The organism is Aminobacter sp. NyZ550 (assembly GCF_025628925.2).
Classification (GTDB): domain Bacteria; phylum Pseudomonadota; class Alphaproteobacteria; order Rhizobiales; family Rhizobiaceae; genus Aminobacter; species Aminobacter ciceronei.
Map to the genome: position 1 here is coordinate 2893583 of NZ_CP114190.1, position 221924 is coordinate 3115506.

Consider the following 221924-nt stretch of genomic DNA (forward strand, 5'->3'; position numbering starts at 1 on the left):
TGCGGTGTTCCGCACGCCCTCGGCCGTGTCGATGCAGATCAAGAAGCTCGAGGACATTCTCGGGCGCTCGGTGTTCTTCCGCGACGCGCGTTCGGTGACGCTGACCACCGACGGCGAAATGCTGCTCGGCTATGCGCGCCGCATGCTGGCGATCAATCGCGAGGCGGTGTCGAAGTTCATCATTCCCGACATCGTTGGCGTGGTTCGCCTGGGTTCGCCCGACGATTTCGGCGAACGCGTGCTGCCGCATGTGCTCAAGCGTTTTGCCCAGACGCATCCTTCGATTGCCGTCGACGTCATCATCGACCAGAGCAGCAATCTCAGACGCCGTATGGACGATCGGGCGCTTGACATCACGCTGCTGACCAATGCCTGCAGGGCCAATGCAGCAGGCGCCGAGACGCTGCTGACCGAGCCGATCGTCTGGGCTGGCGCCAGGGGCGGCTGCGCCCATCTGCGCGAGCCGCTGCCGGTGTCGATCTGGGAAGAGGGGTGCGCATGGCGGGCAGGGGCGCTCGAAGCGCTCGGCCGCGATGGCCGCAACTATCGTGTCGCCTATATGAGCGCGCACACGGCCGGCCAGCGGGCCGCAATCCTGTCCGACCTGGCGGTCGCGCCGCTGCCGCGGTCGTTCATCGGCGACGAACTCGTCGAACTCGGCGTCAAGGACGGCATGCCGGAGATCGGCAACTACAGCCTGGCGATGATCGTGGCACCCGAGGCAAGCGCGCCCGTCAAGGCCGCTGCCGACCACATCCGCGCGGCCTTCGAGACCTTCAACCTTACCGGCAAGTTCTAGAGCGCACCTGTGGTGAAGGCTTCAGCGCCTGACTGCTGTGGCCATCGACCGGTAGATGCTCGCCATCAGCGACGATGGCGGGTGCCAGTCAAGGTCGCGCTGAATCTCCGGTGGCAGCGCATTCATGATGCGGACGGTCCGGCGGGCGCTTCGCGCCAGCTTGTAACGAGCGCCAATGCGGCCGAGATCGTCGAAAAGGGGCATCTGGCCCTCCTTTCAATGTGAATTCCGATTGTGAGTTCCAGCAATCAGCTTGCGCGGCGGCGCGGTTTCAATGCCATGCGCAGGCGCCGGTCGGCCGCGGCAGGCCGGCCGGCGGTGCGCTGGCGAAAGACGAGCAGGCCGACCTTTTCGGCGAAGGTCATGCGCAGCGCTCTTTCGGCCGGGCGAACGCGATAACATTTGTCGCCGGCGCCAAGGGGCCGACGGGCCAGCCGAGTTCGATCTGAATGTCGATGGGCAACGCGTCGATCAGCATCGCCACGCGACCATATTTGTGGAGTTGACCCGCGGCGCCCGACCCATGGTGGGTCACCCCGTCGATCCAGCCGAGCTCGACCTGCAATTCGCGCGGCAAGCCGTTCATCATGTTCTCGATGCGGCTATCGCGGCACGCATGGCGCAACACTGAGCCGTACTGATGAAACTCTCCAATGATGGACATGGTCGTCTCCTGGGAGTAACGGGCCGGCAGCACCACGCGAGACTGGATGCGCCGCCGGCCGGGTAAGAGTTTATGCTCGTTTGTGTTTCAGGTTGATATCGCTTGAGCGCCTTTCTGTTTCAGATTGCGCGCGATTCTGAAACATCCGCCTCAACGGTCGGGCGACATGCAGATCGTCAGTGTCGCGTGGCGCCGGCCATGTTCCGGGGCGGGCCAGCCAATGTCCTTCTGGATCTCCGGCGGCAACCTGTTCAGCATGCGTTCGGATCGGGCGGCGCGGCGGACGCTCTGGATGGCCGCACCGAAGCGGCCGATGGTGCTCATCATCGACATTGTCGTCTCCTGCAAATCCCGCTGCGCCGCGCGCCTCAAGGGGCGTGCAATGAACGCTGTGGTTCGTGTGAATCGGGGCCTGATCCATTCCAAAAGCCGAATTCGATCTTCGAGGCCATGCACGTTTACCGCCTGAGAGGCGAAGCTCGCTGGCGGCTGACGAGCAGAAACTAGTTCGGGATTGTTTCGTATCGATTTCGTATGAGCGGCAACTTTAGGTCTAATGGTTGCCTTGCTGAAACACACCCGATACGTGCATCATAGCACAACAGCGCTCCGGCGAGGCGCGGAAAACCTCGTCGAAGCGCCGGTTGGGCAGATGTCCTTGTGGTTCAGTCGCGGGAGCGACGCGCGGCGCGTTCCTCGCGAGACCGGCGGCGTGGTGCACCGTCGGAAAGCTCGCCTTCGACGCTTGCCGCCTTGCGCGGCGGTAGCTTGACCGCGGCCTGCAACTTGGGGAATGGATCGACCTTGTTGGGCAGCGCCATGGCGTCGATGAATAGCTGCTGGAAGTGCGGCTCGAGCGCGGTCTCGATCTTTTCGATCTGGCCGACCTCCGTCTCGATCTCGCGGCGGTGATTGCGGTTGAGCAGCGCCATCAGCGCGCCGGTGCCGGCGGCGTTGCCGACCGCCTTGACCTCGTCGAGGTCGCAATCGGGGATCAGGCCGAGCACCATTGCGTATTTCGGATCGATGAAGGAGCCGAAGGCGCCGGCGAAGCGGATGGTGTCGACGGTCTCGACGCCCTGCTTTTCCATCAGCAGCTTCACGCCGGCATAGAGAGCTGCCTTGGCAAGCTGGATGGCGCGGACGTCGTTCTGGGTAACGGTAATGCGTGGTTCGCCCTGGCGGCCTTCGCGCAGCAGATAGGAGAAGGTGCGGCCGTTCGGGATGATGCGCGGGCTTTTCTCAGCCATCGATCCATCGATGACGCCATCTTCGGAGATGATGCCAGACAGGTACATCTCCGCCACCACCTCGATGATCGCCGAGCCGCAGATGCCGGTGACGCCGGTGGTCCACGATGCCTCGTCGAAGCCTTCCTCGTCCGACCATTTGTCGGTGCCGATGACGCGGTATTTCGGCTCCAGCGTCTCAGGGTCGATGCGCACGCGCTCGATGGCGCCAGGGGCTGCACGTTGGCCAGAAGAGATTTCGGCGCCTTCGAAGGCCGGGCCGGTGGGCGAGGACGCGGCGACGACCCGGTTCCGGTTGCCGAGAATGATCTCGGCATTGGTGCCGACATCGACCAGCAGCATCATCTTGTCCTGGCGGTACGGTCCCTCGGACAAGGTCGCACCGGCAGCATCCGCGCCGACGTGCCCGGCGATACAGGGCAAGGTGTAGAGACGCGCGCCGCGATTGACCTCGATGTCGATCTCATGCGCCCAGAATTGCAGCGCGCCTGAAACGGCGAGCGCGAACGGCGCCTGGCCGAGTTCCGTCGGGTCGATGCCGAGGAACAGGTGATGCATGATCGGATTGGCGACGAAGACGCAGTCGAAGATGTCGTCGCGGTTGGCCTGGCCTTCCTCGCAGACCTTGCCGATGAGCCCGTTGACGGCCTCGCGCACGGCCTTGGTCATGGCTTCGCGACCGTCGGGGTTCATCATCACATAGGAGACGCGGCTCATCAGATCTTCGCCGAAGCGGATCTGCGGATTGGACGTGCCTGACGAAGAAGCGATGCGGCCGGACAAAAGCGACACCAGATGCATGGCGATGGTCGTCGAGCCGATGTCGCAGGCGATGCCATAGGCCTCGTTCTTCAAGCCGGGGAACAGGCCGATGATGAAGGGGCGCGAGGAATCCATGTCGCGGTGGACTACCGCAGTCACGCCCCATTTGCCGGGCGTAACCTCCGGCTGGTCGGGCAGCTTGGTGCGCAGGATCTTCTGGACCTGGGCGATGAGGTGGGGGGCTACCAGCAGGTCCTTCCAGCCCCAGTCCTTTTCGAGTGCCACCTTGAGGCGGTCGAGGTCGCCGAGCGGCTTGTGCATGTCGGGCTCCTCCAGCTCGACATAGCAGAGCTGGACGGCGGCATTGCGCTCGATGACGCGATCGGTGGCTGCCTTGCGCACGACCTGCGCGTTGATGACGGTGTCCTGTGGTACATCGATGACGAGGTCGCCCTGGATCGTCGCCGAACATGACAGGCGCCGGCCCTCAGGCAGGCCGCGAACGCGCTCGTAGCGCTCTTCCTTCGGGCCCTTGGGCGAGATGTGGTCGTTCGACGAGATGATCTTGTGCTTGGCGAAATTGCCTTCCTGCACCTCGACCTGGCAGCGGCCGCAGGTGGCGCGTCCGCCGCACACGCTTTCGACATAGACGCCAAGCGTACGCGCCGCGTCGAGCACGGGCGTTCCCACCGGAAACCGGCCGCGCTTGCCCGAAGGCATGAACAGGACAAGCGGATCGGTGATGTTGGCGGGAGAGTTCATTGCAATGCTCCGGAATGCACCGACCTTATGGCGATCGGGTTGCCCCTCATCTGCCTGCCGGCAACTTCCCCCCGCGTGCGGGGGGAAGGAAAATCATGCGACGGCTCAGCTTCCCCGTCCGACAGGACGACTGGGGGAAAATGGAGCGCGTCGTGTCCCACGACTGATCTCAGCCGCGCGCCATGCGGGCTTCACGGCCGCCGCGGCGGCGGCCGCCGGCGGCGTCACCCGGTGCGCTGACGGCGACGGGAGCTGCAACGGCGTGGCCGCCCTCCGATGGCTTGTAGTCCTTGTAGGTCTTGATCCAGTGGGTGCAGTGCTCGTCGGTGCCGTTGAGCACGTTGGCACCGCGCACCGCTTCCATTTCCTGCGGACGAACCGGGTTCATGATCGCCGAGGTCATGCCGGCGCCGATGACCATCGGGATGAAGGCGGCGTTGATTCCGTGGCGGTGCGGCAGGCCGAACGAGATGTTGGACAGTCCGCAGGTGGTGTTGACCTTGAGCTCTTCACGCAGGCGGCGCAGCAGCGCGAAGACCTGGCGGCCGGCATCGCCAAGCGCGCCGATCGGCATGACGAGCGGATCGACGACCACGTCATGGGCGGGAATACCGAAATCGGCGCAACGTTCGACGATCTTCTTGGCAACCGCAAAGCGGACGTCGGGATCCATCGAGATGCCGGTCTCGTCATTGGAGATGGCGACGACCGGGACGTTGTACTTCTTGACCAGCGGCAGGATCGCCTCGAGCTTCTCTTCCTCGCCGGTGACGGAGTTGACGAGCGGGCGGCCCTTGGCAACCTTGAGGGCGGCCTCGATCGCCGCCGACACCGAGCTGTCGATCGCCAGCGGCAGGTCGACCAGGTTCTGGACGATCTCGAGCGTCTGCACCAGAAGCGCCGGTTCGGTCGCATTCGGATCGACCGCCGTCACGCCGGCATTGATGTCCAGCATCGTCGCGCCGCAGGCGGCCTGTTCCAGGGCGTCCTTGATGACGGTCTCGAAATTGCCGGCAACCATCTCGGCGGCCAGCTTCTTGCGGCCGGTCGGATTGATTCGTTCGCCAATGACGCAGAAAGGCTGATCGAAACCGATGATGATTTCGCGGGTCGCCGAGGCGACGATCGTGCGGGTCATGAAGTTCTCCCTAAGATATAAAGATTTCTTTATATCGTTGTCTGGTTTCGTTCAAGCGCGGCAGTCGCGCCTGCCTGTCAGTGCGCGGTCTTCACCATGTCGACCTGCGATTCGGTAACGTCGTCGTGCAGGATGTGCTCGAGCCGCTCGGCGACACGCTGGTCGTCGGCACGGGCCTCGCGTTTCCATGGCCGGCGACCCTTCAGTACGCCCGATTCATCGACGATCTCGGCGACATATTCCTCCTGCCGGTAGGCCATCACGTGGACTCCCGATACGCCAGGTATCTCCTTGACCTCGTTGATGATGTCGATGCAGAGCTGCTTGCCTTCCTTCTTCTGGTCCTGGGCGCCTTCCAGACGCTTGATGACTGTATCCGGGATGTGGATGCCCGGCACGTTGGCGCGGATCCACTTGGCTGTCTTGGCCGAGGCAAGCGGGCCGACACCGACCAGGATGTAGCATTTCTCGTCATAACCGAGATCGCGCACGCGGTTCATGAAGGTGCGGAACATCGGCACGTCGAAGCAGTACTGGCTCTGCACGAACTGTGCGCCGGCGGCGATTTTCTTGCCGAGATGAACAGGCCTGAAATCATAGGGCGGGGCGAAAGGGTTGACTGCGGCGCCAAGGAAGAGCTGCGGTGGCGTGGTCAGCTTGCGGCCCGACAGGAACTTTCCATTGTCGCGCATGATGCGCACGGTTTCGAGCAGCGATGTCGAGTCGAGGTCGAACACCGGCTTGGCGCCGGGTTGGTCGCCGGCCTGCACGCCGTCGCCGGTCAGGCACAGGATGTTGGCCACGCCCATGGCGGCCGCGCCGAGCACGTCGCCCTGGATGGCGATGCGGTTCTTGTCACGGCAGGCAATCTGCATGATCGGTGCGTAGCCCATGCGGGTGAGCAGAGCACAGATGCCGACCGACGACATGTGGCAATTGGCACCAGAAGCATCGACCGCGTTGATGCCGTCGACCCAGCCGTCGAAGATCTTGGCGCGGTTGTAGACGTCTTCGGGGTCGGCGCTGTCGGGCGGATTCAGTTCGGTGGTGACGGCGAATTCGCCCCGGCGCAGCACGCGCTCCAGGCGGCCGCGCGAGGAGTGGCCGGGCAGGGGGTCGAGCGGCAGGTCGATGCCATCGGGATGCTCGTCGGTCTGGCGCGGGCGCGGCGGGGTCATGCGACTTCCTTGCTGGCAGTTTCGCGCGTTGCGGCAGCCTGAGCGGTCACCCTCAGCCAGGCCGAAGTTTCGCGCAGCGACTGGTCGACCGGCTTCTGGACGTTGAGGATGGCGTCGCCATTGACCATGTTGCGCGAGCCTTCCCAGGCCTTGACCCAGACGCAGGGCATGTCGGGCTCGACCTCGCAATTGCCGTTGGCGCGGACGCCGCCGCAGGGGCCGTTGCGCAGCTGCTTGGGGCAGTTCATCGGGCACGACATTCCGGTCGACGACAAGACGCACTGGCCGCACATCCGGCAGTCGAACATCAGTCCCTTGACCCGCTTCTCGACGAACTTGATCGGGGCCTCGACACGGCCATAGCCGATGCCCTTCCACAGGGGATGGAGCAGCAGGAAGGCGTCGGCGAAGCGGCTGTAGAACCATTCAAGCAGGCGCGAGTGGCGGATCGACCACAGCCTGATCGTGTAGCTGCGCTGGACGCGCCGCTGCGGCGATACGTCGGCCGGCTTGTAGTCGCTTTTGGGCGCGGCCTTCTTGACCAAGGTCGCCTGGGTTACTGTCGGCTGGGTATCAACCATCTTCCTTGCCGCCTGCCTTGACGAGAGCGACCAGCCGCTCGCGTGTGAAATTTGCATCGATCTCGGCCATCGCCTTGTCGGCTTCCGCCTCGAGGTCGTCGCTGACCGGAACCGGGTCGGCCTTGCGCCACTCCGCCAGATAGGCGTCGGTGTCGCCGGCACCGGTGCGCATCGCGCACATGTCGATCGCTTCGGTAAAGCGCAGCGGCAATTCGCGCTTGGCATTCTGCCGGCCCTTCTTGACGATCACCTGTGCAGGGATGTCGCGCCAGTAGACGATGATCAGGTCGGCCATTTCGGTCTCGCTTTCGATGACGTTGAGCATTGCCGCAACCATGCGGGTGCCGCTTGTTATGGGACGACGCGCGCGCATTCAAAAGCGACGCGATCTCCTGTCGCAAAAAGATAAAGTGAGGATTGCCGCAGACGCGTCTACCAGACGCCGCGGCGGATGCCCGTCCAGAGATACTGCCAGATGGTCGGATGGTACCATTGGCGTGATGGGAGGCCGGTGTCGATCGGCGTCATTCGGCCGGCAAGCACGTCCTCGACGGCCCGGATGCAGATGTCGCGGGAAAAGGCAGCCTGGCGCATCGCGTAGCTCGCGATAGTGTCGCCTTTTCCAGGAATTCCGCGTGCCTGGTAGAGGACGGAGCCGGTGTCTACACCGGCATCGACGATATGTACTGTCGAGCCGAAATTGCCGTGGTCGCCGGTGGCAAGCGCCCAATAGCCGCCGTTCATGCCGCGGTATTTCGGATTGATGCCGGAGTGATAGTTGATGACAGGGCAGGGGATGGCGGCAAGCGTCCTGGCCGACAACAGCCGGCAGCTGGCGAGGAACATCACCGCTGGTTCCAGCTTGCGGACGACGTCGATCAGTTCGGGGGCATTGGCGGAGGAGACCGGAACGATCTCCTGGCTGGCGCGCGGCACGATTTCCAGCTTTTCATCAGCAATAATGCGCTCGATGCCACCGCTCACGAGACTCTTGGCTGCACGGATGAGCACCATGGTGCCCAACTGACCGGCGACCGAGATCCAGCCGAGTTTTTTGGCGCGGCGCCTCATCAGTTCACGCTTGGGGTAGGGCGTTTCCAGAACGACAGTGACGGGGCCGAAGCGATCGGTCAGGCTGTTGATGATTGCCCAGATATGTTCGCCGCCTTCAGTCACGAAGACGATCGGCCTGCGATCCATTCAGTCTACCCCAGCCAGGCCAGGAAGGCGTGCGTGGCAATGCCGGCGCCGCCGACGACCGCACAAACGACGGCAAGCGATGCCACGCCGACGACGCTGCCGACGGCAAACAGAATACCGTCGCGTTCCGACAACGCCAGGCCGAGCAGCGCCGTGGCAAAGGCCGGCAGCCAATTGCCGAACGGGATCGGGAGCGTGATCGAAACGGATAGAACAAGCGCGATGATGCCGATGACGCGGTCCCCGCGCTTGCGCCAGAACGGCCAGTAGCGCGGACGCACCACTTGCTCAAGGCGGATCAGCCTGGGAACGACCCAGTCAGTGACCGTGCGGAACTGTTCGGCCGACAGCGAGCGCTGGGTGATGAAGTCGGGCAGCCAGGCGCGATTGCTGCCGAAGGCCATCTGTGCTGCGACGATCAGCAGCGGCAGGCCAAGCACCGCCGAGGCGCCCGGTGGCAGCGGCAGCATGTTGAAGGCGGCAAACAGCACCAGAAGCGGCGCGAAACTGCGCTTGCCCAGCGTGTCCCTGATGTCGCCGATCGAGATGCTGCCTTTGGCGTCGCGGGCGAGCTGGGCGAAGATCGCTGACAAGCGCCGGCCACGACGGCGCTTCGGCGCCGCATCGAATTCGCCTGCGTCGGTTTGCTTGTCTTGCCCTAACATTCAGCCTTCAGCCCACTTGCGGCCCGCTTTCCAACGCGCCAATCCCCATCGCAGTGTGCGACGGCCAGGTTAATCCTTGATGACCCCGGAGGGTGCGAATGTGATGTCGCTTCGCGCAGAATGCAACATCAACGGCGGAATTCGATGATGTCCAGCTTTGATTCGTATCGCGGCGCCGGAAACTCGATGCGCCATTCTGCCTGCCCGCTGCGGAAGGCATAGCCGACCTGGTCGGTATCTGGGCCACGGCCATAGGCCTTGGGCTTTTCGCCCGAGACAAAGCCGGAGCCGAGATAGATCAGTCTGCTGTCGCCGTCGGTATAGAAGCGGCCCTTGGTGCGCTGCGAGCCGGAAATCTTTTCCAGCATCCAGCCCGAGCCGTCGTCGCTGACCTTGCATTTGAACCAGCCGTAGACGACGAGCGGGCCGAGGCCGCCGGCCTTGATGGTGCGGCACTGCCAGTTGCCGGTCATGTCGAAATCGGAAAACGACATGGGCTTTTTGGCGACGATCGCGTCGAGCACGGCGACCTCGCGTGCCTGGCCTGCCTTGGCCTCCTGAAGCGCTCCCTTACGCGTGGCTTCGTACTTTTCGAGTCTGGCCTTGTCTGCCGGTGTGATCAGCTTCTGCACCACGCCGTCGGCATGCGTGAAGGTCGCCGTGGTTGCTAGAGCAGCAGCAAGAATCAGTCGTCGAAAAGCCATGGCAAACCTCTGTAAAGGTCGAACCTCAGGGGAGGAATCAGGCTCTTTGATGATGTGCCGCAGCGTCCGCTGCGTTGGCAAGGGCCTCGGGCAGGTCGCCATAGCCGGTGGCGCGACGCTCGTAGACGAGGCCGAGCATTCTGGCGGCATCCTCGGCGACCTTGTCGAGCGCGGGGTCGTCGGTCTGGGCGAGGTAGATCAGCTTCTCGTAGTTGCCGAAATAGTCCTTCATCAGCTCGGGATGTCGGTCGAGGCCGAGCGGCTTGATGAAGAAGGCATCGAACTGCCGACAGAGGAAATCGGTCATGTAGAACGACATCATGTCGGCCTCGCCGACTTGCGCATAGGCAGCAGCACCCTGGTAGAAGGCAAAGCAATGCGGGCCGGCGATGCGCTCGACGCCATGCTTTTCGCAGACACGGTCGAGCAGGCCGCCGGTGCCGCAGTCGGCATAGCCGACATAGATGTGCCGATACCCCTCCGCCTTCGCTTCGGTGATCGCCTGGTCCATGGCAGGCGCGATCCGGCTGGGGTGGAAATGGAAATCGGCCGGCAGGCAGGTCAGCTCGAGATGATCGAGCGCGAGCTGCTGCTTGACCGCCAAAACCTCGCGCGCAATCATGCCGCAGCCTATGACCAGCAGCCTGTCTTCGACGTCGGGTTTCGTTGTCTGCTTTGCGGCCATGGAACCAGTCGATCCGGCCTTCGTTGCTCTAGGACGAAGTTTATCGAGAGAGGGAGACACCGTCCATGAAACTGTCACGTCTGGCACCGATCGCCGTCATTGCCTGCGCGCTTGCACTGGCCTCCTGCGCCAACACCATTCGCGGCGTCGGCAAGGATGTCAAAGGTACGGCGAACGCCATCGAGGACACAGTCCAATAAGGCACCATACCGCCGCATTTCTCAGATTGGCCGAACTCAGATCGGCCAGATCGCAATGAAAGGGCCGCGCCGCAAGGGGCGGCCCTTTGTCGTCAGCCGGCCGCGCGCAGGTTGTGCTTGCGCTTCATGTAGTCCTTGGCGGTTTCGACAGCCACAGCCGCATCGCGGCAATAGGCGTCGGCACCGACGGCCTTGCCGAATTCCTCGTTGAGCGGCGCGCCGCCGACCAGCACGACATAGTCGTCGCGGATGCCCTTTTCCTTCATCGTGTCGATGACGACTTTCATGTAGGGCATGGTCGTGGTCAGCAGCGCCGACATGCCGATGATGTCGGGCTGATGCTCTTCGATCGCATTGAGATAATTCTCGACCGGATTGTTGATGCCGAGGTCGATGACGTCGAAGCCGGCGCCTTCCATCATCATGCCGACGAGGTTCTTGCCGATGTCGTGAATGTCGCCCTTGACGGTGCCGATCACCATCTTGCCCTGCTTGGGAGCGCCGGTGGCGGCGAGCAGCGGGCGCAGGATGTGCATGCCCGCCTTCATGGCGTTGGCCGAGAGCAATACTTCCGGCACGAACAGAATGCCGTCGCGGAAATCCTCGCCGACGATGCGCATGCCTTCGACCAGTGCTTCGGTGAGCACCTTGTAGGGCGCCCAGCCACGCTCGAGCAGGATGTTGGTCCCTTCCTCGATTTCTTCCTTGAGCCCGTCATACAGGTCGTCGTGCATCTGCTGCACGAGTTCGTCGTCGGAAAGCTCGGACAGGATGATTTCGTCGTCGGACATCTTCTAAGGCTCCCTCGAGGCAGCGCTAAAGTGCGGCTTGCTGATGTTGCGCTATACCTAGCTTGCAAGTGCCGCAAATCCATAGCTGATTTGCGACCTCCTGCAAAACGAAAGCGACTGGCAGTCCGGCTGTCGTCTTGGCTGTCGGCTTGTCGATTTTGCGACAGGCGTTGGCGCTGGCGAGCCGTTTCGATATGGGTGCATGATTACGATCCGTCGTAGAGCCGCATGGGCGGCGAAAAACGGATTCTTACGGAAGGCAGAGCCATGGGCGAAGACGCGGCAGTCGAGCAGGAACAAGCGGGCGGCAGGCGCGGGCGTGGCGCAAGCGGTGGCGCGGCTGCGCGACGCGCAGCACGCAGCGGTGGCGGGCCGGGCACGCAGCTCACCTACATCAAGCGCAAGGTGAACGTGTATGAGGTGCTCAACGAGGAGGGCCTCGCCCTCATCGAGAAGAACGCCGACACGGTGCTGGAAGAAATCGGCATCGAGTTCCGCGACGACGCCGAAGCGCTGGCTTTGTGGAAGGAAGCCGGCGCCGACGTCAAGGGCGAACGGGTCCACTTCCCCAAGGGGCTGTGCCGCGAACTGCTGAAGACGGCGCCTTCTGTTTACACCCAGCATGCGCGCAACCCTGAGCGTTCGGTGCAGATCGGCGGCGATGCTACCGTCTTTGCGCCGGTCTACGGCCCGCCCTTCGTGCGCGACCTCGACGGCAACAGGCGCTACGCGACGATCGAGGATTTTCGCAACTTCGTGAAGCTGGCCTATATGGCGCCGTCGATCCACCATTCGGGCGGCACGGTGTGCGAGCCTGTCGATGTGCCTGTCAACAAGCGCCACCTCGACATGGTCTACAGCCACATCAAATATTCCGACAAACCGTTCATGGGCTCGGTGACCGCACCCGAACGCGCCGAGGACACGGTGGCGATGGCCAAGATCGTGTTCGGCGACGACTTCGTCGAGAACAACACGGTTCTGACCAGCCTGATCAATGCCAACTCGCCGATGGTCTTCGACGAGACTATGCTGGGCGCGGCCAAGGTCTATGCGCGCCACAACCAGGCCTGCATCGTGACGCCGTTCATTCTGGCCGGCGCAATGAGCCCGGTGACGGTTGCCGGTACGCTGACCCAGGTTCTGGCTGAGGTGCTGGCCGGCGCTTCGTTCACCCAGCTGATCCGCAAGGGCGCCCCGGTGCTGTTCGGCACCTTCGCCTCGTCGATCTCGATGCAGTCGGGTGCGCCGACCTTCGGTACGCCGGAGCCGACGCTGGTGTCCTACGGCGCCGCCCAGCTGGCGCGCCGCCTCGGCCTGCCGTTCCGCACCGGCGGCTCGCTCTGCGCTTCGAAGGTCCCGGACGCGCAGGCGGCCTATGAAAGCGCCAACACGCTGAACTCGACGCTTTTGGCTGGCACCAATTTTGTGCTGCATTCGGCCGGCTGGCTCGAGGGTGGTCTCGCCTCGTGCTACGAGAAGTTCATGATGGACATCGACCAGCTCGGCATGCAGCAGAAATTTGCCGAGGGCGTCGATCTCTCCGAAAACGGCCAGGCCATGGACGCCATCCGCCAGGTCGGGCCCGGCAGCCACTATCTCGGCTGCGACCATACCCAGGCGAACTTCCAGACCGCGTTCTACCGCTCGAGCATCGCCGACAACAATTCCTACGAGCAGTGGCTGGCCGAAGGACAGAAGACGGCACCGCAGCGTGCCAACGAGCTCGCCCGCCGCTGGCTCGAAAGCTACGAGGCGCCGTATCTCGATCCCAGCATCGACGACGGCCTCAAGGACTTCATTGCTGCGAAGAAGGCGTCGATGCCCGACGCCTTCACGTGAAAGGAGCCCGTTTCAGGCGGGGCTAAAGTCGCCAGCATCATTCACAAGGAAGTCTGGCGGAGCGCATTCTCCGATCCGGACAAGAAGGGGTGACGCTTGACGTCCCCCGACCTTGATGAGATTTCCGCCGCGCTGGCCGGTCACGGCCTCATCCAGCGCGGCGGTTTTGCTTTTGACCACAGCAACCCAGCACCGGGCGGTCCGGTGGGCAAGCCGGCGCGGTCGGTGTTGCTGGTGGGGCAGGCAGGGGCGGCCGTCTGGCCGTACTTCCTGCGCTGGCGCGAGGCGCAGCCGGCTGACCTCGAAAATCCGCTCGACAGCTGGGCGCGCGAGGTGATCGGCGATGTCGCGCGTGAGTTTGGCGCGCACGCGGTGTCGCCGTCCGACAAGCCCTATCTGCCGTTTCAGCAATGGGCGATGCGCGCGGAAGGCCTCAGGCCGTCGCCGTTGGGCATTCTGATGCACCCCGAATATGGGCTCTGGCATGCCTATCGCGGGGCGCTGCTGTTCGAGGCCGAACTTGAGTTCGCCGAAGTTCGCGAACAGAATCACCTTTGCGACCTATGCCCAGGAAAACCCTGTCTTAAAGCCTGTCCCGTCGATGCCTATTCGGAGGCGGGTTTCGCCTATGAGCGATGCCTGGAGCATGTACGCGGCGCCTCGGGTGGGGGGTGCCGAACGCAAGGCTGCCTCGATCGCAACGCCTGTCCCTACGGGGTTGCGTATCGTTATCCGGCCGATGTGCAGGCCTTTCACATGAAGAGCTACGCCGGCCTCTGATCCCGACCCGCTGGCCCAATCGCTTTTCTGGCACGCATATTGCTTTTGCAAGCTGACCAGCATATTCAAAGTCATCAGATGACTTGATGAATATACCCATGCAGCCAGCCACACGAACCAATCTCACCGACAGCGCCGCCGACAGCCTGCGGGCCGAAATCGTCAGCGGCCGCTGGGCCGTCGGCGAACGCATCCCCAATGAGGCTGCACTGACCGACCTATTGTCGGTAAGCCGTGGCACGGTGCGGGAGGCCGTGCGTGCCCTGGTCTCGCAAGGCCTGCTCGATACGCGCCAGGGGTCTGGTACTTATGTCCGCTCGGCGGTCGACCCTTCCGCGGCGCTGGATCGTGTCAAGCGCGCCGGCCTGCGCGACCAGTGGGAGACACGCGCCGCATTGGATGCGGAGGCGGCGCGGCTGGCAGCGCAGCGCCACACACCAGCTGATCTGGTGAAAATGCGCCGCTTGCTGGAGGCGCGTGGCACGGTTGCCGACGGCGGGCACGAAGCCTTCATTCGCCGCGACATCGCCTTCCACAAGTCGGTGGTCGAGGCTTCCGGCAACCTGGCGATGATCGAGCTCTACGATTTTTTCACCGGCGCCATTGCCGAGACGATCAAGGCGACGCTGGCGGGCGAGCTGCCCGAGCCCGACGCACCGGCCCATGCGGCCATCGTCGATGCCGTCGCCTCCGGCGATCCGGAGAGGGCTGCCGCGGCAGTCCGCGCCTTCATGGCGCCGGTGCTTCTCGAACTCGACAGGTTGCTTGACCAATGAACCAGAGCTTTGTTCCGGCCGGCCGGCCTGCCGAGGCCGTCGCCATCGATGGTCTCGACGACCAGCTTGTCGATGCCGAGATCGACAGCCTGCCGGCACCGCAGGCGCCCGTCCTGCGCAGCGGCATGGCGCGTTTTGTGCTCGGCGCCAGCCTGGTGCTGATCGCCTTCAATCTCAGGCCGATCTTTTCCAGCCTCTCCGTGCTGTTGCCGGAGGTGATGCAGGCAACCGGCCTGTCGCCCGCCGGCGCCAGCCTTTTGACGACGCTGCCGGTGCTCTGCCTCGGCCTGTTCGCGCCGCTGGCGCCAAAGCTGGCGCAGCGCTTCGGCGCCGAGCGCACGCTGCTGTTTGCGCTGGCGCTGCTGGCCCTTGGCACTGTCCTTCGTGGTCTCGGCACCGTGCCGCTGCTGTTCATCGCGAGCTTTATGGCCGGCGCCGCAATCGCCATCGGCAACGTGCTCTTGCCCGGGCTGGTCAAGCGCGACTTCCCCGACAAGGCGGCGATGATGACCGGGCTCTATACGATGGCGCTTTGCGCTGGTGCTGCTTCGGCCTCGGGGCTGACACTGCCCATAGAACATCTGTTGACGGGCTCCTGGTCTGGCGCGCTCGCTGCCTGGGCGGTTCCCGCCTTCATCGTGCTGCTCATCTGGACACCGCAGGCGCTCGGCAGCCGCAGGCAGGCGAGCCAAAGCGGCTTCCGCGTCGTCGGCCTGTGGCGCGACCGGTTGGCCTGGCAGGTCACCTTGTTCATGGGGCTGCAGTCGGCGCTCGCCTATTGCGTCTTCGGCTGGCTGGCGCCGATCCTGCGCGAGCGCGGCTTCGATGCCACGACGGCCGGCGCGATCGTCTCGCTGTCGGTCATGGCGCAGGTTGTGACCTGCCTTGCCGTGCCTTCGATCGCCATCCGCCGCAAGGACCAGCGCGGCGTCAATGTGGCGCTCGTCGTGGCTGCCGTAACGGCATTGCTCGGCATCCTGTTTGCGCCGACCTCGACGATCCTGTTCTGGGCCGTGCTGCAGGGCATCGGCCAGGGTGGGCTGATTGCCGCCGCCATGACGCTGATCGTGCTGCGCTCGCCGGATTCCCATGTCGCGGCCCATCTCTCCGGCATGGCGCAGGGCGTGGGCTACACGCTGGCGGCCATAGGCCCGCTGCTGGTCGGGCTGATCCGCAACTGGACCGGCAGCTTCGCCGCCTCTTCGGTGCTGTTCGTGGCCCTTGGCCTTGGCGTTGCGATCACGGGACTGGGCGCGGGCAGGGCGCTGCATGTCGGCGCGCGCACCGAGCGGACCATTGCCGCCTGAGCTTGTCTGGCGGGCCGAAGTCCCTATGTTCGCGACGGGGCAGACAGAAGGAACCTTGCCATGCCGACCAAGCGCGAGATTGAGATCAGGACGGCGGATGGCGTTTGCAAGGCCGGGCTGTTCGGACCTGCCAAGGCGAAAGCCGGGGTGATCCTCTATATGGATGCCTTCGGTCCGCGCCCGGCGCTGGACGAGATGGCCGAACGGCTGGGCAGCCACGGCTATGCGGTGCTGGTGCCCGACCTGTTCTATCGTGCAGGCGCCTATGGTCCGTTCGACGCCAAGACGGCCTTCGTCGAGGAGAAGACGCGGACCGAGTTGCGTGCCCTGATCGGCGGCACGACGCAGGAGATGACCGCACGCGACACGGCCTCCTTCATCGACGCGTTGGCAAAGGCCGGCGCAACAGGCCCGATTGGCACTGTCGGCTATTGCATGGGCGGCTCGCGTGCGCTCAACGCTGCCGCCGCCCATCCGGGCCGCATCGTGGCCGCGGCAAGCTTCCATGGCGGCAATCTGGCCAGCGATGCGACCGGTAGCCCACACCGCAGCGCCGCAAAGATCAAGGCGCGTGTCTATGTCGGCTCTGCCGGTGTCGACGGCAGCTTCCCGCCGGAACAGTCGGCAATCCTGGCCGAGAGCCTGCGCACTGCCGGCGTTGACCACATTCTCGAAAACTATGTCGGCATGGGCCATGGCTGGTGCGTATCCGACCACGGCGTCTACGATGCCGCCGGTGCCGAACGCCACTGGAAGCGGCTGACGGCGTTGTTTGAGGAAACGCTGGCATAACTTCCAACTTTGCCATCCCGACAGCTTCGGCTATCAGGCACCGAACAGCTTGATCCGACAACCAGGGTTCGCGCGCCGGCAAGGCGGCGACGGACCAGCGGGAACACTCCGGAATGCAGTCCTTTGATGTCGTGGTGATCGGCGCCGGCGCGGCCGGCATGATGTGCGCCGTGGAAGCCGGCAAGCGCGGCCGCTCGGTGCTGGTCGTCGATCACGCTTCGGCGCCCGGCGAAAAGATACGGATTTCCGGCGGCGGGCGCTGCAACTTCACCAACATCCACGCCAGCCCGAAGAATTTTCTGTCGCAGAACCCGCATTTCTGCATCTCGGCGCTGAGCCGCTACACCCAGCGCAATTTCATCGGCCTCGTCGAGCGCTACGGCATCGCCTATCACGAGAAGACGCTCGGCCAACTGTTCTGCGACGGCTCGGCACGCCAGATCATTGAGATGATGGTCGAGGAAATGCGCGAAAACGGCGCCGAGCTGAGGCTGTCGACCGCGGTGGAGGACATCAGCAGGACGGCCGACGGGTTCGAGCTGTTTGTCTCCGGCAGTCGGGTCGCGTGCAAGTCGCTGGTGGTCGCCTGCGGCGGCAAGTCCATCCCCAAGATGGGGGCGACCGGTTTCGGCTACGAGATTGCTGCGCAGTTCGGGCTGCCCGTGGTCGAGACGCGGCCAGCGCTGGTGCCGCTGACCTTCGACGCCAACACCTTGCAGAAATTGACCCCGCTCGCCGGCATCGCTGTCGATGCCGATGTTGCCTGCGGCAAGACCAGCTTCTCCGAAGCCATGTTGTTCACCCACCGCGGCATCAGCGGGCCGTCGATCCTGCAGATCTCGTCCTACTGGCGCGAGGGCGACGAAATCGCGATCTCGATGCTGCCGGGCAGCGACGTCGCGGCGATCCTACGCGAGGCCAAGCGCGCCAACGGGCGCCAGGCGGTGCAGACCGTTCTCGCCGCCCACCTGCCCAAGAAGCTGGCCCAGGCGATTGCCGAACGGCTCGGCTTCAACGGCAATCTCGCCGATCTGAACGATACGCATCTGAAAGCCGTCGATGCTGCTGTCAATCAGTGGCGTATCAAGCCTGCCGGGTCCGAGGGTTATCGTACGGCGGAAGTGACGCTTGGCGGCGTCGACACCAGGTCGCTCGACCAGAAGACGATGCAGGTGAAATCGGTGCCGGGCCTTTTCTTCATCGGCGAGGTCGTCGACGTCACCGGCTGGCTCGGCGGCTACAATTTCCAGTGGGCATGGTCGTCGGGCTGGGCGGCCGGGCAGGCAGCCTGATCTTGCTCATCCCTGTTTTCGTTGTGCATCCAACGCACCCGCATCGCAACATCCTGCGGATACACAGGTTTCCGATACCGACTGCCACCTGAATCAATCACAAGGTGTGGTGCGGATGTTCTCGACAATCAAGGCGTTTGCCGTTTCGCTGGCGCTCGGCGGCGCGCTGGCGATGCCTGTTTTGGCCGACCAGCAACAATGCTCGTGCAAGAACCTGCAAAGCGTCCAGGAAGAACTCAGAAACGCCGACTACGCAGCAAAGTTCTTCGCCGACATGGCAGCACAGCTCAAGGCAGTCGAGGACCCGCTGATCGAGGCGCACAAAATCCCGACGCATCCGGATTCCGACGTCAGCATCTATCACCGCTCGTCGCTGAAACGGACCGAAATCATGGGGAGGTTCAGCTTACCCCACCGTCCCGCCCATGGTTACACCGGGCCAGCGACGGTCGACATGAAATATGGCAGCTGCGAGCAGCAACCCGCTGCGCTCGAAGCCTTGAAAGCAGGCTCGCAATGCAAGGAACTCGCGGATTTCGCGCTCGAGCACGAAGCTGTTCACCGGGCGAAATGCGCAAGAGACACCGCCACCATCTACTGGGACAGACTGCCGAGCCACTTCGCAGCTGAGGAAGCGGAGCGCTATCGCGAACAGGCCAAGGCGACACGCGCATTGCTCAAGCGCATCGTCGACCAAGGGACGGTTACCATCGAGGCAAAGCTCGAGCCGCGCATCAAGGGGCCGCAGTTCGACGTGACCTACTCCTATGTCACCCAGTCCGTGGAGATGGAGGGCAACAGTTCGCCGGGATCCGACACATGGATGCTGAAGGGGAAAACGCGTCGGGCAGGCAAGATCAAGAGCGTCAGGATTGCCGGTATGTCATGCACTTCGAGCGGACAGATCAACGACGACATCGACATGGCGCTGGAGCTCGACGGGTTGACCATGGCTCTCGACAACAAGTCGAAAGGCCGGCCGGGCGACGTGAAGATCCGCTGCAAGGGCGGCCATGGCATGTCGATGCGGCCGCAAGGAGAAGTCGACGGCGGCAATGTCTTCGCCAATGAGAGCTTCACCGTCGACACCGAGGTGTCCCAGGATGTCAGCACCTTGCCGTTTGCCAAATATGTCACGGGCGGCATGTCCGTCAGCGGCAAGAACACGGTAAGCGTCAAGCTGGTCTGCCCCGGCTCGTGACGGAGGTGTCGCGCCGCCCGGCATGTCTTGGGTTGGCGCCGAAACTTTTTTTTCGCAGCACCCCAAGGATTGCCTCAAAGCTTTCGTCCAACGGACAAATGATGGCGATGATGCTGGACGAAAGCGAAGCCTCCGACGGCGATCTGGTCGGACGAGCGTGCGATGGCGACAGGACAGCTTTCGGCGAACTCGTCGAAAGGCATTACGGATTCGTCCACCGTGTCGCTTGGCGCTGGTGCGGCAACAGATCGGATGCCGAAGACATTGCCCAGGAGGTCTGTGCGCGGCTGGGCCAGGCCATTCGCGACTATCGCGGCGGTGCCGCCTTCACGACATGGCTCTATGCGATGACGCTGAATGCCGCGCGCGACATGCAGCGCAAATCGGCGCGCGAGACGGCGAAGACCACCGCCTATGGCGTCCATGCGCTTGTCGCGGGAGATGGCGGGCCGGAAACGGAAGATCCGACCGAGCGGATGTGGGCGGCGGTCAGGCAACTGCCGGACAAGCAGCGCGACGCGATCCTTCTCGTCTATGGCGAGGGCTTGAGCCATGCGGCGGCGGCGGACGCCATGGCGATCGCCGAGGCCACCGTGTCCTGGCACATCCATGAAGCGAAGAAACGGCTGAAGCTGCTCATGCGCTCGGCCGGGGAAGAGTGACCATGGTCGACGATAACGAACTCGACATGCTGCGCAACACTCCGACGCCCGCTCCAGGCACCGAGGCCAAGGCGCGCGCGCTTGCCGCGGCGATGGCAGCCTACGACCTCGAAAAAAATTCCGCGGCCACCCAAGGAACCGCCAATGCCGGTCGTCTCACCGAACGAGCACGAAAGCTCTGGAGAGACATCATGCAAAAGAAGCTGATTGCAGCGCCGGCCTTTGCCGGTCTCGTTGCCCTGCCGCTCGCCGGCTATGCCACATTCTATCTGATGGAGGGCTCGCCGTTCAATTTCGGCGCCGAGCAGGAGATCGCCGATGTGCCTTCCGGGCGCTTGAAGGAGCCGCTTGCCGCCGCGTTGAAGAAGACCGATTCAGGCGCGGCGCAGACCGCGCCGGCCAAACCGGTGGCTGCTGCCTCGCAGGCGGCCAAGGCGGAGGCAAAAGCGACAGCCGAAGAAGCTGCTGTCATGAACGAGGCGGCGCCGGCCGTGCCGGCGCCGGCACCGCTGGCCGACGCGGCAGCGCAGGTGAGCCGCATGTCCGCGCCGACGCTGACAACCGAGCTGCAGGGCGTGATCGCGCCCTCCGACATGCCGATGGCCCCGCCGGAAAACCGCGATCGCGTCGAGGATTTCAAGACCAATCCGGTGCGTTTGGCGCTCGAGGATCCGGTCTCGACATTTTCCATCGATGTCGACACGGCCTCTTATTCCTTCGCTCGCCGTTTGCTGAAGGAAGGGGTTCTGCCTCAGCCCGACACGGTACGGGTCGAGGAAATGATCAACTACTTCCCCTATGACTGGAAGGGGCCGGAGGCGATCGCCACGCCGTTCAACACCACCGTCAGCGTCATGCCGACGCCGTGGAACGAGCACAGCAAGCTGATGCACGTCGCGATCAAGGGCTATGACGTCAAGCCGACCGAGCAGCCGAAGGCCAATCTGGTGTTCCTGATCGACGTGTCGGGCTCGATGGACGAGCCGGACAAGCTGCCGTTGCTGCGCTCGGCCTTCCGCCTCCTGGTCAACAAGCTCAATGCCGACGACACGGTTTCGATCGTCACCTATGCCGGCAACGCGGGTACCGTGCTCGAACCGACCAAGGCGTCGGACCGGGAAAAGATACTGTCGGCCATCGACACGCTGGCCCCTGGCGGCTCGACTGCCGGCGAAGCGGGCATTCGCGAAGCCTATCGGCTGGCGCAAAAATCCTTCGTCAAGGACGGCATCAATCGTGTGATGCTGGCGACCGACGGCGACTTCAATGTCGGCCAGACCGATGACGACGAGCTCAAGCGGCTGATCGAGGACAAGCGCAAGTCGGGCGTGTTCCTGTCGGTGTTCGGCTTCGGCCGCGGCAATCTCAACGACCAGATGATGCAGACCATCGCCCAGAACGGCAATGGCACGGCGGCCTATATCGACACGCTGGCCGAAGCCGAGAAGGTGCTGGTGCAGGATGCCTCCTCGACGCTGTTCCCGATTGCCAAAGACGTCAAGATACAGGTCGAGTTCAATCCGGCTGCCGTCGCCGAATATCGGCTCATCGGCTACGAGACTCGTGCGCTCAATCGCGAGGACTTCAACAACGATCGCGTCGATGCCGGCGAGATCGGCTCCGGCCATTCGGTGACGGCGATCTACGAGATCACGCCCAAGGGCAGCCCGTCGCTGGCGATGGACCCGTTGCGCTACGGCCAGGCTTCGACAGGCAATGGCGGCGTCGCCGATGCCGACGAGTATGCTTTCGTGAAGATCCGCTACAAGGCGCCTGATGGCGACGTGAGCAAGCTGATCACCACGCCGGTGACGAAGACGAACGAAGTCGCGAGCTTCGACGGCGCCGGCGCCGATCAGCGGTTCTCGGTGGCGGTTGCGGCCTTCGGCCAGAAACTGCGCGACGAGGACGCGACAGCCAGGTTCGGCTTTGACCGGATCGCCGAGATCGCCTCGGCGGCGCGCGGTGCCGATCCCTATGGCTATCGCGCCGAATTCCTGTCGCTGGTGCGGCTGGCATCGTCGCTCCAGGGCAACAAGCAGTAAGGCAACAGGCAAGGGCAGGTGGGCCGGCCGGCGGAAAGGGGGCTTTCCGCCGGCCGTTCTTTTGTGATCTCTAGGCGTCCACCCGAAAATCGCTGGGGTGGTGTTTCGGAGACTGGTGATGGCCGACCGGCAACTGGACGAATGGGATATTGCGCATGGCGGGCTGCGCTCACTGTCGTCGCGCGAGATCAAGGTTTTCTGGGACGGTTATCTCGCCCGCCGCAACGATCCCAGGATACGCCATGGCAGCCTCTATTCGCGCTGGCGGCATATCGCCGACGATCTGGTGGTTTCGCTCTATTTGACCAATCGCAGCGTCGGGCTGTTCGTCAGGGGCCAACGCGGCGAGGGTTATGCCACAACCGCGAACCGGCTGATTGCCTTCGAGCCCGCATTGGGCAAGGCGCTTGGCGTCAGCCTGCGCGGCGAGTACGCGCTGTGCTACCTGTCCAACCATCCGGTCGCGATGACAGATCCGGCCAACTGGCCGCGGGCTTACGCGTGGCTGGAACGGCAGGAAAAGCACTTCAGTCATGTTCTGAGCGACATGGTTGTCGGCGCCTAGGTGCCGGACGGAGCGAAATTCCGTTGCAACGGCGTGGCCCTGCGAGGACATCTCGATCCGGGCGTAAGCGGTTGAAAACAAGCTGAAATCGACTTTCATCGGACTGGGGAGGGCGCTCCCTTCCGGGATGTTTCCGCACGCGTTCGCAGAGCGGCGCGAAAATTCCCTACGTTCTATCTTGCAAAAGATATATCTTTGAATAGATATAGCGACATGAAACAAACATCCTGGAGAGGTACTCACATGTTCAACCACCCGAATTTCAACGATCGTTGCCGTGGAGAATGGTCCATGTCGGGCCAGAATGAAGGCGGCAGGGGCGGCGGCCGGCATGGCCGCGGCGGTCCCTTCGGCCGTCATCGTGGCGGTCCCTTCGGCGGCCGCGGCCCGCGCATGTTCGATCCCGGCGCTCTGCGCCTGGTCGTGCTCGGCCTGATTGCCGAAGAGCCGCGCCACGGCTACGACATCATCAAGGCGCTGGAGGCCAAGTTCCAGGGCGCCTACAGCCCGAGCCCGGGCGCGATCTATCCGATGCTGCAGATGCTGGAGGAGGCGGACCTCGTCGTCTCCGTCGCCAATGGCAACAAGAAGCTCTACTCGATCACCGAGGCGGGCCAGGCATATCTCGATGAAAACGCCGCCGAGCTCGCCAAGATCAATGGCCAGATCGAGGAAAACTCGACGCAGGTCAGCGGTGTCGCCCTCGGCGACGAAGTCAAGGCGCTGAACTTCGCTGTGTTCAGCCGACTGCGCAGCGGTTCGCTGACCGCCGTACAGGCTGAGAAGGCGCGCGAGATCCTGAAGAAGGCCCGTCGCGACCTCGAAGACCTTTGATTCCCCGAGGTCTTGTAACGTCTGAAGCTCCCGCCGCAAGGCGGGAGCTTTTTCTGTGTGAAACCTAGGAAAAGGCCAGATTTGCGGGCCGTTTCCGACAATTTGAATCAAAAGCCAATTCGCCCCGGAACCCGATCGCAACGATCCCCGGCTAATACAGCTGCGGGTGTACAAGGGGTGGTTTGAGAATGCTGGTTGGACGTGTGATGGCGGGTGCGGTATCAATTGCTCGCACCGCCGATGCCTTGGCGATGCCGACCCGGCCGGAGGCTGCCAACCGCAATAGCGACGCCGTGGCAGATGCTGCCGCACAGGCGCCGGCGCCTGCCACCAGCAGCCACATCTATGTGCCCGCCAAGCCTGTCCAGCAGGCGGTGCCGGTCTCAACCCCGAGTTCCTCGCGTTCCCGCGTGAGCGATGTCGATGACGCCCATCGCACGGCATGGTCGGCGCTCAACAATGAGCGCTTCCGGCTGGCGATGGAGAAACTGGGCGATGTGCGCACATCGGACGCCGTGATGATGATGCGCCCGGTCGAAGGCGCGGGCACCGACATCAAGTCGGCACTCGCGCGATACGAAGAAAACAGCTGATCAGAAGAAGCCTCAGCTGCGGCGACGGCGTTCGCGGCGGCCTTCGCTGGTTTCCGTGGTGTTCGGCGCCGCCAGCTTGTTGCGCATCGGGCCGATGCGCTCGACGATTGCCTCGACGGTCGGACGAACGTCCTTCTTGTGGGCGTCGAGCGCCTTGCGCATGGCGGCCAGATGCTCGAACGAGGTGCCGCAGCAGCCGCCGATGATCCTGGCGCCGCCGTCGACAGCGAGGCGGACATAGTCCGACATCAGTTCCGGCGTGCCCGAATAGTGAATCTCGGTGCCGCGGAATTCCGGGATGCCGCAATTGCCCTTGATGATGATCGTTGCATCCGGTTTGGCGTCGCTCATGTCGAGCAGCGAAGCCAGGATATCGGACGCACCGACACCGCAATTGGCGCCAACGCCAAGCGGCGTCTGGGCAAGGCCGTCAACGACACCGTGGATGTCCTTGGGCAGCAGGCCCATCATGGTGCGGCCGGCAGTGTCGAACGAGCCGGTGTAGGTGTAGGGCAGGCCGACGCGAATGGCAGCTTCCGCCGCCGCACGGATTTCGTCCGGCGCGGACATCGTTTCAATCCATGCGACTTCGGCGCCGCCGGCCTTGAGGCCTTCGATCTGTTCGGCGAATGCATCGACCGCCTCGTCATAGGTCATGGCACCAAGCGGAACCAGAAGCTCGCCCGTCGGGCCGACGGAGCCGGCGACGATAACTTTGCGGCCGGCCTTGTCGGCAACGCCACGGGCGATTTCGGCAGCGCGCTTGTTGAGCTCGTGCACGCGATCCTGGGCGTGATGCAGCTTGAGCCGGTGACGGGTGCCGCCAAACGAATTGGTAAGGATGATGTCGGCGCCGGCCTCGACGAATTTCCGGTGCAGCGTCGAAATCTTCTCGGGCGCGCTTTCATTCCACAGCTCGGGTGCTTCGCCGGCCTCGAGGCCCATGGCAAACAGGTTTGTGCCGGTTGCGCCATCGGCGAGCAGCACGCCCTTTTCGGCCAGCAGGGCATCGATCGGATTGGTCGTCATCGCAGCGACTTTCATATCAGGAGATTAGATAAGGATATAAAGAAGTCTTTATGTCCAGTCAACGCGTTTGCTTGGCCGACCATGCTGCCGGCGTCACCTCGACCGCGATCTCGGTGCAGACGCCGCCATTGGTCGGATAATGATCGACCGAGCAGGCGGTGACGACGAGCAGCAGGTCGCATTCGGCGCGCAAAGCGACGTAGCCGCCGGGCGGATTGATCGAGGCGAAGACGTCGATGCTGCCATCGGGCTGCGGCAGCGAGTTCTGGAACAGGTCGACCGGGTCTGGCGTGAAGGGCAAGGCGAGCCCTTCCGAGGCAAGGGCCTTGTGCAGATTGTCCTGGCAACTGGGATGCTCGTCGAAGCCGGCGCGGACATAAAGCGCGTGGTTGCAGGCGGGGTAGAGCATGTCGTGCGGGCCGGGCGAGGCGTCTTCGACCAAGGTCAGCAATTTGTTTCCCGTCGTGCCGTAGAAATGTTCGCCTGTCTTGGGAAACAGCCGCTCGCCGATATCGCGGGTGTTGGAAGTGCTCAGCCAGTCCTTCATATCAGGCGTGAACGCCCAGAGGTCGGCGACCTGCTGGCCCTTGATGTCGATGATGCGGACCAGGTCACCGCTGGAGACGCGGATGGAACGGCCCGACTGGGCAGGTATGACGACACGCTTCTGATCTGGCATGGGTTTCCTCGGGGATCGCGGCGCACGCTGCCGTATCGCGGCGGCAAATTCAACCAGAGCGCCAGTCAGCCCCAACTGGCCGGGAACGAAGCCACAGCCAGCCGTCGCGCGAAGGCCGCGGTCTCGTGGGCGTTGATGTCGGCGGCGCGGATCAGATTGTCGAAATGGCGGGTCAGCGTCCTGATCGGGTCGGTGGCATAGAGCACAAGGTACATGTCGCCGACATAGATCGCCGCGCGGGAATGGCCGAAGATCGTGTAGGGCACGGAATAGCGCATGCGGCCGTCATACAGGAACAGCCGGAATGTCGGGTAGAGATCGTCGAGCAAGTCAGCCATGTGGCGCAGCTGCTGCTTGCGGTCCTTGTCTGGAAAACCCGACCAGACGCCCAGGCCGCGCGCGAAAATCTCGAGCGTGTGACGCGGCATGCATACTTCCATGTCGGTCTCGGGCCGGCGGTTGTAGTCGATGCGATACTGCGTCTCGCCGGCCTGGCTCTCGCGGCTCTTGTTGGAGATGCCGGCCTCGTAGTCGATGAGTGCTTCGGTGCGCAGCAGGTCAGGAATGCCCGCGGGCACATAGCGGATCTTGGTGCCGGCGGCCTCGGCATGCCATTTCGCGATCAGCGTGCGTTCGAAACCGCCCGATGCCTCCTCGATCTCGAGGCTTTCGCGGATTTCGCCTGTAACCCCTTCGTCCTGGCTGAGGCCAAGCAGCCAGTCGAGCGAAACCTTGTGAGCGGATGCGATTGTCAGCAGGGTTTCGGCGCGAGGGAGCCTTATCGTTGCCCCCGAAAGCAACTGCGACAGCGCCGAGCGGTCGATGCCGACCGATGTGGCAAAGGCCGACTGATTGAGGCCGGAGCGTTGGACCAACGCCTTGAGACGCTCGCGGAAAACTTCGGATAGATCGCGTTTGTCCATGGCCTGCCCAAAGGTGGAATGGTTTTGCGGAACGCAGGCAAGGCGCCCGCGGGAAATAGATTCATCTTCCAGCTTGTTTACTAAGTGTAACACTTGCGGCTTAAGCAGCGCAATGTAAACAATCTGTGCGCATTGTCTCGTTGCAGAAACGCAAGGCTACTGACAGCATTATGTCAGGAATCATCGAGTTCCAGGCATCCAAGGACAGCAGGCAGCAGCATGGCTAACAGGGGAAACAAACGCGGCACGACCACCAGGGTCGAATGGCCGACGGTGTTTCTGATCGCCGCCTGCTACGGTGCCTGGCTTGTGGCGGGACTGCTGGTGTGGCCCAGCTATCCGGTTGCTGCGCTGGTGCTGATGGTGCTGGCGGTGGCGTTGCAGTCGTCGCTGGTGCATGAGGTGCTGCACGGCCACCCTACCCGCAACGCGCGCATCAACGAAGCGCTGGTTTCTCTGCCCATCGGTCTGCTTTGGCCCTACCGTCGTTTCAAGACCATTCACCTGCGCCATCACGCCGACGAGAGGCTGACCGACCCGTTCGACGATCCCGAGAGCTACTACCGCGCGCTTTGGCAGCATGACGACCTGCCAGAGGCGATGAAGCTGGTGCTCAGGATCAACAACACCATGGCCGGTCGTTTCGTGCTCGGGCCGTTGCTGTCCTGCATCGGCTTTGTCATCGACGACGCCAAGGCGATCGCCGGCGGCGACAAGACAGTCCGCACTGCCTGGCTGCTGCACGCGGCGGGGCTGGCCATCGTCCTGGCGGTCATCCAGTTCGGCTTCGGCCTGCCGCTCTGGCTCTATGTTCTGGTGCCGGTCTGGCTCGGCCATTCGTTGATCTCGATCCGCACCTTTGCCGAGCATCAATGGTCGGAGCATCCGGAAGGGCGCACCGTCATCGTCGAACGCTCGCCGCTTTCGATCCTGTTCCTCAACAACAACCTGCATTTCGTTCACCACAAGAGCCCGACCGTCGCCTGGTACAAGCTGCCGGAACTGTTCCGCGCGCGCCGCGAAGAGTGGCTCCGGATGAACAAGGGCTATGCCTATCCGAACTATTTCGCGCTGGTCAAAGCCTATGCCTTCCGTGCCAAGGAGCCTGTATGCCACCCGGCGCTGCGCCGCGCGCCCGAGCCGGGCAGGGCGTTCGTGCCGCGCGTCAGGGCGCGCAACGTCAATGGGCTGGGCACAGCACCTGTGCCTGCTGAGCCGCCGAAGGAATGATCCTTTCAGACCTTGCCAATTCCCGCGTTCGAGCCTGAAATGATGCAATGAGCGACTTCATCGCCGCACTGCCCATGTATGACTGGCCCGAGATGCACGACGAGGTCGATGCACAATGGGCAAGGCTGAGAACCCTGATCCTCCAGCACGGCATCCCCGCACCGGAAACCCTTGTCCGGCGCAATGCCGACATGCCGCCGGTTTCCGGCGGCATTCGTGACGCCTCGGACGCGGTCGTCGCAGCTGATCCTGCAACGCTGCCGCCGGATGAACTCGACCTGCCGACGCTGTGGCGGCATCCCAGGTTGCTGTTTGGCCAGACCTGTTGGGGGCCGATGGAAACCACCGGTCTCAATGGCCAGGTGCGCGTGCTGGGCCAGCCGAGCTATGACGGAATCGAAGGCGGCAGCGGCGATCATTACTCCAGTGCCATCGTCATGCGTCGCGGCTCGGTGACCGCCGCCCATGCGCATGCGCCCGATGGCGACATGCCGTTGATCCCGCTCGACCTGATCCGCGACAAGCGGCTCGCCTTCAACAGCCACGATTCGATGTCCGGCTTCATCGGCATTTCGCGTGACCTTGCGGCATTGGGCGAGGGCCTCAGGATATTCTCCGGCCGGATCGAAAGCGGCGGGCACCGCAACTCGATCGTAGCTGTCGCCGATGGCCGGGCCGATGTCGCAGCCATCGACTGCCAGAGCTGGGTGCTGGCACAGCGTTTCGAGCCGGCGGCGCGCGAGGTGATGGTTGTCGGCTGGACAGGCAAGCGCAAAGGCCTGCCCTACATTACCGCGCTGTCGTCGCCACTGACCTGGATGCCGGCCTGAGGCGAGGTCGTTCGCACTCTCGTTGATGGCGGCCCGGTGGCAACGCCAAGGCCAGCCGATCGCATGATACGAAAACGCCGGGGCATGCCTCGGCGTTTTTCATTGGCCAAGCAGACGCTTGTCCAGCGGGTAGCTCGATAGCTGTTCGTAGCCTGTCTCGGTGATCAGGATCTGCTCCTCGATCTTGACGCCGTCATGCCCGCCGAGGCGGCCGATATAGCTCTCGACGCAGACCACCATGCCGGGCTTGAGCACGCCGTCCGGCGTATCGGCCGTCCAGTCCGAGGCGTGGGGCAGGGTGGGATATTCGTCGGCCAGGCCGACGCCGTGAAACAGCACGCCATAACGTGCCGCGAAGCAGTCGGGCGGCGGCACGGCCGCGCGTTCCACCAGTTCACGGAAACCGAGGCCGGGCCTGAGCAGCGCCGTATTGTAGGCGATCTGTTCGGCGGCAATCCTGTAGAGGTCGCGCTGCTCGTCGGTCGGCGCGCCGTCACCGCACAGCCAGGTGCGCGACAGGTCGGCGCAGAAGCCGTAGGGCCCGATCAGGTCGGTGTCGAAGGCGACGAGCTCGCCTGCCTCGACCACGCGCGAGGAGCACTCCTGGAACCAGGGATTGGTGCGCGGTCCGGATGCCAGGAGCCGTGTTTCGATCCATTCGCCGCCGCGGGCGATGTTGCCGCGATGCAGTTCGGCCCAGAGTTCGTTCTCGGAGATGCCCGGCCGGAGCGCCGCTTCCATCTCGCCCATCGCCGCTTCGCAGGCGACGATCGAACGACGCATGCAGAGGATTTCGTCAGGCGACTTGATCAGCCGGGCGTTCTCCATCACCGCCTCGCCATTGCCGACCGAGATGCCAAGCCGTGCCAGCGCGTCGACGCCCTCATGGTCGAGATGGTCGACGGCAATACGCGTGATGCCGCCGCCGTGCTGGCGAACGACATCGGCGATGCCTTGCGCCCAACGCTCGACCTTCATCTCCGTCAGTTCGCCACTGTAGAGATACATCCACGACACTGCCGGGCGAACCTCGTCGACGACGCCGGAATGATCGGACAGGTGCTCGCAGGAGAAATAGTCGAACAGCACTACCGGGCCGTCTGTGGCGACGAAGCAGTGACGGGTCGGGTTGTGCGCCACCCACAGCTGCATGTTGGTGGAATCGGTGGCGTAGCGGATGTTGACGGGATCGTAGAGCAGGGCGCCGGCGTAGCCGCGCCGCGCGAGCTCGGCGCGGATGCGCTCCAGCCGGTATTTTCGCAGGGCCGGCATGTCAGGTGCCGCAATGCCTGCCGCCGCCCATTCGGCCTCAGCCTGCGCTCCATAACCCAGAACGTGGCTGTTGAGCCCGGCCGCCTTGGTGCGTGCCTGCTCGCGCAAATCGTCCGCGGAACCCGGCTCGAACGGCATGATCTTTCGGTGGCGGCCGAAATTGCCTTTTGCAGGGGTATCCATCAGCAATGCCCCGCAAGTGGCCGAATGTGTGGGGCGCCCCCCTCTGTCCTGCCGGAAATCTCCCCCACGAGGGGGGAGATCAGCAGTTGAGGTTTTGGCGCTGTTCTTGGATCGCTCGAATTCCGGCGAGAGGCATCTGACAGCCAATCTCCCCCCTTGTGGGGGAGATTTCCGGTAGGACAGAGGGGGGCAACGTAGAGCATGTGCGTTCCCACTCTCTTGCTTGGAGCCGAACTACCCCCGCATCTTGTCACCGCTCGGATCAAACGGCGGCTCGACATTGATGCGGGCGGGACGGCGGTGGCCGAGGATCTCGATCTCGAACAGACCTTCCGCCTCGTTTTCGGCAAGCGCAGCGGGCACATAGCCTTGGGCCATCGACTTCTCGACATAATGGGCATAGCCGCCCGACGTCACCCAGCCGACCACACGCCAGTCGCCGTCGACGATGCCGCGCACCGCGGATGCGCCGGTGGCGGCGTCCGAACCGCGCACTTCCTTGCCAGTCTCATCGAAGCGCGGCGCACCATAGCCGTGCGGCTTTTCGATCGTGCCGAAATCCTTGGCGCCGATCTTGGCCCAGATCGGCTCGTCGCCCATCACGTCGGCGTCCTGCGCATCGACATAGAAGGAGACACGGCGCAGCTTTGGCCCCTCGGCGTGCTCCCTGGCGGCTGCCTCGCGGCCGATGAAGTCGTTCTTTTCGAGCTTGATGAAGCGCTCCATCGAACCCTCGAACGGCCCATAGATCGGGCGAAGCTCGCGGAACCAGGTCGGGAAGTTCTTTTCTAGGCGCATCGACAAAAGTGCCCGCATGCCGAAATCGACGATGCCGAACTCTTCGCCGGCGTCCTTGATCGCCTTGTAGACGAGGCGCTGGTAGGCCGGCGCCATCCAGATCTCGTAGCCGAGGTCGCCGGTATAGGTGATGCGGTTGACCAAGCATGGCGCACCGCCGACGGCCATCTCGCGAAAATCCATGAAGCGGAAGGCCTTGCTGGAGACGTCCTCGTCGACCAGTCTGGCCAGCAGCTCTTGCGACTTCGGGCCTGCAATCGACAGGCCGACGAGCGTCTGGTCGAAGCGGTGGATGCGCACCGACCCGTCCTTGGGCAAGTGCTTTTCGAACCAGCGCATGTGGTATTTCTGCGCCGCCGACGAGCCCCAGATCATGAACGTGTCGTCGCCAGTCTTGGCAATCGTGAAGTCGCCGATCAGGCGGCCGAACTCGTTCAGCATCGGGGTCAGCACGATGCGGCCGTTCTTCGGCATGCGGTTGGTCATCAGCCGGTTGAGAAAATCCTCAGATGCCGGGCCGGACACCTCGTATTTGGCGAAGTTGGCGATCTCGGTCACGCCGACGCGGTCGCGTGTGGCGCGAACCTCGTTGCCGATATGTTCGAAGTCGTTTGAACGGTGGAAGGAGACGATGTCCTTGGGCTCTGTACCCTTCGGAGCAAACCACAGCGGCGTTTCCAGGCCCCAGCTGTCGCCCATGACCGCGTTGTTGGCGACCATAGTGTCGTAGAGCGGGGTGGTCTGGGCCGGCCTGGCGGCGGGCAGTTCTTCATTCGGAAAACGGATCGAGAAGCGGCGCGAGTAGTTTTCGCGCACCTTGGCGTTGGTGTAGCGCAGGCTGGCCCACTCGCCCCAGCGCGCGACATCCATGCCCCAGACGTCGAAGCCCGGGTCGCCGTTGACCATCCAGTTCGACAGAGCGAGGCCGACGCCGCCGCCCTGGCTGAAGCCGGCCATGACGCCGCAGGCGACCCAGAAATTGGTCAGGCCCTGGACCGGGCCAACCAGCGGGTTGCCGTCGGGCGCGAAGGTGAAGGGACCGTTGATGACCTGCTTGATGCCGGCATTGGCGATGCCGGGGAAATGCTGGAAGCCGATTTCCAGCGACGGCGCGATGCGGTCCAGGTCCGGGGCAAGCAGCTCATGGCCGAAATCCCACGGCGTGTTGACAGGCGACCACGGCTTGCAGGCCTTCTCATAGGTGCCGAGCAGGATGCCGTTGCGTTCCTGGCGCGTGTAGATCTCGCCCTTGAAATCGAGCACGCCGATCATTTCGCGGCCGGTTTCCTTGTTGAAGGCCTCGACCTCCGGCATCGGCTCGGTCAGCAGGTACATGTGCTCCATGGCGAGCACCGGCAGCTCGACGCCGACCATGCGGCCGACCTCGCGCGCCCACAGGCCGCCGCAGTTGACCACGTGCTCTGCCCTGACGGTGCCCTGCTCGGTGACGACGTTCCAGGTGCCGTCGGGATCCTGCGTCAGTTCCTTGACCGGGTTGCGCAGCACGATCTCGGCGCCGAGCTTCTTCGCCGCCTTGGCGTAGGCATGGGTTGTGCCTGACGGGTCGAGATGGCCTTCGACGGGATCCCACATCGCGCCGACGAAATGCTTCTCGTCCATCAGCGGGAACATCTTCTTGGCTTCGGACGGCGTGATGAGTTCGGTGTCCATGCCGAGATAACGGCCCTTGGCATGGGCCAGGCGCAGGAAGTCCATGCGCTCGGGGCTGTCGGCAAGCATGACGCCGCCGGTCAGGTGCAGCGAGCAGGACTGGCCGGAAATCTCCTCCAGCTCCTTGTAGAGCTGGACGGTGTAGGCCTGTAGCTTGGCGACGTTGGGGTCGCCGTTGAGCGTGTGGAAGCCGCCGGCGGCGTGCCAGGACGAGCCGGAGGTGAGCTCCGAGCGCTCGATCAGCATGATGTCGGTCCAGCCGGCGCGGGCGAGGTGATAGAGCACCGAGCAGCCCACAACGCCGCCGCCGATGACAACTGCTTTCACATGGGATTTCATAAGGTTATGTCCGAGTTGTAAGAAATTGAATCGGCTTGATGGCGATCAGAAGTCGGTCGGGGCGCCGCCTTCGGCCTTGCGCTTGTCGACGAAGGCGTTGAGCTCTTCGCGGATGGCGGGGTCCATCCAGGGCTCCTCGTAGGAGGCAAGGCGCTCCTTCCAGACGCGATTGGCCTTTTCCACCGCGGTTGGGCTGCCGGCCTCGGCCCAGGTCTCGAAATTGCGCCAGTCGGAGATGATGGGCGAATAGAAGGCATTCTTGTAGCGCGACTGGGTGTGCGCGGTGCCGAAGAAGTGGCCGCCGGGGCCGACGTCGCGGATCGCGTCGACGGCGAGCGCGTCTTCCGACAGGTCCAGCGGGGTCAGGAACTCGGCCACCATCTGCAGCAGGTCGATGTCGAGGATCATCTTCTCGTAGGAGCAGCGAAGGCCGCCCTCGAGCCAGCCGGCGCCGTGGAGCATGAAGTTGGCGCCGCCCTGGATCGCGCCCCACAAGGAGAAGACGCTCTCATAGGCTGCCTGGGCGTCGACGGCGTTGGCGGCGCAGACATTGGAGGTGCGGTAGGGGATGTTGTAGCGGCGGGCGAGCTGGCCGCCGACAAGCTGGGCCTTCATGTATTCGGGCGTGCCGAAGGCCGGGGCGCCCGATTTCATGTCGACGTTGGAGGTGAAGCCGCCATAGCCGACCGGCGCACCCTTCCTGACCATCTGGGTGAAGGCGAGGCCGGAGAGCGCCTCGGCATTCTGCTGCACCAGGGCGCCGGCGATGGTGACGGGCGCCATCGCACCTGACAGGGTAAAGGGGGTGACGATCACCACCTGGCCCATCGACGACATCTGGATGATGCCTTCCATCATCGGCACGTCGAGCTTCAGTGGCGAGTTGGTGTTGATGATGGTGTAGACCGAGGGCTCCACCATCATCTGCTCGCGGGAAATGCCGCGGGCGATGCGGGTGATCTCGATGCCGTCGACGTTGCGCTCCTTGCCGAGCGAATAGATGTGAAACACCTTGTCGGTCAAAGTCGCCAGATCGCGGATGCATTCGAGATGGCGGATCGAGGGATGGATGTCCACCGGTTCGACAGGATAGCCGCCCGTCGTCTGCAAAATGTTGTGCATCTGGGCGAGCTTGAGGAAGTTGCGGTAGTCGGCCTGGTTGCCCGGGCGACGGCCACGATCGAGATCGGAACAGTTGGGCGCCGACGCCATCTGCGAAATGACGAGATTGTTGCCGCCGAAGCGCACATTGTGGGCCGGATTGCGGGCATGCAGGGTGAACTCGGCCGGTGCATGCGAGATCAACTCGAGGATCATGTCGGAATCGAAGCGGACGCGCTCGGTGCCGTCGCGCACGTCGGCGCCCTGTGCCTTCATGATGCGGCGTGCCTCGTCGTGCAGCACGTCGACGCCGATCTCCTTAAGCACCCGCAATGAGGCAAGGTGGATGGACTCCAGCTCGTCGTCGGAGATCAGCCTGGTCGGTGCAAACGGGATCTTGAGCTGGCGGAAAGGCGGCTGCTCGAATGCCTGGGCGCCGCCGGCGCGCTTGCCGGCACGACCGCCGCGTCGAGCGCGATCGGAGGCAGGAGCCTGTTCGGCTGTTTGCAGGGCCACGGTCATGGAATCCTCACGGCAAGCTTCAGTGTCGGGAGGCATAATGGACCGGGGCAGTGCTGCTCATTGCGGAGGCGGCGACAAGTAGCGCGAGGGAAACGACATCGTCGACGGGTGCCGTGGGGACTACGACCGATTGGGACTGGACCGACGTTCTCCGTCGTGGTGAGGCATCCGGCACAGGGCGCATCATCTATAGGATCGCCGTCATTCGATTCTCTGGTGACTGCTTTGACCTCTCCCGCTTCCACCGCCGCCGAACCGCCTCTCAGGTGGGCACCGCTTGTCGGCGTCACCGCAGCACTTGCGATGTTTGGCGCAGCCCAAGGGCTGAGCTATCCGCTGTTTTCGCTGCTGATGCAGAAACAGGGCATGCCGCCGGCGATGATCGGCCTGTCGGCGGCGATGATGCCGCTGGGCCTGATCGCCTCCGCCGCCTTCGTGCCTTGGGCCGTGCGCCTCGTCGGGGCGAGAAACCTGGCTGTCGGCTGCTCGATCGCGGCTGCCATCTGCTTCCTGCTGATCGGCTATCTCCAGGACTGGTTCGCCTGGTTCGTCCTGCGCTTCATGATCGGGGTGGTCATCAACCCGCTCTACATCCTCGGCGAGGTGTGGGCGCTGTCGATGGCGCCGCCGTCGCGGCGCGGGCGCGTCATGGGCGTGTTCAACACGCTGATGGGGGTCGGTTATGCCAGCGGGCCGCTGGTACTGACCTTCGTCGGCACGGCAGGCTGGACGCCTTTCGTCATTGCAATCGTCGGCTTCCTCTCCTGTGCCACCGTCCTGCGCATCTTGTCGGATCTGTCGGGCTTCGAGGATGACGGCCGGTCCAAGGGCGGTGTGCTTGGCTTTGCGGCGCTCGCGCCGGCGCTGCTGTTTGCCGTGCTCGTGTCGGCGGCCAACCAGCAAAGCACCTATTCGCTGCTGCCGGTTTTCGGCGCCGGCCACGGGCTGCCCGAAGCAATGCTCGCCGCGATGCTGACGGCACTGTCGATGGGCAACATCCTGCTGCAAATTCCGCTTGGCCTGATGGCGGAACGGGTCGGCGGCCGTGCCATGATCCTGTTTTGCGCCGCGGTGACGGCCATCTGCGCCGTGCTTTTGCCGCTGCTGATCGAGACGAGGCTGATCTGGCCCGTGCTCGTGGTGATGGGGGCCGTGGGCTATGGCGTCTACACCATGGCACTGGTCGAACTCGGCAACCGCTTCAACGGCAGTGTGCTCGTCGCCGGCAACGCGGCGTTTGCGCTGATGTGGGGCATGGGCGGCATTGTCGGGCCGCCAAGTTCGGGGCTGGTGATGCAGACTTTCGGCCCGATCGGGCTGCCGGCGGTGCTGGCGAGCCTGAATGTCACCCTGCTGGCCTTCGCCTTCTATCGCGCTGCAGTCCGGCGCCATAAGACGGATTAGGGCGGGGCGGACTGGGGCGGGCTGCGCGACGAGATGGCCCCGTCGCGCAGCAAAGGTCAGTCGGCCTTGGCGATGTGCCAGACGCCGCCCTTGCCCTCGCCGGTGACGTCGCCGGCCTTTTTGTCCTGGACGAAGGTGTAGAGCGGCTTGCCTTCATAGGCCCACATCTTGGAGCCGTCGTCGCGGGTGACGACCGTCCAGTCGCCTTCGTCCTTGGCGTCGGCCGCAGCCATCAGCGGCGGCCAGTTGACGGCACAGTCGCCATTGCAGGCCGACTTGCCGGCGCTGTCCTTGTCATAGGTGTAGAGCGTCATGCCGTTGGCGTCGGTGTACATCTTGCCGCCGGCGCCTTCGGCGATCTTGGCCGGTTCGGCGGCGAAGGAGAGGGCTGAACTCGCAAGCAGGAGGGCGAATGCGGACAGTACGGTCTTCATGATGGTTCTCCCTGGGTTGGCCGCAAAATGCCGGCCACACGGGCAGTCAACGCTTGCCATCGCCGATCTATTCCCGCCATGAGGCGCAGGAGAGGATTTTTCCAGCACTTGTGGCCGGCGCTTGTAGATTGGCGAAACGCCGGGTTAGAGTGCCGGCATGTGCGCATTTCATGCTCATACCCCGGCAGCGGACGCCGCATCGAAGCCGTCGCCGCGGACGCGGCACACCGAGCTTCTGCGGCTTTGCGCACGCATTGGCTACTCGCCGCCCGCCTGAACTCGAATCCGCCCCGGCGCCTGCCGGATCGATTCAAGAGAAAGGCACAAGCCAATGACTTATCAGAACTATTCGCTGAAGCAGCTTCAGCAGATCGACGCCGCGCATCATCTCCACCCGTTCACCGACCACAAGGAACTGCGCGAGGCGGGCTCGCGCATGATCACCCGCGCCGAAGGGCCGTTCATCTACGATTCGGAAGGCACCGAACTGCTCGACGGCATGGCCGGCCTGTGGTGCGTTAATGTCGGCTACGGCCGCGACGAACTGGCCCAAGCGGCCTACGCTCAGATGAAGGAAATGCCCTACTACAATTCCTTCTTCAAATGCTCGACGCCGACGCCGGTGCTGCTGTCGAAGAAGCTCGCGGAACTGGCGCCCAGGAACATCAACCAGGTGTTCTACGGATCGTCGGGTTCGGAATCGAACGACACGGCGCTCCGCCTGGTGCGCCACTACTGGGCGCTCGAGGGCAAGCCCGAGAAGAACCGCATCATCTCGCGCAAGATGGCCTATCACGGCTCGACCGTCGCCGGCACATCGCTCGGCGGCATGGAGGGCATGCACCAGCAGCTTGGCGGTGCCGTGCCCAACATCGTCCATGTGATGATGCCCTACGCCTATGAACTGGCGCTTCCAGGCGAGAGCGATGATGATTTCGGCCTGCGCGCCGCCAGGTCGGTCGAGGATGCGATCCTGGAGGCCGGCGCCGACAATGTCGCCGCCTTCATCGGCGAGCCGATCATGGGGGCGGGCGGCGTCAAGATTCCGCCGGCAAGCTACTGGCCGGAGATCCAGCGCATCTGCCGCAAATATGACGTGCTCCTGATGCTCGACGAGGTCATCACCGGCTACGGACGCACTGGCGAGTGGTTTGCGGCCCAGACCTTCGGCATCGAGGCCGACACGATCACCACCGCCAAGGCGCTGACGTCGGGCTACCAGCCGCTGTCGGCGCTGCTGGTCGGCGATCGTATCGCCTCGACGCTGGTCGAGAAGGGCGGTGAGTTCTATCACGGCTACACCTATTCCGGGCACCCGGTGGCCTGTGCGGTGGCGCTCAAGAATATCGAGATCATCGAGCGTGAAGGGCTGGTCGAGCGGGTGAAGACCGACACCGGCCCGTATTTCGCCCAGATGCTCAAGGAGCGCATCGCTCGCCACGGCCTCGTCGGCGAAGTCCGTTCGGTGGGCCTGATGGGCGCCATCGAGATCGTCAGGGAGAAGGCGACCAAGGAGCGGTTCTCACCGGGCGGCAGTGCCGCGGTCGTGGTGCGCGACCATGCGATTGCCAACGGCATGATGATGCGCGCGACCGGCGACTCGATGATCCTGTCGCCGCCGCTGATCTGGACCCGCGCCACCATCGACATGGCCGGCGACCGTATCCTGAAGGCGCTCGACCTCGCCGAAGCCGATCTCAGGAAAGCCTGATGCCAGATTGCCGGGCAGGGGATTTCTGCCCGGCCTACCCCGGGAGCGAACGATGAGCGGCAAGCCGATCGTGCCTTTGATCCAGTATGAGGATGCAAGCGAGGCGGTCCGCGCCGTCTATGACGACATCATGGCTTTCAGGAAGGTCGACTGGATCAACAATTTCTGGAAGGTGCTGGCGCATGACCCGGCGCTGCTCAAGCGGACATGGGAGTCGGTGCGCGAGGTGATGGCGCCCGGCGCGCTCGATCCGCTGACCAAGGAACTGATCTATATCGCCGTATCGGCGACCAATGGCTGCGAATATTGCACCTACTCCCATACGGCGGCGGCGCGCAGCAAAGGCATGAGTGAAGCCCAGCTGATGGAATTGCTCGCTGTTGTCGGCATGGCCAACGAGACAAACCGCCTCGCCAACGGATTGCGGCCGCCGGTGGACGTGCAGTTCGAACCAAGGGACTGAGGCGATCGGCTTGTTCATGACAGTGCTGCGGCTTATATTGTGCACTGCACAATAAGCTCGCGCGCATAATCGGCCGGGCAAACCGGAGTGCGCGAGATGAAGAATAGACGATTGGCAAGGGCCTCGCGCCAATCCGGCGCCATTGCCGGCAATCTGATGCTGGCGCCGATGGTCATGGCGATGCGGTTGCCGATGATGGCGACCGAAGCGCGCAAGGGTGGGCCACTGCATGGCGAAAGCCTGGCGGCTGTAACCGAAAAGACGACCGCCATGGCCGAAGGCATGGTGGCAGCGCAGATATCCTACTTCCAGTCGGCGCTGCAGTTCTGGCCGGAAGTGCTGTCGGGCCGCACGCCATCGGTGCTGAACGGCGTTGCCGCGCAAAAGTCGGTTGCAGCCGCGTTGAAGCCGGCCAGCAAGCGCGTGCGCGCCAATTTTCGCCGGCTGGCGACGAAATCCGGGACATGAGGGGTGGGCACAACGCAAAAACCGCGTCCCGGACGGGAACGCGGCTTTGCCACTATTACGCATGGCCCTTCGCGACGCTTGACCAGCGAAGGTTTACAGCTCCGGTACGCGAGACCTGATCCGGAGCCAGAGGCGGCTGCGAAGCCCGCCCTTGCAAACCGTTTTAGCTGGACATCGTTACCGCGTGGTTATCGAGAGCTTAAGCAAACCTAAATTTTGAACTTTTTTGGATTAATCAGGCCGCATCGCCACGCAGGAACCTTATGATGCCGGAGAAGTCCGTGCCGCCATTGCCGAGAGCCGTGAACAGGGCATAGAGCTGGGTTGCCTCGGCGCCGAGCGGAGTGACGGCACCGGCCTGCTGCGCCGCTTCCTGCGACAGCTTCAGGTCCTTCAGCATCAGGGCTGCGGCAAAGCCGGGCTGGTAGTCGCGGTTGGCCGGCGAATTGGGCACCGGGCCGGGGACCGGGCAATAGGACGTCAGCGACCAGCACTGGCCCGAGGAGGTCGAGGCGACGTCAAACAGCGCCTGATGCGACAGGCCGAGCTTTTCAGCCAGCACGAAGGCCTCGGCAACGCCGATCATCGAAATGCCGAGGATCATGTTGTTGCAGATCTTGGCTGCCTGGCCGGCGCCGGCGTCGCCGCAATGGACGATGCGTCCGGCCATCGGCTTGAGCACCGGCTCGGCCACGTCGAACGCCGCCTGCGCGCCGCCGGCCATGAAGGTCAACGTGCCGGCCGCAGCACCGCCGGTGCCGCCCGAGACCGGCGCGTCGACCGACAGCAGGCCATTGCTGGCAGCAATCGCATGTGCCTTGCGGGCTGAATCGACGTCGATGGTCGAGGAATCGATGAGCAGCGCGCCCTTCTTCAGCTTCGGCACGATGTCCTCATAGACCGTAAGCACATGCTTGCCGGCGGGCAGCATGGTGATGACCACATCGGCATCCTTGGCGGCGGCGGCGGCATTGGCCATGACGGTGACGCCGTTGTTGCGCGCGGTCTCGAGATGCTCGGGCATCAGGTCGAAGCCGAGCACCGCGTGGCCGGCCTTGACGAGATTGGCGGCCATGGGGTTGCCCATGTTGCCCAGTCCGATGAAGGCGATGGTGGTCATTGGTTGGTTCCTCCAGTGGGAAGGGAGTAGGGCGGTAGGGAGTAAGGGAACAGGGGGACAAGCAGTGGGGCAATGGGAGTGTCCCCCTACTGTCCTCGACCGCTACTTTCCGATCAGATGCCTGGCGATGATGACACGCATGATCTCGTTGGTGCCTTCGAGGATCTGGTGGACCCTGAGGTCACGCACCAGCTTCTCGATGCCGTAGTCGTGCAGATAGCCGTAGCCGCCGAGCAGCTGCAGGGCGTCGTTGGCAATGTCGAAGCCGGTGTCGGTGACGAAACGCTTGGCCATGGCCGACCATTTCGAGGCGTCGTGCGCCTTGCGGTCGAGCCTTGATGCGGCGGCATAGAGGAACAGGCGGGCGGCCTGGAGTTCGGTTTCCATGTCGGCGAGGCGGAACTGCAGCGCCTGGAAGCGGTCGATGGTCTGGCCGAAGGCCTTGCGCTCGGCGGTGTAGGCCAGCGCCTTGTCCAGCGCCGACTGGGCGCCGCCGACCGAGCAGGCGGCAATGTTGAGCCTGCCACCGTCGAGGCCAGCCATGGCGATGCCGAAGCCGGCACCCTCATCGGAAAGCAGGTTTTCGGCCGGCACCTTGCAATCGTCGAAGATGACCTGGCGGGTCGACTGCATATGCCAACCCATCTTGTGCTCGTTGGCGCCGAAGGACAGGCCGGGCGCATCCTTGGGGATGACCAGCGTCGAGATGCCCTTGGGGCCGTCGGCACCGGTGCGGACCATGGCGACATAGACGTCGCTGTCGCCGGCGCCCGAGATGAACTGCTTGGTGCCGTTGACGACGAAGTCGCTGCCGTTGCCGCCGCTGCGTACCGCTTTGGTCTTGAGTGCTGCGGCGTCCGAACCGGAACCCGGCTCGGTCAGGCAATAGCTGGCGAGCCATTCCATCGATGTCAGCCTGGGCAGGAGGCGCTGGCGCTGCTCCTCGTTGCCGAAGCGGTCGATCATCGACGCGGCCATGTTGTGGATCGAGATGAAGGACGAGAAGCCCGGGCAGGCATGCGCCAGCTGTTCGAAAACCAGCACGGCGTCGAGGCGGGTGAGGGCGGAGCCGCCGACATCTTCCTTGACGTAGAGGCCGCCGAAGCCGAGCTGGCCGGTTTCGCGGATGACGTCTTCGGGGAAGTGCTTGGCCTTGTCCCATTCAAGGGCAAAGGGCGCCACCTTTTCGGCGGCGAAACTGCCCGCCATTTCGCGGATGGCCAGCTGATCTTCGTTGAGCTCAAACTGACCGGCGGTCGCGTCGATTGCGGCGTCCATGTCGGCCTCCCTGTCGTTTTTTGGCTATGCGCGGGGCTCAATCTAGACCAATGATGCGGCCGCGCAACCCGACCTTCAACAGAGCGGCTGTGCGCAAATGCATGGGCGAGAACGAACGTGGCGACAAATTTTGATGGGCTGCTGCAGGCCTTCAGAGGCTTTCTCGAGGCAACCGATTCGGTGGCGCCAGTGGGCGAATTCCTCGGCGACATCGACTGGGACATGCCCGCGCGTCCGTTGAGGCCGCATGCTGTCGCGTGCGCACGCCTTCTCGACCGCGCCGTCGAATTGGCGCCGGCCGGTTGCCGTCCCTTGGCTGAGCTTCTAGCGCGGCATCGCGGCGAACTGCACTGGGGCCAGACCTACACGGCAGCGGATTTCGGGCAGCGCTTCCTCGACAATTACGGCTGGGCGGAGATGTTCGGCACGCGCGGCCACTATGCCAACGACACGGTGGCGGGCGGCTTCCTCGTGCTTGGCCCTGATGTCGAATATCCCGACCACCACCACCTTGCCGAAGAGATCTACATCCCGCTGACCGGCGGCACGGCGTGGCGAATGGGCGATGCGCCGTTCGGCCCGCGCGATGCAGGCGAAGTGATCCACCACGCCGCCAATGTGAACCACGCCATGCGCACCGGCGGCGAGCCGCTGCTCGCGCTCTATCTCTGGCGCGGCGGGCCGCTGGCGGCCAGGTCGACGGTTTCAGGAACAGCCGCTGGCGGAAGGGCCTGAACCATGGCCAAGGCGATCATGCTCCAGGGCACCGGCTCGGATGTCGGCAAAACAGTGCTGGTGGCCGGCCTGTGCCGGGCGGCGCGCAATCGCGGCATGCAGGTGCGGCCATTCAAGCCGCAGAACATGTCGAACAATGCCGCGGTCGCCGACATTCCCGGCGCGGCAGGCGGCGGCGAGATAGGCCGCGCGCAGTGGCTTCAGGCGATAGCCTGCGGGGTCAAGCCGTCGATCCACATGAACCCGGTGCTGCTCAAGCCGCAGAGCGACATCGGCAGCCAGGTCGTGGTGCAGGGCAAGGTCTTCGGTTACGCCAAGGCGCGCGATTATCAGGAACTGAAGCCCAAGCTGATGGGCGCGGTGCTCGATTCCTGGCAGACACTGGGCGAGGGCGCCGAGCTGATCGTCGTCGAGGGCGCCGGCTCGCCCGCCGAGATCAATCTTCGTCCGCGCGACATCGCCAATATGGGCTTCGCCACCCGCGCCGGCGTGCCCGTCATCCTCGTCGGCGATATCGATCGCGGCGGGGTCATCGCCTCGGTTGCCGGCACGCATCTGATCCTGCCGGAAGACGATCGGCGCATGATCGTCGGCTATCTGATCAACAAGTTCCGCGGCGATGCCAGCCTGTTCGACGACGGCATCAAGGCAATCGGGCATTTCACCGGCTGGCCCTGCTTCGGCGTCGTGCCGTGGCTCAAGGCGGCGGCGCTGCTGCCTTCGGAGGATTCGGTGATCCTCGAAAGGCTGGCCGGCGGGGAAGAGCGGGCGCTCAAGGTTGCCGTGCCGATGCTCGGCCGCATAGCCAATTTCGATGATCTCGACCCGCTGCGTGCCGAACCGCAGGTCGAAGTGGTGTTCGTGCCGCCGGGGCAGCGGCTGCCCGAGGATGCCGGGCTGGTGGTCATTCCGGGGTCGAAATCGACGATCGGCGACCTGCTGCTGTTCCGCTACAATGGTTGGGACCGCGACCTCGAGGCACATCGCCGGCGCGGCGGTCATGTCGTCGGCATCTGCGGCGGTTACCAGATGCTCGGCCGTATCGTGCACGACCCGCTGGGCATCGAAGGCAGCGTGACGCGCGCCGAAGGTCTCGGCCTGCTCGACGTCGAGACGGTGATGGCGCCGGAAAAGACCGTGCGCAATGTCGAGGCGCGCTCGGTGCGCTATGGCGAGCCACTGTCCGGCTACGAAATACACCTGGGCAAGACCACGGGCGCCGATTGCGTCAGGCCGACAGCCGTCATCAACGGCGTCGATGATGGTGCGACCTCGGCCGACGGCAAGGTGTTCGGCACCTATATGCACGGCCTGTTCGGCGCCGACGGTTTCCGCGGGCGGTTCCTCGAAAGTCTTGGCATCAGGGGCGGCGGCATCGACTACCGCGCCGAAGTCGAGCGCGCCCTCGACGAGATTGCCGAACAGCTCGAACGCCACCTCGACTGCGACGCGATTTTTGCTGCCGCGCGTTGAAGTCCATCAGGCGGCCGGTTCGCCTGCTCTCGGCCAGTAGGTGCCGACACTCCAGACATTGCCCTCGGGGTCGCGGCAGATGAACTCGCGGCTGCCGTAAGCGCGATCGGTGAGTTGCTGGACGATGTCGGCGCCTGCCGCCTTGGCCCTGGCATGGACGACGTCGACATCTTCGACCGCCAGATAGATGGCCTTGCCGCCATTGTGGCCGGGTTCGCCAACGATGGCGCCGAAGGCGTCGGCGCGAGACGACCCGATCATGATCATCGACGATCCGAGAGCGAGTTCGGCGTGACCGACGTCGGCGCCGTCCATGTATTTGGCATGGACGAGAAAGCCGAAGGCTGTTGCGAGCCAGTCAATCATGGCGGCAGCATTGGCGTAGCGCAGCGTCGGGAATATGCGGGGAGCTTCCGGGGTAGGCATCTGGCGCCTCCTGTGGCGTTGAACGATCACCCAGTGTGGCCGCGTGCCTGATGGCGGTATTGAACAAATGTAACCGGCTCAGCCGAGCCCGGTCGGTGTGGTGCCGGCAAGCGCGCGGAACTCGCGCACCATGTGGGCCTGATCGGCATATCCGCACTCAACGGCAAGATCGGCCCAGCTTGTGCGATCCGCCCGTTTTGACAGGTTTGCGGCGCGATTGAACCTTGCGATGCGCGCGATGGATTTCGGCCCGACGCCGACCTGGTCGGCGAAGCGGGCGGCCAGGTGCTTGCGGCTCCAGCCGATCTCGTCGGCGATGGATGCGACACGGGCCCGGCCGCCGCTGGCGACGATCGTTGCGAGGGCCCAGCCGATTTCATCAGAGATAGCCGGCATCCTCGTCAGCCGTTCGATGATGAAAGCCTCGGTCATGTCGAGCCGCCGATGCCAGTCGGTTTCATCGCCAAGCCGTTCTCGAAGCCGGTGGCCGGCGCTGCCGAGCACCTCGTCGAAAGGCACCATGCGGTCGGCAAGCTTGCTCATCGGCAGGCTGAAGAAGCGCCTTGCGCCAAGCGGCGTGAAATTGACCTGGATGCAGCAGGCCCGGCCAAAGGAATCGATGATCACCGGTCCGGCGTGGATGCCAGCGGCAAAGCTTGCGAAGCGGTCATTGTCTCGGGGTGCCCGGCTCAGGCCGATGGCAAAGGCTTCACCGAAACTGATGATCAGCGGAACATGCAGCGAAGCGACCTCGGTCTGCCTGACATAGACAGGGACAAGTTCGCGAAAACCGATGAGTTCGGTGACGATTCCGGCGAGCTGTGGCGAAGGCGTGCGCCGCACGAACTCGAACTGCGCCGGGGCAGGCTCATCAGGTGTCTCGTCGCGTTGGCCGCTTGCCATGTCATGGCTCCGCCGGGGCAAACGGACGATATCAGCCAGGGGTCAGACGGTCAAAACGCCGTCACAGGCCGATCATCACGCGCAGCGGGTTGGTGGGGTCGATGAGCAGGCGGATGGCCAGTGCGACGCAGGTGCAGACCAGCAGCGGCTTGATCAGCTTTGCGCCGTTGCGCATTGCCATGTGGGCGCCAAGCCGGGCGCCGAGGAACTGGGCAATGCCCATCAGCAGCCCGATCTTCCAGGCAACCACGCCGACAAGCGCGAAGGCAATGAAGCTGCCGACATTGGAGGCGAAGTTGAGCAGCTTGGTATGGGCGGTGGCCTTGAGCACGCCGTAGCCGGCCAGGGTGACGAAGGCGAGCATGAAGAACGAGCCGGCGCCGGGGCCGAACACGCCGTCATAAAAGCCGATCAGCGGCACCACTGTCAGTCCGAACAGCAGGGGCGGCAGGCGTTCGACGCGATCGACGTCATCCATGTTGGGCTTGAACGCGAAGTACAGCGCAATCGTGATCAGCAGGAACGGCAGAAAGATGCGCAGGATGTCGCCGGGCAGGACCGTCGCCAGCATGGCTCCGAGCATCGCGCCGACGAATGAAATGGCTGCGAACGGCAATTGCTTGCGCAGGTCGACATGGCCTTTGGCGGCGTAGCTGATGGTGGCGGAGCCCGAGCCGAACAGCGATTGCAGCTTGTTGGTGCCGAGCGCCTCGAGCGGCGGTAGGCCGGCGAGCAGCAGTGCCGGAATGGCGATCAGGCCGCCGCCGCCTGCTATGGAATCGATGAAGCCGGCGATGAAGGCAGCCACGATCAGGATCAGCAAGGCTTCTGTGGCTATGTCGAACATCGGTGCGGAGATCTGTCCAGGAGTATGAGGCCTTCGACCACAGCGCACCCGCTTGCGCAATAGCGAGTCGGCGGCAATGCTGGCCCAGCCATTGGGCCAAGTGTTTTTCGCCGTGCATTGCTCTATATCGGATTTGCAGTTGCCTCGACGGAAGGGATTCGCATGGTAACAGGATTGCTGACCCAAATTCTGAACATGTTCGAGGGCGACCCCGGCGTCCGCAAGGTCGCCGACGACCCCGTGCTTTCGGCCGAGCTGCTGCTGCTGTTCCGGATGATCCTCGCCGACGGTGTCGCCAGTGAAGCCGAGATGATCGCCTTTCGCCGGATCTGCACCGAAGCCTTCGGCATCGCCGAGAGCAGCATCGATGGCGTCATCGAATATCTCAACGAGTTCGGCTACGAGACCAACGGTTCGCAGGCCATCGCCATGTTCCGTGATCTCGACGTCGAACGACGCCGGCAACTGGCCCGCCACATGGCCGAGATCGCCAAGGCCGACGCCCATCTGGCGGAAAACGAGGTCAAGCTCCTGCGCCGCACGCTCGATTTGCTGGGCATCAGCCCCGTCGATGTGGTGAAGCCGGCGACTTAGGCTTTTTTCCAGGCTTGATCGCCGGGTCCCCGCTGCTTCGCATCGTCCCGGCGTTCGCTAGCCTTTCATCGTGCACTGGCACGATGAATTCGCTAAGCGAACCGGCTGCTCACCCCTGTTCCTGCAGCCTCCGGGCGATTGCCCGGTGCAGGTCGGGTGCTGCCGAGACAAGTGCCTGCGCGGCCTCCGTCTGCGGATGGTCCAGCACTTCAGATGTCTTGCCGCGCTCGACGATCCGCCCTTCATGCATGATCAGAACGTCGTCTGTTATGGCGCGGGCGACGGTCAGGTCGTGTGTGATGAAGAGATAGGCCACGCCCAGCTTCTGGTTGAGCTCGGCGAACAGGTCGAGGATTTGCGCGCGGATCGAGACATCCAGCGCCGACACAGGCTCGTCCGCCACCACCAGCTTGGGCCGGGTGATGATGGCGCGGGCGATCGACAGGCGCTGGCGCTGGCCGCCTGAAAACTCGTGCGGGTATTTCTCCATGTCGGAACGGCTGAGGCCGACTTCATGCAGGGCGCGACCGACCATGTCGCGACGTTCCTTGCGGTCTGGCTTGCGCTCGAGAAGATGCAGCGGTTCGCCAACAAGCCGCTCGACGGTGTGACGCGGGTCGAACGAGCCGTAAGGGTCCTGGAACACCACCTGCATGTTGCGGCGGGCGCGGCGCATGGCGGTCTCGTCGGCGCGGGTAATGTCCATGCCGCGAAACTTGATGGTTCCATCGGTGGGGGTGTCGAGCGCAAGGATCATCCGCGCAAGGGTCGACTTGCCGCAACCGGAGCGGCCGACAAGCGCTACCGAAGCGCCCGGCTTCATCTTGAGCGAGACGTTGTCGACGGCGCGGACGGGTTCCGGCTTCGAAAACAGCGACCGTCGCCGGCCGGGATAGTCCCTGGTCAGATTGGCGACGTCGAGCAGGGTGTCGGGTGCGGTTTCGTCGATATGAGGCCTGACGCGGGCCGGCACGTGCATCGAGGCCAGAGCCAGCTGGCGGGTGTAGGGATGGGTTGCCTCCGACAGCGTTCGTGCGGTGTCGCCACACTCCGTCACCATGCCCAAGCGCAGGATGGTGATCCGGTCGGCCATTTCGGTGACGACGGCGAGGTCGTGCGAGATGAACAGCAGGCTCATCCGGTTTTCGCGGACCAGTTCCTTGAGCAGGTCGAGGATCTGCGCCTGCAGCACGACGTCGAGTGCGGTCGTCGGCTCGTCGGCGATCAGCAGTTTGGGCTTCAACGCGCAGGCGATGGCGATGGCGACGCGCTGCCGCTGGCCGCCGGACAATTCGTGCGGATAGCGCGACAGCGGGAATTTCTGCTCCGGCAGGCCGACCCGGTCGAGGATTTTCCGCGCTTGCGCCTCGGCCTCGGCCCGGCTCGCCCTTGTGTGCCACCTGATGCCTTCGGCGACCTGCTCGCCGATCGTCTTGACCGGATTGAGCGCTGTCATCGGCTCCTGGAACACCATGCCGATGTCGTCGCCGCGCAGCGCGCACATCTGGGCCTCGGTGGCAGAGAGAATGTCGATGCCGTCAAAGGTGACACGCCCCGTCATCTGCGATGCCGCAGGCGTGAGGCGCATGACGGCAAGTGCCGTCATGGATTTTCCCGACCCGGATTCTCCGACGAGCCCCATCACCTCGCCGGGTTCGATGGCGAGGTCGATCTCCTTCAGCACCTGCGTCCGGCCGATCCTGAGCGACAGCTTTTCGATCTCGAGCAGGCTCATGGGCGACGCCTCGAGCGCGGATCGAAGATATCTGAGATGCCGTCGCCGAGCAGGTTGAGCCCAAGCACGGTGATCAGGATCGCGCAGCCGGGGAACAACGCCAGCCATGGCGACACCATCATCAGCGTCTGCGCGTCGAACAGCATGCGTCCCCAGCTCGGCATCGGCGGCTGCGTGCCGAGCCCGACATAAGACAGGGCGGCCTCGGCCAGGATGCCAAGCGCGAACTGGATGGTGCCTTGCACCAGGAGCAGGTTGGCGATGTTGGGCAGGATATGCTCGACGGTGATGCGGCTCTTGTTCTTGCCGGCGGCACGGGCGGCAAGGATGTATTCGCGCGGCCAGATCGACAACGCGCCGGCACGCGCGACGCGGGCGAAGACCGGGATGTTGAAGATGCCGATGGCGATGATGGCGTTGATCGCGCTCGGTCCGAAGACAGCGGTGATCATGATCGCCGACAGCAATGCGGGAAAGGCGAAGACGAGATCGTTGAAGCGCATCAGCGCCTCGTCGACCCAGCCACCACGCGCTGCCGCCCAGCAGCCGAGCGGCACGCCGATGCCCATGCCGATGACGACCGCGACAAGCGCCACGGCGATCGAGTTGCGCGCCCCGATCATGATCATCGACAGCACGTCGCGGCCGAAATGGTCGGTGCCGAACCAGTGCGCGGCGGAGGGCGGCTGCATGCGGTCGGCGACGACGAGCCTGGTGACGTCGAAGGGGGTCCAGAAGAACGAGACGGCCGCCATGGCAGCGACGACCAGGGCGATGACGAGGCCGATGACGAAAGAGCGGTTGCCGAACGCGCGGCCGACGAATTCGCCGAAACCTTCTCTGTGAGGTGTCGCTTCGTTCATTGCCGTGCCCTGAGGCGCGGGTCGACCAGCGCATAGGACAGATCGACGATCAGGTTGACCAGCACCACGGCGGCGACCAGCAGCATCACCACGCTTTCGACGACGATCAGGTCGCGCTGGGTGATCGCCTGGAAGACAAGGCGTCCCAGGCCCGGCAGATAGAAGACGTTTTCGATGATGATGGTGCCGGCGAGCAGGAAGGCGAATTGCAGGCCCATGATGGTCAGCACCGGGATCATGGCGTTGCGCAGCGCGTGCCGCCACAGCACTGCGCGCATCGGCATGCCCTTGGCGCGTGCCGTGCGGATGTAGTCCTCGTTGAGCACCTCGATCAAGGCGGCGCGGGTGACGCGGGCCAGGATCGCCGCCTGCGGCAAGGCGAGGGCGAGCGCCGGCAGGATCAGCGCCTTGAGCGCCGGCCAGATGCCGTTGCCCCAGCCGGGAAAGCCGCCGGCGGGCACCAGCCGCAACCAGACGGCGAAAACATAGACAAGCAGCAGCGCGAACCAGAAATTGGGCATGGCGACGCCGACCTGTGCCACGGCCATGGCAGCGGTGTCGCCAGCCTTGCCACGGCGCGCGGCGGCGAACAGGCCGACGGGGATGGCAATGAGTGTCGAAAGCGTCAGGGAGATCACCGCAAGCGGGAAGGAGACGACAAGCCGCTCCCTGATCAGGTCGATCACCGGCACCGAATAGGTGTAGGATTTGCCGAAATCCAGCCGGAGCAGGCCGCGGATCCAGTCGAGATAGCGCAGGATCATCGGCTGGTTCAGCCCCATCTGCTCACGCAGCAGGTCGACCTGCGCGTCACTGGTGTTCATGCCCAGCATCAGCCGAGCCGGATCTCCGGGGACGACCTCGAGCATCAGGAACACGACGAGCGAGGCGACGATGAGGGTCGCAATTCCGATCAACAGGCGTTTGAGCAGATAGATCGTCATCAAGCGCAAACTGCCCGAGAAAATGCCGCTTCGAAAGCTCGCAAAGGTTGCAGAGAAGCGCAGTTCACAGAACTCTTGCGATGCTCCCAGAAATAACGGCGACGAAGTTCGTCGCGAGTGCCTTCATATCGGCAGGCAACATGCCGTGCTTCCGCCAAGCGGGTGGTGGCGCACCCGAAGGCGCGCCACCTTGTCATCAGTTGACCCACTTCACCTTGGTGAGGTCGTTGGCCTGGATGGGCGAGTTTTCCCACAGGCCTTCGACCTTGGCGTCCCAGATGCCGACCTTGGGCAGTTCGAACAGGAAGCCGTTGACGGCATCGTCGGCGAGAATCTTCTGCGCCTGCTTGTAGAGCTCGGTGCGCTTGGCCTCGTCGGAGGTCAGGTTGAGCTCGTCGATGACCTTGTTGAAGGCCGGGTTGTCGTAATTGAAGTAGTAGTCCTTGCGGGCATAGATATCGATGTCGTTGGGCTCGGTGTGCGAGACGATCGACAGGTCGTAATCCTTGTCGGTGAACACCTGCTTGAGCCAGTCGGCCCATTCGACCGGGATGATCTGCAGGTCGATGCCGATCTCGCGCAATTGCGAGGCGATGATTTCGCCGCCCTGGCGGGCGTATCCGACCGGCGGCAGCTTGAGCGTCGCCTTGAAGCCATCGTCGAGGCCCGCTTCCTTGAGCAGTTCCTTGGCCTTGGCGATGTCGTGCGGATAGGTGCCCGTCAGGTCGACATAGGCCGGGTTGTGCGGGGCGAAATGCGAGCCGATCGGCGTGCCCAGGCCACCGGTCGCGCCGTCGATCAGCGCCTTGCGGTCGATGGCATGCGCGATCGCCTGGCGCACCTTGAGATTGTCGAAGGGCGGCTTCTTGTTGTTGGTCGACAGCACCGTTTCACCCTCGGTGGTGCCGATGACCACCTTGAAGCGCGGGTCGGCCTTGACCTGGGCGAGCGCATCGCCGAGCGCAAAGTTGGGCAGCGCCTGCACGTCGCCCGAAAGCAGGGCAGGGATGGCGGCGGCGGCGTCGGGGATGATGCGGAACTCCGCCTTGTCGAGCGCCACCGGATCGCCCCAGTAGCCATCGGCCTTGACCAGCGTGATCGACGAGCCCTTGGCCCAGTTCTGGAACTTGAAAGGGCCGGTGCCGACAGGCTTTTCCTTGTTGGTCTCGGCGCTCTCCGGCGCAACGATCACCGCGTCGCCCCAGCCGAGATTGTAGAGGAACGAGCCGAGCGGGTTCTTGAGCGTCACCTTGACGGTGGCCGGATCGACGACCTCGATGGTGTCGATCGGCGCAAACAGGCCCTTCTGCGCGTTGACCGAGTTTTCGCCGCGAGCGCGGTCGAGCGAGAACTTGACGTCGGAGGCGTCGAAGTCGCTGCCGTCATGGAATTTCACGCCGGAGCGCAGCTTGAAACTGTAGGTTTTGCCGTCGTCGGAAATCGTCCAGCTCTCGGCGAGGTCGGGGAGCACCTCGCCGCGTGAGCCGATGCGGGTCAGGCCTTCGAAGACATTGGCATAGAAGACTTCGTCGATTGCCGCGGCAGCACCCGCTGTCGGATCGAGATGTGGCGGCTCCAAAGGCATGCCAAGCACGAGGTCGGTTCGGGCAGCCATGGCGGCGGTGCTGGAGGCCAGCGCCAGCGCCGTGGCCGCGAGAATGGTCTTCCACTTCATCAGATGGTCTCCCCGCTTGGATTTGTCAGGCCGGATAAAAGCGCGAATTTCCGGCCGAGTAAATCAAGTTTGTTGCAATCAAAGCATCGGATAAGGAATGAATTTCCGGCGCCATGTTGCTGTTTTGCTTGCCCGATCAGCCGTTGAACTGGCCGCGCAGCAAGATGTCCAGGCCGATTGCCATCACTTTGGCCGACTGGACCATGTCGTCGATGCCGACCCATTCGTCTGGACGGTGGGCGAGGTCGAGAATACCCGGGCCATAAGCGATGCAATCGTATAAATGGCCGATACGGGCGACGTGCTTCTGGTCATAGGTGCCGGGCGAGATGACATATTCCGGCTCCTTGTCGAAGATCTCGCGGATGCCCCGGGCGATCGCCGACGCCACCGGTGCGTCGCGCTCGGTCATCAGCGGCTGCACCTCCATGATGTCGCGGATCTCGTAGTCGAACTTCTTCCGCTCGCGCTTCAGTCGGTCGAGGATGCTTGTGACCTCGCCTTTGACGTCGGCGATGTCCTCCTCCAGCAGGAAGCGGCGGTCGATGGTCAGGCGGCAGCTGTCGGGCACGTTGGGTGAGGGCAGGCCGGGGCGGAAATCGTCGGTCTGGCCGCCATGGATCGAGTTGATGTTCATTGTCGAGCGCCTGGCGCCTTCCGGCACCACCGGCATTCGCGTCGTCTTGCGGTCGAGCGCGGGAAACAACTCCCGCTCGAAAGCTTCGAGCACGGCGCCCATGTGGCGCACCGCACAGTCGCCAAGGAAGGGCATCGAGCCATGTGCGATCTCGCCCTTGGTCTCGATTTCCGCCCACCAGACTCCGCGATGTCCGAGGCAGATGCGGTCCTTGTTCAGCGGCTCCGGAATGATGACGTGGTCGACCTTGGGTTTTGAGAAATATCCCTTGCCGGCGAGATAGGCGACGCCGCCGAAGCCGCCCGACTCCTCGTCGACGGTGCCCGAGATCTCGATGGCGCCTGGGAAATCCGGGTTGACGTCCATGAAGGCTTCGGCGGCGATAATCGAGGCTGCCAGCCCGCCCTTCATGTCGCAGGCGCCGCGGCCATAGACGCGGCCATCGCGGATCGTGCCCCCGAAGGGATCGACCGACCAGCCTTCGCCAGCCTCGACGACGTCGATATGGGAATTGAAATGAACGGTGGGGCCGGGCACCCGGCTGTCAAAACGGGCGACGACATTGACGCGCGGATAGCGGTCGGTGTCGCCTGGCGTGCCCTCTGCCCTGACGTATTCGACGCCGAAACCGCGTTTGGCCAGGCGATTGCCGAGGTATTCGGCGCAAGGGCGATAGGCGTCGCCGGGCGGATTGATGGTCGGGAAGCGGATCAGCTCCGCCGTCAGTTCCGCCAGTTCTTCGCGACGGTCGTCTATGATCTTGAAAAGCTTGTCATACATGCGGTCGACAGTCTTCACTCTATCTGGCTTCACCTTGTCCGGATCGTTGCCAGTCTTGCCCATCCATCAGCCGCTGTCGAGCGCGCAGGCCGCCTGCTTGGAGCAGCCCGCGCAAATCGGTCCGCTCACGGGCGGACGGCGGTGACCTCGATCTCGACCAGCCAGCCGGGGGCGACGAGGCCGGCGACCTGCATGACCGAGCGGGCGGGCAGGTTCGGCTGCTCCTTGGTGCCGAAGAACTTGGTGTAGCCGTCCATGAAGCCGCCAAAGTCCATCTTGCCGCCCTGTGCCGGATCACCGACGAGGAAGACCTGCATCTTGACCACGTCGCCCATCTTGAGGCCGAGCCCTTCGAGGGTCTTTTCGATCGATTTCAGCACCGATTCCGTCTGCGTTCTGGTGTCGCCATAGGCGGCAAGGCTGCCCTTCTCGGCCTTCTCGTCGATGACCGAGGGCACGGCGCCGCTGACATAGACCGTCGTCTTGCCGGCGGGGACTTCGACGGCCTGGGCGATCGGAAAGTCCGAATTGGGGTTCTTGTGGCGCACCACATCCTCAGCCAGCGCGCTGCCCGAGAGCAACAGGCCGGCCACGAGCGTGGCGGCGCAGATCCGCAGTGTTGTCATGTCTTTCTCCTTTTGCCGCATGAAATGAAGCAGCCAGCAGGATCACCGGCTGCTTCGGTCGCTGGAGCTGGCGCTCCAAACCTGGTGGATCCAGGCCGTCTGGTGGCCAATCCGGCGTCGATCCGTCAGCGTGCCCCGGCGACGTCTTCCACCGTCACCGGATCCTTGTAGTCGTTGCCGAAATTGGTCCTGACATAGTTGACCACGGCGGCCACCTGGTCGTCGCTCATCATGCTGCCGACGGGCGGCATGCCCTTCTGGCCGTGCAGGATGACGTAGACGGGGTAGCCGCCTGATTCCAGGTTCTCGTTCTTGGCCAGTGCCGGATATTTGCCGGCCCCGACCGCGCCTTGGCCCTGGTCCATGTGGCAGGCCTGGCAGACATTGGCGTAGAGTTCCTGGCCGGTCTTTTCGGAGAAATTGTCACCGTCGCTGAAGGTTGCGCCGGCGGAGTCGGCGAGGGCGGCGCCGGCGGACAATGCGGTGAAGACAAAGGCGGCGGCGAGTTGGCCGATTGGGTGTTTCGATTGCTGGGTCATGTCGACATGCCTTGCGAAAAATGAGGATGAGGGATGAGCGGCCAAAGCCGTCATCCCGCCACGACGCGCTGGTGCAGCCTGGTGATCGCATCGAGCGACGACAGGATCGCGCCTTCCATCCACGCCGGGATGTAGGAGACGTGCTCGCCGGCGAGCACGATGCGGCCATCGATCTGGCAGAGGTTGTCGTAATGCTCCTTGCGCGCTTCCTCGGTCCAGTCGCCGGCGCAGCCGAGCGTAAAGGGCGAGCGGTGCCAGGCCATCGAGATGCCGTTCTCGAACTCGTCCTTGTATTGCGGGTGGATCATCGTGCCGTATTCGACGGCGCGCTTGACGCGCTCCTCCGGCGCCATCGAGGTGAACTCGTAGGAGTGCGGACCGTTCCAGGTGTAGGCGCCGAGCAACACGCCCTTGCCGTTGGTGTTGAAGCTCGTGCTCGGATAGGAGATCTGGGTGATCGGCAGATCGGTGTAGCTGACACCGCCGAAGATCAACTCGTCCTGTTCCCAGAAACGCCGCTTGAACTGCAGGCCGACCTTGACCGACGAGGCATAAGGCACGGCTTCGATCGCCGCCTGCATCGGGGCGCCGACATTGATCTCGATCTGGCTGAGAATGGTCAGCGGAATGGTACAGATGCACCAATCGGCCTTCTCCTCGGCCATCGTGCCCGGTTTCTGGACGTCCTCATAGGTGACGGTGACGCCCTTGTCGTCCTGATGGATCTTCGACACCTTGGCATTGTAGGTGATCAGGTCGCCGACCTCCTTGGTGAAGGCCTTGCCGATCATGTCGATGCCGCCAACCGGCTGGAACATCGTCGTCTGGAACTCGTAAAGGGCGAAATTGGCGAGGCTGCCCCACAGGCCCGAGCTCAATATGTCGGTCAGCGCAATCGGATCGCTCGGCACGGGGGCAGCCCCGAGGCCGCCGCCGGGATCCTTGGCGAAACCGCGGAATTCGGAGTTTGCTATGCTCTTGGTGTAGGCATAGTCCTTGTCGAGCGCACCCCAGGAGCGCAGGGCCTCGACCAGCATCTCCTGGTCTTCCTTGGTGACGCCGCCTTCGAGCTTGCCGGTGTGGGCAACCTTGGCGAGCAGTTCGGAGACATGGCCCTGGAAGTCGATCTTGATGTCGCGCACGCGCTGCGGCTTGCCGCCGAACGCCTTGGACGAATGCAGGAAGGCGTTGTGGTTGAGCTGCTGGAACGGCTCCAGCGTGACGCCGAGGCGCCGGCAATAGGCGAGCAGACCGTTGTGGTGATAAGGGATTCGCCACGGGCCGGGATTGATGTAGAGGCCTTCGTCGAAATCGCATTTCTGCGTCGCGCCGCCGAGCTCGGTGTAGGTGTCGCCGCCGCGCAACGTCCAGTTACGCCCGCCCGATCTGTTGTTGTATTCGAGAATCTTGACCTTGTAGCCGGCCTGCCGGAGCTCGAGTGCGGCCGTCATGCCGGCGAGGCCGGCACCCAGGATAAGCACGCTGGCGCCCTTCGGATCGCCCTCCAGTTTCACCGGTCCCTTGTAGCCTGACTCAACCGCGAGACCGAGGCTGGTCATCGCCTGGTACATCGCGGCAGTGCCTGCCGTGAGGCCGATCAACGACAGCAGGTTTCGCCTGCTCATGCCGCTAAAATATTGGGATGGTTGCATTTTTGAGATCCTCCGGGCGACGGTCCGCCGTGGGCCGCACGTTATCCGGCTGGAGCATCTTGGAACGTGGCTCCAGCTGCGACGGGCAGCCTATGCCCATACCGGGTCGAGTCAACTGGGCCAGACGGGGCGGCGAGGGGCACTGACTTGGGCCACCTGAAAGTCGGCGAAAATTCACGCCATCAACCTCAGGTTGCTGATCTGGTTGCATTCATCTTCCGAGTTCAGTTTTACCAACCGTACAGCTTTTCGTGCTCCCATCGTCGGTGGGCAGGGAAAATACTGCCGGTTTGGGGAGTGTGCGAAGAATGTACAGGGCTCTCTTCTTCATGGTCGCCGCATTGGGCTTTGCTGGCGTTCCAACTCAGGCACTTGCCGATGTTCTTGTCGCGCGGGTCAGTATCGCGACGCAGACCATGACCGTCAGCTTCGACGGGCGGGTGATCCACCAATGGCCAGTTTCGACGGCACGCAGGGGATATGTCACGCCACGCGGCAGCTGGCGGCCGAAGCGCCTGCATCGGATGTGGTATTCGCAGAAATACGACAATTCGCCGATGCCCTATTCGGTGTTCTACAATGGCGGCTATGCCATCCATGGCACGGGTGCGGTCAGGCAACTGGGCCGTCCGGCATCACATGGCTGCGTCCGGCTGCAGACGGCGAATGCCGCGAGGTTCTATTCGCTGGTCAGGGAAGTCGGTGCGAGCAACACGCGGATCGTCGTCACCAACTAGCGTTTGCTGGCGGAAACATACATGCCATTTGCGCCGATATCAGCATTTCTGTTGCAGAATTGCTTCATGCCGCGATGAAAGAGCTTGAACTGAACGGCTCAAGAATTGCTGTCGATCAAGACGGTGCTAATGTGACCGCCAACTGAGTTTCGGGGCGACGTGCCTACGAAAAGGCCGGGGAGTGGGGGCTCCTCGGCCTTTTCATTTCTGGCGTGACTTTAGCCGTCTGGTCTAAGTTGTTGTCTCGGTATAGACAAATTTTGCCGTAGAGAGCCGTTTTCGGGCATTTCCTTTCAGCCGCCGCCTCGCTAGGACTCTTGTTCAGGGAGGCCGCCGGATGAAGTCAGAACCGCATGTAGCGCTTTCGGAACCCGTCTCCGACGAGGTCCGCAAGACCACCTGCTACATGTGCGCTTGCCGCTGTGGCATCGACGTCCATCTCAAGGACGGCAAGGTCCGCTACATAGAGGGCAACCGGGACCATCCGGTCAATCGCGGCGTTCTGTGCGCCAAGGGTTCGGCCGGCATCATGCAGCACTACGCGCCGGCGCGGCTGCGCGCGCCGCTGCTCAGGACCGGGCCGCGCGGTTCGGGTGAGTTCAAGGAGATTTCCTGGGACGATGCGCTGGAGCTGGCGACCGGCTGGCTGGACGGCGTGCGCCATGCCGATCCGAAGAAGCTGGCCTTCTTCACCGGCCGCGACCAGTCGCAGTCGCTGACCGGCTTCTGGGCCCAGCAGTTCGGCACGCCCAACTACGCCGCCCATGGTGGCTTCTGCTCGGTCAACATGGCGGCCGCCGGCATCATGACCATCGGCGGCGCCTTCTGGGAATTCGGCGCGCCCGACTGGGACCGCACCAAGCTGTTCGTGATGTTCGGCGTGGCGGAGGACCACGATTCCAACCCGCTCAAGATCGGCATTTCGAAGCTCAAGAAGCGCGGCGCGCGCTTCGTCTCGGTCAATCCGGTGCGGACCGGCTATTCGGCAGTCGCCGACAACTGGATCGGCATCCGGCCCGGCACCGACGGCCTGCTGATCCTCGCCGTCATACATGAACTGCTGAAAGCGCGGAAAATCGATGTCGACTACATCGTGCGCTATTCCAACGCGACCTGGCTGGTCGTCGATGCGCCCGGAACCGCCGAGTACGGACTTTTCGTCCGCGATGCCGAGGGCAAGCCGCAGATCTTCGAATCCGTCACCGAACAGGTCGTGGCATTGGGCAGCAAAGGCGCGCGGGCCGCACTTTCCGGGCGTGTCGAGCTGCCCGACGGCCGCTTTGCGGTGCCGTCGTTCCAACTCCTCGCCGAAAAATACCTCGACCCGCAATATGCGCCGGAGGCGGTCGCCGCGGAAACCGGCGTCGCCGCCGACGTCATCCGGGGCCTCGCTGCCGAGATCGCGCGCGTCGCCTTCGACGAGGCGATTACGATCGACCAACCCTGGACCGACATGAATGGCGAGCGCCATGAGGCGTTTGTCGGGCGTCCGGTGTCGTTCCATGCCATGCGCGGGCTTTCGGCGCATTCGAACGGCTTCCAGACGGCGCGCGCCCTGCACATGCTGCAGGTGCTGATCGGCGCTGTCGACTGCCCCGGGGCCTTCCGCTTCGAGCCGCCTTATCCCAAGCCGATCGAGGCGCATCCGACGCCGCACGGCAAGGCCGAGCATTTCGGCTCCAACAAGCCTTTGTCCGGCCCGCATCTCGGTTTTCCCCGTGGGCCGGAAGATCTGCTGATCGATGCCGACGGCAAGCCGATGCGCATCGACAAGGCGTTTTCCTGGGATGCACCGATCTCGGCCCATGGCCTGATGCACATGGTGATCGCCAATGCGCATGCCGGCGATCCGTACCCTGTCGATCTGATGTTCCTCTACATGGCCAACATGGCGTGGAACTCGTCGATGAACACCGCGGGCGTCATCAAGATGCTCGAGGACAAGGATCCCGCGACGGGCGCCTACCGCATCCCGAAGATCATCTATTCGGACGCCTATTCCTCCGAAATGGTCGCTTATGCCGACCTGGTGCTGCCCGACACGACCTATCTCGAGCGGCACGACTGCATTTCGCTGCTCGATCGGCCAATCTCCGAGCCGGATGCGGTCCAGGACGCCATCCGTTGGCCGGTGGTAGAGCCGGATCGGGATGTGCGCGGCTTCCAGAGCGTGCTGATCGACCTTGGCGCGCGGCTCAAGCTGCCCGGTTTCGTCGACAGCCGCGGCAAGGCGCTCTACGAGGACTATGCCGACTATATCGTGCGCCATGAAAGGCGGCCGGGCATCGGGCCGCTTGCCGGCTTCCGCGGCAGCAATGGCGACCGTGCCGGGCGCGGGGCGATCAACCGTAACCAGCTCGATCGCTACATCGAGAACGGCTCGTTCTTCTCAGCACATATTCCGCTCGAAGCGCAGTTCTTCAAGCACGCCAACAAGGCCTATCAGGATTTTGCCGTGCGCATGGGCTTCTTCGACGAGCCGAAGCCGGTGACCTTCCAGCTCTACCAGGAATCACTGCAGAAATTCCGGCTCTCGGCCGAAGGCCTGCGTGAACCGGTGGCGCCCGAGACGCATCGTGAGCGCATCCTCGCAACCTTCGATCCGCTGCCGATGTGGTATCGGCCGTTCGAGGAGGCGGCGGTCAGCCGAGAGGACTATCCCTATCATGCCATCACCCAGCGACCGGCGGCGATGTACCATTCCTGGGGCTCGATGAATGCCTGGCTCAGGCAGATCCATACACGGAACCCGCTCTATGTGCCTGGTCCGATCTGCGACGAGATCGGGCTCGTCGATGGCGACTGGGTCTGGGTGATTTCGCATCACGGCCGCATCAAGGTCGAGGTCGCGCGGATGGAAGCGGTCAATTCGAGCACGATCTGGACATGGAATGCGATCGGCAAGCGCGCGGGCGCCTGGGCGCTCGACAAGGATGCACCAGAAGCCAAAAAAGGCTTCCTGATGAATCACTTGATCCATGAACTTCTACCGCCGAAGGGCGACGGGATGCGCTGGTCGAACTCGGATCCGGTGACCGGCCAGGCGGCGTGGTACGATCTGCGCGTGCGCATCGAGAAAGCCGAACCGGCAGAGGTCAGCGAGCCGCATCTTGCCGCCGTCGCGCAACCCGGCGGAGCACGTCCGCATGCTGACGAGCTGCGCTACGGCCAGGAGTGGGCGGAATGACCAGCCTGCCGTCACTGCCGACACCGAAGAAGCTTGGCCTGGTCATCGACCTCGACGTCTGCGTCGGCTGCCATGCCTGCGTCATCAGCTGCAAGGAGTGGAATACCGGCGGCTATGGCGCGGCGCTGTCCGACCAGGACCCGTATGGGGCCGATGTCTCTGGCACCTTCCTCAATCGCATCCACACCTTCGAGGTCGTGCCGGAGGGTGGGCAGTTGATCGGCGAGGCGGGAGAGGCACGCATCGTGCATTTCCCCAAGTCATGTCTGCATTGCGAGGACGCGCCCTGCGTCACCGTCTGTCCGACAGGCGCCTCCTACAAGCGCGCCGAAGACGGCATCGTGCTAGTCGACGAGAGCAAGTGCATCGGCTGTGGCCTGTGCGCCTGGTCCTGCGCCTATGGCGCGCGCGAGATGGATCTGGCCGCCGGGGTGATGAAGAAATGCACGCTCTGCGTCGACCGCATCTACAACGAGACGCTCAAGGAGGTCGACCGGGTGCCGTCCTGTGTCCGGACGTGCCCGGCCAATGCCCGGCATTTCGGCGATCTCGGCGATGCCTCATCAGAGGTCTCGCGCATGGTGGCCGAGCGCGGCGGCTACGACCTGATGCCGGAGCAGGGCACGCGCCCGACCAACAAGTACCTGCCGCCACGGCCGCGCAAGCCGCTGGCCGCAAGTGCCGGTTCTGCCGTGCTGGCTGAGAACACCGACGGCGCCAAAGGGTTCTTTGCCTGGCTCGACGGCATGCTGGACCGGATCTGAACCATGCATCCCGCCTTCTCCATCATCGTGTTCACCACGCTTTCCGGGCTCGGCTACGGCCTGGCGGCTGTGCTCGGCCTTGGCCTGCTCGACGCCTCGACCCTGTCCGTCAAGCTTGCGCACATCGGCGCGCTGGCAATGATCGCAGCCGGCCTGTTGGCGTCGACGCTGCATCTCGGCAACCCGCAACGGGCATGGCGGGCGCTGTCGCAATGGCGCTCGAGCTGGCTGTCGCGCGAAGGCGTGATGGCAATCGCCAGCTTCATGCCGCTGGCTGTTACGGCATGGTTTGCGATCGTCGAGGGGCGTTACCTCGCGGTTGCGGGCCTGGCAGGCACGCTCATGTGTGGCGTCACCGTCTACTGCACGGCGATGATCTACGGTTCGCTGCGCTCGATCCAGGCCTGGAATACAGGGCTAACGCCGCTTTGCTACCTGTTGTTCGCCGCAGCCGGGGGCTTCCTGCTCGCGTCCGTCGCCGGTTATTCATCCGGCAGCCGCGGCCCGGTTTGCGCCGCAATCGCCATCCTGTTTGTCGTGGCGGCGTGGATCTGCAAGCAAAAGTGGTGGACAAGGCTGCGGACACTCGCACCGTTGTCGACGCCCGAGAGCGCCACCGGGCTTGGCCCTATCGGCCATGTCAGGCTGTTCGAGCGGCCGCATGTCAATGAGAACTACCTGACCCGTGAAATGGGCTTCAAGGTCGCGCGCAAGCACGCGCTCAAGCTGTCCAGGCTGGCGATCCTGTCTGGCGGGCTGGCGCCTGTTCTGCTGCTGCTGGTGGCGATCCTTGCCGGCGGGTCGGCCGCCGTGCTGGCTGCCGTGCTGGCCGTGTTCTGCTATGCGCTTGGCCTTGTCGTCGAGCGCTGGCTGTTTTTCGCCGAAGCCCGCCATGCGGTCATGAACTATTACGAGGGATAGGGCTTCAGCTATCGGCCGCGAGCTTGCCCGACTTGTTGACCTTGCGGCGTCGGCCTTCGGTCAAGCCCCAGCGCTTGTGGAACCACATCCACTGGCCCGGATCCTCACGAATCCAGCGCTCGACGGTGTCGTTGAGCATCTGAGTGGTGGCCTGGACATCGACGGCGCCGTCGTCGCGGCGCGGCAGTTCCAGCTTGTCTTCGATCGTCAGCCTGTAGCGCCCGCCGGGCAGGCGGATGCAATGCGCCGGATAGACGTCGCAATCATAATGGCGGGCGAGCATGGCGAGCACCGGATTGGTCTCGCATTCGCGGCCGAAGAAGGTTGTCCTGAGACCGCGCTTGAACTTCTGGTCGACGAGCACGCCGACATTGCCGCCGCGGTCGAGAATGCCGGCGAGTGCGAAGGACGCGCCGCGCTGCGAGGCGAGCAGGTCACCCATGTTCGACGCACGTGTCGAGAAGATGTATTCGGCCAGATAGGGGTTGTTTGGCGGGCGGAACAGCGACGTGATCTTCATGCCGAAGGTGGCAGCGGCGATCGGCAGCAGCTCGAAATTGCCGAGATGGCCGGTGAAGACGATGTGGGGCTTGTCCTCGCTGGCGATCTTGAGGAAATGGTCGTTGCCGGTCACTTCGATACGACCGGGCGTCTCGGCCTCCGGATCGTAGTCGAAAATCTGCCCGAGAAAGATGTACTCAGCGCCAAGCCGGCCCATATTGCCCCACATATCCAAGGCAATGGCTTCGATTTCGGCTTCGCTTTTCTCAGGATAGGCGGCGCGCAGGTTGGAGAGTGCCACGCGGTGACGGCCAAACCACGGACCGACGGTGCGGGCGGCGCGGTCGGCGAAGTTGAGCCCCTTGTCGACCGGCAGCAGGCGCAGCAGCTTGAGCGCTACCAGGGCGACCTGCGCCACCAGCCAGTAGTTGAGCATGCGCAGCCGCCCCATGATGCGCATCATTGTGGGGCTTGGGATCTTGCTGGCCTTCCTGCGGGGCAATTCGCTGGCGTCCTCAGTCGATGCGCAGGATGATCTTGCCGAACACGTCGCGACCTTCCATCCGCTTCAGCGCGGTGTCGATGGAAGCAAAGTCGACTTCGGTGTCGATAATCGGCTTGACCAGGCCGGCGGCCATCTTCTGCATGGCGTCGGCCATGTTTTCCATACGACAACCAAAGGAGCCGAGCAGCTTGAGCTGCTGCTGGAACAGCATCATCAGGTTGATTTCGGTCGACACACCCGAGGTCGAACCACAGGTGACGAGGCGGCCGCCGCGCTTGAGGCTGAACATCGAGCCGGCCCAGGTGTCCTTGCCGACATGCTCGAAAACGACGTCGACACCCTTCTTCTTGGTCAGCTTACGGACGACGCCTTCGAAGCGGTCTTCGCGATAGTTGATGACGTGATCGGCGCCGAGCGCCTTGGCCTTCTCGATCTTGTCGTTGGAGCCGACCGTGGTGATGACGGTGCAGCCCATCTTCTTGGCGAGCTGGATCGCGGCCGAACCGATGCCCGAGCCGCCGGCGTGGACCAGGATCGTCTCGCCCGGCTCAAGTCTGGCGTTGTCGAACAGCATGTGCTCGACAGTGCCGAAGGTGACGGGCGCGACCGCGGCACCAACGGCGTCGACACCGGGAGGTGCAGGCACCAGCAGGCGCGCCGGAAGGTTGATCTTTTCCTGGGCGAAACCGTCGAGGTGGAAGCCGTGCACGCCCGAGACGTGCTCGCAGAGATTGTCGCGGCCTTCGCGGCAGGGGCGGCACAGGCCGCAGGTGCGGGCGCCGTAGATCGACACGAGTTGGCCGGGTGCAAGGCCGGTGACGCCGGGGCCAACTTCATCGACCTCGCCGGAGGCCTCGGCGCCGATGACCAGCGGCATCTTGCGCTTGGCGAATGCCATGCCGCGCCAGCCCCAGACGTCGATGTGATTCAGGGCGACTGCCTTGATGCGCAAGGTGACTTCGCCGAGGCCGGGAGGGGAAGGCGGGGCGATGTCGACCTGCTCGAGCCGGCGGTCCTCAACGAGCTGCAATGCGCGCATGGTGTCGCTAATCCTTGTCGCTGCGGCGCAGCGCATCGAATTCGATGCGCGCGCGGCGTCGCAGTACCTGATTTCGTGTAGGCGGTCGCTTAGACCGGTTCCCGCGCCATGACAAGGCAGGTGTTCTGACCGCCGAAGCCGAAGGAGTTGGAAAGCACGGTGCGAACCTCGGCCTTCCGCTTCACATTCGGCACCACGTCGAGCTCGATCGACGGGTCGGGATTGTCGTAGTTGATGGTCGGCGGAATGACGCCTTCACGCATGGTCATCAGCGAGAAGGCGGCCTCGATGGCGCCCGCTGCCGACAGCGTGTGGCCGATCATCGACTTGTTCGACGACACCGGAATCCTGCGGATGCGCTCGCCGAACACCGTCGACAGCGACAGATGCTCCATCTTGTCGTTCTCGGGCGTCGAGGTGCCATGCGCATTGACGTAGTCGATCTCGTCTTCGGCGAGGCCGGCATCGGCAAGGGCCGCCTTGACCGCGGCGATCGCCGGCGAGCCGTCGGGCTTGGAGCGGGTGCGGTGGAAGTCGTCGGCCTTTTCGCCGCAGCCCCTGAGGATGCCGAGCACCTCGGCACCACGAGCAAGCGCGCTTTCCAGCGATTCGAGCACCAGGGCTGCCGAACCTTCGGCCAGCACGAAGCCGTCGCGGTCCTTGGAGAAAGGCTTGGAGGCCTTTTCCGGCACGTCGTTGTTGGTCGACAGCGCCGACAGAAGCGAGAAGCGGATCAGCGCTTCGGCCGTCGCCGAACCGTCCGCGCCGACCGACAATGCGCGGTCGCATTCGCCGCGACGAATGGCCTCGACGCCGAGCTGGATGGCGGTGGCACCCGATGCACAGGCGGTCGAGGTGGTGATTGGCAAGCCGCGCGTGCCGAACCGGTCGGCGAGGCGATCGGCGATCGAGCCGAATTGAGAGGTGTCGAACATGTCGAGCGAGTTCTGGCTGCGCGCCACCTTGAGCAGGCGCTCGGAGGCCGAGCCTTCATCGTCGCCGGCATAGAGCGTGAAGCGGTCTCGCCAGTCGAGCTCGACCGGCGGCGAGGCGAGGAACAGCGGCCCATCGAAGTCGGCGCCGGCAAAACCGGCCTCCTCGACGGCTTCGAGTGCGGCCGTCTCGGCCAGCTCATAAGTCAGCGCGCTGGCACCCTTGGTGCTCGACGGCAGGAAGTCGACCATGCCGGAAATCTGGGTGTTGAGCAGATCGGTGGGGAAGCGGGTGATCGGATGAATACCCGACTTGCCAGCGGTCAGCGCGGCCCAGTTGTCGGCCTTGCCGACGCCAAGCGAGGTGACGACGCCGATGCCGGTGACGGCGACGACGGGTCTGCCGAGGTGATCCTTCAGATTGGCCATGTTTTGTCCTGACACCCTTCAGCGCGGCGCGGAGACGAGCGCCATGCCTTCAAACTGGTGATAGCCGATCGCCGTTGCGAGAACATTGCGTGGCTGGCCGGAGAAATCTCTTTCGCCCACCTCGAACGCCGGATAGCCGGCGCCACGGTCGACGGCCAGGGCGGCAAGCGCCACCGCGAATGGAAACTGTGCTTCCTTCATGTGGCCGGTCAGCGACGAAAGGGCGCGTGCCGCAATCGCCGGATTGCCGTCGAGTGCCGATTTTTCGGCAGCCGTTGCGGCATGTGCGCCCGATGCACCCGAAATCGCGAGCAGGTCGCCCTCCGGCAACTCGGCTTTGGCCAACAGTTCGGCAATGTTCTCAGCGAGGCCACCATTCCGACGCCTGCTGCGACCGGAAAGGACCGGGCCGAGCTCGGCATAGATCTTCTGGCCGCGTGCTTCGGCATGATCGCGCGATTCAAGCACCAGGAACGCGCCGCCGGAGCCGGTGATGACGCCGCCGCCTTCCGAGCCCTGGCGCTGCCATACCGGCTTCCACGGGCCGCGATGGAGATAACCGGCCAGTTCGTAGCCAAGCAGCATGTCGGAATGTTCGGTCTGGAAGGCGCCGCCGACCAGCACATGCGTCGACTGGCCCGAGCGGATGCGGGCCGCTGCCGTCTCGATCGCCGAAACGCCGGCACCTTCCTCGCCCATGAAGGTGCGCGAAGAGCCGGTGACCTTGTGGACGATCGAGATGTTGCCGGCGAGCAGGTTGGAAAGCTGGGCCAGAAACAGCGTCGGGCGGAGTTCCGTCGTCAGCTTCTCATTGATCAGCACATCGCGGTCGGCGCGATTTTCGGATGCTGCAAGCACGCCGGCGTCGACCGCTTCGTCGCGTTCGCCGCCACCTGCAGCCACCACCATGTCCATGGTCGCGCTGAGTTCGTCATTGCCCTTGATGCCGGCATCATCCAGCGCCATGCCGGCCGTATAGGTGCCAAGCCGCTGCCAGGTTTCCATCTGGCGCTGGTCGCCGCGCTTGGCGATCTGCAGGCCCCAGTCGATCTCGGGAAGCGGATGGATGGCATAGGGCTGGAAGCGCTCGGCGTCGATCACCGGGGCGGTGCCCGCTGTTGTCAGCTTGTCCCAGTGGGCTGCACCGCCTTCTCCGAGCGAGGAGACGAGGCCGATGCCTGTGATGACGACGTTGCGATTGGCCATGGGCGGCTTCAGCGTGCTCAGGCGTTCTTCGCAGCGACGAGCGCGTCGATCTTGGCGCAGAGGTTCTTCATGACGAAGTACTCGTCAGTCGAAGCCTTGCCATCGTTGACTTCCTGCGTCCACTTCTCGAGCGGCACCTTGATGCCGAATTCCTTGTCGATCGCAAAGACAATGTCGAGGAAGTCGAGGCTGTCGATGCCCAGGTCGTCGATGGTGTGGCTCTCGGGCGTGATGGTGTCGATGTCGATCTCGCTGGTCTCGGCAATGATCTTGGCGACTTTGTCGAAGGTCGTGGACACGGTTTTTCCTTTGGTGAGGGCGATCATGAACCCGGGACAGATTCTACGCGCATAGTTTTGAGGGGCTGTCTAATCGGTTTTTCCGGACAGGAAAAGGCCAAATCCTGCGCTTTCGTTAAGGCGTCCGGCCCCGAACGCAAGGGAAGGCAGGCCGCCTGAAGCTCTAGAAGACGATGCGGCCAAGCACATGCAGCTTTTCTCCTTGCAGGCCGACGATCAGCGCTTCGCCTTCGCGTGCGGCCGCACCGGTCAATGCCTGGATGTTCTCGAGATGGGTAACGAGCACGATGTTGTCGGAGCCGGAATAGTTGCGGATGATGTCCAGAACGGCGGCGACGTCGGCCTCGCGGGTGGCATCCGTCGGCTTGTCGAGGGCCGCAGTCGGCTCGACCTTGCGGTCGTCGAAGGCGAGGCGGGCGGTTTCCAGCGTCCGGCAATAGCGGCTGGCCAGGATGCGCTCGACTGGCGCGGCGCGGGCGTCGAACAGCGCGCCGATCTTGCGCGCCTGCTGGCGGCCGCGGTCTGACAGGTTGAGCTGGGAGGCGCATTTCTCGATGTCGAAATTGGGCGGCTCGACCGTGCCGGTTGTCATGGCGTTGCGCAGCAGCACGACATGGCCGCCATTTCGCAGCAGCGCCCAGCCGGCTTCCGTGGCCTGGGCGGGCAGGGCGCCGAGCAACAGCATGATCGCAATGATGAATCTGAGCATGAATGATCCCGAACAGGCGATGCGGATATAGGGAGGCCAAAGTGGATTGAAAGGCAAGGTGACGCCAAATACCGTGCGCCGACTGCTGAACTTGTGTCGTGACTTGATCGAACGTGACCGCGGGGCAATGCTCGGATAAGCCGATTCCCATTTGCCGAGTGCCGATGTCACCTCTCGTAGAAACCGTGCTCTTCGTCTTCGGCCTGGTGGCGCTGGGCTATCTCGCGGGTGCCAGCGGCTATCTGCGCAGCGAAACCGGGGACGCGCTTTCCGAGTTCGCCATCGGCGTGGCGCTGCCGCTCTTGCTGTTTAGGACCATGATTGGCGCCGATTTCCACGGTTCGGCGCCCTGGTTGCTATGGGCGACCTATTTCATTGCGGTTACGGTCGCCTGGACAGCGGGACATCTGGTGACGACGCGCATGTTCGGCCGCGACGGGCAGGCCGGCGTGGTCGGCGGCGTGTCCTCGGCCTTTTCCAATCTCGTGCTGCTCGGCATTCCCTTCATGCTCGGCGTCTTCGGCCAGGAGGGGTTCGAGATCCTGTCGCTGATCGTCTCGGTGCACCTGCCGACCATGATGATGGCGTCGATCATCCTGTTCGAGATATTCGGGCCACGACGCAGCGAGCCGATGCATCCTGTTGTGATCATTCGTGATTTCCTGCGCAAGATCCTGACCAATCCGCTGATCGTCGGCATCGTGGCCGGGCTTGCCTGGCGGGCGACCGGGGTGCCATTGCCGGGCCTTGCCACCCGCTTTGTCGACGCGCTTGCCAACATCGCCGGGCCCGTCGCATTGTTTGCGATGGGGCTCGGGCTCAAGAAGTTCGGCATTTCGGGCAACATCAAGCCGGCATTGGCGCTGTCGGTGCTCAAGCTGATGCTGATGCCGGCCGTAGCGTTGCTGTTTGCCTGGCTGTTCGGTCTGCCGCCCTTGTCGGCGAAGGTGGCCGTGGCGGCAGCCAGCCTGCCTTCGGGCGTCAATTCCTATCTCATCGCCACGCAGTTCGGCACCGGCCAGGCCCTGGCCTCCAACCAGATGACGATCGCCACCGCCTGTGCCGTGGTCACGACCGCATTCTGGCTGACGATTGCGACGATGGTCTTCGGGTAGATGGGCGGTGTTCGGGTAGAAGGGCAGCCGGGTATGCGGTTAGGCTGGACCAACGCATCTGTGCCATAATGCGGTTGATCGCCGACCCGGCGGCACGCTACTAAACTGCCTGGCGCATCGGGCCGTAAGCTGTCCCGGACGCGCGCTTTTCGACGATTTTCAGAGTAGCCTGCGTCGCAACGGACGCCATTTCAGGAGGTGAAGCCATGCTTCAGAAAACCAGTCATTTTATGCGGCAGGCCAATCTCATCAACGGCGAATGGGTCTAGGCCGATTCCGGCAAGACCATCGACGTCACCAATCCGGCGACGGGTCTCAAGATCGGCACCGTGCCGCGTTCGGGTGCGGCCGAGACGCGTCGCGCCATCGAAGCGGCCAACGAGGCGTTCAAGACCTTCCGCAAGACCTCGGCGCTCGAGCGCTCGAAGCTGCTGCGCAAGCTGCACGACGCCATCATGGACAATCAGGACGCGCTGGCCGAACTGCTCACCATCGAGCAGGGCAAGTCGCTGACCGAAGCCAAGGGCGAGATCGGCTCGTCGGCCGCCTATGTGCTGTGGTTTGCCGAAGAGGCGCGCCGCACCTATGGCGACGTCGTGCCATCGCCTTGGGCGGATCGCCGTGTCCTCGTCACGAAGGAACCGGTGGGCGTCATTGCTGCCATCACGCCGTGGAATTTCCCGTCCTCTATGCTGTCGCGCAAGCTTGGACCGGCCCTTGCCGCGGGCTGCACCGCCGTGGTCAAGCCGGCGTCGCAGACGCCCTATTCGGGCCTGGCCTGGGGTGCGCTGTGCGAGGAAGTCGGCTTCCCCAAGGGCGTGGTCAACGTCCTGACGGGGTCGGCCGGCGAGATCGGCGACGAAATCTGCGCCAACCCGCTGGTCAAGAAGATCACATTCACCGGCTCGACCGAAGTCGGCAAGATGCTGATCGCCAAGTCGGCCTCGACGGTGAAGAAGGTTTCGATGGAACTGGGCGGCAACGCGCCGTTCCTGGTCTTCGATGACGCCGACATCGATCGTGCCGTCGAAGGCGCGATCACCGCAAAATTCCGCAATTCCGGCCAGACCTGTGTCTGCACCAACCGCTTCTTCGTGCAGGCCGGCATCTACGACAGGTTCGTGGCCAAGCTGGCCGAGGCGTCCAGCAAGCTCAAGGTCGGCTCGGGTCTCGACGCCGGCGTGCAGCAGGGCCCGCTGATCGACGAAAAGGCCGTCGAAAAGGTCGAGGAATTCATCGCCGACGCCACCGCCAAGGGCGGCAAGGTGGTTGCCGGCGGCAAGCGCCACGCGCTCGGCGGCTCGTTCTTCGAGCCGACGGTCATTTCGGGCGCGACGCCTGCCATGCTGTTCATGAAGGACGAGATCTTCGGCCCGGTCGCTCCGGTCTTCAAATTCGAGACCGAAGAGGAGGCGATTGCGCTCGCCAATGACACCGAGTTCGGCCTCGCCAGCTACTTCTACACCGGCGATCTCGGTCGTGCCTTCCGGGTCATGGAAGGGCTGAAATACGGCATGGTCGGGGTCAATGAAGGCCTTATCACCACGCCGGAAGCGCCGTTCGGCGGCGTCAAGGAGTCCGGCCTCGGCCGCGAAGGCGGGCATCAGGGCATCGAGGACTATCTCGACACCAAATATGTCTGCATCGGCGGGCTGGGCCTCTAAGGGGCTCCGGATCCATCTGGCCGCTGGAATGATCGAACGCGCGCTCCGAAGGGCGCGCGCGTTTTCTCTTGGATCTTTGACAGGAAGAATCCGGAAATCGGCATAACGTGCTGCAATCGTTATGTTCGGCTGGTTCTGTTTCGGTGTCGCGTTTGGAATGGCCAAGTGCTCGAGAACGGGCCATCTTGCGGTGCCGCTAATCTGATGTCGCCGGGAAAGCGCGCTGTCGGAAAAACGTTGTCGGCAGGCGGGAGGAACAGGAATGACTTCAGCGTGGCGCATGGTCGTCGGGGCGTTCGGGCTGGTGGCGCTGGCCATCGGCTTTCTTTCGGTCGTTTTCCTGACAGCGCCTGCGGCGCCGGGGCCCGACCTCGCGCGTTCCAAGAATTCGGCCAAGGGCCTCTATGCATTGTCCATCGCGCCAGAGGCCGGTGAGCCCAGGCAAGGCGAGCTGCATGCGTGGGTGGTGACGGTGAAGACGCGGCAAGGGGCGCCGGTGGAGGGGGCTGCGATCAGCGTCGGCGGCGGCATGCCCGAGCATGCGCATGGCCTGCCGACGAGCCCTGAAGCGACGGCCTATCTCGGCGATGGCCGCTACCGCATCGAAGGGATGAAGTTTTCCATGCCCGGCTGGTGGCAGCTGAAACTTGGCGTCAGCGCGCCTGCCGGCACCGACGAAGCCACATTCAACCTGGTGCTGTGAGGCGATGGCGGGCGGCCTGCTCACCAATCTGATCGCCGCTGCGACGATAACGGCAGCGCTGGCAGGCTGCAGCGAAGCCGATTTCACCGACGCCGAAAAGCGCACCATCGTATCGATGTCGCTGTCGGCACTTGCCCCCCTGGCGTCGGATCCGACCAACAGCTTCGCCGACGATCCCGGGGCTGCAGCACTTGGTGCAACGCTGTTCTTCGACACCGGCATGAGCCGCGACGGCAATGTCGCCTGCGGCACCTGCCACAAGATCGACAGACAGTTCCAGGACGACCTGCCGCGCGGTGTCGGAGTCGGCGAGACAAATCGAAGGACCATGCCGCTGGCCGGCGTGGCGCGCGATCCGTTCTTTTTCTGGGACGGCCGGCGCGACAGCCTGTGGTCACAGGCGCTGGTGCCGCTGGAAAATGTGCTCGAGCATGCCGGCACGCGCACCGCCTATGCGCATTATCTCAAGCGCCGCTTCGGCGAGCGCTACGAACGCATTTTCCGGCCTCTGCCCGACCTGTCGACATTGCCGGCCAGTGCCGGGCCGTTCGGCACGCCGGCGGAGAAGGCCGCCTGGGCCGGGATGAGCGATGCGCAGCGCGAGGGTGTCGACCGCATCTTTTCCGACATCGGCAAGGCCATCGCTGCCTTCGAGCGCTCGCTGGTCCACGGCAAGACCCGCTTCGACCGCTTCGCCGATGCCGTGGCGCAGGGACGGGCGCCGTCCGCGGAAGACGCTCTGTCGGCCGAGGAACGGCAAGGCCTCAGGCTTTTCATCGGCAAGGCCAATTGCTCGACCTGCCATACCGGGCCACGTTTCACCGACAATCACTTCCACAACACCGCTGTGCCGCCGGTCGCCGGATTGCCCGCCGATCGTGGACGCATCGCAGTTGTCGACGAGGTTCTGGCCGATCCGTTCAATTGCGTGGGAAAATTTCGCGACGGCGGCGAGGAGGCCTGCGGTGAGCTGCGCTTCATGCAGAAGAGTTCGCCCGAGCTCGTCCGCGCCTACAAGACCCCATCGCTGCGCAATGTCGCCGGGCGTCCGCCCTATATGCATGCGGGGCAGTTCGCCACTTTGGAGCAGGTCGTGAACCACTACGCGACAGCGCCGAAATCGGTAGAAGGCGAGAGCGAGATACATGCCGTGGCGCTGTCCGAGGGGGAGCGGGCGGCACTCGTGGCGTTCCTGAAGACGCTCAGTGACTAGTCAGCGGTCCTTGACCGTTTCCATGGCAACGAAGGTCGATGTCTGGGCGACATGGGGCAGGGCCGATATGCGCTCGCCGAGCACGCGCCTGTAGGCAGCGATGTCGCGAGTTCGCACCTTGAGCAGATAGTCGAAGCTTGCCGCCATCATGTGGCACTGCTCGATCTCGCGCACCGCATGCACGGCGCGGTTAAAATCGTCGAGGGCAGCCGAGCGGGTGTCGGACAGCTTGACCTGGACAAATGCGACGTGGCCTTCGCCCATGCGTTCGCTGTCGATGACCGCCTGGTAGCCCCGGATGAAGCCCTCTTTCTCCAGCCGCTTGACGCGCGCCTGTACGGGGGTCTTGGAAAGTCCCACTTTTGTGGCAAGCTCTGCCATCGACAAGCGGCCGTCGCGCGAAAGGGCGAACATGATGTTGCGGTCGATGCGGTCCAATTGGTCTTCAGGCATGAAAGTAGCGGCTCGTTTGGCGAATGAATTGCGCCAACACTAGGCGTTTTGGTCTGCAGAGTCGAATTGTTTGGACCGGCTGGTTTCACGACGATGTGGTAGTTTTCGACCAAATGCCGGGAGCGATGGTTCGCCCGGCGCAGCCGCAACAGCTCTACAGGATCGCCATGCCCGCGCTCGACGCCATCCGCCAGGAAATCCGCGCCAACTATCTCCCCGACGAAGCCGCCGCTGTGAAGCGGCTGGCAGCTCTCGCCAACCTTTCCCAGGACGACCGCAAGGCGATCTCGGCCCGTGCCGCCGATCTCGTGCGTGCCGTGCGCGGCTCGACCGATCCCAGGCTGATGGAGGTTTTCCTCTCTGCCTACGGCTTGTCGACCAAGGAAGGCGTGGCGTTGATGTGTCTGGCCGAGGCGCTGCTGCGCGTGCCCGACACCGAGACGATGGACGACCTGATCAAGGACAAGATCGCGCCGCATGACTGGTCGTCGCATTCGGGCGGTTCTAGCTCGATCTTCGTCAATGCGTCGACATGGGCGCTGATGCTGACCGGTCGCGTGCTCGACGAAGGCGAGGGTTCGATCGAGCGCACCTTGCGCTCCATGGTCCGCCGCCTCGGCGAGCCGGTGATCCGCACCGCGGTCGCGGCTGCCATGCGCGAGATGGGCGAACAATTCGTCCTCGGCCGCACCATCACCGAGGCCGTCAAGCGCGGCCGCTCGATGATCCAGAAGGGCTATCTCTATTCTTTCGACATGCTGGGCGAGGCCGCCCGCACCGAGACCGACGCGCTGCGGTACCACCGCGCTTATGCCGAGGCGATCTCGTCGCTCGACAATGGCACCAACGGCCCCGACATCCGCTACAATCACGGCATTTCGGTCAAGCTGTCGGCGCTGCATCCGCGCTACGAGGTCTCGCACAAGGACGAGATGCTGCCTGTCATGACCGAGCGCCTGCTGTCGCTGTGCCTCGCCGCCAAGCATGCGCGCATGGGCCTCAACATCGATGCCGAGGAAGCTGACCGGCTCGACCTGTCGCTCGACGTCATTGCGGGCGTGCTGGCCAGTCCGCAGCTCGAAGGCTGGAATGGTTTCGGCGTCGTCGTCCAGGCCTACGGCCCGCGCACGGCCTTTGTCATCGACTGGCTTTATGCGCTCGCCAACAAGCTCGACCGCAACATCATGGTGCGCCTGGTCAAGGGCGCCTATTGGGACACCGAGATCAAGCGCGCCCAGACGATGGGTTTGCCGGGCTATCCGGTGTTCACCCGCAAGGCCAACACCGACGTCTCCTACATGGCCTGCGCCCGCAAGCTGTTGTCGATGACGGACCGCATCTACCCGCAATTCGCCACCCACAACGCCCACACCGTCGCCGCCATCCTGTCGATGGCCACGGACCGCACCTCATTCGAGTTCCAGCGCCTGCACGGCATGGGCGAGGCGCTGCACGAGACGGTGCGCAAGGCAGAGGGCACGCGCTGCCGCATCTATGCGCCGGTCGGTGCGCATTCCGACCTGCTTGCCTATCTGGTCCGCCGCCTGCTGGAGAACGGTGCCAACTCGTCCTTCGTCCACCAACTGACCGACGAGGACGTCGCCCCCGAAGACATCGCCCGCGACCCGCTCGACACGGTGGAGACGCAAGGGACGGCATCCAATCCGTCGATCCCGACGCCTTCGGCGATCTTCGGCGCTGGCCGCGTCAACGCCAAGGGCTGGGACATCACCGACCCGGTGACGCTGGCAGCGCTCGACAAGGCCAAGGCGGAATTCAGGGGGCCGGACCGCTGGAGCGCCAAGCCGGTTACCCGCGCCGCCGGCTACGGCGCGTCGCGCAAGGTGACCAATCCGGCCAAGCCCGCCGACATCGTCGGCACGGTGACCGAGGCTGCGGCCAAGCAGGTGCCGACGGCAGTGCGTTTTGCCATCGAAGCACAGCCGGCCTGGGCGAAGAAGCCCGTTGCCGAACGCGCCGCCATCCTGCGCCGCACAGCCGATCTCTACGAGGCCAATGCCGCCGAGTTCTTTGCGCTCGCCACACGCGAGGCCGGCAAGTCGCTGTCGGACGGCGTCGCCGAGGTGCGCGAGGCGGTCGACTTCCTGCGCTACTACGCTGCCGAGGCTGAGAAGACCGAGGCCGGCACCGAGGCGCGCGGTGCCATCGTCTGCATTTCGCCGTGGAATTTCCCGCTCGCCATCTTCACCGGCCAGATCGCGGCGGCCCTGGTCACCGGCAATTCGGTCATTGCCAAGCCGGCCGAGCAGACGCCGCTGATTGCCGCGCGTGCGGTGGCCCTGATGCGCGAGGCCGGCGTGCCGGAAGACGTGATCCAGCTCCTGCCGGGCGACGGCCCGACCGTCGGCGCACCGCTGACGGCCGATCCGCGCATCGCCGGTGTCTGCTTCACCGGCTCGACGGACGTTGCCAAGCTGATCGAAAAGCAGCTGGCCGAGACGGCGGCGCCCGACGCGATGCTGATCGCCGAGACCGGCGGCCTCAACGCGATGGTCGTCGATTCCACCGCATTGCCCGAGCAGGCGATCCGCGACGTGCTGGCCTCGTCGTTCCAGAGTGCTGGCCAGCGCTGCTCGGCCTTGCGCGTGCTCTACGTCCAGACCGACGTCGAAAAGAAGATGGTCGAGATGCTGAAGGGCGCGATGGATGCCTTGACCATCGGCGATCCGTGGCAGTTGTCGACCGACGTCGGCCCGGTTATCGACGAAGAAGCGCAGAGCTCGATCCGCGACTATTGCGCTGCGATGGAAGCCAAGGGCAAGCTGATCGCCAAGCTCGACGCGCCGGCCGATGGCCGCTTCGTCGCGCCGCATGTCTTCAAGGTCAAAGGCATCGAGGAGATGGAGCGCGAGGTCTTCGGACCGGTGCTGCATGTCGCGACCTTCGAGGCCGATGAGATCGACGACATCATTTCGGCGATCAACCGCAAGGGCTACGGCCTGACCTTCGGCCTGCACACCCGCATCGAGGGCCGCGTCCAGCACATGGTCGACGGCATCCACGCCGGCAACATCTATGTCAACCGCAACCAGATCGGCGCCGTCGTCGGCTCGCAGCCTTTTGGCGGCGAGGGGCTGTCGGGCACCGGGCCCAAGGCCGGCGGACCGCACTATCTCCGTCGTTTCCGCAAGTCGCCCGAGGCGGGCGCAGTGCTGCCGGAAGGCCGCAAGGTCACGGCGACCGAGCTGGTCGACAATCTCGTCGATGCCGGGGAGTGGGCGACGCGGACCGATCGCATCGCCATGCTGCGCAAGCATCTGCGCGGCAAGGGTGCCGCGGCCATCGCGGCAGCGGCGAGCATCGACTTCGGCCAGGTCGACCTGCCCGGACCGACAGGCGAGGCGAACACGCTGTCGCTCAACCCGCGCGGGCGCGTTCTGTGCCTTGGCCCTGACGCCGAGACCCTGCTTGCCCAGGCGATCCAGGCGCTGGCCGCCGGCAATGCGGTCCTGGCCGTTGCGCCCGGTGCGCCGGCCGCCGTCCATGCCCTGATGGGCAAGGATCTGCCGATCGCCGCGATCGACGGTCGCCCCGACCCGGTGGAAGCGCGCGCATTGGCCGTCGATGTCGTGGCTTATTCGGGCACGGAAGAGAGCATGCGCATCGTCCGCAAGGTCATCGCCGAGCGCAAGGGGCCGATCGTTCCGCTGATCAGCGAGGTGATCTATCCGGCGGCTTACGCACATGAACGCGCTGTCTGCGTCGACACCACGGCCGCCGGCGGCAACGCCAGCCTCCTGGCCTCGGCCTAAAGCCGAGCAGGATCACGCTCGCACAATACGAAAGGGGCAGGCGTGGGCCTGCCCCTTTCAACTTTCTTCCTGCGCGCAGCCGAAGCGCAGCAGATTGCCATGCGGGTCATGGACGTAGAATTCCTTCATGTTCCATGGCCGCACGGTGAACGGGCTGGGCCGTTCCACGCCGCGCGCCGAAAACTCGGCGTGAAGGGCGGGAACCTCGCCACCCCTGATGTAGCAGGATGTCAGCTCCGGCAGTTTGCGGTCGTCCGACTTCCAGAAATGGATCTCGATCTCGCCGCGCCGCACGATCAGATAGTCGTCCATTTCGGGACCGATAACGTCGAAGCCGAGCCTGTCGCGATAGAAATCGCGGCTCTCGCCGATGTCGGGCGAGGGGCAAGACCGGAACGCTGCGGGCGAGGTCGGTCAATCGTCAGGCGCCTTCGACGACCGAGAAGCCCTCGAACTGCGGATGGCCGACATAGGATGCCTTGGACGAACCGGCGTTCTTGTGGGCGTTGCGGAAGTTTTCCGACTTGGTCCAGGCGACGAAGTCGTCCTGGCTCGCCCAGATCGTGTGCGACGCGTAGAGCGTATAGCCTTCGGCTTCGTTCACCGGGCCGCGCAGCAGGTGGAATTCACGAAAGCCCTTCATTTCGTTCAGCGATGAGTCGCGGTTCTTCCAGACGTCTTCAAAGGCGGTCTCGGAGCCGTTCTGCACCTTGAAGCGGTTCATTGCGATGTACATTGTCTTCCTTTCAACGGGCCTTGCGTTGCGCTGTTGTAGTCCTTTGAGCGCTGCGTAGCGACACAACATTGGCGCCGGTACCGTCACCGGCGGCTCTTGGATTCGGGCCAGCCTGGGTCATCGACTGCGCACGGTAGCTGGCAAGGTCGGTCACGTTTTCGCTCGCCCTTATCGCTGCCAGGCGGTCGAACAGCTCGCGCATCTCGGGCAGCAGGCCGTCGCCCTGGCGTTTCACCATCTGATCGAATTTGTTCAGTCCGAACATGCGTTTATGCCTTTCGATACGCCGCGCGCCGAGGGACAGGAGTCTGGGCAAGGCTGGTCTCAGATGCCGAAGGCGATGCCGGATCTGGTTTCGGTCCGCAGCGCCTTGAGGCAGGCCGCCGCGTCGATCCCGCCGCCGGTGCAATCGGTGGCCTGGTTGATCAGGACACGGCTGACCTTGGTGCAGTCGGTGCCTGACAGGTCGAAGCGCGTGACCTTGGTCTTGCCGGCCGGCAGGTCCTTGAAATCGAGCACCGTCAGCCTGTCGACGACGCCCGCCTCGTTGAACAGCGCAATCTCGAACGCCGCCTTGGACAGCGCGGCGCCGAGATCGTTGGTGACGACGAAGGTGAAGCGGCAGCCCTTGTCGGAGGGTTGGGCTGCGTTGAGCTCGAGCACAAGTGCCGGGGCCGACGGGGCGCTCTGGGCGCCCGCCATGGCCGTGGCGGCAAGCAGTGCTGCCGCGACCAGGGGTGACAACGCGTTCACGCCAAAGCGCACGATTACCACCCGAACTGCTTGGACAGGGAGACCTTGAACGTCCGGCCCTTGGCATCGTCGTTCATCAGGAACTCCTTGTACTGCTTGTTGAAGATGTTATCGACGCCGAAATTGGCTTCCCAGCCGGCGAGTTGGCCGTCCTGCGGCTTCCAGGTGACGAAGATGTCGTGGGTGTTGAAGGCCTTGGCGAAGCGTGTCGAGGTGGGATCGCTGACCGGGGCAGAGGTTCCGTCGCGGGCGGCATCCTGCGGGCCGGCCACGATGCGTGCCTTCCAGCCGAACGAAAGGTCGTAATCAGGCAGCTTGCCTCCGAGCGTCAACGCCAGCTCGTGTGGCGCCACGGTCGTCAGATAGGCATCGGTAAGCTTGTTCTTGCCGACCACGTAGGAATAGGCCGCATTGGCGAAAACATAATCGGAATCGTATGCCGCCTCGATCTCGAAGCCATAAATCTCGGCTTGGTCGATGTTGGTGAAACCCTGCTTGTTGTTGAATCCTGGCAGGAAGGGACGGTTCAGGGCGATAAGGTCCTTCACGTCGTTGTAGAAGCCGGTGACTTTCACCTGGCCGCTGTCACCAGCCTGCGCGAGGTCGAACCCGGACAGGGCGAAACCGGCCTCGAAATTGTTCGACTGTTCTTTCCTGAGCCCAAGGCTTGGCAGGAACGTCGATGACGAGCTTGCGGTGGAGAACACTTCGTCGATGGTCGGGAACCGCTCCGTATGGGCGATGGAACCGAACACAGCGAAGGTGTCATTGATCTTGTAGTGGGCGGCTATCTTTGGCGAGAAGGCGGTGTCGTCACTGGACGGCGCGTTCAATGCATCGTCCGGCGTCAGCTTGTGCCAGTCGAGACGCATGCCGGGGATGACGGTCAGCCGATCGTCCCAGACGAACTCGTTCTGAACGAACACACCTGTCTTGAGGTCCGTGCCCTGGGGATGGAAGGTGACCGGGAACTGCGTTCCATCATTGCGGAAAGCCTCGGCCTTACGGGTCTGGTAGCTCGACTGCGAACCGACCGTCAGGTGGTTTTCCCAATTGTCGCCAGCCCACTCCATGGTGTTCTGGGCATTGAATTGCCAGGTTTCATAGCCGTAGTTCGAGTCGCAGACGACTGCGAACGAGCCGGTGCCGCAGCCCGGGTTTCCCGGGCCCGGGTTACGCAGGTCCGCGTTGCGCTGCTCGTTGTAGGCATTGGAGTATGATGCCGACACCTTCACGTCGAGCATGTCGTTATCTGAGAACGGATTCTCGTAAGACGCCACGGCCGTGCGGTCTATGATGTGACGGTCGATGAGGCCAAAGAACGCGGCGGCGCTCGTCTGCGACAGCTGCTGATCTTCGAGCGCGGAATCCCACTGCTGGTAGGAAAGCCGAAGCTTGCCCTCGTCGCCGACATTGAACGTGCCCTTGGCGAGCCCGGACCAGGCCTTGAAATTGGTACCGATGACTTCCTTGCCGTTGCCGGATTCGTAAGGGTCGGAAGCGCGGTAGTTGCCGGTCAAAAGGAACTCGGCGTTGTCGCCAAGCCGCTGGGCAAGCACGGAATTCACCAGGTAGCCATTGCCGTTGCTGTTCCACGAGCTCTTCAGGCGCAGGGCACCGGTCTGTCCCTCGGCGATGAAATCGGAGGCATCCTTGGTCTCGAAATTGATGACGCCGCCGAGGGCGCCCGAACCGTAGAGCGTCGAGGAGGCCGGCCCGCGGAGCACTTCGACGCGCTTGTAGAGTTCCGGGTCCGAGAAGAACGATCCCAGGCGATATTGCTCGTAGAACTTCTGCGCGCCATCGACGTTGACGATGATGCGGCCGCCGTCGCCGGTGTTTTCCGGCGCGCCGATGCCGCGGATGTTGAAGCTCTGGCCAAGCAGTCTGTCGGAGCCCGTCACGTTGACGCCGGGCGTCGCCCGGATGATTTCGCCGATCGTCTCGGGCTGAAGGCGGTCAATATCTTCCTGCTCCACGACGGTCACCGCCTGCGGCGTATCGATGGCGACCTTGGCGACGCCGGCGCTGACGACGAGACGTTGCAGGACGGTGACTCGCGGCTTCTTGTCCTGCTCAGTGGTTTTGGCTTCCTGCGCGTGAGCCGCATGCGCGCCCACGAACACCGCCATTGCCGCTCCGCCCAGCAGAGCTGCCTTATTCCGACCAACTAGCCCCATGTCCCACTCCAAAAATGTCTCGTGCTGGCTTGCTTTTCGCTCGCCAGCAATTTTTCGCTCGCCGGCTGCGTCTTAAATCTTGACTTGATCACTCCGGTATTGCACTGACTAATAAACATGAATGTTCGAGTCAACTAATAGATTCAAGCATGAGGGCCTCGTCCGGGCTTTTCCGGCGCGGCGGACGGATGAAGGAGTGGAATGAGATGAATTCGCACAATCCGAACCATTTCCGTTCTGGCCAATTCCGGCGCGGATACCGCCGGCCTGAAGGCCAGGTTGCGGCGCGTCCGATCGCCGGTTCCCTCGCTGTCAGAACATTGACCAGCGAGTCGCTGTTTCTCGGTGATTTCGAGATCGGCATCGACCATGGCGGCGCTCTCTACCGCCTGAAGATTACCCGTCAGGGCAAGCTCATTCTCAACAAGTAGGTGTTTTCAAATGGACCAGCGCGTAAGGCCCAACCCACACGAAATCAGGCGGGCGCGAACTGACAACCCCAAGATGCGCGAGCGCGATCTCGCCAGCCAGCTCGGCATTTCCGAGGCCGAGCTGGTGGCTGCACATTGCGGCGAGGGTGTCGTTCGCATCGAACCGCGCGTCAATGATCTGCTCGCCGGCATCGAGGCCGTCGGCGAAGTCATGGCCCTGACCCGCAACGAAAGCGCGGTCCATGAAAAGATCGGCATCTACGACAAGGTCGTGCCCGGCACCCAGGCCGCAATGGTGCTCGGCGAACAGATCGATCTCAGGATCTTTCCGAGGGCCTGGGTTCACGGCTTCGCCGTCGAAAAGCGTGACGGCGACGACATCCGCCGCAGCCTGCAGTTCTTCGACGCCGCCGGCACGGCGGTGCACAAGATCCACCTGCGTCCGGCTTCCAACCTCTACGCATATCAGAAGCTGGTCGAAACCTTGATCAGCGACAATCAGGACCCGTCGATCGTGACGGTTCCTTCAGTGGTGAAGTCGCCGGACGAGGAGACGTCGACCGGTGTTGAGGAGTTGCGCGACCGCTGGAGCAAGCTGACCGACACGCATGAGTTCTTCGGCATGCTGAAGTCGCTCAAGCTCGGCCGCCAGCAGGCCATGCGCATGGTCGGCCAGGACTATGCCTGGAAGCTGGAACATGGCGCGCTGCCGGCCGTCTTCGACAAGGCTGCGGCAAGCGGCCAGCTGATCATGTGCTTCGTCGGCAACCATGGCTGCATCCAGATCCATTCCGGCTCGGTCCAGAACATCAAGCCGATGGGCCCGTGGCTCAACGTGATGGACGAGACGTTCCACCTGCATCTCCGAACCGATCACGTCCAGGAACTCTGGGCGGTTCGCAAGCCGACCAAGGATGGCCATGTCACCTCGGTCGAGGCCTATGACGCCAATGGCGAGATGATCATCCAGTTCTTCGGCAAGCGTAAGGAAGGCCACGACGAGCGCGGGGATTGGCGCGAGCTGGTCGAAGCGCTGCCTGTTGCGCAGCAGAACGCGGCCTGAGGAGCATGATGATGTCGACACCCCAACGGCTGCTTCGCTCAGCCGCACTAGGCCTGTCGTTGCTTCTGGCAACCGGGACCGCCGCCTTGGCGGTCGAGGGCGCCACTGTTTTCCCTGACCGCGCCCGCGTCGCTTCCGTCGGCGGTTCGATCACCGAGATCGTCTATGCGCTCGGCGAAGAGAAGGCACTGGTTGCCCGCGACTCGACCAGCGTCTATCCGGAAGCAGTCTTCAAGCTGCCCGACGTCGGCTACATGAGGGCGCTGTCGCCAGAAGGCGTCTTGTCGGTCAATCCGACCGGCATCCTGGCGCTCGAAGGCAGTGGGCCGAAGGAAGCGATCGACGTCCTCAAGAAGGCGAGCGTTCCCTACATCCAGGTGCCTGAAGGCTTCAGCCACGACGGCATCCTCCAGAAGATCCGTGTCGTCGGCAAAGCGCTCGGCGCCGACGCCAAGGCCGATGCGCTTGCCGCCGACGTCGGCAAGCAGCTGTCGGAAGCCGAGGCGCTGACCAAGGACATTGCGCAAGGCGAGCGCAAACGCGTGCTGTTCATCCTCAGCATGCAGGGCGGCAAAATCCTGGCGTCCGGCAACCATACCGCTGCCGACGGCATCATCGCGCTGGCCGGTGCCGTCAATGCGGTCGAAGGCTACCCTGGCTACAAGCAGCTCACCGACGAGGCGGCGATCACCGCCAGGCCCGATGTGATCCTGATGATGGATCGTGGCGGCGGCACCGCAGTCCCCGACGACGAGCTGTTCGCCCATCCAGCTATCGCCTCGACGCCGGCCGGTCAGGCCAGGCGAGTTATCCGCATGGACGGCGCCTATCTGCTCGGCTTCGGCCCGCGCACGGCAGCTGCGATCAAGGACCTCGCCGTTGCGCTCTATGGCGACGCCGTCAAGAAGTAAGGCCAGGACAGTGGTGGATGAAACGATCGCCGGCGGCGCCGGCGTGCAGGAGAGAGGTCGCCGTGTCGACGGCGACCGCTCCGCTCGTGCTTTGCTGGTCATCGGCCTGCTTGCCCTGGCGCTGGCCGCAACGGCGCTGTTCAGCCTGACATGGGGCGCATCCGACGCCTCGGCGCTTGGGCTCGTTCGCAGCTGGCTGTTCGGCGCGACGCCGGGCAATGAGGCGTTGTCGATGCGCGACAGCGTCATCGTCTACGACATTCGCCTGCCGCGCATCGTGCTGGGCATGCTGGTGGGCGCAGCGCTTGCCGTATCGGGCGCGGTCATGCAGGGCCTGTTCCGCAATCCGCTGGCCGATCCCGGCCTGGTCGGTGTATCGGCAGGCGCGGGCCTTGGCGCTGTCTCGGTGATCGTGCTGGGCGCGACCGTGCTTGGACCGTTCACGGCGCTGCTCGGCAGCTACGCGCTGCCATTCGCGGCATTTGGCGGTGGCCTGCTCACCACCATCATCCTCTACAATGTCGCCACGCGGCAGGGGCGCACCTCGATCGCCACCATGCTTTTGGCCGGCATCGCGCTGGGCGCGATGGCCATGGCCCTGACCGGGGTGCTGGTCTACATCGCCGACGACAGGCAATTGCGCGACCTGACATTCTGGCAGCTCGGCTCGCTGGCCGGCGCGACCTGGCTGAAGATCGCGGGTGCCGGCCCGATCATCGTCCTGGCCCTGGCGACGACGCCTTTCATGGCCAAGGGGCTGAATGCACTTGCCTTGGGCGAGGCGACGGCAAGCCATCTCGGCGTTCCGGTCCAGCGGCTGAAATATGTCGCGATCGTTGCGGTTTCGGCGGCGATCGGCGCATCGGTGGCGGTCAGCGGCGGCATCGGCTTTGTCGGCATCGTCGTGCCGCATCTGCTGCGTCTGGCGATCGGACCCGACAACCGCTACCTCTTGCCGGCGTCGGCGCTTCTGGGCGCATGCCTGCTGCTGCTGGCGGACGCGGTGAGCCGCACCATCGTGGCACCCGCCGAGTTGCCGATCGGCATCGTCACCGCCGCCGTCGGTGGCCCGTTCTTCCTGTGGATATTGCTGCGCAAGCGCGGCGTCGTCGATCTTTGATGCGGCGAACTGTGAGGTACTCATGATCGAAGCACGCCAGGTTTCGGTGTCGATCGGCAGCACGCGCATCGTCAGCGATGTGGATTTCACCGTACGTCCGGGTGAACTGGCAGCGATCGTCGGACCCAATGGTTCCGGCAAGACGACCTTCCTGAGAGCGCTGACGGGCGAACTGGCCTATTCGGGCCAGGTATCGCTCAATGGGCGCGACGCAGTGAAGCTGAAGCCATGGGAAGCGGCAAGCATCCGTGCGGTGCTGCCGCAGTCGACGGCGCTGTCATTTCCCTTCACGGTGCGCGAGATCGTCAAGCTTGGCGTGACGGGCGGCCGCTCAGGCGCATTGGCGGGCGAGGACGACCGGCTGCCGGAGCGGGCGCTGGCCCGGGTCGATCTCGAAGGCTTTGCCGGACGCTTCTATCAGGAGCTTTCAGGCGGCGAACAGCAGCGCGTGCAGCTTGCCCGCGTCTTGTGCCAGGTGTGGGCGCCGGTGCTGGACGGGCAGCCGCGCTATCTGTTCCTCGACGAGCCGGTGTCGAGCCTCGACATCAAGCACCAGCTGATCATCATGAACATCGCCCGCGATTTCGCGCGGCGCGGCGGCGGCGTTGTCGCGATCCTGCACGACCTCAATCTGACGGCGATGTATGCCGACCAGATCTGCGTCATGCATCGCGGCAAGCTTGCGGCCGCGGGTGCCCCGCAGGTCGTGCTCACCGATGGTCTGATCGAAAAGGTGTTCGGCTGCCGGCTGCGCGTCGGTGCGCTGCCTCAGGGGGATATTCCGTTCGTGCTGCCGCAATCGGCCGTGGCCTGAAGCCTTTGCACTTGGCCAGGGCGTGTCAGCTGGCCAGGGCGCTGGGCTCGGGGAAGTGCAGCCCGAGCAGGTCGCGCATGTTGGGACGTGCAGCGACCAGATCGGCGATGGTGTAGCGCGCCAGCACTTCGAAGAAGGCGTTGAGCGCTTCGCGCAGGGCGGAATTCAGGCCGCAGCTGTCGACAAGCGGGCACTCGGCGGCATCGTTCTCGAAGCACTCGGCCATGGCGAAGCTCTCTTCGGTGACGCGGACGACGTCGAAGAGCGAGATCTGGTCGGCCGGCTTGGCAAGGCGCACGCCGCCGTTGCGGCCACGCACCGTCTCCACCAGCTTGGCTTCGACCAGCGGCTGCAGGATTTTGAACAGGAACAGTTCCGACACCGTATAGGCAGCGGCGATTTCAGGAACGCGGCTCAGCCGTCCTTCATTGGCCGCGCAATACATCAGGATGCGCATGGCGTAGTTGGTCTGGCGTGTGAGGCGCATTGCGTGTTCCTTGCTCTGCGTTGAGTCCGCGAGTCCGGCTAATATGGCCCATACCTTAGAACAATTCCAGACAGGGTTTCAAATTATATATGACGGAGATAGTCATATTTGTGGCGCATAGCAGCCTTGCATTTACGTAAAGGTCAAAACGGTTGATTTTGATGCTGCGCTGCACAATATTAGCGATGTCGGGAGTTGGAGACTCAGGGAGGAACCCATGAGGACTGCGACATGGAACAGATCATACGCACACAAAGGCCATTGACGGGCGTCATCCGTCAGTTGCGGCCGTCCGATCTGCCCCGCTTTGCCGAACATCTGCTGAGACTTGACGACCAGAGCCGGCGCGACCGCTTCAACGGCCTGACCCATGACGGCTTTCTCCAAGCCTATGCCGAGCGCAGCTTCCGCGAGGGGGCGACGGTCATCGGCTATGTCGAGGGCGACAAGGTACTTGCCGCCGCCGAGCTGCACGAACGCGCCGAAGAGAGCGAGCCGACGGCCGAAATTGCCTTCAGCGTCGAGCACAAGATCCAGAACCGGGGCATCGGCGGACGGTTGTTCCAGCGCCTCGTTGCCCAGGCGAGGGGGCTCGGCTACCTCAGGCTGCAGGTGACGACGCACGCCAACAACAGCGCCATGAAGGCCCTGGCCCGGCGTTTCGATGCCAAGCTCAGCTTCCAGCAGGGCGAAACCAACGGCATCATCGAACTCGACGGCGCGGCAGGCCTTGATGCCGATTGGCGCGCGTCCGCCGTTCTCGGCAGGCGCGGTGCCGGCAAGGCGATTGCTGCCTGACACATGTCTCGGTGAGCAGCGTCACTTACCTGACTGCATCCGAGCGGGTCGGAAGATCTGCTCACGACTGCCCATAAATCCTTGCGATGTCGTGGAAGGCCAGCTTTGGCTCCCAGCGGATCTTGCCTCTGGCGAGATCGATGCCGTGACATTTGACGATGGCGTGGCTGGCCATGTCGAGGTCGTAGCGCGCATCGGGCGAATGCACTTCACCCTCCGACAGGAATTGGTAGACGAAGGCCCCGTCGATCTCTTCTTCCTTATAGAGGCGCAGCAGGTTGCCTATCTCGGTTGCCTGCGTTTGCTCGCTCCTGACATGACCGTCCTTGATCCGCGGCGGGTCCTGCTCAAAGTCGATGATGTCGAAACCCATTCCGCCACGCTGTTCGGCCCCTTCGAAGGTGCTGCAGCCGAATTCGGTGATGACCACCGGCTTGCCGTGGCGCCGCAGCTCGCGCAGGCCCTCCACATAGGTCGAGCGGTTGTCGGCGTCGCGGTAGTAGTTGGCCGATACGATGTCGAACAGCTTCCAGTCGACGTCCTCCCAGGGGATCGGGCTGTAGGTGATCTCACCCTTGAAGTGCTTGCGGGCAATCTCACTTGCCTGAGCCAGGTGCTCGCCGAGCGCCTTGTTGATGTCAGGAAACAGCGGAACCGGAGAGGATTGCAGCGTCGCCATGCGCTCCTGGAAGTTGCCGCCCTCGACGAAGCCTTGGGTGAACATTGAAAGCTCGCAGCCGACATTGAGGACGAGTTTTCCGTGGCGCTGCCCAAGTGTCTCGGCCATCGTTGCGATCTCGCCGAGATAGGTCAGCATGTCCTGCCTGCTGGCGTCGAACAGCCGCGGCTGCATCCATACCTGAAGCCCCTGGCCGAAAGCTGCCGTCGCAGCCTGTTCGAGCCGCTGGATGTTGGTGCCAGAAATACTGATCGCGTTGCAGAGAAGCTGGGCGCGAATGACGCGCATTTCCTCCTGCACCACTGCCCGGTTCCAGATCTGCCGCGACAGCTGGCCCGGCCAGTAGTTGGTGCCCGTGTCGTAGACTATGCCGCATAGGCTCAAAGGCTTGCGGCTGTCCGGTGCCGTAGCTCTTGAAGTCCCGGTCGCCTTGGCCCGGCTCAGGCCGACAGAAACCAGCGCCAGGCCGGCGGTGATCGCTGCGCCGCCCTTGATGATCTGCCGGCGTCCAGATGCAGTTGTCCTGTTGGCCGGAACGGTTTCGTTCGCCATATTCAATCTCCATCATTGTTCAGCCTGTGTCGCCGATCCCTGGTCGGCTCCCAGTCAGCTCGCGGTGTCGGCTCCAGGTGCCAGGAAGCGGATGATGATGCGCCGCAAGCTGGCTTTTTCTCTGTAGGGCTGGAAGCCGGCGTCGGCCCAGGAGCGCACGAATGCCCCCTCGATCAGCACCATGATCCAGTTGGCGGTCGCCACTGGATCGAGCGTCGGGTCGATCTGGCCGGCCTCAGCTGCCCGTCTCAGCAGCATCGTCACGCCGTCGCGGTTTGCGCGGTCGTTGCGGTCGAGCAGGGCGGCGAACTCCGCGTCGCGTTTTGCGTTGGCGATCACCTCGAGCATCAGTCCTGCCAGATGCGGGTAATCTGTCTGCGCGACCATGAATTCGGCGAAACCCAAAAGCGCCTCGAGCGCATCGTGGGCGGTCGCTGCCTGCTCGAACAGGGCGGCATTGTCGCGCCCGTCCTGTTCGAAGATCGCCAAGAAGATCGCCTGCTTGGAGGGGAAGTAGTGAAACAGGTTGCCCGAACTCATGCCTGCCGAAGCGCAGATGTCGGCAGTGCGCGTGCTTTCAAACCCCTTGGTGGCGAAGCACTCGGCGGCTGCGGCAAGGATATGGCGGCGCTTCGCCTCGTGCTTTGCGGGGTCAACCGTGCGCATGGGCAGCTCCCGTGAGCGAGATGCGGATGCTTTTGTTCATCGGCTCATTCATCCTGCGACTGCCACTGGCGTGAGGTCTTGCGGCGGCGCCGGCGCTTGATTTCAGTGAAGCTTACGACAATCGCTGCCATAATCGGGACGACCCACTTCATGCAGGCAAGCACGTGCTTAAGCCAGTCCGGCAGATCGACATGCAGCCATGAGGGCCAAAGCCTGCGCAAAGTCAGCCACTCCGGCCAGAAGCCGCGCATCCACGACAGGTCGAGGCTTGGCCAGGGGATCCACGACCAGTCGATGTTCGGGATCAGCAAGGCGAAAATCGCACCGACGCCCAATATGCCGGCCAGCACTTCTGTCGTGGCCAGTATCACGTGGCGTGACGCGTGGAGCCACGGATGACGCCGGGCGAAAGCTACCAGCCTGGCCTTGAGGCGTATGGCGTTGGTGCGTCGGACAATCGGGATCGGGCGCATTGGTTAATAATAAACCGCTTGCTCTGTTTATTCAAGAGGAGGACATCTGATTTGCCGGAAGGGTTGTAATCGGGCGCGCCGTCTCGATATCTGACCGGCATGGGACATGTTTGTCGCGTCGGCCTGGCTGCCACGGGCGAGGGCGGGAAATGAGCAAGGACGGACCTGGAATGGTTGCAGCAAACGGCGACGCCATGCCCACGGCCTTGCGCGCCTTGAGTGCCGACGAGGCGGCAAAACTGTCCGCCCTGCGGCGGACAAAGTTCATCGCAACCGGCGCACTGGTTGTCTGCGTTGCTATCTTTGCCCTCGCCAAGTCGCTGCAGGGGCGCTGGCCGTGGCTCGGTTTTGTCGCCGCCTTTGCCGAGGCGGCGACGATCGGCGGCCTCGCCGACTGGTATGCCGTGGTGGCGCTGTTCAAGCGGCCGCTCGGCCTGCCGATCCCGCATACGGCAATCATTCCATCCAATCAAAACCGGATCGCCGACAATCTCGGCCGTTTCATCGAATCCAACTTCCTGGCGCCGGAGCCGGTGCGGCAGAAGCTCAAGGAAGTGGATTTCGCAGCGCTCGTCGCCGATTGGCTGTCGGACCGCCAAAGAGCGGAGGGGCTGTCGGTTTTTGTCGGCCGGCTGGTGCCGCAGATGCTGCAGGCGATCGAAGGCTCGGGCCTGCGGGATTTCGCGACGCGGCGTATGTTGGAGCGCATCGGCAAGGTCGAGGTCGCACCGCTGGTGGCGGAGCTGTTGACAGCCTTCACCGAAGATCGCCGCCACCAGCGCCTGCTCGACGAGTTCACCAAGATCATCGGCAATTTCCTCAGCGACGAGCAGGCTCTGACCGTGCTGCGCGAGAAGATCAGGGAAGAGCTGCCGTCGGTGTTCAATCTGTTCCGGGCCGATGCCTATCTGCTCAAGCGGATCGTGGCGTCGGCAGCGACGCTGCTTGAAGATGTCAGGGGCGATCCCGACCATCCGCTGCGCGGCGAGTTTGACCAGTTCGTCCACGGTTTCATCGACCAGCTTCGCCATTCGCCTGACTATGCCAAGCGCGCCGAGCAGCTGAAGCGCAACTTCCTCGCCCGACCGGAATTGCGCGGGCTGGCGCAGGATGTCTGGAAAAGCATGCGCGGTTTCATCGAGCAGGATGTCGCGTCGCCCAATTCGATGACGCGAAGGCACCTGACCAGCCTGTTCGTCGAAGTCGGCCAGAACCTGGCGCGCGACCCCCATATCCGCGCCGACATGAATGCCGGTTTCGTCGTGGCACTCGCCTCGTTCGTCGAAAGCCAGAAAAGCGGTGTTTCCGGTTTCATCTCCGAACAGGTCAAGCGCTGGGATCTCGGCCAGCTGACCCGGCTGATCGAGATCAACATCGGCCGCGACCTGCAATATATCCGCTTCAACGGCATGCTGATCGGTGGTCTTGCCGGCCTCGCGCTGTATTCACTCGAGTTGCTGGTGCTTGCGAATTGACCGGCCGCCTTGCTCGTCTATGCTGACCTTGCGACCTCCGGGGGACGCCCGGAGCCAAACGGGAGCGAGCCATGGCGAAGAAGCCGGAACCGGAATCCTTCATGGACATGTTTTCGAAATTCGGGCGCGACCTGAAGATGCCCGCGGTCGATGTCGACACGATCATCGGCCATCACCGCAAGAATCTCGAAGCGCTGGAACAATCGGTCAAGGCGACGGCCTCCGGAGCCTCGTCGCTGGTGGCGAAGCAGCGCGAGATGCTGCAGGAAGCCTTGCATGAGATCACCGAGGCCGCCCAGGGGCTTCGGGCGCCAGGCAACCCGCAGGAGCTGATTTCCAGGCAGGCCGACTTCGCCAAGCGCTCATTCGAGGCTGCCGTCAAGAATGCCGGCGAGGTAGCCTCCATCGTACGCAAGTCGGGCACGGAATCCGTCGATATCCTGCGCAGCCGCATCCATGAATCGATCGAGGAAATCCGCGACAGCTTCGACAAGAAGAAGTAGCCGTGCCGATCCAGTCCTGACCTCAGCTCTCTTGTGGGTTTCGCGAGAGGGCTCGCGCATTGCCCGCGATCGGATGCTATTGAAGGGCGATCACCATCGGAGCGTGGTGCGTCCGTCCGGGCGCACAAAGACGCTTTAACACTTTGAATCCGGCTATTGTGGCTTCCGCGAATCGATACGGACTCGCGGACCGGCGCAGCAGGGTTCAACTGGGGTAGAGGATGAAGGTAGGCATCGAGATGGGGGCGGCGTCCGGGGGGACGAAGGCTCAGGTTGATCTCGAAGAACTGTTGGCGACCCGTTTGCTGGTTCAAGGCAATTCGGGCTCGGGAAAGTCGCATCTGTTGCGTCGCCTGCTCGAACAGAGCGCGCCGTGGGTGCAGCAGTGCGTCATCGACCCCGAGGGTGATTTCGTCACGCTCGCCGACAAGTTCGGACATGTCGTCGTCGATGCCCAGCGCACCGAAGCCGAACTGACCCGCATTGCCGGCCGAATCCGCCAGCATCGCGTATCGGTCGTGCTCAATCTCGAGGGACTCGACGTCGAGCAGCAGATGCGTGGTGCCGCAGCGTTCCTGAACGGCATGTTCGATGCCGAGCGTGATTTCTGGTACCCGGTTCTGGTCGTGGTCGACGAGGCGCAGCTGTTTGCGCCGGCCATCGCCGGCGAGGTCTCCGACGAAGCCCGCAAGATCTCGCTTGGCGCGATGACCAACCTGATGTGCCGCGGCCGCAAGCGCGGCCTGGCCGGCGTCATCGCCACCCAGCGCCTGGCCAAGCTCGCCAAGAACGTCGCCGCCGAGGCGTCCAACTTCCTGATGGGCCGCACCTTCCTCGACATCGACATGGCGCGCGCCGCCGACCTGCTCGGCATGGAGCGGCGCCAGGCCGAAATGTTCCGCGATCTGGCGCGCGGCAATTTCATCGCGCTTGGACCGGCGATGTCGCGCCGGCCGCTGCCGGTCGCCATCGGCCCGGTCGAGACCTCGGCACGTTCGGTCAGCCCCAAGCTGATGCCACTGCCCGACGCCAGCGAAGACACGCGCGACCTTATCTTTGCGCCGGCGCCGCTGGAAACGCGCCAGACGGTCCGGCGCACGGCGCCGCCTGCGCCGACGCCCACGGCCGACATCATCGCCCAGCTTTCCCAGGTGCGCGCCGAGGCCTCGGCGCCCGTTGCCGAGCCGATCTTCCCGCTGTTCGATGAAGCCGAGCGCGAGGCCCTGATCGATACCATCGTGCGCGAGATGGTCGAGGATCCCGACGCGGCGTTCCGTACGGACGCCGTGCTGTACCAGGATTTTCTCGTCCGCTGCCGCATCAAGCGGATGCAGGGCGAGCCGCCGCCGCTGTCGATGTTCCGCCGCCGCTACGCGGTGGCGCGTTCGGGCATCGATGAAGAAACCGCGTCGAGCGATACCTGGCAACAGGCCCTCGGCATGTCCGTGACACTTCCCGAGGATCTGCAGGCGGTGTTCCTGATCGTTGCCCAGGCAGCGGTCAAAGGCGCGCCTTGCCCATCCGACGCTGCGATCGCGCATGCCTATGGCAGCCATTCGGCGCGCCGGGCGCGGCGGCTGCTGACCTATTTCGAGGAGCAGGGGCTGGTTGTCGTGCGCACCGATTTCCACGGCAAGCGCTCGGTGGCGTTCCCCGAACTCGGCTGCGAAACAGCCCCCGGCGACCCCGAGAGAACCGACGATCTGCCCGAGCGCGAGGCTGCGGAATAGCCTTTCCGCTGCGCTTGGAGGTTGACAAACGCGCCTCGTTTATGGTCCCCAACGCCCACTTGGCCAGCTTATGTCAGGAGAGGGAAGCGTGCGGAAGCCCATCGAGACCTATGAGGAATTGCGCGAAAATATCGGGCAGGAACTCGGCGTTTCCGATTGGGTGCTTGTCGACCAGAGCCGCATCGATGCCTTTGCCGACTGCACCGGCGACCGCCAGTGGATCCACGTCGATCCCGAAAGGGCGAAGCGGCGCAGTCCGTTCCGCACCACGGTGGCGCATGGCTTCCTGACATTGTCGCTGATTGGCGCGCTGGTCCAGGAAATCGGCGTGGTGCCCGAGAATACGCTTGCTGCCTTCAACTATGGCCTCGACAAAGTGCGTTTCATCTCGCCGGTGAAGGTCGGCTCGCGGGTGCGCCTGCGCACCGTACTGATGTCGATGGACGACAAGGGCCCGGGCCAATATCTGCTCAAGGCCGAAAACACCATCGAGATCGAAGGCGAGGACAAGCCGGCGCTCGTCGCCGAAACGCTCGTCATGCTCTACGAAAAGCGCAAGAAGGCGACGGCCTGAGCCGCCGCCCGCCAGTTACCGTGCAGCGATCGAGATCTCGATCTCGCCGACGCCGTCGACACCGCCTGTCATGCGGTCTCCTGGCTTGACCGCGCCGACGCCCGCCGGCGTGCCGGTGTAGATCAGGTCGCCGGCCTTCAGTTCCATCGATTCACTGCAGATGGCGATCACTTCGGGGACCGACCAGATCAGTTCGGAGAGGTCGCCTTGCTGCCTGGTTTCGCCATTGACGGCGAGCCACACCCGGCCTTTGTCGGGGTGGCCGATGTCGGACACCGACACCAGCGGTCCGCATGGTGCCGAGCGGTCGAAACCCTTGCCCCAGTCCCAGGGGCGACCGAGTTTCTTGGCGGCGTCCTGCAGGTCGCGGCGGGTCAAGTCGATGCCGACGCCGTAGCCCCAGACGTGGTCGAGCGCGTCGGCCGCGGCGATGTTCGATCCGCCCTTGGCGATGGCGACGACAAGCTCGATCTCGTGGTGCAGGTCGCCGGTCAGCGGCGGGTAGGGGATCGTCGTGCCGCTGTCGACGACAGAATCTGCCGGCTTGCCGAAGAAGAACGGCGGCTCGCGATCGGGATCCTTGCCCATTTCGCGGGCATGCGCTGCGTAGTTGCGGCCGACGCAGAAGATGCGCCGTACCGGAAACCGGTGCGAAGATCCTGAAATGGCGACCGAAGCTGGCTCGGGCGGAGAGATGACGAAGTTGACCAAGCAGGGCCTCCCGCAAACGTGATGACGGCTTTTGGCACGATCCGCGCGCGCATTCCACTTGCAATCTGCAGTCTGGCCACTTGCAATCTGCAGCCTGGGAAGTGGCTGTTGCTGGCTGAGCTGCAAGTTGGCTGAAGTCGAAGCGGCCGCGATCAGGCGTCTTTTCTGCGCTGGCATGCACGCATTGCGTGTCTGGATCCAAAAAGGCGCTTGCAGCCTGCATTTGCACAGATAGGATTTGCTCACCTGACTGGTGCGGGGTCTGCCTGGCCGGTCGCGGCAACATGGGAGGTTTCATGTCGGAGGTATCTTTGGTCGTGAATGGCCGAAAGGTCAGCGGCGCGGTGGAGGACCGCACGCTTCTCGTTCATTTCCTGCGTGAGCATTTGGGGCTGACCGGAACGCATGTCGGTTGCGATACGTCGCAATGCGGTGCCTGCGTCGTCCACGTTGACGGCAAGGCGATGAAGTCCTGCTCGATGCTTGCGGTACAGGCCTCGGGTTCGACCGTTACCACCATCGAAGGCCTCGCCAATGGCGCCGACCTTCATCCCGTCCAGGCGGCGTTCAAGGAACATCATGGCCTGCAGTGCGGCTTTTGCACGCCGGGCATGATCATGACGGCGACCGACATGATCCGCAGGCATCCCGAAGGCCTCGACGAGGCGACCGTGCGCGCGGAGCTCGAAGGCAACATCTGCCGCTGCACAGGTTACCACAACATCGTCAAGGCGATCCTCGCCGCTTCGAAAACGATGTCGAAGGCGTCCAAGAGCAAGGCGAAAAAGGCGGCATAGGGGCGGGGAGCGAAGGGCGCAGGGACATGGTCCCTTACGCCGTCGCGGTCTCCTTCCATAGCCACCATTCGCCATCTGCTTTTTGAGTTCGGGAGGAACTGAAATGGGAATCGAAGGCATCGGCGCGCGGGTTGCGCGCAAGGAAGACAAGAGATTCATCACAGGCGCCGGACGTTATGTCGACGACATGGTCGTGCCGGGCATGAAACACGCAGCATTCGTGCGCAGCCCGCACGCCCATGCCGACATCAAGAAGATCGACACCAAAAAGGCCGAGGCGATGCCGGGTGTCATCGGCGTGCTGACCGGCAAGCAGCTCAAGGCCGACGGCATCGGCAACCTGATCTGTGGTTGGATGATCCATTCCAAAGATGGTTCGCCGATGAAGATGGGTGCGTGGTCGCCGCTGGCGGTCGACCGGGTGCGCTATGTCGGTGATGCCGTCGTGGTGGTGGTGGCCGACACCAAGGGCCAGGCGCGCGACGCCGCCGAAGCTGTCGAAATCACCTACAAGGAACGCAAATCGGTTGCCGATGCGGTCGATGCGCTCGCCAAGGGCGCGCCGCAGCTTCATCCCGAAGCCGACGGCAACCTGATCTTCGACTGGGGCATCGGCGACGAAGCTGCGACCGACGCCGCCCTCAAGTCGGCTGCCCACATCACCCGGCTCAACATCGTCAACAACCGGCTGGTTCCGAATGCGATGGAGCCGCGCGCGGCCCTTGGCCACTACGACAAGGCCGAGGATCACTACACCTGCTGGACGACCTCGCAGAACCCGCATGTCGCCCGACTGGTAATGAGCGCGTTCTACAACGTCGCGCCGGAAAACAAGCTGCGTGTCATCGCACCCGACGTCGGCGGCGGCTTCGGCTCGAAGATCTACATCTATCCCGAGGAAATCGTCTGCCTGTGGGCCTCGAAGCGGACCGGCGTGCCGGTCAAGTGGGTGGCCGATCGCACCGAGAGTTTCCTCACCGACGCCCATGGCCGCGACCATCACACCACTGTCGAGATGGGTTTCGACAAGAACAACAGGATCGTTGGGCTGAAAGTCGACACGGTCGCCAATCTCGGCGCCTACATGTCGCTATTTTCCTCGGCGACGCCGACCTATCTCTACGCCACCCTGCTGTCGGGCCAGTACAACATCCCGGCGATCTACGGCAATGTGCGCACCGTCTATACCAACACCGCACCGGTCGATGCCTATCGCGGGGCAGGCCGGCCTGAAGCCACCTTCGTGCTCGAGCGCACCATGGAGATTGCCGCGCGCGAGCTCGGCGTGTCGCCGGCCGAACTCAGGCGAACCAACTTCATCACCCAGTTCCCGCACCAGACGCCCGTCATCATGTGCTACGACGCCGGCAATTATGGCGCCTCGCTCGACGCTGCGATGAAGCAGGCCGACTATGCCGGCTTTGCCAAGCGCAAGGCTGCGGCGGCCAAGAAAGGCAAGCTGCGCGGCATCGGCATGAGCTGCTACATCGAGGCCTGCGGCATTGCGCCGTCGGCGGCGGTGGGGTCGCTCGGCGCAGGTGTCGGCCTGTGGGAATCCGCCGAGGTGCGGGTCAATGCCGTCGGGACCATCGAGGTTCTGACCGGCTCGCACAGCCACGGCCAGGGCCATGAGACGACCTTCGCCCAGCTCGTCAACTCACGCTTCGGCGTGCCGCTCGACAGTGTCTCCATCGTCCATGGCGACACTGACAAGGTGCAGATGGGCATGGGCACCTATGGCTCGCGCTCGGGCGCAGTCGGCATGTCGGCGATCGTCAAGGCGCTCGACAAGGTCGAGGCCAAGGCCAAGAAGATCGCAGCACATCTGCTCGAGGCCGACGAGGGTGACATCGTCATCGAGAACGGCCAGCTCAAGGTCGCCGGCACCGACAAGAATGTGCCGTGGTTCCAGATGGCGCTTGCCGCCTATACCGCACACAACCTGCCGCAAGGCATGGAGCCCGGCCTGAAGGAGACGGCATTCTACGATCCGTCGAACTTCACCTTCCCGGCCGGCTGCTACATCTGCGAGGTCGAGATCGATCCCGAGACCGGCAAGACCGATATCGTCCAGTTCGTCGCTGCCGACGATTTCGGCAACATCATCAATCCGATGATCGTCGAAGGGCAGGTGCATGGCGGCATCGCCCAGGGCGTCGGCCAGGCGCTGCTGGAAGGCGCTGTCTATGACGCCAGCGGCCAGCTTCTGACGGCAAGCTACATGGACTACACCATGCCGCGTGCCGACGATCTGCCGTCGTTCCAGATATCGACGTCGAACACGCCCTGTCCGAGCAATCCGCTCGGCATCAAGGGCTGCGGCGAGGCCGGCGCCATCGGTTCGCCGCCGGCGGTCATCAACGCCATCACCGATGCGCTCGGCCACGACAACCTGACCATGCCGGCGACGCCGGGCAAGGTCTGGGCCGCATTGCGCGCCGGCACGAAGCACTGAGGAGGACGCACCATGTATTCCGTCAACTATCATCGCGCCACCTCGGTCGCGGACGCCGCCAAGAAGATCAAGAGCGGTGACGCCAAATATCTCGCCGGCGGCATGACGCTGATCCCGGCGATGAAGACACGGCTCGCAGCCCCCTCGGACTTGGTCGACCTGAACCACATCGCCGACCTCAAGGGCATCAAGGTCTCGGGCAAGAACGTCACCATCGGTGCGGCGACGACGCATTTCGACGTCGCCAATGACGAGAAGCTGAAAAAGGTCTGCCCGGCCTTGTCGCATCTCGCCAGCCACATCGGCGATCCCGCCGTCCGGCATCGCGGCACCATCGGCGGGTCGGTCGCCAACAACGATCCGGCGGCCGACTACCCCTCGGCGCTGCTGGCGCTGGGCGCGACCATCGTCACCAACAAGCGCCAGATCGCCGCCGACAAATTCTTCAAGGGCCTGTTCGAAACAGCGCTCAAGGACGACGAGATCGTCACCGCCGTCACCTTCACCGCGCCGGCCAGGTCGGGCTACGCCAAGTTCCCGAACCCGGCGTCGCGTTATGCCATGACCGGCGTGTTCGTGACCAAGGGCAAGGATGGCGTGCGTGCGGCAGTCACCGGGGCAGGCGACGATGGCGTGTTCCGCTCCAAGGAGATCGAGGCGGCGCTGACCAGGAAGTTCGAGGCATCGGCGCTGGAGGGGGTGACGGTTCCGTCAGGCAGCCTGATGGGTGACATCCATGCCACACCGGAGTATCGCGCCAACCTGGTGGTGGTGATGGCCAAACGTGCGGTCATGGCCGCCAACGCCTGAGGGCCAGCAAACGCAAAAAATGCCGAGAGGGGCCTCCGGGCCCCTTTTGACGTCAGAAAGGAAACACGACATGGCCGTTCGTCGCATCGTCGCCAATCTCCACGCAGCGGAGCCCAGGGCGGCACAAGCATTCTACGGCGACCTGCTCGGGCTCGACATTCTCATGGATCACGGCTGGATCCTGACCTTCGGCACCGGCGGCACGATGACACCGCAACTCGGCGTTGCCAGCGAGGGTGGGGCGGGTACGCCTGTACCGCTGCTTTCGATCGAGGTCGACAATGTCGATGAGCTCCATGACAGGGTGAAGGCCGCGCGCCTTGAGATCGTCTACGATCTTGCCGATGAGCCCTGGGGCGTCAGGCGGTTTTTTGTCCGCGACCCGTTCGGCAACATCGTCAACATCCTCGAACACCGGGCATAGAACGAAAGTCTGCGATTTCCGGACAGACATCTTGCCGGTCAGGCCTTGGCATCGGTCGCGAAGGCGGCTTACATGCCGCCGGTCATCAGCATCCTGGAGCATAGTGGAATGGCGCGTCCGATTACCTCGATCGCCGATCTTCGAGCCATCGCCAAGCGCCGGGTGCCGCGCATGTTCTACGACTATTGCGATTCCGGCTCTTGGACCGAGAGCACCTATCGCGAGAATGAGAGCGACTTCGTGCCGATCAAGCTGCGCCAGCGCGTTGCCGTCGACATGCGCGACCGTACGCTTGAAACGACGATGGCCGGCGAGACGGTGTCGATGCCGGTGGCGATCGCGCCGACCGGCCTAACCGGCATGCAGCATGCCGACGGTGAGATTCATGGCGCACGCGCTGCAGAGAAGGCCGGCATTCCGTTCACGCTGTCGACGATGAGCATCTGCTCCATCGAAGACATCGCCGAAAATACGTCGAAGCCATTCTGGTTCCAGCTCTATGTGATGCGCGACCGCGAATTCGTCTCGAACCTGATCCGTCGCGCCAAGGCTGCCAGATGCTCGGCCCTGGTGCTGACGCTCGACCTGCAGATTCTCGGCCAGCGCCACAAGGACATCGTCAACGGCCTGTCGACGCCGCCGCGCATGACGGTTGCCAACATCATCAATCTGGCGACCAAGCCGCGCTGGTGCCTCAACATGCTGCGCACCAACCGGCGCACCTTCCGCAATATCGCCGGTCACGCCAAGGGCGTCACCGATCTGCGGTCGCTGTCGTCATGGACCGCCGAACAGTTCGACCCGGCGCTCAGTTGGGACGACGTGAAGTGGATCAAGGAGCAGTGGGGCGGCAAGCTGATCCTCAAGGGAATCCTCGATGCCGAAGACGCCGAGAAGGCCGTGGCAAGCGGCGCCGACGCGCTGATCGTCTCCAACCATGGCGGCCGCCAGCTCGACGGCGCGGTTTCCTCGATCTCGGCGCTGCCCGGCATCGTCGACGCTGTCGGCGACCGCATCGAGGTGCTGATGGATGGCGGCATCCGCTCCGGCCAGGACGTGCTCAAGGCCGTGGCCCTTGGCGCCAAGGGCGTGTTCATCGGCCGCTCGTTCCTCTATGGCCTCGGTGCCGGCGGCGAGGCGGGCGTGACCGCGTGCCTCGACATTATCCGCAAGGAGCTCGATATCACCATGGCCTTCTGCGGCCTGCGCGACATCAAGGACGTCGACAGCCGTATCATCGTCCGGCGCTGAGGGTTCGGCTGGGCTGGCGGCGACGCGATGAAGCAGCTTTTGCGACGCGCTGGTGCGATGAGTTCGAGCGCCAAGCGCGGCGTCTATTTCGCGCTCGGTCTGCTGATGCTGGCGCTCGGCATTGTCGGCGCCTTCTTGCCCGTCATGCCGACCACGATCTTCATTATCCTGGCTGCCTGGTGCTTTGGTCGCTCGTCGCCGCGCTTCGAGGGATGGCTGCTCGGCCATGCGACTTTCGGCCCGCCCTTACGCGCCTGGCGCGAACAGGGTGCCATCCCGCGCCGGGCCAAGATCATGGCCTGGACAGGCATGGCCCTCGGCTACGGCCTGTTCTGGTTGAGCAAGCCTGGTCCGTGGGTGGCGGTCGGCGTGTCACTGATCTTTGTCGCAGGCGCCGTTTATGTCGGCACGCGGCCCGAGCCCAAACCAAGCCAAGCGGACGGCTGACGTCCGAGGCTGTCGCGCCGCCTTTTGGGCGGGACCGGTCGGATTTGGCCTTCCGTGCCTTGTTGTGGTAGGGAGCGGCCTTATCTAAAGGGCGATTGCCGCCCCACATACATTCGAGACCTTATGACCAAGCTCTACGCCGACGGCACGAAAATCGTCGCCGTCGCACCGATGATGGACTGGACCGATCGATGCTGCCGAAATTTCCATCGGCAGATCACCGGCGATGCGCTGCTTTACACCGAGATGGTGGTGGCCGATGCCGTCATCCACGGTCCGCGCGAGCGCCTGCTTGGTTTCGATGCCGTCGAACACCCTATCGCGCTTCAGCTCGGCGGCTCCGATCCGGCCAAGCTGGCGGAAGCCGCGCGCATCGGCGAAGGCTTCGGTTATGACGAGATCAACCTCAATGTCGGCTGCCCGTCCGACCGTGTGCAGTCGGGCACATTCGGTGCCTGCCTGATGAAGACGCCGGAGCTCGTCGCCGAATGCGTTTCGGCGATGAAAGCTGTGGTCAGCATTCCAGTCACGGTAAAGTGCCGTATCGGCGTCGACAACCAGGACCCCGAGCCGGCGCTTGATACTCTTGCCGACATGGTTTTTGCTGCCGGCACCGACGCGCTGTGGGTGCATGCCCGCAAGGCGTGGCTGGAAGGGCTCAGTCCAAAGGAAAACCGCGAAATCCCGCCGCTCGACTATGACCGGGTCTATCGCCTGAAAGCACGTTACCAGCACAAATTCATCGGCATCAATGGCGGCATCCAGAGCTTGGACGAAAGCCGCGACCATCTCGACAAGGTCGATGGCGTGATGCTCGGCCGTGCTGCATATCACACGCCGAGCGTGCTCGGCGGTGTCGACGCATTGCTGAATGGCAAAGTGGCCCACGAGATGGACTATGCGGTGCTGATCGACGCCATGGCCGACTATGCCGGGCGGCATATCGCATCAGGCGGTCGTCTCGGTCATGTCACGCGCCATATGGTCGGGCTGTTCCACGGTCTTTCGGGCGCGCGGCGCTACCGTCAGGTTCTGTCGACCGACGCCAACAAGCCAGGTGCCGGGCCGCAGGTGTTGCGCGACGCTTTCGCCGCCGTCGACCTGACGAGCCGCAGCGAGGCTGCATAGCTTCCATAACTTAGGCCTTGCCCGGTGGCCGCGGCACGTCCCGGATCGCGTTGGCAAGCCGAACTTCGCGCAGGATTCGGCCGCACACCGTCGCTGCCCCCATGCAAAGCGTTTGCGCCGATGGCCGCTCATGCTCCGACGTTGCCGGACGGGCTGGCCTCGCCATTTGGTTTGTGTGATCATTTGGCGGGGGCATGTTCGAGGAGGGGCGGTTTCATGTGCCGATTGCCGGGCGGAGCTATGGCGCGTGAAGGCTGCGCGTGATGGAAACGCCGCAACTGCCGGCCTTGCGATCCTACCACTCCTGGATCGCCAACGAGACGCTGGAGGATTATTCACTCCGATACGCGGCCCGGTCGTTTCGCCGTTGGTCGCCATTCGTCATTGCCAACACAGCACTCGGCGGCATTTCATTTCTCGCCCTTGAGGCCATCGGCGGCGCGATCACGCTGAGCTACGGCTTCGCCAACGCCTTTCCGGCGATCCTGGTAACCTGCCTGTTCGTCTTCGTGACGAGCCTGCCGATCGCCTATTATTCCAGCCGCCACAACATCGACATGGACCTGCTGACGCGCGGCGCGGGCTTTGGCTACATCGGCTCGACGATCACCTCGCTGATCTACGCGACATTCACCTTCATCTTTTTTGCTCTCGAAGGCGTGATCATGGCGCAGGCGCTCCACCTGTTCGCCGATGTGCCGCTGGTGCTGGGTTATGTCATCTCCTCGGTGGTCATCATCCCCATCACCTTCATGGGCGTGACGCTGATCAGCAAGCTGCAGCTGCTGTCGCAGCCGATCTGGATCGCCATGCATCTGGCGCCCTTCGCCTACATCCTGTTTGCCCATCCCGACACGCTGAACGAGTGGGCGGCTTTCGTCGGCAGCGATGTGGCAGGCGAGGGGTTCAACTTCCTGGCCTTCGGCTCGGCCATCGGCGTTCTGTGCGCGCTGTCGATCCAGATCGGCGAACAGGTCGACTATCTGCGCTTCCTGCCTGACAAGACGCGTGAGAACCGTTTCCGCTGGTGGGCGGCGGTGATTGCCGCAGGGCCGGGCTGGATCGTCGTCGGCGGTTTCAAGATACTGTGCGGCAGCCTGCTCGCGGTGCTCGCCATCCAGGCCGGGCTGTCGCGCTCGACGGCGCTCGAACCCATCCACATGTACATCATCGCCTATGAATATGTCAGCGCCGACCCGCGCGTCGTGCTCACCCTGGCCGCCGTTTTCGTGCTGATCTCGCAGGTCAAGATCAACGTCACCAATGCCTATGCCGGTTCGCTGGCCTGGTCCAATTTCTTCTCGCGCGTCACCCATTACCACCCCGGCCGGGTCGTCTGGCTGGTGTTCAACATCCTGATCTCGCTGCTTCTGATGCTGCTGGGCATTTTCCAGACGCTGGAGCTGGTGCTGGCGGTCTATTCGATCATCGCCGCTGCCTGGGTAGGCTCGATCTTTGCCGACCTCGCCATCCTCAAGCCGATCGGAGTCAGCCCGGCATTCCCGGAGTTCAAGCGCGCTTATCTCTACAACTTCAACCCCGTCGGCTGCGGTTCGATGGCGCTGGCGTCGTTCGTTGCCCTGCTGTGTTTTTCCGGCATTTTCGGCGTCATGGCGCAGGCCTATGCCGCGCCGATCGCCTTTGTCACGGCACTCGGCTCCGCTGTGGCCATCGGTGTTGCCACCAAGGGGCGGTATTATCTGGCGCGCCAGCCCGTCGACCTGCCGGCGGCCACGTCGGATGCCAATCTGTGCGCCATCTGCGGCGTCACCTATGAAGGCTCCGACATGGTGCATTGCACCTTCTACGAGCAGCCGATCTGCTCGCTGTGCTGCAGCCTGGATTCGCATTGCCACGATGTCTGCAAGGCGCCGGGAGGCGAGCTGCAGACGTCGCGCTCGCGCTATTTCGGGAAGGCGCTGCCGCATATTCGCGACAAGATCGCCCCGCGCATGGGCCAGCGCCTGCTCAAGGTGGCAGGTGTGCTGTTTGCGCTCGCGGTGCTCTCGGGCGGCGTGTTTCTGCTGACTTATCGCCTGATCGAGCCCGGGTCGGAGCAGCCGCATCTGGCAAGCGGCCAACTGCTTCTCAGGGTCTTTCTCGCGCTGCTGCCGCTGCTCGGCATCGGCGCCTGGTGGATCGTGCTGTCGCAGGAGAGCCGGGAACTTGCCGAGCGCGATCTTGTCGCCTCGCTGGAAAAGTTGCGGCAGACGCAGCGAGACCTGGCGAGCAACGAGCGCCTCGCCGCCATCGGTCAGATCACGGCAACCGTCAGCCACGAGCTGCGCAATCCGCTTGGCACGTTGGTGACGTCAGCCGACGTGTTGCGCCGCTCGCTGAAGAGCGCCGACGCACCGGTACTCTCTGAATTGGAACGGCTGCAGCGAAACGCCTGGCGCTGCGTGCGGATCATCGAGGACCTGCTCGATTTCTCGCGCAAGCACGCCCTGGTCGTCTCGCCGATACTGATCGACCGATGGGTGGCCCAGCATGTCGCCGAACAGGAGGCTGCGCGGCCGATACAGCTGGAACTTGCCGCCGGATGCAGGATATCGGCCGACGGCGAGCGGTTGCGGCAGGCCTTTTCCAACGTCCTGGCCAATGCGCTGCAGGCCTGCGAGACGGCGGATGTCGCGGCAATCGTCGTCTCGACCCGCTGCGAGGGCAACAACGCCATCATCTGCGTTGCCGACAATGGGACCGGTATGTCGCGCGAGACAGTGGCGCGGGTGTTCGAGCCGCTGTTCAGCACCAAGGCGTTCGGCGTCGGATTGGGCATGCCGCTGGTCAAGCGCATCGTCGAGCAGCATGGCGGCTCGGTGCTGATCGACAGCGAGCAGGGAGCCGGCACGCGCGTGTCGATCGTGTTGCCGCGCGCGGGCGCTGGTTCGTCATGACCGACCAGACCGATCTGCAGACCGATTTCATCGGCGACGACGTCATTCCGCATGCAGCCGAGCCGACCGAGAAGAAGCGTGTTCTCATCGTCGACGACGACGAGGATTTTGCCGCAAGCCTCGCCGGATTGCTCGAGCTCGAAGGCTATCAGGCGATCATCGCGCATGATCCGCCGTCAGCCCAGCGCGCTTTGGCCTTGCACCTACCGGCGGTGGCCCTTGTCGACGTGCGGTTGGGCGTCGGCAACGGTGTCGAACTGGTCAGGGCGTTTCGCCAGCAAAGCCCCGATCTCATCTGCCTGATGGTCACAGCCTATGCCTCGGTCGAGACGGCGGTGGAGGCGTTGCAGGCCGGCGCCTACGACTATCTGTGCAAGCCGTTCCACAGTGCCGATCTGTTGGCGACGCTGGAGCGCTGCTTCGAACGCACGCGGCTCATGGAGGAAAAGCGCCTGGTCGCCGAGCGGCTCGGGCAGATGCAGCGCATCGAGGCGATGGGACAGCTGACCGGCGGCATCGCGCACGACTTCAACAACATCCTGGCTGTCCTGCTCGGCAATCTGCGCTGGCTGCAGGAGCACGTGCAGACCGAGCCTCAACTGGCGCAGATGGTCGACGATGCGCTGGAGGCGGTGAAGGCAGGGACGGAGCTGACCTCGCGCCTGCTCAATTTCGGCCGCCGCGAGGGCGGTGACACGGCCCGTGTCGATCTGGGTGAGGCGCTGCCCGACCTGATGCGCGTCTTGCGTCGCACGCTGGACGACAAGATCGGCCTGTCGCTCGAACTGGCGGACGATCTGCATGAGGTCGAAGTTCAGCCGGCACAACTGGAAACCAGCCTGCTCAATCTGGCGCTCAACGCGCGCGACGCAATGCCGGATGGCGGCCTGCTTCGGTTCGAGGCCTGCAATTTTGTCGTCCGGCCCGATGACGCCCGCGTCGCCTCGGGTCTGTTACCCGGTCAGTATGTCGTCATTTCGGTCATCGACACCGGCCACGGCATGCCGCTGGCGGTGCGGCGCCGGGCGCTGGAACCGCTGTTCACCACCAAAGCAGCGGGAAAGGGCAGTGGCCTCGGTCTGCCGATGGTCGATGGCTTCGTGCGACAGTCGGGCGGGCGCCTGGGCATCTCCAGCAATCCGGACGAGGGCACCCGGATCAATCTCTATCTGCCGCGGGCAGTTCAGTCCCGGCCCTGAGGGGCGAACATGTAGCCGACGCCGCGAATGGTCTTGATGAATTGGGTGTCGCGCGCATTGTCCCGCAACTTGCGGCGTATCTTGCCGATCAGCACGTCGATGCTGCGGTCGTAAGGCGTCCAGTTGCGGTTGGCGACGATGTCGAGGATCTGTTCGCGCGACAGGATGCGGCCGCGCCGTTCGACCAGCGCGGACAGGATCTGGAACTCCTGGCTGGTGAGCCGCACGTTCTCGCCGTTCGGCGACGACAGCTTGTAGCGTGCGGGATCGAGCTGCCAGCCATCGAAACAGACGGCGGCCGAACGATCCACTTCTGCCTGCTCGGGCAGGTTGATGCGCTTGGCAAAACGCCGCATCACCGTGCGCACCCGCGCCAGGAGTTCGCGCGGTTCGAAAGGCTTGGTGATGTAGTCGTCGGCTCCGAGTTCGAGGCAGACGACCTTGTCGATCGTGCTGTTCTTGCCCGACAGCATGATCAGCGGCAGGTCGTATTGCGAGCGCATGCTGCGCGCCAGCGTCACGCCGTCCTCGCCGACGGGAAAGCCGAGATCGAGGATGACGAGATCGAAGGCCTCGTCGGCCAGCGCACGCCGCATCGAACGCCCGTCATGGGCGCTGACGATGGCGTAACTTTCGCTGGTCAGGAATTTTTCCAGGAAGCTGCACAGCCGACGATCGTCATCGACAATGAGAATGCGTGATCTTGGCTCGGCAACTGACATGGCAGCTACGATAATCGCAATTCATGGGCCCGGTCGAGAAGGGAAGATGGCCATTGGTCGCGGTCGGCGCCGCCGACCCGCGGGTGCGGGCAGATCGACATCCTTCCTGCGCGGGAATGTCTGTCTAATACACTGAAAATTCTAGCTGAAATTGATGGGTCGCCTTGCGCGGCCCATGCCTGCAGCCATCCGTTTGGTTACAAAAAATTACAATACGGCCCGCTTTCCGATGCATGGCGATTACATGCCGCTCCTAGCTTGGCGACGCACGGTGATGCCGGGCGGCGTCGCGCTGCCCGGCGCAGCAACGGGGACGGCGCGCAAGCCACCCCCCCTGCACGCCGGCAAATGAGGAGGAACAGCCGCATGCCACAGACAGTATTCTCAGTCGATCTGAACAAGGCGCCCGAAGACCATGCCATCAAGACGCACAACCGGTGGCATCCCGATATCCCGATGGTCGAGTATCTCAAGCCTGGGCGCACCTACCGGGTGGAGTGCCATGACTGGACGGGAGGCCAGATCGGCAACAACAACAGCGCCAACGACGTCCGCGACGTCGACCTGACGCGCGTCCATTATCTCAGCGGCCCGTTCGGCGTCGACGGCGCGGAACCCGGCGATTTGCTGGTCGTCGACATTCTTGATCTCGGCGCCAAGCCCGATTCGGAATGGGGCTTCAACGGCCTGTTCGCCAAGGAAAATGGCGGCGGCTTCCTGACCGAGCACTATCCGGAGGCCAGCAAATCCTGCTGGGATTTCCACGGCATCTACACGACGTCGCGCCACATTCCTGGCGTGCGCTACCCCGGCATCATCCATCCCGGCCTGATCGGCTGCCTGCCGGACCACAAGCTGCTTGCCGAAGCCAACCGGCGCGAAGCCGCGTTGGTGGCGACCGATCCGGCTCGAGTGCCGCCTCTGGCAGCCCTGCCATATGCCGACACGGCACTGATGGGACAGATGAAGGGCGATGCTGCTCGGACGGCCGCAGCCGAAGCCTGGCGCACGGTGCCGCCGCGCGAACACGGTGGCAACTGCGACATTAAGAACCTGTCGCGCGGTTCGAAGGTCTACTTCCCGGTCTATGTAAAGGGTGGCGGGCTCTCGATGGGAGACATCCACTTCTCGCAGGGCGACGGCGAAATCACCTTCTGCGGCGCCATTGAAATGGCTGGCTGGGTCGATATCAGCGTCGACGTCATCAAGGGCGGCATGGCGAAATACGGCGTCATCAACCCGATCTTCAAGCCGAGCCCGATCGACCCGCATTTCGACGACTATCTCATCTTCGAGGGCATCTCGGTCGATGAGCACACCGGCGAGCAATATTACCTCGACGCTCACGTCGCCTATCGCCGGGCCTGCCTGAATGCCATCGAGTACCTCAAGAAATTCGGCTACTCGGGCGAACAGGCCTACATGATCCTCGGCACGGCACCGGTCGAGGGGCGCATCGCCGGCATCGTCGACATCCCCAACGTCTGCGCCACCCTGGCCATTCCTACGGCGATCTTCGACTTCGACATCAATCCCAATGCGCTCGGGCCCAAGAAGCAGGACTTCAAGGCCGACGTTGCCAAGACGAGCTGATCAGGCTGCACAACAACAATGAAGCGACGGTCAGGCCCGGTCCTGGCCGGCGCTCTCCTGGGAGGGATTCATGCTGCTTGGATTTGCTTTGCTTTATGTCGGCGCCGTCCTGTTTCTGAACGGACTCTGGCTTCTCGGAAAGATCGAAGACCGGGAAATCGTCGTCATCAACGTGGTCTCGGGTGTCGTCACGCTGTGCGCGTCGCTCGCCTGGGCGTTCGGACCAGCTGCCGATGCTGCCTCGATCAAGGGGGCGGCGCTGACGATACTGTTTTCGGCGACCTATTTTTGGGTGGCCTATAACAGGGTGGTGAAGGTCGACGGACGCGGCCTCGGCTGGTTCAGCCTGTTCGTCGCCATCACCACCATCCCGGTCGCGGTGCAAGGACTTTCCACCGCCCAGACGTCGACCGATCTCTGGCTCGCGTCCAACTGGGTGATATGGGGCGTGCTGTGGTTCCTGTATTTCCTGCTGCTGGCGCTGCAGCAGCCGATCCTGCGGCTGACGGCGGTGGTCACGCTGCTTGCCGGCATCGTCACCGGCTGGCTGCCGGGCTTCCTGCTGCTCGACGGCAAGCTCTGACGCCGGCTTTTCCGGCCAGGCGTTGGCGCGCTTGGCCGCTTGCGGGCGGGCGAGGGCTGTTTTGCCCGCCATATCGTTTCAATGGATGCTTTCTGGAGGCTGGTCATGCCGCTCTACAGTTATGTTTGCGACGATTGCGGACCGTTTGAAGAATGGGTGCCGATGCAGGACGCGCTTCGGGCGTGCGCCTGTCCGCAATGCGAGGAGCAAAGCAAGCGCGACGTGGCCGCACCACGCCTGAGCCTGATGAACGGCAAGTTGCGCCGCGCATTGGCCCGGTCGGAGGCCAGCGGCACCGAACCAAAAGTGGTGAAGAAGGCGCATCTTGCCGGTTGTGGCTGCGCCTTGTGCAAGATCGGCAACAAGCCTGTGCCGACACGCAAGAAATGGTCGATCGGCCACTAGAGCCCTAGTCGCGCAGGATCATCCTGTCGCCGCGCACGTCGAAGCCCGACAGCGAGCCGATGAAGTTCATGCCGAGCAGGCTCTGCTCGAGCCCCTGGTCGGCGACGAGCATCGGCAGGTTTCTGCGTTCGATGGAGCCGAGTTGGACGCTCGCCGCAGTGACCCGTGCCGCATGCGCAATGCCGTTGGCAGTCGAGACCGGTACGGTAAAGCTCAGGCTTTCGAGATCGAAGCCGGCGCGGCGGGCATCGGCCACGGTCAGGACGGTGGTTGTGGCGCCCGTGTCGACCATGACATCAATGGTCTGGCCGTTGACCTGCATGCGCGCGCCGAAATGTCCGTTGGTCAGTTTGTCCAGGGTGACGGTCGCGCGGCCATCGCCATCCAGCGCCGACATCGGGCTTCCCGGCACGAGGCCGGCGGTGACACGGCTGGCGACGTCCTGCAGTTCGTAGCGGTACTGATAGCCGGCGACAAACACCAGAACGATCACCACCCACATTGCCAGGCCGCGCACCGTGTCGCCGAAGCGCGTGCCATGGCGCAGGACGCCAGCGCCGATGACCAGCAGCAGCGCGCCAGCGTAGATCAACTGGCCGAAGCTGTCATTGTTGAGGCCGAGCGTTTCGCCCGACGAATGGTTGAGCAGCAAGAGCAGCAGCCCGCCGCCGAGCACGGCAATGACGACCCAGTAAAGCCGGCTCATCTCTGTCTGGTATCCTTAGCTGGACGCATTTTCTCGCGCCATCCGCGCGCGGCGCGTTTCGCGGCGCGGCTTGCGCTCGATGGTCTCGAGACGGGCGGGCAAGGTGGCCATGACGGCGCGGCGCGTCTCCGGCGTCATCTTGTACCAGGCGCCAACCTCGTCGCGGGTACGGCCGCAACCGAAGCAATAGCCCGTCGCATCGTCAATCGAGCACAGCATGATGCAAGGGGTTTCTATTGCCGTCATCGTGTCGTCCATGGGGCCTCGCACCGATGTTTAGCACCGGCCCGCCACAGATGATGTAGCCTGCGCGTCATTGCAAGCGCTATCCCGCGACGTCACGTCTCGCCGCCTGGATGCGATCTCGCGATTGTTTTCGCTCGTCGAGGCGGCTATGCCGCGCATGACCATGACGAACGGCAGGCAGCACCCATGACCAGCGCTTCCCCCTTTGACGATTTCCGCAACCTGTTTGCGCATCTGCCCGAGGGCGATGTCGCCCAGGCAGGCAAGGTCTGGGCGCTGTTTGCCAAGACAGACAAGCCGAAAGGCTCGCTCGGCCGCATCGAGGACATCGCGGCCTGGCTGGCGCGCTGGACGGGCCGCGCGCCACCCTCGGTGCTCAAGCCTATGGTCGCGATCTTTGCCGGCAATCACGGTGTCGCCGCACAGGGCGTGTCGCCGCGAGCCATGGAAGCGACGGCCCAGCGCGTCGAGCTGTGCGCTGCCGGCGGTGCTGCGATCAACCAGATCTGCCTTGCTAACGATCTCGGGCTGAAGGTGCTCGACCTGGCGCTGCACCTGCCGACATCGGACATCACCGTCGAGCCGGCGCTGGACGAACGTGGCTGCGCCGCCACCATGGCTTTCGGCATGGAGGCGATTGCCGGCGGCAGCGATCTGTTCTGCATCGGTGACCTCGGCGTTGCCAACACGACGGTTGCCGCGGCCCTTTGCGCGGCATTGTTCGGCGGCAAGGGCGCCGACTGGGTCGGGCCGGGTTCCGGTGCCGATGCCGCCATGCAGGCGCGCAAGGCCGAAATGGTCGACCGCGCGCTGGCGCTGCATGGCCCTCACATCAAGGACCCGTTCGATGCTTTGCGTCGGGTCGGCGGGCGTGAATTCGCGGCCATTGCCGGTGCCATCCTTGCGGCACGCATGGAAAAGATGCCGGTGTTGCTCGACGGCTTCGCCACGACCGCTGCCGCCGCCGTGCTTTACGCCGTCGACCGGACGGCGCTCGACCATTGCATGTTTTCGCATGTCTCGACCGAGCCGGGCCATGCCCGCCTGCTGGCCAAGCTCGGCGCGCGGCCCTTGCTCGGGCTTGGCATCGACCATGGCGAGGCGGTTGGTGCGGGGCTTGCCGCAGGCCTGGTCAGGACGGCGGCGCAGATCAGCTCGGGAATGGCAGCGGCTATCCGCTGATATCGCTCATTTCCACTTTTCTTCGAACAGCGCTCCAGCTTCTTGATTCCGCGCGATTCCCCAGGGAAACCCGCTTCCCGCTTTCCCTGAATTGCCCTAGCGGCGGCCGCCGGTGCTGCGCGCCAGCGAAGGCAGGTCGTCGATGACCCGGGCCGGCGGGAAGACCGCGATGGCCTCGGTGCCTTCGCGCAGCTTCGAGCGCAATTCGAACTCGCCGCCATGCAAGGCAAGCAGGCCCTGGACGATGGGCAGGCCAAGGCCGGTTCCCTGTTCCGCGCTCTTGATGGCGATCGAGCCCTGGCCGAAAGCCGAAAGCACGACGGGGATTTCGTCGGCGGGAATGCCCGGGCCCCTGTCCTTGACCGAGATGTACTGACCGCCACCGGCGGTCCAGCCGACGCGGACGCGGATTTCGCTGCCCGTCGGCGAGAATTTGATTGCGTTGGACAGAAGGTTGAGCGTGATCTGTCGGATGGCGCGTTCGTCGCCGAGCAGGCGCGGCAGCGTCGGCTCGAACTGCTCGACGATCTTGAGATCCTTGTTGCGTGCCTTGAGCTCCATCATGTGGCAGCAATCCTCGACCACCTGGAGCAGCATCAGCGGCTCTTCGTTGAGCTGATAGCGGCCGGCCTCGATGCGCGACAGGTCGAGGATCTCGTTGATGAGGTCGAGCAGGTGTTGGCCCGACTGGTGGATGTCGCGGGAATATTCGCGATAGGTCGGGCTGTTGATCGGCCCGAGCACTTCGCCGGCCATCACTTCCGAAAAGCCGAGGATGGCATTGAGTGGCGTGCGCAGCTCATGGCTCATCGTGGCCAGAAATCGCGACTTGGCGAGATTGGCGTCTTCGGCGCGGCGGCGGGCCTCGTCCGACATCGATTTTGCCGTCTCCAGTTCGGCAATCAGCGCGTCCATTTCGGACCGGGCGGCCATCAGCAGCAGCGCTGACCGCTTCTTGATGCCGGCAACGAGCGAAAAGAAGGGCAAGGCAGCGACCAGCAGCGCGACCATGATGATGCCAAGCGGCTCGGACAGGTTGACGCCGAAGGCGGCATAGGCGGCGACGGGAACGACGAAAGTTGCGGCCAGTGCGCCGCGCAGCGACGACGCGACGATTGCGGTCGCGGCCATGGCGACGAGCAGGAATACGCCTTTGACGACCGACAGCAGGCCGGGTTCGCAAGCCGCACAGGTCATGGCGGCGAGATAGGCCCAGGCGAGGCCGGTGACGAAATGGCCAATGAAGAAATTGCGCCGGATGGCCGACGGCGTCATCGCTGCAGGCGCTGCCTCGTCGGCGCGGCGGGCAAGCAAGGCCAACCCGACATAACCCATCATCGCGACCAGCGACCATTTGAGGATGGCATCGTCAGCGCCGAGCAAGAACCCGATGCCGGCGAAGATGACGACGAGAAGCGGCAGGGTTGCAGAATTGGCCCTGATCGAACGAGCGTGCAGCTTCAGCAGTTCGCGGTCGAAAGCCAGGCCGCCCGGCTGCTGGGCCAATTGATCGCGTGTCTTGCGCACAGCACGAGCGACATCGCTGTTGCGATGGCGTTTCCTGCGGTCCACAATGATCTTGTCCGCCGTGTTAGAGCGTTGCAACGGCATGTGATAATTCAGTTTTCGCGCGCGCTTATCTTCAAGTCCGCACGCTACGTCCGAATGATTAAGGGATTGTTTGCCATATGAGCCGTTCGTGGTCGGGCAGGCCGCGGCAGCGGTATTTCAGGCGCCCGCGCAGTCGTTGGCGCAAGATTCTCGACTATGCGCTGGCGTTTGCCGTCCTCGGGCTGCTGATCCTGGTTTCGGCGCGCCTCGACCGGGTGGAAACGCGCAGGACGGAAGGGGTCGCCGTCGTCAATGACGGTGATTCGATCACGCTCGGCGGCGAGCGCATCCGCCTGCGCGGCATCGATGCGCCGGAATATTCCCAGATTTGCCGGAAGGACGGCGCTGACTATCCCTGCGGCCGGCGTTCGCGCGAGGCGCTGTCGAAACTTGTCGCTGGGCGCCAGGTGCGTTGCGCCGGCTGGGAGCGCGACCGTTACGGTCGTTTGCTTGGCGAGTGCACGGCTGCCGGCGCCGATCTCAACCGTTCGCAGGTGGAGGCCGGCTGGGCCGTTGCCTATGGTGGCTATGAAGCGGAGGAAGCGGCCGCGCGGCTTGGCCGAAAGGGCCTGTGGGCCGGCGACTTCGACCGTCCGCGCGATTGGCGCAACATGCACGGCGATATGGCTGAAATCGAGCATGGCAGCTATGGGCGCATGCTCAACTGGCTGCGGGAAATCTTTCGATTCTCGTAGCTTGCGGCTTATGCTTGCAAGATCGGTACAAGTCTGAGGAGGCAGAAATGAAGCTGTTTGACGGGGGAAGGGCGCCGAATCCGAGGCGCGTGCGCGTGTTCCTGGCCGAAAAAGGCATTGATGTGCCCAAGGTATCAGTCGACATGGGGGCGATGGAGCACAAGAGAGCTGATGTTTCCTCGCGTAATCCGCTGCAGCGACTGCCGGTACTCGAGCTCGACGACGGCACGATCCTCACCGAAACGGTCGCCATCTGCCGCTATTTCGAGGAGCTTCATCCCGAGCCCGCCTTGTTCGGCAACAGTGCGCTCGGCAAGGCCAGGGTCGAGATGTGGCAAAGGCGGATCGAGCAGAATCTGTTCCAGCCGGTGGCCTTCGCCTTCCGCCATACCCATCCGGCGATGAAGGAGTGGGAAATCCCCCAGGTGGCGGAATGGGGCGAGGTCAACCGGCCGAAGGCCATCGAGTTCCTGGCCTTTCTCGACAAGGAACTCGCCGCGCGCGAATTCGCCGCCGGGGACGACTATTCCATCGCCGACATCACCGGATTGTGCGCCATCGACTTCATGAAGCCGGCGAAGATCGTGATGCCGGAGGCGTTTACCAACGTGCAGCGCTGGTATCGCGCGCTGGCGGCACGCCCGAGCGCTGCCGCCTGATCATGTCGGCCGAACTCGACAGCCTCGTCGCCGAGATCAAGGCTTGCCGCATCTGCGTCGAGCAACCACTGGGCAAGTCCTTGCCGCATGAGCCGCGGCCGGTGGTGGTGCCGTCTTCCACTGCGCGCATCCTGATTGCCGGGCAGGCGCCGGGCACCAGGGTGCATCTGAGCGGAGCGCCTTTCACCGACGCATCAGGCGACCGGCTGCGCGATTGGCTGGGTGTGCCGTCGGAGACCTTTTATGACCCGGACGCCTTTGCCATCGTGCCGATGGGCTTTTGCTTCCCGGGCCAGGACGCCAAGGGCGGTGATCTGCCGCCGCGACGGGAATGCGCAATGGCCTGGCGTGCCCGGCTGATGAAGCTGATGCCGCAGATCGATCTCGTGCTGACGATCGGTCAGTACGCGCAGCGCTGGCACATGGGCGCGGCGCGCGCGGCGTCCTTGACCGACACCGTCGCCGACTGGCGGGCTGTCTGGGCGCGTTCGTCTTCGCCGCATGTGCTGCCTTTGCCGCATCCGTCCTGGCGCAACACCGGCTGGATCAAGCGGAATCCCTGGTTCGAAATGGAATTGCTGCCTTTTCTCAAGGCGGAAATCCAACGTCGCCTTTCCCAAGTGTAGTGGAATTCGATACCGAAGATACAGGGTGTGCGGAGAATTCCTTTCTTGTATGATGGCCTAAATGACAGGATTATGGCGAACCTTTTCTAACGGAGCCCAGATATGGACCGCCTTGACCGGAAAATCCTCCGCCTCCTCCAGGAGGACGCGACCTTGGCCGTGGCCGACGTCGCCAAGAAAGTCGGCTTGTCCACCACACCGTGCTGGCGCCGCATCCAGAAGCTCGAGGAAGAGGGCGTCATCAAGCGCCGCGTGGCGCTGCTCGATCCTGAAAAGATCAATGCGCGCGTGACCGTGTTCGTGGCGATCCGCACCAATTCGCACAGCCATGAATGGCTGCGCCGCTTCTCCGAGGTGATCCAGGAGTTTCCTGAAGTGATCGAGTTCTACCGCATGAGCGGCGACGTCGATTATCTCCTGCGTGTCGTGGTGCCCGATATCGGCGCCTATGACGCCTTCTACAAGCGGCTGATCGCAAAGATCGAGATCCGCGACGTGTCGTCGTCCTTCGCCATGGAGCAGATCAAGTACACGACCGAAATGCCGCTCGATTACATGATCCTCGACAAGGAGAGCGGCGCGTCGGCGGCTTGATCAAGCTTTCGCGCTCAGGCGTTCGACAATCTTGGGATCTGTGAGTTCGCGCACGGCGTCCTTGCCGATCCATTTCGCCGTCTTGTCAGTCGACGCCGCCAGCTTCTCCGCCAGTTGCAAGGCGGGTGCGTGGAGGGCAGGCGAGCGCTTGCCGGTCTGGCGCAGCGCCCAGTTTACGGCTTTCTTGACGAAGTTCCTGCTGTCACCCGCCTGCGCCTCGACAAGCCCGAGCCAGCCGAGGAAGGTCTCGTCCGGCTCCTTCTTGAGATGTACCGCGGCGGTCGCGATCGTCGAGAAGGCTGCACGGCGGACGAATTCGCGCTCATCGGCGGCATAGGCCGGGATGATCTCGTGAGCCAGATTTGCAGCGCAGATGAGATGAGCTGCGTGATCGACGATCTCCCAGCTGTCGAACTCGGCGGCCATCGTGTCGACCTGGCCGCGGGTCACCTTTGCCGGCTCGTCGGTCGCGGCCGCCAGGATGCGAGCTTCGCGAATGCCCGTCGCCCACAGGCCCAGAGCGCGGGTGTGATCGCGCTTGAGCAGGCGGGCTATGGGATTGGTCACGGCATTGGGGATGCCGAGTGCGCGGTCGGTGGCAATGCCGAAGCGGGCCATACCGGCGAGATTCTCTTGCGAGGCCAGCGTGCGCAGATGCGCGATGATCTCATCGACGGTCGAAGCCGACGAAAGCGCCATGGTGCCGCTCTATTTCTCGAGGCGGGCGAGCAGGGACGAGGTATCCCAGCGCTTGCCGCCCATGCCCTGCACGTCCTTGTAGAACTGGTCGACAAGGGCGGTGACCGGCAGCTTGGCGCCGTTGCGGTCGGCCTCTTCAAGGCAGATGCCGAGATCCTTGCGCATCCAGTCGACGGCGAAGCCGAAATCATAGTTGCCGGCATTCATCGTCTTGTGGCGGTTTTCCATCTGCCAGGAGCCGGCGGCACCCTTGGAAATGACGTCAACGACCTTTTCGATGTCGAGGCCGGCCTTCTTGCCGAAATGGATGCCCTCGGCGAGGCCCTGGACGAGGCCGGCGATGCAGATCTGGTTGATCATCTTGGTCAACTGGCCAGCGCCTGCAGGCCCCATCAGCCCAACCATGCGGGCAAAGGAATCGATGACAGGGCGGGCGCGCTCGAAGGGTTCCTGCTCGCCGCCGACCATGACGGTCAGGACGCCGTTTTCGGCACCGGCCTGGCCGCCTGAAACCGGGGCGTCGAGGAAGTGGAAGCCGCCCGCCTTGGCGGCGGTGTCGAGTTCGCGCGCCACCTCGGCCGAGGCGGTTGTGTTGTCGATGAAGATGGCGCCCTTCTTCAACGAGCCGAATGCACCCCTGGCGCCGGTCGTGACCTCGCGCAGGTCGTCGTCATTGCCGACGCAGGCAAAGACGAAGTCCTTGCCTTGCGCGGCTTCGGCGGGCGTCGCGGCAAAGGCGCCGCCATGCTGGGCAGCCCATTTCTCGGCCTTGGCGGCAGTGCGGTTGTAGACGGTGACGTCGTGCCCGCCCTTGTTCTTGAGATGGCCGGCCATGGGGTACCCCATAACGCCGAGACCAAGGAACGCAACCGATGCCATGGCTCACCCTTTCGAAGTGCAAAATGCTCTGGTGTCCGTGGTCTATGCCATGGAACGGATTCGTCAAGACGACGATGGTTGGACCAGCGTTTCGGTGACCTGATCAGCGATGCAGATGGCGAGTGATGCGCCTTTCGATCCAGTCCACCAGATGTCGCAGGGTTTCGACCAGCGACAGGTAGAGCAGGGCAGCCCAGAGATAGGTCTGGAAGTCGAAGGTGCGCGAGAAGGCGCGGCGCGTCTCGCCCATCAGGTCATAGACCGTGATGATGGCGACGATGGCCGAACCCTTGATCATCAGGATGATCTCGTTGCCATATGGCCTCAACGCGACGATCAAGGCCTGCGGCAAGATGATCTTGTAGAGCGTCTGCAGCTTGGACAGGCCAAGCGCGGACGCTGCCTCCCACTGGCCCTTGCCGACGCTCTCGATCGCCCCGCGCAGGATCTCGGCCTGATAGGCGGCGGTGTTGAGGGCAAAGGCGAATACCGCACAATACCAGGCTTCGCGGAAGAAGCCCCACACGCCGATGGCCTCGAGTTGGGGCCGGAACGAGCCGAAGCCGTAATAGATCAGGAAGGTCTGAGCGAGCAGCGGCGTGCCGCGGAAGAAATAGACATAGCCGTAGGAAATCGCGTTCAGAACGCGGTTCTTCGACATGCGGGCATAACAGATCGGAACCGACAGGATGGCACCGAGGACGATGGATATCGCCACCAGCACAAGGGTCACACGCAGGCCCGAGAGATAGGACGGCGCATATTTGGCGAAAAGTTCGGGATTCCAGGCGCTGAACAGATAGGTGGCCAGGCCGGCGCCGAGCGCGATCCAGAGACAGACCAGGACCCAGCCAACTATGCGTTCACGCGACCAACCGCGCGGCGGTGCTGCCGGGCGCTGCACTTTCACAGTGGTTCCGTCAGTCGCGCTCATCGCTGGGCCGCCCGCTTGCCGACCCAGCGCTCGATGGCGCCGATGCCGAATGAGGAGATGATGGCGAGCGCGAGATAGATGAGGCAGGCGACGCCGAAGAACATGAATGCCTGCTTGGTGACGCGGGCTGCGATGCTGCTCTGGCGCACGATGTCGGTCAGGCCGACGGCCGAGACCAGGGCCGTGTCCTTGAGCAGGATGAGCCAGAGATTGGACAGGCCGGGCAGTGCGATACGCACGAGCTGCGGCAGGATCACCAGCCGCATCGTCTGGCGCGGCGACAGGCCGACGGAATAACCGCCCTCATACTGGCCACGCGGGATGGCGCGGAAGGCCGAGAGGAAAACCTCGCTGGCGTAGGACGAGAAGACGACGCCGAGAGCGACCATGCCGGCGACGAAGCTGTTGATCTCGACAACCGCGTCGGGCCGCACCAGCCGCACGACCTGCTGGATGCCGATCTGGGCGCCGTAGAACACGAGGAACAGCGTCAGCAGTTCGGGCAAGCCGCGGAAGATGGTGGTGTAGATGTTACCGGCGAGCCGCATCGAAGGTTCGCCCGACTGCTTGGCAAGTGCAACCAGGAAGCCGATCAGCAGGCCCAGCGGCAATGTCACAAGGGCGAGCGAAACCGTGACGAGCACGCCATGAGCGAGATCGTCCCCCCATCCGTCAGGCCCGAAACTCAGAAGCGTCCACGCGCTTTGCATCGGTATGCTGCCCCCATCGGCCTCCCTTGGCGGGAGTGCCGCCGTCTTTGTAGACGGCTTGTCGTTGAGCTTATGTTAGCCAAACGGCGGGAACTTGTCCCGCCGCTTGTGCAGTTTTCACAGCATTGACGGCTCAGCTGCCGTAAGCGTCGAACTTGAAGTATTTGTCGTTGATTTCCTTGTATTTTCCGTTGGCGCGGATGGCGTCGATGGCTGCCGAGAACTGATCCGCGAGCGGGTCACCCTTGCGCACGCCGACGCCGGCGCCGTCGCCGTGGATCTCGGGCATGTTCGGGATGGTGCCGACGATCTTGCAGCAAGCGCCGTCTGCGGTTTCCAGCCAGGCACCCAAGGTCACGGCGTCGTCGCTGACCGCGTCGAGGCGGCCGTTGGCCATGTCGAGCTTGTATTCGTCAGCCGTCGGATAAGACTTGACGGTGCTGTCGGTGAAGACCTTCTCGGCGTAGTTATAGTGAATGGTCGAGCCCTGGACGCCGATGGTCTTGCCGGCGAGGTCTTCCTTGGTCACACCCTTGATGTCGGTGTCCTTGGCGGCGGCGATCACGGCTGGCGTGTTGATGTACTTCTTGGAAAAGTCGATCTTTTCCTTGCGCTCTGGTGTGATCGACATCTGGGCGATGATGGCGTCGAACTTGCTGGCCTGGAGCGCGGGAATCATGCCGTCCCATTCCTGGGCGACGATCTCACACTTGACCTTCATCTCCTCGCAGAGCGCGTTGGCGATGTCGACGTCGAAGCCAACGAGCTTACCGTCTGATGTCAGGTTGTTGTAGGGAGGGTATGCGCCTTCAGTGGCGATCTTGATCGTCTTTTCCTGCGCCTGCGCCATACCGATGGTGAGCGCCAGGGCCGCGGTCGCAGCCAGGGCAATACGCTTGGAAATACCCATGATGTTCCTCTCTGTTCGCTTCGGCCGGTTCCCGTCCATGGCGGCCGTTGAGCGGATGAACTCCGCCGCTGGCCGCGATACTCCCACTGTTTTCAGTTAAAAATCAATCGCGAAAAGGGGATTTGCGAGCGGGCGATCGGGCAAGCGCGGTGACGCAGCGTCACTGCGCGGCGAGGCCTGTCCGCGCTTCGACGAAGTCGGCGATCGCCGTGATGTCGTCGATGCCGAACACCGGAACCTGTTCGCCTTCGACCGGATGGTCGGCGGCGACGGCAACGATCGAAGGGTCGTTCGATGTCAATGGCGAGCGGTCCTTGGCCGCGAGCCGGCGTGCCTCGATCTTGAGATGGTGCTCGCGCTTGTAGCCTTCGACCAGCACCAGATCGCAAGGAGCGATTCTCTCGAGAACCTCGTCGAGCGTGGGCTCGGTTTCGTTGCGCAGCTCGTGCATCAACGCCCAGCGCCGCCCCGACACGATGGCGACTTCCGTGGCCCCAGCCTCGCGATGGCGAAAGCTGTCAGCGCCCGGCTTGTCTATGTCGAAATCGTGGTGGGCATGCTTGATGGTCGAGACCCTCCAGCCGCGTCTGACCAGTTCCGTCACCAGGCGTTCGGTCAAAGTCGTCTTGCCGGAGTTCTTCCAGCCGGTGATGCCGAAAACGCGATGCGTCATCAGTCGGCCTCGTCGATGATACGCGCAGCCTGGGCAAGGTCGTCGGGCGTGTTGATGTTGAAGAACGGGTCGACTTCAACGGAACCACGTTGCGTCACCGGAAAATCCACCACGTCGAGGCCTGCCTGCTCAAGAAAAGTCATCACCCTGCGGGTATCGCCGCTTTCCAGAAACCCTGCAAGCGTCTCGCGCAGCGAAACCGGCCACAGCGCAAATGTCGGATGCACGCGCCTGTTCGAAGCGGCTGCAACGACGCGTCCGGCGATCGCGTGCGCGGCCAGTCGCTTGCCGAGATCTTCGGGGAAGAAGGGCGTGTCGCCGGCAACGCTGAGGATATGCGTGATATCAGGCTCGACTGCTGCCCACGCCATGCCGGCCAGGACTCCCGCCAGCGGTCCCTGATAACCTGCAATCGTGTCGCTGATGATGTCGACGCCGAAGCCGACGAAACCGGCTGGGTCGGCATTGGTGTTGATGGCGATCCGACCGACCTGCGGGCGCAGGCGATCGAGCACCAGGCCGGTCAGGGGACGGCCGGCAAGCGCCAGAAGCGTCTTGTCTGCGCCGCCCATCCGGCTGGATCGGCCGCCGGCGAGGATCAACCCTGCAATCTGCTCTGCCATGCCTAGATCCCGTCGGGTGCCATCGAAGCACTGGTGCTTTCGGCTGCCGGCCGGCCCTTGCCGACAACGCGTTCGCGATAGAGCGAATAGAGGCCGGAAGCAACGATGACGGCAGCACCCGCGATCATGGCCAGGTCGGGGATATCGCCGAAGACGAAGACGCTGAGCGAGAGCGCCCAGATCAGGGCGGTGTAGCGGAACGGCGCGATGAAGGAAATTTCGCCTTCGCGCATCGCCATGATGACGAACTGGTAGCCGAAAAGCACCAGCACCGCGGCGCCGGCAAGGAATGCGACAAGATTGACCGACACGGGCACCCAGCCGCCGAACGGCACGATGGTCAGCGCCCCGGTGACGGTGATGATGACAGTGGTGGTGGTCGAGACGAAAAGCGACGGGATGTGCCCGGGGATTTTGCGCGTTGCCAGATCGCGCACGGCGCAGAAAGCGACCGAAAGCAGGGCCAGCAGCGAAAACGCGTTGAAGCCTTCGAACCCCGGCCGGACGATGATCAGGACGCCGCCGAAACCGGAGGCGATGGCCAGCCAGCGGCGCCAGCCGACGGCCTCGCCGAGGAAAAGGGCTGCCCCCATGGTTACCGCCAAGGGCAGCGCCTGCAGCACGGCCGAGATATTGCCCAACGGTAGATGGGGCAGGGCGGCGAGGAAGCAAACCGTGCCGCCAACCTCGCCGACAAGGCGCAGGAACACCATCGGATGCCAGTAGCTCCGGTAGCCCTTCAAGGCACCCTGCTGCCAGGCGAGAAGGCTGATCAGCGTGGTGGCGAACAGCCCGCGAACCAGCATCAGCTGGCCCGGATTGATCGTCTGGGCGGCGAGCTTACTCAACGTGTCGTTGAAGGTAAAGGCTGCCATCGCGACGACCATGAAGGTGGCGCCGCGAACATTCGAGGAAAGTGGCACGTCGGCTTTCCGTTGCTGCTGTTGCTTACGGCTTTAGCACCGGTGCGTGAAACAGCAATGCCAATCGGATGGACCAGACATGTCGATTGGCCTCACGGGCCGTTGAGGCTCTCGGCGATGGCGCTCACCAGCGGGTCGTATTTGGCCTTGGACGACACTGGGTATTTGAGCAGGAAGGCATGAATGACGCCGCCCCTGCCAAATTCGAGCCGGTGGTAGAATATGTCGTTGCCGTCGTGGCCCGACAGTACGATCCAGTCCTTGCCCAGCTTGCGGTAGGTGACCTCCACGCCCTCGGAACTCATGTCGGCAAGCTGCCTGGGCATCTGCTCGAGCGCGTTGTTGGAACCGTAGATCGCGAGGCTCGCCCCATCCGCCGCCAGGAATGTCATGCCGTCGCCGTTCTCGGGCGGTTCGGCCTTGCTGACGAAGATTTCATGCGGAAACGTCACCGACGTGCCGAAGCGGGCATTGGTGTAGATGAATGGCTTGGCAAGTGCAGGCGCGGCCAGCACCATCGCCAGCACCATTGCGGAGAACGTCCTGGCGAACCGGTAAGCCATGCCCATTACCTCACGAGGACGTTGTCGGGTGGCGACGATAGCTGCAACTTAGCCGCCTGTCACACTGATATGGCGCGAGACGGACGGGCGATTGGTGCGGCGTCGATGATGCGCCCGATCGCCTCGTCAATGGCGTTGGACAAAAGCCCGTTGCCTTCGGAGGCGCGCAGCGGCGCCCTGAGGTCAGCCGCGTCCCGACGCTACCACAACCGCTGCAGCGCGGTCTTCACCGCATCGCGATTGTCCCGCCTCATTCGCTCGACGACCGCCTCGAATCGCCCGTCGCCGAAGATCCGTTCGCGATAGGCCGCGTAGTCGGCGAGCACCGCGCGCACCGTGTCGGCGAGTTCGCCGTAGCGCGCCCACACCACGAACGGGTGATACGCGATCGACTCGCGTAGCGGCACGTCTTCGCTGACGACGACCACACCGCACAGCAGCGCCGGCAATACGCGCAATTCCTCAAACGTGTGGTGCTGGCCGGTCTGATGCACGTTCACGAGCACGCGCGTGTCGCGGTAGAGCCTGCACAGCGCGGCGCCCGCGTAGACACCGCTGACATTGACCAGCGACAGGCGCGCCGTGTGGGCCGCTTCAAGAAACGCCGCGCGGCGCGGTTGCGCGACGTCGCCAAACAGCGTGATCGCGTCGCGCCGCCGCGTGCCTGTGGTGACGTCGGTGTCATACAGCAGCGGCGCGAGCACGATCGTCTTGGCCAGATACGCATCGAAGCCGCCGGCGCGACGCAGGTTTTCGACATTCGGCTGGCTGTAGTCGATGATCACGTCGGCCGATTCGACCACCGCGCGGTTCACCACGCGCGCGAGATAGTGCCCTTGGCCGTCCGGCAATGGCACGGCACCGGTCGGCGCGCCGTCGCTGTCGCGCCCGCCCGGCATGACCAGCGTGTGTTCCCACTGGACATCGATGCGCCGCGTGCGGTTCGCATTGCCGCAGTCGACCTCGGAGTCGCCGAACAGGAGATTGACCGGCGCGTCGCGCACGGCCAGCGTTTCGCGGAACAATGCGACACAGTACAAATAGTATTCCCGCACGAACGCCGGATACTGCGGATCGTATGCAAGCCGCGCACGTCCGACGGTTTCGACGCAGAACGCCTGCGCGCGCGGAAACACATGGCGCCACAGCGTTTGCAGCTTGCGGGCGACACGCTTCGTCAGCGTCATTGCGGACAAGGTCGGGGCGGAGAACGTCGCGGCGAGCCGGTAAGCATGCTCATGGCCTCACGAGGACGTTGTCGGGTGGCGAAGGTCGATATCGCTCAGCCGCCTGTCACGCTCATGTGGCGGGAGACGGACGGCCGATTGGTGCGGCGGTCGATGATGAAATCGTGGCCCTTCGGCTTGCGTCCGATCGCCTCGTCGATGGCATTGGACAAGAGTTCGTTGCCTTCGGAGGCGCGCAGCGGCGCCCTGAGGTCGGCCGCGTCCTCCTGGCCGAGGCACATATAGAGCGTGCCGGTGCAGGTCAGGCGCACGCGATTGCAGCTCTCGCAGAAATTATGCGTCATCGGCGTGATGAAGCCCAGCTTTCCGCCGGTTTCAGCGACATCGACGTAACGCGCCGGTCCGCCTGTCTTGAACGGGATGTCGGTCAAGGTGAATTGCCGCTCGAGATTGGCCCTCAGCAGCGACAGCGGCAGATACTGGTCGGTGCGGTCGGCATCGATCTCGCCCATCGGCATCGTCTCTATGACCGTCAGGTCCATGCCACGGCCATTGGCCCAGCGCAGGATTTCAGGGATTTCGGTATCGTTGAAACCCTTGAGGGCAACCGCGTTGATCTTGATGTGCAGGCCGGCCGCCTGGGCGGCATCAATGCCTTCCATCACCTTGGCGAGATGGCCCCAGCGCGTGATGGCGTGGAACTTGTCGGGATCGAGCGTGTCGAGCGAGACGTTGATGCGCTTGACGCCGCAATCGGCCAGTTCGGCAGCGAAGCGCGACAGCTGTGAGCCATTGGTGGTCAGCGTCAGCTCTTCCAGTGCGCCGCTATCGAGATGGCGCGAGAGCTGGCGAATGAGGTGCATGACGTTCTTGCGCACCAAAGGTTCGCCGCCGGTCAGGCGCAGCTTCTTGACGCCCTTTTCGACGAAGACGGTGCAAAGCCGGTCGAGCTCCTCGAGCGACAACAGGTCCTTCTTGGGCAGGAAGGCCATGTCTTCGGCCATGCAATAAGTGCAACGGAAGTCGCAGCGGTCGGTAACCGACACGCGCAGATAACTGATCGAGCGACCGAAAGGATCGATCATATCCATGGTCTGCGCTTCCGTTTCCCGTTTCGTGGTGCCTTGGCCAGCACTGTCATATTACGGCTATGTTGTACGCTTGTGCATGTCAATCAAGATGAAAGTTTGTTGCCCCGGAGTGACTCTCCTTGGTTTGCCGTCCCGGCGCTGTCTTAGCGCTTTCCGCGACGTCCGAAGCGCAGTAGTGAATGGCATCTCATAACGGCAGGACGGATCATGACGGCACCGAAGGAATTGAGGGTCTCCAAGGACCGCAAGCTGTTGACGGTGACGTTCCCGGACCATCGCCCGTTCGAGCTTTCGGCCGAACTGCTGCGCGTGCTTTCGCCCTCCGCCGAGGTGCAGGGCCATTCGCCTGAGCAGCGGGTGACGGTGCCTGGCAAGAAGGAGGTCGCCATCCTCAAGGTCGAGCCGGTCGGCAATTATGCCGTACGCATCACCTTCGACGATTTCCACGACACCGGCATCTTCACCTGGAACTATCTGCATACGCTCGGACACGACAAGGACAAGCGCTGGCAGGAATATCTCGACGAGCTGGCGCAAAAAGGATTGAGCCGCGACCGCTGATTGTCTTTGGCCGTTCACGTTGTCTTGGGCAGTTCACATTGGCCGGCTAAGCGCATCAGCATCCAAGCAGGAAGGGGACATGATGTCGGTCATATCAACGGTCGAACAGCTTGAGGCGCTCTACGGCGTTCCAGGCGAAACCTCGCTGGTCAAGGAACTCGACCATGTCATCCCTGAATACGCCGCGTTCATCGAGGCCTCGCCCTTCGTCTCGCTGGCGACCAGCGGGCCGGAAGGGCTCGACTGTTCGCCGCGCGGCGATCTCGCCGGCTTCGTCCGCATCCACGATCCACGCACTCTGATGATGCCGGACCGCCGCGGCAACAACCGCGCCGACTCGCTGAGGAACATCATCCGCGATCCGCGCGTCGCGCTGCTGTTTCTGGTGCCGGGTTCCGGCACGACGCTGCGCGTCAATGGTCGTGCCCATATCAGCGTCGATGCGGAGCTGTGTGCGTCCTTCGCAGTCGAAGGCAAGCCGGCGCGTTCGGTGACGGTGGTCGACGTCGATGCCGTCTATTTCCAGTGTGCGCGCGCGATCGTGCGGTCGGAACTGTGGAACCCCGAGCGTCATGTCGATCCGAAGACGCTGCCAACGCCGGGACAGATCCTTGCGATCACCAGTCGCGCCGGCATCGATGGCGAAACCTATGATCGTGAATGGCCGGAGCGCGCCAGGAAGTCGATGTGGTAGATCGTTGAACGGGCGGCCCGAGGCCGCGTTTTGGGCCGTCAGCGCGGCAACCGGGCTCAAAACAAAGTGATTGCGTTGGTGTAACTCAGCGGGCGTTATCGACGTATACCAGCAAAACTGCTGGAGCTGGATGGAATGACGCCCTGGACTGACCGCACTGGTAAACTCTCGCCGCTCAAGGCTTTGGCCTTTGCCGGAACGTTGGTGCCGGCATTGCTGCTTGGCTACTACGCGGTGAAAGGCTTTCCGCAAGGCGCCGGCGCCGGCACGCTGCTCGGGCCACGGCCCTTCACCGCCGCCATCCATGAAACCGGCGATTGGGCGATCCGCTTCCTGTTGATGTCGCTGGCAGTGACGCCGCTGCGCCGCATCGGCCAATGGCCGAAGCTGATCCTCATCCGTCGCATGCTCGGCATTGCCGCGCTTGCCTACGCCATCGGTCATCTCGTGCTCTATTTCTTCGACCAGAATTGGGATGTTTTCCGTGTCGTCAGCGAGATCGCGCTTCGAATCTATCTCACCATCGGCTTCGTTGCACTGCTGGGGCTTGTTGCCCTCGGGGCGACGTCGACGGACGCGGCTATCAGGAAGCTTGGGCGCAACTGGAACCGGCTGCACAAGATCGTCTACGCCATCGGCATACTTGCGGCATTGCATTTTTTCATGCAGTCCAAGGCCGACGTCTACGAGCCGACGCTGTTGGCCGGCTTGTTCGTGCTTCTGATGTTCTACCGTCTGGCGCATTGGCGCGGGCTCAGCCTGACGTCGCCGCTGGTGCTTGTCGCGATTGCGGTCGTCGCTGCGATGTCGACGGTGATTGTCGAGGCGGCCTGGTACGGGCTGGCGACCGGCGTGCCGCCCGCCCGCGTGCTGTGGGCCAACCTGCAGTTTTCCTACACGATCCGGCCGGGCTGGTGGGTGCTGGCGACGGGCCTTGCCGCAGCGGTGCTCGGTTTCGTCAGATCGATGGGAAGGGCGGAGGCGCCGCGGGGCAGGCGGGCTGCAAGGGCTGCCGCCTGAGCGGCTATTCCTTCAGTGCGTCTGCAACGCGCAGCATGTGCGCGCCGATCAGGTCGCATTGTTCGGGCGTCGATGCGCTCATCGCCTTTTCGATCAAGGCGCCATAGGCTTTCAGCGCCCGCATCAGCAGTGCGGCGCCGTCTTCGGTCAGCGTCAGTCGCATCACCCGGCGGTCCTTGGCATCGCCCTCTCGCTTGACCAGCGCGCGCTTTTCCAGCTGCGGCAGCAGCATGGTGATGTTCGAGCGACCGACAAGCAGCTTGCGGGCCAGATCGTGCTGCGAAATGCCGGGATGGCGATAGAGATTCATAAGGACATCGAGCTGCGCCGGCTTCAGATCGTGCGGCTGCAGCGCGCTCGCCAGGGCACGCTCCATCGAGTGGCACGCCTTGGCCACGGCGACCCAGTTGCGGAACCGCGGGTTGTCCCACGGCAAATCTTGTCTATTGTTCATGATTGAACTATTATTGTTCATGATTGAACTTATGGATGGACGAACACTATGGCATCAATCGGGCTCAAGGTCATCCGGCGGCTGTTCGGTGCGGCCGAACTGGTTTCGCCACGTCTCGCCGGTCGCGCCGCATTCGAGCTTTTTCGACGAACGCCGAGCCAGCGCTCGCTGACATCGGGCGAAAGGCGCGCCATCGGCAATGCTTCGGGCTTCATGGCGGAGGCCCGTCACCATCGAATCAAGACGCAGAAAAGCTGTGTGGCGATGCACGAGTTTCGCCCTGAGGGAGCAAGCAGGGGAACAGTGCTCGTCATCCATGGCTGGCGTTCGCGCACCGAATACATGCAAGCGCTGATCGAAGGCTACAGGGATGCCGGCATGCGCGTGATCTCGCTCGACCTGCCGGGGCATGGTGGCTCGCTTGGACGCGCGCTCGACATGGCCAAGGCCGTCGAAGCGGCAACCCTTGCCGGCCAATGGTTCGGGCCGTTCGAGGCGATCGTCGGCCATTCCTTCGGCGGCGCGGTTGCCGTCAACGCTGCTGCCGGAACCGTCAAGGGGTTCGAGCCGCTTGGAGCCAAGCGGCTCGTGCTGGTGGCCGCGCCCGATTCGATGCCCAGGCTGTTCGACGATTTCGGCCGCTATCTGAATCTCGGCCCCAGGACGCAGCGCGCGATCTCGGGGCAGGTGCAGCGTGTGACCGGCACCCCAATCGGCCAGTTCGTCGGTTCCAGGCTGCTGATGCGCCTGGCCACCCCGACGCTTGTGATCCACGCCCCTGACGACAGGGAAGTGTCGGCCAACGAAGCGCGCGCCATGGCCGGCGCCGGCGGCCATGTCAGGCTGTTCTGGGCCGACGGTCTCGGTCACCGCCGCATCCTGTCGAGCGCCAAGGTCGTGGCCGAGGCGGTTGGCTTTCTCCAGGCAGCGCGCGAACTCGACACGGTCCACTAGGCAGTCGTTGGCGCCATGCGGATCGCCAGGGCTCAGCCCTGGCCCTCCAGCGCGGCCCTCAGCATGTCGTAGGTCGGCGCCAGTTCGCGAAGCGATGCCGCCGCTTCGCCATCCTTGCCGGCGACCAGGGGGTATTGCAGCGCGCCGATGAGCCGGGCCTGTCGTCCCGCAATCCGAGCCGCCTCGACATATCCCGCGCGTTCCAGGCAGGTCGCGGCGTCTGTCGCGCGGCGAGCGCCTGCCTGGACGGCGAAATGGATCATGTGGCCACGAAGGTCGTCGCCGCAACCACGCTCGATCAGCCGCGCCAGCGCTTCGGCGGCGGCGGCATTGCCCGAGCTTCCCGCCGGCATGTCGTGCTCACCCGCCATCGACAGCCAGCGGATCGCCGAAGGGATCGACGCCCTGATTATGTCCACTTCGGCGACGTCGGCGGTCCGCCTGAAGGCGGTGCGCATCGTATAGGGCGTGCCGTAGATCAGCGTTTTTGCGCTCCAGGCGGCCATGAAGTCGGCGAGGGGCAGGCGGGCATAGGGATAGCCCTGCGGATCGTGCATCAGAATGCTCTCGTCGTCGACTTCGAGCGCCACGACGTAATGATCGGCCTCAATCGGGCCGCGCATGCGTGGCTGATGCCTGAGATGCCCCATCTCGACGGGACCGATCCAGACCGGGCCGGCGGCCAATGCCGCCTTGAGGCGCGCCAGGGCCTCTTCGGCTTCGCCCCCTTGCGTGACATCAGATGTCCAGCCGAGCGCTGAAAGCGCGACTTCGAAACCTTTCTCCGGGTCCCAGCCATAGGGGTCGAAGAAGGGCAACGTGCCGCCGATCAACTGCATGCCGAACGGGCCGCCAATGGCCACCTCGATGACGGCGGTCGACGGTCCATCGGCGCCGAACATCATGGCGAAGGAATTGGCATAGCAATACGGGCCCGAGCCCGTGTAGGCAAAGTGCGTCATGTCTGGACCTCTTGTCAGATGAGGGGATAGGCGACGTCGAAACGGGCGCCTTGGGTTCCGGGATAGGTTTCGCAAGGGCTGCCAGCGCAACTCAGATCGCTCCGCGCGTCGAGCCACGCTTCAAGGGCGTCGTACACGTGCATGACGCGGGGAAAATTCTCATAGGCCTTGGGAACCGGCAGATAGACCTCGCGCCGCGCTGGCTGCAGCCTGATGAGCAGGTCGCCTGCCGGCTCGAGCTTTCCCGCGCAGGCGATGGCGACCTCGACGAGACCTTCACTGTCGCGGCTGACAAGGTCGTGAAAATGCACGCTCATCAATCCGTCGCAAGCCGATCCCGAGGCGCGCAAATGCGTCCGGATGTCGGCTTCGGCTGCGGCGATGAAATCGTCCAGCCCTTCGACGCCGATCTGGCGCTGTCGCGACACGACCTTTGCGGCCGGTACCTCACGCAGGCCGATCGTCGCCATCAATGCCGGTTCGCCGCCTTCGGCTTGCCGGGAAAGCGCGCGCACGAGTTCGGCCTGGTCGGCAAGCCTGTCGTTCTGCGCGCTTAGCCAGCTTTGCAGTTCTACGACGCGTGCTTCCGGTGTGAGCTCCAGCAGCTGCGTGACGCGGGCGATCGGCAGCCCCAGCTGGCGCAGCCGCGAGATCAGGCGCGCCCGTGGCGCCTGCGCGGAGGCATAATAGCGATAGCCGGTCTGCGGATCGACGTGGACCGGCACCAGCAGGCCTTGCTCGGCATAGAGCCGCAATGCCTTTGGCGACAGCCGCGTGGCGGCCCCGAAACGGCCGGCGAGGAGATAGGAATCGGTCATAACGCCGTGTCTAGGGCTGGCCCCAGGGGCGAGGTCAAGCGCGCGATTTGCTGTCGTCGCCGCCCGCCGATCAGCCCTTCTTGTTGCCTGGCTCTACAGGCAGGCCCGCCGCGCGCCACGCAGTGAACCCGCCAAGGATGTGCCGGACCGGCTCCAGCCCCATCTCCTGCGCGGTCTTGGCGGCGAGCGCCGAGCGCCAGCCGCCGGCGCAGAAGAAGACGAAGTTCTTGCCGCTGGAAAAGAACGGCTTGTGATAGGGGCTGTCGGGGTCAATCCAGAATTCGAGCATGCCGCGCGGGCAATGCTGGGCGCCCGAAATCCTGCCTTCGCGCTCGACCTCACGCGGATCGCGCAGGTCGACGAAGATGGTCTCGGTGTCGTCGAGCAGGGTTGCCGCTTCCTCGGGCGACACCACCTCGACCACTGCATTGGCCTCGTCGAGCAGTTCCGTGTAGCCCTTCTTCACCTTGCCCTCGCGTCAATTCGGCCCAAATGCAGCTTGCAAGGCCAAGTGATCGCATGAAGCGGCGAGGCTGTCATCGTCGATGAATTGTGCCACCTGCCGGCTTGTCTCACGATGATGTGAAACTGTTCGGCAACAGCTGCCGGGAAATTTATGAAAGCTTAACGTTATCGGTATGAATCGAGAGAGCAGCGCCTTACATCAGCCATTTGTGGACAGGAATTCTTCCACCGGCGCATGGCGATTCCAGAGCAGCTTCCGGGCAGGGATGGTGTCTTTATGAAATTTTCTCTCCTGAGCAGGCCGATCTCGCTTCCGCTGGCTGCATTGGCTGCGACAGTGGCGCTTGGCGCGCCGCAGGCTGGTGCTCAGAACTTCTTCGACATCCTGTTCGGTGGTGGCAACCGCGCCCCGCGCCAGCAGCAGGGCGAATTTCCGCCGGCTCCGGTGCAGAAGAAGCGGGCACCCGTAGCGGCGGCCAAGATCAGCGCGCCGTCCTATTATACCTACAAGACCGACGCGATGGTGACGGTCGACTTTGCCAAGCTGATCGCCGGCACGCAGTCGGTGTCGCTGGAGCCGTCGCTTGCCGGTACGGCGTTCCGCGAGGCGCTGGCCGGGCTCGATGCCTTCGACCTTGTTGCCGAAAAGGAGATCGCCAAAGGGCTGCTCGACTACTATACGGCCAATCCCGATTTCATCTGGGTCACCGGCCAGACCGCCAACAGCCGCGCCGAAGAGGCGATCAGGACGTTGAGCGACGCCGCCAGCCACGGGCTGATGCCGGCCGACTATGCGGTCTCCGTGCCCCCGGCAGCCTATGCGCTTGACGACACCGTCGGCCGGATGAAGACGCTCATCCGTTTCGAGATGGCGATGTCGGCACGCGTGTTGCGCTACGTGCATGATGCACAAGGCGGCCGCATCGATCCGAACCGCATCTCCGGCTACTATGATTTCGCCGCCAAGCCGCTCGACATGGCCGGCGTGCTGAAGAGACTCAGCCAGTCGAATGACGCGCGGGCCTTGCTTGAGGCATTCCATCCGCAGAATCCCGAATACAAGGCGTTGCGCGTCGAACTCGAGGCGCTCAAGGCGAGCGAGGAAAACGACATCGTCGTTGATGCCAAGCTTTTGCTGAAGCCCGGCGAGACCAGCCCGGAGCTGCCCAAGCTGCTGCATCTCATCGCCCGCGACCTCGACGATGAGATGGGTGGCGAATTCGGCGAAACGCTGGCCAGGCTCGGCAGCAGCGAAATCTATACACCCGAACTGGTGCCGGTCATCGAGGCGGTGCAGAAGCGTGCCGGGCTCAAGGCCGACGGCGTCGTCGGCCCGCGCACGGTGGCAACCCTTGCCGGCACGTCGAAGGCAGATCGCCTCGACAAGGTCGTCGTCGCGCTCGAACAGCTGCGCTGGCTGCCGTCCGAGCTCGGCAGCCCACGCGTCTTCATCAACCAGCCGGCCTATACCGCGAGCTACATCGACGGCGGCACGGAAAAGCTCAAGATGCGGACGGTGATCGGCAAGACCAGCAACCAGACCAGCTTCTTCCAGGACGAAATCGAGCAGGTCGACTACAACCCGTATTGGGGCGTGCCGCAGTCGATCATCGTCAACGAGATGCTGCCGCGCCTGCGCAACGATCCCAGCTATCTCGACCGCGCCGGTTACGAAGTCACCGATTCGCGCGGCCAGCGCATTCCGTCGTCGGCGATCAATTGGGGCCAGTATGGCTCGAAGGTGCCCTACAGCGTGCGCCAGGCGCCGAGCGAGGCCAATGCGCTGGGCGAGCTCAAGATTCTGTTCCCCAACAAGCACGCCATCTACATGCACGACACCCCGCAAAAGGCGCTGTTCGACCGCGACAACCGGGCCTTCAGCCATGGCTGCATCCGCCTGGCCGATCCGCGCGGCATGGCCGCCGCAGTGCTTGGCACCGACGTAGATCACATCGCGGCCAAGCTGAAGCAGGGCCATTCCTTCGAGAAAGTGACCCGCAAGATCCCGGTGTACGTCGCCTATTTCACCGCCTGGCCTGATCTCGACGGCAAGGTCGAGTATTTCGGCGACGTCTATGATCGCGACGCCAGGCTCAAGGACGCCATGGCTCGTACAGATGCGGCGAGGGCACCGAGCATCTGATCTGCTGCATGCAGGCTCAGGACAAGGTCCGGGTCAGCCGAGCATCTGTTCAGCCAGGCGTCCGGATTGCCGGTCCTGCGCGCCCATCGGAATGATGGCGCGGCGGGGAAAGTGCAGGATCCTCCACAACAGCCGCCGGATTTCGCGGATTGCCTTTTCGGATCGCGTCAGCCGCACTTTCGGTCGGGGCATACGCGGTGACGCCAACCGTTCCGGCTCGAGGTCGCTCGGCAGCGTGATCGCCTGGTCGGGCAGGAACATTTCCTGGATGCTGATGGCGGGCGACAATTGCCAGCAGGGCGTCTCGTGCCTGGTCATGTCGAAGAGAAAATCGTCCACCGGGCGGTCGATCCTGCTGGCCTGCGTCACCAATTGCGCGGCCAGGCGCCTGGAGATGGCATAGGCGGCAGCGCCGTTGTGGAAGCTGTACAGCGGCAGCAGGCGGTGTGTCTTGATCTTGCCGCCGCGCCGGCCGACCAACACGGGATTCAGCGTCGTTTCGAGCTTGATCAGGTCGACGCCTGCAGGAATCCACGCGTCGTCGCTCAGAAAATCGGCGGCATCCCGGCTGAAATAGACATCGTCTTCGAGCACGACCGCATGTCTGTCGCTGCCTTCGGCAATCCGTCGCCACACAGCGATATGGCTCATGAAGCAGGCAACCTCGCCCGGCGACCAATTGTGATGATTGCGCAGGACCAGCCGGTTGATGATGTCGTCATCAAGTGCGGTTTTGTCGATGGCGCTGAAGCGCTCGAAGCCCAGGCCCATCCGGCGGAAGGCCGTGGTCATCCAGGCCAGCCGTCCAGTCTCCCGATCAAGGTTGATGACGAAGCACCGCATCGGATATTTTCCCGCTCGCCTGCTGATCGCAGAACGGTCGGTGCCGGTCAATTCGATGCAGTTTCTTCAGGCGGGAACACCCGGTTCTGGCTTTCGAGCCAGTAATACATCCGGACGTAGTTTTGATAGGCCAAGTGCTTCGCATCCTCATCTGCCGTCCCTGTCGCCTTCGAAATCCCATGCGGGCCGATGTAAAAATATTCCTCTCCCATCGCGGCCAACGGCACATGGTGCGCGGGCGCTTGCTCAAAAATCGAAAATCCCATGAAGGCGTTCCTGGCGTCCTGCAACGAAAGCAAGTGCAGCAGCGTGGGGGCGAAGTCGACCGACGTGCGATAGTCGGCGTCGAAGGTCGACGGCAGAGCCAATCCGCTGTGATGAATGATCAAAGGGATGCGGTCGACGAAATAGGCTTGGTAGTCGTCCCCCTGCAGGGCCTTTACCACCGCGGGTTCAGGATAGGTCGCATGATCGGCAGTGATGATCAGGATCGTATTGTCGGAAAAGCTCGAGCTCTGAAAGTAATCAGGAATTTTCCAAGCTGCGCATCGAAGTTGTGCATCCTGTTCAGCGCGGGGTTATCACCGCTGCCATAGGTCACGCCGGCGCTGTCGGAATCCAGGAACGCATGGGTGCCGACATTGTAGGTCGCAACGAAGAACGGCTGCTTGTTGCCGCTTAAGGCTTGTTTCTCCAGGAAGCCTTTCAGGCCCGAAAATACCTCCGCGTCGGCTGCGTCAGACGTGCCGGAACTGAGTACTACGGGTCTGCCACCCAAAAGTTCAGGGAGCGTCTCCACGGCGTAGACGGTGTCAAAGCCGAGCGATCGCAGCATGGCGTTGAAACTGGCGCCCTGCGGGCTGGAGGACAGAAATGCCGTCTTGTAGCCTCGGTCCAGCAGGATGTCTGGTATCGTCCGGTAGTTGATGCTGGTGAGCAGCGCTGTGTTGTTTTCCCCTTCGGCTTCCCAGCCGCCGCTTTCGGCGCCGCCATTCCTCGGATATCCGGAAACCAGCTGTCCCTGGATTCCTCGATAGGTTGCCGCAGTGTGGCTGAAGTAGTTGTAGACAGTCATTGAACGCGCGGCAAAGCGGTCGATGTTGGGCATCAATCCCTGATGCTTGCCGCCATAGGTTCCCAGAAAGCGGGCAGACAACCCTTCGGCAAAGACCACGATAATGTTGGGCCTGTCTGACGCCGATTGTGCGGCGCCAAACGACAAAGGGCTGGAATAGGCCTGATCCCGCAACAGAGGGTAGTGCTCGTTGATCGGCAGGCTGATGCCTTGCCGATCCAGCGTGTCGGCCATGTCAGAGAGGTTGTTGCGGGCCCTGCGCAGATCGCGAAATTTGCGGGCAAGAGATGTGGCCGGAGCCATATCCGGACGGAGATCGAGGGTTCTTTCGGCGAAGGAAGAGCTGTCGAACATGCCGGCAAAGAGCAGGCAGGCAAGTGTCGCGGCGAAAACGAAGCTCTTTCCGGGCCGGTGGAGCGCCGCTTGCTTGCGCGCCTTGAGGGCGAACAACGAAAGGCAGATCCAGCTTCCGAAGCCAAGGGCTGCGATGACGAAGAACAGGGGCTTTGCCGCATACTGGCTGCCGTCAGTGTGGTTTTCCAACGCCAGAACGGAGATGTAGTGCCCCGACAGATAGGCGGAAAATCCCTGCACCAGATAGATCAGCATCACCAGCAGGGGCACGGCGAGAGAGACGAACAACGCCGGCAAGGCCACCCAGCCGCTGCGCTGGGCATGCCAGGCAACAAGTCCCAGCACGCAAAAGAACGCGAGCTCGATCGCCGGCAGCAAGATTGTGGTGACGTCGACGGTGAATGCCGGATTCCGCTCTCGCAGGGCAATCAGCAGGAGGGCGAGATACAAAACGTAGATAACCACGAAATAGAACTCGTAGCTTCGCTTCAAAAGAATATCTGTAAATTTCATCTGCAGGTCGTCTGGAAAATCACATCAAAAAACAGAGTCTCTCAGGTTATTCGAGTCGCGCGTGGCAATGTATTGGCCGGTCTCGATGTTTAGTCCAGGTAGTTGAATTGGTTACCGTCGCACGGCAAATGACACGAGTATCGTAACGGCGAAACGACGAATTCTGGTCCCATCTTGCCGGAGACTGCGTTTGTCTCCTGATCGGGGCAGGTAGCGTAGTGTTCGTCGCCAGTGATCCGGGACGTGTAAGGGAGAGCGGCATTGCCGTTGTTCGGTTATGTATTCGGATATCGAACTGTGATTTGGCGTTCTGACTTGGAGTAAAGATGTAGTGGAAAATATTCTTATGCGTATTACGTGATGTTATTTGAAAATTATGTGACAATATAATCTTGTGGTAATCTGCTGTACCTAAGGTGCCGGCAAGGGTTCGCTGTGTGTCTGGAGGAATGCATGTCTTCTGTACTGAAGATTATTCTCGTCCTTGCGTCACTTATGCTGTTGACGGCCTGCCAGACCGATAGGCGGCGGTGCGAAACCGAAACGGGTGGCGCTGCCACCTATCGAAAGAGCGATAACTGCGGGCGTGCGGCAAAGCCAGCTGAAGGCAGCGATCGGCCGGAGAGGCAGGTCAGGGAAAAGCCTGTGACGCCGACTGAGCCCGAACCAGAGGGGCCGGTTTTTCCATAGCGCCAGCTTGGTTCAGGCTCCCAGTCCGCCAGGCGCGGCGGCGGCTAGGCTCGACGGCACGCTCAACTGGATCGTCCGCCTGATCATCGACCGCCTTCACGTGGTAAGTGTAACCGCGTGCGGTCCCTCTCGCACTTGCAGCCGGCCAGAACACATCATGTTCGATCAACACGCGGGACGGCCGTGCTGGCAATCGCCAGGGAAGCTTGACCTTCGGTCGCCAGATGATCGTATGGCCCTCGGCCAACAGCACGTTTGCAGCCAGCGGCTCGGGTCACACTTCCCAATCTTCGCTCATGACATCTCCTTGCGCGTCGACAGATCTGCGGAAGGAGAACGGGCCATATCAATTCGATGCCAGAACCGTACACGTTCCGGCATCGTTTGGCATGACTGTGCGTATTGCTTGTAGACGGCTGCGGAGGGGCCAAGGTAATGGTGGGCGATATAGGGATTGAACCTATGACCCCACCCGTGTGAAGGGTGTGCTCTCCCGCTGAGCTAATCGCCCGTCCGAGGCCCGAGAGCCGAACGTGACGGCGATATAGGGGAGGGGTGGGAGTGGTGTCAAGGCGGCTTTAGCGACTTGCCGCCTCTATCAGCTTCTGGGCCATGCCAAGCGTCAGTTCGTCGTAGTGCGAGATGACCACCGACGGCTCATATTCGCTGACATGACGGTCGGTGTAGCCGAAATCGACGGCAACCACAGGAATGCCGGCGGCCTTTGCCGTGTCGATGTCGGTGACCGAATCGCCGACCATGACGGCGCGGGACGCGTCGCCGCCGGCCTTGGCGATGGTTTCGGTAAGGTGCCGCGGATCGGGCTTGCGGATGCCGAAGGTTTCCGGGCCGGTGATGGCGGCGAAACGATCGGACAGGCCGAGCGCCTGGATGAGCCCCTTGGCGAGGTTTTCGTACTTGTTCGTGCAGACGGCGAGCAGGTAGCCGGCATCAGTGAAGCGGTCCATCGCGGCGACCGCGCCGGGATAAGGCAGCGAGCGACCCGGAATATTGACCGTGTAGTGATCGAGGAAGATGTCGTGCAGGCGGTCGTGCTCCACGCTGGCCAGCTGCTTTTGCTGGGCGTTGTAGGCGCGCTCGATCATGATGCGGCCGCCCTGGCCGACGAAGCGGCGGAACGCCCGGTCGTCGACTTCGGCGAGGCCGCCGGCGACGAGCGTGTGATTCAGGCTGTCCAAAAGGTCGGGGGCGGTGTCGACGAGCGTCCCGTCGAGGTCGAAAACGATGATCGGCTTGGACATGGCTCCGCCTTTTGTGGAGTTGTGCGTTGCAAGAGGCGATAGCCTTGGACCCGGCAGGACGCAAGCCCGGGCCATAAAGCCTTTGACCCAACGGGCAAAAATGCTAGGAGCCAAGCCTGATATTCGAGGATTTTGCGAACAAGTCATGGATGCCAAGGCTTTGAAGATCGAGGCGGCGCGCGCCGCCTTGGGGTATGTCGAGAGCGGAATGCGCCTTGGCATAGGTACCGGTTCGACGGCCGAGGAGTTCGTCAGGCTGCTGGCCGAGAAGGTAGCTGACGGCATGCAGATCATCGGCGTGCCGACGTCTGAACGCACCGCAACCCTTTGCCGCGAGCTGTCGGTTCCGCTGTCGACGCTCGACGAGACGCCTGAGCTCGACCTCACCATCGACGGTGCCGACGAGATCGATCCGCAGCTGACGCTGGTCAAGGGCGGCGGCGGCGCGCTGCTGCGCGAGAAGATCGTGGCCGCGGCGTCGACGCGCATGGTCGTCATCGCCGACCAGACCAAGCTCGTCGACACGCTGGGGCGCTTCCCGCTGCCGATCGAGGTCAATCCGTTCGGCCTCAAGGCGACGGAGATCGCCATCGCGAAAGCTGCGGAAAAGCTCGGGCTTTCGGGGCCTTTGGTGCTGCGCAAAGTCGGCGGCGAGACCTTCGTAACCGACGGTGGACATTTCATTATCGATGCATCTTTTGGCCGCATTCCAGATACAAGAGCGCTTTCGGATGCCCTGCACGCCATTCCTGGCGTCGTGGAGCACGGTCTCTTTCTGGGGCTGGCCACCGTTGCCGTCATCGCCGGCTCGGACGGGGTCAGAACCGTTCATCCGGTACGCTAAACAGGAGTTCTATTCATCATGATTTCGATAAACCGGCTTCGCCGCTTCTCCGTCATGGTGGCGGCTTCGGCATTCGCGGCCGTCGCATTCTCGGCCCAGGCGCAGGAAATCAGCGAATCCCACCTCAAGGCGGCACATGCTGCGATCGCTTCGATCCACGCGACCGACTCTTTCGATTCGATCCTGCCGCAGGCAGCCGCGGCACTTAAGCAGCAGCTGATCCAGCAGAATCCCGATATGCAGGAAGTGATCACCCAGACCGTCGACGAAAAGACGCTGGCGCTGGCCGCCCGCCGTGCCGATCTCGAAAAGGAATCGGCGCTCGCCTACGCAAAGTCGTTCTCCGAACAGAACCTCAACGACATTGCTGCTTTCTACAATTCGGAAGCCGGCAAGAAGCTGATCGAGAACGGCCCGATCGCCTCGCGCGAATTGGTCAAGGCTGCCGAGATCTGGCAGAACGGCATCGCGCGCGATCTCGCCGAGCAGGTGGGTGAGCAGCTCAAGGCAGTCATCGGCACCAAGGCTCCGGCCGAGGGTGCTGCGCCCGCAGCCCCGGCAGCACCGGCGAACTGATCAGCCGCGACCATCGGTCACGATGCAAAAGCCCGGCATTCGCCGGGCTTTTCTTTTGATGTCTCTGCCACTACCTGTGACCGCATCACAGGCGCATCCCGTGCGGTGCGCAGTTTCAAGGACTTAGAAGAGCGGCGCGCGTCGTTGGCGTACTGCTCTCCCGCAGGAAGGACACCCATGGCCCAGTACGACTACGATCTTTTCGTCATCGGTGGCGGCTCGGGCGGTGTGCGTGCGGCACGTGTTGCGGCCGCTCTCGGCAAGCGCGTCGCACTTGCCGAAGAGTTCCGTTTCGGCGGCACTTGTGTCATCAGGGGCTGCGTGCCCAAGAAGCTCTATGTCTACGCCTCGCAGTTTCCCGAGCATTTCGAAGATGCTGCCGGTTACGGCTGGACGGTCGGCGAGGCCAAGTTCGACTGGAAGGCGCTTGTAGCCAACAAGGAGCGCGAGATTTCGCGGCTCGAGGCGATCTACAAGCGCAATGTCGAAGGTTCCGGCGGCGAGACGATCCATTCGCGTGCCGAACTCGTCGACAGCCACACGATCCGGATCGTCGATGAAAACCGCACCGTCACCGCCGATCAGATCCTGATCGCAACCGGCGGACGGGCTGCGGTGCATCCCGCACTGCCGGGGCATGAGCACTGCATCTATTCGAACGAAGTGTTCGACCTCCCCGAACTGCCCAAGGCGATCATGATCGAGGGCGGCGGCTATATCGCTGTCGAATTTGCCAACATCTTCCATGGCCTCGGTGTCGACACCACGCTGGTTTATCGCGGCAAGGAAATCCTCAGCCGCTTCGACATGGACCTGCGCCGCACCTTGCACGAGACGATGGAGCAGAAGGGCATCAAGATCTTGCTGCATTCGGTTTCGCAGGACGTCAGCAAGCGCGGCGATGGCCGTCTCGACGTCACACTGAACACCGGCCAGATGCTCACCGTCGACCAGGTTCTGCTCGCGATCGGCCGCACACCCAACACCGAGAACCTCGGCCTCGAGGCCGCCGGCGTTGAGATGGACAAGCAGGGCGCGATCGTCGTCGACCGGTATTCGCGCACCAGCGCCGACAACATCTGGGCCGTCGGCGACGTCACCAATCGCGTCCAGCTGACCCCTGTCGCCATCCATGAGGCAATGTGCTTCGTCGAAACGGCGTTCAAGGACAATCCGACTGAGCCGGACCACGATTGCATCCCGACAGCTGTGTTCTCGCAGCCCGAGATTGGCACCGTCGGTCTCTCCGAGGAAGACGCCGCCAAGCGGTTCAGGCATCTGGAGATCTATCGCACCAGCTTCCGGCCGATGCGCCACACGCTGTCGGGCAGGCAGGAAAAGATGCTGATGAAGCTGGTCGTCGACGGCGACACGCGGCTTGTCCTGGGCGCTCACGTGCTCGGCCCCGACGCCGGAGAGATGGCGCAGCTACTCGGCATTACGCTCAAGGCAGGGCTCACCAAGGACGACTTCGATCGCACCATGGCCGTGCATCCGACGGCTGCTGAAGAGCTGGTGACGATGTACAAGCCGACCTATCTGGTGAAGGACGGCGTCCGCGTCGACAACTGACGTGGTCGCCTCTCGGACCTGCCGCAGGGAAACGTTCGATCTCGGACGTGTTCCGGGGTAGATTAGGGGCTCCTCATCGTGTAAAGAGCCGCGTTCCCGCAATGGCGGGTTGTGGCGCGGGTGAGGTGCCCGTTAGCGAACTTTATTAGGTGCGAACATGACGAAATGGTCCCCGAATTCCTGGAGAAGCATGCCGATCCAGCAGGTCCCGGCTTATCCGGACGCTGCGGCGCTCGTGGAAACGGAAGCTCGTCTCGCATCTTTTCCCCCCTTGGTTTTTGCAGGTGAGGCGCGCAAGCTGAAGAAACAGCTTGCTGCCGTTGCCAATGGCGAAGCCTTCCTGCTCCAGGGCGGCGACTGTGCCGAGAGCTTCGCCGAACACGGTGCCGACAACATCCGCGACTTCTTCCGCGTCTTCCTGCAAATGTCGGTCGTGCTGACCTTCGCCGGCGCGCAGCCGGTGGTGAAGGTCGGCCGCATCGCCGGCCAGTTCGCCAAGCCGCGTTCGTCCGACAACGAGACCAAGGGCGACGTGACGCTGCCGAGCTACCGCGGCGACATCATCAATGGCCCGGCTTTCGACGAGAAGTCGCGCATTCCCGATCCGGCGCGCCAGGAGATGGCCTACCGCCAGTCGGCGGCGACGCTGAACCTTCTGCGCGCCTTCGCCCAGGGCGGCTATGCCAGCCTGGAGAACGTGCACAAGTGGATGCTCGGCTTCGTCTCCAACAGTCCGCAGGGCGAGCGCTACGAAGCGCTGGCCAACCGCATCACCGAGACGATGGACTTCATGAAGGCCGTCGGCATCACCTCGGAGACCAACTACGCGCTGCGTGAGACCGACTTCTACACCAGCCATGAAGCCCTGCTGCTCGGCTACGAGCAGGCGCTGACCCGCGTCGACTCGACCTCGGGCGACTGGTATGCCACCTCGGGCCACATGATCTGGATCGGCGACCGTACGCGCCAGGTCGACCACGCGCATGTCGAGTATTGCCGCGGCGTGAAGAACCCGCTCGGCCTCAAATGCGGCCCGTCGATTACGCCTGACAACCTGCTCAAGCTGATCGACCTGCTCAACCCGGAGAACGAGGCAGGCCGCCTGACGCTGATCGCACGCTTCGGCCACGACAAGGTCGATGAGCACCTGCCGAAGCTGATCCGCGCCGTCGAAAAGGAAGGCCGCAAGGTCGTCTGGTCGTGCGATCCGATGCACGGCAACACGATCACCGCTGCCGGCTACAAGACGCGTCCATTCGACCGCATCCTGAGCGAAGTGCAGAGCTTCTTCGACATCCACCGCTCAGAGGGCACGCACCCGGGCGGCATCCATGTCGAGATGACCGGAAACAACGTCACCGAATGCACCGGTGGCGCCCGTGCCATCACGGCCGAGGAACTGCAGGACCGCTACCATACCCATTGCGACCCGCGCCTCAATGCCGACCAGGCGATCGAGCTCGCTTTCCTCGTGTCGGAACTGCTCCGCAAGAGCGCACCGACTCCAGTGAAGAAAGCCGTCAACGCCTGATCGCCAAAACGCGGTTGCAGAATCGAAAAGGCGCCGGTCTGACCGTCGCCTTTTTCATTTGAACGGATGGCGATGCGCCTCAGTCCTTCTTGTACAGCATCCAGTTCTTGCCCTGGCGCTCGGCGATCGTCGAATAGCGTGTAACGCGGTTGCGGCCGATCAGTTTGGAGCGGTAGAGTGCCCGGTCGGCCTTGGCGTAGAGGTCCTCGGCGCTATCGGCATCCGAGGCCATGCACACACCCATCGAAACGGTGACCTGGCCGCAGTTCACGCCCGGCTGAATATCCTTGAATTGCGTCTGCGCAACCAAAAGGCGAACGCGGTCAGCGATCTCGAACGTCGCTTCCTCAGTGGTGCCTTCGACGATCAGTGCGAACTCCTCACCGCCGGTCCGGGCCACGAACATGTCGCGGTGGACGCTGGACTGAAAGATGCTGGCGATGATCCGCAGGATCTTGTCACCCACAGGGTGGCCGTGCCGGTCGTTGATGTCCTTGAAACGGTCGATGTCGGCCAGGATCAGCGCACTGAACAGCACGCCCCTGTTGTCGTTATAGATCTTGGCGATCCGCCGGTCGAAGGCGCGCCGGTTCCAGATGTGGGTGAGGGGATCGGTATCGGCAAGCTTCTTGTACTCTTCGAGCTTCGACTTGACGCTTTCGAGTTCGCTCGACTTGTCGCTCAGCGCGGTTGCCACGTGCTTGCCGTGATCGATCTTCGAGGCGGTGGCAACCGCCATCACGCCGACGATTTTCTGCAGCAGTTCCTGCGACATGGCGGTACGGCTGTTCAAGCCGCTCGACGTCTCATCGAGAACCTTGCCATAACGCTCCAGATGCGTCTGCTCGTTGCGCAGCAGGTTGGCGACGCCTTCCAGCTCTCGCGCCAGGATTTCGCGGGCATGTTCGACGATGCCTTGCCCATGGTTTTGGACAAAGAACTTCTGGCCGATCAGGTCGAGTTGCTCCTGTGTCGGACGATTGCCGAGTGCGATGACCTCCAGGCTGAGGGCCGCGTTGGTGCCGGTCAGTGCTTCGTAGAAGATCTCGTAATTGCGCGGCAGTCCAATGACGCCCATCTGGCTCATCGTCGCCACGACAGTACTCGCAATATCGTTGCCTCGTTCTGTCGGGGCGGCTGCAGACTGCATGTATGTCCCGTTTCAGTTGGCCAGACGGCCGTTTGCATGGCCAGCCGGAAGGCTGACGTGCAATCGGACGGGGGCGCGAGCGGCGTGAGATAAAATGCTTGCTGCGCAGGTCCCCTCTGCGCCCATCACTTGTAATCAGCTCTAATTTAGGCTGGCTAAGGTTTCCTTAATTTCCAGCCTTGTTGCCGGTATTTTTCTACCAGAGGGTGTAATTCCCACTGTGCCAGACGAGGCCGCAACATTGGCCAGCATCGATCATGTCGAAACATTCATGTCCTGTGCCCCAGTCAAGATCAATATGGCTGTCGGTCAATTGGAGGAGTATGCAATGGATAATCTGCACAAGGGCTCATGTTTGTGTGGGGCGGTGCACTTCACGGCCAAAGGCGCGCTGCGCGAGGTCATCTACTGTCTTAGATTGATATCGAATCGTCGAACGACGTGTTCGGTCTTTGCTCACTTGTGTGAACGATGCGCGCGGACGATCTATGGCTGGAGAAAAACAGCCGTGTTGGCCGGAGAGTGGATTTTGGAACTGACACGACGCAAACTGGTTGGCAGCGCGGCACTTCTCGCATTGGGTGCGGGAGTGCGGGCCGGCCACACGGAGCCAAGGATGAGCAACATTCCCTTTGCCGCGACGACCCCGATCAGCGTTTCCCGCGTCGGCCTCAAGGCCCGCGATGCCAATGCGCTGACCAGTTTCTATCGCGACGTCGTCGGCCTGCAGGAAGTCAAGCGCGACGGCGAGACGATCACGCTCGGCGCCGGCAGCCGGGCGCTGCTCGACATCGAGGCCGACAAGGCAGCGAAGCCAGACGATCCGCGTAGCGCCGGCCTGTTCCACACCGCATTCCTTTTGCCAAGCCGGGCCGATCTCGGCCGTTGGATCAAGCATGCCATCGACAGGCGCATTCCGGTCGACGGCGCTTCCGACCATCTGGTCAGCGAGGCGCTCTATCTCACCGACCCGGAAGGCAACGGCATCGAGATTTATTCCGACCGCGCGCATGATGGCTGGAAGTGGAATGGCGCGCAGGTCGAGATGGCGACCAGGCAGCTCGACATCGGCTCGATCGTATCAGAAGTGCCCGACGGCGACGCCGGCTGGCAGGGCGCGCCTGAAAACAGCATTGTCGGCCATGTCCACCTGCGCGTCGGTGATCCCGCTGCGGCGGCCCGCTGGTGGCACAGCCAGTTCGGCTTCGACACGGTCGCGGAATACGGCAACAGCGCTGTCTTCCTGTCCTCGGGCGGCTATCACCACCATATCGGCGCCAATTCCTGGCAGAGCCCGGGTGCCGGCAGGCGCGACGCCTCGCTGACCGGCCTTGCCTGGGTCGAGATGCGCTCGGCCGACGCCAAGGCCGCTTCGACCTACGAAGACCCCTGGGGCACGGTCATCCGCGCTGTGCCTGGCCAGCCGGGCTGACTTTCCTCCTGACAGCAACTGGCCGGAGCCTGTGCTAAGCCAATGGCCGAACCGCCAGACCGGCGGTTCGGCCAATGAACATGCAGGACCGGGACAAATATGCTGAAAGTCATCGCTCAGGATTTCATCAGGCCTGAGTTCGTCGAGATCGTGCGGCCGCTCTATGCCGAACTGGTGGAGACGACGCGGCAGGAGCCACTCTGCCTGTCCTATGACCTGTTCGTCGACCAGAACGATCCGGGGCATTTCGTCTTCATCGAGTTGTGGCCCGATCGCGCGGCGCTCGATATCCACTGCGCGTCCGAGCATTTCACGCGGCTGGTGCCGCTGATCAACAAGCATCAGCGACAGGACGCGACCTTCATCCTGATGGATGCGTTCGCGGGTTGATAACCGGCGAACGCGTTGGCACAACCATCAGGCAGACGCAATCCAGGCGGCACGCCTGCTAGTGACCCAGCATACGCTCCATCGCATAAGGCTGGTCGTGAACAGCAAGTTTGTCCATGATCGTGGCACTTGCCTCGTTAAGGCCCACGACCTCGACTTCAGTGCCCTCGCGCCTAAACTTGAGCACTGCCCTGTCCACGGCGCCGACGCCTGTCAGATCCCAAATATGGGCCATGCTGACGTCGATGCGAACGCGTTCCAATTGTTCCCTGAAATCGAAAGAGTCGAGGAAATCGTCGGAGGAAGCAAAAAACAGCTGGCCTTCGACCCTGTAGGTTCGTTCCTTGCCGTCGGCGGTCAGGGATGAGGTGACGCGGAAAATCTGGGATACCTTCCACGCAAAGAAGATGCCCGACAATAGCACGCCTACTCCAACTCCCAATGCGAGGTTGTGCGTGCCCACGACCACGACCACGGTAGCCAGCATGACGATGCTGGAACGGCGCGGATGCTTGCGCAGGTCGTGGAGCGATGACCAGCTGAATGTCCCGATCGATACCATGATCATGACCGCCACGAGTGCAGGCATGGGGATGATGCGCACGAAATCGTCCAACACAAGGATCAGGAAAAGTAGCAGCGATCCGGCCACGAAGCAGGAGAGACGGCCCCGGCCGCCGGACTTCACATTGATCACCGACTGGCCGATCATCGCGCAACCCGCCATGCCTCCAAGGAAGCCGGTGACGAAATTTGCGACTCCTTGCCCGACGGCCTCCCTGTTCTTGTCACTGCGCGTGTCGGTCATTTGGTCGACTATAGATGCTGTCAGTAAGCTTTCGAGCAGGCCAACGGCAGCGACGCTTATCGAATAAGGCAAGATGATCCAGAACGTTTCCATGGTGAAGGGCACGTTGGGGATGAGGAACTCTGGCAGGCTGTTGGGCAAAGCACCAAGATCGCCTACCGTCCGAACATCGATGTCGAGCGCAATCGCTGCCGCGGTGAGAACGATGATGCAAACCAGCGGCGAGGGGATCGACTTGGTAAGGCGGGGGAACAGGTAGATGATGGCGAGGCCGCCGGCAATCATAGCGTAGGTCTGCCACGACATGCCTATCAGTTCGGGCAGTTGCGCCATGAAGATCAGGATGGCAAGGGCATTGACGAAGCCCGTCATCACCGAACGCGAAACGAACCGCATCACATAGCCGATCCGGGCGAATCCGCCGACGACCTGGATGATTCCGGCCAGGATGGTCGCGGCCAACAGGTATTGCAGACCGTGCTCTCGCACCAACGTGACCATCAAGACGGCCGTCGCGGCCGTGGCAGCCGAAATCATGCCTGGACGGCCGCCGGCAATAGAAATGACCAGTGCGATTGAGAATGAGGCGTACAGGCCGATCTTGGGGTCGACGCCGGCAATGATTGAAAAGCCGATTGCCTCGGGTATCAGCGCAAGGGCGACGACTATGCCAGCCAGAATGTCATTGCGGACGTTGGAAAGCCAATCGCGGCGAAAATTGTCAAGGATGGTCATTGTGTTGCAGAGGACATGGCAATGGTAAGCTCGCCTGCTGGCGAGCAATCAGATTGCATTGACTGGATTGTCCGGCGGATCGGCGGCCGGAAGAGCCACCCGGAATTGCACCGGGTCCGATGACTGGGTGCCTTCTGCACATTTACGGTGCAGATATCAACGTCTCAAATCGTTCGCGACGGGACGGATGCAAGTCCTTGCGGTGATGCACGCAAGGACTTTATTTGCGTCGATGGTCGAATAGCTCAGACGAAGACGCGGCTGAAGATCGTGTCGACGTGCTTGGTGTGATAGCCGAGGTCGAACTTTTCACGGATCTCCGCTTCCGGCAAGGCAGCGGTCACTTCCTTGTCGGCGAGCAGTTCCTCGAGGAAGTCCTTGCCTTCTTCCCACACCTTCATGGCGTTGCGCTGGACCAGACGGTAGGCGTCCTCACGGGAAACGCCGGCCTGGGTAAGGGCCAAGAGCACGCGCTGCGAGTGCACCAGGCCGCGGAACTTGTTCATGTTCTTCAGCATGTTGTCGGGATAGACGACGAGCTTGTCGATGACGTTGGTCAGGCGCGCCAGCGCGAAGTCGAGGGTGACGGTGGCATCCGGGCCGATCATGCGTTCGACCGACGAGTGCGAGATGTCGCGCTCGTGCCAGAGCGCCACGTTCTCCATCGCCGGCGCGGCATAAGAGCGGACCATGCGGGCGAGGCCGGTCAGGTTCTCGGTCAAGACAGGGTTGCGCTTGTGCGGCATTGCCGACGAGCCCTTCTGGCCCGGCGAGAAATACTCTTCCGCTTCCAGCACCTCGGTGCGCTGCAGATGGCGGATTTCGGTGGCCAGGCGCTCGATCGACGAGGCGATGACGCCCAGCGTGGCAAAGAACATGGCGTGGCGATCACGCGGGATGACTTGCGTCGACACCGGCTCCGGCTTCAGGCCGAGCTTGGCGGCGACATGCTCCTCGACGCGCGGATCGATGTTGGCGAAGGTGCCGACCGCGCCCGAGATGGCGCAGGTGGCGATGTCCTCGCGGGCATGCACCAGGCGCTCGCGGCAGCGGGTGAACTCGGCGAAGGCCAGCGCCAGCTTGACGCCGAAGGTTGTCGGCTCGGCATGGATGCCATGGCTGCGGCCGATGGTGACGGTGTCCTTGTGCTCGAAGGCGCGGCGCTTGAGAGCGGCCAAAAGCGCGTCGAGGTCGGCGAGCAGCATGTCGGTGGCGCGCACCAGTTGCACGCTGAGGCAGGTGTCGAGCACGTCGGACGAGGTCATGCCCTGGTGGATGAAACGCGAATCCGGGCCGACGAATTCGGCGAGATGCGTCAGGAAGGCGATGACGTCATGCTTGGTGACGCGTTCGATCTCGTCGATGCGCTCGACGTCGAAGGTGGCGGCGCCGCCCTTTTCCCAGATCGTCTTCGCGGCTTCCTTGGGGATGACGCCGATTTCGGCCAACGCGTCACAGGCATGGGCCTCGATCTCGAACCAGATCCGGAACCGGGTTTCGGGAGACCAGATGGCGACCATCTCGGGCCGGGAATAGCGAGGGATCATGGCGGGGCTCGTCCAGCTGTGGTTTCGTTGCGGCTCCCCTAACAGAGGTGGGCGCAATGCTCAACGCGAACGGCTGGCAAACCACGAAGCTGCGGCGAAAAGGGCGACGAATCCGCCGGGAAAATAGAGCCGCAGGCCCAGAACAGCGAATTGATAGAGCGCGACGAGCCCGGTGAAGACGAACTGGAATGCCCAGGTGATGGTGAAGGGTGCGGCATGCCACTCTGCATAATAGCTCCGGTACTGCAGCGCATAGAGCAGGGCGGTCAGGCCGATCGTCACCACCCCGAACGACACGAATGCCGCCGCGAAAGCGGTCTCGCGGCCGCGGTGGCATGACACGAGGCGCGCCAACGTCCAGCCGATGGGGAAGGCGATCGCGCCGCCGAGCGCGAACAGCAGCACGACCGCACGGACGCGCACCGGCGTTTCCCGATGGTCGAGCAGAAGCGTCAGGAAGGCGCTGGCGCCCATCGCAAAGCCCCACAGGGCTGCGCCGAGAATGGCAACCCGCAGCGACGGCAGCGCCTGGCCCAGTCTGTGGCGTATGCGCATCGGCCCTCGGCTCTTGCTACGGGACGGGCCCGCGACAACAGTTTCGCTCACATCTGCCCCGTCACGGCGATCCAGCGGTGGTCCGGGCCCTCGAAGCCATGGCGGATGACGGTCACCAGCACGGCATAGGCGGGCATTCCGCCATCGCCGAAGAAGGTCTGCACACCGCCGATGCGGTATCCGGTCGGGCAACCACGGCTCTGCGGCACGTCCTTGTCTTCCTGCAGCACCTCTGCCTTGCCGTCTTCACCGATGCGGACCAGCTTGAAGCCCTTGACCGGGCCGATGCCGGCGCAGCGCTCGATCTCGCCGAAGGAAATCTCCGCGAGCTTGAATTCGAGCTGCTTGTCAATGGGCGGAAACACCGGGCGCGGATTGACCGTCATGTTGAACGGGTCGGCACTCGTTTCGGTCACGGCGTTGAAACCGGCGAGGCGGCCGCGATTGGCGGCCAGCTCCTCCTCCTTGACGATTGTGTCGCCGCGCTTGCGCGCTTCGGCGCGCGCTGCGTCGAGGCCCACACTCTCGTCTTCCATCTGAACGCGCACCGGCGTGCCGGGCAGGAACTTGTCCGACGCAGTGTCGATATAGAAGCGATTGGCATAGGCAAAGCCGGAGCCGTCCTGGATGCCATATTCCTCGAAGGCAAAGACCTTGCCGTCGGCGCTGAAGCCGAGCACGTTGAGTTCGGCGGCGTCGCCGGCCCGTGCCACCTGCGAGGCGGCGCACAGCGACATGGCGGCGAGGCAAAGAAGCTTCATCACTTTCATGGCAGTGGCCCCTCCCTGCAGTTGAATCGGCTTTTTAAATGACGGCGCTAACATACAGACAACGAAGAGTTTTGGTTCATCCTTTGCGCGTCGTCCACACCTGCATGATGTCGCCACGCGTGGCGGTCGCAGCGTGCACGCCCCGGGCGATGGCGCGCGCCATGGTCGAGGCGGCGGCAGCGTAGAAGTCGACGACCTCGGCCTGGCCGACCTCGATGCCGCTTGCGCCGGTTGCGAGCGCGAACACCAGGTCGCCGTCGAAAGGCGTGTGCACCGGCCAGATGGCGCGGGTGAAGCCGTCATGCGCCGAGATCGCCAGCCGCTTGGCAGCAGCCTTGGTCAGCACCGCGTCGGTGGCGATGACGGCAATCGTGGTGTTGGCGGCCGCACTGTTGTCTTCCTCGTACTTCTTGAATACGCGCGAAGCGTCTGCAGGCAGTGATGATGGGAATCCCAGTCCGCCGAACTCGCCGTCCAGCTCGAACGGTGCCGCCCAGAAATGCCTGGAGCGGCCGACTGTCACCGACCCCGTCGCGTTGACGGCGACAAGGGCGCCGACCGTCACACCGTTGGGCAGAACCGTCGATGCCGAGCCCAGCCCGCCCTTGAGGCCGGCGGTCAGCGCGCCGGTACCGGCACCTGCCGTGCCCAGCGCGAATTCGCGCGCCGCTGCCTGCACCGCCTCGTAGCCAAGCTCGCGATAGGGCGGATAGCGGCCCCAGTCCTTGTCGCCGCCATTCAGCATGTCGAACAGGATCGCCGCCGGTACGATCGGGATCACCTGGTCGCGCATGGCAAAGCCGATGCCCTTTTCGCGCAGCGCTGCCTGCACACCCGAGGCGGCATCCAGACCGAAGGCCGAGCCACCCGAGAGTGCGACCGCGTTGATCGTCTCGACGGTGTTGTGCGCTTCGAGCAGGTCGGTCTCTCGCGTTCCCGGCGCACCACCCAGCACCTGGCAGGCAGCGGTGGCCGGCGTGTCGCAGATCACCACCGTCACGCCCGATTTCAGCTTTTCTTCGCTGGCGTTGCCGACACGCAGTCCGGCGACGTCGGTGATCAGGTTCAGCGGTCCGGCTGTTAACGTGGCTGGCAGCATTACTGGGTCTCTGCAGGCAGGTAGCTGGTTCCGTCGAAACGAAACAGCCGGAACGGGCTTTCCACAAGGTCGCCCTTGGCGTCGAAGCGGATGGTGCCGATGGCGCTGTCGAAGTCCTGGCCCGCCAGCATGTCCGCGACAGGCTTTCCGCTCGACGCGGCGAGCCGCGCTGCAGCGCCGGCGATTTCCACGGCGGCGTAGCCGGGCAAAGTGTAGCCGTCGGTCATCGTCTTGGCCGCTTCGAACGCCGAACGCACCTCCGGCTTGGCGACATCCGACCATTCAGGCGGTGCGATCATCAACGTGCCCATGGCGGGCGGCACGGTGCGGTCGGCGACGCGCAAGGTCTCGCCGCCGGCGAAAATGATGTCGGCGCCGAGCGAAGCTGCGTCGCGGCCCATCACGGCGATGTCCTCGCCGTCGCCGCCGACGAAGACATGCGTGGCGCCCGCCTTGCGCAGTCGGCCGATCAGCGCGACCTGGTTGTCGAGCTGAGGTCTGTAGGTGTCGAAGAACACCGGCTTCAGCCCGGCCTGTTCGGCGCTGGCGCGGAAACTTTCGGCCAGCTCGCGGCCATAGATCGTGCCGTCGTCGATGATCGCAAACAGCTCGTCGTTCCACAGGCGCGTCAGGATCGAGGCTGCCGCATTGCGCTCACCATCGCCGCGCGGCCCCAGCCGGAACAGCGGCCAGGCGGTCTTGTCACGCAGGTCGGTCAGGCTGTCGGTGCGCACGCCGACCGAAATGACAGGAATGTTGGCGGCCTTGAGCACGGGCAGAGCGGCCTCGACCGCCTCGGTGCAGAGAAAGCCTGCGGCAATCGCAACCTTGGCGTCGATGAACACCTGCGCTGCCTTGGCGCCGCCTTCGGCCGTGCAGCCGTCGTCGGCGATCACCAGAACAGCGTCGCTGCGCGTCGCGGCAAGCTCGGCACCTGATTTGACCTGCTCGCCGAGGATCGCTGACGGACCCGACAGCGGTGTCGCAAGCCCGAGCTTCACCGGCTCGGCATGGGCGGCAAGCGTCGCCAGCGACGCGCAAAGCAGGGTGGTGATGGCCGTTGCGGCTCGCATTCGCTCCGAAAAATCCTCTGCAAGACCAAGTTTAGGCTGATAACCTGACCTACTGCCTGGCCCGGCCAAGCGCAACGTGCTTGTGCCATCTCAGCTTGTGACCCGGTCGATGCGGCCATATATAGCGGTTATGTCTCGTTGCAGGAAAATCCGGTGTTGAAGAAGTTTGAAGTCGGGCCGCAGGCCTACCGGGACGCGATGAGCCATTTTGCCGGCGCGGTGCATCTGTTGACCACCGACGGTCTGGCGGGAAAACGTGGCACCACCGTCATCGCTGCCTGCTCGGTGTCAGACAACCCGCCGATGGTGCTTGTCTGCGTCAACCGCGAGAACCCCAACAACGACCTGTTCGTCAAGAACGGCAACTTTGCCCTCAACACGCTCGCCGCCAGGCACGAGCCACTGGCCGTGGCCTTCTCAGGTGTCACAGGCCTCGCGCCTGAACAGCGCTTCGCCCTTGGCGAGTGGGAGGTGCTGGCATCTGGCGCGCCGGCCCTGATCGGCGCCGTTGCCGTGTTCGACTGCGAGCTCGTCGACGCCAAGGAACTGGCCACCCATCGTGTCATGTTTGGCAAGGTGACAGGCCTGCGCATCGGCGATAACCTTCGCCCGCTGATCTATCACGGCCGCAGCTATCACGTGCTGTAGACCGCCTCTCCGGAAACGCCATGACCGACACGCCTCGTCCAGTTCCCCAGACAATCGACGAGACGCTTAAGATGCTCGCCGGCGCGGACTACGTCGCCGACAGGGCGCTTGCGACGGTACTTTTCTTATCCCTGCGGATGAACCGGCCGCTATTCCTCGAAGGCGAGGCCGGCGTCGGCAAGACCGAGATCGCAAAGGTCCTGGCCAGCGCGCTCGGACGCCGCCTGATCCGGCTGCAATGCTACGAAGGCCTCGACGTTTCCTCCGCCGTCTATGAGTGGAACTATGCGGCGCAGATGATTGAGATTCGCATGGAGGAGGCTGTCGGCAAGGTCGACCGCTCCGACATGGAAAGGAACGTCTTCTCGGAAAAATACCTGATCCGGCGTCCGGTGCTGGACGCGTTGACCGGCAAGGCGGGTGCTGCCCCTGTCTTCCTCATCGACGAACTCGACCGAACCGACGAGGCCTTTGAGGCCTTCCTGCTCGAAATCCTCTCCGACTACCAGGTCACCGTTCCAGAACTCGGCACGATCAGGGCGGAGGAACCGCCGATCGTCATCATCACCACCAACCGCACCCGTGAGATCCACGACGCGCTGAAGCGCCGCTGCCTCTATCACTGGGTCGACTATCCCAATGCAGAGCGCGAGCTCGAAATCGTCAGCCGCAAGGTGCCGCAGGCCAACCGGCGCCTGTCCGCCGAGGTCGTCCGCTTCATCCAGAAATTGCGCGAGATCGAGCTATTCAAGGTGCCCGGCGTCGCCGAAACCATCGACTGGGCGTCGGCGCTGACGGAGCTCGACAAGATAGCACTCGATCCCGAGACGATTTCGGACACCATCGGCGTGCTGCTCAAATATCAGGACGACATCGCGCGCATCGAGCAAGGCGAGGGCCGCCGCATCCTCAACGAGGTGAGGGCGGAGCTGGCTGCGGCGGAGTAGGTGCGGTGACATGACGCCCAGCAGTGCAACATCAGACGGTCGCATCGCCGACAACATCGTCTATTTCGCCCGCGCGCTGCGCAAGGCCGGCATGCGTGTCGGCCCGGCTTCGGTGATGGATGCGATCGAGGCGGTGCTGGCCGCGGGCATCGGCTCGCGCGACGATTTCTACTGGACGCTGCATGCCGTGCTGGTCAGCCGCCACGAGGATCACGCAACCTTCGATGAAGCCTTCCGGCTGTTCTGGAAGTCGCGCGAGCTGATCGAAAAGATGCTGGCGATGTTTTCGCCCGTGGCGCCCGACCGCCGCGAGAAGCAGAAGCCGCGCGCCGCCGAAAACCGCGTCAGCCAGGCGATGTTCGAAGGCCACCACAACAGCCAGCCGCCGCGCGAAATCCCCGAGATCGAGGTCGACGCCCGTTTTACCGTGTCGGGCAACGAGATGCTGCGCGGCAAGGACTTTGCCCAGATGACAGCAAGCGAGATGTCAGACGCCCGGCGCGAGATCGCAGCGCTCAGGCTGCCCTTCGACACCGTGCGCACGCGTCGTTTCAAGCCGGACCCGCATGGCGGCACGGTCGATCCGCGCGCCATGATGCGGGCGGCAGCCCGCACCGGCGGCCAGCTGATCCTGCCGAAATTCCGCTCCGTGCGCGAGGTGCATCCGCCCCTGGTCGTGCTTGCCGACATCTCAGGCTCGATGAGCCAGTACACCCGCATCTTCCTGCATTTCCTGCACGCGCTGGCCGAAAAGCGCCGGCGCGTGCACACCTTCGTCTTCGGCACCAGGTTGACCAACCTGACCCGGCAGATGCGTCACCGCGATCCCGACACGGCCCTTGCCGACTGCTCCGCCGCGGTCAAGGACTGGTCCGGCGGCACCCGCATCGGCGACACGTTGGGCGAGTTCAACCGTTTGTGGTCGCGCCGGGTGCTCGGGCAGGGCGCCGTGGTACTTTTGATCACTGACGGGCTCGAGCGTGACGATGTGTCAGGGCTCGCCGAAGAAATGGAGCGGCTCAAGAAGTCCTGCCGCCGACTGATCTGGCTCAACCCGTTGCTGCGCTTCGAGGGGTTCGAAGCGCGCGCGCGCGGGGTTCGTGCCATGCTGCCTTATGTCGACGAGTTCCGCCCGGTGCACAATCTCAACGCGCTTGGCGATCTCTGCGCTTCGCTCGGCGCGCCGGCGTCGCGCGACACGGACCCCAGATTGTGGATGATCGACGGCCTGCGCCGGGCGGCGTAAGGTCGCAAAGGGAGGTTTCCATGCCAAGCAAGTTTCTCGATGAGGCCCGCGACCCGCTGATCATCGCCGAAGGCTGGATGAAGGACGGCAAGGATGTCGCCATCGCCACCGTGGTCGAAACCTGGGGCTCGGCGCCGCGCCCCGTCGGCAGCCATCTCGTTATCGACGCCGAAGGCACCTTCCATGGCTCGGTCTCCGGCGGCTGCGTCGAGGGGGCGGTGATATCAGAGGCCCTCGATGTCATCGGCAGCGGCCAGCCGAAGATGCTGGAGTTCGGTGTCGCCGACGAGACGGCGTGGCAGGTCGGCCTGTCCTGTGGCGGCAAGATCAGGGTTTATGTCGAGCGGTTGGGCTGATCGATGGATCCTTATGTTCTGAAAACGCTGAATGCCGAGCGTCGCGCCCGCCGCGCCGCGATACTCGTCACCGACATCGGGGATGGCCGCGACCGCGTCGTCAGGGAAGGCGATGCCGTCGCAGGCGACCTTGGCCAGGCGATCGCCAGGGCATTTCGCAGCGGCATGTCCGGCCTGGTCGAGGCCGAAGGCCGCAATTTCTTCCTCAACGTGCACCTGCCACAGCCCAGGCTGGTGGTGATCGGCGCCGTCCATATCAGCCAGGCACTTGCGCCGATGGCCAAGATCGCCGGCTTTCCGCTGGAGATTATCGACCCGCGCACGGCCTTCACCAGCGATGAACGTTTCCCCGACGTCGTCCACAAGGCCGAGTGGCCCGAGGATGCGCTGAAGCATTGTCCGCTCGATCGTTATGCCGCACTTGCCGCCATCACCCACGATCCCAAAATCGACGACTGGCCGCTCAAGGCAGCACTCGATGCCGAGTGTTTTTATGTCGGTGCGCTGGGCAGCCGCAAGACGCATGGCCGGCGCGTAGAGCGCCTGCTGGCAATGGGCGTGACGCCGGAGCAGATCGACCGCATCAACGCGCCGATCGGGCTCGACATCGGTGCCGCCAACCCCGCCGAGATCGCGGTTGCCATTCTCGCGCAGGTCATTTCGGCGTTCCGTGCGCGCGGCCTCGGCGCCAAGGCAAAAAGCGAGGCGGCGTGAGATTTGGCGCAATCCCCGTCGACCAGGCCAAGGGCGCTGTGCTTGCGCATTCCACCAGCGCCGGTGACCTCCGCTACCGCAAGGGCCATGTGCTTGCCGCCGAAGACGTGGCCATCCTCGCAGCCTCGGGGCTGAGCGAGATCGTCGTCGCCGTGCTGGAGCCGGGCGATCTCGGCGAAGACCAGGCGGCTGGGGCGATCGCGGCCAGCATGCGGCACCGTCATATCGAGGTGAAGCCGGCGGCGACCGGCCGGGTCAATCTGCATGCGCGTGAAGCCGGCGTCTTCACCGTCGATGCCGGCCTGATCGACGCCATCAACGCCATAGACCCCTCGATAACGGTTGCCACTCTGGCCCAGCATTTCACGGTCGAAAAAGACCAGATGGTCGCGACGGTGAAGATCATCCCCTTTGCCGTGTCAGGCGATCTGGTGCGGCAGGCGACCGAACTGTGCGCCAAAGGCGAGATCTTCGCCGTCAATGCCTTCGCGGCGAAGCGCGTCGGCGTCATCCAGACCATGCTGCCCAGCGTCAAGCCAAGCGTGCTTGACAAGACCGCGCGCCTGACCCAGCAGCGGCTGGCACGCTCGGGCAGCCGGCTCGTCGCCGAACGGCGAACGGCGCATGAGGCCGGTGCGGTGGCCGAGGCCACCAGGCAGCTTGCCCGCGACAACGACCTCGTCGTCATTTTCGGCGCTTCGGCGCTGGCCGATTTCGATGACGTCATCCCGGCCGCCATCCGCGCCGCCGGCGGCACCGTCGTCCGTTCCGGCATGCCGGTCGATCCCGGTAACCTTCTTGTGCTTGGCCATATCGGCAAGACCGCCGTTCTCGGTGCGCCGGGTTGCGCGCGCAGCCCCAAGGAAAACGGCTTCGACTGGGTGCTCGACCGGCTGATGGCAGGGCTCGACGTCTCCGCGGCCGACATTGCCGGAATGGGCGTCGGCGGCCTGCTGATGGAAATTGCGACGCGGCCGCAGCCACGCGATCTCACCGCCATTCCGTCGGTTCCGAAAGTGCATGCCGTGCTGCTCGCCGCCGGTCGTTCCAGCCGCATGGGCGGGCCCAACAAGCTTTTGGCGCTGTTCCAGGGCAAGCCGCTTGTGCGCCGAACCGCCGAACGGGTGCTTGCGTCGAAGGCCGAAAGCACTGTCGTTGTGTCAGGCCATCAGGCGAGCCGCATCGGTGATGCGCTCGCCGGGCTCGACATTCCCGCGACCCACAATGCCGACTTTGCCTCAGGCCTCGCCAGTTCGCTCAAGGCGGGAATTTCGGCGCTTCCCGAGGATGCAGCCGGTGCGCTGATCGTTCTCGGCGACATGCCCGAGGTGCTGCCGGCCGACCTCGACCGGCTGATCGAGGCCTTCGAGCGGGCAGGCGGCCGTGCGGTTGTCCGCGCCACCCATGACGGTAAACGTGGCAATCCGGTGATCCTGCCGCGCGCCCTGTTTGCAGCCGTTGCCCATCTCGAAGGCGACACCGGCGCCCGGCATCTGATCGAGAGCGAAAGCGTCGATGTCGTCGACATCGAGATCGGCGCCGGCGCTGCCGTCGACGTCGACACGCCCGAGGCGCTGGCAGGAGCGGGCGGGGTGCCGCAGGATTGAGGCTGTTGACAAAGCGCCTGCCGGTTGGCCAACCCTACGTCATGTCATTCGATTTGAAGTCTCATTCCTTCACGCCCCCCTCATATCCGGCAGGACAGAGGGGGGCAACGTCGAGCGCATTCCTTCGACGGCTCGCCTGGGGCGTGATAGCGCTTGCTTTCTCGTCGCTAGCAACCACCGCCCATGCTCAATCCCTCGCCCCCTACAAGGACGAGCTCTTCGCCTATCCTGCCATCCTCTCGTCCGAGGGCGAGACCTACCGCGTCGTCGACTACCAGGAGATGCGCGACATCAACGAGCGCGACCAGGTGCCGGAGCGGCGGGTTCAGGGCAAATACGTCTCGACGGGCGTCCGCAAGGCACAACAGGACCTGGTGCTGAAGCTTGATGCCGGCGACGTCAGGCACTTCGCCGTCGGCAAGAGCGAGGGCGCTTCAGTCATCGTGCTTTATCTTCATGGCCAGGGCGGTAGCCGCAAGCAGGGTGTCGACGATTTCACCTTCGGCGGCAATTTCAACCGTATCAAGAACCTCATGGCCGCCAATGGCGGGCTCTATCTGTCGCCCGACTTTTCCGACTTCGGCGACAAGGGCGTTGCAGAGGTGGCGGCGCTTATCGACCACTACGCGGCGCAGTCACCTGGCGCCAGGATCGTCGTCGCCTGCGGCTCGATGGGCGGCCAGCTGTGCTGGGGACTGGCGCGCGACGCCAAGGCAGCCAGGAAGCTGGGCGGGCTGATGTTGCTCGGCTCGCTCTGGGACGACTTCTTCCTCAAATCACCGGCCTTCGCGGCCAATGTGCCGGTGTTCTTCGGCCAGGGCAGCAAGGATCCTGTTTTCCCCGCCGACAAGCAGGAGGCGTTCTTCCGCTCGATCCTGGCCAAGAACAAAAGCTATCCGACGCGCTTCGTCCGCTTCGAGACCGGAACCCACGGCACGCCGATCCGCATGACCGACTGGCGCGAGACGCTCAACTGGATGCTGTCTGCGAAATAGCCTCAAGGTCCCGAATTGTAGTCGAGCACCGTCTCGGGGTTGATTTCGCCGTCATAGGACGCATCGACGTCGTACCGGACCAGCGCAAACGCGCCGTCGCGGAACAGCCAGGTGCCGTCGGATGAGGCATCGCCGACGCCGCGCCATTTGGCGTGCGAAGTGATCGTCATCGTCTTGTCGTCGAAGGACGAATTGACCAGCGCGTTTTCCGTGCGGTAGCCGATGACGTTGACGCTCTCGAGTTTGCCGTCGGGATTGTCGCCCTCGTAGTGGATGTCGAGCTCGGGGGCGGCGAAATGCTGCTCGTTCAGCCCGTCGGCCTCGTTCCAGAGATAATAGACATGGGTCTCGTTATAGGCGCCCATCTGGCAGAAGAAGCGGAACAGCCGGGCTTCGCTGGCCGGCGCGTCGGCGGCGTCCGATTTGTTGTGGTAGGGAATCTTGTAGCTCTGGATCGCCTCGTTACCTTCACGGGCAACGTCGCACTGGGCCTTGTGGCTTGCAGCGAATGTCTTGGTGGCAAGGTCGAGCACGGCGTCGATCTCTGTGGGCGGGGCATCGCCACACTGCTTGGGCAGCGCATCCGTCAGATTGCCGTCGGCCGGTTTCAGCACGCCTTTTTCGAGCTGGATCGGGGTGAAGGGCGGTTCCTGGACGGAGCCGTTGACCTGCCGGGCGGTGTAGCAGCCGGCGAAAACCTTTTCGGTGCCGTCCTTGTCTATGGCGCGGATGGCGACCGGGATGTTGTAGAAGACCGAGCCGGCGGCGCCGTCTGAACTGACCGCGCCTGTCTCGATCTCGACGCGCTCGGTTTTCTCATATCCCTTGGCGAATTCGGCAAAGTCCTTGGCGGGCTTGGCCTCGCCGAAATAGTCCCAGGCGCGGGCATATTCCTTGCGGCTGACCGCATTGTAGAGCGAGCGCACGACGGCGGCCGCATCGGATCGGTCATCGAGATAAGGCAGATCGGCGGCCAGCGCCTGGAGCGACCAGAGGCTGGTCAAGGCGGCCGTCAATGCTGCCCGTTTCGAAAAAGTCCTCATCGCGAATCTCCTGCCTGCCGCAATGATGCATCATCGATTGCGGCAGCGCAGTGACGCGCAGGGCCATCATGCCTGGCGCGTCGACATTTCGCGGGCGATGCGGGGAAAATCTGCCGGCTTGATGCCGATGTCGGCGCGGTCGGCCGAGTTCATCGCGTTTAACAAGGCAAGCGCCGCACGATAGCGGACCTGTTCCTTCGGGCGAGGGCGGGCGAACAATTCGGTATAGAAACCCATCTCTCAGGCTCCGGTTTGTCCTCCCATGGCGACATATAGGTGATTCCGGAGCGATTGTGCAGTGCAGCATCGACATGGCTGCCATGCAGTGCATGGAAAAATCTTTCACGACCGGTGTAACAAGTCAGGTGTCGGCTGCGTAACTGAATAGCCGGCACTGCTGGCTTTCCTCGCCGCAAGGCGACTTCGGGCCGCATATTACCCCCATGCGGCCCGGTTTTTTTGTGCCGACATTTCTAAGAAGCCACTTGCGTCACGAAACGATTCTTAACCGAGCCTGATTATGGTTCCGGCAAATATTGCGTATCATGCCGTTTCGTGCGGAGGGCCTTGCATGGGCACCGAGACCAATCGCGACTTCGCTTCGTTGCTCGACGACCTGTTCGTCGCGCCCGAGCCTGGCGAGATTGCGCCCGCGCCGACCATCCCGTTCGACTATCTCGCCGTTGCCGAGGAACTGCATTCCGGCCGCATCCGCGTTTCGGGCGAGACCGCGGCCGCCGGCTATCGTGAGGCGGGCGAGGCGCTCGAGGACGAATTCGTTTCCCTGCTCGACATGGTCAGGGCCAGGGCTGTGGCCGACGCCGTCGAAGCCGCGGCGGGTCCTCTGGAGCCCCCAGCGCCCGAACCGCCGTCGATCGACCCGGACGCGATCGCCGCCGAGCTCGGCCTGGCCGAAGCCAAGCCGGCCGATCTCGCCAGGCTGCGCCGTATCTTTGCGCTCGCCAACCACCCCGACCGCGTGGCGCCGCATCTGCGCCAGCGCGCCATGGTGCGCATGCAACTCGCCAACATGATGATCGACGACGCCAAGCGCCGCGCCGCCAAGAAAAAAAGCTGACGCCGCCTTCAGCCTGATGCCGGACCGGCCAGTGCCCCGCTTGGCCGATGCAGCGAGACGTCCTATCTGTGAGACGCTGCATCGCACTGCCGGGAGGCCCCATGCTCAGAGTCCAGAAGATACCGCTCGACGACATCTACGTGCCCGCGGCGCGCAAGAAGACGTTGCATCCCGAAACGGTGCGGCATCTCGCCGAAGACATCGTCGAGAACGGCATGAAGACGCCGATCCAGGTGCGGCACGACGGCAAGCGCTACGTGCTGGTCGAGGGGTTGCATCGGCTCGAGGCGGCGCGCTGGCTCGGCGAGACCAGCATCGATTCCTATCTCGTCCAGGCGCGGAAACACTAGCCAGATTTTTTCCGGCGGCCTGTCGGATCGAGCGCGGCTGGCTCGTCCTAGGTCCGAAAGCTGATTTCAACGAGGAGACTGAAATGACTTCTGCCAACGATCGCGAACTGGTCCTGACCCGCATCATCGCTGCACCGCGCGAAAAACTCTATCGCTGCTGGACCGATGCTGAACTTTTGCCGAAGTGGTTCGCGCCGCTGCCCTGGACGACGGCCAGCGCCAAGCTCGACGTGCGTGCCGGCGGCACCAGCGCGATCACCATGCGCAGCCCCGAGGGCGTCGACTACCCGAGCTCGGGTGTCTATCTCGAAGTCGTGCCGAACGAGAAGCTGGTCTTCACCGACGCCTTTACCGAGGCCTGGCAGCCATCGGAAAAGCCGTTCATGGCTGCGACCGTGACCTTCGAGGACATTGGCGGCGGCAAGACCCGCTACACCGCCGTTGCCCGTCACTGGAGCGTCGAGGACCGCGAAGCCCACGAAAAGATGGGTTTCCACGAAGGCTGGGGTCAGTGCGCGGATCAGCTCGAGGCACTCGCCAAGACGCTCTGAGGATTCTTGACTGCGACGAGGCCAGGTTGGCGGACCTGGCCTTTTTTGATTCCGGGGGCTGCGGCGGCCTCGTGAGCATGGTCTGACGTTGCCCTACGAAGCCAACCTTCGGCGTACTGATCTTTCGCACCCCCTCTGGCCGGCAGGGCAGAGGGGGGTGGGAAGGATCGCGGCGCGGCAAGTCACTGCAAAAATTGTTCCACCCGTGGAAAATTTCGCCCACGATGTAGGCATGCGTTCGCCTCGTTCGTCCTAGAGGCAAGAGCGACGAGGCTCGGACAAGAGAGGACGAGGACATGAACAAGCGCAGTTTCATCACCATGCTGGCAGCGGCGGCATTTGCAGTTGTGACGGGAGGAGCAGCGATGGCCGAGACGGCGAAAGCCACGGATGCCGGCGTCAAGGCAGGTCATGCCGAGATCAACGGTGTAAACTATTATTACGAGATCCACGGCGAGGGCGAGCCGCTGCTCCTGTTGCATGGCGGGCTGGGGTCGATCGACATGTTCGGGCCGGTGCTGCCGGCGTTGTCGAAGAATCGCCAGGTGATCGCCGTCGATCTTTATGGTCATGGCCGCACCGCGCTGACCGATCGCAAGATGAGCATGATCGACATGGGCGACGACATGGCCGGGCTGGTCAAGAAACTCGGCTACGACCAGGTCGACGCGCTTGGCTATTCCTTCGGCTCGGGCGTCGCTTTCCGCCTGGCCGTGCAGCATCCCGAGACGGTGCGCCGGCTGGCGCTGGTGTCGGCAGCCTATGCCCAGGACGGCTTCTATCCCGAAATGCTGCCGATGCAGGCCCAGGTCGGCGCCGGTATGGCCGAAATGATGAAGCAGACGCCGATGTACCAGACCTATGCGGCGGTCGCGCCCAAGGTCGAGGATTTCCCGAAGCTGCTCGACCAGATGGGCGAGTTCATGCGCCAGCCCTATGACTGGGCCGAGGACGTCAAGACGCTGAAGATGCCGGTCATGCTGGTTTATGGCGACAGCGACATGTACCGGCCCGAGCACATCGTGAAGTTCTACCAGCTGCTCGGCGGCGGGCTGAAGGATGCCGGCTGGATGCGCGAGAACATGTCGCAGAACCGGTTGGCGATCATCCCCAACCGCACCCACTACGACGTGTTTTTCGCACCGGAACTGGCGACGACCGTGCTGCCCTTCCTCAATGGCGAGACCAAGGTCAAGACCTGGGACGAGCAGGTCAAGGAATCGCAGTAGCGCAATGGCCGGGCGCCTGCCAGAAATCGGCGGCGCCCGGCCAATTTCCTTGCCGGACCACGGCTTCGAATGGTATCGTTCGGGCACGCTGAAAATGCCCCTTGCAGGGTGTCGGAGATGCGGCCAGCAAACTGATCGAAAATGAGCTGGCGATGATGCGGCCCAACTTGCCGCACGGCAGTCGATGCCGCTTTCTACATGCAGGCCGCAGTGACGCGATGATGCCACGAAAGGAAGTGGTCATGGCTATCTCATTGACGATGCAGGAATATCTCGAAGACAATCACATCCGCTACGATGCCGCCAGGCATGCGCGCACCGGCTGCTCGATGATGACGGCGCAAGCGAGCCATGTGCCCGGCAGTGCGCTGGCCAAAGGCGTGGTGCTGAAATGGGAGGACGGCTATGTGCTGGCCGTGCTGCCGGCGACCCGCCATGTCGATCTTGCCCGGATGCGCGAGATCATCGGCGACAAGGTGAGGCTGGCGACCGAAGAAGAGGCGAGTTCGCTGTTTCCCGACTGCGACGAAGGTGCGGTGCCGATCCTCGGCGTGCCCTACAGGGTGGCCTGTGTGGTCGACGAGCAACTGCGCCGCGGCAGCGATGTCTATTTCGAGGGCGGCGACCACCGCACCCTCGTGCATGTCACCGGGGACGAGTTTTCGCGGCTGATGTATGGCATGCCGCAGGCCCGCATCAGCTGGTGAAATGTTGAGCCCGACGTGAAGGGGCGGGGTGCGCCTTTACGCAAGTCATTGAATGACGATGCCTATTGCCGCTTGAGGTGTTGACCGGGGCGGCAGGCCGGACGCCCTCAGGGGCGGTTCGGTCGACAGCGAGAGGTTTTTTCGCCGTTCGGGAAAATACCTGCTTCGTGTCACCGATCCGCCATTCGGCGGTCATGGTTCGGGGCTATGGTGAGCAATGTCGAAATGGTCACGAATGGAGGCGACTATGGACGACCAGCATGAACTGACACTCGAGGACCTGCTGCAGGATCCGATCATCCTGAAAGTCATGGAACGCGACGGCTATTGCCCCGACGACATCCGCCTTCTGGCGCGGCATGCCACTTCGGGCGCCCAGGTCTGGGAAAGCGTATCCTCGCGGGCCAGCGCCCGCCGGCAGAGCCGCCTGGCTTTCCGCACGGCCAATGCGTCGTGCACGTCGCTTTGCGCCTAAAGCCGCAACCTGCGATGTGACTGCCGCCTGAGGCAGTCACCCCACCTTTTTCATCGACAATCGACAGCACTGCACCTTATGCCTGATGCCGCTACAGCGGTAACTCAGGTGAGGGGATTTGACATGGCGCAACGATATGAAGGCGGCTGCATGTGCGGGGCCGTGCGCTACGCCGTGGACGCAGAGCCGCTGAACGAACGCGTCTGTCATTGCCGCAGCTGTCAGAAGGCGGTTGGGGCGGCGTTCAATGCGCGATTGATGTTCCGCACCGAGCAGGTGACGATGAGCGGGCCGGTGAAGACTGCATTTTCGTCGCCAGGGGTGAAGCGCGGCTTCTGCGCCGAATGCGGCACGACCGTGCTGTCGGGGCGCGAATCCGCCGGCGTGCTGGCCGTAACGTCGGGTTCGCTCGACGATCCCGGCCTGTTTCGCCCGACCATGCATATCTGGGTGTCGTCGAAGCAGCCCTGGCTCAAGCTCGATGACGGCCTGCCGCAGTTTGCCGAGGCAGCGCCGGCATAGTCTTGTTGCGCGTGATCTAGACGCAGATCTCGACGCCGCTGTCGCGCAGTCGGGCGAGCAGGCGCTCTTCCGGCAGCGTATCGGTGACGAGCGTGTGGATGTCATGGAGCGAGCCGAGGCGGAGCAGGGCGCGGCGGCCGAATTTCGAGCTGTCGACGGCCATGATGGTGCGCGCGGACTGGCCTATGGCCGCGGCAACGGCCGCGACTTCGGCATGATCGTCGTCGCCGATGTCGCCGTCATGGTCGACGCCGCTGACCGAAATGATGGCGACGTCGAACTTGAAGCGCCTGATATATTCCGACGTTTCCTCGCGGAAGACGCCACCGTCGACCTGGCGGACGAAACCGCCTGGCACGGCGATGGCGAAATTGGTGCTTTCGCTCAGCGTCGTTGCGACGCGCAGCGAGTAGGTGACGACGCGCAGGTCGCGGCGCTTGACCAGCGCGCGCGCCATCGCCTCGCAGGTGGTGCCGGTGTCGATGAAGACAGCAGCACCATCGGGCACAAGCTCGGCGGTCAGGCTGCCGATGCGCTCCTTGGCGGCGGCGTTTTCGACGCGGCGCTGGCGCAGCACCGTCGGATCGACGGGTGCTGAAATCGTCGCCCCGCCATGCAGGCGCCGCACCTTGCCGCCCTGCTCCAGCGCCATGATGTCGCGACGTGCGGTCTGCGTGGTCGTCACCCCGTATAGTGGTGACCTCCTCGGCCAAGTGAGCAACGGTGCCTCTGACCATGGCGTCGACGTCAAGCTGGCGGTCAGCTTTTAAGCGCTGTTGCGGCTCTGTCTTGCCGAACTGGAATCGGCTTTCCCTGCTTCCAGTGCGCGCGGACCAGGATGGACCTCAATCCGGCAGTCAGCTTCCAGGAACTGCAACTCTGTCCTGCCGGCACCTGTTGCCGGCAGGACGAGGACAAGAGAGCCCTCGGCGCCGAAAAAGGCATCCGCGGCCATGGGGCCGTGGCCGCGGATGCCTGACTTACCTGATCTTGTGGCCTTGCAGGATGCGCTCGACGGGTGCCCAGCCGATGTAGCGTGGCTGAGTCCAGCCTTCGGCGGGCTCCAGTGCCTCGACGGCGTTGATGTCGTCGATGCGCACTTCATCCCAGGCATGGACGATGCGGCCCTCGCCAAGGCAAAGCCCGACATGGCCCCAGTTGGTCGTGACGTCGAATAGCTCGCCGGTCATGTCGAAGAAGACGAAGGCGCCGCGCGGCGGTTCGCCGGTCGGTGGGTTGACGCCATATTCGTCCGCCGATTCCTTGGCGCAGTCGCCGCCGAAGATTTCGATCTCGTTGCTCTCTTCATAGGCGTCCTCGACGAAGGCGAGGCAGCGGAAGCAGTAATCCTCATTGCCAAGCTGGGACATGGCCCAGGTGATGGCGTTATCGATGTAGTTTTCTGTACGTGTTTTCACGGAGCAGATATCCTGTTGAAATGATTGTTTTGTTGACCTCGATCGTGATTGCTGCAATGCGCGCCATTCGGTCCTCCATTCCAGGATGTTAAATTAGTAATGTCCGAATCTTTTCCCGAACATGTTTTGATTTTACCAATCAAGTGGTTCTTGCGTCGGGGGGCGGCTCATACTTTTGTTTGTATCGCTCGAGCAATACATAATTTGAAATGAGAGTTGCTTGACGCCACGGAATTCCGAAACTATGTGCGCTTCGGGCAGCAGCCCGACCCGTTGGCGGGCGATGCGAACCGCGCCGGCTTTGCCGGGTCAGACATCCCAGATGGAAATTGCCATGACCGAACAGATCAATTCGGCCGCCGAAGTCTCGTTGCGGCGTATCACCTCACAGACCGTCTCCGACATTTGCGATCTCAGCGAGACGTTGAGCGAGGCCCAGCGCAACAAGGTCGCCGACAACGCCATGTCGATCGCCGAGGCGCATTTTTCCGAAAACGCCTGGTTCCGCGCCGTCTATGCCGATGAGGTGCCGGTGGGTTTCGTCATGCTCCATATCGGCTCCGACTACGAAGTCATCGACTGTCCCGGCGCCTTCCTGTGGCGCTTCATGATCGCGGGACCGTTCCAGCGCATGGGCTTTGGCGAAAAGGCGATCGCGCTCGTCGCCCGCGAGATGAAGGCGAGGGGATTTGCCGAACTCTTCACCAGCTACGGCCTGGGTGAGGCGAGCCCGGAAGGCTTCTACAAGCGCCTGGGGTTCGTCACGACCGGCGAGACCTATGACGACGAAGTCGAGGCCGTGCTGACCTTTTCGAACTGAACAGGCAAGCGGGCAAGTGAAGCCGATCAGCTGGCCTCACCCCGGACCAGCGTCAGGAATTCGCGCGCGGCGCGGGTGGCGTAGCGCTCCTTGTGTCGCAGCGCAAAGAAGCTGCGCTTGGGCAGGGTGAAGTCGATGGCGACAAGCGTGCCGGCCTTGAGCGAGGCATGCGCCACGAGGCGCGACATGATGGCGACGCCGGCGCCGGCTTCGACCGCCGCGCGTAAAGCCTCGTTCGAGGGCAGTTCGAGCGCGATATCGAGGCTGCCGATCTCGATGCCGCGCAGCGCTCGTATCGCCTCGAAATGCGCGCGCGTGCCCGAACCTTGTTCGCGCAGGATCCAGCTTTGCGATTTGAGCTCTTCGGACGAGGACGGCGGCGTGACGGTCCAGGGATGGCCGGCGACGGCGACCAGCACCAGCTCGTCCTCGGCGACCGCTTCAATGGCGAGCGCGGGATCGTCGACCTCGCCCTCGACAAAGCCCAGATCGGCCGAACCGTCGTGGATCTGTGTCGCGACCGTCTCGGTGTTGCCGATGGTGATGCCGAGCGCGATGCCGGGAAAGCGCTGCTGGAACCTGTGGGCGAGGGCTGGCAGCCAGTAATTGGCGACGGTCTGGCTGCCGGCAAGCTTGAGCGAGCCGCGCTTCAGCCCGGCGAGATCGGCGAGCACAACCTCGGCAGAGCCGGCACGGGCAAGCACGGCGCGCGCTTCGGACAGGAAGATGCGTCCGGCATCGGTGAGCACGATGCGGCGGCCGACGCGGTCGAACAGTTTCGTCTGGTAACGCGCCTCCAGTGCCGACACTGCGGCACTTGTCGCCGATTGCGTCAGGTTCAGCGCCTGGGCGGCCTGGGTGACATGTTCGCGTTCGGCGACCGCAACGAAGATCCGGAGCTGTTCGAGGGTCACGGTTTTCCTTTCGGTTCAGCCCAGAAGCTTGACCAGCATTAGAGAGAAAGTCGCGATGAAAAGGAACGCGGCGAGGCCAAGAAAGAGTGGACGAAGACCCTTGGCGCGGAGCTTGCGGATGTCGGTCTCGAGGCCCATGGCGGCGAGCGCCATGGTGAGCAGGAAGGTGGTGAGCGCGACGATCCAGCTCTTTGCCTCGGCCGGAATGTCGATGAGGCTGTTGACGCCGACCATGGCGATGAAGCCGAGTACGAACCACGGCATCGGGGCAGTTGTGCCGCTTTGAGTTGCGATGGACGATCTTGCGCGCTGGCGGGCGGCAAGGCTGAGCGCGATCACGACAGGAGCCAGCATCATGACACGGGTGAGTTTTGCCACGGTGCCGAACTCGCCGGCTTGCTGGCCGTCCTGGAAGGCGGCAGCCACGACCTGAGCGATCTCGTGGATCGAAGCACCAGCCCACAGCCCATAGGCATGGGGGGCGAGCTGGAGCAGCCCGGGCAGCAGCGGATAGGCAAACATCGCGATCGAGCCGAAGACGGTGACGCAGGCGACAGCATAGGCGACATCCTCGTCCGATGCCTTGGTCACGGTGTTGGTGGCGATGACGGCGGACGCGCCGCAGATCGAGGTGCCGGCGGCGATCAGCTCGGCAAGCTTTTGCTCGACGCCAAGCAGCCGGCCGAGCCACACCGTCAAGGTGAAGGTAGCGAAAAGCGTCGAAGCGATGATGGCCACGCCAGTGACGCCGACTTCGGCGACCTGGCTGGCCGTCAGCTGCAGGCCGAGCAGGATGATGGCGAAACGCAGCACCTTGCGCATCGAAAACGCCACACCTGGTTTGGCGCGGACCGGGGTGCCCGATAGATTGTGAAAGGCGATGCCGAGAACGATCGCAATAATCATCGGGCTGAAACTGCCGAGGCCGGGCAAGTGGCGCAGGGCAAAGGCGAGGGCGGCGATGCCCGCCGCAAGCAGCAGCCCGGGCAGCAGCTTGGCCCCATCGTGCCTGCCATGCGCCGAGTGGCGATCTGCCTGGCTGCGGGTGGACGAAAGCACGGTTTCGGTGCGGGCAAGAGCGTTCATGGGCTTGGACCTGTCAATTTCAGGTGCAAGCTATGCGCCGGCTTTCCATCAATCCAACGCGTAATATCGCTTTAATCGTTCGGATGAAACGAATGGTTTGGCCGCGTTTCACGTCGCTACGGTCTCTGGTATCTCTTGGGCCCTCCGTTCCTCATTCATGCCGAGTCGCCGATGCCTGTTTATGAGCTTGCAGCACTGGGGGCCGCGACATGCTGGGCCGTCACCGGGTTGATCTCGGCCGGGCCTGCCGGGCATCTCGGCGCACCGGCGTTCAACCGGCTGCGCCAGCTCTTCGTCACCGGGCTTTTGGCGATCTATGTGCTGGCGACAGGTACGTGGCGCGAGCTCGACGCCAGTGTTGCCGGACCGTTGATCCTGTCCGGCCTGATCGGCATCTTCGCCGGCGACACGCTTTTGTTTGCCGCCTTGAACCGGCTCGGCCCGCGCCGCTCCGGCATCCTGTTTGCGCTCAATGCGCCGATTGCCGCCGTGCTCGGCTGGATGGTGCTGGGCGAGGATTTGTCCGCTAAGGCCGCCGCCGGCATCGGATTGACGGTCGCCGGCGTGCTTTTGGCGATCCTGTTCGGGAAGCGTCGCGACCAGCTGCATGCCTGGGAGACGGTGAAGGGGCCGCTGTGGATCGGTGTGGCGCTCGGGCTCGGAGCCGCAACCGGTCAGGCGATCGGCTCGATCATTGCGCGGCCTGTCATGGCGACGGGAATCGACCCGTTCCTGGCCTCGATGCTGCGCGTCGGCATCGCCGCCTTCTGCCTGACAATACTGTTGCAACTCCCGATCCCGGCGGTGAAGCCGAAAGGGCCGCTGACCTGGAAAGTGGCGGCACTGACCGCGCTGACCGGCGTCATCGCGCTCGCCATCGGCATGACGCTGCTGTTGTTTGCGCTGTCCGGCGGCAAGGTCGGCATCGTCTCGACCCTGTCGGCAACGTCGCCCGTGATCATCCTGCCGATGCTGTGGGCCAAGACGGGCGAACGCCCGGCCGGCGGCGCCTGGGCCGGGGCGGCGCTGGTGGTGGCGGGCATGGCGCTGCTGTTCATGAAGTGAGGGCGGCTGGCGGCAAGGCTCGCAGCTGCGCCTGAAATTCAGCAGGATTTGTCAATCCGGATCATGCGATCCTGCGGGGCGGAGCAGGAAACGGTCGAAAATGCAGCAAGCCGACAAGGGGGAGCGCCGACTGGCCGACATGCGTAGCGTGGCTGCACTCGAAACGGCGATGCCAGCAGCGGTGGCGGTGGCGTTTGCAGCATTCCCCGCGCCGGTGCGGGCGCGATTGCTCGACATACGCAGGCTGATCCTGTCGACGGCGGCCGAGACTTCGGGCGTCGGGCCATTGACCGAAACGCTGAAATGGGGTGAGCCAGCTTATCTGACCGAGACCAGCGGCAGCGGCTCCACCATAAGGCTCGGTTGGCCGAAACCGGGCGGCCGGACTTGTGCCGTGTATTTCAACTGTCAAACGACGCTGGTGGAGAGTTTTCGTGCCCATTTCGGCGAAACCTTCGCCTATCAGGGCAACAGGGCGCTCCTGCTCGACGTCGACAAACCATTGCCGGCCCCATTGGCGATCTGCCTGGCGATGGCGTTGACCTATCACCGGCGGCAGCGCTGACGCACATCTCGATCAGTGCAGTTTCGTCACCAATCGCACCAACCAGTCGGTCAGGCCCTTGTAGGGCGGGCGGATCAGGTCACTGGCCGAGGGCTCGTATTTGCGCAAGATCGGCATCGCCTTGGAAAAGGTGAGAAAACCCTCGCGGCCGTGATAGTGGCCCATGCCGGAGGCGCCGACGCCGCCGAAGGGCAGGTTGGCGCAGGCGAACTGGTATAGCGTGTCGTTGACGCAGACACCGCCGGCGACGATGCGCGACAGCATGGTTTCGATCTCGGCCTTGTCGTCGCCGAAGCAATAGAGCGCCAGCGGGCGGTCTCGCTCCACCACATAGGCGATGGCCTGGTCCAGCGAAGCATAGCCGACGATGGGCAGGATCGGCCCAAAGATCTCGTCGCGCATGACGGCGCTGTCAGGGGCGGGATCGAGCACGGCGGTCGGCGCCAGCAGGCGCTCGCGGCCGGCGGGCAAAGTGGCGATGTCGAGCAGTGGGACCCGCTCGTGGCCGCGTACGGCTGCGTCGTCGAGCAGGCCGCTCAGGCGGGCGAACTGGCCGTCATTGACGATCGAGGTGTAGTCGTCGAAACCTTGCCTGGCGTTGTAGCGGGCACTGACTTCCTGCTTGACCAGGCGGACGAGCTCGTCGCGCTTTTGCTGCGGCACCAGAACATAGTCGGGCGCGATGCAGGTCTGGCCGGCGTTGAAGAATTTGCCGGTGGCGATGCGCCGGGCCGTGCGTTCGAGATTGGCCGACGGCGCGATGATGGCTGGCGACTTGCCGCCGAGTTCGAGTGTCACCGGCGTCAGGTTGCGGGCGGCCGCGGCCATCACCTTGCGGCCGACAGCCGTCGAGCCGGTGAAGAACAAGTGATCGAAAGGCAGTTCGGAAAAGGCCGCCGACAGCTCAGTGCCGCCTTGCGCCACCGCCACCCGCGCAGGCGGAAAGACTTCTGCCAGCAGCGACTGCAGGAAGGCTGCGGTGCGCGGCGTGTGTTCGGAGGGCTTGAGGAGGACGTGGTTGCCGGCGGCGATGGCCGCGACAAGCGGTGCCAACGCCAGGTTCACCGGATAGTTCCACGGCGCGATGATGCCGACGAGGCCAAGCGGCACGTGGCGGATCTCGGCGCTGGCGGGCAGCAGCTTCCAACCGGCCGAACGACGCTCGGGCTTCATCCACGATTTCAGCATGCGTTGCGTGTGCTTGATTTCAGACAAGACGACGCTGCCTTCGCCGAGCAGGCTTTCATGGCGGGAGCGGTGGCCGAAATCGGCGCTGATTGCCTCGACCATCTCGTCGAGGCGCTGGCCGAAAGCGCGCTGCAGGCGCTTGAGGTCGTCGACGCGCTGGGCATAGGACGGCCGTGTCTCGAGCCAGGCGGCGCGCAGCGTGTCGAAGGTTGCCCTGAGGTCGGGCTGGCTGTCGTTAGGCTTCAGCATCGTTTTCCGTCGAACGGGCGAAGAGATACTGCGCTGCATAATAGGTGCCGAGCACCCAGATGGCATTGTAGGGAATGTTCCAGCGGAAGCGGCCATAAGCAAGCACTGTGTCGCTGACCATGAAGAACAGGCCGCCGAGGGCTGCAAAGCGTGCCGCTTTCTGCGCCGACGTGCCGGCAAGCTGGCGGTCGCGCGACAGCGCCTGGGCGGCCATGGCGGCAAGCACCAGCGCGTAGATCGCAACGGGCACGCGCATCGGCGAGGGCAGGTGCGACCACAGCCCGGCGAAGACGGCAGCGGCCAGCACTGCAAACAGCGCGAAGATGCCGATATTGCCTGCGAATTTCGAATCGCGGGTCAGCGCCCAGATATAGGCGCAGTGGGTGAGCAGGAAGCAGATGAGGCCGGCAAGGAAATAGTCGCCCGGCAGCATCAGGAAGTAATCGCCTGCCGCGGCAAAGCCGAGGCCCACGGCGATCGGCAGGCCATATCCGCGCGAATCCATGCCACGCAGCACGGCAACGAGCAGCAGCAGCGTTGCCGTCGGCTTGGTGAGATAATGCAGCCAGCGCCAGGGCGAGCTGGCATCGGGCGCGATCAGGCTGCCCAGGATCGCAAGCACCGCGCAGATGGCGAAGAGCCCGTAGATCGTTGCGTTGCCGCGTGTCGCCCTGTCCATGCCGCGCGCTCCCCTCGTGCTGCCGATGTCAGGATAAGCCAATGTTTTCGGTTGTTTGTCCAGTTACCCTTACGTAAGGTGCGGGAACGGATACCGCCGGAACACAGCGGCCGGGTCACGGGGCCGTTGCGCAAATGCGATACGCTCGGAGCATAACGCACTGTAAGGCGAATTGCAGTTTACGTTTCGTTCACCATCGCCTACACCCCGACCTCCCAGAAGCCTGCCAGTGATTTGCGCCCCCGATGCAGAACAAATCCATCCGCTTTCGCGCCCGTTCGTTTGTCGCCTTCGCGCTTGTGCCCGAAGCGCCGCTGGACCAGTGGCTGCAGGATCTCGACCGCTGGATCGAGAATTCTCCCGGCTTTTTCAAGGGCCGGCCCGTCGTGCTCGACCTCAATGTGCTGAAGCCGCTGGCCGACGAAATCGGCGCCCTGGTGGCGCTGATAGCCGCGCGCGGAATCAGGACCTATGCGATCGAGGCCGACCATATCGATTCGCTCGGCGACGAGCTGCCGCCGAAGCTGGCCGGCGCCAGGAAGACGATGATCGAGGAAGAACAGGTCGACGCCGAAGCGCTGGCGAAGGCGGAGGAGGCGGCCAGGGCGCCGTCGTCGCCGTCCAACACGCTGATCGTCGAGCAGCCGGTGCGCTCCGGCCAGTCGATCGTGCACCCGCATGGCGACGTGATCGTCATGGGCTCGGCCAGCTTCGGCTCCGAAATCCTCGCCGGCGGCTCGATCCACGTCTATGGCACGCTGCGCGGCCGCGCCTTCGCCGGCGCCTGGGGCGACCGCAGCGCCCGCATCTTCTGCCGCCGCAATGAGGCCGAGCTTCTGGCCGTCGACGGCTGGTACCGTACCGCCGAGGACATGGAGCCGTCGATGCATGGCAAGGCGATCCAAGTCCATCTGGAAGACAATGCCATCCAGGTCGCGCCCCTCAACTGACAAACGGAGACAATAAAATGGGCAAGGTAGTGGTCGTCACATCTGGCAAGGGCGGCGTCGGCAAGACGACGTCGACGGCTGCCCTCGGCGCCGTGCTTGCCCAGTCCGGCAAGAAGGTGGTGCTGATCGACTTCGACGTCGGCCTGCGCAACCTCGACCTTGTGATGGGCGCCGAGCGCCGCGTCGTCTTCGACCTCGTCAACGTCACCCAGGGCCAGGCCAAACTGGCGCAGGCGCTGATCCGCGACAAGCGCGTCGAGTCGCTGTTCCTGCTGCCGGCTTCGCAGACGCGCGACAAGGACGCGCTGACCGAGGAGGGTGTCGCCGGTGTCATCAACGCGCTCAAGGACAAGTTCGACTACGTGCTGTGCGACAGCCCGGCCGGCATCGAGCGCGGCGCTCAGCTTGCCATGCGCTTCGCCGATGAGGCCGTCATCGTCACCAACCCGGAAGTCAGCTCGGTCCGCGATTCCGACCGCATCATCGGCCTGCTCGATTCCAAGACGCTGAAGGCCGAGAAGGGCGAGCGTGTTACCAAGCACGTGCTGGTGACCCGCTACGATGCCGGCCGTGCGGCGCGCGGCGAGATGCTGTCGATCGACGACGTGCTGGAAATCCTGTCGGTGCCGCTGCTCGGCATCATTCCGGAAAGCCAGGGCGTGTTGCGCGCCTCCAATGTCGGCTCGCCGGTGACGCTGAACGAGCCGACCAACGCGGCTGCCCGGGCCTATGCCGACGCTGCCAAGCGCCTCGAGGGCGAGGATGTGCCGATGGTCACGCCGGTCGAGAAGAAAGGTCTCCTTAACCGTCTTCTGGGAAGGAGAGTGGCATGAAACTACTCGACTTCTTCAAGCGTGGCGGCAGTGCACCGGTGGCGCGCGAGCGCCTGCAGGTGCTGCTCGCCTATGAACGCAACAACCGCAACCAGCCCGATCTCGTCGCGGTGCTGCGCGAGGAGATCATCGCGGTCATCGCCAAGCACGTCCAGGTCAACCAGGACGACGTCAAGATCACCATGGATCGCGGCGCCACCACCTCGACGCTGGAAATCGACATCCATATCCCCAACGCCGGCATCAAGGCCGCGGCGGCGATCTGAGCGAAGACGCAGGCTGGCTGGGCGATCCGCCGAGAGGCCGCCGGTGTGCAGGATGTCGTGCCTGCCACGCCGGCGATGGCCTGAGGTGTCGTGGCGGCAGCACCCGCATCGACGATCCCGATGGTGAGGGCAGCTTTTCAGGCTGCGGCTTCGTGAACTCGCAATCTCGTATCTCCTTGTTGTCATGCGGCGGTCGCTGAGGGGCGTTAGGGTAGGCGGACCTCGAACGATGGACCGCAACGATGCCCGCAGATGCTCTCTCGCCCGAACTGCTCGCTTATTCCAGTGGACGCAACACGACCCAGCCGCCGCATCTCGGCACGCGCTATCTGCGCGCTGGTGGCTTCCTGCCTGAGCCCGGCAACACCATCGTCTGCCATGTCTCGAAGGGCTCGCCGACGCTGGAAGGTCTGGTCGAGGCCCGCGAGAAATTCCTCGCCATGCCCGAGGCGAGGCACTTCGTCTTCACTCCCATCACCAGCCTGCACATGACACTGTTCCAGGGTATCATCGAGTACCGTCGCAAGCCGGGATTCTGGCCGGATGGCCTGGCGCTCGACGCGTCGATCGAGGAGTTGACCGAGATCATGGCCGCGCGGCTGGAGACGCTGCCGGTCTTGGAGCCGTTCCAGGTCGAGGTGACACATGCGCGGCCCTCCGGCCTTCTGGTTGACGGTGCCAGGGAGCGCGACCGCAGGGCAATGCGCCAATGGCGCGACGTGCTCGCCGACCTGCTCGGCTACCGCCATCCCGATCATGACGACTACCCGTTCCACATCACCTTCGCCTACGCCATCGACTGGCTCGACGACGACGCCTTGCCGCGCTGGCAGGAGATGCTGGGCGAAGTGGCCGGCGACATCAGGCGCAAGATGCCGATCCTCGAACTCGACCCGCCGGCGTTCTGCTCGTTCGAGGACATGAACCACTTCTGCGAGTTGCTGGTGCTTGGCGGCCTTGGGCGGAAATTGCGGAGGTGGGAGGCACTCGGCAGCTGAATGAATGGATCGCGGCGAGCGTCGCGATGCCGGTGACGACCTGTACGCTGCTGGTCTCGAAGAAGAATGGCAGCGACTGCGCCAGCCTAGCGCCCTGCCGGCTGGAACAGCTCGACGAGATTGCTCGAGGGGTCGACGAGCAGGATCTGCGCGCCGCCGGGTCCCTTGACCATGTTGTTGCGGAACTGCGCGCCCTCGGCCTTCAGTCGCGCCACCTCGGCCGTGAGATCGTCGACGATCAGGTGGATGCGGTTCCAGCCGCCGGCGCGCGGTTGGGCGCCGTCGGACATTGGCCGGGCGGCCGAGCTGGTCGGTCCGCTGAGCAGCAGGCGCAAAGACCCCCGCGCGACGTCGGCGAAGGCCGGCGCATAGTTGGTAAGCACCGTGAAGCCGAGATGGCGGCTGTACCAGTCAATCGAGACCTCGACGTCGTCGACGAGGTAGCGGATATTTACCGTTTCAGATGGCATCTGTTCCTCCCGGATAGGGACGCTGTCGCCGCAGCAGTCTGCTACGGCGACGCGTCCGCGCCAAGGCGGCTGGTCTAGGCCGGCGGCAGTTCGAACAGCAGGGCGCCGTGCTGCCGGCCGCGCTCGACATAGCCGATGATGCGGAACCAGCGGGCGACCTCGGGGCGATCAAGCCAGCCGCGCGAGTGGATCGGCACGTTGCCGGCGAGTTGCTGGATACGGCGGATGTGGCGTTTGCAGAAACGCACAGTGGGGGCGGCGAAGAATTCGTCCTGGGCGGCGAACAGCGTTTCGGCCGCGTCCGAATGCTCGTGCCAGGCGATGATCGCAACCGGGCGCTCACCCTCGACAAGCGCGTGGGCGCGTCCTTCCTTCAGGTTCATCATCAGATTGTCGTAGGCGCTCTTGGCATCCTTGCCGGCGGCGGCATACTCGTCTGACATCCGTTTGGACAGGTCGTGGAAGACCACCTCGAGGTCGCCGACGGTCGCTGTTCTTGCGCGCATATCTCCTCCTTCGCACCCCTGTAGGCAGTTTGCCCTAGGTAGGAATGATGTCCAGTGAAGAATTTTTGACCATTCTTGTCCCGGCAGACTGATTTTCCGGGAGAACAAAGGGCAATTCGCGCTGGATATTTTCGCGCAGAGGGCGAGTTGTTGTGCCGCGTGCAAGCGGAATCGGGGCGCTGCAGCCGAGAGTACGTCCGGCTCTGCTGAATATCTGTCACCAGCCCGGCGTTGCTTGACGGCATCAGTCCGGCACCTGGCCCAAAAGCGACCGCTTGTTCCGTCTGAGCATGGTCTGTTCAGTCCAGTCCAAGACACGGCCTTTCCCCGGGGCGTAGATGCGAGGGGCTGGCGGCAGGGGCCGCCGCTGCGCCGGCCGTTGCCGGTCGAGGGGCGAGGCATGGGCAGAACCGCATTGTCAGGTCATCGGGCATGGATCGGCAGTGGCGCGCTGGCGCTCTGCTACGCGATCTCGGCCTGCTCGACGACCACTGAATCGAACTTCGAAGGCCCTGGCTATTCCGACGACACGCGCAAGCTGGAAAAGCAGATGATGGCGGAGGCGACTGCGCTGGGAACGGCGCAGGGCGTCGCGGGGATAGCCGCCTCGATGCTGCCAATGGGTGCCGGCAGCCTTGTCACCACGACGGCGGGCAGGGCTGCCCGCGACGCGATGATCATCCGCCACGACAAGCTGATGCGCGAGCAGATCGAGCGCGACAACGCCGAATTCTACAAGCGCTACGGAATTACGGAGGCGGATGCCGGCCCTGTCGTCGCAAACCGGAGCCCGGGCGAGCGCAAGCGTTGCGCCAGGAGAGGCGGGGTGCGGCGGTGCTGAGATTGCGGTCTTTTCGCAGCCTCCATCACACCCTGCATCGGCAATTCTGAAAAGCCATCCCCGAGCGGCCGTGTTCCGAAACCAGGGATGGTTCTACGATACGGCCTTCAAACCAGGCGGCCAAGCAATTGAGCCACGCCCGTTGCCAAGCCCACAAGCAGCAGGACCAGCAGCACATTTACCGACCGCTTGATGGTGTAATACATCAGGCGATTGGTCGCCTTCAGCGCTTTGATCCGTGCCAGCAGCGGTGATAGCCGGGCAAAGGCCCTGTTGGCCAGGCCGCGATGGTCCTCCGGCGTGTTGGGCACGACCGAAGCACGGGTTATGCCCTGGTAGAAGAAGTTGAACAGCTTTCCGATCGGGTTGAGCGGGCGTTTGACGTCGCACATGAGGATGAGACGGTCGGAGTCGGTGTCGTTGCGGACATAGTGCAGGTAGGTCTCGTCGAACATCAGCACCTCGCCATCGCGCCAGCTCTGATTGCGGCCATCGACATTGATGAAGCAGTCGTCCGAATTGGGTGTCGCCAGGCCAAGATGATAGCGCAGGGATACGGCGAGGGGATCGGCATGCCTGGTCAGTTTTGAGCGGCCCGGCAGGAAGGCGAACATGGCGCCATGCACCGCCGGCACCTGCAGCAATATCTCTGTCGTCCGGGGACAGAGCCGCCGCGCGGAATGGTGCGTGTAACCATACCAGTTGAGGTAGAAGCGGCTCCAGCCATATTTGAAGAACGTCCGAAAGCCGACATCGTAGGAGCCTGCCGTGCCCGGACGCTTGGTCGCGTCAAAATAGCCCTGGCGCACCAGCTCCAGCCCTTCGTCGCGGATCGTCTGCCAGTTCTGGCGCAGCAGGCCGACTTCAGGGAACTCGGCCGGGTCGAGGACGGCCTTCGATCCACGCTGCAGCGTGGTCATGTAGAGTACGCAATTGAGGGGCGTGAAGATCGGCCAACCCTTGCGGATATACTCGGTCAGGCTGTTGTAGCGAGCCTCACCCCTGAAACGGTAGACATAAACGATGCTTATGGCGGCGAGCGCCAGAATGAACGCGGAAACCAGCATGAGTTCTCCTTGGAAAACCTTCCGCGCGACTGATTACGGATGACGCATTGCAGCAGCATTACGTGACTGTGCCCGGCTACAGCTCGCCACCGATCGGCTTTGCTGCCGGCAGATCGGATCGTTGGGTCGGGCAAACTGGCTGGCATTCCTTGGCTGATTGGGACGATGTGCCCCCACCAACGACAAAAGCCGCCGATGATTTCGGCGGCTTTTGCAGGCGGATGTCGGTCGGGCCATAGGTGTTGACCCATACCGTGCCGGCCTTGAGGCGCCTGGTGAAGTCGTGGGCGCGGCCGATATCTGCCGTCCAGACCCCGGCGGCGAGGCTGTAGACAGTTCCGTTGGCAATGCGCAGTGCGTCCTCGTCGTCGTTGAATTTGATGACGGTGGCGACGGGGCCGAAGATCTCTTCCTGCGAGATGCGCATCTCGTGCGCGACGTCGGCGAAGACTGTCGGCTCGACATAGAAACCGCGCTCGCCGTGGCGGCTGCCGCCGGTGACCAGGCGCGCGCCCTCCTGCTTGCCGATCTCGATGTAGTCGAGCACCCGCTTCATCTGCACTTCCGAGACCAGCGGTCCCATGCCGGTCGAGGTCTCCCTGGGGCCGCCGATGCGGGTGGATGCGGCGCGCGCGGCCAGCCGTTCGACGACCTCGTCATGACGCCGGCTCGATCAGGACGCTACGCTAGGTGTTCAGGACGATGGAGTAAGCTGCGCCAGCAGTGCGGATCTATGCTTTCCGCAATGTCACTGCAGGAATCCTATAGTCTCCGAGGCTCTTCGCTGTCACTTCGGGCGTTCGTCGCTCGAAAGGCCAAGCAATTGGCTTTTGGTCCACTTCCCTGACCGCTCCTCGCCGCTGCGCTCCTGCGTCGCGTTGGCATGACGACGAGATAGGTGCGTCCCAACCTTCAAAGCAGAACGTGGCGGTGGCGGCCAGCAATTGCAAGAGCGGCCCGCTTGGCGTTGCCAAGTCGGGCCGTCTGCATTGCGCGGTGGGCGTTGGGGTGGGGCAGCCGACGCAATACTCACACCTAGGATTTAAGGCACCGCGTCGGCGCACTACCCCACCTTCCCACCCTCGAATCTACGCCCGTCGCAGGTACAGAGACAATTAGCTCATTGGATGGGTTGATGTAGCTTGTTCGTCTGATGGAGCAGCCAGTTGAGCTCGATCGGAATGGGCGCGTCTCCGACCTGTTTTGGGCACAGCTCCTTCGCGACCATTCGGGCTCGCAGTTTGGGACGGTGATGAAGTGCGCAGTGTTCGACGCGCATCAAATGTGGTCGAATGCGGCTGCAATCATCGGGGAGGTTCGTTAGGTGGACAGGGATACGCGCCGGCTCGAGATGGTCGTGCTGATGACGCCCGAGATGGCGAATTTCAGCGGCAAGGTGCATGGCGGTGCCTTGCTCAATCTCCTCGACCGCGTCGCTTTCTCATGCGCGTCCCGTTATTCCAACAAATACGCCGTCACGCTCTCGGTAGACCAGGTGGTGTTCCGCGAGCCGATCAATGTCGGCGAACTTGTCACCTTCCGGGCCTCGGTCAATTTCGCCGGCCGCACCTCGATGGAAATCGGCATCCACGTCGAGGCCGAAAACATTCGCTCCGGCCAGCGGCGCCACACCAATTCCTGCTACTTCACCATGGTGGCAGTGGACGAAGACGGCCGCCCGACCGGGATCCCGCCTTTTGTGCCGTCGACCGACATCGACCGCAGACGCCACCGCGCCGCTGAACTGCGCCGCGAACTGAGGCGGGAGTTCGAGGGGCGCTTTCGGGCCGCAGCGAATGCGGGCGATTAGTAGCGGCGTGTATGTTGGATGGTGCAGCCACTCGCCACCCGCCGAAAACTCTCGGCCGTGACGAATGGCGTCTCAGCTGCCGGCAGATCGCTGCCGATGAACGTCCCTTGCTCTCTGGCGGCCAATCAAACATAGGCTGTCGTCAGTTGGATTCCCACGTGCCGTGGAGCCCGCGAAAAAGGATGATCCGATGCTTGAAAGAATAAACCCCGATATCAGGTGGAGTGACGCTGTCGTCGTAGGCAACCTGATTTTCGTCGCCGGCCACACCGCCGAGAAGACGCGAGGCCAATCGGTGCGCGAACAGACGGAAGAGGTGCTCCAGTTGCTCGACGAGACGCTGGCGCAGGCCGGGGTGACCAAGAGGAACCTCGCCATGGTGCAGATCTATCTGGCCGACATGTCGAACTTCGCCCAGATGAACGAAGCCTGGGACCGATGGGTCATCTCCGGCGAGGCGCCGGCGAGGGCGACGGTCGAATCCAGGCTCGCCTATCCCGATCTCGGCGTTGAAATCACGGCGGTAGCTGCGCGGTAGGGCAGGTGAGGAATGCTGCCGGGCGCCGCCTCTCGTCAAGATACCACCATCGCGTCGCGATGGATTTCAACGAAGACTCCGAAATCTTCCAGGGTTCGACGCGGCTGCCATCGCTCCTCAATGTTGGAAGCTTCACGGAGAAACCTGACGCACTATTCCTTTTTCCAGGCGACGGTGCGCAGTTCTTCCTCGGAGAGATCACTCAGATCTGAACTGTCATGTCGAACCCGTAGGATCCACAGTGTTTTCGAGTAACGTCCTTCATCAATGCGCAGGCGCTTTGACCGCAAGAGCGCGTTGATGTCCTTATCGGTCTTGGACATGTAGTAATCTTCCGCGACCAGATCGCCTGAGATGGGCTGCCCCGGGAGCACCCTGACGCACAATGCCAAACCCGAAGCTCCCTATGAGGTCCCAGACTTGAAAGAGACCATCGACCGACGGTAGCCGGGCGGGATAACCCAGATCTTGCAGCTGGTGCGGCTGGCGAAGGATCAAATGCCCAATCATTTGGGATTTGGTAAGCGGCCGACCGCAACACCCGCCTGTCAGTGAGATGGGCGGGTGCAACTGATGAGCGAAGGAAATCTATCGAAGGCCGATTTGGTTGTCGGGTAAGGCTCCTCCTTGACGCACGTCAAAGCGGACCAACGCCAACATGTCATGGTTTGCTCGGAGTGGAGCAAGTCAATGAGCTACAACACGATCCTCCTGCAACTCGATATCGACCGTCCTGTCCGGTCTAGGGTAGCCTATGCAAAAGCCGCGGCTCTGATGTTTGACGCAGATTTGATAGGCTTCTGCGCGGCCGAGCCGAGATATGTCATGCCGACAGGTGACAGCGACCTTGCAATTGCAGAAGCGATGCAGCGCCAAGTCGACGAAATTGAGGACCGCCTCGCAAAGGTAAGGCAGGAATTCTTCCAGCTGGCAGGTGACGACAAACGTGTCTCCTGGCGTGGTGAAATCGGCAATCCCAACCAACTGCTAGCACTGCACTCGCGAGCGGCAGACTTGATCGTCGCGGGGTCTGGGCCTCTATCGGCAGTCGACTCCAACCGAACTGTGGACCATGGAACTTTGCTGCTTTCCGCAGGGCGCCCAGTGCTGCTGGCGCCTGCCGATTTCAAGCCCGTCAGCGCTGAGGCTGTCTTGATCGCCTGGAAGGATACGCGCGAGGCTCGGCGTGCAGTCGCAGATGCGATGCCATTCCTTACAGCTGCGTCGCGGGTGCGCGTCGTGGCTCTCGGAAGCGTCGACGGCACAGCGAGACAAGGCATCGATGATGTCGTCAGCTTTCTCGCTCGACATGGCGTTAGGGCAACCGCAGAGGCCATTGATGTCGGCGGAGCAGATGAGGCCGAAGCCTTAATCCAGATTGCCGATGAATATGGCGCTGATCTGCTTGTCTCCGGTGCCTACGGTCATAGCCGAATCCGAGAATGGGCGTTTGGCGGTGTCACTCGTGCCCTGCTTAGAAGTCCAGCGATAAATCGGCTGATGTCAAACTGACGGTGATCCAGGGTGCAGCAATGCCAGACCTTGAACTGGTTTCCATGTTGCCGAGCCCTTATGCGTATGTCTCGCGAAGTGGCACCTCTGCACAACTCGGCGACATGCTGGCTGTAAGCTTTGAGAAGCTCTACGGGGCGCTATCGTCGAGCATGGTCGTTCCGGCAGGTCCACGTCTGGTTCGCTATCGCAAGATCGACGAGAATGAGGTTCTTTTCGACGCAGGCTTCCCGATACGCGAGGATCAATTCAGAATCTTGCGTGGGTCCGGCTTAGGGCTTGGCGCAACGGCGGCCGGAGAAGCAGTCAAGGCTCAACAAGTTGGTTCCAGAGAGCCATTGACCGACACCTACAGGGCTGTGCTCGCGGAAATTCACGCGCGCGGGCTCACTGCGACTGGCGACATGTGGGAATCCTATCCAGGCAGGTCGACAAGCGAGACTGTGACCGAACTGCTCTGGCCCCTTCGCGACGTGCCTGACTTCGTCTTCACGCCCAATGTGCCGTCATGGTCACCGCCAGTTTGACATACGTCAATGTGGTCGAGGGTGCTCGGCGTAACATTCAGGAACATCGTCTCAAGGAAGAGCTGGGAGAGCGCCTCTCCAACCTGCGCGGCCATCTGTGCACGCGGCGGAATAGCTGCCCAAACGAGGCGATAGGTCAACGTTCAAGAAGGATCAATTCCATGGCTGATACATCGACCAAACTTCCCGTAACGGCCGAGAAGGAAAATGTACCGCAGGCTCGCGGCGGAGGATGGACTTCGTTTGAGTCCTTGCGCCGAGAGGTCGATCGTCTCTTCGATGATTTCCATCCATTTGGTTGGCGTGGGGTTATTCCAAGGTTGCCAGAGCTACGCACTCCCTTTGCAGGCAATTGGCCATTGGCTCCTGCGATGGATCTGGTCGAAAAGGACGGGGAGTACGAAATCACGGCCGAACTCCCTGGGACCGACGAGAAGGACATCGATATCAAGGTCACCAACCACGTGCTGACGATCAAGGGTGAAAAATCCGAGAAAAAGGAAGAGAAGAAGAAAGACTATTTCCTGTCAGAACGCCGTTACGGTTCATTCCAGCGGTCCGTTCAGATTCCCGAGGGGGTCGATGCCGACAAGATCGAAGCCACCTTCTCGAAGGGCATCTTGACTGTCAGGCTGCCGAAAACTGCGGAAGCCCAGAAGCCCGAAAAGACGATCACGGTGAAGGCCGCATAGGGCCAACCATAATGCTGAGTGTTGGCGCGTTCATTGCGCCGACACTCCTACCAGGAGGTCTCCGATGGTAGCCGGCGATGTGAAACTTCGGTTGGGTCCGAATCCTGAAGCTAGCGTCCGGGCCCTGAGGCAACTGGGTCTTTCTGAGAACGAGATCGCCAGATACTTCGCAACGACGTGCGGAGAGTTGGTGAGGCTGGTCTCCCGCACCACTGAAAGTCGAGACACTCCAGCAAAGGACATGGAGTCGAGCTTATGGGACACGCATCAAAGCCCAACTTCTCACACTCCGCCCAGCAAGCTCAGCAATGGGTGAATGAACTGGCTGCCGATCTCGGCTGGCCGGAAAACCTCTCTCATCGTTTGATGAGGGCAGTGCTTCAGGCGTTGCGCGACTGGCTGTCGCCAGAGGAGGCCGCGGATCTTTCTTCGCAGCTACCTGAGATGATCCGAGGAATCTATTTCGAAGGCTGGGATCCAGCGAAGTCGCCCGCCGTGGAGCGTGACAAACGTGACTTTGTGCTCCGAATCTCGAAGTCCTTGAACGAACAGCCCGAGGTCGACATCGAGGAAGGTATTGCGGCCGTATTCAGGCTCCTCGATCGGCATCTTTCACATGGTGAAATCATCCAGGTGAAGAATTCGATGCGCAAGTCGCTTCGACACCTTTGGCCGGAATGACGGCAATGTTTCGAGACAGACAAGAGGCGGGCGAAAGGCTGGGACTTGAACTGCTTGGCGCCAAGATTTCCAAGCCCGTTGTTCTGGCGCTTCCCCGTGGGGGCATCCCAGTGGCCGCGGCCGTCGCAAATGCGCTCGATGCTCCTCTCGACGTGCTCATTGTCCGCAAAGTCGGCGCGCCGGGGAACGCGGAATTGGCTGTCGCCGCAATCGTCGATGGCACGCCTGCGGATGTGGTCGTGAACCGCGAAATCGTCGAAGCGTATTCCCTTGGAGACGAGGAACTTGCTGCACTGGTCAGCGCAGAGCGCCCGGAACTGGAGCGGCGCAGCAGGCTTTTTGGAGCGATCGCTCGTCCTCATTCACTGGCTGGCAGAACCGCGGTCTTGGTCGACGACGGTGCCGCCACGGGGGCGACCTTGAAAGTCGCCTTGCGAGCGGTCAAACGGCGGGGGCCCACACATACGGTCGTGGCACTCCCTGTCGCATCGTCCGACGCGCTTGACGTTCTCCGACAGGAGGCCGACCAAGTCTTCTGCTTGAGCACACCTGGCCGCTTTCGCGCCCTGAGCTACCACTATCGCAGCTTCCCTCAGCTGACGGATGAGGACGCGATGAATGCGCTTCGGGCAGCCAACGAAGAGCGAAGGCTAAGGCATCCTCGATAAGTTCCGGTGTCTTCTCCCGGGCAGTGCCGTGCATCTGCAAATGTTTGCTCCACGTCAAAGCGAAGATCTCCCGGAACGGTCATTCTGACCATGTTCAGGTCGATGTTGCGTCCTGAAAGGTTGTTCAAGGAGACGCAGGATGAAAACCCAGATTTTTCTGCCACTCGCGACATACCCTGATCCAAACTCGGATGCCGTCGCCGTCAATGCCGTCGCTGTCGCGCAGCAGCTCCATGCTGACCTCAATGTTCTCGCGATCGATGCGGACATCCCTCACGTTTCGAGTCCGTTGTCACGAATTCTGATCGATGTCCCGGCGCGCATCCGGGAGGCCGAGGCAGTCAGCCGCCGAGCCGGCGAACACCTCCTCGCGAAGGTTGTTGAAGAAGGATCGCGACAGGGCGTTGCCGTCACCACTGCTTCCGAGGCCGTCCTTCTCGCGCTTCAGGGTGACAATGCGGCAACCCATGCCAGGTACTATGACCTTGCGGTCGTCGGATGGGAGCCGAACAACCCGACTTCGAGGATGATTGCGGAAGGGGTCATTTTCGACTCCGGCCGGCCAACAATCCTGCTGCCCGACTCGGCAAGCGCAGCCAAGATCGACCACATCGCAATCGCATGGGACGGCAGCCGCGTGGCAGCTCGTGCCGTGGCCGATGCACTGCCACTCCTGACGCATGCTTCCCGGATACATGTCCTCACGATAGTGGACGAAAAGCCGCTGAAGGCAGCCGACATCGGCGAAAAGCTGGTCGCTTCATTGCGAAAGCGTGGACTCAACGCGGATGCCGCAGACATCAAATCCGAAGACTGCCCGATCGCAATCACCTTGCAGGAACGGGCGATCGAGCTTGGCACGGACCTCCTGGTGATGGGGGGATATGGTCATTCGCGGGTTCGTGACTTCGTGCTTGGAGGTGCGACGGAAGGCGTGCTGACGGACCTGCGTCTGCCGATACTGATGTCGCATTGAGGAACGCGGCCATGGAGTTCTCGAGTAAAGTCGCGCTCGTCACCGGAGCTGGATCGGGCATTGGCGAGGCTGTGGCTCGCGAGCTTGCCACGGGCGGGGCCAAGGTTGTTGTGGCAGACATCGACATCCACTCAGCGGCACGCGTGGCAGAAGCCATCGTGGCTGAAAAAGGCGAAGCCCACGCCTGTCAGGTCGACGTTGCCGATCCACGATCAGTTGAACAGATGGTCGGATTCGCCGTGGAGACGTTCGGAGGCCTTCACCTTGCGGTCAACAATGCAGGCATAAGCGGCGTGGAATCCGAAACGGCCGACTATCCGATCGATAATTGGCTAAGCGTGATGGAAGTCAATCTCGATGGTGTCTTCTACTGCATCAAGTTCCAGCTTCCAGCCATGCTGAAGTCCGGCGGAGGAGCGATCGTCAATATGTCTTCCATCCTGGGGTCGGTGGGTTGGAGCAAGGCTTGCGCATATGTTGCTGCAAAGCACGCTCTGGTTGGATTGACGAAAGCGGTCGCGCTTGAATACGCAGCGAAGAATGTTCGTGTAAACGCCGTCGGCCCAGCGTTTATCGACACACCACTCCTCAATAAGAGCCTGGACGATGAGACGATCGCACAGCTGGCGGCCTTTCACCCGTTGAACCGCCTCGGATCTGCGCGTGAGGTCGCGGCGCTGACCTGTTTCCTCTTGTCCGAAAGGGCCAGCTTCATAACGGGCAGCTATCATCTGGTCGACGGAGGTTACACGTCGCGCTAGTCGCTTTCACGGCATCGCGAACGTCCCGATTGCCAGCAGCGAACACAACTGCGGAGGCACGAGATGAGACTTATAGTTTCCTTGGGTGGGAATGCCCTCTTGCGCAAAGGGCAGGCGATCACGGCCGAGAACCAGCGCGAGAACGCCGCCATGGCCGCCAAGTGGCTCGCGCCCGTGTTTAAGGAACACGACGTGGTGATCGCTCATGGCAGCGGCCCACAGTTGGCGATGCTCGCACTGCAGTCGTTTTCCTACAGGGTCGCCGAACCTACGCGTCTTGATCTGCTGTGCGCTCAAGCTGGGGGTGAGACAGGGTATCTGCTGGCTCGAGAGTTGTGGAACAAACTCGGGAGCGACCGACACGTTGTCGCGCACATGGCGCAGGTGCTGGTCAATGCCGATGACGAGGCTTTTGGAAAGCCGGCGAAGCCCATCGGACCCTTCTACGAACGGACCTACGCCCATCAATTGCGCCAGCTGCGTGGCTGGCAATTTGCGGATTTTGACGGCGAGTATCGACGTGTTGTCCCAGTTCCCCGCCTTCTCGAGACCATCGAGATTGGCGCAGCGAAATCTATGCTCGGGTCTGGTACGGCAGTTGTCATGTGCGGCCCCGTACCCGTCGCTGCGGGCTCTGGTGGTGAGTTGCACGGGATGGAGGCCCTGCCGGACAAAGACGAATTCGCTTCGCTCCTGGCACGAGAATTGGATGCCGACGGATTGCTGTTTCTGACGGACGTGCTGTCGGTTGCCACGGACTATGGCAAACCGGAACAGCGACAAATCAGACATGCCACTCCCGCGTCGTTGGGAACGCTGGCCTTCGATCCGTCTTCGATGGGGCCTAAGGTGAAGGCCGCATGCGACTTCGTCGAGGCATCGCACAAATGGGCTGCCATCGGATCGATTTCGAATGTGGAACATGTCCTGTCAGGGGAGGCCGGGACACGTGTTGTGCCAACCATGGCAGGCGCGATCGACTTCTGGCCGCGCTGATTCAACCTTACGGAGGTGAGGTCATGTGGGTTCGTTCTTTGTCTACGCTTGACTGCAGCAAGATTTTGGCTCGCAGTCATTTCGGCCACCTTGGTTGTTCCAAGGACGGACGGCCATATGTTGTGCCGTTCTACTTCTGTTACTCAGACAGCAGGCTTTACGCGTTCTCTATGCCTGGAAAGAAGATCGACTTCATGCGAGCCAATCCCTGCGTTTGCGTGCTGGTCGACGAAAGGGGAAGTGGCCGAGAGTGGCGCAGCGTGCTGGTCGATGGCCGATTCGAGGAGTTGAAAGGCGACACGCCGCAGAACAAGATCGATCAGGAGCACGCCTGGAACCTGCTCAGCAAACATGTGAACTGGTGGGAGCCAGGCGGTCTGAAACCCGATCAGCGTCCCATTGCCCAGCATTCATCCCACCTTTTCTTCCGGATTTGCGTCGAACAAGTATCGGGCCGGGAGGCTGTCGAGGGGGAGCAATCTTGAAGGATGTTGGCAATATGACGCGCGGGGCCGGTTCGATCTCTCCCACCGACCCCGCAGCTTAAGTTCAGCGTGCCATCAATACCGGGATTGAAACGTCTTCCAGGATCGATTTGGTTACGCCGCCGAAGATCTTCTCCCGCAGGCGGGAGTGGCCATATGCGCCCATCACGATCAGTTCAGCGGACATGTCCGAGGCATGCCGCTTCAGCACATCGGCGACTTTTTGCCCTGAACTCGGCAACCTGTCGACCGTGACCTTTGCGCCGTGGCGGGCCAGATAGGTCGCAACATCGGCTCCGGGCTCGTCGCCCTGACGGCCTTCACCCTCAAGCGGATCGACGAGGACCAGATGCACGTCGTCTGCGGCCCTCAGGATGTCGATAGCCTCCCGAACTGCGCGCGAGGCTTCGATGCGCGAATCCCATGCAACCATCACCTTCCTGGGCCGCAGCGTCGGCTTGCTGCCCTCGGACGACAACAGCATTGGCTTGCCCGACGAGAACAGCGCACCCTCAATCGTCTTGTCCCTGAGCGTTCCTCCTGACAGCAGATCCGGACCGACGAAGGTCAGATCAGCATATCGCGCGCGCCGTCCGATGATCTCGTCGGCCCAGGCCATTTCAGGATAGGCGTTGGAAACATCCGCCGAAATCGCGGCGCTGGCTAGCAATCGCGTGACCTCGGCCGTCCTCGTATCAAGCCTCTCGAGATCGGCGCGCCGCTCTTCCATCCAGGCATCGGACATCGGCGCTGCGTAGTCGCCAATGGGCGGAGGTGCCGCGAGCGTCACGGCAAGCACGGAAAGATGAGCGTCCACCTCCGCGCACAAGGAGGCGGCCAACTTGATGTCATTGTCGCCGCGGTGGGTGCCGGTAACCGTTAGAATTGTCTTGAAGGCCATGGCTTGAATCCTCAGTCAATTGAAACCAGGTCTTCTGATACCGCCCAGGATCGGAACATTCCTTGCTCTACGTCAATTCGTGAAAGCGCATGTGATTTGATCCGTATCAAGGTTACGCATGACCGGGACATTAGGCTCCAACCCGATGGGCTGAGGTCGCCATATGAAACGCTTGATCACAGTCGCTGTATTGATTTCAGGCAGCTCAATTTCTCTTCATGCTCAAGAGATGAGCTACGGGGAAACTGAGTTTCTAAATTCATGCGCGGCCTGCCATGGAAGTGGCGGGCGGGGCGATGGTCCTTTGGCTGCGGAATTACGAAGCGCACCGACTGATCTGACGCAGCTTGCCGAAAAGAACGGTGAAGAGTTTCCGTATCGGCGTGTGATGGCAACAATTGACGGCCGCTATGTTGTTCCAGGCCATGGCGAGCGCGACATGCCAGTCTGGGGGCAGCAATTCCTTCTAAGCGACAAACGCCTTTATGGTCCGGATGACGGACCCGTCGTGACGCAGGAGAGAATTCACGAGCTGGCAACGTTCATCGAGAGCCTGCAGAGGTGAAAACGAAAGCGTTGCTTCCTGAGGCCACGGGACGGATCGAGGGCATGGATAATGATCACCGATAACCAGGTCGCAGCAGTCGATTTCTTGATGGATGCCACCAGCCATGGTGATCCGCGGCCCGTGGAAATGATTGAGACGCACATTTCCCGCGTTTTCCTTGCAGGAGATCGCGCGTTCAAGATGAAGCGGGCGGTGCAGCTTCCGTACGTGGACTTCTCATCGGCGGATCGTAGGCTTGCTGTTTGTCAGCTGGAGGTGGAACGCAACTCAAAGACGGCACCGGAGCTTTATCTCGGGGTGAGACGGTTGACGCGAAGGCCTGACGGCCGTCTGGAGTTTGATGGAAGGGGAGATCTCATTGACGCTGTGGTCGAGATGCGACGTTTCGATCAATCTGCCTTGCTCGACAAGATGGCAGTGGCAGATGAATTGACACCGCAACTGATGACCGACGTTGCCCATACGATCATTAGATTCCATCGTGATGCGCCTGTGGCCCATGGCTGCGGAGGTGCTGCCAATCTTCAGCGCGTGCTCGACATCAATCTTGCAGGGTTTGGCACGAGCCATGTGTTCTCCAGATCCGAGGTCGATGAGTTCGATGGCCTCTTCCGGACAGCCCTGCAACGGCAGGGGGGCCTGCTAGACAGTCGGGAACGACATGGAAAGGTGCGTCGATGCCATGGCGACCTTCACTTGCGCAACATCTGCCTCTTCCAGGGCAAGCCACGTCTGTTCGACTGCATCGAGTTCAACGACGACATCTCTACCGTCGATGTCCTCTACGACCTTGCGTTTTTGTTGATGGACCTTTGGCATCGGGGGCTGCCCGAGTTTTCTAACCTGGTTGCGAACCGCTATCTCGATGAAGCAGACGATGAGGACGGTTTCGTACTCCTGCCGCTGCTAATGGCAATCCGTGCAGCTGTACGCGCACACGTCACTGCCACGCAGGCTGAAGAAGGCGGGCCCCAAAAGACGCGACTTGCAGCGGATGCACGATCGTACTTCAAGCTCGCGCGTCAGCTTCTGGCCGCTTGCCCGCCCCGTCTCGTGGCGATTGGTGGCCTCAGCGGCTCCGGCAAGACAACGGTCGCAGAAGCGCTTGCAGCGCATATTGGAGCTCCGCCAGGCGCACGCGTCGTCGAAAGTGATCGCATTCGGAAAATCCTTCATGGTGTGGCACCCGAAACCCGGCTGCCTGAAAGGGCCTATGCTCCCGAAGTTTCCGAGCGCGTTTATGCGGAGATGGCCTGGCGTGCAGGACTTATCCTGTCTCAGGGGGCGTCGGTGGTGGCAGATGCCGTTTTCGAGCGTCCGAAAGACAGGAACAGAATGGAACTCTGCGCCACAGAACGGGGGGTGCCGTTTGCGGGATTTTGGTTGGAGGCCGATGCCAACCTGCTTTGGTCGCGGGTGAGCGAGCGAAGTGGGGGCGTGTCAGATGCGACGGTGGACGTGCTGTCGCGTCAGCTTCGCAGGTCGGTTGCCGATGTCGGCTGGCAAAGACTGAATGCCGCCCAGACACCTGCCGGCGTTGTCTCAGACATTCTGGTCGCCACGGATCGCGTGGTTTCCTGCTGAACTGTCAGTCGTTGGCTTCGGCATTCGCGCGAGGTTTCAGCCGCAGCGATGCCCGGCAGAGGCCGGGGTCATCGACTTCATGCTGGATCATAAATCCCAGGGCGCGGCACATCGACAGCATCTTGCGGTTCTCGGCAAGCATCATGCCTTCGATCTTGGAGATTCCGTCCTCACGGGCATAGTCGATAAGCTGGTTGAGCAGTTCCCAGCCGATGCCCTGGGCCTGCAGATCCGTTCGGACGAGCAGCGCATATTCTGCGACGACATGATCCGGGTCGCATGAGAGGCGACCGATGCCGGCAAGCTCGTCACCACCACGCGCAATGACTACGAAGGCTATCTCGCGGTCGTAGTCGAGCTGGGTCATCCGCTTTAGCATCTGGTCTGGAAAATGCTTGCGAGGACTGAGAAATCGTAGCCGCATGTCTTCCTGCGTGACCTTAGCCAGGAATGCCGGATAGAGAGCGACATCTGTCGGCTTGATCGGCCGGATGATGTATCGCTGCCCTTTGACCTCGATGTCTCGCTCCCACTTTGATGGATATGGACGAATGACGAGATCGGCATTGGGTGCGGGATCCTCGACCAACGATGGATCGAACTGGATGCGGGCATCCAGGGCGACCGCTCCCTCGCGATCCGACAACAGAGGATTAATGTCCATTGACTTGATGCAGCGAAAGTCGACGACCAGTCGCGAGACACTGTCCAAGGTACCCAATATGGCGGCTCGATTGGCTGGTTCGCGATCACGATATCCTGCCAACAATCGGCCTGCCCGCGTATTGTCGATGAGATCTCCCGCCAATACGTCGTCGAGCGGAGGCAAAGACACTGCCGTGTCGTCAAGCAATTCAACGGCAACGCCGCCGCTTCCGAACATAATCACAGGCCCGAAGATCGGGTCTTGATGGATGCCTACGAGCAGTTCGTATGCGCTCCGTTTGCTAATCATGGGCTGGACAGTGAAACCGTCCACCGACGTATCAGGCGAAGAGTGCTGTATGCGAAGGCAGATGGCCTCGGCGGCGTCCCGCGCAGCTTCAGCAGAACCCAGGTCGAGAGCCACCCCGCCAACGTCTGATTTGTGAGAGATGTCCCTGGACACAAGCTTGACGACGACCTTGTCGGCACTCAGGAGCATAGCTGCCGCAGCCTTCTCGACATCTGCGGGTGACTTTGCGACTACGGTCTTTGGCGTTGCAATGCCATATGCCGCGATCACCTCCTTCGCTTCGGCCTCCGTCAACATTTGCCGTCCATCAGCCGCAGCCGCCCGGAAGATTGCTATCGCGTGGGAGCGGTCAGCCATGTAAGCGCTCCCGGACTCCGGCGGCACTCGCATCAATGCGGCCTGGGCTCGCGACCACTCGCTGAGATATGATGCTGCCTGAGCTGCCTCAGCCGGAGTCTCGAAACTCGGGACCCCGGCGTTTTGCAAAAGGTGTCGCCCCTGTCGTGCCGTGCTTTCTCCAAGCCAGCAGGTGATCAACGGCTTTCCGTCTATCTTTCCGCTTCGGGCGATTGAAGAAACGGCCAATGCCGCATCGGTCGAAGAGGCGAGGCCAGTCGGGCAATTTAGAACCATCAGGGCATCTGTTCCGGGGTCGGCTGCGACGGCTTCAATGGCTTCGGCGTATCTACGTGGCGATGCGTCACCGATGATGTCTACCGGGTTTCCTTTCGACCAGGTCGACGGCAGACAGGCGTTAAGGCGTTCAACCGTCGCAGGAGCGAACGCAGCGAGTTCACAGCGACGATCAAGCAAGTCGTCGACCGCGAGGACTCCGGCACCACCGCCATTGGTTACGATGCCCAGGCGGGTTTGTTGAAGCGGCCCCAGAAGAGCTAGTATCTCTGCCGCATCGAACAGCTCAATGAGACCGCCGACGCGAAGAATTCCCGCCCGGGTGAAAGCAGCGGTGACCGCGCGGTCACCGCCGGCAAGTGCGCCAGTGTGTGTCATGGCCGCCTTTGCAGCCTGATCATGTCGGCCTGATTTTATCGCGACCACCGGTTTGAGCCGAGCTGCCGCCCGTGCAGCCGACATGAATTTCCGCGGATGGGGGATAGTTTCCAGGTACATCAGGATCGCATGCGTGGACGGGTCACTGGCGAGCAGGTCGAGGTAGTCGCCAACATCAACATCGGCCATGTCGCCCAGGGACACGATGTGGGAAAAGCCGACATTGTTGTCGAGTGACCAGTCTACCAGCGCTGTCACGATCGCCCCGGACTGGGAAAGCAGCGCGATGCCGCCCGCGGACGCATTGCAATGCGAAAAGCTGGCGTTGAGTTTCAGCTTGGGCGTGAGCAAGCCAAGCGTGTTAGGCCCAACTATTCGAAACAGATTGGGCTTTGCGGCCTCGAGCATTGCCTGCTTGAGGCCGTTTTCCACCGTCAGGCCGGCAGTGATTACGACAGCCGCCTTGCTGCCTATGTTGCCGAGATCCCGGACAATGCCTGGAACCGTTTCGGCAGGGGTAACGATCACGCTGAGATCGGGTGCCTCGGGAAGTTCTTTGGCGGTTCGATAGCAAGGTCTGCCCGCGATCTCACGATGCTTTGGATTGACTGGCCAGATCGGTCCTTCGAACCCTCCCTCGACAATGTTCTCTATGACCACCGCGCCTACCGAGCCGGGCCGGGTCGATGCGCCGAATATGGCGATCGATCTGGGATGCAGAACGAATTCCAGGTTGCGGATGGTCAAAGCGACTTCCTCCTCCATGGACCAGTACGGCTCCGCGTTGCAGGACGCATTGCCCTAGATCAATTCCCGATGTCGCCGTTCAGATTGACATGCATCAAGGCTCGTCGGGTCAACCCGTGCTTCATTTGTGAAAAAGGAGGAACCAAATGAACATGCAGTTCACCAAGCGCATGCTGGGGGCGGCAGTCGCGATTGTTACCCTGGCCAGCGAAGTCCCAGGGACTCTGGCCCAGATGCGTGGCCCGTTGATGTTCCAAGGTCATCAAATGATGTCCGCGGATGAGATGGCCACGATGATGGACCGGATGCGTAGCGCAAAGTCCGACGAGGAATGCGACGCTATCCGGGCCGAGCACCACGAGGCCATGCAGAAACGCGCAGCGGAACTGGGGATCACCCTGCCACAAGACACCGAATGGGAACACATGCCATCCGGATGCGGCACTGGGATGATGGGTGGCAATGCTCAGAAATCGCCGACGACCAAGTGAAGCATCCTGACGGATCCGGCAATCTCCAGACCTTCAAAAGGATCACGCAATGGCTCACAAACAAGTGTTGTTCCGTTCGGAGGCTCGCGAGAAAATATTGCGAGGCGCTGCCCAGCTCGCCGACGCGGTTCGAGTTACACTCGGACCGCGTTCGAAGTCGGTTCTGATCGAGGCAAGATGGGGTCCGCCAATAGTCTGCAATGATGGCGTTACGATCGCCAAAGAGTTCGACCTCAGGGATCCGGAGGAAAATCTCGGAGCCCGGATGCTCAGGCAGGCAGCCGAAAAAACGGGCGAGATGGTGGGTGACGGAACCAGCACTTCGACCATTCTTGCTCAAGCGATGCTCGCTGATGGCGTTCGAAACGTCGTGGCAGGTGCCAGCGCCATCGATATCAAGCGAGGTCTCGATCGCGCTGCGAAAAGAGCGATCGAAGCATTGAAGGCAGCTTCCAAACCGGTTCAGACCCGATGGGAAAGGGAACAGGTCGCTGCGATCTCGGCGCACAATGATGCCGGGATTGGCGAACTGATTGGAGCGGCCATGGAGAAGGTCGGCGATGACGGTGTCATCACCGTTGAAGAGGCAAAGACGACGGAGACAGTCCTCGACGTGGTCGAGGGCATGCAGTTCGACCGTGGTTACCTTTCACCATATTTCGCGACTGATACGGAGAAGATGGAGGCGGTCCTTGAGGACGCGCTTGTAATGGTCGTGGACCGCAAGATTGGTACGCTGAACGATCTGGTTAAGCTTCTCGAGGCCGTGGCCAAGTCCGGCGCGCCCCTTCTGATCGTGGCCGAGGAGGTTGAGGGAGATGCTCTTGCGACGCTCATCGTCAACCACATCCGCGGGACACTGAAGAGCTGTGCCGTCAAGGCGCCAGGTTTCGGCGACAGGCGTAAGGCAATGCTTGAGGACATCGCAGTTCTGACGGGAGGACAGCTCATCTCGGAGCAGTTGGGTATCAAGCTTGAAAATGTCTCGGTCGAGCAACTCGGCCGTGCCCGCCGCGTCGTGTGCGACAAGGAAAACACGACAATCGTAGGCGGCGGCGGAAAGCGCAAGGCAATTGATGCCAGGATCGAGCAGATTCGCTGGGAGATAGAGAACACCACCAGCGATTATGATCGCGAAAAGCTGCAGGAGCGGCTCGCAAAGCTCACTGGGGGCGTTGCGGTAATCAAGGTGGGGGCTCCCACCGAGTCCGAGATGAAATCACGAAAAGAGGCCTTGGACGACGCAATCAGCGCCACCAAGGCAGCTATCGCAGAGGGCATCGTTCCCGGTGGCGGGCTTGCACTTCTGCGCTGTACGACGGCTGTCGAGGAGGAAGAGAAGCTCGTTGACGGCGACGAGCGTACGGGAGTGCAGATCTTGAAACGGGCGCTCGAAATTCCGGTGCGCCAGATAGCGGAGAATTCCGCAGTCGATGGTGGTGTCGTCGTTGCGAGAATGCTGGAAGGGAAAGACAATTTCGGCTTTGACGCTGGTCGCAAGCAGTATGTCGATCTCGTCGAGGCGGGTATCATCGATCCGACCAAGGTCGTGCGCATTGCGTTGGAAAATGCAGTTTCGGTAGCCAGCACGTTGCTGCTGACCGAAGCCACGATGACGGAGATTCCCGAAGAAAAGGGAGTTCGATCAACCGACACGAACATGTCGATGTAGTCGGATGCGCTGACTAATGTTCAGCTGTCAGCGGACGCTCAATAACTGCCGACGAAACTCTTCAACGAAGAAGGACCGAAAGCCGCTCTTCTTGGGCTTTCGATCCGCGCAGCCAGTTGGGCGAAATGCCCTCAACTTGACAAGAACCGATTGAGCCGGGCTTCATCGAGCAATGCGCGCGTGACCCCACCAAACGCCCACTCTCTCAATCGGCTGTGCCCGTACGCGCCCGACACCACGAGGTCAGCACCGCTACGGTCGATGAAATTGAACAACATGAGATATTCATCGGGGCTTTCGATCAATCTTGGCGTGGCTTTGATGCCATGTTCCGCCAGGAAAGAGACTACATTGTTTAGGCCATCTCGAATGACCTGATCTGCCTCAGCCGTCACGGTCACCACCGTCACTTCTTTGGCCGCGACAAGCAGAGGCAGTGCGTCGGCTACGGCGCGTCGGGCTTCGCGTGTGTCCTTCCATGCCACAACGATGCGCTCGGCACCAAACTGCTCCACCTTGTCGCGCACGACCAAAACCGGACGGCCCGCACGAAGAACGACACTCGCGGGACTGGCGTGCCTATAGGAATCCCCGGTAGCCGCGCCCTCTGAAGCCGCCATGACGATGAGGTCCGCTGACTGGGCTGCCTGGACGACTGCATGGGTGGGGTTGGTCAGGCTCTGCCGCCATTCGGTCCGCACCGATCCCGTGGTCAACCGCTCAAACTCTGCCCGCACTTTCGTGAAGCGCTTCTCGATGTTGTCCCGCATCTGTTGCCATGCTTCCGCTGTCATGACCCCAGCCATAGGCAGCGGTGCGTCGGCCCCACAGAGACCGATCAATCTTGCGTCGTGGGATCTCGCGATATCGATTGCCACCGCCACAATCGGAATGACCGGTCCGTCGATATCGATGTTCACAAGGACGGATTTGTAGCTCATTTCTGCGCCTCGAAATCAGGATTCAACTCGATCTACAATGGCGCAAGCAGGGGTGAACGCCTTGACGCGGATCAATTGCCAATCCCTGTCGAAGATGGATTGTGCGCCACGTCATGCGCGTGAAACCAGGGTGCCCCTAGTTCCGGCCACGATGGCCGAAGCGTCTTCGAGACGTCCGATTGCGCCAGGCCGACCTGTTGCATGCGCGAACTCGATTGCCGCGGCCATTTTCGGACGCATCGAGCCAGGAGCGAAGTCATCCAGCGAGAGCTCCGAAACACTGACCTGATCGAGGGGGCGAGCGCGTGGCGTACCCCAATTTTCGTAGGCAGCATCTACGTCCGTCAGCATGAGCAAGAAGTCCGCATCAAGCTGTCGCGCCAGTAGGGAAGATGCCAAATCCTTGTCGATGACTGCTTCGATCCCGGCTAGGCTTCCGTCGCTCAGCTCGACTACCGGAATGCCTCCCCCGCCGGCGCAGATAACGGTCACGCCGCCCTCGGTCAGGAAGCTGATCACCTGGACTTCCAGGATTTCAAGCGGTTTCGGCGAGGCAACGACACGCCGCCACTTCTCGCCGTCAGGCGCGATGTGCCAGCCCCGTTCGGCAGCCAGCTTTGTCGCCATCGCCTTATCATACATTGGTCCGATCGGTTTCGTCGGCTTGCTGAAGGCAGGGTCGTGCGGATTGACTTTGACCTGGGTGAGAAGGGTGGCGAAATGCCGATCTCTCATGACGTTGCCAAGTTCCTGTTGAAGAACATAGCCGATCATTCCTGCACTTTCTGCGTCGAGCACGTCCAGTGGAAATGGCTCGCCCGAAGACGCGGCCGCCTGCAGGGCAAGCAGCCCGACCTGCGGACCGTTTCCATGAGTGATCACCAGGGCATGGCCCTGGCTCACGAGGTCGGCGAGTGACCGGGCAGCTCTTCTGATGTTGGCGCGCTGGTTTTCTGCCGTCATCGGTTCGCCTCGCTTCAATAGGGCGTTGCCTCCAAGCGCCACAACGATACGCATTTCAGCTGCCGATCGTTGCCAAGAGGATGGCTTTGATCGAATGCATGCGGTTCTCCGCCTGATCGAACACGATCGAAGCCTCGGACTCGAAAACGGCATTCTCGACCTCCATGCAGTCAATGCCGTATTCGCGTTCGATATGCGCCCCGACCGCCGTCTCGGTATCGTGGAACGCTGGCAGACAATGCATGAACTTCGTGTGAGGGTTTCCTGTCGCAGCCATCAGATCGCGGGTGACCCGAAAAGGTGTCAGCAACTTGATCCGCTCGCCCCAGCCGCCTTCGTCCTCACCCAAAGAAAGCCAAACGTCGGTGTAGATGAAGTCAGCTCCCTTGACGCAGGCCTGCACGTCGTCGTCGATCCTGAACTGGCCGCCTCTTCGTTCGGCCAACTCTTTCACGTGGGCGCAGAAATTATTGTCGGGCCACAGCTCTCGGGGAGACGCGATCCGGATATCCATACCAAGCTTGCTTGCACCTATCGCCAGCGACTGGGCAACATTGTCTCTGCCTTCTCCGACGAATGCGATCGTCATGTCCGAGAGATGTTTGTGGGTGAATTCCCGCATCGTCATGAAATCGGCGAGGATTTGGGTTGGATGCGCTTCGTCAGTGAGTCCGTTGTATACTGGGACCCCCGCATAGGCCGCCAACAACTCGACCTGGTGCTGACTGTAGCCCCTGTACTCGATGGCATCGTACATGCGGCCCAGCACCCGTGCGGTGTCCTTCATCGATTCCTTGTGACCGATATGGCTTCCTGACGGCCCGATGTAGGTAACGTGCGCGCCCTGGTCATAGGCCGCGACCTCGAAGCCCGATCGGGTGCGGGTCGAATCTTTCTCAAAAATCAGGGCGATGTTCTTGCGTGTCAGCCGCGGCTTTTCGGTTCCCGCTTGCTTGGCGGCCTTCAGATCTGCGGCAAGCCGAAGCAGATATCGGATCTCCTGGCCGGAGAAATCATCAAGCGTCAGGACGTTACGCCCATGCAAGTTTACGGGCATGGTGATCTCCTCTTAATTCGGATCTCGAGATATCGGGCACGTCATGCAATGGCCTCCACCGCGGCCGCGGCTCAGCTCGCTGCCTTCGATCGTTATGACCTCGATGCCTGCGCGCCGCAGCTGCGTGTTGGTGTAGACGTTGCGGTCGTAACCGATGACGACACCCGGCTCGATCGCAACGACGTTGTTGCCGTCATCCCATTGCTCTCGCTCGGCTTCGGGTGCATCACCACCAGTTTCGACGATGCGCAGGGTTTTCAGATTGAGCGCCTCTGTGACCACTTCCGTGAAGGGCCTGCGCTCCTCGACAACATCGACGGAATTGATGCCTTCACCTGGGCGCAGCGAAAAAGTCTGAAGCCGCCCGACCACCGCCGGGAACATTGTCGCGAGGTCGCGGTCGCACAAGGTAAAGACAGTATCGAGATGCATGAAGGACCGATCGCGGGGCATAAGCGCCGCGATCACCTGGGTAGCTTCTCCGGCCGAGAAGAGGTTTCGCGCGAGGCCGCCCACGGCTTGTGGAGTGGTTCGTTCGCCCATTCCGACAAGGACCACGCCGTTGCCGATAGGCATGACATCGCCGCCCTCCAGACTCACATTTGGACCGGGCTTGTCTGGCGAAACAAAGGGCACGCCGGCGGCTCGAAAACGCTGATGGAAACGATAGACCGCTTCGACATTGACTGCCTCCGGCTTGCGCGCTGGCCAATACATCGGATTCACCGACACGGACCGATAGATCCAGCAGGAGCTGTCGCGAGTGAAAAGTTGGTTGGGCAGCGGAGGCAGTACAAAGTCTTCTGCAAGCAGTGTCTTGCCCGTCAGGCCAGCGGGGTCGAACGGCAGTTCGGCGCGAGTTATTCCGCCCACAAGAAGCGATGAAATCTGCTCTGCGGGCATGGGGTCGAGCCAGCCACGAAGCTCGCTGACCATGTCATGGCCAACCACCGACGCGTCCACCCTGCGGTCGAGCAGCCAGTCGCGGGCTTCAGGGATTGCCATGGTCTCGGCCAGCAGCTCACCGAAGAGGTGCACGGTCACGCCGCGCTCGCGGAGCGAATCCACGAAAATGTCGTGCTCCTGACGTGCGCGCCTGACCCATAGCACGTCATCGAACAAAAGCGCCTTGCAGTTCCCTGGTGTGAGACGGCGGAGGCTGAGGTCAGGCCGATGCACGATGACTTCGCGCAACCGACCGGTTTCGGAATGAACGCCGAGTTCGGCCATAGCTAAACCTTTCGGAATGGGTCAGAGCGCGCTCACCGCACCCGTCCACATCTGGTACGCCGCATAGATGGCGACCCCGACCAACACAGCGGCGATCGCAGCTTCCGCAGGTCGAAAGATCCGTTGGCTGTTTTCCCGACGTGCCCAGACGTAAAAGACGATCCCTGGGGCGTAGAGCACGGCGCACATGAACAGGTACGAAAGCCCGGCGGCATAGACGAGCCACAGCCCGTATGCCGTGGCCAACAGCCCCATAAGCATAGGCGCATTACGGTTTTCGCTGGCACCATAGCTGTCGCCTTGTATCGCCAGCTTTGCGGCGTAAGCACCAGAGAAGATATAGGGGACAAGGATAGCCGTCGAAGCGATGAAGAACAAAGCTTGGTAGGTGCTCTGCGCAAACAGCGTAATGATGAGGAAGGCTTGCACCAGAATGTTGGTCACGAAGAGCGATACGGACGGAACGCCACGGTCGTTTTCATGACCGAAGAAGGCCGGCATGGTGCCGTCTTTACCCGCGATATGCGGCACCTCAGCTGCGAGCAACGTCCAGCTCAGGAATGCGCCGACCACTGAAACAACCAATGCCAGATTGATAAGTATGGCACCCCACGGACCGACCACGGCCTCTAGAACGCCTGCCATCGAGGGGTTCTTCAGTGCAGCCAGTTGCGGCTGACTGATGATGCCGAGCGACAACAGGGACACCAGTGCGTAGAGGGCAAGGCAGGCTAGGAAGCCAAAGACGGTGGCCTTGGCAATGTCCCTGCGCTTCTCGGCGCGAGCCGAGAATACACTGGCGCCTTCGATGCCGATGAATACCCACAACGTCACCAGCATCGTGCTCTTCACCTGGTTCATGATTGAACCGAGGCTGGTATTCCCAAGCCCAGTGAAGTCGGCATTGAATACGTCCACCTTGAATGCCACGACGACGATGCCGATGAACAGGACGATGGGAGCGATCTTGGCTGCCGTCACGATCAGGTTGACGAGTGCAGCTTGCCGAACGCCAGCCATGATGAGGAAATGGATTGCCCACAGCAGGGCTGATGCGCCTACTACGGCCTGCCATGTGTTTCCATCGCCGAAGGCAGGAAAGAAGTAGGAAAGTGCGCTGAATACGATCACAGCGTATGAAACATTGCCGACCCAGGCGCTGATCCAATAACCCCAGGCGCTGTTAAAGCCGACGAACGGTCCGAACCCTGCTTTTGCATAGGCATATGGCCCGGCATCAAGTTCTGGCTTGCGGGTCGCAAGAGACTGATAGACGAACACCAATGCCAGCATGCCGATGGCGGTAATGGCCCAGCCAATCACAATGGCAAGAGGACCTGCGCCAGCGGCCATGTTTTGCGGCAGGCTGAACACCCCGGATCCGACCATCGAACCGATGACAAGGGCCGTCAATGGGCCCAGGCGCAGCTTGGTCCCGTTTGCTGTCGCGGCGGCGGAGTTAGAAGAGATGTCTGTGGCAGCCATGGTGCGTCTCCCAAAGTGCAGACCAATTGCTGGCAGAGTGCGCTGCAATTGGCCGTTCGGCTTTGACGCGCGTCAATCGCTGGAGAGCAGTGTTTTGGTTTGAGGTCGGAGCGAGCGCGGATCCAAATTGACGTGGATCAAGGCGCTTGCGCTACGCTCCGATAGTCAAACCGAAGGTAGCGTCCTCTCGGACGATCTTGTCGCAATGTGACTCGAACGTATGCGGGACGCGGCTGCCGTCTGAAGTCGGAATGGCGACGGCAGACTCGCACCTGTTGTCGTGCAAAGCGATCGAGGGAACATGCCCGTCAACGAACCCTTGCTCAGAAAGATCTTACTGGCGATCGCCGTTTTAGGGCTCGCCGCTGGGTTTGCGACACAGTTTCAGCTCGGCATGGAAAATCTGGCTGACAGCATTTGGGCCTTCGCAAGCGCCCCGGTGATCGCCGCCCTCGCACTCTCCATTGGCCGAGATCTGTGGGCTGGTCGTTTTGGTGTCGATGCCATTGCTCTTGTGTCAATGAGTGCGGCGCTTTGGCTCGGTGAGGATTTGGCCGCAATAGTTGTCGCGATCATGTACATGGGGGGCAATGTCCTTGAGGACTATGCTCGTGGTCGTGCCCAAAGTGACCTGAAGGCCTTGACTGACCGGTCACCGAGGATTGCGCACCGCCGCCGCGGCGAGGTCCTCGAGAGCATTTCAATCGAGAGCGTCTCGGTTGGAGACGATTTGATGGTTCGGGCCGGCGAGGTGCTGCCCGTCGATGGCGTGCTGCTCGATGATGACACAAGGATCGATGAGTCCGCCATCACCGGGGAGCCGTTCTTAAAGGCATGCAAGCAAGGAGATGCAGTCCGCAGCGGCACAGTGAACGCAGGAGAAATGTTTCACATGCGCGCCACTGCCGTCGCAGCGGAAAGCACCTATGCCGGCATCGTCAGAATGGTCGAGGCGGCTCAGACTGCCAAAGCACCATTCATCCGCATGGCCGACCGATTTGCGTTGGTGTTGTTGCCCCTCACGCTGATCGTGGCAGCTGCCGCGTGGCATGTTTCAGGTGACCCAGTGCGAGCACTCGCCGTCCTGGTCGTGGCAACGCCGTGTCCGCTCATTCTCGCGGCGCCGATCGCTTTCATAGCCGGAGTCTCCCGCGCGGCACGTCAGGGTGTTCTGATGAAGGGCAGCACGGCGCTGGAAGCCCTCGCAAAAGTAAGGACTGCCATCTTCGACAAGACAGGCACACTCACCCATGGCGGCGCTCAACTGATCGAGATGCAAATTGCCCCGGGAAGAGACGAAGATGAACTTCTAAGTTTGTTGGGTTCCCTGGAACAGGCATCTCACCACGTTCTCGCCTCAGCGATCGTTGCCCTCGCTAGAAACAGGGGGCTCACCTTGACGCGCCCTGATAGCGTTTGTGAGCATAGAGGATCGGGGTTGATCGGAACCATTTCAGGAACCAGGGTCTCCGCTGGTTCCCGGTCCCTAATCTTGGCGGCTTCAGCGCCTCCGGCTTGGGCGGAACGGGTGGTGTCCCGATATCAGGGGCATCCGGTTCTTGTTGTGTACATGGCCGTCGAGGGCCGCCTCGCGGCGGTCTTGGTTCTTGGCGACGGCCTTCGGGCGGATGCTGTTTCGGCCGTGACCCGGCTTCGGAATGCCGGCGTGAGGCGCAGCATAATACTGACAGGCGATGATGCAGATGCCGCCAATCGAATAGCGGCCACTCTCCCGCTGGACCTCGTCGTTGCGGACGCGTCACCCGCTGACAAGGTGGCTGTTGTAAATGCCGAGAGCAGCAAGGCAGCTACCATGATGGTCGGCGACGGCATCAACGATGCTCCAGCACTAGCGATGGCCACAGTGGGTGTTGCGATGGGTGCTCGCGGAGCAACAGCCTCATCCGAGGCTGCAGATGTGGTCGTCCTGACAGACAGCTTAGGGGCTGTGGCGACGGCGGTTGAAATCGCGAGCCGGACTACCATGATCGCAAGACAAAGCATCGTGGCTGGCATCGGGCTATCTGCATTGGCGATGATAGCCGCGGCCTTTGGCTTTCTTTCGCCTGTCTCTGGGGCGCTTCTTCAGGAGGCGATAGACGTTGCGGTCATCCTCAATGCTTTGCGGGCACTCGGCGACCATGGGAAACGCAAAATGGGATACCAATGACAAGCCGCTTCGACAGCAGGTGACCAATGGATGGTGCCATAGCACGTCTCGGACTCGCGCTGGCGATCGGGCTCCTGGTTGGCCTCGAGCGTGGGTGGCAAGAACGGAACGAGCCTGATCGAAGCCGCACTGCAGGCATTCGGACATTCGGGATTTCTGGGCTTCTTGGTGGTGTTATCGCTGCCCTCAGCCAAGCCGTACAAGCGCCGGCAGTGCTGGTTGCGGGCTTCCTTGGATTTGCCGCTGTTCTGTCTTGGTACAAAGCGCGGGAGGCCGCACATGATGAGGACTTCAGCGTCACCGGGGTCGTGGCGGGCCTGGGGGTTTTCTCACTGGGGGCATTGGCTGTTGTGGGCGACTACCGTGCCGCGGCAGCTGGGGGCGGCGTTTTGGCTGCGACCCTAGCAAGCCGGGAGGTTCTGCACGGGCTGCTTCGGCGACTGACTTGGATCGAGTTGCGCTCGGCACTTGTGCTAGCCGTCATGACTACAGTCGTGCTGCCACTGTTGCCCGACAAGGCGGTTGACCCATGGGGAGGTTTCAATCCTCGCGAGGTTTGGGTCTTTACCATTCTAATCGCCGGGATCTCGTACGCGGGCTATGTCGCCGTACGCATTCTCGGAGCCAGGCGTGGTCTGGTCGTCAGTTCCGTGACAGGCGCTGTCGTTTCTTCGACAGCAGTCACCATAGCCTTGGCTCGCTCCGCCAGAACTTCGGGAGGCGTGCTAACATTGGTTGGAGCAGCGTGTCTTGCAGCAGCCGTCTCCATCATTCGAGTGGTCGTCGTGGTCCTTGTCCTGGAGCCGAGTGTGGCCGGGCTCATTGCAACATCAGCCCTCGCTGCCGCTGTCGGGTTCGGCTGCGTGGGTGGCTTCTTCTTGTCAGCCTACGGTGATCAGAAGGTCGATAGCAATTTGGTGCGCAATCCGTTCGAACTCTACCCATTGCTTGCGTTTGCAGTCCTCTTTTCAATTGCGTCGCTAGCAAGTGCATGGATGGCAGGCTTGATTGGAAGCAGAGGGGTGCTTGCGGTCTCGACGCTTTCCGGCCTCTTCGACGTCGACGTTGCCGTACTGAGCGCTCTTCGCCTGGTGGCGGGGCCGACTTCCACTCAGACTGCTGCTTGGGCTGTGCTGGTGGCACTTGCGGCGAATGCGTTGGGGCGCATAGGAATGGCTGCGATTGCCGGACCTGGTCGTTTTGCCGGAGGCCTGCTTCTGGCGACGCTCATAGCCATGGCGTTAGGCGCGGCTGTCTTTTTCCTTACGGGTGCCATGTCCTGGTCGTCGTCAATTTGACGCGGATCAATGCCGTCCCGCGGGATCGAGCGCTATGTCAGAGCAAATAGAGGATTGCGCTATGACCTCGTTGGCAGATTTGACACCTGGCTTTCGGAACGTGCGGCTGCTTCTGGCCCGCGAAAAGGGACATCCCATCGGGGATCGAGAGGTCGGATACGATTTGCTTGTCCCACTCGATGCTGAAGGTCGGCTTGATGCTGCCGACTGGAAGACGCACCAGGCGTTCTGCCGCGTCCGAAAGTTCGGCGACGGGAGCGAAGATCGCATAGGATTGCTGAGGCGCAAGCCGGGCGGGCAGTGGTATTTCGACTATTCTGAAGGCGACCGCGACGATGAGATCGGCTTTCGCCTGAACGACGAACGTTTCACTGTCGGCGAATACGTCTCGATCGGACGAAAACAAGCCATGCATACCTACCAGGTCGCCAGGGTCGAGCGGCCGTGACACCTCAGTTGGCCGTCCGGCTGTTCTGTTAGTGGTCCCCTCTGACATCTGGAACCCTCGAAGGGGCGAGGCGAGCCGATGAAGCCGCAGCGTGATCCCTATTGGTCGATGCCGCTGGTGGAGGTCATGACCGCGCTGGGCACGAACCCAAGCGGTTTGACCACCGCGCAAGCGAACCAAAGTCGTGCGCTTCACGGAATCAACGCCATTCAAGGTCGCTCGGGGGGAGAGGCTCTCCGCCTGGTGCTTCGGCAAGTCCGCAGCCCTTTGGTGCTCATACTCATGTTTGCCGCGGCAGTGTCGTCTCTGATGGGAGAGGCGCAAGAAGCGATTATTATCTGCCTTATACTGTTGGCGAGTTGTGGCCTGGGCTTCACGCAAGAATACGGCGCGTCCAAGGCCGCATTGGCCCTGAAGCGTCAATTGCTTCGAAGAGTCAGGACTTTGCGCGATGGTATCGAGACCGACGTTGCCGTAGATGAGGTCGTCCCCGGCGATCTTCTCAAGTTATCCGCTGGGGACATGATTGCTGCCGACGGCCTCATCGTCGATGCCCGAGACTTCAACGTCAGTGAGGCGGTCCTGACTGGCGAATCCTTTCCCGTCCTGAAAACCATGGGAGTAGTCGGGGCAGAAACGCCGCTGGGGCAACGGACGAATTCTGTCTTCACAGGGACATCCGTCCGCAGTGGCACGGCTACCGTACTCGCCGTCGCAACAGGAAGCGCCACAGAGTTCGCAGCCATCGCCGATGCAGTCGAGAGGCGGGTGGAGGAAAGCGGCTTTGCCAAGGGGATCCGGCGATTCGGATACCTCATGACCGAGGTGATGCTGGCGATTGTGATCGTCGTATTTGTGGTCAACCTGTTGCTCCACAGGCCGTTGGCAGAATCGCTGCTCTTTTCTCTTGCACTGGCGGTCGGCCTTACCCCGGAACTGTTGCCTGCGATCATCAGCGTGACGCTCGCTCGTGGGGCCGCGGTCATGGCCAAGAATGGCGTGATCGTCCGACGGCTCGAGGCAATTGAGAACCTGGGCAGCATGGATGTCCTGTGTACCGACAAGACGGGGACATTAACCGAAGGAGCCATTCGGCTTGACCGATGGGTAGATTCGCGTGGGCGGCCATCCGATCAACTGCTTGCTTGGGCGAAACTGAACGCGTCGCTCCAGACTGGGATCAAGAATCCACTCGACGAAGCGATCGTCGATGCCGGCACTCAGGAGCAGCAGCCCCTGGGCGGGCAAGAGTTCAAGCTCGACGAGATTCCCTACGACTTCGCCCGCAAGCGCCTGTCCGTTATCGTCCGCAGAGCCGAAGGCGGCTCGCTGATGATCTGCAAGGGTGCGGTCCGGACGATGCTGGATGTGTGCGGGACTGAGACAGACGGACACACGGCTGAAAAACTCTCCGATCAGCGTCGGGCCGATATCGATGACCAGGTTCGGTCGTGGAGCGAACAGGGCTTTCGCGTTATTGCCCTGGCTGTCCGTCAGTTTCTGAAGACTGAAGGTTTCACCCGCGGTGATGAAATGGATCTCACGCTCGCGGGCTTTCTACTATTCTTCGACCCTCCAAAGGAGAGCTCGGCTGACGCACTGAAGGAACTCGCCAATCGCGGCGTGTCCGTTCGAATGATCAGTGGCGATGACCGACACGTTGCCAGGCATCTTGCCAAGGCTATAGGCCTAGCCCCCGACGCGATGTTGACCGGCGGCGAACTGGTTCACATGACGAAGGAAGCCTTGTTCGCGCGTGTCGAAGACATCGACATTTTTGCCGAGATCGACCCCAACCAGAAGGAACGGATCGTCGAAGCATTCAAGAGACGAGGCCGGATTGTCGGCTATCTCGGGGATGGCATCAACGACGCGCCGGCACTCCACCAGGCCGATGTCGGCATCTCGGTGGATCAAGCCGTCGACGTGGCGCGCGAGGCGGCCGATATCATTCTGCTCGAACGGGACCTTGGGGTTCTCATGGTGGGGATAGACGACGGCCGAAAGACCTTTGCCAACACAATGAAGTACATCGCCATCACGACAAGCGCGAACTTCGGCAACATGATCAGCATGGCCATCGCGTCGCTTTTCCTGCCTTTTCTCCCCCTCTTGGCGAAGCAGATTCTGCTAAACAACTTTCTTTCCGATCTCCCGTCTTTGGCGATCGCAACCGACAATGTCGACATAGATGAAACCAGGCGGCCGAGGAGATGGGACATCTCCTTCATTCGCCGCTTCATGATCCGTTTCGGTTTGGTCAGTTCCCTGTTCGACGCGGCAACGTTCGCCTTCCTATTGTTTGTGGTTCACGCCGACGCTTCGGTGTTTCAGACCGGTTGGTTCACTGAATCGTTACTTACCGAACTTGCCATCGTTCTGGTCATTCGGACCCACAAGCCTGCTTGGGCAAGCCGTCCCAGTCGGATGCTTGTCTCGCTTACGATTCTCGTCGGTGCCGTTGCGGTTAGTCTGTCCTATTCGCCCGTGGCCGCCTGGTTTGGGTTCGTGCCTCTGCCTTTAACAACCATGGGCGGACTGCTCTACATCACCCTTGCATATGTGATGGCGACGGAGTGGTTGAAGGTCCGGTTCTTCGCGACTTCTGGCATTTCTAACACTGGCCTGCACAGTCCAACGAAGCGTGCCCTTGTTGGCGGATTGGCGAGCAGGTCGCAGTGAACGGAGTTGTCTCGATGGCTCGACGTATCTTCATTGTAATTGGTCACCCGGATCCTTCCCCCGATCGGTTTTGTCGCGTGCTTGCGAAAGCGTATGCTGCCGCGGCGGAGAGCGCGGGCCATCAGATCCGTGAGATCGATCTGGCGATCACAGACTTCCCGCTATTGAGGACCGCCGAAGAGTTCGAGCACGGTATCGTCCCTGAACCATTGCGAGCGGCTACCGACGCGATCGTCTGGGCTGAACACTTAGTGTTCGTATTCCCTTTGTGGCTTGGCACCATGCCTGCACTGCTCAAAGGATTCCTCGAGCAGACGATGCGGCCAGGAGTGGCCTTCCAGTACCCGGAAAACAAGGGAATGCTGACAGAATCTCTCCTGCGAGGCCGATCCGCTCGGATCGTGGTGACCATGGGAATGCCGTCGATCTTCTATCGGCTATGGTTCCTCAACCACGGGATCGCTGGCATGCGCCGAGGGATCCTGAATTTCGTGGGGATCAAGCCCGTATATGAAACCTTGCTCGGGCCTGTGGGGGGAAGTCTGGAGCGGCGGAAGAAATGGATCCGGAAGATCGAAAGCCTTGGGATAGGTGCTCGATGAACTCCGCTAGGGGGCCAGCCCAGTCCTCGGATGTTTCTTAGCCTGTGAGTAGACCGTCGGGATGGCCAATCTACGTCGTGCCAGTTCGGAATAGCTGATCGTCACTCGTGGTTGCCTTATATTTCCACGTCGTGACGTTTGTGGCGACGTATCAGATTTACGACCTTCCCCCTCACGTCCTTCCTCGCGTCCTCTTTGACAAACTCCATGAGGTCGTCGACCATTTCAACGATCTTGTCATGGTCTTTTGCGTGGGGGTCCGTCAAATAATGCCCATGCCGATACAGATTGTCCGAAAGCCTCTTGTTGATCTTGTCGAAGATGCTCATCAGTGGGTTTCCTATCCGGGAAGACATGTCGCGCATCAAGTTGCCGTCCCAAATGCTAAGGCGGTGCAAATATCTAGCGCATGCTCGGGTGGTGGCTGATCACGGCACGTCCTGCACTTTGGTTCACGGAACCTCTGCGATGTAGATGAGGCCGCCGGGATCGATCCATTCACCCGTATGCAGGCGTAAGACATCCAGGCATCCGCCGACGTCGCGCGGGGCGAGGCCATCGTAACGATATCGCATTCCCCATGCGTCGATAGCTGTCTCATAGATTGGCCCGTCGGCGAGGTATCCAATGCCGGGCAGAAATTGGCCAAGGCGTTAGGACTGCAGCCCCACTGAGCTTTCCCGACCTAAGGTCGTCTAAGGCTTGTTGAGATTCATCGAGAGTTGATGACGGCGGCAACGAGATAGATCATAGCGGCGAAGCTCTGGTCGGTTTTGTCTGCGCGCATGGCGATGCGCTTGAATTCCTTGAGCTTGCAGAAGAAGTTTTCGATGAGGTGGCGCCACTTGTAGAGTTCCTTGTCGAGCGGCAGCGGCTTTGTGCGCCTTGGGTGCTGGGAGACGACGATCTTGGCGCCGCGCTCATTGAGATCGGTGATTATGTGATTGCTGTCGAAGGCCTTGTCGGCGATCAGCCCGCCAAAGTTGATGCCCTCGATCAGCGGCGCCACGCCGACCGTATCGAAGCGATGGCCGGGCATGAGTTCGAAGCGGACCAGATTGCCAAGCGCGTCTGTAAGGGCGAGGATCTTGGTCGTCATGCCCCCCTTGGATCGACCTATGGCCTGCCGCGTAGTCCCCCTTTTGCACCCTGGCCGTGACGATGGACCTTCACAATGGTGGCATCGACCATCGCATATTCCATATCCGGTTCGTCCGAGCAGACCTCGAAGAGCCTGATGAAAACATCAGCTTTCAACCAATCCCGATAGCGTTTGAAGGCCGTGTTCCAGTTTCCGAAAAAGGCCGGAAGATCGCGCCAGGGGCTACCCGTTCGCGCGATCCACAGCACCGCTTCGATGAAGCGGCGGTTGTCGCTCCCACTGCGCCCAGGGTCCGTCGGCTTGCCCAAACAATGAGGTTCCATCTTTGCCCATTGGGCGTCCGTCAAAACAAAGCGATCCATCCAAAGTGTGAATCACAATCCGCTCAATATGGGAATCCTGAATCTCAACAAGCCTTAGTGCGGTGTTGGCTTCTTGGAGCGGATAGGCGGTGGTGCGGGCATGAATTTTCGCCTGCTCAGCGATTGAAAAGAACTCCTGGCCATCCCCACGCGTCAGGTTCGCCACCGAAACGAGTTCGCGCTCCCCCCATAAGACTTTGTACTCCATGGCGGGGATGTCACTCATGTGTATGCCGCCACAGATAACGCGCCCGCCTTTGCGAACCAGAGCGAGCGCCCTGGGCACAAGTGTACCAACCGGTGCAAAGATGATCGCCGCGTCAAGTTCTGCCGGAGGCTGATCTCCCGAACTGCCCGCCCACGCGCAGCCAAGCTGGCGGGCCAAGCCCTGGGCGGTCACGTCTCCCGGTTTGGTGAAAGCAAAGACTTCCCGTTTTTGCCAGACCGCAACCTGGGCGATGATATGAGCGGCCGCGCCGAAACCAAAGATTCCGAGACGCTTAGCGTCTCCCGCCTTTTTCAGGCATCGCCACCCGATAAGCCCAGCACATAACAGAGGGGCCAGCGCCACCGGATCGGCAAGGGGGTCGAGCTCGAAGGCATAGTCGATGCCAACCAAGACATGGGTCGCGAAACCACCGTCCAGTGTGTAGCCTGTGAACTCAGCTGCATCGCACAGGTTCTCGCGACCCGTGCTGCAATAGAGACAGGTGCCGCACGTTCGAGCCAGCCAAGGCACGCCGAATCGACGGCCGAGCATAGAACTGTCGACATCCGATCCGACTAGGTCGGCAATGCCGACGATCTCGTGCCCCGGGATCAACGGCAGCTTCGGATTTGGCAGGTCTCCGTCGATAACATGGAGATCGGTTCGGCATACGGCGCAGGCTTCGACACGCAGTCGAATCTGCCTGGGCCCGGGGGCAGGGGGCGTCCTTTCGACAAGCCGAAGCGGCTGGCCCGCATGTTCAAGCAACATTGCCTTCATTACTGCAGCCTCCCGATACGACCTCAGCTCACTGAAATTCGGTCGTCGACCTGGGTAACTCCGGGGATAGACCATGCTGCGCGTTCGGCCGCCATGCGCTCCGACCATGTGCGGACGTGACCCTCAAGCCGGACGGTTCCATCGGACACCGAGACCTGGATCGCTTGAGCTTCGATTTCAGCGCTGCGTACCAAGGCCGACTTGATCTTCTTGCTGACATCGGCCGATGTCAGGTGCGGCTTGATTTCAATATTGTTGGAGATGCCGACCACGCCAGCCAGCCGATGTATGGCATCGGTTGCGGCGGACTTCTGGTACTGCCAAGTGACGCTACCAGTAAGCGTCACCCAGCCACGTTGCACCGTAATCTGAACAGCGTTGTCTGGGATCGTCGTATTCCATGCCAGGGTGTCTAGAGCCCGCCTAGCGATCTCGTCATCGGCGGTGGCATTGGCTCCGAAGGGCCGGACCTCGATTTCTTGAGCGATCCCTTTAACCCCCTTCACCCGTCGCGTCGCTGCTTCTGTCGCGGCCTTTTGAGCATAGGTCGAGACGTGTCCAGTCAAGGTGACAACACCGTGATCAACTGCTACGCCGATGTGGGCCGCATCGATGCTGGGCTCGAAATCGAGTTCGTCCAGGACATCCTGCTTGAGAGCGGCGTCAGACATGCTTCGAACTCCTTCGGCAGCAGAAAGCGTCCAGTCTCTCGCAGAAAGCCAGGGCTGCATTGACCTGTGTCAAACGGATTGCGCCCGCGGCCCCACTCTCTCAGCCTGCACGCGATCCCGATAGCTCTGCAAGATCTATGGATGTACAAGGGTGGAATGCTGACCGGCATTTCGGCGGCGTTAGGTCAGGGGACATCAGGAAGCGGGTATGGCAGCAGACGCCATCTCTAAGTTCCGCAAGGTAACGTTTCCCTCTGTTTACAAAGGGGGAAAAGCATACCTTTTTGCCTGTTCAATCGTGGCATTCGCATTCTTGGCACGTATTCTCCTCCATGGCTTTCTGGCTGACAGCGCCACTTTCATACTCTTCGTCCCGGCAATTCTCATGGCTGCGATGATAGGTGGCGCAGGCCCCGGGCTAGTTTCCGTCGTCCTGTCCGTTGTTGGCGCTTTCTACATTGGTGGGCTCAAGCTGGAGGGCAACACTGGTGTCGGTGCGCTGCTGGTTTTCACCCTCGTTGGGTTCGCGCTGGCGGCAATGGGTGAACTCCTGCATCGAGCCTGGACCGCTAATGAGGAAACGAAGCACAGGCTCGTTGAGCGCGAGGCCCATCTCAAGTCGATACTGGACACCGTCCCCGACGCTTCGGTTGTCATCGAAAGAGATGGAACCATCGTTTCCTTCAACACGGCAGCAGTCAGGCAGTTCGGCTACCTGGAAGAGGAAGTCAGGGGCAAAAATGTTCGAATCCTCATGCCGGAGCCGTATCGAAGCGGTCACGATGGCTTCATCCGCAGGTACCTGACCACTGGCGAGAAGCGCATCATCGGGGTCGACCGGGTGGTGGTCGGCCGCAGGAAGGATGGCTCCACGTTTCCGATGACGCTTGCGGTGGGCGAGATGAAATCCGGCGACAAGATCTATTTCACCGGCTTCATCAGGGATCTGACCGAACGAGAGGAATCTGCAGCTCGCCTCCAGGAGATTCAAGGCGAACTTGCTAGGCTTGCCCGCCTCAACGAGCTGGGCGAAATGGCTTCCACGCTTGCACACGAACTCAATCAGCCGCTGTCGACAATTGCAAACTACACGCAAGGGTCAATCCGCATGCTGCGCGAACGCCCAGAGCAAGCGGCTTCCCAGCTTCCAGAGGCGTTGCAAGAGATTGCGACGCAATCGCTACGAGCGGGAGAGATCATTCGCCATCTGCGCGAATTCGTGATGCGCGGGGAGACCGAGAAAGCGCCCGAGGACATTCATAAGCTTGTCGAAGAGGCAGGCGCTCTGGCTCTGATGGGGTCAAGAGAGCGAGGCGTTCGCTCAGTCTTTGATTTCGGGCCCGGAACAGGGATGGTGATGGTTGACAGAGTGCAGATCCAGCAGGTGCTCACAAATCTCATGCGCAACGGCATTGAAGCCATGCGCGATAGCGACACACGGCTGCTCACCGTGCGGACAGCTTCTGGGAACCCGGGCGAAGTGGCCGTCGAAGTTTCCGACACTGGGCCTGGCATCCCCGATGAAATCGCTGCACGCCTTTTCCAGCCCTTCGTCACCACCAAGGCCAGCGGCATGGGCATTGGCCTCTCCATTGCCAAACGCATCGTTGAGGCCCACGGTGGCGAGCTGAGCATGCGGATGAACGCCCATGGCGGGGTCACTTTCCGCTTCACCTTGCCTGCTTTTGAACAGGAGACGATCGATGGACAAGGGTGAGAGCGTCGTCCACATCGTCGACGACGAGGAACCGGTCAGAAGGTCTCTGGCATTCCTGCTTACCATGTCCGGATACACTGTGCGCCAGCACGAGTCTGCCTTGGCGTTCCTGTCTGCGGCACCAACCATCCGCAATGGCTGCCTGGTGACGGACCTTCGCATGCCTGACGTAGATGGGATCGAATTGCTTCAGCGGCTCCGCCAGCTATCCTGCGCCATTCCCGCGATCGTCATCACGGGACATGGCGACGTTCCACTTGCCGTCGAAGCCATGAAAGCAGGAGCTTTCGATTTCATCGAAAAGCCGTTCAAGGACGATGTCCTGATCTCGGCCGTAGACCGGGCCATCGCCAGCCTCGGAAGGCAGGCCGTTCACGAGGACATATCTGCCATTCGTTCACGCGTGGCGCTGTTGAGCGAACGCGAGCGCGAGGTCTTCGCCGCCGTTGTTGCGGGCCTCCCCAACAAAACGATCGCCTACGATCTCGATATCAGTCCTCGAACCGTCGAGGTTCACCGGGCAAGCGTGATGTCCAAAATGGAAGCGCGAAGCCTTCCAGAACTGGTGAGAATGGCCATCGAAGCGGGACTTGGTGCCAGGCAGCATTAACAGCCCCCCAAACCATCACGTGACTACGTATTATCCCCTAGTGACATAACCGAATTTCTCCGCAGCGGCTCATGCGCGATGAATCTCCCGGTTACCGCGGGAGAGAGCAATGCATTCTCAGGGCAAGGTCGACAATACCACGGGGTCCAATTGGGACGCGCTTTTAGGCCAGATGCCTCTTCCGGCATTCGGAGTTCCAATGCCTGCGTCATTCCATCCGGCTGGCTCCGAGATTTTCTCCCCAGGCAGCGACGCGAACTGCTTCTATGTGGTGAAGTTCGGTTGCGTTCGGGTTTACAGGCTGCTGGCTGATGGCCGCAGGCAAATCTCTGCATTTCACCTGCCCGGCGAAGTGTTCGGATTTGAGGCAGATAGTCGCCATCATTTCTTCGCCGAGGCGGTCGGTGCCACCTCGACGCTTTCCATGAGAGTGTCGGCAACCGCTGATTTGTCGGCAACGCTGCTGCCTCTGGCGCTGCGCGGCCTGGTGCGCGCCCAGGAGCATCTCCTCGTTCTCGGCCGTCAGAATGCTCCTGAGCGAGTTGCCGCCTTTTTGCTGGACATGTTCGAGCGTCAGGGTGGGCTCGAGCGCTTTGAACTGCCGATGTCACGGACAGACATTGCCGATTATCTAGGCCTGTCGCTTGAAACCGTGTCACGCGTTTTCACCCGACTGCGCGGACAAGGCATCATGCGGCTGGTGTCCTTGAGAACGGTTGAAATCGTCAAGATGCAGGCGCTATCGGTTATGTGCGAATAGATGGCTGGGCATTGTCCCAGTCACTGGCCCGAGCATCTTTCCGCAGAGGCTGCGCTCGCAGTTGCTTGGCTCAGTAAATCCAACAATGGTCGCTGTCCGGCGACGAGCTTGTTGCTCGCGTCGGCCAACGAGAACCACTCAATTCGGTCCACCTCCGGAAAGAGCTTGTCTTGGCCGCTGTGGGGCGGCCACTCCATGGCAAACAGGTTGCTTTTGAAATCGGTCATGTCGATGTCGGCTTCCACGGCAAAGGCGGTGACCAGCTTCCCACTATGCTGGCGGACGGTTCCGAGCGGAATGAGCTTGCCCGTCACTTCGATGCCTGTCTCTTCCTGGAACTCTCGCCTGGCCGCTGCCTCCGATTCCTCGTCGTCGGCATACTCGCCTTTGGGCATGGACCAGGCGCCAAGATCGCGTTTGCTCCAGAACGGCCCGCCCGGATGTGCAAGCAGGACTTCCACGAACCCTTGCGTTCGCCTGAACGCTAGTATGCCTGCGCTCTTCCTTGCCATGACAAGCCTGCACCCCGCTTCCGGATGGGTTCAAAATAGCAGGCCGAAAATTGACCCCAGTCAAGGCTTGCAAAGTGAAACCTGGCAGACTTGCGTCTAGGTTGGCGGACCACGCCAAAACGGGAACCTTCGCGGAGCGTCAAGAAATGGTGCCACGTCTACGTTTTCATGGCGCGGCTCATGCGGTGACAGGCTCTTGTTACGAGCTTGAAGTCGGGAACGAGCGCATCCTGATCGACTGTGGTCTCTTCCAAGGGTCGAAATCTGAACGGGAGCTCAATTACGGAGACTTTCCATTCGATCCGAGCAGGATTGACGCGGTCGTGCTGACCCATGCCCACATCGATCACAGTGGGTTGCTTCCCAAGCTGATGAAGCATGGGTTCTCCGGCCCCATACATGCTACCCGAGCCACGATCGATCTCTGCTCGGTCATGCTGCCCGATTGCGCTCACATCCAGGAAATGGAAGTTGAGCACCTCAATCGCCGCAACGCCCAACGGGGTCGTATGGCAGTAGCCGCCATATACACGGCGGAAGACGCGGCAAAGTGCATGACGCTCTTCCATGCCAGGCAATATAAAGAATGGTTCGAAGTCGTAGCTGGTGTTCGGGTTAGGTTCTGGAACGCCGGGCATCTGTTGGGGTCCGCTTCAGTCGAAATTGAGATCAATTTTTCGGACAAGCCGCTCAGACTATTGTTTTCCGGAGATGTCGGTCCGGCCCACAAACTTCTGCAGCCGGATCCGGAAGCGCCGACGGATGTCGACTATCTGATTTGCGAATCGACCTACGGAGATCGGGAGCGAGGAGAAATCACCCCTCAGCGACGTAGGTCCCTGCTCTTGCAAGAAGTGCAAGGCGCGCTCGCCGCAAGTGGTCCGCTTATCATCCCATCGTTTGCCGTCGAACGAACGCAGGAGTTGCTTGTCGACCTGTTCTGGTTGATGCGCGAAGGGCAGATTCCCAAGGCCGATGTCTTCGTGGATTCGCCGCTAGCCACTCGCGCCAGCACAATCTTCGAGCGACATGCCGACGAAATCCAGGAAGGCGATGTGCTCAGGCAGGCCCTCAGTTCTCGTGAGATTCGCTTCACGGAAACGGTTGAGCAAAGCAAGGCGATCAATCGCCTTAGCGGGTTCTACGTCGTGATCGCAGCAAGCGGCATGTGCGATGCAGGTCGCATCCGACACCATCTGAAGGCGAATCTGTGGCGAAGGAACGCAACAGTGATGCTTGCCGGATTTCAGGCCCAGGGAACGCTGGGACGCATTCTCCTCGACGGGGCCGAACGGGTACGAATTCAGGGAGAGGAGTTTCAAGTCAAGGCTCGGATCAGACTGCTCGACCTGTATTCGGGCCACGCCGATGCCAGCGAGCTCGAGGATTGGGTAAGGGCGCGCCTGCCTATCCATGAAGGGGTATTCCTGACCCATGGCGAAGAATCTGGCTTGTCCGGATTGAAGGCACGCTTGGCGGCATTCATCTCTCCGGAACGTATCATTGCACCGCAACTCGACGAAGCCTTCGATCTCGGTAGGGCCGGCGCGCAAAGGGTTGATTTCAACGAACCGAAGCGTCTGTTGCCGGGCAAGGTCGCCCGCCTTGATTGGCACAACGAGTTATCGGAATTGCTGCTCGATGTAAGCCAGGCCGTCAGTCAGCAGGCGGACGAACGCGGACGGTCTGCTGTCATTCGTCGGTTGCGCCGAGCCCTCATCACTGAGGGCCGACCTTGAGCTTGCCGACCAGTTCTCTCTGCATGCCGCCCAGGAGCGGATGTCCGAGCCATCATCTCGACGCGGATCCCCCAGCCGCTTGCGGGCCGTGTCGAACGCCTGTTTCGAGCCATCCAAAAGCGGACGCTGCCCAGGAGCCAATTCGACGATGGGGGACGCACCCGCATCGGTTAAGGCGAGAGGTGATGTCACGGCTTACCCCGGATCTGACCTTGAACAGGTGCTCGCGGCATGACTTGGGTTGTCCGGGTGGTTCAGGCCCTGTTTGGGGGCAAGGGTCTGCATCGCGTCGTATTGCGACAGAAACACCTGCCCCGTCAGCGCATCGAGGAAATGGGATCTTTTCAACCGGTCCATCACCGGGCCTTTCACTTCCGACAGGTGCATCTTCACTTCCATCATCCTCAGGCGATGGTTGATCGCCTCCAGGCTTTCCAGTGCGCTGAGATCGATCTCGTTGATGGCAGAGCACATCACCACCACGTTTCTGATCGGGCAATCGGAGGCGACGCGATCGGCGACGTAATCCTCGAGAAAACGAGCGTTGGCGAAGTAGAGGCTCTCGTCGATGCGGATGGTGAGAAGGGTAGGGTCGGTGAGGACGGTGTGGCGTCGGATATTGCGGAAATGCTGGGTGCCTGGAACAAGGCCAACCTCTGCAATATGTGGACGCGAGGATCTGTAGAGATGTAGTGCGATGGATAGCACCACTCCCGTTGATACGCCGGTCTCTACGCCCATCGCGAGGGTCAGAGCGATCGTCGAGGCCACGGCGACGAAATCTGCCTTCGAGTAGGTCCAACTGCGCTTCAAGATCGAGAAATCGACCAACGAAAGCACCGCCACGATGATCGTCGCGGCCAAGGCGGCCGTGGGGAGGAAGTATATCAGCGGGGTTAGCGCTATGGCTGCGACGGCCAACCCTATTGCGGTAAAGGCGCCGGCGGCAGGCGTCTCGGCCCCTGCATCGAAGTTTACCACCGATCGAGCGAAGCCACCCGTCACCGGGTATCCTCCCGTGAAAGCCGCCCCGATGTTGGCGGCGCCCAGTCCGATCAGTTCCTGGTCGGGGTCTATCCGCTGTCGTTTCTTGGCGGCGAGCGTCTGCGCGACCGAGACGGATTCCACGAATCCGATGACCGAAATCAACAATGCGGGAAGCAGCAGAAGCCCGATCAGATTGGTGGAAAATGAGGGCAGCGTTAGCGGCGGCAGGCCCTGTGGCACGTCACCAACGATTTGCACTCCCTTTGCATCCAGTCCGAGGCCCCAGACTGCGACCGTCGTCACGGCCACGGCAAGCACAGGACCGGCCTTGGTCACCACATCCGCCAGGCGCGGGCCAAGGCCGAGTTGGCGCAGCATCGGTTTCAAACCCTTGCGGACCCAGAACAGAAACCCGGTGACACCGATCCCGATCACCAGGGTGATCCAGTTGGTCGCAATGAGGTTGTCGGCCAGTGATACGACCATTGCAGGCAGAGTGTCGCCACCTGCTCTTACGCCCAGAATATGTTTGATCTGGCTGGTCGCAATGAGGATGCCGGATGCTGTGATAAAGCCTGCGATGACGGGATGTGACAGGAAGTTGGCGAGAAATCCCAGCTTAAGGAGCCCCATCGCCAGCAGGATTGCCCCAGACAATCCTGCAAGGGTGAGGGCGGCCACGGCATAGCCCATGGTCCCCTGTTCGACGATGTTGCCGATGGCCGCGGCCGTCATCAGTGACACCACCGCCACTGGTCCCACGGCCAACGCCCTGCTGGTACCGAAGATCGCGTAAAGGATGACTGGCGCGATCGAGGCATAGAGCCCGGCTTCCGGCGGCAATCCCGCCAGAAGCGCATAGGCCAGTGACTGAGGGATCAGCATGATCGTCACGATCACTGCCGCCAGCAGGTCGCCCGTCAGGGCGTGACGGTCATAGGTCCGGCCCCATTGCAGGATCGGAAGATAGCGGGCGAGCGATATGGCGGACATGGGACGAGACTTTTCTGGGTTCTTCATGGTCCAAGAGAGGCGGCTTCAATGCGTCTGCAGAAAGGGGCAGACTGCCGGGTTCATCCCTGGATCGCGGCAAAGAGGCTCTGCGCCCGGGCGCCCGTACGGCAATAGGCCAGAACCTTGCCTTGAGCCGTGGCCACGGCGGTGTCGAAAGCGACAACGTCAACCCTGGTTGCTTGACCTGGCGTGACCGGAATGTGGAACGCTTCAAGCCCTGCGACCTGGGCGGCGGCTTTGATCTCGGCAAAGCTTGGCTGGCCTGCATCCTCGTGATCGGGGCGGTTGCAGATCACTGTTGTAAAGCCCGCGGCCTTCAGGTCGGCGAGTTGTACAGGCGCAATCTGCGGGCTGACCGCGAAATCCGGCGTGATGTGTTTGATGTCCTGCATTTTCTTGTCCTTGAATGGAGGTCAGAGGTCAAAGCGCGTTGATGGGTACTTTGAGCATTGGCCGGCCGTCTTTGTCGGTCGGCACCTCGCCTGCGCGCATGTTCACCTGGAGCGACGGGATGATGAGTTTTGGCATCGCCAGCGTTGCATCACGTTCGGTGCGCAAATTCACGAACTGCTCCTTGGTGGCTCCTTTGCCGACATGGATGTTGTGTTCTTTTTCCGCGGCCACCGTGGTTTGCCACTGGATGTCGCGGCCATTGGGACCGTAGTCGTGGCACATGAACAGGCGCATCTCGTTTGGCAAAGCCAGCACCTTCTGGATGCTGTCGTAAAGTGTGGCGGCATCGCCGCCGGGGAAATCGGCGCGCGCCGATCCGCCATCGGGCATGAACAGTGTATCTCCCACGAAAGCCGCGTCACCCATGACATGAACCATGCAGGCCGGCGTATGGCCGGGGGTGTAGATTGCCACCGCCTGCATGTTGCCGATCTTGTAGGTGTCGCCATCCTCGAATAGGGCGTCGAACTGGCTGCCGTCGCGCTGGAACTCGGTGCCTTCGTTGAAAATCTTGCCGAACGTGTCCTGAACGACCATGATCTTGTCGCCGATGCCAATCTTGCCGCCGAGAGCGCTCTGAATGTAGGGCGCGGCGGAAAGGTGGTCGGCATGCACATGGGTCTCGATGATCCACTCCAGCTTCAGGCCGTGCTTGCGGATATGGTCGATGATGGCGTCGGCATGGTCATAGGTGATCCGTCCCGCCGCATAGTCGATGTCCATGACGGAATCGATCACGGCACAGGCGTTCGAGGACGGGTCTTTCACCACATAGCTGATGGTATTGGTTGCCGGGTCGAAGAATGCCTCGACCTGTGGTTTGACGGACATGTTGATCGGATAATCTGTCACGGCAGTCTCCTTTCTGGTTCAGGTTTCGCGGCGCAGCACGCGGGCTGCGCGCGCACCGCTCAGGGCCATTAGGCCCTTGGCGCCAAAGATGCCGGCGATCAGCGCCGCCACGAAGGCGACGACCTCGATCCGGCCAGTTCCCAAGGCGGGGAGCGCGGCCCCCGGGCAGAACCCGGCGATGCCCCAGCCCACGCCAAACACGGCCGAGCCGGCGAGCAGACGGGCGTCGATGCGCAGATTGTCGGGCAAGTGGAATTTCGCGTCGATGATCGGCGAGGTCCTGCGCAAGACAATACGATAACCAAGGAAGGCGATGACAACCGCCCCTCCCATGACGAAGATGAGGCTTGGGTCCCAGTTGCCTGTCACATCGAAGAAGTTGAGCACCTTGGCTGGGTTGGCCATGCCCGAAATCGAAATGCCCACGCCAAAGACAAGGCCGATGAGATAGGACGTCAGAAGTCGCATGTGTCAGGCCCCCAGAACATGACGGATGACATAGACGGTCACCCCGGTGGTCAGCATGAAGGTCAATGTTGCCGCAATGGACCGGCGCGACAGGCGCGCCACCCCGCAAACCCCGTGTCCCGAGGTGCAGCCGGATCCGTAGGTCACGCCGATCCCGACCAGCACGCCGCCCACCAGAAGCATCGGCATGGACACGGTTACCTCGACTGCGGGCATCTGCCCGGTCACAGCCAGCGTAACAAGCGGCCCGCTGATCATCCCGGCCAGCAATGCAAGCCGCCAACCGGTATCTGGATGCGCGGACGGCGTCAGAACACCTGCCAGGACGCCGGTGGCTCCCATGATCCGGCCAAGGGTCAGCATCAGCAGCACCGAGGCCAGCCCGATCAGAATGCCGCCTGAGAGGGATTGCCACGGGGTGAAAAGGGTTTCGATGGTGGTCAGTTCCGGCACGTCGTGGCCCCCAGCACCGCGTAGAGTGGGCAGAAGCGGAACATGGCAGTCGCCAGCATCACAATGCCCACGACCACAGCGCCATATTCTAGTGCAACGCTGTCAAAGACGTCCCAACTGCTGAACAACGCCGCAGCGATCAGCCCCACGCCGAGGACAAGACGAAGAGCCCGGTCTATGGTTCCTACATTGGCAATCATTGTCCTGATCTCCTGTTGAATACGGGACCTGCCTATGCCCTTTCGATCCGCCGTTCAGTGACGATGTCACCAAGCGGAAGTGAATGGCGGGACTTGCAGGCTGACGGGGCGGCGAAAGGGGCGATACCGAGGCTGCGCTTGCCTGTCTCCGCTGTGCCGGTATCAAGTTCCTTGGTAATCTTGGCGGAGCATTGGTCGCGGCTTGGCGTGGTGGTCGGCTCGCGGGCCTTGCCGGGCGATCAGATTGGGTGCGAACTCGGGCGTGGGAGAGCCCGGCTGGCGCCCGCGCGGGTACTGCTTCCAAGTCGTCCGGAGGCCATTTTGACCCTCAGGCAGCCCGTGTTCTTCACCGGTGTGCGCCTAGCCCTCTCTGGCCTTTTTGAGTTCTAGCGTTGGAGCCCTGAGCATCAGCGATAGCTACTGTTCACGAGAAACCATGAGATCTATCCCGCATCCAGGGCGGCTAGTCTTTCTAACCCGGCAATATCCACCAGATCGATCGTCCCGCGCGACTGCCGAATCCATCCCCGTCGCTGAAACTCGCCTAACTGGCGCGAGACAACCTCGCGCGCGGTGCCCAGTTCGGCTGCCATCTGCTGATGCGTGGCTTTGATCTGTCTTGCGCCACGTTCCAGATCGATCAGCTTCTGCGCCAGCCGGATATCGACGCGCTGGAACGCGATGTCTTCGATGACCTGAAACAGATCGGTGATCCTTTTGGAATAGGCGGTGAATATGAAACTGCGGAAAGCGACCGACTGGGAGACCAGGTCATCGAAGACCGCGCGCGGGATGGCCACGGCGCGCACGTTGGTTTCGGCGATGCCCTGGGCGGAATAGTCTTCGTGGGCCAACAGGCAGGCGGTCGTCAGTACGCAGCTTTGTCCAGCCTCGACCCGATAAAGGACTATCTCGCGGCCACCTTCCGAGACCTGCTGCACCCGCACCCTGCCTTCCAGCAGCAGAAGCAGGTTCTCGGGTGACTTGCCAGGACCGAAGATCACAGTGCCTTGCGGGACCGCAATTATGGCGCTCTTTCGGGTCAGCGCGTCGCGTACGGCCGGCTCGATACGGGACAAGCCCGGAAACTGCTTGATCCAGTCAGTCAAAACGATCGCACTCCATTATTGCGGTATTCCGCAGGGCAGACTGAAACCCGCTCACCGGATGCAGCGACATATATCTGCCAACCGCCATCGCTCACCGCCTTGAGCCAAGTCAAAGAGCGTCCTCGGAAACCTGGTCGACAGGGAGGCACCTTCACATTTCTTCACACTTCCCCGTCACTCGAGAAACGTTGACCCTCCAGTCTGGCGTTATCGCGGCAGCAAGTGCCGCCTAACCAAGGAAACGATCATGGACAACGACAAGCAGGATATGCAGGCCCCATTGGCTCCGAACACCGCAACTGGGTCGCGTAGCTGGGGACGGCGCATCGTTATCGGCGGCCTTGCTGCCGCAGCAGTCGCTGGCATTGGACTTGCTGTGGCCAACAGTGGCGAGTTCGGAGATGGGCACGGAATGCTGCATTTTGGCAAGGGACACCAGATGATGGATGCTTCTATGGGCCGCGGTGGCTTCTCGGAGCGCCGGATGGAGCATATGATGGAAGATATCGATGCCACACCGGAACAGTCGAAGAAGCTGAAGGAGCTCTTCGGTTCTGCCCGAGATGAGATCGCTCCGATGCTCGACGACTTCAGGGACACGCGCAACGCCGCTGCCGACATTCTGGGCGCGCCGACTATCGACCGGTCTGCGATCGAAACGTTGCGTAGTGAGCGCGTTGCCGCGATCGATGCCGCCTCGCGCAAAATGACGGCCACTCTTGTCGATGCAGCAGAAATCCTGACGCCAGAACAAAGGGCAAAGATTCTGGAGCGTTTCAAGGCGCGCGGAGGCCACGGCCGGTGGTAGGATTTCAACTGCAAGGTTGAAATCCGGAGAGTCCCGGCCATGGCGGAACAGGTGCTGATCATCGATGACGACACACGCCTGTCCGCCATGATCGCGGACTATCTCTCGGGAAATGGCTACGTCGTCCACACTGCGGCAACCGGGCATGCCGGCCTCGCTGATGTGCAACGGCGTTCGCCAGACGCGGTAATTCTCGACGTCATGCTGCCCGACCTGGACGGCTTCGAGGCCTGCCGCCGCATGCGCGCCGTATCGGACGTGGCCATTCTTATGCTCACGGCGAAAGGGGATGAGACGGACCGGATTATCGGGCTGGAGTTGGGCGCAGACGACTACTTGCCAAAGCCGTTTAATCCGCGCGAACTGCTGGCGCGTCTCAAGGCTATACTGCGGCGGCGCCGTGGCGGCGATCTGA

General features: G+C 62.7%; 226 protein-coding genes, 1 tRNA gene, 5 pseudogenes and 1 other annotated feature (2 of these 233 running past the window's edge). Of the genes and pseudogenes, 118 read left to right on the plus strand and 114 right to left on the minus strand.

The window, feature by feature from the left end:
- A protein-coding gene (locus N7E70_RS14200) for a LysR substrate-binding domain-containing protein (RefSeq protein WP_067960915.1) crosses the window boundary here: on the plus strand, positions 1-799 show its 3' portion. Its footprint begins 101 nt before the window's first position; 799 of the gene's 900 nt are visible here — the last part of the coding sequence; the start codon falls outside the window, past its left edge; it ends in the stop codon at positions 797-799.
- A 21-nt stretch (positions 800-820) separates the two neighbouring features.
- Here N7E70_RS14200 and N7E70_RS14205 read toward each other — a convergent pair whose 3' ends face one another.
- The 12 genes from N7E70_RS14205 to N7E70_RS14260 all read right to left on the minus strand — a co-directional run bounded on the left by N7E70_RS14205 (position 821) and on the right by N7E70_RS14260 (position 10388).
- Entirely contained in the window at positions 821-1003 is a 183-nt protein-coding gene (locus N7E70_RS14205; RefSeq protein WP_192315725.1) for a hypothetical protein, read from the minus strand.
- Positions 1004-1160: 157 nt separating this feature from the next.
- Positions 1161-1463: a hypothetical protein gene (locus N7E70_RS14210; RefSeq protein ID WP_154383918.1), complete on the minus strand. Its 303-nt coding sequence runs from the start codon at positions 1461-1463 to the stop codon at positions 1161-1163.
- Positions 1464-1613: 150 nt separating this feature from the next.
- Positions 1614-1796 carry a hypothetical protein gene (locus N7E70_RS14215; protein ID WP_263006733.1) on the minus strand — a complete coding sequence of 61 codons (183 nt, stop codon included), beginning with the start codon at positions 1794-1796 and terminating at the stop codon, positions 1614-1616.
- A 332-nt stretch (positions 1797-2128) separates the two neighbouring features.
- Positions 2129-4237, minus strand: a complete 2109-nt coding sequence (locus N7E70_RS14220) for an ASKHA domain-containing protein (RefSeq protein ID WP_067960928.1) — start codon at positions 4235-4237, stop codon at positions 2129-2131.
- Between the two features lie 169 nt (positions 4238-4406).
- Positions 4407-5375: a methyltetrahydrofolate cobalamin methyltransferase gene (locus N7E70_RS14225; protein WP_067960930.1), complete on the minus strand. Its 969-nt coding sequence runs from the start codon at positions 5373-5375 to the stop codon at positions 4407-4409.
- 77 nt (positions 5376-5452) lie between these two features.
- Positions 5453-6553: a methylenetetrahydrofolate reductase gene (locus N7E70_RS14230; RefSeq protein WP_067960933.1), complete on the minus strand. Its 1101-nt coding sequence runs from the start codon at positions 6551-6553 to the stop codon at positions 5453-5455.
- Positions 6550-7134: a methylenetetrahydrofolate reductase C-terminal domain-containing protein gene (locus N7E70_RS14235; protein WP_067960936.1), complete on the minus strand. Its 585-nt coding sequence runs from the start codon at positions 7132-7134 to the stop codon at positions 6550-6552. Before N7E70_RS14235 ends, N7E70_RS14230 begins: the two co-directional genes overlap by 4 nt.
- On the minus strand, positions 7127-7429 hold the full coding sequence (locus N7E70_RS14240; RefSeq protein WP_115733777.1) for a virulence factor: 303 nt from the start codon (positions 7427-7429) through the stop codon (positions 7127-7129). Before N7E70_RS14240 ends, N7E70_RS14235 begins: the two co-directional genes overlap by 8 nt.
- A 137-nt stretch (positions 7430-7566) precedes the next feature.
- Positions 7567-8334, minus strand: coding sequence for a formyl transferase (locus tag N7E70_RS14245; RefSeq protein WP_154383920.1), 768 nt, complete (start codon positions 8332-8334; stop codon positions 7567-7569).
- A gap of 5 nt (positions 8335-8339) precedes the next feature.
- Positions 8340-8999, minus strand: a complete 660-nt coding sequence (locus N7E70_RS14250; protein WP_154383921.1) for an exopolysaccharide biosynthesis protein — start codon at positions 8997-8999, stop codon at positions 8340-8342.
- Positions 9000-9127: 128 nt separating this feature from the next.
- The gene (locus tag N7E70_RS14255) at positions 9128-9703 is read right to left on the minus strand and encodes a DUF4893 domain-containing protein (RefSeq protein WP_067960942.1); all 576 of its coding nucleotides are present in this window, start codon (positions 9701-9703) and stop codon (positions 9128-9130) included.
- Between the two features lie 37 nt (positions 9704-9740).
- Complete coding sequence (locus N7E70_RS14260) at positions 9741-10388, minus strand: DUF1638 domain-containing protein (protein WP_154383922.1); 648 nt, start codon at positions 10386-10388, stop codon at positions 9741-9743.
- Between the two features lie 65 nt (positions 10389-10453).
- Between N7E70_RS14260 and N7E70_RS14265 the strand changes: the two genes are divergently transcribed.
- Positions 10454-10588, plus strand: coding sequence for an entericidin A/B family lipoprotein (locus tag N7E70_RS14265; RefSeq protein WP_067960946.1), 135 nt, complete (start codon positions 10454-10456; stop codon positions 10586-10588).
- A 92-nt stretch (positions 10589-10680) separates the two neighbouring features.
- Here N7E70_RS14265 and N7E70_RS14270 read toward each other — a convergent pair whose 3' ends face one another.
- Complete coding sequence (locus tag N7E70_RS14270) at positions 10681-11379, minus strand: corrinoid protein (RefSeq protein WP_067960949.1); 699 nt, start codon at positions 11377-11379, stop codon at positions 10681-10683.
- A 267-nt stretch (positions 11380-11646) separates the two neighbouring features.
- Here N7E70_RS14270 and N7E70_RS14275 point away from each other — a divergent pair, with 267 nt between their 5' ends.
- The 12 genes from N7E70_RS14275 to N7E70_RS14330 all read left to right on the plus strand — a co-directional run bounded on the left by N7E70_RS14275 (position 11647) and on the right by N7E70_RS14330 (position 24068).
- Positions 11647-13221: a trimethylamine methyltransferase family protein gene (locus N7E70_RS14275; RefSeq protein WP_067960954.1), complete on the plus strand. Its 1575-nt coding sequence runs from the start codon at positions 11647-11649 to the stop codon at positions 13219-13221.
- 96 nt (positions 13222-13317) lie between these two features.
- Positions 13318-14001, plus strand: coding sequence for a 4Fe-4S dicluster domain-containing protein (locus N7E70_RS14280; RefSeq protein WP_067960957.1), 684 nt, complete (start codon positions 13318-13320; stop codon positions 13999-14001).
- Between the two features lie 98 nt (positions 14002-14099).
- Complete coding sequence (locus N7E70_RS14285) at positions 14100-14777, plus strand: FadR/GntR family transcriptional regulator (RefSeq protein ID WP_263006734.1); 678 nt, start codon at positions 14100-14102, stop codon at positions 14775-14777.
- The gene (locus tag N7E70_RS14290; protein WP_263006735.1) at positions 14774-16084 is read left to right on the plus strand and encodes a CynX/NimT family MFS transporter; all 1311 of its coding nucleotides are present in this window, start codon (positions 14774-14776) and stop codon (positions 16082-16084) included. The genes N7E70_RS14285 and N7E70_RS14290 overlap by 4 nt, the downstream gene beginning before the upstream one ends.
- 60 nt (positions 16085-16144) lie before the next feature.
- The gene (locus N7E70_RS14295; RefSeq protein ID WP_263006736.1) at positions 16145-16876 is read left to right on the plus strand and encodes a dienelactone hydrolase family protein; all 732 of its coding nucleotides are present in this window, start codon (positions 16145-16147) and stop codon (positions 16874-16876) included.
- A gap of 113 nt (positions 16877-16989) precedes the next feature.
- Positions 16990-18168, plus strand: coding sequence for an NAD(P)/FAD-dependent oxidoreductase (locus N7E70_RS14300; protein WP_067960970.1), 1179 nt, complete (start codon positions 16990-16992; stop codon positions 18166-18168).
- Between the two features lie 115 nt (positions 18169-18283).
- Positions 18284-19369, plus strand: a complete 1086-nt coding sequence (locus N7E70_RS14305; protein ID WP_263006737.1) for a hypothetical protein — start codon at positions 18284-18286, stop codon at positions 19367-19369.
- 101 nt (positions 19370-19470) lie between these two features.
- Complete coding sequence (locus N7E70_RS14310) at positions 19471-20031, plus strand: RNA polymerase sigma factor (protein ID WP_263006738.1); 561 nt, start codon at positions 19471-19473, stop codon at positions 20029-20031.
- Between the two features lie 2 nt (positions 20032-20033).
- On the plus strand, positions 20034-22076 hold the full coding sequence (locus N7E70_RS14315; RefSeq protein ID WP_263006739.1) for a vWA domain-containing protein: 2043 nt from the start codon (positions 20034-20036) through the stop codon (positions 22074-22076).
- A 118-nt stretch (positions 22077-22194) separates the two neighbouring features.
- Positions 22195-22641, plus strand: coding sequence for a hypothetical protein (locus N7E70_RS14320; protein ID WP_246340547.1), 447 nt, complete (start codon positions 22195-22197; stop codon positions 22639-22641).
- Positions 22642-22932: 291 nt separating this feature from the next.
- Positions 22933-23475, plus strand: a complete 543-nt coding sequence (locus tag N7E70_RS14325; protein ID WP_246340545.1) for a PadR family transcriptional regulator — start codon at positions 22933-22935, stop codon at positions 23473-23475.
- 188 nt (positions 23476-23663) lie between these two features.
- Positions 23664-24068 (plus strand): hypothetical protein, encoded by a 405-nt coding sequence (locus N7E70_RS14330; protein ID WP_154383926.1) that lies wholly within the window; start codon positions 23664-23666, stop codon positions 24066-24068.
- Positions 24069-24080: 12 nt separating this feature from the next.
- Here the strand turns inward: N7E70_RS14330 and bmt are convergent, their stop codons facing one another.
- The 3 genes from bmt to N7E70_RS14345 all read right to left on the minus strand — a co-directional run bounded on the left by bmt (position 24081) and on the right by N7E70_RS14345 (position 26699).
- A complete protein-coding gene (gene bmt, locus N7E70_RS14335; protein WP_067966376.1) occupies positions 24081-25097 on the minus strand; it encodes a betaine--homocysteine S-methyltransferase in 1017 nt (338 codons plus the stop codon).
- A gap of 58 nt (positions 25098-25155) precedes the next feature.
- On the minus strand, positions 25156-25776 hold the full coding sequence (locus tag N7E70_RS14340) for a DUF1989 domain-containing protein (RefSeq protein WP_154383928.1): 621 nt from the start codon (positions 25774-25776) through the stop codon (positions 25156-25158).
- Positions 25777-25841: 65 nt separating this feature from the next.
- On the minus strand, positions 25842-26699 hold the full coding sequence (locus tag N7E70_RS14345) for a helix-turn-helix domain-containing protein (RefSeq protein WP_067960997.1): 858 nt from the start codon (positions 26697-26699) through the stop codon (positions 25842-25844).
- A 219-nt stretch (positions 26700-26918) separates the two neighbouring features.
- Here N7E70_RS14345 and N7E70_RS14350 point away from each other — a divergent pair, with 219 nt between their 5' ends.
- A complete protein-coding gene (locus N7E70_RS14350; RefSeq protein WP_263006740.1) occupies positions 26919-27929 on the plus strand; it encodes a fatty acid desaturase in 1011 nt (336 codons plus the stop codon).
- A 47-nt stretch (positions 27930-27976) separates the two neighbouring features.
- Positions 27977-28759 carry a phosphate/phosphite/phosphonate ABC transporter substrate-binding protein gene (locus tag N7E70_RS14355; protein ID WP_263006741.1) on the plus strand — a complete coding sequence of 261 codons (783 nt, stop codon included), beginning with the start codon at positions 27977-27979 and terminating at the stop codon, positions 28757-28759.
- A 99-nt stretch (positions 28760-28858) separates the two neighbouring features.
- On the opposite strand, the gene N7E70_RS14360 is transcribed toward N7E70_RS14355, so the two are convergent.
- From N7E70_RS14360 to N7E70_RS14370, 3 genes are all read right to left on the minus strand, one after another.
- Entirely contained in the window at positions 28859-30214 is a 1356-nt protein-coding gene (locus N7E70_RS14360) for a M24 family metallopeptidase (protein WP_263006742.1), read from the minus strand.
- 234 nt (positions 30215-30448) lie between these two features.
- Complete coding sequence (locus N7E70_RS14365; protein WP_263006743.1) at positions 30449-33022, minus strand: GcvT family protein; 2574 nt, start codon at positions 33020-33022, stop codon at positions 30449-30451.
- Positions 33023-33067: 45 nt separating this feature from the next.
- Positions 33068-34645 carry a trimethylamine methyltransferase family protein gene (locus N7E70_RS14370; RefSeq protein ID WP_263006744.1) on the minus strand — a complete coding sequence of 526 codons (1578 nt, stop codon included), beginning with the start codon at positions 34643-34645 and terminating at the stop codon, positions 33068-33070.
- A gap of 303 nt (positions 34646-34948) precedes the next feature.
- Between N7E70_RS14370 and N7E70_RS14375 the strand changes: the two genes are divergently transcribed.
- Complete coding sequence (locus tag N7E70_RS14375) at positions 34949-36049, plus strand: MFS transporter (protein WP_269441467.1); 1101 nt, start codon at positions 34949-34951, stop codon at positions 36047-36049.
- A 56-nt stretch (positions 36050-36105) separates the two neighbouring features.
- Here N7E70_RS14375 and N7E70_RS14380 read toward each other — a convergent pair whose 3' ends face one another.
- Positions 36106-36483, minus strand: a complete 378-nt coding sequence (locus N7E70_RS14380; protein WP_067961015.1) for a COG4315 family predicted lipoprotein — start codon at positions 36481-36483, stop codon at positions 36106-36108.
- Between the two features lie 331 nt (positions 36484-36814).
- Here N7E70_RS14380 and N7E70_RS14385 point away from each other — a divergent pair, with 331 nt between their 5' ends.
- The 3 genes from N7E70_RS14385 (at position 36815) to N7E70_RS14395 (ending at position 39125) form a co-directional block, all read left to right on the plus strand.
- Positions 36815-38194: an aspartate aminotransferase family protein gene (locus N7E70_RS14385; protein ID WP_263006745.1), complete on the plus strand. Its 1380-nt coding sequence runs from the start codon at positions 36815-36817 to the stop codon at positions 38192-38194.
- Positions 38195-38246: 52 nt separating this feature from the next.
- Positions 38247-38657 carry a carboxymuconolactone decarboxylase family protein gene (locus N7E70_RS14390; protein WP_192315773.1) on the plus strand — a complete coding sequence of 137 codons (411 nt, stop codon included), beginning with the start codon at positions 38247-38249 and terminating at the stop codon, positions 38655-38657.
- A gap of 96 nt (positions 38658-38753) precedes the next feature.
- Positions 38754-39125: a hypothetical protein gene (locus N7E70_RS14395; RefSeq protein ID WP_263006746.1), complete on the plus strand. Its 372-nt coding sequence runs from the start codon at positions 38754-38756 to the stop codon at positions 39123-39125.
- A gap of 235 nt (positions 39126-39360) precedes the next feature.
- Here the strand turns inward: N7E70_RS14395 and mmsB are convergent, their stop codons facing one another.
- The gene (gene mmsB, locus N7E70_RS14400) at positions 39361-40245 is read right to left on the minus strand and encodes a 3-hydroxyisobutyrate dehydrogenase (protein ID WP_263006747.1); all 885 of its coding nucleotides are present in this window, start codon (positions 40243-40245) and stop codon (positions 39361-39363) included.
- 102 nt (positions 40246-40347) lie between these two features.
- Entirely contained in the window at positions 40348-41523 is a 1176-nt protein-coding gene (locus tag N7E70_RS14405; RefSeq protein ID WP_263006748.1) for an isobutyryl-CoA dehydrogenase, read from the minus strand.
- 117 nt (positions 41524-41640) lie between these two features.
- Here N7E70_RS14405 and N7E70_RS14410 point away from each other — a divergent pair, with 117 nt between their 5' ends.
- Both N7E70_RS14410 and N7E70_RS14415 read left to right on the plus strand, forming a co-directional pair.
- Positions 41641-42258, plus strand: coding sequence for a dimethylsulfoniopropionate lyase (locus tag N7E70_RS14410; RefSeq protein WP_263006749.1), 618 nt, complete (start codon positions 41641-41643; stop codon positions 42256-42258).
- 3 nt (positions 42259-42261) lie between these two features.
- Positions 42262-43731: a cobyric acid synthase gene (locus N7E70_RS14415; RefSeq protein WP_263006750.1), complete on the plus strand. Its 1470-nt coding sequence runs from the start codon at positions 42262-42264 to the stop codon at positions 43729-43731.
- Between the two features lie 6 nt (positions 43732-43737).
- Here N7E70_RS14415 and N7E70_RS14420 read toward each other — a convergent pair whose 3' ends face one another.
- The 3 genes from N7E70_RS14420 to N7E70_RS14430 all read right to left on the minus strand — a co-directional run bounded on the left by N7E70_RS14420 (position 43738) and on the right by N7E70_RS14430 (position 45907).
- Positions 43738-44157, minus strand: a complete 420-nt coding sequence (locus N7E70_RS14420; protein WP_263006751.1) for a VOC family protein — start codon at positions 44155-44157, stop codon at positions 43738-43740.
- Positions 44158-44235: 78 nt separating this feature from the next.
- Entirely contained in the window at positions 44236-45060 is an 825-nt protein-coding gene (locus N7E70_RS14425) for a helix-turn-helix domain-containing protein (RefSeq protein ID WP_263006752.1), read from the minus strand.
- Positions 45061-45121: 61 nt separating this feature from the next.
- Positions 45122-45907 (minus strand): TSUP family transporter, encoded by a 786-nt coding sequence (locus N7E70_RS14430; RefSeq protein ID WP_263006753.1) that lies wholly within the window; start codon positions 45905-45907, stop codon positions 45122-45124.
- A 162-nt stretch (positions 45908-46069) separates the two neighbouring features.
- Here N7E70_RS14430 and N7E70_RS14435 point away from each other — a divergent pair, with 162 nt between their 5' ends.
- Positions 46070-46501, plus strand: a complete 432-nt coding sequence (locus N7E70_RS14435; protein ID WP_067961052.1) for a tellurite resistance TerB family protein — start codon at positions 46070-46072, stop codon at positions 46499-46501.
- 109 nt (positions 46502-46610) lie between these two features.
- On the opposite strand, the gene N7E70_RS14440 is transcribed toward N7E70_RS14435, so the two are convergent.
- The 8 genes from N7E70_RS14440 to N7E70_RS14475 form a co-directional block, all read right to left on the minus strand.
- The gene (locus tag N7E70_RS14440; RefSeq protein ID WP_263006754.1) at positions 46611-48236 is read right to left on the minus strand and encodes an ABC transporter ATP-binding protein; all 1626 of its coding nucleotides are present in this window, start codon (positions 48234-48236) and stop codon (positions 46611-46613) included.
- On the minus strand, positions 48233-49099 hold the full coding sequence (locus tag N7E70_RS14445; RefSeq protein WP_263006755.1) for an ABC transporter permease: 867 nt from the start codon (positions 49097-49099) through the stop codon (positions 48233-48235). The genes N7E70_RS14440 and N7E70_RS14445 overlap by 4 nt, the downstream gene beginning before the upstream one ends.
- Positions 49096-50043, minus strand: coding sequence for an ABC transporter permease (locus tag N7E70_RS14450; RefSeq protein WP_263006756.1), 948 nt, complete (start codon positions 50041-50043; stop codon positions 49096-49098). The genes N7E70_RS14445 and N7E70_RS14450 overlap by 4 nt, the downstream gene beginning before the upstream one ends.
- Positions 50044-50239: 196 nt before the next feature.
- Complete coding sequence (locus N7E70_RS14455) at positions 50240-51718, minus strand: ABC transporter substrate-binding protein (protein ID WP_442866460.1); 1479 nt, start codon at positions 51716-51718, stop codon at positions 50240-50242.
- 136 nt (positions 51719-51854) lie between these two features.
- Positions 51855-53135 carry an acetylornithine deacetylase/succinyl-diaminopimelate desuccinylase family protein gene (locus N7E70_RS14460; RefSeq protein WP_263006869.1) on the minus strand — a complete coding sequence of 427 codons (1281 nt, stop codon included), beginning with the start codon at positions 53133-53135 and terminating at the stop codon, positions 51855-51857.
- 125 nt (positions 53136-53260) lie between these two features.
- Positions 53261-53761, minus strand: a complete 501-nt coding sequence (locus tag N7E70_RS14465; protein WP_263006757.1) for a RidA family protein — start codon at positions 53759-53761, stop codon at positions 53261-53263.
- A gap of 125 nt (positions 53762-53886) precedes the next feature.
- A complete protein-coding gene (locus N7E70_RS14470; protein ID WP_263006758.1) occupies positions 53887-54300 on the minus strand; it encodes a c-type cytochrome in 414 nt (137 codons plus the stop codon).
- A gap of 50 nt (positions 54301-54350) precedes the next feature.
- On the minus strand, positions 54351-55952 hold the full coding sequence (locus tag N7E70_RS14475) for a flavin monoamine oxidase family protein (RefSeq protein ID WP_263006759.1): 1602 nt from the start codon (positions 55950-55952) through the stop codon (positions 54351-54353).
- 308 nt (positions 55953-56260) lie between these two features.
- Between N7E70_RS14475 and N7E70_RS14480 the strand changes: the two genes are divergently transcribed.
- The 4 genes from N7E70_RS14480 to N7E70_RS14495 all read left to right on the plus strand — a co-directional run bounded on the left by N7E70_RS14480 (position 56261) and on the right by N7E70_RS14495 (position 61561).
- Entirely contained in the window at positions 56261-56689 is a 429-nt protein-coding gene (locus N7E70_RS14480; RefSeq protein WP_083948557.1) for a L,D-transpeptidase, read from the plus strand.
- A 337-nt stretch (positions 56690-57026) separates the two neighbouring features.
- On the plus strand, positions 57027-59876 hold the full coding sequence (locus tag N7E70_RS14485; protein WP_263006760.1) for a molybdopterin oxidoreductase family protein: 2850 nt from the start codon (positions 57027-57029) through the stop codon (positions 59874-59876).
- On the plus strand, positions 59873-60640 hold the full coding sequence (locus tag N7E70_RS14490; RefSeq protein WP_263006761.1) for a 4Fe-4S dicluster domain-containing protein: 768 nt from the start codon (positions 59873-59875) through the stop codon (positions 60638-60640). Before N7E70_RS14485 ends, N7E70_RS14490 begins: the two co-directional genes overlap by 4 nt.
- 3 nt (positions 60641-60643) lie before the next feature.
- Positions 60644-61561: a dimethyl sulfoxide reductase anchor subunit family protein gene (locus N7E70_RS14495; RefSeq protein WP_263006762.1), complete on the plus strand. Its 918-nt coding sequence runs from the start codon at positions 60644-60646 to the stop codon at positions 61559-61561.
- A 4-nt stretch (positions 61562-61565) separates the two neighbouring features.
- Here N7E70_RS14495 and N7E70_RS14500 read toward each other — a convergent pair whose 3' ends face one another.
- From N7E70_RS14500 to N7E70_RS14525, 6 genes are all read right to left on the minus strand, one after another.
- A complete protein-coding gene (locus tag N7E70_RS14500) occupies positions 61566-62525 on the minus strand; it encodes a lipid A biosynthesis lauroyl acyltransferase (protein ID WP_263006870.1) in 960 nt (319 codons plus the stop codon).
- A gap of 52 nt (positions 62526-62577) precedes the next feature.
- A complete protein-coding gene (locus tag N7E70_RS14505; protein ID WP_263006763.1) occupies positions 62578-63606 on the minus strand; it encodes a zinc-binding dehydrogenase in 1029 nt (342 codons plus the stop codon).
- Positions 63607-63695: 89 nt separating this feature from the next.
- Positions 63696-64967 carry a beta-ketoacyl-ACP synthase gene (locus tag N7E70_RS14510; protein ID WP_263006764.1) on the minus strand — a complete coding sequence of 424 codons (1272 nt, stop codon included), beginning with the start codon at positions 64965-64967 and terminating at the stop codon, positions 63696-63698.
- A gap of 18 nt (positions 64968-64985) precedes the next feature.
- Positions 64986-66173: a beta-ketoacyl-ACP synthase gene (locus N7E70_RS14515; protein WP_263006765.1), complete on the minus strand. Its 1188-nt coding sequence runs from the start codon at positions 66171-66173 to the stop codon at positions 64986-64988.
- 17 nt (positions 66174-66190) lie between these two features.
- Entirely contained in the window at positions 66191-66499 is a 309-nt protein-coding gene (locus N7E70_RS14520) for an acyl carrier protein (RefSeq protein ID WP_154383938.1), read from the minus strand.
- A gap of 136 nt (positions 66500-66635) precedes the next feature.
- Complete coding sequence (locus N7E70_RS14525; protein WP_154383939.1) at positions 66636-67181, minus strand: histidine phosphatase family protein; 546 nt, start codon at positions 67179-67181, stop codon at positions 66636-66638.
- Between the two features lie 164 nt (positions 67182-67345).
- On the opposite strand from N7E70_RS14525, the gene N7E70_RS14530 reads away from it, so the two are divergent.
- The 4 genes and pseudogenes from N7E70_RS14530 to N7E70_RS14545 all read left to right on the plus strand — a co-directional run bounded on the left by N7E70_RS14530 (position 67346) and on the right by N7E70_RS14545 (position 71876).
- Positions 67346-68296, plus strand: coding sequence for an AEC family transporter (locus tag N7E70_RS14530; protein WP_154383940.1), 951 nt, complete (start codon positions 67346-67348; stop codon positions 68294-68296).
- 206 nt (positions 68297-68502) lie between these two features.
- Positions 68503-69960 (plus strand): annotated as a pseudogene (locus N7E70_RS14535) (NAD-dependent succinate-semialdehyde dehydrogenase).
- Between the two features lie 262 nt (positions 69961-70222).
- Positions 70223-70663, plus strand: coding sequence for a FixH family protein (locus tag N7E70_RS14540; RefSeq protein ID WP_182573389.1), 441 nt, complete (start codon positions 70223-70225; stop codon positions 70661-70663).
- Positions 70664-70667: 4 nt separating this feature from the next.
- On the plus strand, positions 70668-71876 hold the full coding sequence (locus N7E70_RS14545; protein ID WP_154383942.1) for a cytochrome-c peroxidase: 1209 nt from the start codon (positions 70668-70670) through the stop codon (positions 71874-71876).
- On the opposite strand, the gene N7E70_RS14550 is transcribed toward N7E70_RS14545, so the two are convergent.
- On the minus strand, positions 71877-72329 hold the full coding sequence (locus N7E70_RS14550) for an Lrp/AsnC ligand binding domain-containing protein (RefSeq protein ID WP_067961104.1): 453 nt from the start codon (positions 72327-72329) through the stop codon (positions 71877-71879).
- 167 nt (positions 72330-72496) lie between these two features.
- Here N7E70_RS14550 and putA point away from each other — a divergent pair, with 167 nt between their 5' ends.
- Positions 72497-76102 carry a bifunctional proline dehydrogenase/L-glutamate gamma-semialdehyde dehydrogenase PutA gene (gene putA, locus N7E70_RS14555; protein ID WP_182573522.1) on the plus strand — a complete coding sequence of 1202 codons (3606 nt, stop codon included), beginning with the start codon at positions 72497-72499 and terminating at the stop codon, positions 76100-76102.
- A 57-nt stretch (positions 76103-76159) separates the two neighbouring features.
- On the opposite strand, the pseudogene N7E70_RS14560 reads toward putA, so the two are convergent.
- The 5 genes and pseudogenes from N7E70_RS14560 to N7E70_RS14580 all read right to left on the minus strand — a co-directional run bounded on the left by N7E70_RS14560 (position 76160) and on the right by N7E70_RS14580 (position 79723).
- Positions 76160-76520, minus strand: a pseudogene (locus tag N7E70_RS14560) (bleomycin resistance protein).
- Positions 76521-76523: 3 nt separating this feature from the next.
- Positions 76524-76838: an antibiotic biosynthesis monooxygenase family protein gene (locus N7E70_RS14565; RefSeq protein ID WP_067961110.1), complete on the minus strand. Its 315-nt coding sequence runs from the start codon at positions 76836-76838 to the stop codon at positions 76524-76526.
- Positions 76839-76848: 10 nt separating this feature from the next.
- Positions 76849-77154: a hypothetical protein gene (locus N7E70_RS14570; RefSeq protein ID WP_269441397.1), complete on the minus strand. Its 306-nt coding sequence runs from the start codon at positions 77152-77154 to the stop codon at positions 76849-76851.
- Positions 77155-77162: 8 nt separating this feature from the next.
- A complete protein-coding gene (locus N7E70_RS14575; protein ID WP_263006873.1) occupies positions 77163-77540 on the minus strand; it encodes a hypothetical protein in 378 nt (125 codons plus the stop codon).
- Between the two features lie 65 nt (positions 77541-77605).
- On the minus strand, positions 77606-79723 hold the full coding sequence (locus N7E70_RS14580) for a TonB-dependent hemoglobin/transferrin/lactoferrin family receptor (RefSeq protein WP_263006767.1): 2118 nt from the start codon (positions 79721-79723) through the stop codon (positions 77606-77608).
- A gap of 254 nt (positions 79724-79977) precedes the next feature.
- On the opposite strand from N7E70_RS14580, the gene hemP reads away from it, so the two are divergent.
- Genes hemP through N7E70_RS14605 form a run of 5 tightly spaced genes read left to right on the plus strand, consistent with a single transcriptional unit; the run spans position 79978 to position 84110 of the window.
- Positions 79978-80202 carry a hemin uptake protein HemP gene (gene hemP, locus N7E70_RS14585; RefSeq protein ID WP_263006768.1) on the plus strand — a complete coding sequence of 75 codons (225 nt, stop codon included), beginning with the start codon at positions 79978-79980 and terminating at the stop codon, positions 80200-80202.
- A gap of 10 nt (positions 80203-80212) precedes the next feature.
- Positions 80213-81265 carry a hemin-degrading factor gene (locus tag N7E70_RS14590; protein WP_182573385.1) on the plus strand — a complete coding sequence of 351 codons (1053 nt, stop codon included), beginning with the start codon at positions 80213-80215 and terminating at the stop codon, positions 81263-81265.
- 5 nt (positions 81266-81270) lie between these two features.
- Positions 81271-82176: a heme/hemin ABC transporter substrate-binding protein gene (locus N7E70_RS14595; RefSeq protein WP_263006769.1), complete on the plus strand. Its 906-nt coding sequence runs from the start codon at positions 81271-81273 to the stop codon at positions 82174-82176.
- 10 nt (positions 82177-82186) lie between these two features.
- Entirely contained in the window at positions 82187-83296 is a 1110-nt protein-coding gene (locus N7E70_RS14600; protein ID WP_263006770.1) for a FecCD family ABC transporter permease, read from the plus strand.
- Positions 83297-83318: 22 nt separating this feature from the next.
- On the plus strand, positions 83319-84110 hold the full coding sequence (locus N7E70_RS14605; RefSeq protein WP_067961130.1) for a heme ABC transporter ATP-binding protein: 792 nt from the start codon (positions 83319-83321) through the stop codon (positions 84108-84110).
- 25 nt (positions 84111-84135) lie between these two features.
- Here the strand turns inward: N7E70_RS14605 and rirA are convergent, their stop codons facing one another.
- Positions 84136-84597: an iron-responsive transcriptional regulator RirA gene (gene rirA / locus N7E70_RS14610; RefSeq protein ID WP_067961133.1), complete on the minus strand. Its 462-nt coding sequence runs from the start codon at positions 84595-84597 to the stop codon at positions 84136-84138.
- A 231-nt stretch (positions 84598-84828) separates the two neighbouring features.
- Here rirA and N7E70_RS14615 point away from each other — a divergent pair, with 231 nt between their 5' ends.
- The gene (locus N7E70_RS14615; protein ID WP_067961137.1) at positions 84829-85395 is read left to right on the plus strand and encodes a GNAT family N-acetyltransferase; all 567 of its coding nucleotides are present in this window, start codon (positions 84829-84831) and stop codon (positions 85393-85395) included.
- A gap of 61 nt (positions 85396-85456) precedes the next feature.
- Here N7E70_RS14615 and N7E70_RS14620 read toward each other — a convergent pair whose 3' ends face one another.
- From N7E70_RS14620 to N7E70_RS14630, 3 genes are read right to left on the minus strand one after another with little or no spacing between them, the layout of a single operon-like run.
- Complete coding sequence (locus tag N7E70_RS14620) at positions 85457-86626, minus strand: hypothetical protein (RefSeq protein WP_263006771.1); 1170 nt, start codon at positions 86624-86626, stop codon at positions 85457-85459.
- Positions 86627-86680: 54 nt separating this feature from the next.
- Positions 86681-87292 carry a TetR/AcrR family transcriptional regulator gene (locus N7E70_RS14625; RefSeq protein WP_154383949.1) on the minus strand — a complete coding sequence of 204 codons (612 nt, stop codon included), beginning with the start codon at positions 87290-87292 and terminating at the stop codon, positions 86681-86683.
- 44 nt (positions 87293-87336) lie between these two features.
- A complete protein-coding gene (locus N7E70_RS14630) occupies positions 87337-87765 on the minus strand; it encodes a hypothetical protein (RefSeq protein ID WP_154383950.1) in 429 nt (142 codons plus the stop codon).
- Positions 87766-87935: 170 nt separating this feature from the next.
- Between N7E70_RS14630 and N7E70_RS14635 the strand changes: the two genes are divergently transcribed.
- From N7E70_RS14635 to N7E70_RS14650, 4 genes are all read left to right on the plus strand, one after another.
- Positions 87936-89240 (plus strand): DUF445 domain-containing protein, encoded by a 1305-nt coding sequence (locus N7E70_RS14635; protein ID WP_371818566.1) that lies wholly within the window; start codon positions 87936-87938, stop codon positions 89238-89240.
- A gap of 71 nt (positions 89241-89311) precedes the next feature.
- On the plus strand, positions 89312-89743 hold the full coding sequence (locus N7E70_RS14640) for a phasin family protein (RefSeq protein ID WP_067961147.1): 432 nt from the start codon (positions 89312-89314) through the stop codon (positions 89741-89743).
- A 221-nt stretch (positions 89744-89964) separates the two neighbouring features.
- On the plus strand, positions 89965-91473 hold the full coding sequence (locus tag N7E70_RS14645; protein ID WP_067961151.1) for an ATP-binding protein: 1509 nt from the start codon (positions 89965-89967) through the stop codon (positions 91471-91473).
- A 70-nt stretch (positions 91474-91543) separates the two neighbouring features.
- Entirely contained in the window at positions 91544-92047 is a 504-nt protein-coding gene (locus tag N7E70_RS14650) for a MaoC family dehydratase (protein WP_192315824.1), read from the plus strand.
- Positions 92048-92062: 15 nt separating this feature from the next.
- Here the strand turns inward: N7E70_RS14650 and N7E70_RS14655 are convergent, their stop codons facing one another.
- Positions 92063-92758: a fumarylacetoacetate hydrolase family protein gene (locus tag N7E70_RS14655; RefSeq protein WP_263006772.1), complete on the minus strand. Its 696-nt coding sequence runs from the start codon at positions 92756-92758 to the stop codon at positions 92063-92065.
- Positions 92759-93054: 296 nt separating this feature from the next.
- On the opposite strand from N7E70_RS14655, the gene N7E70_RS14660 reads away from it, so the two are divergent.
- From N7E70_RS14660 to N7E70_RS14700, 9 genes are all read left to right on the plus strand, one after another.
- The gene (locus N7E70_RS14660; RefSeq protein WP_067961159.1) at positions 93055-93555 is read left to right on the plus strand and encodes a (2Fe-2S)-binding protein; all 501 of its coding nucleotides are present in this window, start codon (positions 93055-93057) and stop codon (positions 93553-93555) included.
- A gap of 103 nt (positions 93556-93658) precedes the next feature.
- A complete protein-coding gene (locus N7E70_RS14665; RefSeq protein ID WP_067961162.1) occupies positions 93659-96010 on the plus strand; it encodes a xanthine dehydrogenase family protein molybdopterin-binding subunit in 2352 nt (783 codons plus the stop codon).
- Positions 96011-96022: 12 nt separating this feature from the next.
- Positions 96023-96820 carry an FAD binding domain-containing protein gene (locus N7E70_RS14670; RefSeq protein ID WP_067961167.1) on the plus strand — a complete coding sequence of 266 codons (798 nt, stop codon included), beginning with the start codon at positions 96023-96025 and terminating at the stop codon, positions 96818-96820.
- Between the two features lie 70 nt (positions 96821-96890).
- Positions 96891-97244: a VOC family protein gene (locus tag N7E70_RS14675; RefSeq protein WP_263006773.1), complete on the plus strand. Its 354-nt coding sequence runs from the start codon at positions 96891-96893 to the stop codon at positions 97242-97244.
- Positions 97245-97352: 108 nt separating this feature from the next.
- Complete coding sequence (locus tag N7E70_RS14680) at positions 97353-98495, plus strand: alpha-hydroxy acid oxidase (protein ID WP_154383954.1); 1143 nt, start codon at positions 97353-97355, stop codon at positions 98493-98495.
- A gap of 27 nt (positions 98496-98522) precedes the next feature.
- Positions 98523-98942 (plus strand): YbaN family protein, encoded by a 420-nt coding sequence (locus N7E70_RS14685; protein WP_067961175.1) that lies wholly within the window; start codon positions 98523-98525, stop codon positions 98940-98942.
- A 123-nt stretch (positions 98943-99065) separates the two neighbouring features.
- The gene (gene dusA, locus N7E70_RS14690) at positions 99066-100070 is read left to right on the plus strand and encodes a tRNA dihydrouridine(20/20a) synthase DusA (protein ID WP_263006774.1); all 1005 of its coding nucleotides are present in this window, start codon (positions 99066-99068) and stop codon (positions 100068-100070) included.
- A 263-nt stretch (positions 100071-100333) separates the two neighbouring features.
- Positions 100334-102967 (plus strand): ATP-binding protein, encoded by a 2634-nt coding sequence (locus tag N7E70_RS14695; protein ID WP_263006775.1) that lies wholly within the window; start codon positions 100334-100336, stop codon positions 102965-102967.
- Positions 102964-104166 carry a sensor histidine kinase gene (locus tag N7E70_RS14700; protein WP_263006776.1) on the plus strand — a complete coding sequence of 401 codons (1203 nt, stop codon included), beginning with the start codon at positions 102964-102966 and terminating at the stop codon, positions 104164-104166. The genes N7E70_RS14695 and N7E70_RS14700 overlap by 4 nt, the downstream gene beginning before the upstream one ends.
- Here the strand turns inward: N7E70_RS14700 and N7E70_RS14705 are convergent.
- Positions 104151-104888, minus strand: coding sequence for a response regulator (locus tag N7E70_RS14705; RefSeq protein WP_067961189.1), 738 nt, complete (start codon positions 104886-104888; stop codon positions 104151-104153). The two genes, N7E70_RS14700 and N7E70_RS14705, sit on opposite strands and share 16 nt — an antisense overlap.
- A 366-nt stretch (positions 104889-105254) precedes the next feature.
- Between N7E70_RS14705 and fmdA the strand changes: the two genes are divergently transcribed.
- From fmdA to N7E70_RS14720, 3 genes are all read left to right on the plus strand, one after another.
- Positions 105255-106481, plus strand: a complete 1227-nt coding sequence (gene fmdA, locus N7E70_RS14710) for a formamidase (protein ID WP_067961192.1) — start codon at positions 105255-105257, stop codon at positions 106479-106481.
- A 70-nt stretch (positions 106482-106551) separates the two neighbouring features.
- Entirely contained in the window at positions 106552-107064 is a 513-nt protein-coding gene (locus tag N7E70_RS14715) for an AmiS/UreI family transporter (protein ID WP_263006777.1), read from the plus strand.
- A 39-nt stretch (positions 107065-107103) separates the two neighbouring features.
- Positions 107104-107469, plus strand: coding sequence for an FmdB family zinc ribbon protein (locus N7E70_RS14720; protein WP_246790355.1), 366 nt, complete (start codon positions 107104-107106; stop codon positions 107467-107469).
- A 4-nt stretch (positions 107470-107473) separates the two neighbouring features.
- On the opposite strand, the gene N7E70_RS14725 is transcribed toward N7E70_RS14720, so the two are convergent.
- Together N7E70_RS14725 and N7E70_RS14730 are read right to left on the minus strand one after the other, a co-directional pair.
- Entirely contained in the window at positions 107474-108175 is a 702-nt protein-coding gene (locus N7E70_RS14725; RefSeq protein WP_067961197.1) for a TIGR02281 family clan AA aspartic protease, read from the minus strand.
- A gap of 15 nt (positions 108176-108190) precedes the next feature.
- Complete coding sequence (locus tag N7E70_RS14730) at positions 108191-108421, minus strand: DUF1289 domain-containing protein (RefSeq protein ID WP_067966403.1); 231 nt, start codon at positions 108419-108421, stop codon at positions 108191-108193.
- Positions 108422-108607: 186 nt separating this feature from the next.
- Between N7E70_RS14730 and N7E70_RS14735 the strand changes: the two genes are divergently transcribed.
- Positions 108608-109603 carry a nicotinate-nucleotide--dimethylbenzimidazole phosphoribosyltransferase gene (locus tag N7E70_RS14735; RefSeq protein WP_067961200.1) on the plus strand — a complete coding sequence of 332 codons (996 nt, stop codon included), beginning with the start codon at positions 108608-108610 and terminating at the stop codon, positions 109601-109603.
- A gap of 96 nt (positions 109604-109699) precedes the next feature.
- On the opposite strand, the gene N7E70_RS14740 is transcribed toward N7E70_RS14735, so the two are convergent.
- Positions 109700-111214: a sensor histidine kinase gene (locus N7E70_RS14740; protein WP_182573934.1), complete on the minus strand. Its 1515-nt coding sequence runs from the start codon at positions 111212-111214 to the stop codon at positions 109700-109702.
- 77 nt (positions 111215-111291) lie between these two features.
- On the opposite strand from N7E70_RS14740, the gene N7E70_RS14745 reads away from it, so the two are divergent.
- From N7E70_RS14745 to N7E70_RS14760, 4 genes are all read left to right on the plus strand, one after another.
- Positions 111292-111909: a thermonuclease family protein gene (locus N7E70_RS14745; RefSeq protein WP_263006778.1), complete on the plus strand. Its 618-nt coding sequence runs from the start codon at positions 111292-111294 to the stop codon at positions 111907-111909.
- Between the two features lie 47 nt (positions 111910-111956).
- Positions 111957-112568: a glutathione S-transferase family protein gene (locus N7E70_RS14750; RefSeq protein ID WP_263006779.1), complete on the plus strand. Its 612-nt coding sequence runs from the start codon at positions 111957-111959 to the stop codon at positions 112566-112568.
- Positions 112569-112570: 2 nt separating this feature from the next.
- Positions 112571-113194, plus strand: a complete 624-nt coding sequence (locus tag N7E70_RS14755; RefSeq protein WP_154383958.1) for a uracil-DNA glycosylase family protein — start codon at positions 112571-112573, stop codon at positions 113192-113194.
- 102 nt (positions 113195-113296) lie between these two features.
- Positions 113297-113788 carry an Lrp/AsnC family transcriptional regulator gene (locus tag N7E70_RS14760; protein WP_067961212.1) on the plus strand — a complete coding sequence of 164 codons (492 nt, stop codon included), beginning with the start codon at positions 113297-113299 and terminating at the stop codon, positions 113786-113788.
- Here the strand turns inward: N7E70_RS14760 and N7E70_RS14765 are convergent, their stop codons facing one another.
- The 12 genes and pseudogenes from N7E70_RS14765 to moaA form a co-directional block, all read right to left on the minus strand.
- Positions 113789-114487 carry a DNA alkylation repair protein gene (locus tag N7E70_RS14765; RefSeq protein ID WP_263006780.1) on the minus strand — a complete coding sequence of 233 codons (699 nt, stop codon included), beginning with the start codon at positions 114485-114487 and terminating at the stop codon, positions 113789-113791.
- A gap of 9 nt (positions 114488-114496) precedes the next feature.
- Positions 114497-115366, minus strand: coding sequence for an NAD(P)-dependent oxidoreductase (locus tag N7E70_RS14770; RefSeq protein WP_263006781.1), 870 nt, complete (start codon positions 115364-115366; stop codon positions 114497-114499).
- 103 nt (positions 115367-115469) lie between these two features.
- Entirely contained in the window at positions 115470-116300 is an 831-nt protein-coding gene (locus tag N7E70_RS14775; RefSeq protein ID WP_067961223.1) for an ABC transporter permease, read from the minus strand.
- The gene (locus N7E70_RS14780) at positions 116297-117010 is read right to left on the minus strand and encodes an ABC transporter permease (protein WP_182573938.1); all 714 of its coding nucleotides are present in this window, start codon (positions 117008-117010) and stop codon (positions 116297-116299) included. Before N7E70_RS14780 ends, N7E70_RS14775 begins: the two co-directional genes overlap by 4 nt.
- Positions 117011-117143: 133 nt before the next feature.
- Positions 117144-117920 carry an ABC transporter substrate-binding protein gene (locus tag N7E70_RS14785; protein WP_182573939.1) on the minus strand — a complete coding sequence of 259 codons (777 nt, stop codon included), beginning with the start codon at positions 117918-117920 and terminating at the stop codon, positions 117144-117146.
- Between the two features lie 160 nt (positions 117921-118080).
- Positions 118081-118593, minus strand: coding sequence for a molybdopterin-guanine dinucleotide biosynthesis protein B (gene mobB / locus N7E70_RS14790; RefSeq protein WP_067961242.1), 513 nt, complete (start codon positions 118591-118593; stop codon positions 118081-118083).
- The gene (gene mobA, locus N7E70_RS14795; protein ID WP_263006782.1) at positions 118593-119216 is read right to left on the minus strand and encodes a molybdenum cofactor guanylyltransferase MobA; all 624 of its coding nucleotides are present in this window, start codon (positions 119214-119216) and stop codon (positions 118593-118595) included. The genes mobB and mobA overlap by 1 nt, the downstream gene beginning before the upstream one ends.
- Before the next feature lie 2 nt (positions 119217-119218).
- Positions 119219-120139, minus strand: a complete 921-nt coding sequence (locus N7E70_RS14800) for a DMT family transporter (RefSeq protein ID WP_263006783.1) — start codon at positions 120137-120139, stop codon at positions 119219-119221.
- 92 nt (positions 120140-120231) lie between these two features.
- The gene (locus N7E70_RS14805) at positions 120232-120702 is read right to left on the minus strand and encodes a hypothetical protein (protein ID WP_263006784.1); all 471 of its coding nucleotides are present in this window, start codon (positions 120700-120702) and stop codon (positions 120232-120234) included.
- 48 nt (positions 120703-120750) lie between these two features.
- Positions 120751-120902, minus strand: a pseudogene (locus N7E70_RS14810) (GTP 3',8-cyclase MoaA); the annotation flags it as partial.
- Positions 120903-121889 (minus strand): hypothetical protein, encoded by a 987-nt coding sequence (locus N7E70_RS14815; protein ID WP_263006785.1) that lies wholly within the window; start codon positions 121887-121889, stop codon positions 120903-120905.
- A gap of 95 nt (positions 121890-121984) precedes the next feature.
- On the minus strand, positions 121985-122980 hold the full coding sequence (gene moaA, locus N7E70_RS14820) for a GTP 3',8-cyclase MoaA (protein ID WP_067961254.1): 996 nt from the start codon (positions 122978-122980) through the stop codon (positions 121985-121987).
- A 207-nt stretch (positions 122981-123187) separates the two neighbouring features.
- Between moaA and N7E70_RS14825 the strand changes: the two genes are divergently transcribed.
- The 3 genes from N7E70_RS14825 to N7E70_RS14835 all read left to right on the plus strand — a co-directional run bounded on the left by N7E70_RS14825 (position 123188) and on the right by N7E70_RS14835 (position 125255).
- On the plus strand, positions 123188-123541 hold the full coding sequence (locus tag N7E70_RS14825; RefSeq protein WP_067961257.1) for a gamma-butyrobetaine hydroxylase-like domain-containing protein: 354 nt from the start codon (positions 123188-123190) through the stop codon (positions 123539-123541).
- A gap of 82 nt (positions 123542-123623) precedes the next feature.
- Positions 123624-124235, plus strand: a complete 612-nt coding sequence (locus tag N7E70_RS14830) for a pyridoxamine 5'-phosphate oxidase family protein (RefSeq protein ID WP_067966405.1) — start codon at positions 123624-123626, stop codon at positions 124233-124235.
- A gap of 135 nt (positions 124236-124370) precedes the next feature.
- Positions 124371-125255 (plus strand): sulfite oxidase heme-binding subunit YedZ, encoded by an 885-nt coding sequence (locus N7E70_RS14835; RefSeq protein WP_263006786.1) that lies wholly within the window; start codon positions 124371-124373, stop codon positions 125253-125255.
- 4 nt (positions 125256-125259) lie between these two features.
- Here N7E70_RS14835 and N7E70_RS14840 read toward each other — a convergent pair whose 3' ends face one another.
- Complete coding sequence (locus N7E70_RS14840) at positions 125260-125709, minus strand: MarR family winged helix-turn-helix transcriptional regulator (RefSeq protein ID WP_067961264.1); 450 nt, start codon at positions 125707-125709, stop codon at positions 125260-125262.
- Positions 125710-125757: 48 nt separating this feature from the next.
- On the opposite strand from N7E70_RS14840, the gene N7E70_RS14845 reads away from it, so the two are divergent.
- The gene (locus N7E70_RS14845; RefSeq protein ID WP_067961269.1) at positions 125758-126663 is read left to right on the plus strand and encodes an alpha/beta hydrolase; all 906 of its coding nucleotides are present in this window, start codon (positions 125758-125760) and stop codon (positions 126661-126663) included.
- 32 nt (positions 126664-126695) lie between these two features.
- On the opposite strand, the gene N7E70_RS14850 is transcribed toward N7E70_RS14845, so the two are convergent.
- The 3 genes from N7E70_RS14850 to N7E70_RS14860 form a co-directional block, all read right to left on the minus strand.
- Positions 126696-127625, minus strand: a complete 930-nt coding sequence (locus tag N7E70_RS14850) for a hypothetical protein (protein ID WP_263006787.1) — start codon at positions 127623-127625, stop codon at positions 126696-126698.
- A 14-nt stretch (positions 127626-127639) separates the two neighbouring features.
- A complete protein-coding gene (locus N7E70_RS14855; protein WP_263006788.1) occupies positions 127640-128443 on the minus strand; it encodes a MerR family transcriptional regulator in 804 nt (267 codons plus the stop codon).
- Between the two features lie 70 nt (positions 128444-128513).
- Positions 128514-128909, minus strand: coding sequence for a rhodanese-like domain-containing protein (locus tag N7E70_RS14860; protein WP_182573944.1), 396 nt, complete (start codon positions 128907-128909; stop codon positions 128514-128516).
- A 276-nt stretch (positions 128910-129185) separates the two neighbouring features.
- On the opposite strand from N7E70_RS14860, the gene N7E70_RS14865 reads away from it, so the two are divergent.
- Positions 129186-131051, plus strand: a complete 1866-nt coding sequence (locus N7E70_RS14865; RefSeq protein WP_263006789.1) for a L,D-transpeptidase family protein — start codon at positions 129186-129188, stop codon at positions 131049-131051.
- 33 nt (positions 131052-131084) lie between these two features.
- Here N7E70_RS14865 and N7E70_RS14870 read toward each other — a convergent pair whose 3' ends face one another.
- From N7E70_RS14870 to N7E70_RS14890, 5 genes are all read right to left on the minus strand, one after another.
- The gene (locus tag N7E70_RS14870; protein WP_263006790.1) at positions 131085-131945 is read right to left on the minus strand and encodes a glycosyltransferase family 25 protein; all 861 of its coding nucleotides are present in this window, start codon (positions 131943-131945) and stop codon (positions 131085-131087) included.
- Entirely contained in the window at positions 131942-132340 is a 399-nt protein-coding gene (locus tag N7E70_RS14875; RefSeq protein WP_263006791.1) for a hypothetical protein, read from the minus strand. Before N7E70_RS14875 ends, N7E70_RS14870 begins: the two co-directional genes overlap by 4 nt.
- 38 nt (positions 132341-132378) lie before the next feature.
- Positions 132379-133836 (minus strand): sulfatase-like hydrolase/transferase, encoded by a 1458-nt coding sequence (locus N7E70_RS14880; protein ID WP_263006792.1) that lies wholly within the window; start codon positions 133834-133836, stop codon positions 132379-132381.
- 1126 nt (positions 133837-134962) lie between these two features.
- A tRNA-Val gene (locus N7E70_RS14885) sits at positions 134963-135037 on the minus strand.
- 67 nt (positions 135038-135104) lie between these two features.
- On the minus strand, positions 135105-135788 hold the full coding sequence (locus N7E70_RS14890; protein ID WP_154383971.1) for a phosphoglycolate phosphatase: 684 nt from the start codon (positions 135786-135788) through the stop codon (positions 135105-135107).
- Between the two features lie 145 nt (positions 135789-135933).
- Here N7E70_RS14890 and rpiA point away from each other — a divergent pair, with 145 nt between their 5' ends.
- From rpiA to N7E70_RS14910, 4 genes are all read left to right on the plus strand, one after another.
- A complete protein-coding gene (rpiA, locus tag N7E70_RS14895; RefSeq protein ID WP_182573948.1) occupies positions 135934-136632 on the plus strand; it encodes a ribose-5-phosphate isomerase RpiA in 699 nt (232 codons plus the stop codon).
- A gap of 18 nt (positions 136633-136650) precedes the next feature.
- Entirely contained in the window at positions 136651-137208 is a 558-nt protein-coding gene (locus N7E70_RS14900) for a DUF2059 domain-containing protein (protein WP_154383972.1), read from the plus strand.
- Between the two features lie 177 nt (positions 137209-137385).
- Positions 137386-138780: a glutathione-disulfide reductase gene (gor, locus tag N7E70_RS14905; protein ID WP_067961298.1), complete on the plus strand. Its 1395-nt coding sequence runs from the start codon at positions 137386-137388 to the stop codon at positions 138778-138780.
- A gap of 157 nt (positions 138781-138937) precedes the next feature.
- Complete coding sequence (locus N7E70_RS14910; RefSeq protein WP_067961301.1) at positions 138938-140311, plus strand: class II 3-deoxy-7-phosphoheptulonate synthase; 1374 nt, start codon at positions 138938-138940, stop codon at positions 140309-140311.
- Positions 140312-140390: 79 nt separating this feature from the next.
- Here the strand turns inward: N7E70_RS14910 and N7E70_RS14915 are convergent, their stop codons facing one another.
- A complete protein-coding gene (locus tag N7E70_RS14915; protein ID WP_263006874.1) occupies positions 140391-141398 on the minus strand; it encodes a GGDEF domain-containing protein in 1008 nt (335 codons plus the stop codon).
- A 592-nt stretch (positions 141399-141990) separates the two neighbouring features.
- Between N7E70_RS14915 and N7E70_RS14920 the strand changes: the two genes are divergently transcribed.
- Together N7E70_RS14920 and N7E70_RS14925 are read left to right on the plus strand one after the other, a co-directional pair.
- Positions 141991-142893, plus strand: a complete 903-nt coding sequence (locus N7E70_RS14920) for a VOC family protein (RefSeq protein WP_442866461.1) — start codon at positions 141991-141993, stop codon at positions 142891-142893.
- Between the two features lie 99 nt (positions 142894-142992).
- Positions 142993-143283, plus strand: a complete 291-nt coding sequence (locus N7E70_RS14925; RefSeq protein ID WP_067961308.1) for a putative quinol monooxygenase — start codon at positions 142993-142995, stop codon at positions 143281-143283.
- A gap of 58 nt (positions 143284-143341) precedes the next feature.
- Here the strand turns inward: N7E70_RS14925 and N7E70_RS14930 are convergent, their stop codons facing one another.
- From N7E70_RS14930 to N7E70_RS14955, 6 genes are all read right to left on the minus strand, one after another.
- Positions 143342-144826, minus strand: coding sequence for a SulP family inorganic anion transporter (locus N7E70_RS14930; protein WP_263006794.1), 1485 nt, complete (start codon positions 144824-144826; stop codon positions 143342-143344).
- A gap of 65 nt (positions 144827-144891) precedes the next feature.
- Positions 144892-144947, minus strand: a sequence feature (sul1 is cis-regulatory element that is thought to sense ions involved in sulfur or methionine metabolism; They are found in Alphaproteobacteria).
- Between the two features lie 124 nt (positions 144948-145071).
- Positions 145072-146373 (minus strand): adenylosuccinate lyase, encoded by a 1302-nt coding sequence (purB, locus tag N7E70_RS14935; RefSeq protein ID WP_067961313.1) that lies wholly within the window; start codon positions 146371-146373, stop codon positions 145072-145074.
- A gap of 60 nt (positions 146374-146433) precedes the next feature.
- Positions 146434-146928 (minus strand): hypothetical protein, encoded by a 495-nt coding sequence (locus N7E70_RS14940; RefSeq protein ID WP_263006795.1) that lies wholly within the window; start codon positions 146926-146928, stop codon positions 146434-146436.
- 47 nt (positions 146929-146975) lie between these two features.
- Positions 146976-147698 carry a DUF2259 domain-containing protein gene (locus N7E70_RS14945; protein ID WP_263006796.1) on the minus strand — a complete coding sequence of 241 codons (723 nt, stop codon included), beginning with the start codon at positions 147696-147698 and terminating at the stop codon, positions 146976-146978.
- A gap of 76 nt (positions 147699-147774) precedes the next feature.
- A complete protein-coding gene (locus N7E70_RS14950; protein WP_263006797.1) occupies positions 147775-148797 on the minus strand; it encodes a P1 family peptidase in 1023 nt (340 codons plus the stop codon).
- Entirely contained in the window at positions 148797-149870 is a 1074-nt protein-coding gene (locus tag N7E70_RS14955; protein ID WP_263006798.1) for a branched-chain amino acid ABC transporter substrate-binding protein, read from the minus strand. The genes N7E70_RS14950 and N7E70_RS14955 overlap by 1 nt, the downstream gene beginning before the upstream one ends.
- Positions 149871-150023: 153 nt before the next feature.
- Between N7E70_RS14955 and N7E70_RS14960 the strand changes: the two genes are divergently transcribed.
- The 7 genes from N7E70_RS14960 (at position 150024) to N7E70_RS14990 (ending at position 156383) form a co-directional block, all read left to right on the plus strand.
- Positions 150024-150518: a flavin reductase family protein gene (locus tag N7E70_RS14960; RefSeq protein ID WP_263006799.1), complete on the plus strand. Its 495-nt coding sequence runs from the start codon at positions 150024-150026 to the stop codon at positions 150516-150518.
- Positions 150519-150538: 20 nt separating this feature from the next.
- Positions 150539-151465, plus strand: a complete 927-nt coding sequence (locus N7E70_RS14965) for an AAA family ATPase (RefSeq protein WP_192315882.1) — start codon at positions 150539-150541, stop codon at positions 151463-151465.
- A 10-nt stretch (positions 151466-151475) separates the two neighbouring features.
- Positions 151476-152711 carry a vWA domain-containing protein gene (locus N7E70_RS14970; protein WP_263006800.1) on the plus strand — a complete coding sequence of 412 codons (1236 nt, stop codon included), beginning with the start codon at positions 151476-151478 and terminating at the stop codon, positions 152709-152711.
- A gap of 20 nt (positions 152712-152731) precedes the next feature.
- Complete coding sequence (locus tag N7E70_RS14975) at positions 152732-153067, plus strand: XdhC family protein (protein ID WP_067961329.1); 336 nt, start codon at positions 152732-152734, stop codon at positions 153065-153067.
- Between the two features lie 3 nt (positions 153068-153070).
- The gene (locus N7E70_RS14980; RefSeq protein WP_192315886.1) at positions 153071-153781 is read left to right on the plus strand and encodes an XdhC family protein; all 711 of its coding nucleotides are present in this window, start codon (positions 153071-153073) and stop codon (positions 153779-153781) included.
- The gene (locus N7E70_RS14985; RefSeq protein ID WP_263006801.1) at positions 153778-155388 is read left to right on the plus strand and encodes a molybdopterin-binding/glycosyltransferase family 2 protein; all 1611 of its coding nucleotides are present in this window, start codon (positions 153778-153780) and stop codon (positions 155386-155388) included. The genes N7E70_RS14980 and N7E70_RS14985 overlap by 4 nt, the downstream gene beginning before the upstream one ends.
- A gap of 143 nt (positions 155389-155531) precedes the next feature.
- Entirely contained in the window at positions 155532-156383 is an 852-nt protein-coding gene (locus N7E70_RS14990; RefSeq protein WP_442866462.1) for an alpha/beta hydrolase family protein, read from the plus strand.
- 2 nt (positions 156384-156385) lie between these two features.
- Here the strand turns inward: N7E70_RS14990 and N7E70_RS14995 are convergent, their stop codons facing one another.
- Together N7E70_RS14995 and N7E70_RS15000 are read right to left on the minus strand one after the other, a co-directional pair.
- Positions 156386-157426 carry a DUF1176 domain-containing protein gene (locus N7E70_RS14995; protein ID WP_263006802.1) on the minus strand — a complete coding sequence of 347 codons (1041 nt, stop codon included), beginning with the start codon at positions 157424-157426 and terminating at the stop codon, positions 156386-156388.
- A 66-nt stretch (positions 157427-157492) separates the two neighbouring features.
- On the minus strand, positions 157493-157663 hold the full coding sequence (locus tag N7E70_RS15000) for a hypothetical protein (protein WP_154383983.1): 171 nt from the start codon (positions 157661-157663) through the stop codon (positions 157493-157495).
- Between the two features lie 334 nt (positions 157664-157997).
- Here N7E70_RS15000 and N7E70_RS15005 point away from each other — a divergent pair, with 334 nt between their 5' ends.
- The 7 genes from N7E70_RS15005 to N7E70_RS15035 all read left to right on the plus strand — a co-directional run bounded on the left by N7E70_RS15005 (position 157998) and on the right by N7E70_RS15035 (position 162338).
- Complete coding sequence (locus N7E70_RS15005) at positions 157998-158504, plus strand: hypothetical protein (RefSeq protein ID WP_067961337.1); 507 nt, start codon at positions 157998-158000, stop codon at positions 158502-158504.
- A gap of 101 nt (positions 158505-158605) precedes the next feature.
- A complete protein-coding gene (locus N7E70_RS15010) occupies positions 158606-158854 on the plus strand; it encodes a ParB N-terminal domain-containing protein (protein WP_115732322.1) in 249 nt (82 codons plus the stop codon).
- A gap of 83 nt (positions 158855-158937) precedes the next feature.
- Positions 158938-159405 (plus strand): SRPBCC family protein, encoded by a 468-nt coding sequence (locus N7E70_RS15015; protein ID WP_067961340.1) that lies wholly within the window; start codon positions 158938-158940, stop codon positions 159403-159405.
- 296 nt (positions 159406-159701) lie between these two features.
- Complete coding sequence (locus N7E70_RS15020; RefSeq protein ID WP_263006803.1) at positions 159702-160634, plus strand: alpha/beta fold hydrolase; 933 nt, start codon at positions 159702-159704, stop codon at positions 160632-160634.
- Positions 160635-160876: 242 nt separating this feature from the next.
- A complete protein-coding gene (locus N7E70_RS15025; protein WP_067966415.1) occupies positions 160877-161341 on the plus strand; it encodes an aminoacyl-tRNA deacylase in 465 nt (154 codons plus the stop codon).
- A gap of 247 nt (positions 161342-161588) precedes the next feature.
- Entirely contained in the window at positions 161589-161816 is a 228-nt protein-coding gene (locus N7E70_RS15030; protein WP_067961344.1) for a hypothetical protein, read from the plus strand.
- A gap of 123 nt (positions 161817-161939) precedes the next feature.
- Positions 161940-162338, plus strand: a complete 399-nt coding sequence (locus N7E70_RS15035; protein WP_263006804.1) for a GFA family protein — start codon at positions 161940-161942, stop codon at positions 162336-162338.
- Between the two features lie 16 nt (positions 162339-162354).
- Here the strand turns inward: N7E70_RS15035 and N7E70_RS15040 are convergent, their stop codons facing one another.
- Together N7E70_RS15040 and N7E70_RS15045 are read right to left on the minus strand one after the other, a co-directional pair.
- Positions 162355-163023, minus strand: coding sequence for a DeoR/GlpR family DNA-binding transcription regulator (locus tag N7E70_RS15040; RefSeq protein WP_263006805.1), 669 nt, complete (start codon positions 163021-163023; stop codon positions 162355-162357).
- A 295-nt stretch (positions 163024-163318) separates the two neighbouring features.
- Positions 163319-163756: an NlpC/P60 family protein gene (locus tag N7E70_RS15045; RefSeq protein WP_246765256.1), complete on the minus strand. Its 438-nt coding sequence runs from the start codon at positions 163754-163756 to the stop codon at positions 163319-163321.
- Between the two features lie 334 nt (positions 163757-164090).
- Here N7E70_RS15045 and N7E70_RS15050 point away from each other — a divergent pair, with 334 nt between their 5' ends.
- Complete coding sequence (locus N7E70_RS15050; protein WP_263006806.1) at positions 164091-164576, plus strand: GNAT family N-acetyltransferase; 486 nt, start codon at positions 164091-164093, stop codon at positions 164574-164576.
- 26 nt (positions 164577-164602) lie between these two features.
- Here N7E70_RS15050 and N7E70_RS15055 read toward each other — a convergent pair whose 3' ends face one another.
- Positions 164603-165490, minus strand: coding sequence for a LysR substrate-binding domain-containing protein (locus tag N7E70_RS15055; protein ID WP_263006807.1), 888 nt, complete (start codon positions 165488-165490; stop codon positions 164603-164605).
- Between the two features lie 15 nt (positions 165491-165505).
- Positions 165506-166576, minus strand: a complete 1071-nt coding sequence (locus N7E70_RS15060; RefSeq protein ID WP_263006808.1) for a YeiH family protein — start codon at positions 166574-166576, stop codon at positions 165506-165508.
- Positions 166577-166747: 171 nt separating this feature from the next.
- Here N7E70_RS15060 and N7E70_RS15065 point away from each other — a divergent pair, with 171 nt between their 5' ends.
- Positions 166748-167641 (plus strand): DMT family transporter, encoded by an 894-nt coding sequence (locus N7E70_RS15065; protein ID WP_263006809.1) that lies wholly within the window; start codon positions 166748-166750, stop codon positions 167639-167641.
- Between the two features lie 100 nt (positions 167642-167741).
- Positions 167742-168206 carry a DUF1801 domain-containing protein gene (locus N7E70_RS15070; RefSeq protein ID WP_331461837.1) on the plus strand — a complete coding sequence of 155 codons (465 nt, stop codon included), beginning with the start codon at positions 167742-167744 and terminating at the stop codon, positions 168204-168206.
- A gap of 12 nt (positions 168207-168218) precedes the next feature.
- On the opposite strand, the gene N7E70_RS15075 is transcribed toward N7E70_RS15070, so the two are convergent.
- The gene (locus N7E70_RS15075) at positions 168219-169643 is read right to left on the minus strand and encodes a coniferyl aldehyde dehydrogenase (protein ID WP_263006810.1); all 1425 of its coding nucleotides are present in this window, start codon (positions 169641-169643) and stop codon (positions 168219-168221) included.
- A complete protein-coding gene (locus N7E70_RS15080) occupies positions 169630-170322 on the minus strand; it encodes a lysoplasmalogenase (protein ID WP_263006811.1) in 693 nt (230 codons plus the stop codon). The genes N7E70_RS15075 and N7E70_RS15080 overlap by 14 nt, the downstream gene beginning before the upstream one ends.
- 245 nt (positions 170323-170567) lie before the next feature.
- Between N7E70_RS15080 and minC the strand changes: the two genes are divergently transcribed.
- From minC to N7E70_RS15100, 4 genes are all read left to right on the plus strand, one after another.
- Positions 170568-171272, plus strand: coding sequence for a septum site-determining protein MinC (minC, locus tag N7E70_RS15085; RefSeq protein WP_263006812.1), 705 nt, complete (start codon positions 170568-170570; stop codon positions 171270-171272).
- 17 nt (positions 171273-171289) lie between these two features.
- Positions 171290-172105 (plus strand): septum site-determining protein MinD, encoded by an 816-nt coding sequence (gene minD / locus N7E70_RS15090; RefSeq protein ID WP_263006813.1) that lies wholly within the window; start codon positions 171290-171292, stop codon positions 172103-172105.
- Positions 172102-172371 carry a cell division topological specificity factor MinE gene (gene minE / locus N7E70_RS15095; RefSeq protein WP_067961364.1) on the plus strand — a complete coding sequence of 90 codons (270 nt, stop codon included), beginning with the start codon at positions 172102-172104 and terminating at the stop codon, positions 172369-172371. The genes minD and minE overlap by 4 nt, the downstream gene beginning before the upstream one ends.
- Positions 172372-172613: 242 nt before the next feature.
- Complete coding sequence (locus N7E70_RS15100) at positions 172614-173369, plus strand: DUF1868 domain-containing protein (RefSeq protein ID WP_263006814.1); 756 nt, start codon at positions 172614-172616, stop codon at positions 173367-173369.
- An 86-nt stretch (positions 173370-173455) separates the two neighbouring features.
- Here N7E70_RS15100 and N7E70_RS15105 read toward each other — a convergent pair whose 3' ends face one another.
- Together N7E70_RS15105 and N7E70_RS15110 are read right to left on the minus strand one after the other, a co-directional pair.
- On the minus strand, positions 173456-173839 hold the full coding sequence (locus tag N7E70_RS15105) for a VOC family protein (protein ID WP_263006815.1): 384 nt from the start codon (positions 173837-173839) through the stop codon (positions 173456-173458).
- A 74-nt stretch (positions 173840-173913) separates the two neighbouring features.
- Positions 173914-174345 carry a hypothetical protein gene (locus N7E70_RS15110; RefSeq protein ID WP_263006816.1) on the minus strand — a complete coding sequence of 144 codons (432 nt, stop codon included), beginning with the start codon at positions 174343-174345 and terminating at the stop codon, positions 173914-173916.
- Between the two features lie 400 nt (positions 174346-174745).
- Here N7E70_RS15110 and N7E70_RS15115 point away from each other — a divergent pair, with 400 nt between their 5' ends.
- Positions 174746-175186, plus strand: a complete 441-nt coding sequence (locus N7E70_RS15115) for a VIT1/CCC1 transporter family protein (protein ID WP_263006817.1) — start codon at positions 174746-174748, stop codon at positions 175184-175186.
- Positions 175187-175293: 107 nt separating this feature from the next.
- Here N7E70_RS15115 and N7E70_RS15120 read toward each other — a convergent pair whose 3' ends face one another.
- Together N7E70_RS15120 and N7E70_RS15125 are read right to left on the minus strand one after the other, a co-directional pair.
- Entirely contained in the window at positions 175294-176253 is a 960-nt protein-coding gene (locus tag N7E70_RS15120) for an aspartyl/asparaginyl beta-hydroxylase domain-containing protein (protein WP_263006818.1), read from the minus strand.
- A gap of 214 nt (positions 176254-176467) precedes the next feature.
- Positions 176468-176914: pseudogene (locus N7E70_RS15125) on the minus strand (aldehyde dehydrogenase family protein); the annotation flags it as partial.
- A gap of 690 nt (positions 176915-177604) precedes the next feature.
- Between N7E70_RS15125 and N7E70_RS15130 the strand changes: the two are divergent.
- Positions 177605-178063 carry an acyl-CoA thioesterase gene (locus tag N7E70_RS15130; RefSeq protein ID WP_263006877.1) on the plus strand — a complete coding sequence of 153 codons (459 nt, stop codon included), beginning with the start codon at positions 177605-177607 and terminating at the stop codon, positions 178061-178063.
- A 190-nt stretch (positions 178064-178253) separates the two neighbouring features.
- The gene (locus N7E70_RS15135; protein ID WP_067966427.1) at positions 178254-178601 is read left to right on the plus strand and encodes a RidA family protein; all 348 of its coding nucleotides are present in this window, start codon (positions 178254-178256) and stop codon (positions 178599-178601) included.
- Between the two features lie 152 nt (positions 178602-178753).
- On the opposite strand, the gene N7E70_RS15140 is transcribed toward N7E70_RS15135, so the two are convergent.
- On the minus strand, positions 178754-178924 hold the full coding sequence (locus N7E70_RS15140; protein WP_263006819.1) for a hypothetical protein: 171 nt from the start codon (positions 178922-178924) through the stop codon (positions 178754-178756).
- Positions 178925-179291: 367 nt separating this feature from the next.
- Here N7E70_RS15140 and N7E70_RS15145 point away from each other — a divergent pair, with 367 nt between their 5' ends.
- The 9 genes from N7E70_RS15145 (at position 179292) to N7E70_RS15185 (ending at position 185899) form a co-directional block, all read left to right on the plus strand.
- A complete protein-coding gene (locus tag N7E70_RS15145) occupies positions 179292-180113 on the plus strand; it encodes a universal stress protein (protein WP_067966429.1) in 822 nt (273 codons plus the stop codon).
- 20 nt (positions 180114-180133) lie between these two features.
- The gene (locus N7E70_RS15150; RefSeq protein WP_154383995.1) at positions 180134-180640 is read left to right on the plus strand and encodes a hypothetical protein; all 507 of its coding nucleotides are present in this window, start codon (positions 180134-180136) and stop codon (positions 180638-180640) included.
- A 161-nt stretch (positions 180641-180801) separates the two neighbouring features.
- Complete coding sequence (locus N7E70_RS15155) at positions 180802-181332, plus strand: Hsp20/alpha crystallin family protein (protein WP_263006878.1); 531 nt, start codon at positions 180802-180804, stop codon at positions 181330-181332.
- Between the two features lie 255 nt (positions 181333-181587).
- The gene (locus tag N7E70_RS15160; RefSeq protein WP_263006820.1) at positions 181588-182013 is read left to right on the plus strand and encodes a DUF2267 domain-containing protein; all 426 of its coding nucleotides are present in this window, start codon (positions 181588-181590) and stop codon (positions 182011-182013) included.
- 5 nt (positions 182014-182018) lie between these two features.
- Positions 182019-182681, plus strand: a complete 663-nt coding sequence (locus N7E70_RS15165; RefSeq protein WP_263006821.1) for a phosphoribosyltransferase — start codon at positions 182019-182021, stop codon at positions 182679-182681.
- Between the two features lie 139 nt (positions 182682-182820).
- Positions 182821-183657 (plus strand): universal stress protein, encoded by an 837-nt coding sequence (locus N7E70_RS15170; RefSeq protein ID WP_263006822.1) that lies wholly within the window; start codon positions 182821-182823, stop codon positions 183655-183657.
- 11 nt (positions 183658-183668) lie between these two features.
- Positions 183669-184418: an SDR family NAD(P)-dependent oxidoreductase gene (locus tag N7E70_RS15175; protein WP_263006823.1), complete on the plus strand. Its 750-nt coding sequence runs from the start codon at positions 183669-183671 to the stop codon at positions 184416-184418.
- Positions 184419-184481: 63 nt separating this feature from the next.
- Complete coding sequence (locus N7E70_RS15180; protein ID WP_263006824.1) at positions 184482-185414, plus strand: amino acid kinase family protein; 933 nt, start codon at positions 184482-184484, stop codon at positions 185412-185414.
- A gap of 23 nt (positions 185415-185437) precedes the next feature.
- Positions 185438-185899 (plus strand): pyridoxamine 5'-phosphate oxidase family protein, encoded by a 462-nt coding sequence (locus tag N7E70_RS15185; protein WP_067961390.1) that lies wholly within the window; start codon positions 185438-185440, stop codon positions 185897-185899.
- 64 nt (positions 185900-185963) lie between these two features.
- On the opposite strand, the gene N7E70_RS15190 is transcribed toward N7E70_RS15185, so the two are convergent.
- Complete coding sequence (locus N7E70_RS15190) at positions 185964-186800, minus strand: universal stress protein (protein ID WP_067961392.1); 837 nt, start codon at positions 186798-186800, stop codon at positions 185964-185966.
- Positions 186801-186963: 163 nt separating this feature from the next.
- Here N7E70_RS15190 and N7E70_RS15195 point away from each other — a divergent pair, with 163 nt between their 5' ends.
- Positions 186964-187365 (plus strand): c-type cytochrome, encoded by a 402-nt coding sequence (locus N7E70_RS15195; RefSeq protein WP_067961394.1) that lies wholly within the window; start codon positions 186964-186966, stop codon positions 187363-187365.
- 51 nt (positions 187366-187416) lie between these two features.
- Entirely contained in the window at positions 187417-188952 is a 1536-nt protein-coding gene (locus N7E70_RS15200) for a bifunctional aminoglycoside phosphotransferase/ATP-binding protein (protein ID WP_263006825.1), read from the plus strand.
- A gap of 4 nt (positions 188953-188956) precedes the next feature.
- Here the strand turns inward: N7E70_RS15200 and N7E70_RS15205 are convergent, their stop codons facing one another.
- Complete coding sequence (locus N7E70_RS15205) at positions 188957-191683, minus strand: bifunctional acetate--CoA ligase family protein/GNAT family N-acetyltransferase (protein ID WP_263006826.1); 2727 nt, start codon at positions 191681-191683, stop codon at positions 188957-188959.
- A gap of 128 nt (positions 191684-191811) precedes the next feature.
- On the opposite strand from N7E70_RS15205, the gene N7E70_RS15210 reads away from it, so the two are divergent.
- Positions 191812-192156: a hypothetical protein gene (locus N7E70_RS15210; protein WP_263006827.1), complete on the plus strand. Its 345-nt coding sequence runs from the start codon at positions 191812-191814 to the stop codon at positions 192154-192156.
- 49 nt (positions 192157-192205) lie between these two features.
- The gene (gene groL / locus N7E70_RS15215; RefSeq protein WP_263006828.1) at positions 192206-193828 is read left to right on the plus strand and encodes a chaperonin GroEL; all 1623 of its coding nucleotides are present in this window, start codon (positions 192206-192208) and stop codon (positions 193826-193828) included.
- Between the two features lie 131 nt (positions 193829-193959).
- On the opposite strand, the gene N7E70_RS15220 is transcribed toward groL, so the two are convergent.
- The 5 genes from N7E70_RS15220 to arcD all read right to left on the minus strand — a co-directional run bounded on the left by N7E70_RS15220 (position 193960) and on the right by arcD (position 199504).
- Entirely contained in the window at positions 193960-194769 is an 810-nt protein-coding gene (locus N7E70_RS15220; protein ID WP_263006829.1) for a universal stress protein, read from the minus strand.
- Between the two features lie 111 nt (positions 194770-194880).
- Positions 194881-195786: a carbamate kinase gene (gene arcC, locus N7E70_RS15225; protein ID WP_263006830.1), complete on the minus strand. Its 906-nt coding sequence runs from the start codon at positions 195784-195786 to the stop codon at positions 194881-194883.
- A gap of 1 nt (position 195787) precedes the next feature.
- Positions 195788-196789 (minus strand): ornithine carbamoyltransferase, encoded by a 1002-nt coding sequence (gene argF, locus N7E70_RS15230; RefSeq protein WP_263006831.1) that lies wholly within the window; start codon positions 196787-196789, stop codon positions 195788-195790.
- Positions 196790-196801: 12 nt separating this feature from the next.
- Entirely contained in the window at positions 196802-198019 is a 1218-nt protein-coding gene (locus tag N7E70_RS15235; RefSeq protein WP_263006832.1) for an arginine deiminase, read from the minus strand.
- Between the two features lie 21 nt (positions 198020-198040).
- Positions 198041-199504 (minus strand): arginine-ornithine antiporter, encoded by a 1464-nt coding sequence (gene arcD, locus N7E70_RS15240; RefSeq protein WP_263006833.1) that lies wholly within the window; start codon positions 199502-199504, stop codon positions 198041-198043.
- A gap of 301 nt (positions 199505-199805) precedes the next feature.
- On the opposite strand from arcD, the gene N7E70_RS15245 reads away from it, so the two are divergent.
- The 5 genes from N7E70_RS15245 (at position 199806) to N7E70_RS15265 (ending at position 206704) form a co-directional block, all read left to right on the plus strand.
- Entirely contained in the window at positions 199806-201674 is a 1869-nt protein-coding gene (locus tag N7E70_RS15245; protein ID WP_263006834.1) for a heavy metal translocating P-type ATPase, read from the plus strand.
- Positions 201675-201700: 26 nt separating this feature from the next.
- The gene (locus tag N7E70_RS15250) at positions 201701-202972 is read left to right on the plus strand and encodes an MgtC/SapB family protein (protein WP_263006835.1); all 1272 of its coding nucleotides are present in this window, start codon (positions 201701-201703) and stop codon (positions 202970-202972) included.
- A gap of 61 nt (positions 202973-203033) precedes the next feature.
- Complete coding sequence (locus N7E70_RS15255) at positions 203034-203420, plus strand: hypothetical protein (RefSeq protein ID WP_067961416.1); 387 nt, start codon at positions 203034-203036, stop codon at positions 203418-203420.
- 78 nt (positions 203421-203498) lie between these two features.
- Positions 203499-206102: a magnesium-translocating P-type ATPase gene (gene mgtA, locus N7E70_RS15260; RefSeq protein ID WP_263006836.1), complete on the plus strand. Its 2604-nt coding sequence runs from the start codon at positions 203499-203501 to the stop codon at positions 206100-206102.
- A gap of 14 nt (positions 206103-206116) precedes the next feature.
- A complete protein-coding gene (locus tag N7E70_RS15265; protein WP_263006837.1) occupies positions 206117-206704 on the plus strand; it encodes an NAD(P)H-dependent oxidoreductase in 588 nt (195 codons plus the stop codon).
- Positions 206705-206820: 116 nt separating this feature from the next.
- On the opposite strand, the gene N7E70_RS15270 is transcribed toward N7E70_RS15265, so the two are convergent.
- The 4 genes and pseudogenes from N7E70_RS15270 to N7E70_RS15285 form a co-directional block, all read right to left on the minus strand.
- Positions 206821-207033: a hypothetical protein gene (locus tag N7E70_RS15270; protein WP_263006838.1), complete on the minus strand. Its 213-nt coding sequence runs from the start codon at positions 207031-207033 to the stop codon at positions 206821-206823.
- Between the two features lie 383 nt (positions 207034-207416).
- A protein-coding gene (locus N7E70_RS15275; protein WP_263006839.1) for an IS5 family transposase occupies positions 207417-208168 on the minus strand; the annotation gives its coding sequence in 2 pieces (ribosomal slippage) (positions 207417-207832 and positions 207832-208168; 753 coding nt in all).
- Positions 208169-208223: 55 nt separating this feature from the next.
- Positions 208224-209156 (minus strand): annotated as a pseudogene (locus N7E70_RS15280) (zinc-dependent alcohol dehydrogenase family protein); the annotation flags it as partial.
- A 23-nt stretch (positions 209157-209179) separates the two neighbouring features.
- A complete protein-coding gene (locus tag N7E70_RS15285; RefSeq protein WP_263006840.1) occupies positions 209180-209827 on the minus strand; it encodes a BON domain-containing protein in 648 nt (215 codons plus the stop codon).
- Between the two features lie 208 nt (positions 209828-210035).
- On the opposite strand from N7E70_RS15285, the gene N7E70_RS15290 reads away from it, so the two are divergent.
- The 3 genes from N7E70_RS15290 to N7E70_RS15300 all read left to right on the plus strand — a co-directional run bounded on the left by N7E70_RS15290 (position 210036) and on the right by N7E70_RS15300 (position 212914).
- Entirely contained in the window at positions 210036-211544 is a 1509-nt protein-coding gene (locus N7E70_RS15290; RefSeq protein ID WP_263006841.1) for a two-component system sensor histidine kinase NtrB, read from the plus strand.
- Positions 211531-212154: a response regulator FixJ gene (gene fixJ / locus N7E70_RS15295; RefSeq protein ID WP_067961431.1), complete on the plus strand. Its 624-nt coding sequence runs from the start codon at positions 211531-211533 to the stop codon at positions 212152-212154. Before N7E70_RS15290 ends, fixJ begins: the two co-directional genes overlap by 14 nt.
- A 199-nt stretch (positions 212155-212353) precedes the next feature.
- Complete coding sequence (locus N7E70_RS15300) at positions 212354-212914, plus strand: helix-turn-helix domain-containing protein (protein WP_083948563.1); 561 nt, start codon at positions 212354-212356, stop codon at positions 212912-212914.
- A 20-nt stretch (positions 212915-212934) separates the two neighbouring features.
- Here N7E70_RS15300 and N7E70_RS15305 read toward each other — a convergent pair whose 3' ends face one another.
- A complete protein-coding gene (locus tag N7E70_RS15305; RefSeq protein WP_263006842.1) occupies positions 212935-213426 on the minus strand; it encodes an NUDIX domain-containing protein in 492 nt (163 codons plus the stop codon).
- A gap of 146 nt (positions 213427-213572) precedes the next feature.
- Between N7E70_RS15305 and N7E70_RS15310 the strand changes: the two genes are divergently transcribed.
- Positions 213573-215165 (plus strand): MBL fold metallo-hydrolase, encoded by a 1593-nt coding sequence (locus N7E70_RS15310; protein ID WP_263006843.1) that lies wholly within the window; start codon positions 213573-213575, stop codon positions 215163-215165.
- Positions 215166-215360: 195 nt separating this feature from the next.
- On the opposite strand, the gene N7E70_RS15315 is transcribed toward N7E70_RS15310, so the two are convergent.
- The 7 genes from N7E70_RS15315 to N7E70_RS15345 form a co-directional block, all read right to left on the minus strand.
- On the minus strand, positions 215361-217145 hold the full coding sequence (locus N7E70_RS15315) for a SulP family inorganic anion transporter (protein ID WP_263006844.1): 1785 nt from the start codon (positions 217143-217145) through the stop codon (positions 215361-215363).
- Positions 217146-217225: 80 nt separating this feature from the next.
- Positions 217226-217558: a TIGR01244 family sulfur transferase gene (locus N7E70_RS15320; protein WP_192315958.1), complete on the minus strand. Its 333-nt coding sequence runs from the start codon at positions 217556-217558 to the stop codon at positions 217226-217228.
- Positions 217559-217586: 28 nt separating this feature from the next.
- Positions 217587-218450 carry an MBL fold metallo-hydrolase gene (locus N7E70_RS15325; protein WP_067966444.1) on the minus strand — a complete coding sequence of 288 codons (864 nt, stop codon included), beginning with the start codon at positions 218448-218450 and terminating at the stop codon, positions 217587-217589.
- A 39-nt stretch (positions 218451-218489) separates the two neighbouring features.
- Entirely contained in the window at positions 218490-218939 is a 450-nt protein-coding gene (locus N7E70_RS15330) for a DUF6691 family protein (RefSeq protein WP_263006845.1), read from the minus strand.
- A 3-nt stretch (positions 218940-218942) separates the two neighbouring features.
- Positions 218943-219392: a YeeE/YedE family protein gene (locus tag N7E70_RS15335; protein ID WP_263006846.1), complete on the minus strand. Its 450-nt coding sequence runs from the start codon at positions 219390-219392 to the stop codon at positions 218943-218945.
- Positions 219380-219592: a YgaP family membrane protein gene (locus tag N7E70_RS15340; protein WP_192315966.1), complete on the minus strand. Its 213-nt coding sequence runs from the start codon at positions 219590-219592 to the stop codon at positions 219380-219382. The genes N7E70_RS15335 and N7E70_RS15340 overlap by 13 nt, the downstream gene beginning before the upstream one ends.
- 443 nt (positions 219593-220035) lie before the next feature.
- Positions 220036-220701 carry a Crp/Fnr family transcriptional regulator gene (locus N7E70_RS15345; RefSeq protein ID WP_263006847.1) on the minus strand — a complete coding sequence of 222 codons (666 nt, stop codon included), beginning with the start codon at positions 220699-220701 and terminating at the stop codon, positions 220036-220038.
- 247 nt (positions 220702-220948) lie between these two features.
- Between N7E70_RS15345 and N7E70_RS15350 the strand changes: the two genes are divergently transcribed.
- Positions 220949-221509: a Spy/CpxP family protein refolding chaperone gene (locus N7E70_RS15350; RefSeq protein WP_263006848.1), complete on the plus strand. Its 561-nt coding sequence runs from the start codon at positions 220949-220951 to the stop codon at positions 221507-221509.
- A gap of 39 nt (positions 221510-221548) precedes the next feature.
- Positions 221549-221924, plus strand: partial view of a response regulator gene (locus N7E70_RS15355; protein ID WP_263006849.1) — the 5' portion only. It continues 326 nt past the right edge of the window; 376 of the gene's 702 nt are visible here — the first part of the coding sequence; the start codon lies at positions 221549-221551; the stop codon falls past the right edge of the window.

Excerpts from the sequence above, each read along its gene's own strand:
- N7E70_RS14205 (WP_192315725.1), bottom strand. The coding sequence starts at position 1,003 with ATGCCCCTTTTCGACGATCTCGGCCGCATTGGCGCTCGTTACAAGCTG.
- N7E70_RS14210 (WP_154383918.1), bottom strand. The coding sequence starts at position 1,463 with ATGTCCATCATTGGAGAGTTTCATCAGTACGGCTCAGTGTTGCGCCAT.
- N7E70_RS14215 (WP_263006733.1), bottom strand. The coding sequence starts at position 1,796 with ATGTCGATGATGAGCACCATCGGCCGCTTCGGTGCGGCCATCCAGAGC.
- N7E70_RS14220 (WP_067960928.1), bottom strand. The coding sequence starts at position 4,237 with ATGAACTCTCCCGCCAACATCACCGATCCGCTTGTCCTGTTCATGCCT.
- N7E70_RS14225 (WP_067960930.1), bottom strand. The coding sequence starts at position 5,375 with ATGACCCGCACGATCGTCGCCTCGGCGACCCGCGAAATCATCATCGGT.
- N7E70_RS14230 (WP_067960933.1), bottom strand. The coding sequence starts at position 6,553 with ATGACCCCGCCGCGCCCGCGCCAGACCGACGAGCATCCCGATGGCATC.
- N7E70_RS14235 (WP_067960936.1), bottom strand. The coding sequence starts at position 7,134 with ATGGTTGATACCCAGCCGACAGTAACCCAGGCGACCTTGGTCAAGAAG.
- N7E70_RS14240 (WP_115733777.1), bottom strand. The coding sequence starts at position 7,429 with ATGGCCGACCTGATCATCGTCTACTGGCGCGACATCCCTGCACAGGTG.
- N7E70_RS14245 (WP_154383920.1), bottom strand. The coding sequence starts at position 8,334 with ATGGATCGCAGGCCGATCGTCTTCGTGACTGAAGGCGGCGAACATATC.
- N7E70_RS14250 (WP_154383921.1), bottom strand. The coding sequence starts at position 8,999 with ATGTTAGGGCAAGACAAGCAAACCGACGCAGGCGAATTCGATGCGGCG.
- N7E70_RS14255 (WP_067960942.1), bottom strand. The coding sequence starts at position 9,703 with ATGGCTTTTCGACGACTGATTCTTGCTGCTGCTCTAGCAACCACGGCG.
- N7E70_RS14260 (WP_154383922.1), bottom strand. The coding sequence starts at position 10,388 with ATGGCCGCAAAGCAGACAACGAAACCCGACGTCGAAGACAGGCTGCTG.
- N7E70_RS14265 (WP_067960946.1), top strand. The coding sequence starts at position 10,454 with ATGAAACTGTCACGTCTGGCACCGATCGCCGTCATTGCCTGCGCGCTT.
- N7E70_RS14270 (WP_067960949.1), bottom strand. The coding sequence starts at position 11,379 with ATGTCCGACGACGAAATCATCCTGTCCGAGCTTTCCGACGACGAACTC.
- N7E70_RS14275 (WP_067960954.1), top strand. The coding sequence starts at position 11,647 with ATGGGCGAAGACGCGGCAGTCGAGCAGGAACAAGCGGGCGGCAGGCGC.
- N7E70_RS14285 (WP_263006734.1), top strand. The coding sequence starts at position 14,100 with ATGCAGCCAGCCACACGAACCAATCTCACCGACAGCGCCGCCGACAGC.
- N7E70_RS14290 (WP_263006735.1), top strand. The coding sequence starts at position 14,774 with ATGAACCAGAGCTTTGTTCCGGCCGGCCGGCCTGCCGAGGCCGTCGCC.
- N7E70_RS14295 (WP_263006736.1), top strand. The coding sequence starts at position 16,145 with ATGCCGACCAAGCGCGAGATTGAGATCAGGACGGCGGATGGCGTTTGC.
- N7E70_RS14300 (WP_067960970.1), top strand. The coding sequence starts at position 16,990 with ATGCAGTCCTTTGATGTCGTGGTGATCGGCGCCGGCGCGGCCGGCATG.
- N7E70_RS14305 (WP_263006737.1), top strand. The coding sequence starts at position 18,284 with ATGTTCTCGACAATCAAGGCGTTTGCCGTTTCGCTGGCGCTCGGCGGC.
- N7E70_RS14310 (WP_263006738.1), top strand. The coding sequence starts at position 19,471 with ATGGCGATGATGCTGGACGAAAGCGAAGCCTCCGACGGCGATCTGGTC.
- N7E70_RS14315 (WP_263006739.1), top strand. The coding sequence starts at position 20,034 with ATGGTCGACGATAACGAACTCGACATGCTGCGCAACACTCCGACGCCC.
- N7E70_RS14320 (WP_246340547.1), top strand. The coding sequence starts at position 22,195 with ATGGCCGACCGGCAACTGGACGAATGGGATATTGCGCATGGCGGGCTG.
- N7E70_RS14325 (WP_246340545.1), top strand. The coding sequence starts at position 22,933 with ATGTCGGGCCAGAATGAAGGCGGCAGGGGCGGCGGCCGGCATGGCCGC.
- N7E70_RS14330 (WP_154383926.1), top strand. The coding sequence starts at position 23,664 with ATGCTGGTTGGACGTGTGATGGCGGGTGCGGTATCAATTGCTCGCACC.
- bmt (WP_067966376.1), bottom strand. The coding sequence starts at position 25,097 with ATGACGACCAATCCGATCGATGCCCTGCTGGCCGAAAAGGGCGTGCTG.
- N7E70_RS14340 (WP_154383928.1), bottom strand. The coding sequence starts at position 25,776 with ATGCCAGATCAGAAGCGTGTCGTCATACCTGCCCAGTCGGGCCGTTCC.
- N7E70_RS14345 (WP_067960997.1), bottom strand. The coding sequence starts at position 26,699 with ATGGACAAACGCGATCTATCCGAAGTTTTCCGCGAGCGTCTCAAGGCG.
- N7E70_RS14350 (WP_263006740.1), top strand. The coding sequence starts at position 26,919 with ATGGCTAACAGGGGAAACAAACGCGGCACGACCACCAGGGTCGAATGG.
- N7E70_RS14355 (WP_263006741.1), top strand. The coding sequence starts at position 27,977 with ATGAGCGACTTCATCGCCGCACTGCCCATGTATGACTGGCCCGAGATG.
- N7E70_RS14360 (WP_263006742.1), bottom strand. The coding sequence starts at position 30,214 with ATGGATACCCCTGCAAAAGGCAATTTCGGCCGCCACCGAAAGATCATG.
- N7E70_RS14365 (WP_263006743.1), bottom strand. The coding sequence starts at position 33,022 with ATGAAATCCCATGTGAAAGCAGTTGTCATCGGCGGCGGCGTTGTGGGC.
- N7E70_RS14370 (WP_263006744.1), bottom strand. The coding sequence starts at position 34,645 with ATGACCGTGGCCCTGCAAACAGCCGAACAGGCTCCTGCCTCCGATCGC.
- N7E70_RS14375 (WP_269441467.1), top strand. The coding sequence starts at position 34,949 with ATGTTTGGCGCAGCCCAAGGGCTGAGCTATCCGCTGTTTTCGCTGCTG.
- N7E70_RS14380 (WP_067961015.1), bottom strand. The coding sequence starts at position 36,483 with ATGAAGACCGTACTGTCCGCATTCGCCCTCCTGCTTGCGAGTTCAGCC.
- N7E70_RS14385 (WP_263006745.1), top strand. The coding sequence starts at position 36,815 with ATGACTTATCAGAACTATTCGCTGAAGCAGCTTCAGCAGATCGACGCC.
- N7E70_RS14390 (WP_192315773.1), top strand. The coding sequence starts at position 38,247 with ATGAGCGGCAAGCCGATCGTGCCTTTGATCCAGTATGAGGATGCAAGC.
- N7E70_RS14395 (WP_263006746.1), top strand. The coding sequence starts at position 38,754 with ATGAAGAATAGACGATTGGCAAGGGCCTCGCGCCAATCCGGCGCCATT.
- mmsB (WP_263006747.1), bottom strand. The coding sequence starts at position 40,245 with ATGACCACCATCGCCTTCATCGGACTGGGCAACATGGGCAACCCCATG.
- N7E70_RS14405 (WP_263006748.1), bottom strand. The coding sequence starts at position 41,523 with ATGGACGCCGCAATCGACGCGACCGCCGGTCAGTTTGAGCTCAACGAA.
- N7E70_RS14415 (WP_263006750.1), top strand. The coding sequence starts at position 42,262 with ATGGCCAAGGCGATCATGCTCCAGGGCACCGGCTCGGATGTCGGCAAA.
- N7E70_RS14420 (WP_263006751.1), bottom strand. The coding sequence starts at position 44,157 with ATGCCTACCCCGGAAGCTCCCCGCATATTCCCGACGCTGCGCTACGCC.
- N7E70_RS14425 (WP_263006752.1), bottom strand. The coding sequence starts at position 45,060 with ATGGCAAGCGGCCAACGCGACGAGACACCTGATGAGCCTGCCCCGGCG.
- N7E70_RS14430 (WP_263006753.1), bottom strand. The coding sequence starts at position 45,907 with ATGTTCGACATAGCCACAGAAGCCTTGCTGATCCTGATCGTGGCTGCC.
- N7E70_RS14435 (WP_067961052.1), top strand. The coding sequence starts at position 46,070 with ATGGTAACAGGATTGCTGACCCAAATTCTGAACATGTTCGAGGGCGAC.
- N7E70_RS14440 (WP_263006754.1), bottom strand. The coding sequence starts at position 48,236 with ATGAGCCTGCTCGAGATCGAAAAGCTGTCGCTCAGGATCGGCCGGACG.
- N7E70_RS14445 (WP_263006755.1), bottom strand. The coding sequence starts at position 49,099 with ATGAACGAAGCGACACCTCACAGAGAAGGTTTCGGCGAATTCGTCGGC.
- N7E70_RS14450 (WP_263006756.1), bottom strand. The coding sequence starts at position 50,043 with ATGACGATCTATCTGCTCAAACGCCTGTTGATCGGAATTGCGACCCTC.
- N7E70_RS14455 (WP_442866460.1), bottom strand. The coding sequence starts at position 51,718 with ATGAAGTGGAAGACCATTCTCGCGGCCACGGCGCTGGCGCTGGCCTCC.
- N7E70_RS14460 (WP_263006869.1), bottom strand. The coding sequence starts at position 53,135 with ATGTATGACAAGCTTTTCAAGATCATAGACGACCGTCGCGAAGAACTG.
- N7E70_RS14465 (WP_263006757.1), bottom strand. The coding sequence starts at position 53,761 with ATGACAACACTGCGGATCTGCGCCGCCACGCTCGTGGCCGGCCTGTTG.
- N7E70_RS14470 (WP_263006758.1), bottom strand. The coding sequence starts at position 54,300 with ATGACCCAGCAATCGAAACACCCAATCGGCCAACTCGCCGCCGCCTTT.
- N7E70_RS14475 (WP_263006759.1), bottom strand. The coding sequence starts at position 55,952 with ATGCAACCATCCCAATATTTTAGCGGCATGAGCAGGCGAAACCTGCTG.
- N7E70_RS14480 (WP_083948557.1), top strand. The coding sequence starts at position 56,261 with ATGTACAGGGCTCTCTTCTTCATGGTCGCCGCATTGGGCTTTGCTGGC.
- N7E70_RS14485 (WP_263006760.1), top strand. The coding sequence starts at position 57,027 with ATGAAGTCAGAACCGCATGTAGCGCTTTCGGAACCCGTCTCCGACGAG.
- N7E70_RS14490 (WP_263006761.1), top strand. The coding sequence starts at position 59,873 with ATGACCAGCCTGCCGTCACTGCCGACACCGAAGAAGCTTGGCCTGGTC.
- N7E70_RS14495 (WP_263006762.1), top strand. The coding sequence starts at position 60,644 with ATGCATCCCGCCTTCTCCATCATCGTGTTCACCACGCTTTCCGGGCTC.
- N7E70_RS14500 (WP_263006870.1), bottom strand. The coding sequence starts at position 62,525 with ATGATGCGCATCATGGGGCGGCTGCGCATGCTCAACTACTGGCTGGTG.
- N7E70_RS14505 (WP_263006763.1), bottom strand. The coding sequence starts at position 63,606 with ATGCGCGCATTGCAGCTCGTTGAGGACCGCCGGCTCGAGCAGGTCGAC.
- N7E70_RS14510 (WP_263006764.1), bottom strand. The coding sequence starts at position 64,967 with ATGGCCAATCTGAAGGATCACCTCGGCAGACCCGTCGTCGCCGTCACC.
- N7E70_RS14515 (WP_263006765.1), bottom strand. The coding sequence starts at position 66,173 with ATGGCCAATCGCAACGTCGTCATCACAGGCATCGGCCTCGTCTCCTCG.
- N7E70_RS14520 (WP_154383938.1), bottom strand. The coding sequence starts at position 66,499 with ATGATCGCCCTCACCAAAGGAAAAACCGTGTCCACGACCTTCGACAAA.
- N7E70_RS14525 (WP_154383939.1), bottom strand. The coding sequence starts at position 67,181 with ATGCTCAGATTCATCATTGCGATCATGCTGTTGCTCGGCGCCCTGCCC.
- N7E70_RS14530 (WP_154383940.1), top strand. The coding sequence starts at position 67,346 with ATGTCACCTCTCGTAGAAACCGTGCTCTTCGTCTTCGGCCTGGTGGCG.
- N7E70_RS14540 (WP_182573389.1), top strand. The coding sequence starts at position 70,223 with ATGACTTCAGCGTGGCGCATGGTCGTCGGGGCGTTCGGGCTGGTGGCG.
- N7E70_RS14545 (WP_154383942.1), top strand. The coding sequence starts at position 70,668 with ATGGCGGGCGGCCTGCTCACCAATCTGATCGCCGCTGCGACGATAACG.
- N7E70_RS14550 (WP_067961104.1), bottom strand. The coding sequence starts at position 72,329 with ATGCCTGAAGACCAATTGGACCGCATCGACCGCAACATCATGTTCGCC.
- putA (WP_182573522.1), top strand. The coding sequence starts at position 72,497 with ATGCCCGCGCTCGACGCCATCCGCCAGGAAATCCGCGCCAACTATCTC.
- N7E70_RS14565 (WP_067961110.1), bottom strand. The coding sequence starts at position 76,838 with ATGTACATCGCAATGAACCGCTTCAAGGTGCAGAACGGCTCCGAGACC.
- N7E70_RS14575 (WP_263006873.1), bottom strand. The coding sequence starts at position 77,540 with ATGGCGGGCGCCCAGAGCGCCCCGTCGGCCCCGGCACTTGTGCTCGAG.
- N7E70_RS14580 (WP_263006767.1), bottom strand. The coding sequence starts at position 79,723 with ATGGCGGTGTTCGTGGGCGCGCATGCGGCTCACGCGCAGGAAGCCAAA.
- hemP (WP_263006768.1), top strand. The coding sequence starts at position 79,978 with ATGAATTCGCACAATCCGAACCATTTCCGTTCTGGCCAATTCCGGCGC.
- N7E70_RS14590 (WP_182573385.1), top strand. The coding sequence starts at position 80,213 with ATGGACCAGCGCGTAAGGCCCAACCCACACGAAATCAGGCGGGCGCGA.
- N7E70_RS14595 (WP_263006769.1), top strand. The coding sequence starts at position 81,271 with ATGATGATGTCGACACCCCAACGGCTGCTTCGCTCAGCCGCACTAGGC.
- N7E70_RS14605 (WP_067961130.1), top strand. The coding sequence starts at position 83,319 with ATGATCGAAGCACGCCAGGTTTCGGTGTCGATCGGCAGCACGCGCATC.
- rirA (WP_067961133.1), bottom strand. The coding sequence starts at position 84,597 with ATGCGCCTCACACGCCAGACCAACTACGCCATGCGCATCCTGATGTAT.
- N7E70_RS14615 (WP_067961137.1), top strand. The coding sequence starts at position 84,829 with ATGGAACAGATCATACGCACACAAAGGCCATTGACGGGCGTCATCCGT.
- N7E70_RS14620 (WP_263006771.1), bottom strand. The coding sequence starts at position 86,626 with ATGGCGAACGAAACCGTTCCGGCCAACAGGACAACTGCATCTGGACGC.
- N7E70_RS14625 (WP_154383949.1), bottom strand. The coding sequence starts at position 87,292 with ATGCGCACGGTTGACCCCGCAAAGCACGAGGCGAAGCGCCGCCATATC.
- N7E70_RS14630 (WP_154383950.1), bottom strand. The coding sequence starts at position 87,765 with ATGCGCCCGATCCCGATTGTCCGACGCACCAACGCCATACGCCTCAAG.
- N7E70_RS14635 (WP_371818566.1), top strand. The coding sequence starts at position 87,936 with ATGGTTGCAGCAAACGGCGACGCCATGCCCACGGCCTTGCGCGCCTTG.
- N7E70_RS14640 (WP_067961147.1), top strand. The coding sequence starts at position 89,312 with ATGGCGAAGAAGCCGGAACCGGAATCCTTCATGGACATGTTTTCGAAA.
- N7E70_RS14645 (WP_067961151.1), top strand. The coding sequence starts at position 89,965 with ATGAAGGTAGGCATCGAGATGGGGGCGGCGTCCGGGGGGACGAAGGCT.
- N7E70_RS14650 (WP_192315824.1), top strand. The coding sequence starts at position 91,544 with ATGTCAGGAGAGGGAAGCGTGCGGAAGCCCATCGAGACCTATGAGGAA.
- N7E70_RS14660 (WP_067961159.1), top strand. The coding sequence starts at position 93,055 with ATGTCGGAGGTATCTTTGGTCGTGAATGGCCGAAAGGTCAGCGGCGCG.
- N7E70_RS14665 (WP_067961162.1), top strand. The coding sequence starts at position 93,659 with ATGGGAATCGAAGGCATCGGCGCGCGGGTTGCGCGCAAGGAAGACAAG.
- N7E70_RS14670 (WP_067961167.1), top strand. The coding sequence starts at position 96,023 with ATGTATTCCGTCAACTATCATCGCGCCACCTCGGTCGCGGACGCCGCC.
- N7E70_RS14675 (WP_263006773.1), top strand. The coding sequence starts at position 96,891 with ATGGCCGTTCGTCGCATCGTCGCCAATCTCCACGCAGCGGAGCCCAGG.
- N7E70_RS14680 (WP_154383954.1), top strand. The coding sequence starts at position 97,353 with ATGGCGCGTCCGATTACCTCGATCGCCGATCTTCGAGCCATCGCCAAG.
- N7E70_RS14685 (WP_067961175.1), top strand. The coding sequence starts at position 98,523 with ATGAAGCAGCTTTTGCGACGCGCTGGTGCGATGAGTTCGAGCGCCAAG.
- dusA (WP_263006774.1), top strand. The coding sequence starts at position 99,066 with ATGACCAAGCTCTACGCCGACGGCACGAAAATCGTCGCCGTCGCACCG.
- N7E70_RS14695 (WP_263006775.1), top strand. The coding sequence starts at position 100,334 with ATGGAAACGCCGCAACTGCCGGCCTTGCGATCCTACCACTCCTGGATC.
- N7E70_RS14700 (WP_263006776.1), top strand. The coding sequence starts at position 102,964 with ATGACCGACCAGACCGATCTGCAGACCGATTTCATCGGCGACGACGTC.
- N7E70_RS14705 (WP_067961189.1), bottom strand. The coding sequence starts at position 104,888 with ATGTCAGTTGCCGAGCCAAGATCACGCATTCTCATTGTCGATGACGAT.
- fmdA (WP_067961192.1), top strand. The coding sequence starts at position 105,255 with ATGCCACAGACAGTATTCTCAGTCGATCTGAACAAGGCGCCCGAAGAC.
- N7E70_RS14715 (WP_263006777.1), top strand. The coding sequence starts at position 106,552 with ATGCTGCTTGGATTTGCTTTGCTTTATGTCGGCGCCGTCCTGTTTCTG.
- N7E70_RS14725 (WP_067961197.1), bottom strand. The coding sequence starts at position 108,175 with ATGAGCCGGCTTTACTGGGTCGTCATTGCCGTGCTCGGCGGCGGGCTG.
- N7E70_RS14730 (WP_067966403.1), bottom strand. The coding sequence starts at position 108,421 with ATGACGGCAATAGAAACCCCTTGCATCATGCTGTGCTCGATTGACGAT.
- N7E70_RS14735 (WP_067961200.1), top strand. The coding sequence starts at position 108,608 with ATGACCAGCGCTTCCCCCTTTGACGATTTCCGCAACCTGTTTGCGCAT.
- N7E70_RS14740 (WP_182573934.1), bottom strand. The coding sequence starts at position 111,214 with ATGCCGTTGCAACGCTCTAACACGGCGGACAAGATCATTGTGGACCGC.
- N7E70_RS14745 (WP_263006778.1), top strand. The coding sequence starts at position 111,292 with ATGAGCCGTTCGTGGTCGGGCAGGCCGCGGCAGCGGTATTTCAGGCGC.
- N7E70_RS14750 (WP_263006779.1), top strand. The coding sequence starts at position 111,957 with ATGAAGCTGTTTGACGGGGGAAGGGCGCCGAATCCGAGGCGCGTGCGC.
- N7E70_RS14755 (WP_154383958.1), top strand. The coding sequence starts at position 112,571 with ATGTCGGCCGAACTCGACAGCCTCGTCGCCGAGATCAAGGCTTGCCGC.
- N7E70_RS14760 (WP_067961212.1), top strand. The coding sequence starts at position 113,297 with ATGGACCGCCTTGACCGGAAAATCCTCCGCCTCCTCCAGGAGGACGCG.
- N7E70_RS14765 (WP_263006780.1), bottom strand. The coding sequence starts at position 114,487 with ATGGCGCTTTCGTCGGCTTCGACCGTCGATGAGATCATCGCGCATCTG.
- N7E70_RS14770 (WP_263006781.1), bottom strand. The coding sequence starts at position 115,366 with ATGGCATCGGTTGCGTTCCTTGGTCTCGGCGTTATGGGGTACCCCATG.
- N7E70_RS14775 (WP_067961223.1), bottom strand. The coding sequence starts at position 116,300 with ATGAGCGCGACTGACGGAACCACTGTGAAAGTGCAGCGCCCGGCAGCA.
- N7E70_RS14780 (WP_182573938.1), bottom strand. The coding sequence starts at position 117,010 with ATGCAAAGCGCGTGGACGCTTCTGAGTTTCGGGCCTGACGGATGGGGG.
- N7E70_RS14785 (WP_182573939.1), bottom strand. The coding sequence starts at position 117,920 with ATGGGTATTTCCAAGCGTATTGCCCTGGCTGCGACCGCGGCCCTGGCG.
- mobB (WP_067961242.1), bottom strand. The coding sequence starts at position 118,593 with ATGACGCATCGCGTTTTCGGCATCACCGGCTGGAAGAACTCCGGCAAG.
- mobA (WP_263006782.1), bottom strand. The coding sequence starts at position 119,216 with ATGGCAGAGCAGATTGCAGGGTTGATCCTCGCCGGCGGCCGATCCAGC.
- N7E70_RS14805 (WP_263006784.1), bottom strand. The coding sequence starts at position 120,702 with ATGGCTTACCGGTTCGCCAGGACGTTCTCCGCAATGGTGCTGGCGATG.
- N7E70_RS14815 (WP_263006785.1), bottom strand. The coding sequence starts at position 121,889 with ATGACGCTGACGAAGCGTGTCGCCCGCAAGCTGCAAACGCTGTGGCGC.
- moaA (WP_067961254.1), bottom strand. The coding sequence starts at position 122,980 with ATGGATATGATCGATCCTTTCGGTCGCTCGATCAGTTATCTGCGCGTG.
- N7E70_RS14825 (WP_067961257.1), top strand. The coding sequence starts at position 123,188 with ATGACGGCACCGAAGGAATTGAGGGTCTCCAAGGACCGCAAGCTGTTG.
- N7E70_RS14830 (WP_067966405.1), top strand. The coding sequence starts at position 123,624 with ATGTCGGTCATATCAACGGTCGAACAGCTTGAGGCGCTCTACGGCGTT.
- N7E70_RS14835 (WP_263006786.1), top strand. The coding sequence starts at position 124,371 with ATGACGCCCTGGACTGACCGCACTGGTAAACTCTCGCCGCTCAAGGCT.
- N7E70_RS14840 (WP_067961264.1), bottom strand. The coding sequence starts at position 125,709 with ATGAACAATAGACAAGATTTGCCGTGGGACAACCCGCGGTTCCGCAAC.
- N7E70_RS14845 (WP_067961269.1), top strand. The coding sequence starts at position 125,758 with ATGGCATCAATCGGGCTCAAGGTCATCCGGCGGCTGTTCGGTGCGGCC.
- N7E70_RS14850 (WP_263006787.1), bottom strand. The coding sequence starts at position 127,625 with ATGACGCACTTTGCCTACACGGGCTCGGGCCCGTATTGCTATGCCAAT.
- N7E70_RS14855 (WP_263006788.1), bottom strand. The coding sequence starts at position 128,443 with ATGACCGATTCCTATCTCCTCGCCGGCCGTTTCGGGGCCGCCACGCGG.
- N7E70_RS14865 (WP_263006789.1), top strand. The coding sequence starts at position 129,186 with ATGAAATTTTCTCTCCTGAGCAGGCCGATCTCGCTTCCGCTGGCTGCA.
- N7E70_RS14880 (WP_263006792.1), bottom strand. The coding sequence starts at position 133,836 with ATGAAATTTACAGATATTCTTTTGAAGCGAAGCTACGAGTTCTATTTC.
- N7E70_RS14890 (WP_154383971.1), bottom strand. The coding sequence starts at position 135,788 with ATGTCCAAGCCGATCATCGTTTTCGACCTCGACGGGACGCTCGTCGAC.
- rpiA (WP_182573948.1), top strand. The coding sequence starts at position 135,934 with ATGGATGCCAAGGCTTTGAAGATCGAGGCGGCGCGCGCCGCCTTGGGG.
- N7E70_RS14900 (WP_154383972.1), top strand. The coding sequence starts at position 136,651 with ATGATTTCGATAAACCGGCTTCGCCGCTTCTCCGTCATGGTGGCGGCT.
- gor (WP_067961298.1), top strand. The coding sequence starts at position 137,386 with ATGGCCCAGTACGACTACGATCTTTTCGTCATCGGTGGCGGCTCGGGC.
- N7E70_RS14910 (WP_067961301.1), top strand. The coding sequence starts at position 138,938 with ATGACGAAATGGTCCCCGAATTCCTGGAGAAGCATGCCGATCCAGCAG.
- N7E70_RS14915 (WP_263006874.1), bottom strand. The coding sequence starts at position 141,398 with ATGAGCCAGATGGGCGTCATTGGACTGCCGCGCAATTACGAGATCTTC.
- N7E70_RS14925 (WP_067961308.1), top strand. The coding sequence starts at position 142,993 with ATGCTGAAAGTCATCGCTCAGGATTTCATCAGGCCTGAGTTCGTCGAG.
- N7E70_RS14930 (WP_263006794.1), bottom strand. The coding sequence starts at position 144,826 with ATGACCATCCTTGACAATTTTCGCCGCGATTGGCTTTCCAACGTCCGC.
- purB (WP_067961313.1), bottom strand. The coding sequence starts at position 146,373 with ATGATCCCTCGCTATTCCCGGCCCGAGATGGTCGCCATCTGGTCTCCC.
- N7E70_RS14940 (WP_263006795.1), bottom strand. The coding sequence starts at position 146,928 with ATGCGCATACGCCACAGACTGGGCCAGGCGCTGCCGTCGCTGCGGGTT.
- N7E70_RS14945 (WP_263006796.1), bottom strand. The coding sequence starts at position 147,698 with ATGAAAGTGATGAAGCTTCTTTGCCTCGCCGCCATGTCGCTGTGCGCC.
- N7E70_RS14950 (WP_263006797.1), bottom strand. The coding sequence starts at position 148,797 with ATGCTGCCAGCCACGTTAACAGCCGGACCGCTGAACCTGATCACCGAC.
- N7E70_RS14955 (WP_263006798.1), bottom strand. The coding sequence starts at position 149,870 with ATGCGAGCCGCAACGGCCATCACCACCCTGCTTTGCGCGTCGCTGGCG.
- N7E70_RS14965 (WP_192315882.1), top strand. The coding sequence starts at position 150,539 with ATGACCGACACGCCTCGTCCAGTTCCCCAGACAATCGACGAGACGCTT.
- N7E70_RS14970 (WP_263006800.1), top strand. The coding sequence starts at position 151,476 with ATGACGCCCAGCAGTGCAACATCAGACGGTCGCATCGCCGACAACATC.
- N7E70_RS14975 (WP_067961329.1), top strand. The coding sequence starts at position 152,732 with ATGCCAAGCAAGTTTCTCGATGAGGCCCGCGACCCGCTGATCATCGCC.
- N7E70_RS14980 (WP_192315886.1), top strand. The coding sequence starts at position 153,071 with ATGGATCCTTATGTTCTGAAAACGCTGAATGCCGAGCGTCGCGCCCGC.
- N7E70_RS14995 (WP_263006802.1), bottom strand. The coding sequence starts at position 157,426 with ATGAGGACTTTTTCGAAACGGGCAGCATTGACGGCCGCCTTGACCAGC.
- N7E70_RS15000 (WP_154383983.1), bottom strand. The coding sequence starts at position 157,663 with ATGGGTTTCTATACCGAATTGTTCGCCCGCCCTCGCCCGAAGGAACAG.
- N7E70_RS15005 (WP_067961337.1), top strand. The coding sequence starts at position 157,998 with ATGGGCACCGAGACCAATCGCGACTTCGCTTCGTTGCTCGACGACCTG.
- N7E70_RS15010 (WP_115732322.1), top strand. The coding sequence starts at position 158,606 with ATGCTCAGAGTCCAGAAGATACCGCTCGACGACATCTACGTGCCCGCG.
- N7E70_RS15015 (WP_067961340.1), top strand. The coding sequence starts at position 158,938 with ATGACTTCTGCCAACGATCGCGAACTGGTCCTGACCCGCATCATCGCT.
- N7E70_RS15020 (WP_263006803.1), top strand. The coding sequence starts at position 159,702 with ATGAACAAGCGCAGTTTCATCACCATGCTGGCAGCGGCGGCATTTGCA.
- N7E70_RS15025 (WP_067966415.1), top strand. The coding sequence starts at position 160,877 with ATGGCTATCTCATTGACGATGCAGGAATATCTCGAAGACAATCACATC.
- N7E70_RS15030 (WP_067961344.1), top strand. The coding sequence starts at position 161,589 with ATGGACGACCAGCATGAACTGACACTCGAGGACCTGCTGCAGGATCCG.
- N7E70_RS15035 (WP_263006804.1), top strand. The coding sequence starts at position 161,940 with ATGGCGCAACGATATGAAGGCGGCTGCATGTGCGGGGCCGTGCGCTAC.
- N7E70_RS15050 (WP_263006806.1), top strand. The coding sequence starts at position 164,091 with ATGACCGAACAGATCAATTCGGCCGCCGAAGTCTCGTTGCGGCGTATC.
- N7E70_RS15060 (WP_263006808.1), bottom strand. The coding sequence starts at position 166,576 with ATGAACGCTCTTGCCCGCACCGAAACCGTGCTTTCGTCCACCCGCAGC.
- N7E70_RS15065 (WP_263006809.1), top strand. The coding sequence starts at position 166,748 with ATGCCTGTTTATGAGCTTGCAGCACTGGGGGCCGCGACATGCTGGGCC.
- N7E70_RS15070 (WP_331461837.1), top strand. The coding sequence starts at position 167,742 with ATGCAGCAAGCCGACAAGGGGGAGCGCCGACTGGCCGACATGCGTAGC.
- N7E70_RS15075 (WP_263006810.1), bottom strand. The coding sequence starts at position 169,643 with ATGCTGAAGCCTAACGACAGCCAGCCCGACCTCAGGGCAACCTTCGAC.
- N7E70_RS15080 (WP_263006811.1), bottom strand. The coding sequence starts at position 170,322 with ATGGACAGGGCGACACGCGGCAACGCAACGATCTACGGGCTCTTCGCC.
- minC (WP_263006812.1), top strand. The coding sequence starts at position 170,568 with ATGCAGAACAAATCCATCCGCTTTCGCGCCCGTTCGTTTGTCGCCTTC.
- minD (WP_263006813.1), top strand. The coding sequence starts at position 171,290 with ATGGGCAAGGTAGTGGTCGTCACATCTGGCAAGGGCGGCGTCGGCAAG.
- minE (WP_067961364.1), top strand. The coding sequence starts at position 172,102 with ATGAAACTACTCGACTTCTTCAAGCGTGGCGGCAGTGCACCGGTGGCG.
- N7E70_RS15100 (WP_263006814.1), top strand. The coding sequence starts at position 172,614 with ATGCCCGCAGATGCTCTCTCGCCCGAACTGCTCGCTTATTCCAGTGGA.
- N7E70_RS15105 (WP_263006815.1), bottom strand. The coding sequence starts at position 173,839 with ATGCCATCTGAAACGGTAAATATCCGCTACCTCGTCGACGACGTCGAG.
- N7E70_RS15110 (WP_263006816.1), bottom strand. The coding sequence starts at position 174,345 with ATGCGCGCAAGAACAGCGACCGTCGGCGACCTCGAGGTGGTCTTCCAC.
- N7E70_RS15115 (WP_263006817.1), top strand. The coding sequence starts at position 174,746 with ATGGGCAGAACCGCATTGTCAGGTCATCGGGCATGGATCGGCAGTGGC.
- N7E70_RS15120 (WP_263006818.1), bottom strand. The coding sequence starts at position 176,253 with ATGCTGGTTTCCGCGTTCATTCTGGCGCTCGCCGCCATAAGCATCGTT.
- N7E70_RS15130 (WP_263006877.1), top strand. The coding sequence starts at position 177,605 with ATGGTCGTGCTGATGACGCCCGAGATGGCGAATTTCAGCGGCAAGGTG.
- N7E70_RS15135 (WP_067966427.1), top strand. The coding sequence starts at position 178,254 with ATGCTTGAAAGAATAAACCCCGATATCAGGTGGAGTGACGCTGTCGTC.
- N7E70_RS15140 (WP_263006819.1), bottom strand. The coding sequence starts at position 178,924 with ATGTCCAAGACCGATAAGGACATCAACGCGCTCTTGCGGTCAAAGCGC.
- N7E70_RS15145 (WP_067966429.1), top strand. The coding sequence starts at position 179,292 with ATGAGCTACAACACGATCCTCCTGCAACTCGATATCGACCGTCCTGTC.
- N7E70_RS15150 (WP_154383995.1), top strand. The coding sequence starts at position 180,134 with ATGCCAGACCTTGAACTGGTTTCCATGTTGCCGAGCCCTTATGCGTAT.
- N7E70_RS15155 (WP_263006878.1), top strand. The coding sequence starts at position 180,802 with ATGGCTGATACATCGACCAAACTTCCCGTAACGGCCGAGAAGGAAAAT.
- N7E70_RS15160 (WP_263006820.1), top strand. The coding sequence starts at position 181,588 with ATGGGACACGCATCAAAGCCCAACTTCTCACACTCCGCCCAGCAAGCT.
- N7E70_RS15165 (WP_263006821.1), top strand. The coding sequence starts at position 182,019 with ATGTTTCGAGACAGACAAGAGGCGGGCGAAAGGCTGGGACTTGAACTG.
- N7E70_RS15170 (WP_263006822.1), top strand. The coding sequence starts at position 182,821 with ATGAAAACCCAGATTTTTCTGCCACTCGCGACATACCCTGATCCAAAC.
- N7E70_RS15175 (WP_263006823.1), top strand. The coding sequence starts at position 183,669 with ATGGAGTTCTCGAGTAAAGTCGCGCTCGTCACCGGAGCTGGATCGGGC.
- N7E70_RS15180 (WP_263006824.1), top strand. The coding sequence starts at position 184,482 with ATGAGACTTATAGTTTCCTTGGGTGGGAATGCCCTCTTGCGCAAAGGG.
- N7E70_RS15185 (WP_067961390.1), top strand. The coding sequence starts at position 185,438 with ATGTGGGTTCGTTCTTTGTCTACGCTTGACTGCAGCAAGATTTTGGCT.
- N7E70_RS15190 (WP_067961392.1), bottom strand. The coding sequence starts at position 186,800 with ATGGCCTTCAAGACAATTCTAACGGTTACCGGCACCCACCGCGGCGAC.
- N7E70_RS15195 (WP_067961394.1), top strand. The coding sequence starts at position 186,964 with ATGAAACGCTTGATCACAGTCGCTGTATTGATTTCAGGCAGCTCAATT.
- N7E70_RS15200 (WP_263006825.1), top strand. The coding sequence starts at position 187,417 with ATGATCACCGATAACCAGGTCGCAGCAGTCGATTTCTTGATGGATGCC.
- N7E70_RS15205 (WP_263006826.1), bottom strand. The coding sequence starts at position 191,683 with ATGGAGGAGGAAGTCGCTTTGACCATCCGCAACCTGGAATTCGTTCTG.
- N7E70_RS15210 (WP_263006827.1), top strand. The coding sequence starts at position 191,812 with ATGAACATGCAGTTCACCAAGCGCATGCTGGGGGCGGCAGTCGCGATT.
- groL (WP_263006828.1), top strand. The coding sequence starts at position 192,206 with ATGGCTCACAAACAAGTGTTGTTCCGTTCGGAGGCTCGCGAGAAAATA.
- N7E70_RS15220 (WP_263006829.1), bottom strand. The coding sequence starts at position 194,769 with ATGAGCTACAAATCCGTCCTTGTGAACATCGATATCGACGGACCGGTC.
- arcC (WP_263006830.1), bottom strand. The coding sequence starts at position 195,786 with ATGCGTATCGTTGTGGCGCTTGGAGGCAACGCCCTATTGAAGCGAGGC.
- argF (WP_263006831.1), bottom strand. The coding sequence starts at position 196,789 with ATGCCCGTAAACTTGCATGGGCGTAACGTCCTGACGCTTGATGATTTC.
- N7E70_RS15235 (WP_263006832.1), bottom strand. The coding sequence starts at position 198,019 with ATGGCCGAACTCGGCGTTCATTCCGAAACCGGTCGGTTGCGCGAAGTC.
- arcD (WP_263006833.1), bottom strand. The coding sequence starts at position 199,504 with ATGGCTGCCACAGACATCTCTTCTAACTCCGCCGCCGCGACAGCAAAC.
- N7E70_RS15245 (WP_263006834.1), top strand. The coding sequence starts at position 199,806 with ATGCCCGTCAACGAACCCTTGCTCAGAAAGATCTTACTGGCGATCGCC.
- N7E70_RS15250 (WP_263006835.1), top strand. The coding sequence starts at position 201,701 with ATGGATGGTGCCATAGCACGTCTCGGACTCGCGCTGGCGATCGGGCTC.
- N7E70_RS15255 (WP_067961416.1), top strand. The coding sequence starts at position 203,034 with ATGACCTCGTTGGCAGATTTGACACCTGGCTTTCGGAACGTGCGGCTG.
- mgtA (WP_263006836.1), top strand. The coding sequence starts at position 203,499 with ATGAAGCCGCAGCGTGATCCCTATTGGTCGATGCCGCTGGTGGAGGTC.
- N7E70_RS15265 (WP_263006837.1), top strand. The coding sequence starts at position 206,117 with ATGGCTCGACGTATCTTCATTGTAATTGGTCACCCGGATCCTTCCCCC.
- N7E70_RS15270 (WP_263006838.1), bottom strand. The coding sequence starts at position 207,033 with ATGAGCATCTTCGACAAGATCAACAAGAGGCTTTCGGACAATCTGTAT.
- N7E70_RS15285 (WP_263006840.1), bottom strand. The coding sequence starts at position 209,827 with ATGTCTGACGCCGCTCTCAAGCAGGATGTCCTGGACGAACTCGATTTC.
- N7E70_RS15290 (WP_263006841.1), top strand. The coding sequence starts at position 210,036 with ATGGCAGCAGACGCCATCTCTAAGTTCCGCAAGGTAACGTTTCCCTCT.
- fixJ (WP_067961431.1), top strand. The coding sequence starts at position 211,531 with ATGGACAAGGGTGAGAGCGTCGTCCACATCGTCGACGACGAGGAACCG.
- N7E70_RS15300 (WP_083948563.1), top strand. The coding sequence starts at position 212,354 with ATGCCTGCGTCATTCCATCCGGCTGGCTCCGAGATTTTCTCCCCAGGC.
- N7E70_RS15305 (WP_263006842.1), bottom strand. The coding sequence starts at position 213,426 with ATGGCAAGGAAGAGCGCAGGCATACTAGCGTTCAGGCGAACGCAAGGG.
- N7E70_RS15310 (WP_263006843.1), top strand. The coding sequence starts at position 213,573 with ATGGTGCCACGTCTACGTTTTCATGGCGCGGCTCATGCGGTGACAGGC.
- N7E70_RS15315 (WP_263006844.1), bottom strand. The coding sequence starts at position 217,145 with ATGTCCGCCATATCGCTCGCCCGCTATCTTCCGATCCTGCAATGGGGC.
- N7E70_RS15320 (WP_192315958.1), bottom strand. The coding sequence starts at position 217,558 with ATGCAGGACATCAAACACATCACGCCGGATTTCGCGGTCAGCCCGCAG.
- N7E70_RS15325 (WP_067966444.1), bottom strand. The coding sequence starts at position 218,450 with ATGTCCGTCAAACCACAGGTCGAGGCATTCTTCGACCCGGCAACCAAT.
- N7E70_RS15330 (WP_263006845.1), bottom strand. The coding sequence starts at position 218,939 with ATGCGACTTCTGACGTCCTATCTCATCGGCCTTGTCTTTGGCGTGGGC.
- N7E70_RS15340 (WP_192315966.1), bottom strand. The coding sequence starts at position 219,592 with ATGATTGCCAATGTAGGAACCATAGACCGGGCTCTTCGTCTTGTCCTC.
- N7E70_RS15350 (WP_263006848.1), top strand. The coding sequence starts at position 220,949 with ATGGACAACGACAAGCAGGATATGCAGGCCCCATTGGCTCCGAACACC.